199 protein-coding genes, 8 tRNA genes and 1 pseudogene are annotated in these 207,939 nt (G+C 35.5%); 91 read left to right on the top strand and 117 right to left on the bottom strand.

The features are described 5' to 3' along the window. Positions 1–3: 3 nt before the first annotated feature. Together GOQ16_RS03280 and argH are read right to left on the bottom strand one after the other, a co-directional pair. Entirely contained in the window at positions 4–381 is a 378-nt protein-coding gene (locus GOQ16_RS03280) for a reverse transcriptase family protein (protein ID WP_204987411.1), read from the bottom strand. A gap of 636 nt (positions 382–1,017) precedes the next feature. After that, a complete protein-coding gene (gene argH, locus GOQ16_RS03275) occupies positions 1,018–2,349 on the bottom strand; it encodes an argininosuccinate lyase (protein WP_160067859.1) in 1,332 nt (443 codons plus the stop codon). Positions 2,350–2,784: 435 nt separating this feature from the next. Between argH and GOQ16_RS03270 the strand changes: the two genes are divergently transcribed. The 5 genes from GOQ16_RS03270 (at position 2,785) to GOQ16_RS03250 (ending at position 15,050) form a co-directional block, all read left to right on the top strand. Further along, a complete protein-coding gene (locus tag GOQ16_RS03270; protein WP_160067857.1) occupies positions 2,785–5,718 on the top strand; it encodes an alpha/beta hydrolase family protein in 2,934 nt (977 codons plus the stop codon). Positions 5,719–5,899: 181 nt separating this feature from the next. After that, complete coding sequence (locus tag GOQ16_RS03265; protein WP_160067855.1) at positions 5,900–11,185, top strand: translocation/assembly module TamB domain-containing protein; 5,286 nt, start codon at positions 5,900–5,902, stop codon at positions 11,183–11,185. Then, positions 11,175–13,502: a translocation and assembly module lipoprotein TamL gene (gene tamL / locus GOQ16_RS03260; RefSeq protein ID WP_240140951.1), complete on the top strand. Its 2,328-nt coding sequence runs from the start codon at positions 11,175–11,177 to the stop codon at positions 13,500–13,502. The genes GOQ16_RS03265 and tamL overlap by 11 nt, the downstream gene beginning before the upstream one ends. A gap of 88 nt (positions 13,503–13,590) precedes the next feature. Then, on the top strand, positions 13,591–14,529 hold the full coding sequence (locus GOQ16_RS03255; protein ID WP_160067851.1) for a malate dehydrogenase: 939 nt from the start codon (positions 13,591–13,593) through the stop codon (positions 14,527–14,529). A 77-nt stretch (positions 14,530–14,606) separates the two neighbouring features. Further along, a complete protein-coding gene (locus GOQ16_RS03250) occupies positions 14,607–15,050 on the top strand; it encodes a retropepsin-like aspartic protease (protein ID WP_160067849.1) in 444 nt (147 codons plus the stop codon). 73 nt (positions 15,051–15,123) lie between these two features. Here the strand turns inward: GOQ16_RS03250 and GOQ16_RS03245 are convergent, their stop codons facing one another. The 17 genes from GOQ16_RS03245 to thrS form a co-directional block, all read right to left on the bottom strand. Continuing rightward, positions 15,124–16,311, bottom strand: coding sequence for a M20 metallopeptidase family protein (locus GOQ16_RS03245; protein WP_160067847.1), 1,188 nt, complete (start codon positions 16,309–16,311; stop codon positions 15,124–15,126). A gap of 7 nt (positions 16,312–16,318) precedes the next feature. Then, positions 16,319–17,389 carry a dihydrodipicolinate synthase family protein gene (locus GOQ16_RS03240; RefSeq protein WP_160067845.1) on the bottom strand — a complete coding sequence of 357 codons (1,071 nt, stop codon included), beginning with the start codon at positions 17,387–17,389 and terminating at the stop codon, positions 16,319–16,321. Next, entirely contained in the window at positions 17,389–18,411 is a 1,023-nt protein-coding gene (locus tag GOQ16_RS03235) for an NAD-dependent epimerase/dehydratase family protein (RefSeq protein ID WP_160067843.1), read from the bottom strand. The genes GOQ16_RS03240 and GOQ16_RS03235 overlap by 1 nt, the downstream gene beginning before the upstream one ends. 1 nt (position 18,412) lies before the next feature. Continuing rightward, complete coding sequence (locus tag GOQ16_RS03230; protein WP_160067841.1) at positions 18,413–19,615, bottom strand: Nramp family divalent metal transporter; 1,203 nt, start codon at positions 19,613–19,615, stop codon at positions 18,413–18,415. 4 nt (positions 19,616–19,619) lie between these two features. After that, positions 19,620–21,152 (bottom strand): PQQ-dependent sugar dehydrogenase, encoded by a 1,533-nt coding sequence (locus tag GOQ16_RS03225; protein WP_160067839.1) that lies wholly within the window; start codon positions 21,150–21,152, stop codon positions 19,620–19,622. Between the two features lie 21 nt (positions 21,153–21,173). After that, the gene (locus GOQ16_RS03220) at positions 21,174–23,123 is read right to left on the bottom strand and encodes a ligand-binding sensor domain-containing protein (RefSeq protein ID WP_160067837.1); all 1,950 of its coding nucleotides are present in this window, start codon (positions 23,121–23,123) and stop codon (positions 21,174–21,176) included. A gap of 12 nt (positions 23,124–23,135) precedes the next feature. Further along, entirely contained in the window at positions 23,136–24,227 is a 1,092-nt protein-coding gene (locus tag GOQ16_RS03215) for a DUF4855 domain-containing protein (protein ID WP_160067835.1), read from the bottom strand. A 2-nt stretch (positions 24,228–24,229) separates the two neighbouring features. After that, complete coding sequence (locus GOQ16_RS03210; protein WP_160067833.1) at positions 24,230–24,922, bottom strand: DUF4998 domain-containing protein; 693 nt, start codon at positions 24,920–24,922, stop codon at positions 24,230–24,232. A gap of 10 nt (positions 24,923–24,932) precedes the next feature. Next, the gene (locus tag GOQ16_RS03205) at positions 24,933–26,144 is read right to left on the bottom strand and encodes a DUF5126 domain-containing protein (protein ID WP_160067831.1); all 1,212 of its coding nucleotides are present in this window, start codon (positions 26,142–26,144) and stop codon (positions 24,933–24,935) included. Positions 26,145–26,160: 16 nt separating this feature from the next. Next, positions 26,161–28,125: a RagB/SusD family nutrient uptake outer membrane protein gene (locus tag GOQ16_RS03200; RefSeq protein WP_160067829.1), complete on the bottom strand. Its 1,965-nt coding sequence runs from the start codon at positions 28,123–28,125 to the stop codon at positions 26,161–26,163. A 10-nt stretch (positions 28,126–28,135) separates the two neighbouring features. Further along, a complete protein-coding gene (locus GOQ16_RS03195; RefSeq protein ID WP_160067827.1) occupies positions 28,136–31,339 on the bottom strand; it encodes a SusC/RagA family TonB-linked outer membrane protein in 3,204 nt (1,067 codons plus the stop codon). Positions 31,340–31,447: 108 nt separating this feature from the next. After that, a complete protein-coding gene (locus tag GOQ16_RS03190; RefSeq protein ID WP_160067825.1) occupies positions 31,448–32,515 on the bottom strand; it encodes a LacI family DNA-binding transcriptional regulator in 1,068 nt (355 codons plus the stop codon). 160 nt (positions 32,516–32,675) lie between these two features. After that, complete coding sequence (locus tag GOQ16_RS03185; RefSeq protein ID WP_160067823.1) at positions 32,676–33,551, bottom strand: glycerophosphodiester phosphodiesterase family protein; 876 nt, start codon at positions 33,549–33,551, stop codon at positions 32,676–32,678. Positions 33,552–33,697: 146 nt separating this feature from the next. Continuing rightward, the gene (gene rplT, locus GOQ16_RS03180; RefSeq protein ID WP_149915052.1) at positions 33,698–34,042 is read right to left on the bottom strand and encodes a 50S ribosomal protein L20; all 345 of its coding nucleotides are present in this window, start codon (positions 34,040–34,042) and stop codon (positions 33,698–33,700) included. A gap of 98 nt (positions 34,043–34,140) precedes the next feature. Next, positions 34,141–34,341, bottom strand: a complete 201-nt coding sequence (gene rpmI / locus GOQ16_RS03175; protein WP_149915053.1) for a 50S ribosomal protein L35 — start codon at positions 34,339–34,341, stop codon at positions 34,141–34,143. A gap of 39 nt (positions 34,342–34,380) precedes the next feature. Next, the gene (gene infC, locus GOQ16_RS03170; protein ID WP_438865724.1) at positions 34,381–34,905 is read right to left on the bottom strand and encodes a translation initiation factor IF-3; all 525 of its coding nucleotides are present in this window, start codon (positions 34,903–34,905) and stop codon (positions 34,381–34,383) included. A gap of 48 nt (positions 34,906–34,953) precedes the next feature. After that, positions 34,954–36,879: a threonine--tRNA ligase gene (thrS, locus tag GOQ16_RS03165; RefSeq protein WP_160067819.1), complete on the bottom strand. Its 1,926-nt coding sequence runs from the start codon at positions 36,877–36,879 to the stop codon at positions 34,954–34,956. Between the two features lie 202 nt (positions 36,880–37,081). On the opposite strand from thrS, the gene rlmF reads away from it, so the two are divergent. Further along, positions 37,082–37,960 carry a 23S rRNA (adenine(1618)-N(6))-methyltransferase RlmF gene (gene rlmF, locus GOQ16_RS03160; protein WP_160067817.1) on the top strand — a complete coding sequence of 293 codons (879 nt, stop codon included), beginning with the start codon at positions 37,082–37,084 and terminating at the stop codon, positions 37,958–37,960. Positions 37,961–38,261: 301 nt separating this feature from the next. Here the strand turns inward: rlmF and GOQ16_RS03155 are convergent, their stop codons facing one another. Both GOQ16_RS03155 and GOQ16_RS03150 read right to left on the bottom strand, forming a co-directional pair. Beyond that, on the bottom strand, positions 38,262–40,169 hold the full coding sequence (locus GOQ16_RS03155; RefSeq protein WP_160067796.1) for a DUF294 nucleotidyltransferase-like domain-containing protein: 1,908 nt from the start codon (positions 40,167–40,169) through the stop codon (positions 38,262–38,264). A 13-nt stretch (positions 40,170–40,182) separates the two neighbouring features. Beyond that, the gene (locus GOQ16_RS03150) at positions 40,183–40,827 is read right to left on the bottom strand and encodes a 3'-5' exonuclease (protein WP_160067794.1); all 645 of its coding nucleotides are present in this window, start codon (positions 40,825–40,827) and stop codon (positions 40,183–40,185) included. 278 nt (positions 40,828–41,105) lie between these two features. On the opposite strand from GOQ16_RS03150, the gene GOQ16_RS03145 reads away from it, so the two are divergent. Next, positions 41,106–41,447: a hypothetical protein gene (locus GOQ16_RS03145; protein WP_160067792.1), complete on the top strand. Its 342-nt coding sequence runs from the start codon at positions 41,106–41,108 to the stop codon at positions 41,445–41,447. 40 nt (positions 41,448–41,487) lie between these two features. Here GOQ16_RS03145 and GOQ16_RS03140 read toward each other — a convergent pair whose 3' ends face one another. Then, a complete protein-coding gene (locus GOQ16_RS03140; RefSeq protein ID WP_160067790.1) occupies positions 41,488–44,811 on the bottom strand; it encodes a DUF5107 domain-containing protein in 3,324 nt (1,107 codons plus the stop codon). A 16-nt stretch (positions 44,812–44,827) separates the two neighbouring features. Then, entirely contained in the window at positions 44,828–46,165 is a 1,338-nt protein-coding gene (locus GOQ16_RS03135) for a sugar porter family MFS transporter (protein WP_160067788.1), read from the bottom strand. A 130-nt stretch (positions 46,166–46,295) separates the two neighbouring features. Here GOQ16_RS03135 and GOQ16_RS03130 point away from each other — a divergent pair, with 130 nt between their 5' ends. After that, a complete protein-coding gene (locus GOQ16_RS03130; RefSeq protein ID WP_160067786.1) occupies positions 46,296–47,189 on the top strand; it encodes an AraC family transcriptional regulator in 894 nt (297 codons plus the stop codon). Between the two features lie 63 nt (positions 47,190–47,252). Here the strand turns inward: GOQ16_RS03130 and GOQ16_RS03125 are convergent. The 3 genes from GOQ16_RS03125 to mgtE form a co-directional block, all read right to left on the bottom strand. After that, a tRNA-Asn gene (locus tag GOQ16_RS03125) sits at positions 47,253–47,326 on the bottom strand. An 82-nt stretch (positions 47,327–47,408) separates the two neighbouring features. After that, positions 47,409–47,482: transfer RNA gene (locus GOQ16_RS03120), tRNA-Asn, on the bottom strand. A 112-nt stretch (positions 47,483–47,594) separates the two neighbouring features. Continuing rightward, positions 47,595–48,974, bottom strand: coding sequence for a magnesium transporter (gene mgtE / locus GOQ16_RS03115; RefSeq protein WP_160067784.1), 1,380 nt, complete (start codon positions 48,972–48,974; stop codon positions 47,595–47,597). Positions 48,975–49,567: 593 nt separating this feature from the next. Between mgtE and GOQ16_RS03110 the strand changes: the two genes are divergently transcribed. Both GOQ16_RS03110 and GOQ16_RS03105 read left to right on the top strand, forming a co-directional pair. Next, positions 49,568–52,381, top strand: a complete 2,814-nt coding sequence (locus GOQ16_RS03110) for a hypothetical protein (RefSeq protein ID WP_160067782.1) — start codon at positions 49,568–49,570, stop codon at positions 52,379–52,381. An 83-nt stretch (positions 52,382–52,464) separates the two neighbouring features. Further along, entirely contained in the window at positions 52,465–52,872 is a 408-nt protein-coding gene (locus GOQ16_RS03105) for a hypothetical protein (protein WP_160067780.1), read from the top strand. On the opposite strand, the gene pssA is transcribed toward GOQ16_RS03105, so the two are convergent. Further along, positions 52,869–53,549, bottom strand: coding sequence for a CDP-diacylglycerol--serine O-phosphatidyltransferase (gene pssA / locus GOQ16_RS03100; RefSeq protein WP_160067778.1), 681 nt, complete (start codon positions 53,547–53,549; stop codon positions 52,869–52,871). The two genes, GOQ16_RS03105 and pssA, sit on opposite strands and share 4 nt — an antisense overlap. A 61-nt stretch (positions 53,550–53,610) precedes the next feature. After that, complete coding sequence (gene rho / locus GOQ16_RS03095; RefSeq protein ID WP_160067776.1) at positions 53,611–55,101, bottom strand: transcription termination factor Rho; 1,491 nt, start codon at positions 55,099–55,101, stop codon at positions 53,611–53,613. A gap of 325 nt (positions 55,102–55,426) precedes the next feature. Between rho and GOQ16_RS03090 the strand changes: the two genes are divergently transcribed. Further along, the gene (locus GOQ16_RS03090) at positions 55,427–57,154 is read left to right on the top strand and encodes an MFS transporter (RefSeq protein WP_160067774.1); all 1,728 of its coding nucleotides are present in this window, start codon (positions 55,427–55,429) and stop codon (positions 57,152–57,154) included. A gap of 192 nt (positions 57,155–57,346) precedes the next feature. Further along, on the top strand, positions 57,347–58,204 hold the full coding sequence (locus GOQ16_RS03085; RefSeq protein ID WP_160067772.1) for an N-acetylglucosamine kinase: 858 nt from the start codon (positions 57,347–57,349) through the stop codon (positions 58,202–58,204). A 79-nt stretch (positions 58,205–58,283) separates the two neighbouring features. Here the strand turns inward: GOQ16_RS03085 and GOQ16_RS03080 are convergent, their stop codons facing one another. Both GOQ16_RS03080 and GOQ16_RS03075 read right to left on the bottom strand, forming a co-directional pair. Further along, entirely contained in the window at positions 58,284–58,979 is a 696-nt protein-coding gene (locus GOQ16_RS03080; RefSeq protein WP_192922500.1) for a metal-dependent hydrolase, read from the bottom strand. A 10-nt stretch (positions 58,980–58,989) separates the two neighbouring features. After that, positions 58,990–59,304 carry a YbaB/EbfC family nucleoid-associated protein gene (locus GOQ16_RS03075; RefSeq protein WP_149915070.1) on the bottom strand — a complete coding sequence of 105 codons (315 nt, stop codon included), beginning with the start codon at positions 59,302–59,304 and terminating at the stop codon, positions 58,990–58,992. 91 nt (positions 59,305–59,395) lie between these two features. Here GOQ16_RS03075 and GOQ16_RS03070 point away from each other — a divergent pair, with 91 nt between their 5' ends. Next, positions 59,396–59,884, top strand: a complete 489-nt coding sequence (locus GOQ16_RS03070) for an ABC transporter substrate-binding protein (protein WP_160067770.1) — start codon at positions 59,396–59,398, stop codon at positions 59,882–59,884. A 60-nt stretch (positions 59,885–59,944) separates the two neighbouring features. Here GOQ16_RS03070 and GOQ16_RS03065 read toward each other — a convergent pair whose 3' ends face one another. Beyond that, positions 59,945–60,820: a DUF8457 domain-containing protein gene (locus tag GOQ16_RS03065; protein WP_160067768.1), complete on the bottom strand. Its 876-nt coding sequence runs from the start codon at positions 60,818–60,820 to the stop codon at positions 59,945–59,947. A 195-nt stretch (positions 60,821–61,015) separates the two neighbouring features. On the opposite strand from GOQ16_RS03065, the gene GOQ16_RS03060 reads away from it, so the two are divergent. Further along, positions 61,016–61,600, top strand: a complete 585-nt coding sequence (locus tag GOQ16_RS03060) for a thymidine kinase (RefSeq protein ID WP_160067766.1) — start codon at positions 61,016–61,018, stop codon at positions 61,598–61,600. Positions 61,601–61,642: 42 nt separating this feature from the next. On the opposite strand, the gene GOQ16_RS03055 is transcribed toward GOQ16_RS03060, so the two are convergent. Then, a complete protein-coding gene (locus tag GOQ16_RS03055; protein ID WP_160067764.1) occupies positions 61,643–62,149 on the bottom strand; it encodes a glutathione peroxidase in 507 nt (168 codons plus the stop codon). 10 nt (positions 62,150–62,159) lie between these two features. Further along, positions 62,160–63,026: an N-acetylglucosamine kinase gene (locus GOQ16_RS03050; protein ID WP_160067762.1), complete on the bottom strand. Its 867-nt coding sequence runs from the start codon at positions 63,024–63,026 to the stop codon at positions 62,160–62,162. A gap of 144 nt (positions 63,027–63,170) precedes the next feature. Between GOQ16_RS03050 and GOQ16_RS03045 the strand changes: the two genes are divergently transcribed. Then, positions 63,171–64,904 (top strand): M61 family metallopeptidase, encoded by a 1,734-nt coding sequence (locus GOQ16_RS03045; RefSeq protein ID WP_160067760.1) that lies wholly within the window; start codon positions 63,171–63,173, stop codon positions 64,902–64,904. A gap of 54 nt (positions 64,905–64,958) precedes the next feature. Here the strand turns inward: GOQ16_RS03045 and GOQ16_RS03040 are convergent, their stop codons facing one another. Then, positions 64,959–65,465 carry a hypothetical protein gene (locus tag GOQ16_RS03040; protein ID WP_160067758.1) on the bottom strand — a complete coding sequence of 169 codons (507 nt, stop codon included), beginning with the start codon at positions 65,463–65,465 and terminating at the stop codon, positions 64,959–64,961. A gap of 183 nt (positions 65,466–65,648) precedes the next feature. Between GOQ16_RS03040 and GOQ16_RS03035 the strand changes: the two genes are divergently transcribed. The 3 genes from GOQ16_RS03035 to GOQ16_RS03025 are packed head-to-tail and all read left to right on the top strand — an operon-like array spanning position 65,649 to position 69,278. Beyond that, positions 65,649–67,409 carry an AMP-dependent synthetase/ligase gene (locus tag GOQ16_RS03035; RefSeq protein ID WP_160067756.1) on the top strand — a complete coding sequence of 587 codons (1,761 nt, stop codon included), beginning with the start codon at positions 65,649–65,651 and terminating at the stop codon, positions 67,407–67,409. After that, the gene (locus GOQ16_RS03030; RefSeq protein WP_160067754.1) at positions 67,399–68,430 is read left to right on the top strand and encodes a YihY/virulence factor BrkB family protein; all 1,032 of its coding nucleotides are present in this window, start codon (positions 67,399–67,401) and stop codon (positions 68,428–68,430) included. The genes GOQ16_RS03035 and GOQ16_RS03030 overlap by 11 nt, the downstream gene beginning before the upstream one ends. After that, positions 68,430–69,278, top strand: coding sequence for a DMT family transporter (locus GOQ16_RS03025; RefSeq protein ID WP_204987410.1), 849 nt, complete (start codon positions 68,430–68,432; stop codon positions 69,276–69,278). Before GOQ16_RS03030 ends, GOQ16_RS03025 begins: the two co-directional genes overlap by 1 nt. Positions 69,279–69,331: 53 nt before the next feature. On the opposite strand, the gene GOQ16_RS03020 is transcribed toward GOQ16_RS03025, so the two are convergent. The 5 genes from GOQ16_RS03020 to GOQ16_RS03000 all read right to left on the bottom strand — a co-directional run bounded on the left by GOQ16_RS03020 (position 69,332) and on the right by GOQ16_RS03000 (position 79,086). Then, positions 69,332–72,037 (bottom strand): carboxypeptidase-like regulatory domain-containing protein, encoded by a 2,706-nt coding sequence (locus tag GOQ16_RS03020; RefSeq protein ID WP_160067752.1) that lies wholly within the window; start codon positions 72,035–72,037, stop codon positions 69,332–69,334. Positions 72,038–72,121: 84 nt separating this feature from the next. Next, on the bottom strand, positions 72,122–73,606 hold the full coding sequence (cls, locus tag GOQ16_RS03015) for a cardiolipin synthase (RefSeq protein ID WP_160067750.1): 1,485 nt from the start codon (positions 73,604–73,606) through the stop codon (positions 72,122–72,124). Between the two features lie 85 nt (positions 73,607–73,691). Beyond that, a complete protein-coding gene (locus tag GOQ16_RS03010; protein ID WP_160067748.1) occupies positions 73,692–75,059 on the bottom strand; it encodes a dihydrolipoamide acetyltransferase family protein in 1,368 nt (455 codons plus the stop codon). A gap of 101 nt (positions 75,060–75,160) precedes the next feature. After that, on the bottom strand, positions 75,161–76,405 hold the full coding sequence (locus GOQ16_RS03005; protein WP_160067746.1) for a competence/damage-inducible protein A: 1,245 nt from the start codon (positions 76,403–76,405) through the stop codon (positions 75,161–75,163). Between the two features lie 23 nt (positions 76,406–76,428). Further along, on the bottom strand, positions 76,429–79,086 hold the full coding sequence (locus GOQ16_RS03000) for a putative LPS assembly protein LptD (protein WP_240140950.1): 2,658 nt from the start codon (positions 79,084–79,086) through the stop codon (positions 76,429–76,431). 165 nt (positions 79,087–79,251) lie between these two features. On the opposite strand from GOQ16_RS03000, the gene GOQ16_RS02995 reads away from it, so the two are divergent. From GOQ16_RS02995 to GOQ16_RS02985, 3 genes are all read left to right on the top strand, one after another. Continuing rightward, positions 79,252–80,073, top strand: a complete 822-nt coding sequence (locus GOQ16_RS02995; RefSeq protein WP_160067744.1) for an N-acetylmuramoyl-L-alanine amidase family protein — start codon at positions 79,252–79,254, stop codon at positions 80,071–80,073. Positions 80,074–80,110: 37 nt separating this feature from the next. Then, complete coding sequence (locus GOQ16_RS02990) at positions 80,111–80,977, top strand: N-acetylmuramoyl-L-alanine amidase family protein (RefSeq protein WP_160067743.1); 867 nt, start codon at positions 80,111–80,113, stop codon at positions 80,975–80,977. Positions 80,978–81,053: 76 nt separating this feature from the next. After that, positions 81,054–82,001, top strand: coding sequence for an MlaD family protein (locus tag GOQ16_RS02985; RefSeq protein WP_160067741.1), 948 nt, complete (start codon positions 81,054–81,056; stop codon positions 81,999–82,001). A 406-nt stretch (positions 82,002–82,407) separates the two neighbouring features. Here the strand turns inward: GOQ16_RS02985 and GOQ16_RS02980 are convergent, their stop codons facing one another. The 5 genes from GOQ16_RS02980 to GOQ16_RS02960 form a co-directional block, all read right to left on the bottom strand. Continuing rightward, the gene (locus GOQ16_RS02980) at positions 82,408–84,510 is read right to left on the bottom strand and encodes a S9 family peptidase (RefSeq protein WP_240140949.1); all 2,103 of its coding nucleotides are present in this window, start codon (positions 84,508–84,510) and stop codon (positions 82,408–82,410) included. A 273-nt stretch (positions 84,511–84,783) separates the two neighbouring features. After that, on the bottom strand, positions 84,784–86,256 hold the full coding sequence (gene creD / locus GOQ16_RS02975) for a cell envelope integrity protein CreD (protein ID WP_160067739.1): 1,473 nt from the start codon (positions 86,254–86,256) through the stop codon (positions 84,784–84,786). Between the two features lie 2 nt (positions 86,257–86,258). Beyond that, positions 86,259–86,735: a Coq4 family protein gene (locus GOQ16_RS02970; RefSeq protein WP_160067737.1), complete on the bottom strand. Its 477-nt coding sequence runs from the start codon at positions 86,733–86,735 to the stop codon at positions 86,259–86,261. A 51-nt stretch (positions 86,736–86,786) separates the two neighbouring features. Beyond that, positions 86,787–87,089 carry a winged helix-turn-helix domain-containing protein gene (locus tag GOQ16_RS02965; RefSeq protein WP_160067735.1) on the bottom strand — a complete coding sequence of 101 codons (303 nt, stop codon included), beginning with the start codon at positions 87,087–87,089 and terminating at the stop codon, positions 86,787–86,789. Next, complete coding sequence (locus GOQ16_RS02960; protein ID WP_160067733.1) at positions 87,086–87,703, bottom strand: hypothetical protein; 618 nt, start codon at positions 87,701–87,703, stop codon at positions 87,086–87,088. Before GOQ16_RS02960 ends, GOQ16_RS02965 begins: the two co-directional genes overlap by 4 nt. Before the next feature lie 197 nt (positions 87,704–87,900). Between GOQ16_RS02960 and GOQ16_RS02955 the strand changes: the two genes are divergently transcribed. The 3 genes from GOQ16_RS02955 to GOQ16_RS02945 all read left to right on the top strand — a co-directional run bounded on the left by GOQ16_RS02955 (position 87,901) and on the right by GOQ16_RS02945 (position 90,008). Next, positions 87,901–87,982: transfer RNA gene (locus GOQ16_RS02955), tRNA-Leu, on the top strand. 70 nt (positions 87,983–88,052) lie between these two features. Further along, on the top strand, positions 88,053–89,384 hold the full coding sequence (locus GOQ16_RS02950; protein WP_160067731.1) for a trigger factor: 1,332 nt from the start codon (positions 88,053–88,055) through the stop codon (positions 89,382–89,384). 69 nt (positions 89,385–89,453) lie between these two features. Continuing rightward, positions 89,454–90,008 carry a GNAT family N-acetyltransferase gene (locus GOQ16_RS02945; protein ID WP_160067729.1) on the top strand — a complete coding sequence of 185 codons (555 nt, stop codon included), beginning with the start codon at positions 89,454–89,456 and terminating at the stop codon, positions 90,006–90,008. A 14-nt stretch (positions 90,009–90,022) separates the two neighbouring features. On the opposite strand, the gene GOQ16_RS02940 is transcribed toward GOQ16_RS02945, so the two are convergent. The 5 genes from GOQ16_RS02940 to GOQ16_RS02920 all read right to left on the bottom strand — a co-directional run bounded on the left by GOQ16_RS02940 (position 90,023) and on the right by GOQ16_RS02920 (position 95,976). Then, positions 90,023–90,679, bottom strand: coding sequence for a hypothetical protein (locus tag GOQ16_RS02940; RefSeq protein WP_160067727.1), 657 nt, complete (start codon positions 90,677–90,679; stop codon positions 90,023–90,025). 74 nt (positions 90,680–90,753) lie between these two features. Further along, positions 90,754–92,124, bottom strand: a complete 1,371-nt coding sequence (locus GOQ16_RS02935) for a DUF3943 domain-containing protein (protein WP_160067725.1) — start codon at positions 92,122–92,124, stop codon at positions 90,754–90,756. Between the two features lie 233 nt (positions 92,125–92,357). Further along, the gene (locus GOQ16_RS02930; protein WP_160067723.1) at positions 92,358–93,068 is read right to left on the bottom strand and encodes a pirin family protein; all 711 of its coding nucleotides are present in this window, start codon (positions 93,066–93,068) and stop codon (positions 92,358–92,360) included. 78 nt (positions 93,069–93,146) lie between these two features. Next, positions 93,147–93,719 carry a Crp/Fnr family transcriptional regulator gene (locus GOQ16_RS02925; RefSeq protein ID WP_149915094.1) on the bottom strand — a complete coding sequence of 191 codons (573 nt, stop codon included), beginning with the start codon at positions 93,717–93,719 and terminating at the stop codon, positions 93,147–93,149. A gap of 109 nt (positions 93,720–93,828) precedes the next feature. Continuing rightward, complete coding sequence (locus GOQ16_RS02920; RefSeq protein WP_160067721.1) at positions 93,829–95,976, bottom strand: prolyl oligopeptidase family serine peptidase; 2,148 nt, start codon at positions 95,974–95,976, stop codon at positions 93,829–93,831. Between the two features lie 93 nt (positions 95,977–96,069). Between GOQ16_RS02920 and GOQ16_RS02915 the strand changes: the two genes are divergently transcribed. The 8 genes from GOQ16_RS02915 (at position 96,070) to GOQ16_RS02880 (ending at position 99,439) form a co-directional block, all read left to right on the top strand. Beyond that, positions 96,070–96,816: a UDP-2,3-diacylglucosamine diphosphatase gene (locus tag GOQ16_RS02915; protein ID WP_160067867.1), complete on the top strand. Its 747-nt coding sequence runs from the start codon at positions 96,070–96,072 to the stop codon at positions 96,814–96,816. Next, positions 96,807–97,370, top strand: a complete 564-nt coding sequence (locus GOQ16_RS02910; protein ID WP_160067719.1) for a Crp/Fnr family transcriptional regulator — start codon at positions 96,807–96,809, stop codon at positions 97,368–97,370. The genes GOQ16_RS02915 and GOQ16_RS02910 overlap by 10 nt, the downstream gene beginning before the upstream one ends. Before the next feature lie 70 nt (positions 97,371–97,440). After that, positions 97,441–97,770 (top strand): DMT family transporter, encoded by a 330-nt coding sequence (locus GOQ16_RS02905; protein WP_149915097.1) that lies wholly within the window; start codon positions 97,441–97,443, stop codon positions 97,768–97,770. A gap of 78 nt (positions 97,771–97,848) precedes the next feature. Beyond that, positions 97,849–98,922 (top strand): peptide chain release factor 1, encoded by a 1,074-nt coding sequence (gene prfA, locus GOQ16_RS02900; protein ID WP_149915098.1) that lies wholly within the window; start codon positions 97,849–97,851, stop codon positions 98,920–98,922. A gap of 73 nt (positions 98,923–98,995) precedes the next feature. Beyond that, positions 98,996–99,069 (top strand) — tRNA-Asp (locus GOQ16_RS02895). 57 nt (positions 99,070–99,126) lie between these two features. Beyond that, a tRNA-Asp gene (locus tag GOQ16_RS02890) sits at positions 99,127–99,203 on the top strand. Positions 99,204–99,254: 51 nt separating this feature from the next. After that, a tRNA-Asp gene (locus GOQ16_RS02885) sits at positions 99,255–99,328 on the top strand. 37 nt (positions 99,329–99,365) lie between these two features. Beyond that, a tRNA-Asp gene (locus tag GOQ16_RS02880) sits at positions 99,366–99,439 on the top strand. A 199-nt stretch (positions 99,440–99,638) separates the two neighbouring features. On the opposite strand, the gene GOQ16_RS02875 is transcribed toward GOQ16_RS02880, so the two are convergent. The 11 genes from GOQ16_RS02875 to GOQ16_RS02825 all read right to left on the bottom strand — a co-directional run bounded on the left by GOQ16_RS02875 (position 99,639) and on the right by GOQ16_RS02825 (position 118,731). Further along, the gene (locus tag GOQ16_RS02875) at positions 99,639–101,036 is read right to left on the bottom strand and encodes an MFS transporter (protein WP_160067717.1); all 1,398 of its coding nucleotides are present in this window, start codon (positions 101,034–101,036) and stop codon (positions 99,639–99,641) included. Positions 101,037–101,064: 28 nt separating this feature from the next. Continuing rightward, entirely contained in the window at positions 101,065–102,234 is a 1,170-nt protein-coding gene (locus tag GOQ16_RS02870) for a glycoside hydrolase family 130 protein (protein ID WP_160067715.1), read from the bottom strand. Between the two features lie 90 nt (positions 102,235–102,324). After that, the gene (locus GOQ16_RS02865; protein ID WP_204987409.1) at positions 102,325–103,320 is read right to left on the bottom strand and encodes a glycoside hydrolase family 5 protein; all 996 of its coding nucleotides are present in this window, start codon (positions 103,318–103,320) and stop codon (positions 102,325–102,327) included. Positions 103,321–103,339: 19 nt separating this feature from the next. Continuing rightward, positions 103,340–104,698 carry a glycosyl hydrolase gene (locus tag GOQ16_RS02860; RefSeq protein WP_160067713.1) on the bottom strand — a complete coding sequence of 453 codons (1,359 nt, stop codon included), beginning with the start codon at positions 104,696–104,698 and terminating at the stop codon, positions 103,340–103,342. A gap of 76 nt (positions 104,699–104,774) precedes the next feature. Beyond that, entirely contained in the window at positions 104,775–106,874 is a 2,100-nt protein-coding gene (locus GOQ16_RS02855; protein ID WP_160067711.1) for a glycan-binding surface protein, read from the bottom strand. Between the two features lie 24 nt (positions 106,875–106,898). Then, complete coding sequence (locus GOQ16_RS02850) at positions 106,899–108,140, bottom strand: glycan-binding surface protein (protein WP_160067709.1); 1,242 nt, start codon at positions 108,138–108,140, stop codon at positions 106,899–106,901. A 17-nt stretch (positions 108,141–108,157) separates the two neighbouring features. Continuing rightward, positions 108,158–109,843: a RagB/SusD family nutrient uptake outer membrane protein gene (locus GOQ16_RS02845; protein WP_204987408.1), complete on the bottom strand. Its 1,686-nt coding sequence runs from the start codon at positions 109,841–109,843 to the stop codon at positions 108,158–108,160. Between the two features lie 18 nt (positions 109,844–109,861). Next, on the bottom strand, positions 109,862–113,089 hold the full coding sequence (locus GOQ16_RS02840; RefSeq protein ID WP_160067705.1) for a SusC/RagA family TonB-linked outer membrane protein: 3,228 nt from the start codon (positions 113,087–113,089) through the stop codon (positions 109,862–109,864). A gap of 365 nt (positions 113,090–113,454) precedes the next feature. Beyond that, positions 113,455–114,336 carry an AraC family transcriptional regulator gene (locus GOQ16_RS02835; RefSeq protein ID WP_160067703.1) on the bottom strand — a complete coding sequence of 294 codons (882 nt, stop codon included), beginning with the start codon at positions 114,334–114,336 and terminating at the stop codon, positions 113,455–113,457. Positions 114,337–114,375: 39 nt separating this feature from the next. After that, positions 114,376–114,597, bottom strand: a complete 222-nt coding sequence (locus GOQ16_RS02830; protein ID WP_149915108.1) for a (4Fe-4S)-binding protein — start codon at positions 114,595–114,597, stop codon at positions 114,376–114,378. Positions 114,598–114,699: 102 nt separating this feature from the next. Continuing rightward, a complete protein-coding gene (locus GOQ16_RS02825) occupies positions 114,700–118,731 on the bottom strand; it encodes a glycoside hydrolase family 2 TIM barrel-domain containing protein (protein WP_160067701.1) in 4,032 nt (1,343 codons plus the stop codon). Positions 118,732–119,052: 321 nt separating this feature from the next. On the opposite strand from GOQ16_RS02825, the gene GOQ16_RS02820 reads away from it, so the two are divergent. Then, a complete protein-coding gene (locus GOQ16_RS02820; protein WP_262713886.1) occupies positions 119,053–119,643 on the top strand; it encodes an RNA polymerase sigma factor in 591 nt (196 codons plus the stop codon). Position 119,644: 1 nt separating this feature from the next. Further along, positions 119,645–120,745 (top strand): S1C family serine protease, encoded by a 1,101-nt coding sequence (locus tag GOQ16_RS02815; RefSeq protein WP_160067699.1) that lies wholly within the window; start codon positions 119,645–119,647, stop codon positions 120,743–120,745. 358 nt (positions 120,746–121,103) lie between these two features. On the opposite strand, the gene GOQ16_RS02810 is transcribed toward GOQ16_RS02815, so the two are convergent. The 3 genes from GOQ16_RS02810 to GOQ16_RS02800 all read right to left on the bottom strand — a co-directional run bounded on the left by GOQ16_RS02810 (position 121,104) and on the right by GOQ16_RS02800 (position 123,868). After that, on the bottom strand, positions 121,104–121,739 hold the full coding sequence (locus GOQ16_RS02810; RefSeq protein WP_149915110.1) for a peroxiredoxin: 636 nt from the start codon (positions 121,737–121,739) through the stop codon (positions 121,104–121,106). An 88-nt stretch (positions 121,740–121,827) separates the two neighbouring features. Beyond that, positions 121,828–123,342 carry a PH domain-containing protein gene (locus GOQ16_RS02805; RefSeq protein ID WP_160067697.1) on the bottom strand — a complete coding sequence of 505 codons (1,515 nt, stop codon included), beginning with the start codon at positions 123,340–123,342 and terminating at the stop codon, positions 121,828–121,830. Positions 123,343–123,346: 4 nt separating this feature from the next. Then, positions 123,347–123,868 (bottom strand): PH domain-containing protein, encoded by a 522-nt coding sequence (locus GOQ16_RS02800; RefSeq protein ID WP_160067695.1) that lies wholly within the window; start codon positions 123,866–123,868, stop codon positions 123,347–123,349. Between the two features lie 102 nt (positions 123,869–123,970). Here GOQ16_RS02800 and GOQ16_RS02795 point away from each other — a divergent pair, with 102 nt between their 5' ends. Then, a complete protein-coding gene (locus GOQ16_RS02795) occupies positions 123,971–125,107 on the top strand; it encodes an acyl-CoA dehydrogenase (protein WP_160067693.1) in 1,137 nt (378 codons plus the stop codon). A gap of 24 nt (positions 125,108–125,131) precedes the next feature. Here the strand turns inward: GOQ16_RS02795 and GOQ16_RS02790 are convergent, their stop codons facing one another. From GOQ16_RS02790 to proB, 3 genes are read right to left on the bottom strand one after another with little or no spacing between them, the layout of a single operon-like run. Beyond that, positions 125,132–125,518, bottom strand: a complete 387-nt coding sequence (locus GOQ16_RS02790; protein WP_160067691.1) for a hypothetical protein — start codon at positions 125,516–125,518, stop codon at positions 125,132–125,134. Between the two features lie 3 nt (positions 125,519–125,521). Beyond that, positions 125,522–126,769, bottom strand: coding sequence for a glutamate-5-semialdehyde dehydrogenase (locus tag GOQ16_RS02785; protein WP_160067689.1), 1,248 nt, complete (start codon positions 126,767–126,769; stop codon positions 125,522–125,524). A gap of 8 nt (positions 126,770–126,777) precedes the next feature. Next, positions 126,778–127,809: a glutamate 5-kinase gene (gene proB, locus GOQ16_RS02780; protein WP_160067687.1), complete on the bottom strand. Its 1,032-nt coding sequence runs from the start codon at positions 127,807–127,809 to the stop codon at positions 126,778–126,780. A 155-nt stretch (positions 127,810–127,964) separates the two neighbouring features. Here proB and GOQ16_RS02775 point away from each other — a divergent pair, with 155 nt between their 5' ends. Continuing rightward, positions 127,965–128,390, top strand: a complete 426-nt coding sequence (locus GOQ16_RS02775) for a hypothetical protein (RefSeq protein WP_160067685.1) — start codon at positions 127,965–127,967, stop codon at positions 128,388–128,390. A 12-nt stretch (positions 128,391–128,402) separates the two neighbouring features. Here GOQ16_RS02775 and uvrB read toward each other — a convergent pair whose 3' ends face one another. Further along, positions 128,403–130,433, bottom strand: a complete 2,031-nt coding sequence (gene uvrB / locus GOQ16_RS02770; protein WP_160067683.1) for an excinuclease ABC subunit UvrB — start codon at positions 130,431–130,433, stop codon at positions 128,403–128,405. A gap of 122 nt (positions 130,434–130,555) precedes the next feature. Between uvrB and upp the strand changes: the two genes are divergently transcribed. From upp to GOQ16_RS02755, 3 genes are all read left to right on the top strand, one after another. After that, positions 130,556–131,200 (top strand): uracil phosphoribosyltransferase, encoded by a 645-nt coding sequence (gene upp, locus GOQ16_RS02765; protein ID WP_160067681.1) that lies wholly within the window; start codon positions 130,556–130,558, stop codon positions 131,198–131,200. Between the two features lie 76 nt (positions 131,201–131,276). Then, complete coding sequence (locus GOQ16_RS02760; RefSeq protein WP_160067679.1) at positions 131,277–131,750, top strand: ribonuclease H-like YkuK family protein; 474 nt, start codon at positions 131,277–131,279, stop codon at positions 131,748–131,750. 138 nt (positions 131,751–131,888) lie between these two features. After that, positions 131,889–132,440, top strand: a complete 552-nt coding sequence (locus GOQ16_RS02755) for an AAA family ATPase (RefSeq protein WP_160067677.1) — start codon at positions 131,889–131,891, stop codon at positions 132,438–132,440. 139 nt (positions 132,441–132,579) lie between these two features. On the opposite strand, the gene GOQ16_RS02750 is transcribed toward GOQ16_RS02755, so the two are convergent. Then, complete coding sequence (locus GOQ16_RS02750; protein ID WP_160067675.1) at positions 132,580–133,197, bottom strand: S24 family peptidase; 618 nt, start codon at positions 133,195–133,197, stop codon at positions 132,580–132,582. A 205-nt stretch (positions 133,198–133,402) separates the two neighbouring features. On the opposite strand from GOQ16_RS02750, the gene GOQ16_RS02745 reads away from it, so the two are divergent. From GOQ16_RS02745 to GOQ16_RS02735, 3 genes are all read left to right on the top strand, one after another. Continuing rightward, complete coding sequence (locus tag GOQ16_RS02745) at positions 133,403–133,645, top strand: hypothetical protein (RefSeq protein WP_149915123.1); 243 nt, start codon at positions 133,403–133,405, stop codon at positions 133,643–133,645. 117 nt (positions 133,646–133,762) lie between these two features. Next, positions 133,763–136,753: a collagen-like triple helix repeat-containing protein gene (locus GOQ16_RS02740; protein ID WP_160067673.1), complete on the top strand. Its 2,991-nt coding sequence runs from the start codon at positions 133,763–133,765 to the stop codon at positions 136,751–136,753. A gap of 269 nt (positions 136,754–137,022) precedes the next feature. Continuing rightward, complete coding sequence (locus tag GOQ16_RS02735) at positions 137,023–138,030, top strand: clostripain-related cysteine peptidase (protein WP_160067671.1); 1,008 nt, start codon at positions 137,023–137,025, stop codon at positions 138,028–138,030. Between the two features lie 425 nt (positions 138,031–138,455). On the opposite strand, the pseudogene GOQ16_RS02730 reads toward GOQ16_RS02735, so the two are convergent. Further along, positions 138,456–138,605 (bottom strand): annotated as a pseudogene (locus GOQ16_RS02730) (adenosylhomocysteinase); the annotation flags it as partial. Between the two features lie 275 nt (positions 138,606–138,880). Here GOQ16_RS02730 and GOQ16_RS02725 point away from each other — a divergent pair. Continuing rightward, positions 138,881–139,291: a BrxA/BrxB family bacilliredoxin gene (locus GOQ16_RS02725; protein ID WP_160067669.1), complete on the top strand. Its 411-nt coding sequence runs from the start codon at positions 138,881–138,883 to the stop codon at positions 139,289–139,291. Between the two features lie 66 nt (positions 139,292–139,357). Here the strand turns inward: GOQ16_RS02725 and GOQ16_RS02720 are convergent, their stop codons facing one another. The 7 genes from GOQ16_RS02720 to GOQ16_RS02690 form a co-directional block, all read right to left on the bottom strand. Continuing rightward, positions 139,358–139,591, bottom strand: a complete 234-nt coding sequence (locus GOQ16_RS02720; protein ID WP_204987407.1) for a quinol oxidase subunit 4 — start codon at positions 139,589–139,591, stop codon at positions 139,358–139,360. A gap of 98 nt (positions 139,592–139,689) precedes the next feature. Then, positions 139,690–140,520 (bottom strand): glycoside hydrolase family 16 protein, encoded by an 831-nt coding sequence (locus tag GOQ16_RS02715; protein ID WP_160067667.1) that lies wholly within the window; start codon positions 140,518–140,520, stop codon positions 139,690–139,692. Between the two features lie 23 nt (positions 140,521–140,543). Beyond that, positions 140,544–141,740, bottom strand: a complete 1,197-nt coding sequence (locus GOQ16_RS02710) for a hypothetical protein (RefSeq protein WP_160067665.1) — start codon at positions 141,738–141,740, stop codon at positions 140,544–140,546. 64 nt (positions 141,741–141,804) lie between these two features. After that, positions 141,805–142,956, bottom strand: a complete 1,152-nt coding sequence (locus GOQ16_RS02705; RefSeq protein ID WP_160067663.1) for a DUF4998 domain-containing protein — start codon at positions 142,954–142,956, stop codon at positions 141,805–141,807. A gap of 99 nt (positions 142,957–143,055) precedes the next feature. Then, positions 143,056–144,252, bottom strand: coding sequence for a DUF5000 domain-containing lipoprotein (locus tag GOQ16_RS02700; RefSeq protein ID WP_160067661.1), 1,197 nt, complete (start codon positions 144,250–144,252; stop codon positions 143,056–143,058). A gap of 16 nt (positions 144,253–144,268) precedes the next feature. Then, positions 144,269–146,203 carry a RagB/SusD family nutrient uptake outer membrane protein gene (locus GOQ16_RS02695; RefSeq protein WP_160067659.1) on the bottom strand — a complete coding sequence of 645 codons (1,935 nt, stop codon included), beginning with the start codon at positions 146,201–146,203 and terminating at the stop codon, positions 144,269–144,271. Between the two features lie 2 nt (positions 146,204–146,205). Continuing rightward, entirely contained in the window at positions 146,206–149,412 is a 3,207-nt protein-coding gene (locus GOQ16_RS02690) for a SusC/RagA family TonB-linked outer membrane protein (protein WP_160067657.1), read from the bottom strand. 629 nt (positions 149,413–150,041) lie between these two features. Here GOQ16_RS02690 and GOQ16_RS02685 point away from each other — a divergent pair. The 17 genes from GOQ16_RS02685 (at position 150,042) to GOQ16_RS02605 (ending at position 161,239) form a co-directional block, all read left to right on the top strand. Next, complete coding sequence (locus tag GOQ16_RS02685) at positions 150,042–150,395, top strand: ISAon1 family transposase N-terminal region protein (protein ID WP_160067655.1); 354 nt, start codon at positions 150,042–150,044, stop codon at positions 150,393–150,395. Then, positions 150,388–151,371 (top strand): ISAon1 family transposase, encoded by a 984-nt coding sequence (locus GOQ16_RS02680; protein ID WP_240140947.1) that lies wholly within the window; start codon positions 150,388–150,390, stop codon positions 151,369–151,371. The genes GOQ16_RS02685 and GOQ16_RS02680 overlap by 8 nt, the downstream gene beginning before the upstream one ends. Before the next feature lie 255 nt (positions 151,372–151,626). Further along, a complete protein-coding gene (locus tag GOQ16_RS02675) occupies positions 151,627–151,860 on the top strand; it encodes a hypothetical protein (RefSeq protein ID WP_160067653.1) in 234 nt (77 codons plus the stop codon). Between the two features lie 70 nt (positions 151,861–151,930). Then, complete coding sequence (locus tag GOQ16_RS02670; RefSeq protein ID WP_160067651.1) at positions 151,931–153,043, top strand: hypothetical protein; 1,113 nt, start codon at positions 151,931–151,933, stop codon at positions 153,041–153,043. A 95-nt stretch (positions 153,044–153,138) separates the two neighbouring features. Further along, complete coding sequence (locus GOQ16_RS02665) at positions 153,139–153,477, top strand: ASCH domain-containing protein (protein WP_160067649.1); 339 nt, start codon at positions 153,139–153,141, stop codon at positions 153,475–153,477. Between the two features lie 10 nt (positions 153,478–153,487). Then, positions 153,488–153,637 (top strand): hypothetical protein, encoded by a 150-nt coding sequence (locus GOQ16_RS02660; protein ID WP_160067647.1) that lies wholly within the window; start codon positions 153,488–153,490, stop codon positions 153,635–153,637. Then, positions 153,637–154,323 carry a phosphoadenosine phosphosulfate reductase domain-containing protein gene (locus GOQ16_RS02655; protein ID WP_160067645.1) on the top strand — a complete coding sequence of 229 codons (687 nt, stop codon included), beginning with the start codon at positions 153,637–153,639 and terminating at the stop codon, positions 154,321–154,323. The genes GOQ16_RS02660 and GOQ16_RS02655 overlap by 1 nt, the downstream gene beginning before the upstream one ends. After that, positions 154,304–154,987 (top strand): ParB N-terminal domain-containing protein, encoded by a 684-nt coding sequence (locus GOQ16_RS02650; RefSeq protein ID WP_160067643.1) that lies wholly within the window; start codon positions 154,304–154,306, stop codon positions 154,985–154,987. The genes GOQ16_RS02655 and GOQ16_RS02650 overlap by 20 nt, the downstream gene beginning before the upstream one ends. A 436-nt stretch (positions 154,988–155,423) precedes the next feature. Then, positions 155,424–155,696 (top strand): hypothetical protein, encoded by a 273-nt coding sequence (locus GOQ16_RS02645; protein WP_160067641.1) that lies wholly within the window; start codon positions 155,424–155,426, stop codon positions 155,694–155,696. 2 nt (positions 155,697–155,698) lie between these two features. Then, positions 155,699–155,935: a hypothetical protein gene (locus GOQ16_RS02640; protein ID WP_160067639.1), complete on the top strand. Its 237-nt coding sequence runs from the start codon at positions 155,699–155,701 to the stop codon at positions 155,933–155,935. Between the two features lie 12 nt (positions 155,936–155,947). Then, on the top strand, positions 155,948–156,172 hold the full coding sequence (locus tag GOQ16_RS02635) for a hypothetical protein (protein ID WP_160067637.1): 225 nt from the start codon (positions 155,948–155,950) through the stop codon (positions 156,170–156,172). Positions 156,173–156,177: 5 nt separating this feature from the next. Further along, positions 156,178–156,408: a hypothetical protein gene (locus tag GOQ16_RS02630; RefSeq protein ID WP_160067635.1), complete on the top strand. Its 231-nt coding sequence runs from the start codon at positions 156,178–156,180 to the stop codon at positions 156,406–156,408. Positions 156,409–156,412: 4 nt separating this feature from the next. Continuing rightward, positions 156,413–156,967, top strand: coding sequence for a hypothetical protein (locus GOQ16_RS02625; RefSeq protein WP_160067633.1), 555 nt, complete (start codon positions 156,413–156,415; stop codon positions 156,965–156,967). Beyond that, positions 156,906–158,318 carry a PBSX family phage terminase large subunit gene (locus tag GOQ16_RS02620; RefSeq protein ID WP_160067631.1) on the top strand — a complete coding sequence of 471 codons (1,413 nt, stop codon included), beginning with the start codon at positions 156,906–156,908 and terminating at the stop codon, positions 158,316–158,318. The genes GOQ16_RS02625 and GOQ16_RS02620 overlap by 62 nt, the downstream gene beginning before the upstream one ends. Further along, positions 158,315–159,799: a phage portal protein gene (locus GOQ16_RS02615; protein WP_160067629.1), complete on the top strand. Its 1,485-nt coding sequence runs from the start codon at positions 158,315–158,317 to the stop codon at positions 159,797–159,799. The genes GOQ16_RS02620 and GOQ16_RS02615 overlap by 4 nt, the downstream gene beginning before the upstream one ends. A gap of 323 nt (positions 159,800–160,122) precedes the next feature. Further along, positions 160,123–160,256, top strand: a tRNA-OTHER gene (locus GOQ16_RS02610). A 395-nt stretch (positions 160,257–160,651) separates the two neighbouring features. Next, the gene (locus GOQ16_RS02605; protein WP_160067627.1) at positions 160,652–161,239 is read left to right on the top strand and encodes a hypothetical protein; all 588 of its coding nucleotides are present in this window, start codon (positions 160,652–160,654) and stop codon (positions 161,237–161,239) included. A 118-nt stretch (positions 161,240–161,357) separates the two neighbouring features. On the opposite strand, the gene GOQ16_RS02600 is transcribed toward GOQ16_RS02605, so the two are convergent. From GOQ16_RS02600 to GOQ16_RS02585, 4 genes are all read right to left on the bottom strand, one after another. After that, a complete protein-coding gene (locus GOQ16_RS02600) occupies positions 161,358–161,969 on the bottom strand; it encodes a P63C domain-containing protein (protein WP_160067625.1) in 612 nt (203 codons plus the stop codon). 16 nt (positions 161,970–161,985) lie between these two features. Continuing rightward, on the bottom strand, positions 161,986–163,197 hold the full coding sequence (locus GOQ16_RS02595; protein ID WP_160067623.1) for an ImmA/IrrE family metallo-endopeptidase: 1,212 nt from the start codon (positions 163,195–163,197) through the stop codon (positions 161,986–161,988). 205 nt (positions 163,198–163,402) lie between these two features. Continuing rightward, positions 163,403–164,098: a hypothetical protein gene (locus tag GOQ16_RS02590; protein WP_160067621.1), complete on the bottom strand. Its 696-nt coding sequence runs from the start codon at positions 164,096–164,098 to the stop codon at positions 163,403–163,405. A gap of 296 nt (positions 164,099–164,394) precedes the next feature. Continuing rightward, a complete protein-coding gene (locus GOQ16_RS02585) occupies positions 164,395–164,682 on the bottom strand; it encodes a TFIIB-type zinc ribbon-containing protein (protein ID WP_160067619.1) in 288 nt (95 codons plus the stop codon). 167 nt (positions 164,683–164,849) lie between these two features. On the opposite strand from GOQ16_RS02585, the gene GOQ16_RS02580 reads away from it, so the two are divergent. Then, entirely contained in the window at positions 164,850–165,143 is a 294-nt protein-coding gene (locus tag GOQ16_RS02580) for a hypothetical protein (RefSeq protein ID WP_160067617.1), read from the top strand. 71 nt (positions 165,144–165,214) lie between these two features. Here GOQ16_RS02580 and GOQ16_RS02575 read toward each other — a convergent pair whose 3' ends face one another. Further along, the gene (locus GOQ16_RS02575) at positions 165,215–165,433 is read right to left on the bottom strand and encodes a hypothetical protein (RefSeq protein WP_160067615.1); all 219 of its coding nucleotides are present in this window, start codon (positions 165,431–165,433) and stop codon (positions 165,215–165,217) included. A 133-nt stretch (positions 165,434–165,566) separates the two neighbouring features. Here GOQ16_RS02575 and GOQ16_RS02570 point away from each other — a divergent pair, with 133 nt between their 5' ends. From GOQ16_RS02570 to GOQ16_RS02450, 25 genes are all read left to right on the top strand, one after another. Continuing rightward, positions 165,567–166,214 (top strand): hypothetical protein, encoded by a 648-nt coding sequence (locus GOQ16_RS02570; protein WP_160067613.1) that lies wholly within the window; start codon positions 165,567–165,569, stop codon positions 166,212–166,214. A gap of 26 nt (positions 166,215–166,240) precedes the next feature. Next, positions 166,241–166,780 (top strand): hypothetical protein, encoded by a 540-nt coding sequence (locus tag GOQ16_RS02565; RefSeq protein ID WP_160067611.1) that lies wholly within the window; start codon positions 166,241–166,243, stop codon positions 166,778–166,780. Positions 166,781–166,787: 7 nt separating this feature from the next. Next, positions 166,788–167,882: a major capsid protein gene (locus GOQ16_RS02560; RefSeq protein ID WP_160067609.1), complete on the top strand. Its 1,095-nt coding sequence runs from the start codon at positions 166,788–166,790 to the stop codon at positions 167,880–167,882. Positions 167,883–167,919: 37 nt separating this feature from the next. Next, positions 167,920–168,246 carry a DUF6706 family protein gene (locus GOQ16_RS02555; protein ID WP_160067607.1) on the top strand — a complete coding sequence of 109 codons (327 nt, stop codon included), beginning with the start codon at positions 167,920–167,922 and terminating at the stop codon, positions 168,244–168,246. Then, complete coding sequence (locus GOQ16_RS02550; protein ID WP_160067605.1) at positions 168,243–168,581, top strand: hypothetical protein; 339 nt, start codon at positions 168,243–168,245, stop codon at positions 168,579–168,581. Before GOQ16_RS02555 ends, GOQ16_RS02550 begins: the two co-directional genes overlap by 4 nt. Beyond that, the gene (locus tag GOQ16_RS02545) at positions 168,569–168,991 is read left to right on the top strand and encodes a hypothetical protein (protein ID WP_160067603.1); all 423 of its coding nucleotides are present in this window, start codon (positions 168,569–168,571) and stop codon (positions 168,989–168,991) included. Before GOQ16_RS02550 ends, GOQ16_RS02545 begins: the two co-directional genes overlap by 13 nt. After that, the gene (locus GOQ16_RS02540; protein ID WP_160067601.1) at positions 168,988–169,410 is read left to right on the top strand and encodes a hypothetical protein; all 423 of its coding nucleotides are present in this window, start codon (positions 168,988–168,990) and stop codon (positions 169,408–169,410) included. Before GOQ16_RS02545 ends, GOQ16_RS02540 begins: the two co-directional genes overlap by 4 nt. Before the next feature lie 2 nt (positions 169,411–169,412). Continuing rightward, positions 169,413–169,928, top strand: a complete 516-nt coding sequence (locus GOQ16_RS02535) for a phage tail tube protein (RefSeq protein ID WP_160067599.1) — start codon at positions 169,413–169,415, stop codon at positions 169,926–169,928. A gap of 155 nt (positions 169,929–170,083) precedes the next feature. Beyond that, positions 170,084–170,680: a hypothetical protein gene (locus GOQ16_RS02530; RefSeq protein WP_160067597.1), complete on the top strand. Its 597-nt coding sequence runs from the start codon at positions 170,084–170,086 to the stop codon at positions 170,678–170,680. A 165-nt stretch (positions 170,681–170,845) separates the two neighbouring features. After that, positions 170,846–171,346, top strand: a complete 501-nt coding sequence (locus GOQ16_RS02525) for a hypothetical protein (RefSeq protein WP_160067595.1) — start codon at positions 170,846–170,848, stop codon at positions 171,344–171,346. Positions 171,347–171,372: 26 nt separating this feature from the next. Next, complete coding sequence (locus GOQ16_RS02520) at positions 171,373–171,546, top strand: hypothetical protein (RefSeq protein WP_160067593.1); 174 nt, start codon at positions 171,373–171,375, stop codon at positions 171,544–171,546. After that, positions 171,547–176,202, top strand: a complete 4,656-nt coding sequence (locus GOQ16_RS02515; protein ID WP_160067591.1) for a coiled-coil domain-containing protein — start codon at positions 171,547–171,549, stop codon at positions 176,200–176,202. Further along, positions 176,199–176,642, top strand: a complete 444-nt coding sequence (locus tag GOQ16_RS02510; RefSeq protein ID WP_160067589.1) for a hypothetical protein — start codon at positions 176,199–176,201, stop codon at positions 176,640–176,642. Before GOQ16_RS02515 ends, GOQ16_RS02510 begins: the two co-directional genes overlap by 4 nt. After that, positions 176,643–178,661, top strand: a complete 2,019-nt coding sequence (locus GOQ16_RS02505) for a hypothetical protein (protein ID WP_160067587.1) — start codon at positions 176,643–176,645, stop codon at positions 178,659–178,661. A gap of 13 nt (positions 178,662–178,674) precedes the next feature. Then, positions 178,675–179,955, top strand: a complete 1,281-nt coding sequence (locus GOQ16_RS02500) for a hypothetical protein (RefSeq protein ID WP_160067585.1) — start codon at positions 178,675–178,677, stop codon at positions 179,953–179,955. Continuing rightward, positions 179,955–180,266, top strand: a complete 312-nt coding sequence (locus tag GOQ16_RS02495) for a hypothetical protein (RefSeq protein WP_160067583.1) — start codon at positions 179,955–179,957, stop codon at positions 180,264–180,266. Before GOQ16_RS02500 ends, GOQ16_RS02495 begins: the two co-directional genes overlap by 1 nt. Further along, entirely contained in the window at positions 180,266–181,807 is a 1,542-nt protein-coding gene (locus tag GOQ16_RS02490) for a phage head spike fiber domain-containing protein (RefSeq protein ID WP_160067581.1), read from the top strand. The genes GOQ16_RS02495 and GOQ16_RS02490 overlap by 1 nt, the downstream gene beginning before the upstream one ends. Position 181,808: 1 nt before the next feature. Continuing rightward, entirely contained in the window at positions 181,809–183,749 is a 1,941-nt protein-coding gene (locus tag GOQ16_RS02485) for a hypothetical protein (protein ID WP_160067579.1), read from the top strand. A gap of 27 nt (positions 183,750–183,776) precedes the next feature. Further along, positions 183,777–184,250, top strand: a complete 474-nt coding sequence (locus tag GOQ16_RS02480) for an N-acetylmuramoyl-L-alanine amidase (RefSeq protein WP_160067577.1) — start codon at positions 183,777–183,779, stop codon at positions 184,248–184,250. A gap of 5 nt (positions 184,251–184,255) precedes the next feature. Next, positions 184,256–184,687: a hypothetical protein gene (locus GOQ16_RS02475; RefSeq protein ID WP_160067575.1), complete on the top strand. Its 432-nt coding sequence runs from the start codon at positions 184,256–184,258 to the stop codon at positions 184,685–184,687. Beyond that, entirely contained in the window at positions 184,644–185,144 is a 501-nt protein-coding gene (locus tag GOQ16_RS02470; protein ID WP_160067573.1) for a hypothetical protein, read from the top strand. The genes GOQ16_RS02475 and GOQ16_RS02470 overlap by 44 nt, the downstream gene beginning before the upstream one ends. 62 nt (positions 185,145–185,206) lie before the next feature. After that, positions 185,207–185,692 carry a hypothetical protein gene (locus GOQ16_RS02465; RefSeq protein ID WP_160067571.1) on the top strand — a complete coding sequence of 162 codons (486 nt, stop codon included), beginning with the start codon at positions 185,207–185,209 and terminating at the stop codon, positions 185,690–185,692. A gap of 77 nt (positions 185,693–185,769) precedes the next feature. After that, complete coding sequence (locus GOQ16_RS02460) at positions 185,770–186,258, top strand: hypothetical protein (RefSeq protein ID WP_160067569.1); 489 nt, start codon at positions 185,770–185,772, stop codon at positions 186,256–186,258. An 83-nt stretch (positions 186,259–186,341) separates the two neighbouring features. Then, positions 186,342–186,623 (top strand): hypothetical protein, encoded by a 282-nt coding sequence (locus GOQ16_RS02455; protein ID WP_160067567.1) that lies wholly within the window; start codon positions 186,342–186,344, stop codon positions 186,621–186,623. A 627-nt stretch (positions 186,624–187,250) separates the two neighbouring features. After that, a complete protein-coding gene (locus tag GOQ16_RS02450) occupies positions 187,251–187,454 on the top strand; it encodes a hypothetical protein (protein WP_160067565.1) in 204 nt (67 codons plus the stop codon). 478 nt (positions 187,455–187,932) lie between these two features. Here GOQ16_RS02450 and GOQ16_RS02445 read toward each other — a convergent pair whose 3' ends face one another. Beyond that, positions 187,933–188,226, bottom strand: coding sequence for a hypothetical protein (locus tag GOQ16_RS02445; protein ID WP_160067563.1), 294 nt, complete (start codon positions 188,224–188,226; stop codon positions 187,933–187,935). A gap of 133 nt (positions 188,227–188,359) precedes the next feature. Between GOQ16_RS02445 and GOQ16_RS02440 the strand changes: the two genes are divergently transcribed. Beyond that, positions 188,360–188,680, top strand: coding sequence for a hypothetical protein (locus GOQ16_RS02440; RefSeq protein ID WP_160067561.1), 321 nt, complete (start codon positions 188,360–188,362; stop codon positions 188,678–188,680). Positions 188,681–188,940: 260 nt separating this feature from the next. On the opposite strand, the gene GOQ16_RS02435 is transcribed toward GOQ16_RS02440, so the two are convergent. From GOQ16_RS02435 to GOQ16_RS17515, 5 genes are all read right to left on the bottom strand, one after another. Continuing rightward, positions 188,941–189,084: a hypothetical protein gene (locus GOQ16_RS02435; RefSeq protein ID WP_160067559.1), complete on the bottom strand. Its 144-nt coding sequence runs from the start codon at positions 189,082–189,084 to the stop codon at positions 188,941–188,943. A 55-nt stretch (positions 189,085–189,139) separates the two neighbouring features. Beyond that, a complete protein-coding gene (locus GOQ16_RS02430) occupies positions 189,140–189,328 on the bottom strand; it encodes a hypothetical protein (RefSeq protein ID WP_160067557.1) in 189 nt (62 codons plus the stop codon). A gap of 211 nt (positions 189,329–189,539) precedes the next feature. Beyond that, positions 189,540–190,646 (bottom strand): ISAs1 family transposase, encoded by a 1,107-nt coding sequence (locus GOQ16_RS02425; protein ID WP_160067555.1) that lies wholly within the window; start codon positions 190,644–190,646, stop codon positions 189,540–189,542. A gap of 95 nt (positions 190,647–190,741) precedes the next feature. After that, the gene (locus GOQ16_RS02420) at positions 190,742–190,975 is read right to left on the bottom strand and encodes a hypothetical protein (protein ID WP_160067553.1); all 234 of its coding nucleotides are present in this window, start codon (positions 190,973–190,975) and stop codon (positions 190,742–190,744) included. A gap of 6 nt (positions 190,976–190,981) precedes the next feature. Continuing rightward, a complete protein-coding gene (locus GOQ16_RS17515; RefSeq protein WP_192922498.1) occupies positions 190,982–191,143 on the bottom strand; it encodes a hypothetical protein in 162 nt (53 codons plus the stop codon). 21 nt (positions 191,144–191,164) lie between these two features. On the opposite strand from GOQ16_RS17515, the gene GOQ16_RS02415 reads away from it, so the two are divergent. Beyond that, the gene (locus GOQ16_RS02415) at positions 191,165–191,368 is read left to right on the top strand and encodes a hypothetical protein (RefSeq protein WP_160067551.1); all 204 of its coding nucleotides are present in this window, start codon (positions 191,165–191,167) and stop codon (positions 191,366–191,368) included. Positions 191,369–191,430: 62 nt separating this feature from the next. Here GOQ16_RS02415 and GOQ16_RS02410 read toward each other — a convergent pair whose 3' ends face one another. The 29 genes from GOQ16_RS02410 to GOQ16_RS02275 form a co-directional block, all read right to left on the bottom strand. Beyond that, positions 191,431–191,634: a hypothetical protein gene (locus tag GOQ16_RS02410; protein WP_160067549.1), complete on the bottom strand. Its 204-nt coding sequence runs from the start codon at positions 191,632–191,634 to the stop codon at positions 191,431–191,433. After that, positions 191,631–191,813, bottom strand: coding sequence for a hypothetical protein (locus GOQ16_RS02405; RefSeq protein WP_160067547.1), 183 nt, complete (start codon positions 191,811–191,813; stop codon positions 191,631–191,633). Before GOQ16_RS02405 ends, GOQ16_RS02410 begins: the two co-directional genes overlap by 4 nt. A gap of 10 nt (positions 191,814–191,823) precedes the next feature. Then, positions 191,824–192,744: an adenine nucleotide alpha hydrolase family protein gene (locus GOQ16_RS02400; protein WP_160067545.1), complete on the bottom strand. Its 921-nt coding sequence runs from the start codon at positions 192,742–192,744 to the stop codon at positions 191,824–191,826. After that, positions 192,741–192,908 (bottom strand): hypothetical protein, encoded by a 168-nt coding sequence (locus tag GOQ16_RS02395; RefSeq protein ID WP_160067543.1) that lies wholly within the window; start codon positions 192,906–192,908, stop codon positions 192,741–192,743. The genes GOQ16_RS02400 and GOQ16_RS02395 overlap by 4 nt, the downstream gene beginning before the upstream one ends. A gap of 259 nt (positions 192,909–193,167) precedes the next feature. Then, the gene (locus GOQ16_RS02390) at positions 193,168–193,713 is read right to left on the bottom strand and encodes a hypothetical protein (RefSeq protein WP_160067541.1); all 546 of its coding nucleotides are present in this window, start codon (positions 193,711–193,713) and stop codon (positions 193,168–193,170) included. 328 nt (positions 193,714–194,041) lie between these two features. Continuing rightward, complete coding sequence (locus GOQ16_RS02385; RefSeq protein ID WP_160067539.1) at positions 194,042–194,395, bottom strand: hypothetical protein; 354 nt, start codon at positions 194,393–194,395, stop codon at positions 194,042–194,044. A gap of 22 nt (positions 194,396–194,417) precedes the next feature. Beyond that, positions 194,418–194,645, bottom strand: coding sequence for a helix-turn-helix transcriptional regulator (locus tag GOQ16_RS02380; protein WP_160067537.1), 228 nt, complete (start codon positions 194,643–194,645; stop codon positions 194,418–194,420). Between the two features lie 91 nt (positions 194,646–194,736). After that, a complete protein-coding gene (locus GOQ16_RS02375) occupies positions 194,737–195,213 on the bottom strand; it encodes a J domain-containing protein (RefSeq protein ID WP_160067535.1) in 477 nt (158 codons plus the stop codon). 83 nt (positions 195,214–195,296) lie between these two features. Then, positions 195,297–195,728, bottom strand: a complete 432-nt coding sequence (locus tag GOQ16_RS02370) for a hypothetical protein (protein ID WP_160067533.1) — start codon at positions 195,726–195,728, stop codon at positions 195,297–195,299. A gap of 27 nt (positions 195,729–195,755) precedes the next feature. Then, complete coding sequence (locus GOQ16_RS02365; RefSeq protein WP_160067531.1) at positions 195,756–196,097, bottom strand: VRR-NUC domain-containing protein; 342 nt, start codon at positions 196,095–196,097, stop codon at positions 195,756–195,758. Positions 196,098–196,130: 33 nt separating this feature from the next. Beyond that, a complete protein-coding gene (locus GOQ16_RS02360) occupies positions 196,131–196,565 on the bottom strand; it encodes an HNH endonuclease signature motif containing protein (RefSeq protein ID WP_160067529.1) in 435 nt (144 codons plus the stop codon). Between the two features lie 2 nt (positions 196,566–196,567). Next, positions 196,568–196,768: a hypothetical protein gene (locus GOQ16_RS02355; protein WP_160067527.1), complete on the bottom strand. Its 201-nt coding sequence runs from the start codon at positions 196,766–196,768 to the stop codon at positions 196,568–196,570. A gap of 10 nt (positions 196,769–196,778) precedes the next feature. Next, the gene (locus GOQ16_RS02350; RefSeq protein WP_160067525.1) at positions 196,779–197,405 is read right to left on the bottom strand and encodes a DUF6633 family protein; all 627 of its coding nucleotides are present in this window, start codon (positions 197,403–197,405) and stop codon (positions 196,779–196,781) included. Further along, positions 197,392–198,231 (bottom strand): hypothetical protein, encoded by an 840-nt coding sequence (locus tag GOQ16_RS02345; protein ID WP_160067523.1) that lies wholly within the window; start codon positions 198,229–198,231, stop codon positions 197,392–197,394. The genes GOQ16_RS02350 and GOQ16_RS02345 overlap by 14 nt, the downstream gene beginning before the upstream one ends. 177 nt (positions 198,232–198,408) lie before the next feature. Further along, positions 198,409–198,825: a hypothetical protein gene (locus GOQ16_RS02340; protein ID WP_160067521.1), complete on the bottom strand. Its 417-nt coding sequence runs from the start codon at positions 198,823–198,825 to the stop codon at positions 198,409–198,411. Between the two features lie 16 nt (positions 198,826–198,841). Beyond that, entirely contained in the window at positions 198,842–199,873 is a 1,032-nt protein-coding gene (locus tag GOQ16_RS02335) for a hypothetical protein (protein WP_160067519.1), read from the bottom strand. A gap of 6 nt (positions 199,874–199,879) precedes the next feature. Next, positions 199,880–200,077 carry a hypothetical protein gene (locus GOQ16_RS02330; protein ID WP_160067517.1) on the bottom strand — a complete coding sequence of 66 codons (198 nt, stop codon included), beginning with the start codon at positions 200,075–200,077 and terminating at the stop codon, positions 199,880–199,882. 28 nt (positions 200,078–200,105) lie between these two features. Beyond that, complete coding sequence (locus GOQ16_RS02325; RefSeq protein WP_160067515.1) at positions 200,106–200,312, bottom strand: hypothetical protein; 207 nt, start codon at positions 200,310–200,312, stop codon at positions 200,106–200,108. A gap of 214 nt (positions 200,313–200,526) precedes the next feature. Further along, the gene (locus tag GOQ16_RS02320; RefSeq protein WP_160067513.1) at positions 200,527–200,847 is read right to left on the bottom strand and encodes a helix-turn-helix domain-containing protein; all 321 of its coding nucleotides are present in this window, start codon (positions 200,845–200,847) and stop codon (positions 200,527–200,529) included. Position 200,848: 1 nt separating this feature from the next. Further along, positions 200,849–201,358: a MazG-like family protein gene (locus GOQ16_RS02315; protein WP_160067511.1), complete on the bottom strand. Its 510-nt coding sequence runs from the start codon at positions 201,356–201,358 to the stop codon at positions 200,849–200,851. A 37-nt stretch (positions 201,359–201,395) separates the two neighbouring features. Next, positions 201,396–201,767 (bottom strand): DUF3127 domain-containing protein, encoded by a 372-nt coding sequence (locus tag GOQ16_RS02310; protein ID WP_160067509.1) that lies wholly within the window; start codon positions 201,765–201,767, stop codon positions 201,396–201,398. A gap of 5 nt (positions 201,768–201,772) precedes the next feature. Then, the gene (locus GOQ16_RS02305; protein WP_160067507.1) at positions 201,773–202,129 is read right to left on the bottom strand and encodes a hypothetical protein; all 357 of its coding nucleotides are present in this window, start codon (positions 202,127–202,129) and stop codon (positions 201,773–201,775) included. Further along, complete coding sequence (locus GOQ16_RS02300) at positions 202,110–202,352, bottom strand: hypothetical protein (protein ID WP_160067505.1); 243 nt, start codon at positions 202,350–202,352, stop codon at positions 202,110–202,112. Before GOQ16_RS02300 ends, GOQ16_RS02305 begins: the two co-directional genes overlap by 20 nt. Beyond that, complete coding sequence (locus tag GOQ16_RS02295; protein WP_160067503.1) at positions 202,346–202,912, bottom strand: 3'-5' exonuclease; 567 nt, start codon at positions 202,910–202,912, stop codon at positions 202,346–202,348. The genes GOQ16_RS02300 and GOQ16_RS02295 overlap by 7 nt, the downstream gene beginning before the upstream one ends. Before the next feature lie 2 nt (positions 202,913–202,914). Further along, positions 202,915–203,781, bottom strand: a complete 867-nt coding sequence (locus GOQ16_RS02290; RefSeq protein WP_160067501.1) for a PD-(D/E)XK nuclease-like domain-containing protein — start codon at positions 203,779–203,781, stop codon at positions 202,915–202,917. A gap of 2 nt (positions 203,782–203,783) precedes the next feature. Next, on the bottom strand, positions 203,784–204,584 hold the full coding sequence (locus GOQ16_RS02285) for an ERF family protein (RefSeq protein ID WP_160067499.1): 801 nt from the start codon (positions 204,582–204,584) through the stop codon (positions 203,784–203,786). A gap of 208 nt (positions 204,585–204,792) precedes the next feature. Then, positions 204,793–204,924, bottom strand: coding sequence for a hypothetical protein (locus GOQ16_RS17990; RefSeq protein ID WP_262886238.1), 132 nt, complete (start codon positions 204,922–204,924; stop codon positions 204,793–204,795). Then, on the bottom strand, positions 204,921–205,274 hold the full coding sequence (locus tag GOQ16_RS02280) for a hypothetical protein (protein WP_160067497.1): 354 nt from the start codon (positions 205,272–205,274) through the stop codon (positions 204,921–204,923). The genes GOQ16_RS17990 and GOQ16_RS02280 overlap by 4 nt, the downstream gene beginning before the upstream one ends. 147 nt (positions 205,275–205,421) lie before the next feature. Beyond that, a complete protein-coding gene (locus tag GOQ16_RS02275) occupies positions 205,422–205,643 on the bottom strand; it encodes a hypothetical protein (protein ID WP_160067495.1) in 222 nt (73 codons plus the stop codon). Positions 205,644–205,744: 101 nt separating this feature from the next. Here GOQ16_RS02275 and GOQ16_RS02270 point away from each other — a divergent pair, with 101 nt between their 5' ends. From GOQ16_RS02270 to GOQ16_RS02260, 3 genes are read left to right on the top strand one after another with little or no spacing between them, the layout of a single operon-like run. Next, positions 205,745–206,560, top strand: a complete 816-nt coding sequence (locus GOQ16_RS02270) for a S24 family peptidase (protein WP_160067493.1) — start codon at positions 205,745–205,747, stop codon at positions 206,558–206,560. Further along, the gene (locus tag GOQ16_RS02265) at positions 206,561–206,941 is read left to right on the top strand and encodes a hypothetical protein (RefSeq protein ID WP_160067491.1); all 381 of its coding nucleotides are present in this window, start codon (positions 206,561–206,563) and stop codon (positions 206,939–206,941) included. Continuing rightward, the gene (locus GOQ16_RS02260) at positions 206,941–207,309 is read left to right on the top strand and encodes a helix-turn-helix domain-containing protein (protein ID WP_160067489.1); all 369 of its coding nucleotides are present in this window, start codon (positions 206,941–206,943) and stop codon (positions 207,307–207,309) included. The genes GOQ16_RS02265 and GOQ16_RS02260 overlap by 1 nt, the downstream gene beginning before the upstream one ends. Here the strand turns inward: GOQ16_RS02260 and GOQ16_RS02255 are convergent. After that, positions 207,306–207,833 (bottom strand): site-specific integrase, encoded by a 528-nt coding sequence (locus GOQ16_RS02255; RefSeq protein WP_262886245.1) that lies wholly within the window; start codon positions 207,831–207,833, stop codon positions 207,306–207,308. The two genes, GOQ16_RS02260 and GOQ16_RS02255, sit on opposite strands and share 4 nt — an antisense overlap. Positions 207,834–207,939 lie beyond the last annotated feature (106 nt).

The following is a 207,939-nucleotide window of genomic DNA, read 5'->3' as shown; positions in this document are numbered from 1 at the left end:
AGTTCAGATACTCTTGCGCTTTACTGACGGCCTGATGAGCATTACGATTCGGACGGAAGCCGTAGCTGTTATCGTGAGAAAATCACCCTCACACTTTAACCCAAGCCATTGGGAAATGCTTTGCTGAATAACACGGTCGATGACCGTTGGGATACCCAGCGTACGCTTGCCGCCACTGGCTTTGGGAATCTCTACTTTCCGAACAGCTTGTGGGAGGTAAGTGCCAGAGAGAATATCCGACCGAAGGGTTTTCCAATTCGTATTGAGGTAGTCACGAAGGTTATCGATCTGCATAACATCAATTCCGCTGGCACCTCCATTAGAGATGACACGATCAACTGCGTGTTTGACATTTCGGATGTGTAATATATCTTCCAGCATAGTATTACTAAAAAAAAAATCCTCAGGCATTGTGTCCGTTGGTTGCACAACTAGGCTAAGCTCCCCTTACATTCTACTATCGGTTTCCGACCTACCCTCATGTAAGCAGTTCTCTTAAGTGGTTCGGCTTTTAGCGCTTCGTCATAAACTTCTTGGTTCCTTTGCCATTCTAACATTCAGACCTTCCCCTGTAGAAAATAGAGAAACAGGGTACTATGTCCTCTGCTGACTTCTGACTAAAGCATCTAGCATCATTATTCTGCTATATGTTTCTTCGCGGGCATTCGCGTATACCTTTGACAGAGTTTAGTCAGATCTCCCCAGGTAAGAACAATAACTTTCACATCATATATCCGCTACATTTACCATAGTGTTTCCGTACAGTTTAGGGCTTTGGCTTGTGTTGCAGCCTCACCCAACACTTGCGGCCTTGTATGTAGTTTCTGTTCGTCGGACCGAAGTTTTGCCGCAGACTTCCTTCAGATTCCACCTCGCGGTGGACACCCTTGTCATAAGCTAACACTTCCCACTGTAAAGGCGTGTTCGGGACTTACACCCTAGAGTTATTGCCCATGCTGGGCACACAACTAAAAAGGTGTTCCTAATTAGAACACCTTCCGAATATATTCAAAATTTCTACTTTACCAATTCTTCTAACGCTTTTTCCACTTTTTCAAAACCAAAATCCGCTTTTACTTCCGTAAACATGCGTTGGATTTGATCATTGCAAAGATTTCCAATGCTTCCTTCGTGTGTGTGATTCACTTCTTTCGAAGGTTGGAATGTTCCTTCTTCAATAGCCAAACCGATATTTTTATAAGCTTCGCGGAATGGTATACCTTGTAAAACTTCATTGTTTACCACTTCCACAGAAAACAGATAATCGTATTTTGGATCATCCAAAATACTATCCTTTATCTCAATATTCTCCAACATAAATGTAGCAATCTCCAAACATTCATTTAAAGATTGGAATGCAGGAAATAAGTTTTCTTTCAACAATTGTAAATCGCGGTGATAACCAACTGGAAGGTTTGTCGTCATCATGGCAATCTCTGTCGGTAAAGCTTGGATTTTATTACAACGTGAACGAATTAATTCAAAAACGTCAGGATTCTTTTTGTGCGGCATGATACTCGAACCTGTTGTCAAATGCGCTGGAAAAGAAATAAACCCAAAGTTTTGGTTGATAAACAAGGTTACGTCCATTGCGAATTTGGCCAACGTTGCGGCAATAGAACTCATCGCTTGCGCAAGAATTCGCTCCGTCTTACCTCGTCCCATCTGCGCGTACACTACATTGTAATTCAAATCTTCGAAGCCCAATAATTCTGTAGTCATCGTACGGTTCAATGGGAATGAAGATCCATAGCCTGCGGCTGAACCCAACGGATTCTTATTACAAACAGACCAAGCAGCTTTCAACATATGCAAATCATCTACTAAACTCTCAGCATACGCTCCAAACCACAATCCAAAAGATGATGGCATGGCAATCTGCAAATGCGTATAACCTGGCATCAACACATTTTTGTACTGCTCACTGAGCTTAATCAATTGGTTGAAAAGCAATTCTGTAGTATTGAAAACATTGTGAATTTCCGAACGGAAATACAATTTCAAATCCACCAAAACTTGGTCATTGCGCGAACGACCCGAATGGATTTTTTTGCCAGCTTCGCCAATGCGTTGTGTCAACATCATTTCCACTTGGGAATGCACGTCTTCTACACTAGCTTCGATTTGGAATTGACCAGCTAATATTTCTTTGTATATATTTTTTAGTTCTTGCTGAACCGCAGACAAATCTTCGTCCGTCATCAAGCCAATGCTATTCAACATACGCGTATGTGCTAGTGAACCCAACACATCTGCACTCGCCAAATGCATGTCCATCTCACGGTCTTTGCCTACTGTAAACGATTCAACAAAAGAATCTACATCAATGTTTTTTTGCCAAATTTTCATTCAAAAGTCGTTTTGAATCACAAAAATACCATAAATTTAGATATAACATTTATAAACTTAATCTTTTCACAGGATGAGTAAATTACTAAACTTTCGATTTAATCCTGTAAAAGGTATTTTTCTCTCTGTCATATTATTTTTTGGAGTACCAATAATGAGTTTTGTACTTCTTGGACTAGCTACAGACTATTCTTTCGAATTATTGGAAACTTTGATGCAAATTATTATATTCAATCCTTATATATTAGGCACTATATTATTATTCTCCTTTTGCCTATTTATAACTTCCTCCATGATGCTAATCATTAAAACAATTAGGAACAAAGCTTTGGACTGATATTTTATTTTCAACGCTTATAACATATTTAATACAGTATAAAAGATTGAAAGATAATAAATACCTTTATGTCGTATTATTTAACCTATAGAAAATAAATGACAAAAAAATCAATATTGTTTTTTGCGTGTCAACTTGCTTGGTTAACACCATTTGCTCAAGAAAGTTCAAAACCACTCACTTGGCAAGATATCCCGACCTGGGAATACGTACGATTAAATGGTTCTTCTCCTTCACCTGATGGCAAGTGGCTGGCTTATGTTTCAGGACCGACACAAGGGGACCTGACTTTGACATTGAAAAGCACAGCGGATACGACGAAGTATGATTACAAAATTGGCGGTACTACTTCTCCAATATTTTTCAATAATAATGCGCAATATTTCAGCTTTTTTGAGAATCCAAAGTATACAGAGATTAAGGCAAATGAAAAATCGCGTAGACCGTCAAGTAAGAAACTGAAAATTGTGGCATTAAAAGATACCGCATCAGTGACTTTTGATAAGGTACAGAGTCATATCTTTTCGAATGAAGACAGCAAATGGGTAGCCATTCGTTTTGAAGGACAAGGCGGTGCACCAGCTTCACCAATGGCTCCACGTCCTGAAGGTGCAGTAAAAGGTTCGGACTTATTGTTGTACAATTTAGTCAGTAAAAAGAAGTATAATCTAGGTAATGTGAGCGAATACAGTTTCAACAAATCGGGACAGTATTTAGCATATATAATCGATGCCAACGGCAAAAATGGAAATGGTATTTTCCTGATGGATTTGAATACAGGAATAGTCAATGCGCTGCACAATGACGATGCTAACTTTTCAAAATTGGCTTGGAACAAAGAGGGAACAGCTTTTGCATTATTGAAATCCAAATCTGATAAAAAGTACAAGTCTCCCGTTTACACTTTGCTAGGTGTTAAAAACTTAAAAGCACATAATGCAGATGTATTTACTTATAGCGGATTGGATGAAAATCAAATTACAGCGGGGTATGGCATTAGCGAGAACTCTTCGGCATATTGGAGTAAAGATTTAAAAACAATATTCTTTGGCGTAGCCAAATTAGAAAAAGCGGAAGACCCAAAATCTACTGAAAAGAAGATCGACGATATCGCAAAAGCGGATGCTAAAAATGCAGCAGAAAAAGATTCTATAGCTGCCAAAAATGACACAACACAGATTGCTGCAAATACGAAACAAAATCCTGCGCCTAAAAAGCCAGAAGTCAATAAAAAAGACTTAGAAAAACCAGATATGATCATCTGGAACTGGCAAGATGTACGCTTGCAATCTGCACAAAAAATGCGTCTGCAATCGGATAAAAATTATACAACAATGAGCGCTTGGCACGTAGACGATAACAAATTCGTCTCTCTAGCTGATAGCGCGATCAAATCTATCGCACTTTCGCCAAATCAATTGGTAGGCTATGGATTTGATTACAAACCATACGAATTCGAAGCAAATTTGAATGGACAAACTTTTGGTGACTTGTACATTGTAGATATCAAAACAGGGAAAAAACAGTTAGCCTTCAAAAAAATGTATTTGAATGCGATGCGTGCTGTACAATTCTCTCCACTGTCTGATTACTTGTTATTCTATAATGATGGCAATTACCATACATTGAATACGAAAACGTTAGCTGTAACTAACATTACAGAAAATATCAATAGTTCTTTTGTAGATATGTTAGCCGATCACAACGTGGATAAGCGTGGAATTGGTCCATTTGGATTTAGCGCAGACAACAAATTTGTATTGTTGAGAGACAATTTTGATGTTTGGAAAGTGTCGATCGATGGTAAATCTACTATTCAATTAACAGATAATTGGAAGAACCAAAAGCTTTTAACTACAAATCTCAATTATATTTATCCTGACGATGATTTCATTGATCTAAAAAAAGACCAGTATTTCAATTTGTACAATCACGCCACTAAACAAAAAGGTGTGGCTTTATTACCTGCGAATGGTAAGAAATTGGAAATTTTGAAATTGGATGACATCAACTTTGGAGGCATTCGTAAACCTAAAAACAGCTCAAACTTATTCTACACAATCGAAAAATCGAATGTCGCTCCTGATATTTTTGTGTCAACAGATAAAAATTTAGCGCAAGAAAAAGTTTTGACTAATAATACGACAGATAATCAAAAAGATGTACTATCTGCTGGTTCGAAGCTCATTTCCTATGTTTCTGCACATGGTGATACATTGGAGGCAACATTGTATTTACCTGCTAACTATGTAGAAGGTCAATCTTATCCGACAATTACCTATATCTACGAACGTCTGACAGATGAGAAAAACAACTATTCGCAACCAGCTTATCCAGGTGGTGGTTTTAATCGTGCAATGTATACCAATAATGGTTATGCGGTATTGATGCCAGATATTAAATACAAATTGAATGATCCGGGTATGTCTGCAGTAGCATGTGTTGTTCCGGCTGTAAAATCTGCAATTGCATCTGGGGTTGTAGATGAGAAAAATGTAGCAATCCACGGTCACTCTTGGGGTGGTTACCAAACATCATTCCTTATCACACAAACTGATATATTCAAAGCTGCAGTTGCGGGCGCACCATTGACCAATATGATTTCAATGTATTCTTTGATTTATTGGAATACAGGCTCATCAAATCAGAGTATCTTTGAATCTAGCCAAGGTCGTCTGACAACAGGCTATTGGGACAATTGGGATGCTTATGTACGCAATTCGCCGATTTATCACATCAAAAAAGTAAATACGCCATTAATCATCATGCACAATGACAAAGATGGAGCTGTAGATTACACACAAGGCGTGGAATATTACAATAGTTTGCGTCGTCTCAACAAACCAGTGGTTATGCTAACTTACAATGGCGAAAATCATGGTCTAGTGAAAGAGGTTAACCGAAAAGATTATGCAGTACGCATGATGGAATATTTTGATTATTACCTAAAAGGCAAACCAGCACCGGATTGGTGGGCAAAAGGAATTGATTTTATTGATCTACCTAAACACTTAGAAGATCGCGCATTTTAAAATTAAAAGCTAGTCAACTGACTAGCTTTTAATTTTTTAGTATATTAGATATTGAAAAACAAAAAGAACATTTACCATAACATGGATTTATTTTTGGCTTTTCCGCATTAAATAGTAAACATTTCAACTATTTTTATGTTATTATTTCAGTGTTAACATTTTTAAGTAGATAAACTCAGGTTTGAATAGATTTACCCGTGTCGCTGTTCGTATTTTCCTTTGGATAATAGGTTCAATAATAGCCCTATTGCTCTTGGTCGTATTTTTAATACGCCTGCCTGCTGTACAGAATTATATAGCAGGAAAAGTATCAACCTACCTAGAAAACAAAATTGGAACTCCAGTAAATATTGGCTACGTGAATATCACATTTCCGAAAATGTTGGTATTGGAGAATGTGTATTTCGAAGATCAATCGCGCGATACCTTGATCGCTGGCGAAAAGATCAAAGTGGACATCGATATGTTTAAGATTTTTAAAAACACAATCGAAGTTCAAGAAATACAACTAGCAGGTATTACTTCTAAAATAAAGCGTACTGCCCCTGATGGGAATTTTAATTTTGACTATATCGTAAAAGCTTTTGCTTCGGAAGAAGAAAGTACCCCAACAGCTACAGATACGACTTCCGCATTGATCTTTAAACTAGACAAAGTTGGTTTAGAACGCATTCATTTTGTGTACAATGATGATATGATCGGCACTTCAGCCGATATTCGATTGAATAAATTGGACACGCGGGTGAAAACTTTTGATTTGGCAAACAACATGACTTTTGATTTGCCAAATATTAATATTGATGGTTTGTCGGCTATTGTTAAGCAATGGGCGCCAGCAACCGACAGCAAAGAAGTTAAAGCGGAAGATTTTGGTATTACAGATGCGTCTGTAACCGAAACGTCTCTCCTACCAAATCTAGGCACAGAAACCATCACATTGAAAAACATTTTTGTCAAATATGACGATGCATCTTCGGCGATGAAAACTCAATTTGACATTAAAAACCTTTCGGCGAATGTTGACCAAATTGATTTAAACAAGGAAATAATCAATCTCAAAGAAGTTATTTTAGATCAATCTGATTCGTATGTTGTCTTTGATAAATTTACTAAAGTTAAAGAAACAGCAGACACAGCTTCTGCTCCTGTCAATTGGATAGTATCAGTAGATAAAATTGCTGTAGACAAAACGAATTTCTTATTCCGTGACGACAATCAAGCGCGAATGAAGGGCTTTGATTATAGCAATATAGGGATTAAAGATCTCGCAGGAGCAATTAAAAGTATTTACTACTCCAACGATTCCATTTCAGGTTCTGTTCAAAATTTAACAGCAAAAGATCATTCCGGCTTGTATTTAAAACAAATGAAAGGTGATTTTGTGTACGGAAACACCGGCGCAGTTATTGAAAATCTGTTAATTCAAACCCCTAAAACAATCATTCAGGATTATATCAAAGTTTCCTATCCATCCTTAGATGCTGTATCTAACTATCCACAACTTGTCACTATTGACGCGCGCATCAAAAAAACGCAAATCGATATGACGGATATCAAATTCTTTGCGCCAGATTTGGAAAAAATGGATGTGATGAAACCACTGATGACACGTAAATTCTACATAGACGGTCGTGTGGTAGGACGTTTAGATGATTTAACTATCCCAAATTTGGAATTCAAAACGCTGGACAAAACACACATCATTGCTTCTGCTAAGATTAAAGGTTTGCCAAATACAGATAAGCTTAACATCGATTTAAATCTTAAAAAATTAACAACAGGCAAAGCAGATTTGGATCGATTAGTGGCAAAATCCTTGTTGCCAAAAGATATGACGATTGAATATCCAAATTCAATATCATTGGCAGGTACATTTAAAGGTGGAATGAGTGGATTTGACGCCAATATGAAACTTGTCACTGATAAAGGGAATGCCGCTGTGAATGGTTATCTCCATATGGCTGGACGAGACACCACATACGATGCGCAAGTTTCTATTGATAATTTCAATTTAGGTCATCTTTTAAAGCAAGATTCTGTATTGGGTATTATCTCCGCTGATGCACAAGTAAAAGGTAGAGGATTAAATCCCAAAACCATGGCTGCTGACGTCAAAGGTACCATCAATCGTTTTGATGCGATGGGTTATGCTTATCATGACATCAATTTGGACTTGATGGCGCAAAGTGGCGATATTGCTGGCTCTATAAACAGTTCCGATCCGAATATTCGTTTTCAAGCCAATCTTGCAGCCGATATGCGCGATATGTATCCTAAGGTAAAAATGAATATGATGATCGACTCCGTCAATTTGCAAAATCTAAAATTGATGGATCAAAATTTCCGTTATCACGGTAAAATAGACGCCGACTTTGAAACTGCAGATTTAAATTATTTGAATGGAAGACTTCATGTTTCTCAATCGTCTATTGCTTACAATGAAGAACGTTATGCCTTAGATACCATCTCCTTGATTGCACGAGCAGATACCTCGCGCAATATGTTGATGTTGCGCTCAGAATTTTTACGTGCCCATTTAGTCGGAAAATATAAGCTGACTGAACTCGGAGCCTCCATGCAAGACGTTGTAAGAGTTTATTATAACCCGAATAATGAGCCACCAAAAGAATTGAAATATGATGCACAGAATTTTGAGTTTTCTGCGACTTTAAATTATTCTCGATTCTTAAAAGATTTCTTCCCTGACATTCAGAAAATGAGTGATATCACCTTGGATGGTACATTCAATAGTCAGCAAAAAAGCATAATGGCAAAACTCTTGGCGCCTAGTATTATTTACGGCGGTATTGAGGTTGATCGTTTGGGTATGGATTTTATTACTGTCGATAGTACATTGTATTATTCTGCGCTGATTGACAAGATAAAAGTCAATCAAATTGAGCTGAAAAACACAACATTGAGTGGACAAGCCGTAGAAAATAATTTAGATTTTGGGCTTTGGATAAAAGATAAGGAAGATAAAGATCGTTACCATTTGGGTGCACGAATGGCCGTAGATCAAGGAAATTACCTATTGAGTCTGTTGGAAGACGGCTTAATGTTAAATTACGATACATGGCAAACTTCTCCAAGCAATCAGTTGAGCTTTGGAAAAGATGGAATTCGAGCGCATGAATTTGTGTTGAATAATAATGGTCAAGAGCTGCGTATACAATCCCAAGATTCTACATTGAATGCACCAATTGATGTGACTTTTAACAATTTCCGTATTGAGACCTTGACAGAAATTTTAGAGTCGGATACGTGGAATGTTGGTGGTGGAATCAACGGTGCGGCGACAATTTCTCGTCTGGATGCAAAACCTGTTTTCGTGTCGGATTTGGAAATCAACAAATTCTATTTTGGACAAGATACTGTTGGAAATATTTTAGTGAATGTACACAACCAACAAGAAAACACGTTTTCTGCGGATGTACGCATCACAGATAATGGCAATGATGTGCAATTATTGGGTGAATACATTGCTCCTCCTAATGGCACTCCGACATTCAATGCAAAATTGAATTTAGCTCCACTAAAAATGAAAACTATCCAAGCATTTAGCATGGGTTATCTAAAAAATAGTGAAGGGGATTTAACGGGTGTGCTGGACATTTCCGGTAATTTGGATGCACCAAAAATCAATGGTGATCTAACATTTAATAAAGCCAGACTAAATGTTGCGATGCTAAATGCTGACTTTTTGATGGACAATCAAAAGATTAGTTTCACGAATCAAGGTCTTCAATTTAGACAATTCTTGTTGAAAGATGGAAAAGGAAACGAAGCCAAATTGAATGGTACGATACTCACTAAAAACTATACAGACTTTGATTTCAATTTGAATTTAACAACGAATAATTTCGCTGTCGTAAATTCTACGCGCGAAGACAACGATTTGTTTTACGGCAAACTGTATGCGACATCAAACATCCGTATTCGTGGAAATATAGACAAGCCAGTAATCGACGGAAATGTGTCTGCCAACGAAAACACAGATTTTGTTTTCATTGTGCCAAATGAAAACCCTGGTATCGCCGAGCGAGATGGAGTTGTGAAATTCGTAGATAAAAGTGATACAGTGCGCAATAATGTATTCGCGAAATTGGACTCGATGACTACCGCAACGCGTCTTACAGGTATGGATTTATCTTTAAACCTAAGTACAGATCGCGACGCCAAATTTAAAATAATTATCGATGAAGGCTCGCAAGACGCTTTGAATATTCAAGGTGTTGCGGAATTGACTACTACAATTGATGCCAGCGAAAAAATCACCATGTCCGGAACTTTCACTGTTGAAGATGGAAATTATTCATTCAGCTTTGGACCAATCAAAAAAGAGTTTGATTTCCAAAAAGGAAGTACCATTACATGGAACGGAGATCCGCTAGATGCTAGACTAGATATTACAGCCTTGTACAAAGGTCGCTTCCCTACGCTAGATTTGGTAGCCAACCAAATTGGAACAGAAAGTGGTAATTTGTACAAACAACGTATTCCTTTTGATGTAAAATTGATTTTGAATGGCGAATTATTCAAACCACAAATCGCATTTGATATTGATCTTGACGAGAATAACGCGATAGTTTCGCAAGATGTCGTATCAAAAGTTAATAATGCTTTGGTTGCATTGCGTGATGATCCAGCAGAATTGAATAAACAAGTCTTTTCGTTAATCATCATGGGCAGATTTATGTCAGCGAATCCATTCGAAAGTTTGTCTGGTGGTGGCGGTGTAGAAGGCATTGCGCGTAGCTCAGTAAGTTCGTTCTTGACTGGTCAATTGAATAATTTGGCTTCCAACTTGATACAGGGAGTTGAGCTAGATTTCAATTTGCAGTCCGAACAAGATTACCTTTCTGGTTCTGCTCAAAATAGAACGGATTTGAACATCGGTGTTTCCAAAATGCTATTTGATGATCGCTTAAAAATTACGATTGGATCGAACTTCGAAGTCGAAGGAAAAACCCGTCCAGGCGAGAAAACGAATAATATTGCAGGTGATATTTCTTTGGATTATCAATTATCAAAAGATGGTCGATACTTCGCCCGAGTGTACCGCAAAAACCAGTATCAAGCCACTTTGCAAGGACAATTCGTGGAAACAGGTATTGGTTTCATTATCAACATGAGCTACAATCAATTCAAGGAACTATTTATGAATGAGAAAGCTTTGGCAGCCTATGCAGACCCTAATAATAGCAGTTTCCGCAGAAGATTTAATGTAGAACGAATGGAAACCGATTCAGCTTATCGTGATAGTGTACGTTTGGTCATTCGCGATAGTATGATGACACATAATCCAGCATATCGCAAACGTGTAGAAGAACAACAAAAGAAAGAAGAATTAAATAGAATCCAACGTGATTCTACCGAAAATAAGAATGATACGACAGACGTTAAGTCCATCAAAGACACAGCTATTCGCAACGAAGACGAGGAAAGGAGATCGAATGAAAAGTAAAAGAATTGGCATTGCACTATTAAGCACATTGTGCTTGTATATGATTTCTTGTAGAACAACGAAACATCTTCCAGAAGGTGAAAAATTGTATGTAGAAGGTGATGTCAAGCTGCAAATGGATAGCAATGCAAATGCTGAACGTAAGCAACTCTTTGAAGAACATTTGGAGGGACTTCTTATGCCAAAGCCAAATAAAAAAGCTTTTGGTGCAAAATGGAAACTGATGATGTGGAATGCAGGTGGTGGATATGACACGACGAATAACTTCTTTCAGCGTTGGTTGAAAAAACGTGGTGAAGAGCCAGTACTCCTAAGTGACGTTAATCGCGAATACAATGAGAATTTACTCCGAAACCGTATGGAAAATTTAGGTTTCTTCAATGCAACTGTTAGCTCAGATACGAGTATTAATGGAAAGACAGCCAAAGTTATCTACACAGGAATTCCGCGTAAAATCTATCGTATAGACACAGTAGTGTTTGCAATTGATTCTGCAAGTAATATTGGAAAAGATATAGCGTCTACAAAGTCCGAATCCCTTCTTAAAAAGGGTTCCAACTACAACTTGGATGTAATTCTGAATGAGCGCGATCGTATTGACAATGATTTGAAAAATAAAGGTTATTACTATTTTAATCCAGATAATATTTTGGTAGAAGTAGATAGTACCGAAGGCGATCATGAGGTAGATATGTTTTTAACTATTAAACCTGAGACTTCCGCTCAAGCGAAAGAACCACAAAAAATTGGCGATATTTTTATCTACCCCAATTATACATTAACCTCACAAGGCTATAGCAGAAGACCTAATACGGAGTATATGGAGCTATTCAATGATAATTATTATATCATAGATAGACAGAATACATTCAGAAAAAAAGTATTAGCTAATCATATTTTCTTTCAAAAAGGACAAGTTTACAATAGACACGATCACAATCTTACGATTAATCATTTAGTAAATCTTAATGCATTTAAATTCGTCAAGAATAGCTTTGAACCAAATCCTGATTCAGCAAACACATTGGATGTATATTATCATTTGACACCATTACCAAAGAAATCATTACGTTTTGAGTTGTTGGCAAAGACCGCTACGGTCTATAATGGTTCGGAGGCGAATGTAACCTGGACACTGCGTAATGCCTTCAAAGGTGCTGAAACCGTTTCTGTAAATGTATTTGGCGGTTATGAGACACAAACAGGTGGTAATGTAAACTTAAATTCTTCGTATTACCGCTATGGTGCTGAAATGGCTATTACTTGGCCAAGGCTTTTGTCACCTTATAAATGGACGCCTGGAAGACGTTTTATTCCCAAAACCTATTTAAAATTTGGCTATGAGTTTTTGAATCGTCGTACTGCTTATACCTTAAATTCATCGAGTTTGAACTATGGTTATATGTGGAAAGAAAATGAGCAAAAACAACATGACTTAACTTTAGCAGAAATTATCTACGTACAACCTCGCAATATATCCGAAGCCTATCAAGCGCAAATGGATACCGTTCCTACGTTGCGCCGTATTGTAGAACCTCAATTTTCTTTCGGTCCAAATTATACGTACACCTTCACCAATACTATGGAGGAGTCTAGAACAAATACATTTTATTTCAAAGGTGGGATAAATTTGTCTGGAAACGTATTGGGATTGATTCAGGGTGCAAGCTATAAAAACGACAATCAGAAAGAATTATTCGGAACTATTTACAGTCAATTTGTGAAGATTGAAGCCGATGGTCGCCATTATTGGAAATTGGGTCAACATGCTCAATTGGCATCTCGCATAATGTTAGGAATGAGTTATTCCTATGGTAATTCGCGTTCACTGCCCTACTTGAAGCAATTCTATTCGGGTGGACCGAATGGGTTACGAGCATTTCGTGCCAGAGCTGTAGGACCTGGTTCTGCCCCTCCAGAAAATTTGGGTGAAGATAATTTCTTTGCGGATCAAACCGGTGATTACAAATTGGAACTAAATACCGAATACCGCAACCGTATAGTTGACTTCGGTGTTGGAATTCTGAATTGGGCTGCCTTTATTGATGCAGGTAATGTATGGTTGCAAAATAGAGATGACGGCAAGTTGGGTGGAAAATTATCGAAAAAATTTTTGTCTGAATTGGCAGTTGGCGCGGGTGCTGGTTTACGTTTTGATTTTACATTTTTAGTTCTTCGGACAGATTTAGCTATTCCAGTTCGCGTACCTTACTACCCTAAAAATGACCGATGGGTGATAAAAGATATTGACTTCAAAAATTCACAGTGGAGACGTGATAATTTGGTCTTCAACTTAGCAATAGGATATCCTTTCTAGCCAGAAAGGATATTTTATTTTAAGGCTATTCTTCATTAAGTGATTGATATTAACTATATTTAATCAACACAAATAATCCTCTTTAAACATGAAAATAACGGTCATTGGAGCGGGTGCTGTAGGTGCTACCACTGCAGACAACATTGCTAGAAAAAATTTTGCTGAAGAAGTCATTTTATTGGATATCAAAGAAGGTTTTGCGGAAGGTAAAGCACAGGATATGATGCAAACTGCCGCCTTATTAGGCTACGATACCAAAATAAAAGGTGTAACAAATGATTACTTGCAGACAGCGGGTTCGAGTATTGCAGTTATTACATCCGGTATTCCACGAAAACCAGGTATGACTCGTGAAGAATTGATCGGCACCAATGCCAATATCGTAAAGGGTGTAGTGGAAAATCTTGTGAAATATTCTCCAGAGATTATTATAATCGTCGTATCGAATCCTATGGATACGATGACATATTTAGCCTTAAAATCTTCTGGTCTTCCAAAAAATAGAATTATAGGTATGGGCGGAGCATTAGACTCATCACGCTTCAAGTATCAATTGGCAAATAAACTCAATGCTTCTCCAGCGGACTTAAATGCAATTGTAATTGGCGGACATGGCGATACGACAATGATTCCATTGATTAATAAAGCTACTTGGAACAGTATTCCAGTAAAAGAATTTCTTGATGAAGATGAGAAAAATGAAATAGTACAAAAAACAATGGTCGGTGGTGCGACTTTGACCGCGTTGATTGGCACATCAGCTTGGTATGCACCTGGTGCTGCCACAGCAGCTATGGTCGAAAGCATTGCGCTCAATCAAAACAAGCTGTTCACCGCTTCAGTTTATTTGGAAGGTGAATTGGATGAAGACGACATCTGTATCGGTGTACCTGTGATTATAAATAAAAATGGTTGGGATAAAGTTGTTCCTATTCAATTAGATGAGGATGAAAAAGCAAAATTCAAAGCTAGCGCAACCGCTGTTCGTGCAATGAATGCTGTTTTATCAGAAAGCAATATTATCTAAATTGATTAACAAACTTTCTATTATATTTGAGAGGACTTACATCAGTCCTCTTTTTATTTATTTGCAAAAGACATTACATGAAGATTATCCCTTTTGAGATTTTAAACCTACAGCAAGAAGGATTTCACATCATCCTACATATCGAATTATTAGAAAAGAAATTTAAAATGGTATTGGATACAGGAGCATCTAAGACTGTTTTGGACCGAAATACGTTATTAGAAGCAGGTATTGACGAGCAAAAATTGATTGAAACCAGTATACTTTCTTCGGGATTAGGAACGAATGAAATGCAGTCTGCTATGTTTACCCTTCCCTATTTAAAAATTGGCGATTGGGAATGTAAAAAGTTTGAAGTAGCTGTTTTGGATCTTTCTACTATTAATTATGCATATAGCCAAATAAATGCTGATCCCGTAGTAGGTGTACTAGGTGGAGACATTCTGTACAAGTATGGTGCTGTAATCAATTATAAGAAAAATATTCTTCAACTGAATGAGCGGGCAAGTAGGAAGAAATAATTTCATTCTATAATAGAAAATGCTCCAACTTGTAGAAATTGGAGCATTTTTTATTGCAATTATATTTAAAATACTACGTATTTAACAGTTTCAAAGCAGTATAGAGCATACCGCCGATTGATTGATCAAATGCATCTTCATCGATCTGAAAAGTTGACGTATGTAATTCTGAGTTTATTCCTTTTGCATCATTAGAAATACCAACCATATAAAATGTAGCGGGATAAACCTCCGTGTAATAGGCAAAATCTTCTGCTGCCATCCAAATATCAGATTGTAGAACCGCATGTTCACCATGATATTCGGTAAGAGATTCCGTTACAAATTGTGTTAATTTACTGTCATTTATCAAAGCTGGGTAGCCTTTTCTGATTTCAAATTCTGCAGTTGCACCATACAAAGTTGGCAGTTCCTTAATTTGTTTTTCGATCAGCTGTAATGCCCTTTCTCTCCACGCTTCATCCATTGTTCTAAAAGTTCCTTCCAAATACACTTCATTTGGAATAACATTCGTCGCGCCATTCGCAATAAATTTTCCAATAGACAATACAGAAGGAATAGCAGGATTAGCAACACGAGAAACTATTTGTTGCAGTGATATTACCAATTGAGAAGCGATTACTACCGGATCAATATTCAAATGCGGCTGAGCTCCATGTCCACCTCTACCTTTTATAGTTATATATATTTCATCTGCCGAAGCCATAAATTTTCCGGGACGAATTGCTACATGACCAACCCTATGTTTGGGCGAAACATGTAAACCTAATACGGCTTTGACAGCGTACGGCTTTAGTTTTCCCGATTCTAAAACAGTCTTAGCACCACCAGGAATTTTCTCTTCTGCAGGTTGAAAAATTCCCAACACAGTACCTGCAAATTCATGCCGATGCTGATTCAAAATTGTGAGAACGCTCAATAAATTTGCCGTATGAAAGTCATGCCCACAAGCGTGCATAACATTCTCATAAATCGAATCGAAGTCTGTGCCGTTTATTTCTTGAATAGGAAGTGCGTCAATATCTGCACGTAAGACCACACAATCTACATTCTGCGCATTCAAACCTTCTATTTTGACAAGGATGCCTGTATCTGCTACTTCTTCAAAAGTCAGTCCTTCTTGTGTCAAGACTGATTTTATATAAGCTGAAGTTTTGTATTCCTGAAATGATAATTCAGGATGCTGATGCAAATAGCGTCTCTTGTGAATAGCATCTTCTTTTATATTCGCGACAAGATCTTTGATTCGATTAATATCCATTTAATTCTTATACTGTTACCTTAAACTTATTCAAAAAATCCTTTACAAAATCATCATCATGCAAAGTCGGATAATCTTGATAAACGCGTGTCAACTCTTCTGATTGTCCCTTCGAAAGCACTTCATCTGGATTCAGACACCAGATACCTTTCATTAAGCCTTGTCTGTACAACACTTCGTGAATACCAGGTATACAACCGTGAAAATCATTGGCTACATCAAATAAAACGGCATTTACATCAGTCGTTTGATTTGCCAATACTTGAAGCTCTACCCACTTTTCGTGCGTAGGAATTGCTTTAAAAGATTTCACCTTGTCCATTAGTTCTACGGCTTTACTTGTCCATACTGCCCAATGTCCTAACAAACCTCCTCTAAATTGTACTTCCTCTTCTTTGCCATTGACATTGAATTTATAAATGGAAATCAAATCACTAACAATATTGTCATCATTACCCGTATATAATGCAATTTGATCTTTTCTTGGCGAATTTGCAATAGCTCGTACAACATCAAGTGTTTGGTATCTATTGAAAGAGGCACATTTAATTGCTTCCACATTTTCAATGTTTACAAATTCTATCCAAAATTCGTACGTAAAAATTCGTCCTCCAACAGATGGTTGTAAATAAAATCCAAACACAGGAATCACTTTGGCAACAGCTCGCGTACGATCCAATATCTCTGTTTCTGTCAAATCATGCAATCCACCCATCGACAATAACCCCATGTCATAACCATACTCAACAGCTAACTCTGCTTCTTGCAATGCCTGTTCTATAGGCCCGCAAATACCTGCTATTTTAATAAAAGGTCGATCTAAATTAGCCTCAGAAATAACATCTGCTGAAACTTGCAAGACTTTTTCAAAAAGGTTGTGCTCGGGTAATCTGATTTCGAATTGAGTCGAATGCACGCCTACAGCTACACCGCCAGCACCACTTTCGATATAATAATTAGTTAACAAACGTTGATTCTCTTCATCAAATTGTCTATTCTCATCCAAACATAATGGATGTGCTGGCAAAACCGTGCCCTCCATTAATAGCTGTTTCAGCTTATTATCTAATTTCTTCATTAAAATTTACCCTTCCTTTCTTGGAAATGTGTGTCTTTGCCAAATTCGTCTCCGCCATTCAATATCCATTGCGCTGTAATATCAATAATTTCTAAAATGCTAACTTTTGGATAACCAAAAAGACGGAAGCACTCCGATGCATTATTCAATAAAGCAGTAGGTTCTGGATCATTGACAAATTGTGGTTGCTTATTTAACGCGGTTCCCAATTTCTCTGCAATCCATTTAATAGATAGAATCTCTGGTCCCGTTACATTCAACACTTTTGCTGGAGATTCGCAATGCAATAGACTGCGTAAGGCAATTTCATTTGCGTCACTTTGCCAAATCACATTTACATTGTTGCTACTTAAATCAATAGGAGTATCATTATTTACTTGTTTCGCGATCTCACGAACAACACCATATCTAAAATCTACAGCATAATTCAATCTATAGAGCAGTATTGGTGTACTATTCTTTTTGCTGAAATAGCTAAATATACGCTCACGTCCTAAAGTACTTTGTGCATATTCACCAATTGGCTCAGGCACAATCGTTTCATCCACTCCTCCCGAGGTCAGAGGCACAAAAGGCAATACGTTACCGGATGATAAAGCAACTATTCTGGAGTTTTTAAATTTTTCAGCTACACGCCCTGGTAGATACGTATTCATCGCCCAAGTAAAATCCTCTTTCCCTGTGGCTCCAAATTTAAACCCTGCTAGGTAAATTACATTTTTCACCTCGGGAAGCTGTTGCAAGGCTGCGTCATCTAGCAAATCACAAGCTATAGTTTCTACTCCCAAATTTTCTAAATACGCTCTTCCCGCCGCATCCGAAAATCGAGAAACACCATATACCTTGCGCGATAAACCCAGTTCTTGAAGACCATCCAACAATAGTTTGGCCATACTCGGTCCCATTTTACCGCCTATTCCTAAGAAAATAAAATCACCATCAATATTCTTTAAATCCTCTAAAAAAGCACCAGAAGGTCTGGTATACTTTTGCTCTAACACATCTAAATTTTGATTTTCCATATTACTTCAAAAACATATCGTATACATTACTAAACATTAAGACAAAAATGACCGCCAAACCCAATGCTCCTACAACTTTGTAGAAAACATTGTTTGCATGTACACCCATTATCTTTTTACTATTTGCTATCACAAAAATTGAAATCCCTATAAAAGGAACTAAGAAAATAGTTACACTTTGTGCCAAGACTATTAATTCTAATGGCAACCTACCGAATGATATTGCCACGATACAGCCCAATACCATAACAATAGAAATTAGAATTTTCACTTTTTTGGAACTCAGACTGCTCCCAAAGCCTAAGGCATCACCTAACAACGCGCCGCCTACAGTCGCATTACCCACCAATGATGAAAAAGATGCGCCAAATAAACCCACAAAAAACAATGAACTTGCGTAACTGCCAAATAAAGGTTCTAAAGCTTTTCCCATTTCTGCTGCGCTACTTACATGAATTCCTTTGGGATTCAAAACAGCAGCTGCACAGATCAATACCGACGCGCTCATAAATCCCAATATTGCAACGCCTGTAAATGCTCCTCGCTCTGAACTTTTAATATCAACATTCTGCTTACTTATTTTTTTTCTTTCTTGAATCAAATATGTCTGGTAAAACGCCCCTACTAACGAAAAGCATGAAGCTGTAAAAGCTATGATAAGACCTATAGAACCATCGGGAAGGCTAGGCGCAAATCCTTTAAAGAAATGTAAAAAATTAACATCCGTCAAAAATAAAGTAGCTATAAAACAAGCCAACATCACTAAAACCAAGCCTATCATTAATTTTTCCATTACCTTATAAAAAGATGGAAAAAATAACAACACAATACCTAATACGGTAAAGGTGACAATCCAAATAGTCATCGGTGTACCCGTAGCTTCGCCAATAGCGATTCCCACGCCAATACTATTACCAGCTTGAAAAGATGTCGCTACCAAAAAAATCCCTATTCCAATAGCCACACCAATACCTTTATTAAAATGTTCTTTGATAAGGGTCAATAATGTTTTGTCTTGTGTGGCACCAATTCGAGAGCACATCGCCGTATAGGCTCCCATAAAAAATAAGGCAACAATGACAATCCACAGAAGTGAATAAGAGTAATCTGCTCCCATCTTGGAAGTAATTGTCATCTTGCTAGGACCAAATACTAGCGCAGCTGTAATGATGCCTGGTCCCAAAATATTTATAATTTTTTTCATATTGTTAATTCTTGATTGAATCCTGTCTACTTAACATCACTTCTGTCTCACCAATAGCTGACCATAAATTGCCAAAGCCTGTGCGGACGTAACTTGCGATTTTAGCGATTTCTTGATCAGATAGGAATTTAAATGAAGGCATAGCTTGATCATATTTTACACCGTTTACCTTTATTTCTCCATGCAAACCATTTAGTATGATCCGTATCAATTTTTCCTTGTTTTCAATTGTCGGTGTTTTTACTAATGGCGGAAATGTCCCTGTAATACCTTTTCCATCTTCTTTGTGACAAGACATGCAATACATATTATAAAGAGTTTTCCCGTCTTTGATTAATGACTTATCTTCGACATATTCACTCAAATAAGTTTCAGGTTTAGTAGCAATTTTCTCGATTTTTAAAATACGGTCATCCGTTTTCACTGGAAATCCCTTTTGCGGATTCCAATCTCGGTTACTCGTTGCGATATATACATTGCCTTTATTATCTGTAGTGACAGCTCTCATTCTACCATAATGATCTTTCAAATAAGTTTTCTCTTCTACAATTTTAGTTTGGTTTGCATCCAATTTTAATACGCGCAAGCTTTGATTTTTAAGACTTACTAACAATAAACTATTTTCCCATTCGGGAATAAAACTATTCGCATAATATTTCAATCCTGCTGGTGCGATTACTGGTGTCCAAGCTTTTATAGGTTCTGTACGCGGACTTTTAGACGCTATAATTTTTTCTTGTTCAGTATCGTGATAACCTTCAATTTCAATCCAGCCATAATTATGTCTTGGTCTGACCCAATTGATCTCATCTTCAATAGCATCACCATGTTCCGAAGTCATGATATTTCCTTTTGCTGTCAACGTCATGCCCTGAATATTTCGGAATCCCCACGCATAGACATATGAATTTGCGATAGGATTATCTGTCGGGATATGACCATGATCAGTCATGCGCAACACTTTTCCATTTAAAGTTGTTGAATCTTGCGCATGTGTCAATGAATGAGCATCTCCTGTAGCCCAATATAAAAAGCCTTCGTTATCAAATAGCAATCTTGAGCCATTGTGTCCATTTGCACCCTCAATTTTTAAGAGAATCTTGCTGCCTACGACTTTTCTATCCTTGTACTCCAATTTTGCTAACTCAGAAAATATTTCTTCCCCATTTTTTACCGTGTAACACACGTAGATAAATGGCTTTTTAACGAAATCTGGATGAATTGCCATTCCTAATAGTCCTGCAGTCCTTTCATGAAACACATTGGGTACATCGTACAGGTGGTGCATACTATTATCCGATAAATCAATTTCAGATAGTCTACCTTTAATCTCCGTCACAAACAAAGAATTAGTACTTTCATTGAATTGAATATCCCAAGGAACATCCAGATTTTCTTGAATAGTTGAAATACCTACGTAGGAATTCTCACCTATTTTTAAATAGTCAATAAATTCTTTTTGAGAGATGCTATCACAAGCTATGGTACTAATCAGAGAACCAAGCATAGCGATTATGATCAATGTATTTAATTTCACAGGTTATTGTTTAGTGGCAATTTAATATCCTTGTGGAGTATAACTCCATAAGTCCGTCCCAATCCTAAAATAAACCTTATTATTTGTTCCTAAAATCATTAAGCTAGGTTTATCCATTAACATCTTAAGTTCATCATTTTTAATGTCATAACTATAAAATTTATCTGTTAATGTGAAATAAATCAAACCATTGGGATGTGAGATCGCCAAACCATTACGCCAAATATGACTTGGAAATTGGTTATACTTGTAAACTTCTTTCTTAAATACGACTTTACGTTTGTGCACATCATATTTCACTAATGTACCATCTGCGAAAGCCCATAATTCATTGTCAGGACCTTTAAAAAGTCCTGTTATAGACCAATGGTTATCGATGGAATCAGTCCATAGAACTTTCTTATTGATAGGATCCCATTCAAATATTTTACCTCTTTTTTCTGTTGGAATAGCTCCTAATCCACCTGAAATAGACGTTCCTCCGATTATTTTCCCATCAAATGTGATGAACGACATTACGGAATGGTTAGGTATTACATTTTCATAAGTTTCATATTTATCCGTTTTCACATCCAAATGTGTAATTGCTCCTCCCAAACGTCCATAGCCGGGAACTGTACCAAATAAAACCTCTTGGCGACTCGCTATTGGTAACACAGCAAATGGTCTATCCTGATTTTTGATTGCTCCAATAAATTTTGGACTCCCAACGCGAAGATTCCATGGTTTCGTCACATCATATGAAAATAACTCGGCATGGGTATAATTACCAAAATAAATTGTATTACCTAAGCTTCCCATCCCTTCACTTTGGTGCAAGCCCATATAGTTTTCGTGCTTGCCAGTTTCCGGATCGTATGTTCCATGATTACCGGCTAAGTAACCTCCACTCCATACTTTATTGTCTGGTCCCCAAAAAATTGACTGAATACTAATTGGTGCTTTGGGTACATCCAGCGTAATTTCTTTGACAATTTCTCCTGTAGTCACGTTTACTGTATAAACTTTATGCGAAGCAGTAATCACATTGTAATGTCCATTATTATCGAAATAACCTGCTCTTCCTCGTCCATTGATTTTAGCAATTTCTTTTGGTTCTAACTTATTATCTGCAAAATCTAATACAAAAACTTTTCCTGCAGCAGTATAATAAATCAGATTAGACTTATCCTTCTTTGCTATTGATTTTACCTCAATCGTCGAAAATCTCTTTTCGTACCTCTTAGTTTTAAGGTTATAAATAACAGTTTCAAGTTTTTTTGCACTATTGAACCAACCGATAATACGATCACCTCCTTTGACATCAGCAATCAATTCCATGTCGTACATGAATTCGTGATGCTTATCTTCTTCTGCTATTAATTGTGATTTAACACTCGATTTCAAATCGATTTCGACCAATCCTGCATGCGAACCAACACCTGCATACACCTTATTGGTTTTCTGATCAAACACTACGCTACGGACATAATCTTCGCCATGTTGTACAGTGCCCATGCCAACATCTCTGAATCCTGTTTTGGAATCATATTCAAAAACCTGACAGCCGGGATATGTTCCTCCATATATTTTACCGTCTTTACCGGCTACCAAATCCCACACGACTTTCTGATTTGGCAATACAACGCCCAAGTCCTTCGCTTCTTTATCACCTAATGAATAACTATACATTTTTCCGTTTCCAGAAATGTAAATTACATTGTCCGAAGAAACCTCCATATCCCACGCCCCATCGGTACCGTGCAATTCAGAATTGACAATCAACTTTTGTGACGACAACTCATAACCAACTAATCGTGCTGGTACGCCTCTCACTACAGTAAAGACATATTCCTTGTTAGATTTATCTTTGATAAAATGACTGCCCTGAATTGCTGCCGCAAAAACTTGTGGACCGTGATTCACAAATTGTGCTTCAGCGCTATAGCCTAAACAAATAGCGAAAGCTAGTATTAAATGTTTTTTCAGCATGTTATTTTATAGTTAGTATTTTGAATCTTCTCTTAATTGTCTGTTAATTATAATTGTTGCTAAATCATGGTATGCTTTTCGCAATACAGGGTCATTCGATCTAAACATCTTAAGCCAAGTACCTCCACCTTCGTAGTATGCTATAGGTAATTTATCCCATGCTTTAGCATTTTGAAAAGCATCAATATAATCATAGTATCGGGCTCTAAATTGAGGATCTAATATATTATCATCAAATTCCATCTCTAATCCCATCTTGTATTGTTCACTATTAGCTATAGCTCTATCAAACAATGTCTTAGGCCGATCTAGTTGAAAAAAATAATTTGGCTGTTGATAAGCAACATCAAAACCCGCTTCTTTCCATTTTTCAGCTCCTTGTGCATACATATAGGGTATCCAATAAAATTTCAACCCCTTACTACGTATGTAATTTCCAATTTCAACCAATATATTATCTGAATTCTTTTGAGTCTCTGCTACCCAATAAAAACCATCTAATGTTACATTCTCGAAATTTTTCTTTTTCCACTCATCCAAGGCATAATCAATATACCATTTAGATGCAGTTACTCTGTCCGTGTTATTTCTAAAATTTAATTTTTTAGCATCTGCCAAACCCCAATTTTCAAAATCTTTAATTGGTTCTGGTAGCGTAAGAACTACCTTTCTATCTCGCTTTGGTAACTCTTTACGCTTATATAATTTGCCAAGTGCACTATTTAATGCAGAAACTCCTTTACCTTCTTCTAAATTCCTCGATATTAACCACATCCATTCATTTTTACCTGCAGGTTTCCCTCCATAACCTTCTGCATACATAGAACCCTTATTATCTTTAAATTCAATAAAAAGAAATCCATCATACAGCCAACTACGTTTTCCCTCATTCGAAATGGATATATATGGAGCCAATTCTTCTTCCGTATAATCTAATCTATGGGTTCCACCATGATAAAGTAAAACTAAGTCTGAGATATACTTTGTTTTAATCGGCTCAATAACTTCTGTCGTATCTTTAGATACAATATCTGGAGCTGGCAGCTGTTCATTTGGCGAACAGCTAACCAATCCCAAATAGGTAAAAATAATATATTTAATCACAATCAGTATTTTATAGGTATTAATTGTACAGGGGCATAGAATGTGTCAATTGCAGCTGTATCAGGCTTATACATTGTTCTATATTCCATGTTAATATTGTTTTCAACACGAGTATAGGATGAAGATGACACTGTAGGTAGCGCAATCGGGTATCTCGGTAGGTTTCCTGTAGCCGCAGTTGTAATATAGTATAATTGTGTACCAATAGATGTATTGGGCGAAGGTCCCCAAGTAATAGCTACACCTTGATTAGATGGTGTAAATGCTACATTAGTAATGATTCTATTAAACAAAGTTGATTTATAAAAATCACCATAAGATCTACCACTTACATTGCTTGACAATGATTTAACACCATTATCATGAAAATGAACAACATCAAAACTATAAACTCCCTCTGCAAGAGGTATGACTGTCTCTATCGTATCAATGCCAGGTTTTCGAGATATGGATACATCTACAGAATCAGACTTGTTTCGCCAATAAACTCTTGCTTTTACAATATTGGGATCCGAAAGAATATTCCATCTTAACATGATACGATTGTCTCCCGATAAAGCGACCAAATTTTCAGGTTTTGCAGCGTATTGAGTTTCTCCAGCGGCAATGTATTTTGAAATATCTCCATTTTTCGTACAATTGTAAAATGTCGATAAAAACATACAGCCAATAATTGTTACAAATATTTTTTTCATAGAATGTATCTTAAATTTCACTACCCCAGAACATTACCTCAGCAAAACTCATGTTCTTGCTATTTGACCAATTTTTAAGACCTTTTATTCGTATATAACGAACAGTGGGTTCACTGTCTAAGTTAAGATTGTCTCCACCTTCCCAGAATTTCTTATCTGCTTCCGTTACAACACTTGCTGCTGAGCCTGCTGCAGTGATACCTGAAGGTTTAAATTGTTCGTACTCTCCTAATTTAATCCAACCGTCCCAACTACCATCTACAGGCGGTGGACCTGGATGTCCCCAAATTTCAAAGGCTTTTACAGCTCTATTCTCAAATTTGTAGTAATGCATCAACCGCATTCTTGTAACCTTTGCATTTACTCCCAAATCCATAGTAATATGTAAAGGGAAATCACGTGTATCATTAGTCGTCATAGTTTTGTAGGTAAAACCTTCTGCCCAAGTACGCATATAGATATTATCCCACAAAAACTCAAAACGTACAGTAGGCTCTGATAATGGAAATAATATAGCATCTCCTGGAAGCTCTACCTTTTTGAATTTACTGCGATCTAGCAAACTTTCGTATAATGGCGTGAGGTGTTTATACAATGTATCTGAAGTATTGCCCCATCTATCTTTGACAAATAATCCAAAATAATTTTCTTCAGTCTTCATTCCTCTGAATGAATGTGTCAAACTTTTCGCATTAGAATAAATGGAATTATATTGACCAAATTCTCCCAAGCTGTCATTAGCCAATAATATAGCCCCCAAATTAGCTTCACTATCATTATTCCATCTGATTTTTACGCCCCCAAAATCAGGCTCAATTGATAGACTCTCAAATACTTTTAAATAAGGAGGAGTCAATGGAGTTAAATTCATTGTTGTTGGCTCTGACTTAACATTACCTCTGCTTACAGCATATACATTTACTTTGTGAACTTGCTCCTTTGCCAATCCTATAATCTCAATCGTATTGATATATTTGGAAGAAACGAATTCTCGCTTAGAACCATCTGGCATTTCGACTTCAGCCAGCACATAGGATAATGATTGGTCAGAAGGCAAACTGTAAGTTAAGATTCCTCCTCCAGCTGTTGGTTCTATCTGAATATTGGAGACTTTACCTTCTATTGCAAGACCGCCTTCATAGGATATGTGTTTTTCTTCAGTACACGAATTACTAAACGCAATACTTATTGCTAGTATGAATGTGTTAAATATCTTTTTCATAGTGTTACAATTATTATTACCATCCTGGATTTTGAACCAAATTTGGATTGACTAACAAATTATTTTCACGAATTGGCCAGAAGTAATCTCTTGGTGCGACAAATTGTATGTTATATAAATTAATAATGCGCCAGTATTCTGTATCCGTTCTTCCGTCTGTATACCATCCGCGAATTGGCTGGTTTTGAAGTAGCTCGGCTGTTTTCCATCTGCGTAAATCCCATATACGATGTCCTTCAAAAGCCAGTTCAATTCCTCTTTCTTGCATTATAATAGATCTTAAGCCTTCTTTTGTAGTTGGTTTATTTGGATTCTTTGAATAATTTGTCCATGAACTAATTACACCAGATAACCCTGCACGCTCACGAATTTTATCCAAATATTGAATAGCCTCCTGTCTTCTATCTGTTTCATTCGCGGCTTCTGCAAACAACAAATACAAATCAGCCAACCGCATTTCTGGTTTTGGATATTTTTCGGTAGTATACTTAGCTCCAGGATTCGTACCTATCATCACATAATTCCAATTCACGAGTTTTTTTGCCCAATAGCCTGTCACATTATACGAGTCACCATATCCTTTACCTCCTACTTCACCATTTTTACCTTTGACATAGAATGTATTTTGTTCATCGGAATTTCCCGTATTTCGCATAAACCATTTTGCGCCATCGAAAGCAACTGAACCATAAAATCTATTTTCTCTGTTGAAATGTAATTTTGGACCTTTATGTCCTACTACAAGATTAAAACGATCCGCAACAGTAGCTGTCTGCAAATCGTAACGACCTTGGTAATCAAAATTTATATCTTCTTCTAACGGCACGCCATTATCAGAATAGAATAATTCTGCCATCCTCAACGTCACGGATAAATAAGAACTCCAATCTGGAGTGTACGTAGCAGTAGCACTGTGATTGATTTTACCCGCCATATTTGAATTTTGGACGTCATAAATATTCGTTTCTTGATGATTATTTATGCCCCAAATTAATTCCTCATTCCACTTTTCTGTTACTGCACCACGGACATTCATTTGATAAGTAGTCGAATCTGACAAACGAAGCGAGAAGTTATTAAAATAATACAATTTGTGATTGCTGCGTTCAGCTACTTCTATAGCTTCTTTACCAGCCTCGTAAGCACGTTCCCATTTGGATTGATCATAAGAAGGATTAAATAACTGTACACCATCTCTATCTTTAAAACTTGCATAATCAGGATTTCCATTAAACAAAGGACTTGCTACTGTCACCCATAATTTTGTTTTCAGCATCATTGCTGCAGTTTTACTTACTCGTCCTGCTTCAGTTGATAAATTGGTGATGGCATCTGGTAGTCCAACTGCTGCCTCATCCAACAAATTAGAAATAAAGACTGCAACTTCATCAACAGGTTGTCTTTTTACACGTACTTCTTCAGGTGTAGCTGAAATCGGTATAGCCATATCCATAATCGGAATTGGACCATACATACGCATTAGACAGAAATGAAAATATGCTTTAAGAAATTTGATTTCACCAATCCAACGCTCACGTTCAACATCATCTAAATCTGGAACCGCATGCTTTGTTTCAACATAATCAAGAAAAATATTACATTCACGTATAGCTTGCCAAAAATTGACAGCATGATTGCGTCCATCCCAAAAACTAACCAATGGATCAATAATATTTTGCTCTCCTCTAGCTATTTTCCAAGGCGATTCTATTGCATAGTTTTGACCAAAATAAGTCCACATTTCATCCCCACCCAAAAATGAAATATTTGCTTGTGCATTACCTGTTCCAGTCCTAGAAAAAGTATAGGAGTAACATTTATGAATGAATTTTTCTGCCTCCTGTCGACTAGAAAAAGCGTGATCTAAGGTTGGAATATTATCAGGAATTACGTCCAGATAATTCCTGCAGCTACTTAATCCTGTTATTGACAATAAAATAGTTGCAAGTGTTATTTTTATATATTTGTTATTCGCATTCATTTTTCAAAAATTAAAGACCTATACTCATACCAAAATTATATACCCGTTGAATTGGATATCCTAAACCATTTCCTCCCATTTCAACATCCCAAAGTTTAAATTTGCTCCATGAAAGTAAATTTAAACCTGAAGCATATAATCTTATATTGTCCAATTTCATTCTCTTAAGCCAATTCCCCTTGATATTATATCCGACTTCCACACTTTTTAAGCGCATAAATGAGCCATCACGCATCCACCAAGTGGAGGTTTGATTATTGTTTGTGACCTGATAATTCGAGAGTCTTGGAAAAAATGCATAAATATCCCTATTATCCTCAGACCAGTGGCTATTTGCAATCACATCAAGTAAACCATTCTTTGTTTCCAATCCACCTACTGTCGATGTGACAAATGGAGTGATGCTTGATGGTGATATGAAAAGTGATGATCTTGCTGATCCTTGGAAGAAAGCATTAATGTCCAAATTCTTAATCCCGTAAGAGAAGCCAAATCCATAAATAACTTCAGGAACCGTTGGCTGACCAATAGGAACTCTATCTAGAGCAGAAATTATTCCATCACCATTAATGTCTTTGTATTTGATATCTCCTCCTTTATAGTCTTCAAATTGGGTTGGTGAGTTAGCTACCTCATAATCATCTATAAACAATCGTTCTGCTATATATCCATAAGATTGATGGATAGAATTACCCACTCGGGATAGATATTGAGAATTTGCATTGTAGCTTGGCTCTTCATACTTCAAATACTTGCTTAACGCATACGTAAAATTACCTCGTAGGGTCAGCCATGTATTGTTGTAAAAGCTCTTTGTATAATCTACAGACATATCAACACCTTGCTTTTGGCTTTCACCAACATTCGCTTGCACTGCAGCTGTAAGCCCCATTTCGACTGGTATGTATGATCTTGTCATCAATACATTCTTGTAGAGCTCTCTAAATGCGTCAATTTCTATATTCAAACTATTAAAAAGACCTAATTCTAAAGCAACATTTGATTTATAGGAAGTTTCCCATGTTATATCGCGATTTTCATACCTTGTTACGGCTACACCAGGTTTTGTATAATCGTAATTATAACCAAATGTATACCCCCCCGTATTCAGATTAACATTGGCTAAGAAAAAGAAACGATCTAACTCATTCCCAATTTGGTCGTTACCTACTAGACCATATGTTCCTCTAAGCTTAAATTTATTTATAACAGGAGTAACTGGTTTAAAGAAGGATTCATTATGAATATTCCATGCTAAACCCACTGATGGAAAGAATCCGTATTGTTTGTCTCCCCAAAATCTTTCTGAACCATTATAACCAAAATTAACTTCTGCTAAATATTTAGAATCGTATCCGTAGGTTACACGTCCTGAAATTCCTTGGTTTCGTTTCGGTAGAGAAAGTTGGAGCGAAGCTTCATTTGCTGATTGATAATGAGACGCAAGATAAATTAACGTCGCACCAAAATCACTTTTATTAATACTTCCGTTATAATTTAGCGCTGCTTCCACATAATTATATTTGTTAATTAATTTCGATCCAGGGGTATAGCTTAAATAGGGCGTACCTGGTGTACCTTTCAAATATTCCAATCCAACAAAACCTAATTCTTTATCAAAAACAGATGTGTAATAAAATGGATCTTGAGATCTAGAAAGAGAATGCTCCGAATTACGTCTTGTATAACCCATGATGCGAGCATTCAAACCTTTGGTAATGAAATCTAAATTTTGCTTAATTTCACCTTGCACAGTCACATAAGAACGTTCATTCAATTGATAGCCAGATAATGAATTCGCTAATGGATTCACATAGCGCGCTGGGGTAACAGATTCGCCTCCAACCTGAATAGCATTATATGGTGCATTTCCAAACAATATGTGATCAACTCCTGGAAAATACGAACTTGGGAAATACGCAGGGAACGATACAGGATCGCTTTTTAACACTTGATTGAATATTGCTGAACCACCGCCTATAGGTCCATTGTATTCATAGAATTGGCCTTGCATACGTACAATTGCCTCTGTAGTAGGCGCAAGCTTAAAGTTAACATTCGATCGAGCTTCATAATTTGTTGCTTTAACATTGCTATTAAATCCCTGACCTTCAATGTTTTTAAGCACACCATTATCAATATTCGCAGTACCTGCTATATAATATTGCCCCTTAGCACCTCCACCACTGATATTTCCATTCACACGTGTATTGTTAGTGTAATCTTTTATCATCAAAGCCATCCAATCATTATTCGGAAATAAGTAGGGATCTCTATTTAATTCAGTCATATCAATTTTCGTCTGACTATAGGGCTCATCACCCAACGGATCTCTTGTCTTAATAGCTTCATTTGACAATTTCATATAAGCTAGGTTATCTGCTAATTTGAAGTTTTGAGTATTAGATGAGACAGAATTTTCTAATCTCATATTAATCTTAGTAGGCCCTTCTTTACCACTTTTGGTAGTAACTAAGATCACACCATTAGCACCACGTGCACCATAAAGTGCAGCAGCAGATGCATCTTTTAATACAGAAAATCCTTCTATATCATCGGGTTGTATCCGTGCCATCTCGTTAGCAGAGATTTCCATTCCATTCAATAGAATTAAAGGATCTACTTTACCAGTTCCAAATGACCCTACTCCACGAATAAAAAAAGATGCGTTATCTTGTCCTGGTTCACCGCTACGCTGATATCCTATCACACCAGAAACTCGTCCAGCTAGCATTGTTGTTAAATTAGAGGTTGGACCTTTGAGTTCTTTAGGGTTAACATTGGTGATGGAACCAACTAGTGTTTCCTTTTTCTGTTGACCAAAAGCAACGACCACCACTTCCCCGATTTCGTTTGGATCTTCTTTCAACACAACTGTCAACATAGATTGATTATTAATTGGTACATCCTGAGGTAAGTATCCTGTGTACGTTACCGTAAGGATAGCTGTCATCTCGATATTCGGAAAACTAAATTCGCCCTTTGAATTAGTTTGCGTTCCGACAGTTGAGCCCTTAATAGTAACCGTAGCACCCGTAATAGGAGTTCCTAGTGAATCTATCACCACCCCTCGAACCACAGATTGATAGTTTTCAATACCGATTACACTTGCTTCTGTTAACGTTACCGTAAACAAGATTGTAAAAATTGTCAATAATAATTTACACCCCTGTTTTGGTAAATGAATGAGATCTAACAATAGATTTTTTCTCATAATATAGGTTTTTTTTAGGATTAAAAAATTGTTTCGTAATACATTTCATAGGCTTTCTATGTAATACACTGCAAGCTATATAAAAAAAAATACATATTAAAATTTTTTTTAATTTTCATAAAATGCATAATTTTCTTTGGTCAGTATATCTATCGGCATAGACTTGAATTCATTAGTACTCTCTTTCAGTAAAAAATAACGGTACAAGTGATTTAATGCTAGGTATCCTTGCTTATCTGGACGTTGACAGATTAAGAAATCGACATAGCCTTTGGAGAGGTAGTCAACATTCGATTTCAAGAAATCAAATCCTATAATGTGGGGCTTGGAAACTTCTTGATGTTCGTGAAAAAACTTTGCAACGATGGAAACACGTGAATTCGTCACAAAAACTACATCAGGTCTCAGTTCGTAATTCAATCGCAGTAATTCCGGCTCGATTTCATCGTAATTGTTGAATGGAATATCTTTTACTTCAAGTTGATATGCTTTGTTCAGCTCATTTAAATAATCTCTATACCCTTCTATCTTAGTATTTAGGTATTTGTAATTTTCGAGTCCTTTGGCAACATTCAAGATCAAAACTTTAGAGTGTTCTTTAACAAGGTAAGATGTCAAATTACCGGCTAACTTACCTGTACTATACAAATCGGGACCTATATAGCCCATGGACGAATGACCAGGGATATCTGAGTTGATAAAAATCGTATGAATATTCCTTGCCTTACATTCCTTGACAAATTCCTTCGTTTCTTCAATAAAAATTGGAGCGATGATAACTGCATTAAATTTTTTACTTAATAATCTCTCTGTTGCATCATGAAATGTCTGCTCTGCCTCTTGATCAAAAAAGAAGACTTCAATGAAAATCCCAAAAGAACTAAACTCGGAAATTCCTTTATTAATTCCGTCCAAACACAATTGCCAATAACCCGTTTCTAATGAGGTACGTGGAATAACAACAGCAAAGCTTAAATTATTTTTTACAGATAAAGATCTTGCATACAAGTTTGGCTGATAATTATACTCTTTGATAATATCCTTGATTTTTTGTCTTGTGGCCTCCGATACATCCTTTCGATTATTAAGCACGCGATCCACTGTTGCGATGGACACATTAGCGATCCGCGCAATGTCTTTTATACCAAACTTTTTTCTCTCTTCTTTTTCACTCATAATTATTCGTTTACCTAAAAATATATTAATTACTAAAGTATTAATAAATATTCATAGACCTTTAATAGAATTATATGATTTAAGAAAAAATACCAATAAAATCAGCCTCTATTAATCAAATTTTCAATAACAAAGATTACAAAATCGACACTATAGTTAATTATTTAATAGCCTTACTAACCTCAATTGGGAAATCGGACTCAAGGATAGATGCACCATCCGCGAATACAGCTTTGTATTTTTGAGCTCTCTCTTCCAGAGTTTTAAGTTTGTCGTAAGTCGGTGCTGTAGAAATCATACACATCACTCCTTCGTCCAGAAAGTATTTGTACATGTCTTGATTGGCGTCGTTAATCTCTGGGCCAATGTATACAATCATGCGATTGAATGGCAACCCCGAATGAATGAATTTGTCCAATGCCGCTTTATTCTTGATGTGCATAGACAAGTATTGATTGGGATTCTTATCCAAATAAAACTTTGCTTGCTCTATAGTATGCACTGTGACCCATACCCAATTGTATGCATTATGTTTTCGGATGATTTTGGCAGTAGTTTCTAAAGGCAGATCTTTTTTGTCAAGATTCAAAATCGTTTTACCTTTAGCCCATTTTATCATTTCATCCAAGGTGTTGATTTTATACGTAGTGACATTGCCCTTGGCGTCTTTGAGATTTAGCTTCTTTAATTCTTTCCAGGTGTAGTCACTTACCTTTCCTGTACCTGTTGTAGTACGATCCAATGTTGCATCGTGCACCATCACCGCAATGCTATCCTTTGTCAAGCGCGGATCTACCTCAAAAATTGCGTAAGTATGCTTTAGCACTTCTTCCATGGCTACAATTGAATTCTCTGGCATACCATACTCTATCGTTCCACGATGACCGCTAATGATCTTCTTATCCTTTGCATATGTAAAATAAGCCTGCATTTCAGCGATGGTCTTAAAATTTAGTTTATGCAATTTTTGAGCAAACACATTGTTTTGAATACTTAAAAAAGTCAGAAGGACAAGGAGGAATATTGGTTTTTTCATAGTACATCAAATTTAGAATATTGCTGCACTTTCCGAGCATTTTATAGATTATATTTTGGTTAAATCAATTGTATCATAAAACAAAAAAAGGAACTCTTACGAGTTCCTTTTATATCTAACAAATTGATAGCGGTTTAAAAACTAAATTATTTTACTGCGTCAATAACTGCTTTGAAAGCATCTGGGTTATTCATTGCTAAGTCAGCTAATACCTTACGGTTTAAGCCGATGTTTTTAGCATTTAATTTACCAATCAACTGCGAATAAGAAATTCCGTGTTGACGAGCACCAGCGTTAATACGTTGAATCCATAAAGCTCTAAACTCGCGTTTTTTGGTTTTACGGTCGCGGTAAGCGTACTGTAAACCTTTTTCTACTGTATTTTTAGCAATAGTATATACTTTGCTACGTGAACCGAAATAGCCTTTAGCTAATTTCAAAATTCTTTTTCTTCTTCTTCTCGAAGCTACTGCGTTAACCGAACGTGGCATATTTGTAAAAATTAAATTTGGTATGAGGCGCTGTGTTTTTCAACTAGCTTACAACCTAATACCCGGTTATAAAATATTGTGAATTTTGCTGAAAACGATTATTTACCAATCGCTAACATGCGTTTTACGTTACCTGTATCAGCGTCAGAAACTAATGCTGCGTGAGTCAAGTTACGTTTTTGTTTTGTAGTTTTCTTAGTCAAGATGTGGCTTTTGAAAGCACTTTTTCTCTTGATTTTACCTGTTCCAGTCAATTTGAAACGTTTCTTAGCGCTGGAATTGGTTTTTACTTTTGGCATAATACTTATTATTTTATATCAATCTGTTAGAATATCTTTTTATTTTTTAATTCCTTTAGGAGCCAATGTCAAAAACATACGTTTACCTTCCAATTTTGGCAACAATTCTACTTTACCGTACTCTTCTAACGCTTGCGCGAAACGCAACAACAAGATTTCACCTTGCTCTTTGAATACGATAGCACGACCTTTGAAGTGAACGTACGCACGTACTTTTTCACCTGCCTCTAGGAAACGCATAGCATGTTTTAATTTGAATTCAAAGTCATGCTCACTTGTATTAGGTCCAAAACGGATCTCCTTAATAATCGTTTGCTTCGCATTCGCTTTGATTTCCTTTTGTTTTTTCTTTTGTTCGTAAATGAATTTACTATAATCCACGATTTTACAAACAGGCGGCACAGCATTTGGCGAAATCTCTACTAAATCTAACTCCAACTCATCAGCCATTTCCAATGCCTTACGCGTAGGATACACTCCTGGCTCAACATTATCACCCACTAAACGTACTTCAGGCACACGTATAAATTCATTTATGCGATGCTCTGGTTCTTTCTTTCTCATTGGTGGTCTTGGACCACTAGGTCGTTTTAATGCCAAATGTTTAAATTTTTAAACGGTTATTTCTTTTATTAATAAATCTCTAAATTCTTGCGCTGTCATAGAACCCAAATCCACTGACCCGTGTTTACGAACAGAAATTGTGCCACTTTCCATCTCTTTTTCCCCTACAATCAACATATAAGGCAATTTTTTAACTTCGGCGTCACGGATTTTGCGTCCTACCTTCTCGTCTCTAAGATCGATCAGACCGCGAATATCGGAATTATTTAGCGAATCTAAAAGATTTTGAGCATATTCTTCGTATTTTTCTGACACTGGCAAGACGATAAATTGCTCAGGCGCAAGCCATAACGGGAACTGTCCACCACAGTGTTCGATCAATACCGCAACGAATCTTTCTAATGAGCCAAATGGCGCACGGTGAATCATCACTGGACGGTGCTTTTGATTGTCCGAACCCGTATATTCTAATTCAAAACGTTCTGGCAAATTGTAATCTACTTGGATTGTACCCAACTGCCATTTACGTCCCAATGCATCCTTAACCATGAAATCCAATTTTGGACCATAAAATGCGGCTTCACCGTATTCTACAACAGTTTTTAGTTCTTTTTCAGCTGCTGCTTCAATGATTGAATTTTCGGCTAATGCCCAATTTTCATCCGAACCAATATACTTAGAACGGTTTTCAGGATCTCTTAGCGACACCTGTGCCGTGAAATCTTCGAAACCTAACGCGCCAAAAACGTATAATACTAAATCAATTACTTTTTTGAACTCGTCTTTTACTTGATCAGGACGACAGAATAAGTGCGCATCATCTTGCGTAAACCCACGAACGCGTGTCAATCCATGCAACTCGCCCGATTGCTCGTAACGATATACTGTACCGAACTCCGCAAAACGAACGGGCAAATCTTTGTACGAACGAGGTTTTGTTTTGTAAATCTCACAGTGATGAGGACAGTTCATCGGTTTCAAGAAGAATTCTTCCCCTTCCACAGGTGTGTGAATCGGCTGGAACGCATCCGCACCATATTTCTCGTAGTGACCCGATGTGATATACAAATTCTTGTTACCAATATGCGGTGTGATTACAGGCTCGTAACCTGCTTTCAACTGTGCTTTTTGTAAAAAGTCTTGTAATTTCTGACGTAATGCAGCACCTTTTGGCAACCACAATGGCAGACCTGCACCTACTTTCTCCGAGAAAGCAAACAGTTCTAACTCTTTACCCAATTTACGGTGATCACGTTTTTTCGCTTCTTCGATGAATTTCAAGTATTCAGTTAATTCAGAAGCTTTCGGGAAAGTAACACCATAAATACGTGTCAATTGTTTGCGACTTTCGTCACCTCTCCAATACGCACCAGCTACGTTTGTTAATTTGATAGCTTTGATAAATCCCGTATTTGGAATATGTGGACCACGGCACAAATCCGTAAAATTTCCTTGTGTATAGAATGTGATAGAGCCGTCTTCTAGATCTTTAATCAAATCCAGTTTGTACTCATCACCTTTTTCTGTGAAATATGCAATGGCATCAGCTTTGGAAACTGCTTTGCGATCAAAAACTTCTTTTTGTTTCGCCAACTCCAACATCTTGTCTTCAATCTGTTTGAAGTCATCTGATGAGAATTCTCTATCACCAAAATCTACATCATAGTAGAATCCTGTTTCGATATTTGGACCAATACCAAATTTGATACCTGGATAAAGCGCTTCTAGAGCTTCAGCTAATAAGTGCGCTGATGAATGCCAAAAGGTAGATTTACCTTTATCGTCATTCCAAGTCAACAATTTCACCGCTGAATCTTGCTCAATTGCACGAGAAGCATCCCATACTTCACCATTTACTTCGGCAGCTAAGACATTTCTAGCTAATCCTTCAGAAATAGACAATGCCACTTGCATCGCTGTTGTCCCTTTTTCGTACTGACGTACTGAGCCGTCAGGTAGTGTAATGTTAATCATCAACAATTATGATTTAAAATTTTTGAATTTAATAATGCTGTATTTAGTTACAATGCTTACAAACACACTGCATACCTACTAAAATCCGCGAGGTGCAAATTTACTAATTATTTAACCAAATAGAGAAGGATGTGAAAAATGAAAAGGCTTTGACGTTGATTTCTAATAATAAGAGTACCTTTGGAATGAAAATACATAATACATGCATAAAAGAAATAAGCACTTACATGGATATGATTTGAAAAAGCTCAAAGCAGCCTACAAAGGATTGAGCAGTCACATCATCCAATTGAATGAAAAAGATACCATCGACTTTTCGAATCCAAAATCTGTTTTGGAATTAAATAAAGCCCTTTTAATTGCGGATTACAAATTAAAATATTGGAATATAATGCCGAATAGTCTTTGCCCTGCTGTACCAGGAAGAGCGGATTATATACACCATCTTGCGGATCTATTAGCAACAACAAACAACGGCGAAATTCCGACAGGAAAAGATGTCAAAATATTAGACATCGGAACAGGATCTAGTGTCATCTACCCTATTATTGGTGCGCAAGAATACAATTGGGACTTTATCGGAACTGAAATTGATCGCGGATCTATTCAACAAGGTGAGGTAAATGTCAACAAGAACATTTGGCTTAAAAAGAAAATTAAATTGCGTTTTCAAGACGAGCGCGAAAATATCTTGGACGGCATTATGTTTCCAGAAGATAAATTTGATGCTGTAATATCTAATCCACCATTCTTCAAATCAAGAGAAGACAACTGGACGAAGAGTACGAAAAAATTCCAAAACCTTAAAAAAGGTACTGAAGCACCGACAGTTCAAAACTTCGCAGGTCATCCCAATGAATTATGGTGTTCTGGAGGCGAGAAAGCGTTTATCACCAAATTGATTTACGATAGCCAGAAATACAAGAAACAAATCAAATGGACGACATCATTAGTATCAAGTAAAGATCACTTAAAACCATTGATTTCGGTCTTAGAATACCACAAGGCTGCGCAAGTCGAAGTAATCGAAATGACGCAAGGTCAAAAGAAAATGAGAATACTCGCTTGGCGGTGGGAATAAAACTTAGAAAAGCTTTCAGATTGTATTTGAAAGCTTTTTCTTTTATAAATTAGTATTCAAATATCAATTAGAGTTAAAAATATATGTTGAAGCCCTTATGCCGGGCAGGCAGTGACTTTTTTCCGCAAAAAGTCACCAAAAACTCGTCGCTGTACCGAGTTGCAACAATGTCTCGACATTCCTACATTTAGCAACTCACTAAGGCGACTTTATTCGCTAAATAAAAAGTCGTTGCAATAATCTGATTCATATCATATTGTGCTATATAGACATATTAAAGAACATTCATTTCATCCATATATCAAAAAAGCTCCTTTGTAAATTCTACGCGTATACGAGATTGAAAGCCTTCTATAGTTTTGAAGATTTCTTTGAGTGTCACCTGTTCTATTTTTGTTAAACTAGTAGGGTCAATAAAGTTATTAGACTCTGAATTATCCTGAATAATATGATTAGCCTGTTTTTGCAGGCGTAATGCCATTAGGTAATAATAGGAATGAAGCAATTCGTGCGCAGCGGATTCCGAAAAAACTCCAATTTTTTGAAGTGCCTTAATTCTTTCACCAGTATTTACACTGAAAATGCGATGCTTTAGCGCATACACACGGACAAGATCCACGATCGGCGTCATGGCTTTCTTAATATCAAATACCTCCCTATCTCCTACATTTATCGTACGAATATTCTTAAGGAACGATGTCAGCGGTGGTTGGTACTGCAACGCATTTTTCGCCATCTGAAAAAACAGTTTTTCTAAGGGTTGTTTCAACTTTTCATCTAGGAACTCATGAAGTTCATCCATGATAGTCGGATCCCCATAGATATATCGGCAATCAAAAAAAGTCGAAAATTTTATACTCGTTTCAGGAACAGATTCTTGCAGCCAAAGCTCATAATTATTTTTCCAATGCGACAAAGAATGCGTCCATTTGGGATTTTTAGCCATGAAACCACCTGTACAAAAGCTAAACCCAACAAAATCAAGATGCCCGGAAACCATATCAGCAAACTTAAGGAAATAGGCTCTGACTTCTTCCCTATGCTCATTAGCCTTGTCTTCGTAGATAATAGCATTATCTTGATCCGTTTTTAAGGTCTGTTCCTTTCGTCCTTCACTACCTAAAACCATAAAGACAAATTTGGCTGGTGGCTTGCCTATTTCAGCTATAACACTGTCTATTATCTTAATCAAGATTGTATCTGCTATTGACGTAATAATTTGATTTACGATCTCTGCATTGACCCCTCTCCCTATCAGCTGCTTAATCATGTGAGGCACATTCTCCCACTTTCCCTTAAGCTCATCTACAGATAACGCCAGCTTTACCGATTGAATAAAGACTAGAGGCGACTGTGCTTGCTCACTTAGTAGACGGTTTCGGCTAATAATACCATCGAGAAGTCCTTTGTTCTCCACGAGAAGATAACGGGTCTTCGAACGAAACATCATCAGTATCGCTTCGTATACATATGCTTGATTATCGATGGTCACAACAGGTGTGTCCATTATTTCCTTCGCCGCGATGCTGTTATCAAATCCTCGCTGGGCTACTATTTTGTCCCGCAAAGTTATATCGGTAATATATCCTACGGCCTTTCCGACTCCATTACGTACGATGATACAACTTCTTTTGTGATTTGCCATTAGCGTTGCAGCTTCCCAAGCTGGGGTATTTTCTTCACAATACAATATATCTTGAGCATCAACACTTTCTATTCTTCTCGAATATAGTTGTTCGGAAGCGATATAGCTTTGTTCGAAGGAAGGTGGAGCTTTGGTAAAATGTGCGAAATCGTCATTCAACATTAGACGCCCATATTCGGCAGTGAAATACTGAAAAAAAGCATCGTTAGACTGACAAAGTCCAGCAAAATATTTACGTTTTAACGAAAGGACAACAGTACCCTTGATAGCAATGACAGTACGCAACGATTTCTTTCTATTCAACAATATGGAGATGCCGCCATAGCAATATCCTGGCCCGTGTGATTCGGGCAATCTTTTATTCTGCTCCTTATCGTAAAAAAAAGATTCGTAACTTCCCTTTACAATGACATCAACACCTTTCATTTTGGTGATTTCTTGCTGATAAATCAAGGTGTCTTTGCTGTATTTAGTTTCGGTAAAAAGATCCGCAAAGTCATCGAGTACTTCCGGAGACAACAAATTGAACGGGGGATTATTTTTCAGGAATTCAACTCTGTTCATTGTAAAAGGGCTATTATAAAACTACTTTAAGATAATCGTTACTTATTTTTCTTTCGTTGATCTGTTCCAAAATGGATTGCTCGGTAATATAGCCACTTTTTGAAAGTTCAAAAAAACATTCTGCTGTAGCCAAAGTATCGCAAAGGGCATCATGGTAATTTTGGAGCGTTCTATAGAAAAGGATTGCATACAATTGTGACAGATGAAGAGGTCTCTCCTTCGCTGTACCTGCCAGAAATCTTGTCGCCAACATCGTGCAAAAAGCAGGAACTTGATCCAAATCATATTGAATCTTTGCTCGATCCAACTCAACCTTAAGTAAATTGATATCAAATTTTAAAAAATGACAGATTAATACAGGATCATATTTCTGTAAATCCAACAGAAGCCGACTCAATACATCTTTGCGAGAGTTACCATGTTGCTGCCTAAATAGATCCGTTATCTTATGTATTTTTAATGCCGAAGAAGTACTTTTAAAATCTCGCTCATTGATATAAAATTTTTCCCGCTTAATTTCTTTTCCATCAATCGTATAGATTACCCAGGAAATCTGCACCATATACGGCCAGTGACGACAATCCACTGAAGATACATCCCAACTCACTGGTTCTCCAGAAGCCTCCGTATCCAAAAACATATAATACGACTTTCTCATTTATTAAGCCTAGATTAATCTAAAAAGCAATGGTTATCAAAATATAACGCTATTCGTAACAAGCAATCTATATTTCGGAAGAATAAGATTTACCTGATAAAAACAATAATAGCTTCTAAAAAACAAACTTAAATAAAGTTGATGGCATCATCAATATAATTCGCTTACTAATAAGATTTTGGTAAGATTTACAATTTGATTAGCAAAATTTTTAAATTGTAGCATTATTGTTTTTATTTTCGTTTTAGCTCTAAAAGTTAACTAACCAAGACAGCATTATGCGTATTCTATTATTCCTAATTACACTTGTATTGTTTTTAGGTTGCAAAAAGTCCAAAGAAAATACAACAGAAATCCTTTGGCATCAAGAAATGAAAGAGCGCTTAAAAATTGAACTCCGATGTGAGGAGAAAGATAAGCTAGAAGTAAATTTATACTCAGGAAGTTACGAAGGACAAAAAATATTTTTTACAATGACAATGTGTCCAGCGTGCAATACCATCGCCCCACAATTTGGATATACCTGTGATGGTTCTAAAATCACCATTTCGGAATTCAACACCAAAGTTTCTGCTATAAAAGAAATTTACAACAGTTGTACGAATAAATTGACTGATTAAGTTTATAAACATTTGCCCTTTCATCTGGAAGGGCTAATGTTTATGCATATTCGTTCGCCATAGCCAAATGAATCTTTGCTCCAAAATGTTGCTGATCCAACATTAGAACCTCTCCAAACGATGCTTTTGATTTTTGAATCTGGCCTAATCCCAAATGCCCTAATCCAAGAATATACAAACAATGGATTTTGTTTCTTAAATTCAAGTCATCGTCAAAAGTCATCATATTCGGCAACGATACAGCAAAATAATCTATTTCAACCACGTCCTTCATATGTTGCTCTCCATAATTGATTAGATTAGAAAAAACCGCTTGAGCTTCGTTCTTTTCTCCTAAAGCATGTAGCGCAAGTCCTTGATAAAATATTTTGTCCGGTTGCTGATCGTTATAGAAAATAGCTGCCGAAGGCTCACGCAATCCTAAAGTTGCTCTTGTATAATTTTCTTTAGCAAGTGATTCTTCACTCAAGCTTTCATATGCTTTTCCCCTCCAATAAAACACATCATTATCATGCGTACCATACAACTTACCTTCACCAAGATTCTCCGGGAATTTTTGCGTCTTGGCCAAAAGTTCCAAAGCTGATGTGTATTCATTATTTTTAATAGCTGATTTCGCAAGTTCAACCAACGCATTTACATATTCAGCAGTTACTTTTCCTTCTCCACCTTCCCAAGGATGAAATTTTCGAGCCATAATGAGCGAATATGCTTTCTTAGAAGTACCTAGAAAATTATGTAACGTAAGATATTCCAGATACAGATCGTCACGTTGCACTACGACTGTGAACTCTTCTTCCAAAAGTTGTAATCTTTCGCTAGGACTTCTATTCACACGCTTGTATAATTGATGCAATTCCATTAGCACACGCGCATCAGACTTATCTAAAGCAAAAGCTTTCTCATAAAATTCAATCGCCTTCTCTTGATTTCCCTTTTTATTAAAGTAAGCGATACCGAGATTACGATAAGCTGTAGGAAAAGTAGAACAAGTCTTTACAGACTCTTCCCAATTAAAAATTGCATCCTCATATTGCCTTTTATCGTACCAAAGATTACCCAAATAATAAGGTGCTAAATGATCCTGATTATTAAATTGTATAGCACATTCAAGAACAGCAATATCGTTTACATCATTTGGAAAACACAAATAAGAATCTTGTTTAAAAGCATTATTCAAATAAAAATTTCTTAATTCATTATCATCCAATTTATGCGCATAGTATGCTCGATAATAACCGGTCAATGGCGTGCAACATTCCGAATCCAATAATTCAATAAAGCTCGTAGCTTCTGTATATAATCCAGCATCCGCATAATCTCTAGCATAGGCAAGCATATTATTTCCTTTATTGCGTGATAAGGAGATAATTTTGTCTCGATAACATTGTGATTCCTGAGTTTTATTTTGCACAGCAAGTACATTCATTTTTTCGAACAATGCCCCCAAATTGAAACGATCTCTTCGAAGTGCTTCCTCTATAACTAATAAGGCTTCTTGTTGTCTATCTAATTTTCGTAACACAAAGGATTTGAGCACATACGACTTGCCGTTATTAGCATTTCTATCTAGCGATTTGGAAATGTGATCCAATGCTTCTTCATATTTTTCGTTACTAATATCAATCTGTGCTAGAGAGAAGTATCCTACATCTTGCCACTTATTAGTCCAAATCGCTTTATAGAATGAGTCATACGCTTTTTGTAAATTCCCTACAGCTTTATAAGCTAAGCCTAGATTGTAATAAGGTTCACTGTCATACGGATTTGGATTACGAGATGTTAAAGTTTCTATGGCTTTTTCGAAATAAGGAATAGAATTTTCAGATTTCCCTCTTCGCAGATACCACAAACCCAAAGCATTATTACAACGTATATCCTTTGGATCGCGATCCAATGCCTCTTGGTAATAATCTATTGGATTATAAGTCGCATGACGATATTGTTCCAGATGTAATCCTGTAAGATAGAGCTGCTCATTATTTTCAACTTCCGAAGGTTTCAATGCTGCCTTTGCGGGAGAAGGTAATTCGTTAGATAAAGCATGAACATCATATTGATATTCCAACAATACCTTTTGCGGATCGCATATCTTGACAGAATATTTGGATAGGTCTAGATTCTGGGTTAACTCAATTTGAGAAGAAAATACCTGCTCCGGATTGACATTAAAACTTTCTTCATGAAACAACTTCTCATCAATAAAAAACTGAAGAGTCAGATTTTCAAATGCTGAAGTTGCATAAACTTTTATTTCAGCTTGCTGATTGTTTAAATCGACATTCAACAAAAGGTCTTTGGTAGCATTTTTTACTAATCCTAATTCGGCATAAGGCAAAAAATACTGCGTAAAAGTTTTCTCTTCATACGGATTTAGCCAACTAAAATCAGGCTGATTGTCCGTATACATACCTGTCATTAGTTCGATATATGGACCATCTTCGTCGGTCAAATTTCTATCCCACGCAATTCCAAAATCACCATTTCCCCAAGTCCACTGTTTCTTTCCTGGACTAACATGATGATTTGCCACATGCAATACACCGGCTTTAGTATCGTGCTCATAGCCCCCCATAAAATCATATTTCGAATTGATGGCCATATAGGACGTTGGCACTGGAATATTTTTGTAGCGCGAAATATCAGTACCTGGCGAATAATCTACTTTGTAATACACCCCAGTCGCAATTGGAAAATCTGAAACATCACGCTTTCCATGGTCAAATACAGCATTGACATCGGTCGGAAATACGGATTGATAATCTTCATTCACTTTTACTGCTGGATTTGCCCACCACAAAAACGTTTGCGGAAGTGGAGTACGATTGTACAATTGTGCCTTAATCTCTAAATAGGCCTTGTCTGGATAAAGCGTAAAACCAGCCATACCTTTTGTCCCAAACATCTGCTCAATTTCATTAACCCAAACGGTCTTGCTTCCATCCTCATTGATTTCAATATCATAATCGATAGGCTGAAATGTAGAAGGTCTATGGTGTTGTGGCCAATTGAATTCAATACCTCCCGAAATCCATGGACCCGCAAGACCAACCAACGCAGGCTTAATTACTTGATTGTAATAAATGAAATGCCTGTTTCGAATTTTGTCGTACGCCATTTGCACGCGCCCACCCAACTCAGGGAGTACAAGAATTTTGAGATACTTATTTTCTAAAAATAACCCTATATACTCTTTATCTTCTTTTATATCTTCAATTTTTTCAATAACAGGATTAGGATATACGACTCCCGAACTTCCTTGATACACTCTTTTCTCAAAGAACATTGGATTTTTGTCGGGCGCTCCAACCCCATATGTAGGAATTACAATATTTTCTGTCCAAATATTTACAGCATTTTCCATAATAATAGTCTCAAGCTTAATGTCTAAAATTTCCTTCTAATTCCTCTAGTGTCTGTCCTTTGGTCTCTTTGACTTTACGCAATACAAACACAAAACCGAACACACAAATTGCAGCGTACAGATAAAATGGGCCATATGTACCTAATTTTTCGGCTAGTATCGGGAAGGTAAATACCAATATGAAATAGGCTGACCAAAGTGCTACCATAGCTAACGAAGTAGCCATACCTCTTACCCGATTTGGAAATATTTCAGAAATTAATACCCATGTTACAGGCGCAAGAGAGGTGGCGTACACACTTATAGACAAAAGCACAAAAATGGAAACCATAACAGAACTTAATTGATTTTGGAGTAGAAATGCCAACACAACATATGTGATTGCCAATCCTAAAGAACCTATCAGCATCAATGGCCTTCTTCCCAAACGATCTACTTGCCACATAGCCACAAGAGTGAATAACAAATTAACTATCCCAATCGATACAGTTTCGAATAACTGCTGATCCAAGGAAGCTCCTATGCTCTCAAAGATTGTTGAGGTATAATTGAACACAACATTTATTCCGCAGAATTGCTGAAAGATCGCCAAAGTAACTCCAACTACCACTGCAGGTCGAACACTTTTGTACAAAACTTCTTTAAAGGAAATTGGCGAAGCTTCTGTATTTGACTGCACCACTTCAACCATTGTTTTATCAACGACGGTTGAATTTCCAAATCGAAGCAATACAGCTCTAGCTTCTTCTAACCTGCCTTTAGCAATCAACCAACGCGGACTCTCGGGCAACCAAACGATGCCAATCAAAAAAAACAAAGAAGGAACCACACCTAACCCAAACATCCAACGCCATGAATCTTCTCCAAGACTTGAGAGTTTATAATTTACGAGATTCGTGATTAATATACCTATTACGATAGTTAGTTGGTTAATGGCAACATTTCGCCCTCTAACATGCGCTGGTGATATTTCAGCTATATACATTGGACTCAGCATGGAAGCCATCCCTACACCAATTCCAGACAAAAAACGCATTAATACAAAAATCTCCAAATCAGGAGCTATACCCATTCCAAAGGAGGAAATAGCAAATAGCAGAGCAGCAAAGAAAAGTCCAGATTTACGACCATATTGATCTGATAATTTTCCAGCAATAAGACAACCTACAATACATCCTAGCGCAAGAGATCCTGTCAAAAAGCCTTCCCACCAAGCGTCCAACTCAAATACGATTCTCAAAAATGGTAATGCGCCAGATATTACAGCAAAATCAAATCCGAAAAGATATCCCCCAAGAGCGGAAATAAAAGATATAGCTAGGATATAGCTGTTGTTATAATCATCATTTTTCATAGGTCATATAGATTTATGATTGGTAAAGTAAAATTAAGAGGTTATTATCATCAAAAAATAGATAATAAAAAGAAATTAATGTACTATCTTACGATTAAACCTATTAAAAACAACCATTGGTAAACCAAAAATGGACAAAACTAAGAATTCAGAAATTAAAATAGAAGAAGGCTTTATTGGTCAAAAGATGCAAATTTTGAATACTACTGAAATTTCAAAATTAACACATAACATCTTTTCACAAAATCTCTATTTCACAGCCATAGGATTATACCCGAGAGCGCTTTCGCATGAAAGATTTAGACAAAGTGGTTGTGATGAGTACATTTTGCTATACTGTACAGAAGGCGAAGGTTATATTGCGCTAGAAAATGAATTTTTCACCCTAAAAGCAAATACATACATCATATTACCAAAGAATATGAGCCACAAATATGGAAGCTTATTAAACAATCCATGGAGTATATATTGGATTCACTTTAGCGGTCACTACAGTGACAGTTTGTATTCACGCTACAAAGAGGAATATAAGGAAACTGTAGTCGAAACACCTTTTGATCCCACAAGGATTAAACTTTTTGAAGAATTGCTTGCACTAACAGATCATGATTTGACAACGTATAGCATAGAATTCTTACATGTGAAGTTGTTACAACTTATTTCATTATTTATTTATAGAAAAAGAGATGAGCTCGAAAATGAAAAAAATAGAATCTATCTGTCGATAACCTATATGAAGCAAAATGTAGATCAAAAAGTATCAATCAAAGAATTAGCAAATTTGACCAATTATTCTGTTACACATTATTCTCAACTTTTCAGAGAACAAACAGGCTATTCGCCCATACAGTATTTTTTGAGATTGAAAATTCAATTAGCCTGTCAATACCTTTACTTTTCTAAACTTTCTATGAAAGAAATTTGCAAAAACATAGGATTAGAAGATCCCTACTATTTTTCAAGATTATTTAAAAAACAAATGTCATTGTCTCCAAAACAATACCGTACAAAGCACAGAATGTAAAATTTGAATACAAATTGGTATAAAGCAAAAAAAGCCTTCAAAAAATTGAAGGCTTTAATTTTGCTCTCCCTCTTGGGCTCGAACCAAGGACCCTCTGATTAACAGTCAGATGCTCTAACCAGCTGAGCTAAGGAAGAATTTGAAACTTTACAGTTTCTGGTTAAATCACGATGTCAAGTTTTAACACTTGAAAGTCCTAACGACAATGGACTTTTTTTGCTCTCCCTCTTGGGCTCGAACCAAGGACCCTCTGATTAACAGTCAGATGCTCTAACCAGCTGAGCTAAGGAAGAATTCAACCTACTTCGTTTCCGTTTCGGTGATGCAATTATCGGAAGATTTTAAGAGTTCTCCAAACATTTTTTTAAGGTTTTTTACAACTCATTCATTCCCAATAAGAATATTTTACAACAAAACACCTTTTAAAAGCAATGTGGCGAATGTAAAGTATATAATTAAGCCCGTAACATCGACTAATGTGGATACAAATGGAGCCGACGAACTTGCCGGATCGGCACCAAGCTTACGTAACAAGAATGGAAGCATGGAACCTGTCAACGATCCCCATAACACAACACAGACTAAAGAGAAGCTAATTACTAACCCAATTAAAATCCAATATTCGCCGTAAACCTCCGAAAACATTTGCCATGTCGCAATTCGAATAAAACCTAAGATTCCAAGAATAAGTCCAAGAATCAATCCAGTTAATATTTCTCTTCGCATTACTCGCCACCAATCTGTCAGTGTGACCTCTCCCATCGCCATTGCCTGAATAATTAATGTCGACGCTTGTGAACCACTATTACCACCACTGGACATAATTAGTGGCATTAAAGCAAATAACACAATAGCGCTTGCCAATTGCGTCTCAAAATGACTGATAACAGAAGCTGTCAACAATTGTCCCATAAATAAAACAATTAGCCAACCCGCACGCTTTTTGACTAAGTGCATAATTGACACATCCAAGTAAGGCTCATCCAACGCCTCGGTACCCCCGAAGCGTTGCATATCTTCCGTGTACTCTTCATTCGCTACCCAAAGAATATCATCAATCGTCACAATCCCCAACATGATCCCTTGTTCATCGATTACTGGCAAAGCCACACGATTGTTCATACGGAAAATTGTGACCGCTTCTTCTTGTGGATCGTTCGCATTTAAAGAGATCATTCGGTTGTCGATCAAATCACCTACTTGCGCATCAGGTGAAGCCAGCAAAATATCTTTGATTCGAATATCGTCAATCAGCTTTCCATCCGCATCAATCACATACAATACATCAATGGTTTCCGACGCACTTCCGTAGCGACGGATATGATCCAAAATTCGTGTGATTGTCCAATGTTGTTTTACCGTGATATAGTCTGGTGTCATCAACCTTCCCACACTATCTTCTGGGTACCCCAACAAAGACAAAGCTTCCTTCCGCTCATCTGGGGTAAGTAACGTAATTAGACGTTTCACAACATCACCTTTCGACTCACTCAAAAAAGACGTCCGATCATCGGGAGGCATTACGTTTAATATCTCACGGACTTTATTTGCTGGAAGTTTTTTGAAGATACGTTCTTGGGTAGGGAAGTCTAAAATTCGGAAAACATTAACCGCTCGGTTGAGGTCTAAAATTTCAAGGAAGAGAGCACCATGTTCGGGAAGTTCGTCTATCAATTCTTCGACATCAGAAATATTTTGTTCGTTCAGATATTCCGCAAGTTCTAGAAGATTATTATCCTCTATTAACTGCTCCACTTGCGTAACTTTCATTTCCAATTCTTCCATATTGCTCCTCCGAAAATTATATCCCTACATTGGTTGACTGACTTTAGTTCGTTGCAAAAGTCGCTTTTTTCTAGCAGAATATATAATATTTTTTTCGTGAATCGTTAAAACCCAAAAAATAAAATTCAGCCATTATGACAGTGCAAATTTTAAATATACTAGTATCCAAAATCCGTACAGCAGCAATTTAAAGTCAACACTAAAGGACATAATAATACCTTCAAATTTTAAACGCAATTTTCATTAAGTAAAAGGTATTATAAATTAATTCTCAAAAACCTTAGACAGATACAGAACCTACTATTACCACAAACAGCACAACAGCTTCTTCCTTCTTTCTAACCATTTTAAAACCATAATGTATTAAAGGAAATATTTAAAAAAATAATGTACTTTAGTAGAGTGTAATATGAAATATATTGAATGGTTTGGGATTATATGAAAAAGACTTTTTAAACTAAAAAAACAACCATTAATAAAACAATTTAAATATATATAAATTTAATATTATCAACTATTTATATTAAATTAAACAAACTATCAAATTACATAAAAACCTGTTTTAATACTAAAATATTTAGCAAACAATCTGCATGAGCCAATTTAATAGAAATAACCATATAATTATCAATATATTATCAACACTAATATTAAGCTTATATTCACCAATTAGTAAAGCTCAAATATTTGACAATTCACAACCCCATTTTAGAGTCAAATGGAATCAAATTAACACCGAGAATTTTAGATTAATTTTCCCACAAGAATACAATAAATCAGCTCCTACCCTTGCCAATCAAATAGAACAATACTTAAAATTAAGTGCTAATGCACTGGAAGAAAAACCAAAAAAAATAAATATTATTTTACAGCAAAATCATCTACTTCAGAATGGCTTTGTCCAACTCGCACCACGGAAAACAGAATTTTTCTCCACGCCATCTGGCGTTGCAGACAACCAAGAATGGCTACCAAATTTAGCACTCCATGAGTTGCAACACGTAACACAATTTGACAAATTGACAGGAAATATTAGGCGCCCATTCGGTGAACTTTTAGCGATGGCTCTCTTCGGAATTAGCCTTCCATCCTGGTATTATGAAGGAGATGCAACCCTACATGAAACGCTTTTTTCCAATGGCGGAAGAGGGAGATTAAGCTCTTGGAACACGGAATTAAGAACAAATATTTTGTCTGGTAAACAGTATAATTTCAACAAATATATTCACGGATCATTCAAAGATATCGTACCCAGTTACTACACAATTGGTTATTTCATGAACAGTGAAATGCATGAAAAAGACCCGAAAATAAACGCCAAAATTTATGAAGAAATGAACGGAAAATTGCTTCGACCATTCAATTTTCAACGTGCATTGAAGAAGTATTACGGCACAAAAGCAAGTGGAATTTTTGATAAAACGATAGCTAACTTATCACAAAAATGGAGTGATACCAACACTTCTAATCTGCCCAACCCTATAACATTTGATGACAAATATCCAACCGATTACTTGTTACCACAAGTAGAAAATAGTACAATTTTTACCCTTCAGAGAAACAATCAACGCACAACACGAATCGTAAAATTTGACCAAACCTCAGCGCAAGAATACAAGGAAGTCGTGAAACTTGGTGCGCAAATCATGCCCTCTTTTCACTTAAAAAAACACCTTATTACCTGGGATGAATACCGAAAAGATGCTCGTTTTTCTAAACAAACATACAATGTAATTAATGTATTTGACACACATACGAACACCCAAAAAACTATTACCAAGAACTCTAGATACTACACGCCCGTCCTATCAGATGACTTAAAAACCATAGCTTGTATAGAGGTTAATTTGAATAATGAAAGCTCCATTGCACTCCTAGACGTGACATCAGGAGACAAAATTGACAGTATCCCAATGCCTATAGGCATGCATATTCAACAACCTAATTTCAATGATAAATCCACAAAAATTGTTGCCATAGCTGTGAACGCCAAAGGCACTAACCTAATTGAAATTGACTTACAAACCAAAGAAATCACAGAGCTTCTCACCTGGTCAAACTTACAATTAGAACGCCCTATTTATGCTGAAAACAATATTATTTTCAAAGCAAACCAAGACGGCAAAGACAATATTTACATACTCAAATCTGGGGAATTAGCGCAGATTACAGAAAGCAAATTCGGAGCATTTAACCCATATTACAGCAATGGACAGCTGTGGTTTAATGATTTCACGGTAAAAGGTCACAAAGTAAATAATGTAAATGTCGCAGATATTCCATTCAAAGAAACGACTTTCACGCGCGCAGAGACATTATTTGCCACGCAAAACAATGTACAAATCGACACAACGCGTAATAATCGGGATTACGCGACTGAAATTAAACCGTATGGAATACTTAAAAATAGCCTTAACTTTCACAGTTTAACACTTAGTGCAAACGATTTTGAAAGTTTTGACAATTATAAACCTGGAATTTACTGGCTGTCAAACGATCTTCTCAACACTACTAGAGTTAAATTAGGATATGAAAGAGAAGTCGAGTTAAAGCAGAATTCCTATTTAGCTGAATTAACTTATCAGCGATATTATCCAAAATTTAATATCGGATACAAAAACTCTGGTAATTATGGTGTAGCCAAAAGCTCAAGCGGCAAAGATAGTTTGCGGTTTGATTTCAGATACCACCAAATCACAGCAGACATTCAACTCCCATTCAGTATTTACAGAGGCAATGAAGTGTATTCGTATGGCGTCAATTTTGGCACATACTATATTAAACGATATGATTTGAGCTTAAATACGCTTCGTAATTTTCAAGATCAAATTCGATTTCCATTAAATTATCAAGCGTATTTTAATAAAAACACTATGCTTAGTGTGATGGATTTAGCGCCGCGATGGGGGCAAAACTTCAATTTCATTTATCGTCATATGCCATTTGAAAAAGGCAAAAATCAATCGTGGGCGATAAGAACAAACTTCTATTTTCCTGGCCTATTTCTTAATCATAGCTTCCAAGCACGCTTCAGCGTACAAGAATCTTTAGGTGTTTTTAACAGATCATACGACATACCTTTGGTTGACGGATTTAGTTACCTACCGAACTCTCTAGTGAAGAACACACTATTATTCGATTACCGCTTGCCTTTGATGTACCCCGATTTTTCGGTTGGACAATTCGCTTATGTTAAACGTATTCATGGCCAATTTTCAGTTGATTATTTGAATGTACACGCCAGCTCCTTAGCTCCAAAATCACTTAGCGCAGGATTAAATTTTGACTTCAATTTATTCAAATACAACGAGCCATTATTTACGTTTAGTGTCTTAGGAACATACATCAATGACGTACGCGTCAACAATCGCATCAACCCTACATTTAGCTTTAGTTACAGTTATTAATCAATTATTTAAAAATCAAGCTTTTAGAAAACAATTTTAATTGTTATATTGTTTATTGATTTTACACATCAATCTAGTAAAATATGGCAATTATCTCAAAAGCGGCCGAAGTTCAGGAAGAACTTATTACGATTTATGAACATCTAATTGAAAAACGATCAGTAATACTCAATGAATTAAAATCAATACGAAATCGATTTGAGAAACAATGCGACGTATTTATTTTAAATGGATATGAGGAAGAAAAATCGCCAATTATTACCAATAAAATATACCACATCAAATTCATTGAATACGACACACATTGTCACATTATCGACATCGTTAATGACTTTAAAGATGTATATGGCTATTTTCCGGAATACGGAGAAATGTACAATACATTACACGAGACTATGATACAATTTGCAAACGAAGAAAATTATGAATGTGCAGCGTTTGTAAAAATCTGGGTAGACCAAATCAAACATATCATTTTGGAAACCAATTAGACAGTCCTTTCACTTCTAAAATGCAAGACTGAAAATAGGATATACAGTAAAAAAATTATTGGTATAGCCAGAATCTCTAGTGAGATAACCAATATAAGTGACACGATAAGAAATAAATATTTAAACTTATTGAGCGCCCACTTTAATGAATTCAACTTCATGGAGAAAAGTTTGAGCTCAGACACCAATAAAATACTCGTAATTAATGTTATTCCCAATAATAGAAATTGGTTATAAATAATATTTGGTGCAATCTCGCCAATAAAAGGCAATGACACAATTAAAAATGTATTCATAGGTGTATTCACACCGATAAAGTCAGAAGTTTGGCGCTCGTCTATATTGAATTTTGCTAATCGCAATGCCGAAAATATCGTTACCACAAAACCGAGATAAGGCACATATTCTGACGAACTAACTTCTCTCAGCATAGTATACAGAATTGTTCCAGGCAAGAATCCAAAACTAATCACATCCGCCAAAGAATCCAATTCCTTACCTATAAGTGATTTCACCTTTAGTAAACGTGCTACCATTCCGTCAAAGAAATCAAAGATTCCAGATGCTAATACACAATAGAAAGCTGTAAGATAATCCCCCTTCAAAACCATCAATATGCCGATACATCCACTAAACAAATTTAAAGATGTAATCGTATTTGGTATATATTTCTTCATCACTAATAACAAAAAAGCCGTCTATTTATTAGACGGCTTAAAAATATCAATTTAATATGAATTATCCATTCATACTCATCAAAAACTCTTCGTTTGAACGTGTTCCACGCAATTGTTGTAATAAGAATTCCATTGCTTCAGTAGAATTCATGTCTGACAAGTGATTTCTCAACACCCATAAACGTTGCAATGCTTCTCTATCCATCAATAAATCGTCACGACGTGTAGAAGATGCTGTCAAATCGATAGCAGGGAATAAACGTTTGTTCGCCAACTTACGATCCAATTGAAGCTCCATGTTACCCGTACCTTTGAATTCTTCAAAGATAACGTCATCCATTTTAGAGCCTGTATCTGTCAATGCCGTTGCTAAAATCGTCAATGAACCACCGTTCTCAATGTTACGTGCCGCACCAAAGAAACGTTTTGGTTTGTGCAAAGCATTCGCATCCACACCACCTGATAAAATTTTACCCGATGCAGGTGCAACAGTATTATATGCACGAGCCAAACGCGTAATCGAATCCAATAAGATTACCACATCATGACCACATTCTACCATACGTTTTGCTTTTTCCAAGACGATATTTGCAATTTTTACGTGTCTGTCAGCAGGCTCATCAAATGTAGATGAAACTACCTCAGCACGTACTGATCTTGCCATATCTGTAACCTCTTCCGGACGCTCATCGATTAATAAAATAATCAAATAAACCTCTGGATGGTTTTTTGCAATAGCATTTGCTACTTCTTTTAATAGGTTTGTTTTACCTGTTTTTGGCTGCGCAACGATAAGACCACGCTGTCCTTTACCAATCGGTGTAAACAAATCCATTATACGAGTTGAATAATTATTAGAACCTAAATCTAAGTTCAATTTCTCATCCGGGAATAATGGTGTCAAAAAGTCAAAAGGAACGCGATCTCTAATTTCCGCTGGATTTTGACCATTTATTGACTCTATGCGAACCAATGGGAAATATTTTTCTCCTTCTTTTGGAGGACGGATAGACCCTCTTACGTTATCACCAGTCTTCAGACCAAACAATTTAATTTGCGATTGTGAAACGTATATATCATCAGGTGACGTCAAGTAATTATAATCCGATGAACGTAAGAAACCATATCCATCAGGCATAATTTCTAAAACTCCTTCATTGACGATTACATTATCGAAATCCGTATTTGATGATGATTCTGCTTTCTTTTGTTCAGCGGGTTGCTCTGCAGATGTTGGTTGAGAAACTGGAGCTTTAGGAGTACTTTCGGAAATAATAGGAGAAGTTTCTTCTTCTGATCTCACTCTTTTAGTTACCGCAATAGGCTCTGTTTTTAACGTTCTAGTTCTTTTTCTAGGTGAATGTTCAGATTCTATACCTACTGGCTCTTCTATATCCACTTTCTTATCTTCAGTGTTTGATTGTTGAGCAATCTCTGAAATTTTGTCGATGAGTTCTTGTTTACGAAGTTTTTCTACGTCTACAATACCTAACACCTTTCCGATCTCGCGCAATTCGGACACGAGCTTTGAATTCAATTCGTTGATATTCATTAATATTGAATTATGATTATATCTTTTTGGATTTTTAATTTGAAATCTAACCTATTTATTCACAATACCTTTATAAAGGGTTTGAAAATTTGACTTGCTCACAATCTCTAAACTGATTTTCGAAATAGATAAATTATGAACTAGGATAAATTTGAGAATGTACAAAGAAAACCATTACATTTGAATTTTCAAAAAAAAAGTAATAAAATAATAATTAATTTAAAAAAAATATGCATTTTTATACCTACTAAATTGTTTTATCAATTATAATAATATTTTTTTTTCATACGTTTAAATAGAAAATATATTTCATAAAAATAAAATTATGAGCCAAAGTAATAAGCCTACCAATTATCCAGCACTCTACACACTTATAGTAGTGTTCTTCTTTTGGGGATTTATAGCTGCTGGAAACAGTATCTTTATCCCATTTTGTAAAAATTATTTTCATTTGGATCAATTTCAATCGCAATTGATTGACTTTGCGTTTTATAGCGCTTATTATATAGGTGCTTTAGCTTTATTTATTGTCGGAACGATCTCTGGAAGAGATTTAGTAGGTAAATGGGGCTACAAAAAAAGTATAGTATACGGATTATTGTTCAGTGCATTAGGCGCTGCAGCAATGATTATAGCCGTCGAGGTGAATGTGTACTTAGGTATGTTGATAGGCTTATTTATTGTTGCACTAGGATTTTCATTGCAACAAACAGCTGCAAATCCATTTGCCGTATTATTAGGTGATCCCAAAACAGGAGCATCACGTGTGAATCTTGGTGGTGCAGTCAATTCATTTGGTACGACAATTGGCCCATTAGTGATTGGTTACGCATTATTCAGCACATTTGAACCCATTTCAGATTCCGAAATTTCCAACCTACCCTTAAATAAAGTTATCTACTTATATATTGCTGTAGGATTATTGTTCATATTCGCGGCGGGTCTATTTAATTTCTCAAAAAAAGTACCTCCAGGCATCAATAATGAACCTATGGAAGGCGCTTCGAAGGCTAAAAAGACATTGATAGTCATGACTATCCTTCTAGCATTATTTTTTACTCCTGTATTTTTGAGTTACAAAAGTGAAACCGCGCTACAAGTGGAACAACTGAACGCACAAATAAAGGCTGCTACTGATTCTTCTATTATTGAGAATCTTAAAACTCAGGTTAAAGAACTAGCACACCCAATGGAATTACAGCGTATGGCTCTATTATTTGGTGCATTGGTAGCTGTCATTGGATCACTTTTATTCGCTTACGGGAAAGCACAAAAATCGCCTGAAGGCTGGGGTGCAATGAAATACCCACAATTGGTATTGGGTATGCTTGCCTTATTTATCTACGTTGGTATCGAGGTTTCTATTGGAAGTAATTTGGGTGAATTGCTGACTTTAGATGAATTTGGCGGTCTTCAATCTTCTGAAATCACACCTTATATATCTATGTATTGGGGAGGAATGATGATTGGACGATGGGCAGGTGCGGTTACGGCATTCAATTTCGCTAGCTCAACAAAGAAGATATTGACAGCAATTGTGCCCTTTATCGCATTTTGTGTCGTAATTTCCGTAAACACAGTTGCTGGATTCGATATGTCGCATTTATACTTCTTTGTTATTTGTATTGCCATTCAAGTGATAGCCTTTTTTATAAGTAAAGAAAAACCTGTAGCGACTTTGGTGATTTTTGGTTCACTGGGATTACTAGCGATGATTGTAGGATTATTAACTACAGGTACAGTCGCTATCTATTCGTTTTTAACAGGTGGTCTTGCGTGTTCAATCATGTGGGGCTCTATATTCTCTTTATCTATTGTGGGAATTGGCAAATACACCGAGCAAGGTTCTGCATTTTTGGTAATGATGATACTCGGTGGAGGGGTTATTCCACCTATCCAAGGTAAGTTAGCAGACATTATTGGTATTCACAATTCTTATATAGTTGCTGTATTAGGATTCGCCTATATTATTGTTTTCGCTATTTTAGTTAAGGGCTTTTTGAAAAAGCAAAATATAGATATTGAACATATTGAGGGTTCAAGTAGTCATTAAGGAGTAAACTAATTGTACTTTCTACACTAAGTAAGAAAATAAAAAAACCGCTTTTATTGATAAACAAGGCGGTTTTTTAACATTATTTAAAAACTTATTAAAAATAAAATTTATAAACCCTATTGATTATTGGAATAAAAATGTATCTTCGAAAGATATAATTTTGAATAACTATACTAAAATAAACTAATAATGATCATTATTGCAGATGGAGGATCAACCAAAACCAATTGGTGCCTATTAGATGATAATCAAAAGAAAATCTATTTTAACACTGAGGGCTATAACCCTTATTTCGTTGACAGCGACTACATCGTTAGTTCTCTAAAAAAAGGATTGCCCAATGATTTGCCTCTAGAAAATATTAAAGAAGTAAATTATTATGGTGCAGGGGTACATAATGATGAGAAAGCTAAAATTGTATCGGATGCATTTCGTGTATTATTTCCTAATGCAAAGATTGAAATCGGACATGATTTATTAGCTGCCGCTCGTGCTCTTTTGGGGAAAGAAACAGGCTTTGCAGCGATCTTAGGTACAGGTACAAACACATGTATCTATGATGGAGACAAAATTACGCATAACATCAGTTCTGCAGCATACATCTTAGGTGATGAAGGTTCTGGTTCTTACATCGGTAAAAAACTTTTGACTGATTTCGTACGTGATTTAATGCCTACAGATGTTGCAAAAGCATTCTACGATACATACAAATTGTCTAAAGACGAGATCATGGACAGCGTATATACGAAGCCTTTGGCTAACCGCTTTTGTGCTAGTTTCAGTAAGTTCGTTTATGACAACAATGTAAATATTGAATATACACGTAGAATTGTTGATGATGCTTTCGAAGCATTTTTCGCAAACTTAGTGAGTAAATACCCTAATTACCAAGATTATACTTTCAACTGTATCGGATCTGTTGGCTACAACTTCCGTAATGTATTGGAAGAAAAAGCTACACAATACGGTATGAAAACAGGTAAAATCTTACGTTCGCCAATTGACGATTTAGTACAATTCCACATTGATAGATATTCGAATCAATAATAAAAGTACTTGTTTTATAAAGCATAAATGCCCAATCAAATGATTGGGCATTTATGCTTTATAATGAAATTATAACGATTTATAAATCGATAGTTTGCCCCAATTCCAATAAATTCAAATTGATATTGGCATTTGCGAAAACCTGCTTCGCTTCATTTGTATCGATAATAACGGGAGAAAATGTATCGTAATGCATACCAACGACATTTCTACAGTTAATAAAATCAGTAGCTTTGACCGCATCATACATATCCATGGTGTAATGCCCACCAATGGGTAAGAATGCCCAATCCAAGTTTAGATCTTCTAACAATTTCATCTCCAAAGTAAGTGCTGTATCGCCTGCAAAATATATTTTTTTATCACCAATGAAGAACACAAATCCACAAGGAGCACCGCCATATGCGCCGTCAGGAGTAGAATTTGTATGCAAAGCATACACCATTTTTACTTTTCCAAAGGGTAGACTTAAAGTACCTCCAAAATTGAATTCTATAACTTTATCATCTGATATTCCTTGTTTTCTAACCCATCCCGCTGTTTCTACAATAGCTACTACAGTTGCATTAGATTGCGCTTGAATAGAAGCCAAATCCGCGACATGATCTTCATGCGCATGCGACAAGAAAATGTAATCAGGATTTAGTTCGGACACCTTAATGTCTTTCGCCAAGGGATTATATGTTACAAAAGGATCAAGTAATACTTTAGTACCATTAAAATTAAATTCAAAACATGCATGCCCTAAATACCTGACCGAAATTTGATTTGCCATAGTGTCTATTTTATTTTCCGAATAAATTTCCTAAACCACCCAGACTACCCAACATATCTTGAGAAGCAGCAGCCATCTCAGTCTGACTTACATTTTCAGCTTGCGCTAAAGCTTTATTCAAAGCGACCAACAACAAGTCCTCAATTTGCTCCTTATCGCCTTCAGCAAAAAGCTCATCACTGATAGTGACTTCTTTGATTTCCTTATTTGCCGTCGCAATAACACGTACTTTCCCTCCTTCAGCTTCACCTGAAACTGAAATATTATCTAATCTCGCTTTGATTTCTTGCGCTTTTTGCTGCGCTTGGAATAATTTATCAAACATAGTCTCTTGTTTTTTATTAGACCAAAATACGAAATCATGTTTTGCGTTCAAAATAAGTAAGAGAATAAGCTTATTTGCTTAAATTTGTAGCATGACAAAATACCAAGAAATAATCTCTAATCTGAAACAGATTGATACTGCCAAAGCAGAATATCTTGAGGAAGAAATAGACATTATAATACATAAATTAAAATTTCTTACAGCGGATAATTTGCCCAAAACAGTGGTTCTGGATCAAGAAGATAATTTTTCTCCATTATCATCGTCTGTTTTAGCTGAAAAGATTAAAATTGCAGGAGGCAGATACAGTTCAAATTTAGAAGAAGGCGCAGACTGTATTATTATTTTGCAATCCAATGAAAGTCTTTATGGTCAATTGGCTGAAGTTCTAGATTCTGTAGTTATAAAATCTAGTGGAGCTTATCAAAATAATAATATTTACATTATACAAGAAAGTGATTTCAATTCGGGAGATGATACTTTCCTAAAAGACACCGAAATATTAGCTGAGATCTTACAACCCAAATATTTTGTATATGGTCATGACGGTACAGCTTGGGTAAAGTTTGAAGTACAATAATAAAAAAATCCTGTAATTAATGACTTACAGGATTTTCTTGTTTTATAGAATATTAACTTTTTATATATCAAATTTCTTATGTAATAAGGTATAGAATTTATCTACTGTTTGTGATTTCTCCGCCCAGCCATTCTTCACCGCATAATTGGTCTGTAGAAAAGCATCCGCTTCAGCAAATGAATCAAATCTATTCAATAACTCTATAGCTTCACTGTAAGCCAAACTATAACCATTAAACAAATCTTTAATATATAATAATTTATCATTCAAACTTACTGCAGTTTTCAAATCCAACACTTTCTCTTTCGCAGGTGAAGTCTGAAATTGCTGAGTCACATTGACGCCAGCCTGTTTTTGCTGCTTGATCAGTTCATTAATAGATAATGGACGTGAAGGTGTCTCTTCAACAACAGCTGCATTAGCAACAGGAACTACGATTTCTTTTGCTGGAACTGTTACAGGTATAACAACTTCTTCCTCTTCTTCTTCAATTACTGGTGTCGACTCTACAATATTCGCAACTTCATCCGCTGATTCAATTGGATCCTCTTCCTTTGGTACCACTGGTGTAATATCTTTTACATCAAAATCAAAAGTTGATTGTTTTGGTTCCTCCGAAACCACTGGAGTTTTAGGAAGTTCTTCTTCTATTTCTTCAAACACCTCTTGTGTATCATCAACAGGTTTCTTTATTTCCGTAGGTGGAGTAAAAATATTTTTACTCGATTCTACGTTTTGACTTGCTGCGGATGTGTTTGCTTGCGCTTGAATCTTTAAAGCCTCGATATGTTTGGCTAGAGAAGCTAAATTTGCTTCCAAAAGTGTCACTTCTACTGCATCAATTTCACCCGATTTTTTAATTTCACTATATTGAGATTGAATATCTACGAATAGATAATCGATTTTTGAGAATAATTGCCCTTTAGTTTTTGCCATGGATATTTTAATTTGAAAACGTGGTTCCTAAGATACAAAGTGGAAAACAAAACCAATTGATAATGACTTGGTTTTAGGTTCATCCTGCTTTTTATACTTCAAAAATAGGATATTATTTCGATATTCGTATCGTCAAACACAGGTTGATTTGTATTTATTTAGTTATTCAATGAATCTTCCTATACATCAAAAAATATGCTTTTTTCAGAACAATATTTCAGCCAAAGAGATAGACAAGTGGGTAGTATTGAAGTGATTTGCGGGTCTATGTTTTCAGGTAAAACTGAAGAACTGATTCGTCGTATGAAAAGAGCGCAGTTTGCAAAATTGCCAGTGGATATTTTCAAACCAGCGATTGACATTCGCTATTCGGAAAAGGAAGTCGTCTCGCACGATAGCAACAGTATTCCATCTACTCCAGTTGAGCATTCTTCAGCTATTTTATTATTAGGTGGCGATGCCAAAGTAGTAGGTATTGATGAGGCTCAATTTTTTGATGATGAATTACCCAATGTCTGTATCCAACTGGCAAATCGAGGTGTACGTGTCATCGTTGCAGGATTGGATATGGACTATCAAGGAAGACCATTTGGGCCTATGCCAAATATTATGGCTGTCGCTGAAGATGTATATAAAGTACACGCCGTCTGTGTTAAATGTGGAGCTCCAGCTAATTATTCCTACAGATTTACTAAAAACAATGATGTTGTACTATTAGGTGAAAAAGAAAGTTATGAACCGAGATGTAGACATTGTTACTATATATCGGAAGAGAAATAAAACAACAAAGCCTTCGAGAATCTTTTCGAAGGCTTTGTTGTTTTAGAGTTGATTGACAATAACTAGATCCAATGGTTTTATTTTGGAACGGTATCGGTGAATTAATTTCCCTTTCTCATCGATCAAAAATTTCTCAAAGTTCCAGTTTATATCACCTGTGAAATCTGGATTTGGTTGTGCTGTAAGATATTTGAATAATGGATGAATGTTTTCTCCTTTGACATCAACTTTTTCAGCAATCAAAAAGGTAACACCATAATTTTGTTCGCAAAATTCAGCAATATCTACGTTGCTTCCAGGTTCTTGATTGCCAAAATTGTTTGCAGGAAAACCAATAATAACGAGATTTTTGCCGTATTGCTTATGCAATTCTTCTAAATCTTTGTATTGTGTCGTAAAACCGCATTTCGAGGCTGTATTAACCAATAATAATTTCTTGCCTTTAAATTGTGACAGTTTAACTTCTTTTCCATCAATAGAATTGAATGAAAAATCATACACCGAAGATGGTGGAAAAATCATGTTAAATAGCATTAATAATGTAATCATCTGTATGTTGTTAATATGAAAAATTATTTGATGTTTCGCGCTCGATCACATACTCGAACAAATCATAGATTGGGCTTGCAAGAATTTTGCCAACTTTTACGCCATGCATCTGACAGACCTGACGGATTTGAATATCAAATGTATAGGCCACACGTCCTACAAAATTCACTGTATATTCCCAATAATTGGGATATGTCATAATATTCGTACGGACAAACTCGTCAAATCCTTCTGTCAGTAATTTCTCTATATACGGATGTGCACGATGTTCGGACATAAATGGAATAAATGACGCTAAATACGAATTTGGTCTTTCCTTTTGATATACATTTCGGATGACACCGTCTTTAGTCAATCGATATTTCTCACCAAAAGCTTTTGAAATATCTCGAGGCATAGTACCGTACAAAAAGCTGGTAATTAATTTTTTACCGAACCAAGCACCAGAACCTTCATCTCCTAATACATAACCTATACCATGATGACTTTGGAATAAATGCTGACCATCATAAAAACTGATGTCTGATCCTGTTCCCAATGTTGCAATTAGCCCCTTTGAGTTTTTCAAGGTAGCATAAGCTGCACCTAACAAATCAGATTCGACAGAAATAAAAGAGTTTGGAAAAAGCGTAGTGAGAGCATTCGATACAATTTCCCTACGATCCGGGGTAATACTACCTGCGCCAAAAAAGTAGACTTCCTTTATCTCTTGTGAATAAGGAATAATCTCAGGCACATCTTTCATGACCCTTTCAATTTCCTTTTCACTTACAAAAAATGGGTTTAATCCTTTTGTCTTAAAAAATAAAGGCTTGCTGTCAGGAAGATTTAACATCCAATCTGAACTCGAAGACCCACTATCCGCAACTAATATCATTATCCGTGTTTAGTTTAAGTTTGCTCACCCAAATATAATAATTCCTTGTAGAGTTTTAGTGATTCAAAATTGTATTATTATTAATATTTTGAACTCCTTTCCATTAATTCTACCTTTGGTTAAATTTTCTAAAGTTCACTAAGCATGGTAAAATCTATACATTTCGAATTATCTTTTTCCGAACCTCAAGCACATTATGTGGATGTAAAAATGTTGGCAGAAGGATTTCAAAATGAAGAATACATTGACATCAAAATGCCTGTATGGGCTCCTGGATCCTATTTGGTGCGAGAATATTCCAAAAATGTAGAAAGATTTCAAGCCAAAGATAATCTTGGTCAAACATTGCAAGTACAGAAGATTTCTAAAAATACTTGGCGTGTATTTGAACCTAGCGACAAAGTCGCTGTGAACTATTCAGTTTATGGATTTGAAGTTTCAGTTCGCACTTCGTTTATTGATGATTCTCGAGCTTTTCTGAGTCCTGTAGGAACATTTATGTATGTGGATGGGCAATTGGATCTTGAAACTACAGTAAAAATACATTTGCACAAAAATTGGAGTAAAATTTCTACCGGACTACAAAAAGTTGCAGTAGATAATGTTTATTATGCTTCAAATTTTGATATTCTATACGATTCACCTATCGAAATTGGCAATCAAGACACGTGGTCATTTGACGTAGATGGCATTTTGCACGAATGTGCAATGGTCGGGGAAGCGGATTATGACAAAGATCAGTTAGCAGAAGATATCACAAAGATTGTACGCGAAGAAAATAAAATTTGGGGTACCAATCCGAATGATTATTATTTGATCGTCACGCATAATTACCAAAATGGTAGCGGAGGTCTAGAACATCTGAACTCGACTATACTTGCTGCTTCCCGTTTTGGATATTCGCAGCCTACCACATATAAAAATTACTTAAGTTTGGTGGCGCATGAGTATTTTCACTTGTGGCACGTGAAACGTCTTCGCCCGATTGAATTAGGACCTTTTGATTATGAAAAGGAAAATTACACAACTGGTCTTTGGATTATTGAAGGATTTACTTCCTATTATGATAATTTAATTATACGCCGCTGTGGATTTTTCGATGAAAATGAATACTTACAAAAATTAGCTGTAGATTTCAATACCGTATACAATCGCCCTGGATATCTGTTACAAAGTGCTGCCGCATCCAGCTTTGATACATGGATTAAACAATATCGTCCAGACGAAAACTCACAAAATGTAGCTATTTCGTATTATAATAAAGGTGCTATGCATGCTGCAGCACTTGATTTAAAAATTATAACAGCAACTAAAGGTGCTAAGCGTCTTGATGATGTGATGAAAGCTGCTTACGAACATTTTTATTTGATTCAAAATAGAGGTTTTGAAGAAGATGAATTCCGCCTTTTGGCAGAAGAGGTTACTGGAGTAGCATTAGGCGAAATATTCGCAGCTGCGCACAGCGCTGTGGAAGTAGACTACAATCAATATTTCAATACTGTTGGTTATGAATTAATTGATAATGCAGAAGATCAAGATCACCAAAGCTTAGGAATAAAAATTGGAAGTAATGAAGGTCATACGGTAATTAGAAACGTAGATCGTGATTCTGCAGCTTGGATTTCAGGATTAAATGTGGGAGACGAACTGATTGCAATAAATGGTCATCGAATAGAAATAAACGGTAAAGCGCTAGATTATTTTATATCGCGCAGTGAGGAAAATGATGTCGTAAACATACTTATTTCACGAGATGGTTTGATACGTGAAATTCCGGTACAACTGATACCATCCATCAAAAAATCATATAGTATTCGAAGAGTGGCTCATGCGACAGAAGAGCAACGTCGATTAGGAGATATTTGGCTATCCTTATAAATTAATTACAAAACAATTATGGCTTTTCTGATTAGAAAAGCCATAATTGTTTTATTAAAACTTATATCGGATTGAAAATCCTATTGGATCAAACAAACGAATAGTCGATTCTTGTACGAAATCAAAATAAGGCTTTACATCCAAAGACAGCGCAATTGGCGCAGATGGTAAACTATATTCTACACCTACAATACCGTCAATACTTAATGATAATTCAGAATTTTTAGGGATATGCACCCCTTGATTATTAGTATACGATTTATAGGTATAGTTACCAATACTTCCTCCAAAACCATAATACCAGCTGAAATTGTTTAACGGCAATTCTTTGTGATATTGGTACAACCCCACTAATCGAAATGTACTTGAAGAAGAATTACTTCGCACACTCAAAATACCTTCTACAGCTCTATCCTCCGCTAAGGTATGACGATAGTTAATACCTGAGGCAGATCCGAAACGTAAACCTACCGCATGCGGAGTTGTTAATTGAGCAGATGCTTCGTTGCCCATTACAATTGCTGCCGCAATCAAAAAAATATTACGTATTGATTTTTGCATATAAAACTAAAATTGGATTTTACCAAAAATAAGATATTTTAAATGCTATCGCTAATAAAATTCGTTAAGGTGTGTTAATTCATAAATTTTAGCTAAGAATCTTTTATTCTCCACATTTTTTCTTTAAATTTATTATGCCAACATAGTTTTGTGGTAACCACTTATAAATATAAATCGTACACCATGAGTAAACCAACACGATTATTTGACTATTTAAAAAGTAATATTGATACAGCTGGACGTATCCTAAAACTTGCTAAAAGAGAAAAAGGTGGCTGGAAAGCTTACGGTAAGGAAGAAATTATCCAAATCGTGGACAGCATTAGTAAAGGTCTATTGGGGAAAGGGATAAAAAAAGGAGACAAAGTAGCCTTGATGTCTGGCAATAGACCTGAATGGAACTTCATAGACTTTGCATGTAATCAGCTGGGTGTAGCTTTAGTACCACTCTACCCTACGCTTTCTGCGCAAGATTTGTCTTATATTGTTAAAGATGCTGAGGCTAAAATGCTTTTTGTTAGCAATCAAGATCTAGTACTGAAGGTAGAGAAGGCTGTCTCTGACAATAATCTAGAATTGGATATTTATACGTTGGACGAAGTTCCTAATCACCAACATTACAGTGCACTAATCGAAGCGGGTAAACTACAAGATATAGACTTAAAGCCCTACAACGATGCAGTGCAACCGGAAGATTTGTTGACGCTTATTTATACATCCGGTACAACAGGTAAACCGAAAGGTGTCTATCTTACACACCATAATATCATCAGTAATGTGGGGGCTTGCTCGCACTTATTGACAGATGACATCAAAAAATCATTGAGTTTTCTTCCGTTATGCCATATTTTTGAAAGAATGGTCGTCTATATGTATATTTCAAAAGGTGTAAATATATATTATGCGGAGAATCTAGATAATATCGTAGTGGATATCAATGAGGTAAAACCCGAAGTTTTCACCACAGTACCAAGAGTATTGGAAAAAGTCTATGATAAAGTCATCGAAAAAGGCAAAGCCTTAACAGGAATAAAAAAATCTTTATTCTTTTGGGCTGTTGAAATAGGTCATCAATTCCAAGAACCGAAAGTAAATAGTGCCTGGTATAATTTTAAGTTAGGCATAGCACGCAAACTTATTTTCTCAAAATGGCAACAAGCTTTAGGCGGAAATATCAAATTTATTATTTCTGGGGGTGCTGCGTTGCAGCAACGCTTGGCTCGCGTGTTTTGGGCTGCTGACATTAAGGTGTTAGAAGGGTACGGATTGACGGAAACTTCACCTGTGATCGCTGTAAATTCTTGGGATCCAGATGACGTAAAGTTTGGATCTGTAGGTCGAGTTTTGAAAAATTTAGATGTAAAAATAGCTGAAGATGGCGAAATCCTAGTGAAAGGACCATCAATTACTGTTGGATATTACAAAAATGACAATGCAACAAAAGAAACAATAGATAGCGATGGTTATCTACATACTGGAGACATCGGCGAATTGACAGCGGATGGATTCCTAAAAATTACCGATCGCAAAAAAGAAATCTTTAAAACTGCTGGAGGTAAATACATAGCACCGCAGGTGATGGAAAACAAATTGATGGAATCAGTGTTGATAGGACAGGTGATGATTGTCGGAGAAAACAAAAAATTCCCTGCCGCACTTATCGTTCCAGCATTTGAAGAATTGGAAAAATACTGTAAGGTTAAGGGAATTCCATTTGATTCGCGTGAAGCGTTATTAAAAAATCCGCAAATTTTAGAAAAATACCAGCAGGAGATTGATAAAGCGAACGAGAACTTTGGACACTGGGAAATGGTTAAAAAATTTGTATTATTGCCTAAGGAATGGACCATCGATAATGGTGAATTGACACCAAAATTATCGTTGAAAAGAAAGATTATTCTTCAAAAACACGAAGAAGAAATCAATAAAACATATGCTGAATAAGACAGAACAAGCTATAACAAAAGAAAAAGAGCCTTTTATCCAAAAGATAAAAGGCTTTGGCAAATTATTAATAGACAGTGGTAATGGTTTCGCTGAAGACAATTGCATGAAGCTCAGCGCATCACTTGCTTATTACACGGTTTTCTCTATTGGTCCATTGATTATTATTTTGATTTGGGCTTTGGGATTCTTTTATGGCAGCCAATTGGAAGGTCCTGATGGTGCCCAACATAAAGTGATTACAGAGCTAAATGAAATATTTGGAGCTGAAATAACTAAACTCTTGGATAATGCTGTAAAGCAGATTTCTTTAGAGAATAAGTCCAGTATCGGTTTATTCGTGGGTATCATTACGTTGGTGATGACTTCTACGACCATTTTTGTCGATATTCAAAATTCCATCAATTTAATTTGGAAAGTAAAGGCAAAGCCAAAAAAAGGTTGGTTAAAATTAATTATCAATCGATTAATCTCATTCTCCATGATTTTGGGATTAAGTTTTCTGCTAATGGCATCGCTCTTGATAAGTAGTGTAATCGGGATTATCACCAAAAATCTGGAAGTGTTATTGGATAGATTTAATATTGAGCATTTCAATATTGAATTTTGGAATTGGGTAAATAATGGTGTTACTTTCGTTGTCATTGCTGCCCTATTTGGTTTTATTTTTGCCTTTTTGCCGGACGCTAAAGTACGTTTTAGAGATATTCTAGGTGGATCGATATTTACCACAATTCTCTTTATGATTGGTAAATACGGCATTTCATTGTACTTATCTTATAATGCAACCGCTACCGCTTATGGAGCTGCGGGTTCTATCATAATTTTGTTGGGTTTTGTATACTATTCAGCTGCTATATTATATTTTGGCGCAGAATTTACCAAGGAATACGCTGTAAAATATGGGCGCGGCATCATGCCTGCCTCTTATGCTGTTCTAGTCAAACAAACCGAATTGGAAATTGACCCTGAAACTGGAAAACGTGAATTGGTAAAAAAACACAACGAACCAGTTCAGTAGTGAAAGATCAGAGTGTAAAATACATGTTGTTGGCTGGATTTTTCTTTGCCATCATGAATGTATGTGTCAAATTTGTTTCGCATCTTCCAACCTTAGAAGTTGTGCTATTTCGAAGTATATTTAGCTTTGTAATCACATATTATTATTTGCGAAAAAACAATATTCCTCCATTAGGAAATAATATTCCAGTACTAACCATGCGCGGAATAGCTGGATGTTTGGGATTAGTAGGATCATTCTACACCCTGCAACATATACCTTTAGCCTCTGCGGTAACCATAAATTACCTATCGCCATTTTTTACTGCCATTTTGGGAATATTTATAGTCAAACAGAAGGTTCGACCTATTCAGTTCCTATATTTTGCACTTTCAATCGCAGGCGTTTTTATGCTTAAAGGATTTGATTTTCGCATATCTACAGTGGATGTAGCTATCGGTCTAAGCGCTGCTTTATTCGCAGGATTAGCCTACAATATGATAGCGCGAAGCAAAGGGGGCGAACATCCACTAGTTGTCATTTTCTACTTTCCGTTACTGACAATCCCCGTTGTTGGCGTCCTAAGTATTTTTGATTGGAAAACGCCAGTTGGCATGGATTGGTTCTACCTTTTGCTTATAGGTATCTGTACACAAATAGCGCAATACTACATGACACTATCCTACCAAACGGCAAATCTTGCTAGAGTAGCTAGTTTAAATTATTTGGGTGTAGTCTATGCTTTAGGATTTGGGTACATCTTCTTTCAAGAAACTTTCAACACTATGAGTCTACTAGCTATTCTCGTTATTTTATTAGGTGTATTTTTGAATCTTTTTGATCAGAAGTTATTTAAGATTCGGAGATAAATCTAGAAATGCCAACCTTTCGGTTGGCTTTGAATGTTTATTTAAAAATATTTCTAATTTACATCATAATGGTAAACCGTACGTCCAATGCGACCCGTACTATCTAGACCTTCTACTACGACTTTGTATTTACCATTTCCATCCGCGTTGTAAAAATCTAACGTAGCTTTACCACTTTCGTCTAATTCAACTGTAGGATTCCAATAGATGGTTGTTCTATAATCATTCGTAGCCTTTTGTGCATCGGTTTCGTATTTAGGTGCGTAGAATTTACGCTCCTTAACGTATCCTAATGGAAATAAATCAATAACATTTGTTTTAGGCAACATCGCTTCGATTTGTGCTAAAGTCATACGTGGACCTTTAGGTTTTTCCTTTTTCGTAATAATCGACACAACACCGTCATTTTGGTACAAACGGCTTACAGTACCCAAATCATCACGTGTAAAAATCTCAATAGCCTCGATTTCAGTTGGGCTAATAGAATTTAATGTATTTTCATCGATTGGCATACCGTTCAAGAAAAACTGAACTGGAACACGACTACCTTGGTTATAGCTCCTCGTCAAATAATATTTCAATGTATTGGAATCGTATGTTACACCGGTCAACATTGTATTTAAACACATGGTCAACACATTACATCCACTCAAACGATCACCTTCTATGCGATGATCTGCCATAGATAATCCCGTCAAAGCAGAAAACTCCTTACTCGTACGTTGGACTTTACGATCTGCAGTAACTGTTACTTCATCGATCAAAATAGAAGTACGAAATTCATTCTTGCTATTGGCCAAATAACTGGACATTTCCTTATCAATATTTAAGACATCATTTGCCTTATAGGGGTTATTCTCATCAATAGAAGGGAAAAATGATTGATCCATATTAATCACAATATTGCGGTAGTTGTCATTTCCACGCGCATTGATTGTCACTTTAACCGAATCCGGAAAGTTTAGGTTTTCAAAAGCAAAACGACCATTATTGTCTGTATAGGTATCTTTTCTAAAACCACGAGCTGGAATGGAAAGCAATAAACCACCATTCGGATAAGTACGACCAGTATTTAAACGTAAGGTACCTGAAAGAGTTATACCTTGCTCCGGCATAAAGTTAACTTGTGGATATTTTTCAGCGATTAGATCATCATAAGAAAATCTTCGAAAACCTTGAGTCAACAGTAAAGCGTCCAAAGCTTCTTTGCGATTGGTAACTTTCTCATCAAAGTAATAATTTGGTTTTTCGACAAACCCAGCTAAATCCGAAGTCAATAATAAATTACTCAAAATCGTATTTTCTTGATGAACATCGAAAGGTGTTTTTGCCTCGTCAATAACCGCAATTGAAAGATTTGTAGCTGCTTTTTGAGAAGTCATATTTGCCACATCCAACACAACTTTGTCTTTCTTTTTATAAGCTGATTTGTCCGTTTTAACTTGTATTGCTAAATTTTCAGCGTGATCATAAAATACCAAACGTTCACTTACAGCTTTGCCTGATGCTGTCATTAACGTGAATTGCATGACGCCATTTGGCAATTCTTGAACGGGAACACTTATAACAGAACTTGGATTTTTGATCGTTACCTGTGCTCCATAAACCAGATGCCCATTCATTTGACCAAATATATAATACGGTTGATCCTGAATTTTAGTCAGATAAGAGTCGCTTGTAATGATTTCCAGTTGTACAGCTTGCGCAGATACATCTTTCAACGTCACATTTATGCCGTCAGTTTTTACCGCTGGTAAGTCATACGTGCGTTCTTGACCATTAATAGTCACAATAGCTTTATACGAATCTCCGATAGCAGGTGTAAAATTAGTATAGCCCATCCCTAAACCAAGATCTTCGAATTCAGCTATTGCCGCTTTTTTGCTGTTGATAATTTTACCTTTTACACGTTCACTTTTGCCATGTGAATCGATAGCTTTAAATGCTATACGCTTATCAACACCAGCTAATAAATCACCACCTTCTGGAAAAAATTGAACATCGTATTCCATCAAAGCATTCTTTAATGGAAAGTCACCTACCATTGCAGATTCACCATCAATCTTTACAATAAGTCTTCCTTTTTTAAATAACTCTTTTTCCTTCGCAGAAAATGAAATCGTCGCACGACCTAAATCATCAGTTTCTCCTTTACCTTTGTCAAATGGATCCCAACCGTCAATAGTCTCCCATGTAAGTTTTTTACGGACTAGCAATCCGCCATTGCTATCTCTAAATTGTACGGTTGCTTTGGTTTTGTTTCCATCTGTTGCATATGTAATTTCCGAACCCAACTTCTTATTTATGGCATCACCTACGGTGATAATTTTATTGAATAAATAATCCACATTAAAGTTCATCATCCATTTGGTATATCCTCTAAAACGGTAATTATCCTGTTTTATAACTTGTGGATCTAACACAAAATGACCTTCACCTCCATTATTTTTTAACGGAATACGTAATGTTTGTATCAATGAATCTCGTCCATTTACAATATCCACATATACAATTTTACTCGGCTCATATTCCAATTGGTTGGTATGCAAATACGTCTTAAACCATAACGTATCCCCTACAGCATAATAAGGTTTATCAAAATGTACGTGAACCTTCTCAACGGGGTATACACCCAAATATTTTTGCACTCGTTCGACAACAGTATTAATCGGAATACGTGGTACTTCCTGTGCGAAAATTGAATTTATTTGAAATAATAATAGAAAGAATACGGAAAATATTAGGTTTCTCTTTTTCATCAATACAATGTGTTTAGCTAAAAATACAAATTTTAAATTTCTTTGAGACAAAACAGGAGTTAATCCAGGTTATTTTAACATTTTTTACAACAATGGAGCTAACAATCGGCACAAGGAATCAGCCGCTTTTTGCCATCGCGGTCTTGCTTTCCAAGCCCGTATGGTCAACAATTCAGACTGTGCCTTATCTACTTCAAATTGATTAGATAATTGGTCCGAGAATTTAGAATCAGACACCACTGCAGCGATTTCATAATTGATGTAAAAACTGCGAATATCCAAATTAACAGTTCCTACAAAAGCTAATTTGTTATCAAAAACCGCTGTTTTGGCATGTAAAAATCCTTTATTGTATAAATAAACTTTCACTCCTCTTTCCAATAAAGGTTTGAGAAAAGAAAATGAAGCATGCTGTACAAAAAATGAATCGGACTTGCTAGGCACCATCAGTTCCACCTCCACACCTGAAGATGCCGCAATTATCAATGCGCGTTCTAATTCTTCACTTGGAATATAATATGGTGTACAGAGTTGAATTTTTGTATTCGCTTCACCTATTGCAATGAGTAACGCTTCCATATTGTAGGGTCCGATCGAAGCAGGATCACTAGAAACAAAACCTACGCCAGCTCTACCTTTTACCTCACTGTTTTCTTGCAAGGCTTGTAAATATCCATCCTCCAAATAAAATGATTCGCCATCGGTCTGATTCCAAGAACTCCAAAATGACACTTGCAACAAATTAATTGCTAATCCCTTAACACGAAGCGAGGTATCTCGCCAATACATCTTGTTTGGTAATTCAGATGCATTGATGTATTTATCCGAAATATTAATACCTCCGACATACCCCACACGACCGTCTATAACACATATTTTGCGGTGGTTACGGTAATTTGAATTTGCTAGTGATGTAAAAGTGACAGGTAAAAAAGCGTGGAAATCAATTTTCGAATCCTTTCGTTTACGCATATATTTCACCAAATCAGGAGAACCAAAACTATCAGCAATTAATCGAACTTTTACACCTTCGCTAGCCTTTTGTTCTAATTGATTTAAGACTTTCAATCCTATACTATCCAATTCGAAAATATAATATTCCATATGAATAGAATGTTTTGCAAGTGCCAAATCTCGTAATAACCAATCAAGCTTCACTTCTCCATTGATTAAGAGATCGACTTCATTATTTAAGGTCGGGGAAGATAAACGTTCCTTTTTCATAAGTCTGAAAACCTTAGAAAGGTCTCCAATATCCTCTTGAATATCTTGTATAAAAGATTCCATAATCGGATCAAGCTCTTTCCATTTCTTTTCCAAACGAACAGCTTGTTCCATATTTAAACGTTTTATTTTTTTTACTTTGACAAATTTCTGTCCAAAAAAATAATAAAGAATAAGCCCTACAAAGGGTAGAAAAATAATTACTAGAATCCAAGCGACGGTTTTTGTTGGGTTACGATTTTCAATCAGTATCGCACTGATAATTCCTGCATACAACAGCAATAATGGTATCCAATACCAATTGATCACAAAGTCAATAAATGGTTTTAATTGTTCTAGATGCATCAGTAATAGACTCTATTCTGTATGCTAAATATACTATATAAAAAATAAAGCCTACAAAATGTAGGCTCATAATTCTTATTAATATCTATATAACGCGATCTTTATCCCAGTTTTCTAGGTAATCCCCTACCCGTTTTAAGAAAGTTCCACCTAAGGCACCATCAATCACACGATGATCGTAAGACATTGTCAAATACATCATATGACGGATTGCGATGACATCACCGTCTTCTGTTTCTAAGACAGCAGGCTTTTTGGTAATCGATCCCACTGCTAATATTGCCGCTTGCGGTTGATTAATAATTGGCATCCCAAAAATATTACCAAATGCGCCAATATTCGTAAAAGTAAATGTGCCGCCTTGCGTATCATCAGGTTTCAATTGATTGGCACGCGCGCGATTTGCCAAGTCATTGACAGCCTTGCTCAATCCTACCAAACTCAATTGATCTGCATCTTTGATAACCGGCACAATAAGATTACCAGATGGTAAAGCAGCGGCCATACCAATATTGATATGTTTACGCTTAATGATATTATATCCGTCAACGGAAACATTAATCATTGGAAAATCCTTTAAAGCTTTGCTTATCGCTTCAATGATTAACGGAGTGAAAGTAATGTTTTCTCCTTCACGCTTTTTGTATGAATCTTTAACCTTATTTCGCCAATTCACCAAATTCGTTACATCAGCTTCAACAACTGAGAACACATGAGGTGAGGTTTGGATACTTTGTACCATATGATCCGCTATCAAGCGGCGCATACGATCCATTTCTACGATTTCATCGCCATTCATGCTTTTCACCACCTGCGCAGCAGCTGTTTGAACTGGTGCTGATTTTGGAGCAGTAACGGGGATAGATTGTGAAGAAGTATGTAAAGGTGTCGACTGATGAACTGGAGCACCTCCGCGAGAAGCAATATAATCCAATACATCTTGTTTAGTGACGCGTCCATCAGAACCAGAACCGACAATTGCATCTAATTCTGTCTGCGATACGTTTTCTTGCAAAGCGATGTTACGCACCAAAGGCGAGTAAAACCTTCCCTCTGTATTTATAACATTTTGGATTGGCGTGCTATTTTCCTCTTCAACAAAGTGTTCCAATCCTGGAATTTCCAATTCTGGGGTATCAGTATGTTCTACAACTGTTTCTTCTACCACAGCTGCAAGTTCTTGTACAGTACTTAAAGTAGTTTCATCTTCGCCTTCGATTTCAATTAATGCAATTGTATCGCCAACTTGCGCAACGGAACCTTCCTCAAAAACTATTTCCTTTAAAAAACCATTCACTGGGGATGGTACTTCCGAATCCACTTTGTCTGTAGCAATCTCTGCAATAGTATCATCTTCTTTTATCGCATCACCAATGGATTTTACCCATTTTGTAATGGTCGCTTCCGATACACTCTCACCCATTTTTGGAAGAATCAACTTAAATATTGCCATACTGATTTTGTATTTTATGTCACTAAATTAAATAATTAGGAATAGAATCCCTAAAAACAAAATATAATATTTTATATTATTGATTTAACAGTAGAATATTTCTAATTGCTCTTGTCATTTACATACATATTCCAAAGCATCGCAAACGCCTGCGCAACTGTACGCTCAATGTTGATTGCACGATCGTTACGAAAGTGAAAAAGTTTTGTTTTCGTTTCATACTTTCCACTTACCGCAATCCAAACCGTACCAACTGGCTTTTCGGGAGTACCTCCTCCTGGGCCAGCGATACCACTTGTGGCAATGCTATAATTTGCTCCTGCTAATTTTTTCACCCCTTCCGCCATTTCGATTACTGTTTGTTCGCTCACTGCTCCAAATTCTTTCAATGTTTCTTCTTTGACACCTAATAAATTTTGCTTAATGTTATTATGATAAGCCACAATGCCACAATCAAACATAGCACTAGCTCCTGAAATCCCAGTGATACCACTGGCAATACTTCCTCCTGTACAACTTTCAGCGGTAGCTAATTTTAAATCGTCATTCGCAAAAGCTTCCACAATGGCTTGCTCTATTGATATATCCTTTGCGGTAACCACATGATGCCCCAGCCGCTCTACCAACTGCTGATGGTAAAAATCTATAGATACATCACTTTCTCCAATTTGAGACAATCGCAAACGCACCAACCCTACTCTTGGCAAATAAGCTAATTTTATGTTTTCTGGGAGGCTATTTTCGATATCGGCTATTTTTTCTGCTAAGAATGATTCGCCTAGACCAATACTAATAATATGTCGATGCTCCACAAGCTGTGATGAAGCATTTTCTTTCAATTTTGGAAGTATTCGATTAGTAACTAGAAATTTCATTTCGAATGGAACACCAGGCAAAAAAGCAAAATACTTATCCTTGTCGGTAATCCACATGCCCGGCGCAGTACCTACATCATTGAAGAGCACTTCACAATCTTCTACTACATCGGCTTGCGCTTGGTTCACTTCGGGCATTATTTTGTCGGGAGCAATACGTGTAAACAAACCTTGCACATGCGCCAAAACCTTTGCATCACGTACTAATTTTTTACCGAAATATGAAGCTATAGTTTGTTTTGTAACATCGTCCTTAGTCGGCCCTAAACCTCCTGTAACGATTATAAGATCTGCCCGCTTTGACGCCAAGTTAAGCGCATTAGATATTGCTTCGGCTGTATCCGAAATTGAAGTAATTTGCTGTACGCGAATATTAAGTAAATTCAACTGTTGACCAATCCAAGCTGAATTGCTATCAACAATTTGACCCAACAATATTTCATCACCTATGGTTATGATTTCTGCATTCATAACACATAGTTAGCAAAAAAAATCTAATATGAATAATGACTATTGCGTTTTGTTAACTTCAAATCTTGTAGAACAGACGCCTTAGCACGTATAGTAATATTATATGATTGAAAACGACCAAATGGCACCCATCCAACAGACATATCCCAACAGTGTAAATCACGATAAATTGAGAAATTTGTCATCGCAACTTCTTTCTGTTTGATATCATAACCTGAGTTAAATTGAATTTTCCACTTAGGTGTGACATTGATATCACCATGTAAATTGATTGTAGCTGTATAGTCACTACGTACCCTTCGTAGATTATTATCGAAATTTTTAAAGTATTGCAGACTAAATGAACCGGCCAAGTTCCATGGAATATTGAAATCTACAAACGCATTGGGATCACGGCTTATACGTGCCAAAGCTTCAGATTGCTCTTTGGTCATGTTAGGCATTTGGTTACGCATAGAGTCTACGTTATTGTTACGACTCTTATTTGCATCAGGATTGAAACTATAGTCAAATGAAAGTCCAAAGTTGGTCAATCGTGCTAAATTTCCGTCTTGTATGGCATATCTATCTATTCGCTGACCTTGATTATCCAATTGATATGGATCCAATGTACCATTGAAATTTAAATTTATTTTTTCGTTGAATATACTTGTTCGACCCGAAAAAGAAATCGTTGAAAGTTTTAAAGAGTCTGCTGCAAAGTTGTAGTTACCACTAAATGTCAAGCCTTGAAGAATTGGAATTTTTTTGAAAGCATCTTTTCCCGATTCCGTTGAATCCGCTTTATTTCTAACTTTTGCTTCAATATTATTGTCAACAGAAAAACCGATTCCCATAGATCTTCCAGAAGATGGACCACCAAACATAGCTCCATCAAAAATGGAATAATTTGACAGTTTTCCATTTTGGTCAATCCAATCTCTATAGAATCCATATTTTGGATCTCCAAAATCAGGTCTATAGTTAAAATTAACAGAAGGTGTTACAACGTGACGAATAGCCTCGAATTTTCCGATCTTGGGATAAACACCATATACTTTTGTTGACAATCCACTAGACATAGAATAGTCATATGCACGACGAAAACCACCAACAGTATCTCTTACATTAATATAACCATTTATTTCATTCGCTCTATAATTGCGAATAGTTTGCAAATACCAACGCTCGGTATAATTTACAGAAGTATTGAATTGAAAATACTTAAACGCATTTAAACTCAAACTAACAGGAATATTATGTTGGAAACCGTTTGTAAATTGTTGTAGAGTTTGTTTGCTAAAGATTGTAGAATCTCCTGTCGAAAGGGTGTTACGACCTTGTAAACTATAACCAACAGTGATTCGTTGAAACCATTTTTGCTCACCGACGCGCTCTTTTGAATCAAATGGATTAAAAGTAGATACGTTCAATGAGAACTGTGGCAATTCTAAATCAACTTTACCGGTTTGCATATCCTGACGATGGGAAGCACTAGATGTAAAATTAACTTTTCCGTCCGCAAATACTTTTCCATATGAAATGGAAGAAGACATGTTATTTCGTGTCAACTCATTGTAATTGTAAGTACTTCCCGCTCCCGAATTTTGAAAATATGATGAAGTACCGAAATTCACCGATGCTGAAAAGGATGTACCTGGATTAGCCTCTTGTCGTTGTGTATGAGTCCAAGTGACATTAAAATCCTTTGCACGCTTGTAATTATCAGAACCCTCAACTCCTGTTGGGGTTGAAGCAAAACGAATATTAAAACCACCGCTAAATTTATAATTCACCAAATAATTAGTACGAATAGAAGATTCCCATGCTCCTTTCGAATAGAATGAACCTCGAATTTCGGAATCCCAATAATCGTTAAATGTCAAATACCAGCCAAAATCACGTAGACCAAACCCTCGCGTAACATCATCACCAAAAGAAGGAAATAAAAATCCAGCTTGTTTTTTATTAGTTTTTGGAAAAAATCCAAATGGAACTGTTATAAACTTGAAGGGAATCCCTTGAACTACGAGATGCGGCCATTCTGCTATCACTTGTTTTGAGGTAATTAATCCCTTCGGAATTGCTATACCAAAATGCGTATGTGGAAATGGCAAATCACAAGTACTGTACATCGCATGTTGAATTGACATTTCATCGTAAATATTCTTACGTAGCACACGCGCTTGAATATACCCTCCGTCTTCTTCGGTCATTATGCCAAATGTTTTTCCCTCTTGTGATTTATAGTTATACAATAATGAATCGACAGCTTTTGGGGTTTCATTTGGAAAAAGAACAACAGGTCGTCCCACATATTTACCCGTATGATCTGTTACACCACTCGCATACAACATATTTGTGTTACGGTCCAATCGAATATAATCTGCAGACAGCTCAAAGTCTTGATACTTCACTTTTGCTCCACTATATAAGTGAATAATATTTTTACTCACTTCATTCCATGATGAGTCATTTGCAACAATAGTTACAACAGTTTCCAAACCACTTTCATCTTTCATAACCACCGTATCCTTACCGTTGGTAAGTTTCAAATGATTTTTGGATGTATCTGCAGTAGCTTTTATGGTGTCTTGGACAGATATATTTGAATTCTGTGAACGAATCATCTGTGCATACCCAACATTAATTCCTGAAATCAGAAATACTAAACCGCATAAAAAACTCGTTACCGTTTTCAAATTGAAAATCTTATATATTAATTTAGCGCAAAAATAAACTATTAACGACAAAAATAGTCAAAAAACGAATAGATAAACATGTTATTTTTTTGAATAAATTTTATGCTTTATCTTTGCCTTGAAACAGTTTTTGATTAATCACACAAAAATGTTAAAAATATAAAAATGATTCTTTTAAATAGTGTTAAATATATAAGTTCTTTTTTTGTAGCTGCGTTTATTATCGCCATAGCCTCTTCCTTTCATCCTGTCTCAAAAATTAATACTGATCCCCCTAAAAAAACATTCACAGTGGTTTTAGACCCTGGGCATGGTGGAGCAGCATTAGGAGCTGTGGGGCGCCGATCAAAAGAAAAAGATATTGTATTGGATGTATCTATTAAACTAAAAAAAGAGCTTGAAAAAATCGGGATCAATGTATTATTGACACGCAATTCTGACACTGATGTTCCATTTCGTACTCGATCAGAGATAGCAAATAAAAATCACGCAGACTTATTTATTTCCATACATGCAAACTCTGCTAATACTGCACGCAGAAAAAACCCACAAGTTACAGGTACGGAGACACTGGTTTTAGGATTTCATCGTATGAATGAACAGGACGTAGCAATTCGCGAAAATGCCGACATGCTATTAGAAGAGAATTATGAAGAGAATAACGCCGATTTAATTGGTTTTGATCCAAAAGATCCTTCTTCTTATATTGTCTTCAAAGTAATGAAACGTCAATATCGTGACCGCAGCATACGATTAGCTTCCTTAATGCAAAATGAATACATCACCTCGAACAGACCAAATAGAGGAGTCAAAGAGCAAGGTTTGGCCGTATTAGCTCGTGCAAGTATGCCAGCAGTTTTGACAGAAATTGGATTTATATCGAGTCCAAGCGAAGAAGATTATATGTTATCCGAAGAAGGCCAAGCCGAAATAGTAAAAAATCTATTCGATGCTATTAAAAACTACAAAGCCGCAGTAGAAAGATAGTAAACTAAAAACGAATAAAACTGTTTAAATAGCATATATGTTTAATACTAGAAAAGCGAAGAATATATTAGGTTTTGTGACAATACTTATTTTGAGTATAAGTCTTTTTCCATTAATCAGCAGTTTTACAAGTTCCTCAGCAGAAATTGAACATCAACCAGAACCTCCTAAGTCGAAAGGTAAAATAATTGTATTGGATGCAGGGCACGGCGGAAAAGATCCTGGCGCTGTTGGGAAACTTTCACGTGAAAAAGATATTGCGCTAGCAATAACGCTTAAATTGGGAAAAAAATTAGAAGCTGAACTTCCAGGAACAAAAGTCATTTACACACGTAAAACAGATATATATCCTAATCTCTACGAGCGTCCAGCACTAGCGAACAACCATCATGCTGATATTTTTGTTTCCATTCACCTGAATGCCAGTGGCACGACGACAAAACGCGTCAAAAACAAAAAAGGTAAATGGGTAACGCAGCAAGTAGCAAATAATTCAGCAAGAGGTACAGAAACATTTGTTTTGGGTTATAATAATATGCAAAATCAAGATGTCGCAATTCGCGAAAATGCTTCTATTCTTTTAGAAGAAAATCACGAAGAAAATTATGGCGGATTTGACCCTAAAGATCCTTCATCTTATATTGTGTTCAAGGTATTGAAAAGAAAATACCGCGACCAAAGTATTAGATTAGCCAAATTGATGCAAGAAGAATATGTAAAAGCTGGAAGACCTAACCGAGGAATTAAAGAAGGACCATTTGCAGTGTTAAAAACAGCAGGTATGCCCGCAGTTTTGACGGAAGTTGGTTTTATCAGTAATTCGGAAGAAGAAAAATTCTTAATGTCCAGCACAGGTCAAGAGGCAATTGTCAACAGTTTATTTAATGCGATTAAAAAATTCTAATTATTCGGATATCTAAACATTTTCTATCTTTAGGATGTTATTAGTATATTCATGTAGAATCTAAAACGTAGTAACTTTGAAATTATCGAACGAAACTAAAGTTGGCGCACTAACAGCAATCGCCATTGCATTATTATTTATTGGATACAGTTTTTTAAAAGGGAACGATGTTTTCAGTTCCGAAAACACTTTTTATACGGATTACGACAACGTGGATGGCTTAGCCGTATCAAATCCCGTATTGGTAAACGGATTCAAAATTGGTCGAGTTTCCAAGACAACTCTTATGGATAATGGAAAAATTCGTACTGAATTCAAAATCGAAGACGAATACGAAATTCCTTCAAACACCATCGCTCGTATTTCTAATGATGGTTTTTTAGGAGGAAAAGTAATTGTTTTTGACTTAGGAAATAGCAAAACATACGCTCGTGATGGCGATCCATTGCAATCCGACGTACAAGCGAATCTTCTCCAAAAAGTAGAACCACTACAAAAGAAAGTAGAGGATCTTGTCGTGAAATTAGATTCCGTGCTATCTGCTGTCAACACTGCATTGGATGATGAATTCCAACGCGATTTCAAAACAAGTCTGCGTAGTATCTCTATTTCATTGAAAAATGTTGAAAAGATCACGACTGATGTTGAAGGCTTAATGGGATCTGAGCGAGTACGCTTGGCGAAAATTATGCAAAATCTCGAATCTATTACCAATAACTTCAAAAACAACAGTTCGCGCATCAACCAGATAATTGCGAATCTTGACAACCTGTCATCTGATCTGTCAAAAACGGAGATTAAAGCTACCGTAGATAATGCCAATAAGGCAATGCAAGATGTGCAAGCTATTACTGACAAGATAAATAAAGGAGAAGGTTCTATTGGATTACTCGTCAATGATAACAAATTGTACAATAATTTGACCAATGCCTCTGAGAACCTGGATCAATTAGTTTTGGATCTCAAAACAAATCCTGGAAAATATTTAAAGATATCCATTTTCGGAAAGAAAGATACTAAATAAAATATAGCCTTGAGAATTCTCAAGGCTATATTTTTAGCATATTGTCATTTATCTGTCCACATATTGTTAAACAATTGTTAAAACAACTGTTTGATACAACATTGGCATAAAATTGGTCGTTATACTAGTAATTCATAATTTAGGTTAATAATTGGTTAGTTAGAAATGTCTGGAGTTCCCCGCTTCAGACATTTTTTATTTATAGTCTTTGGCAAACTCTAATATTTAATTTATAATAATTAATAGCTAAACCTTAATAACTACCTATAAATGTTAAACAATTGTTAAATCAACAATCACATACAACATTGGCATAAAATTGGTCGTTATAGTAGTAATTCATAATTTAGGTTAATAATTGGTTAGTTAAAAAGTCTGAAGTTCCCCGCTTCAGACTTTTTTTATGTTATAATGTTTCATTCAACCAGCCAAAGAACTCACGTTGCCATACTTGCGCATTGTGACCGGATAGCACCCAATGATTTTCATCTGGCATAAAAACATACCTACTTTTGATTCCTTTCAATTGCGCAGCTTGAAAAGCTTCTTGTCCTTGTCCAATAGGCACGCGATAATCTTTTCCACCTTGTAAAATAAGGATAGGCGTATTCCATTTGTCGACATGACGAATCGGGTTGAAGTCTTGATATGTTTTAGCATTTGCTTTATCCCAATATGGACCACCTAAATCATAATTAGCAAAGAACAACTCTTCTGTCGTACCATACCACGATTCCATATTAAATAATCCACAGTGTGAAATAAAAGTTTTGAATCGGCCTTCGTGCACACCAGCTAACATAAAGACAGAATATCCACCATAGCTCGCACCTATAGCACCAATACGATCGTTATCTACATAGGGTTCTTTTTTGAAATCATCTATTGCCGAGATGTAATCTCTAATTGCTTGTCCACCCCAATCTTTTGAAATATCTTTATTCCATTTTGTACCCCATCCTGGCATACCACGACGATTCGGAAGAATAACGATATAGCCTTGCGAAGCCATCAATTGAAAATTCCAACGGAATGAATAACCTTGCGTGGTAGCCGATTGTGGCCCACCTTGGCAAAATAATAAAGTTGGATATTTTTTAGTAGGATCAAAATCTGGTGGATAGATCACCCAAGAAAATAAATCTTCACCATCCGATGCTTTGGTAACACGACTTTCTACTTTTGTATCTTGAAATTGTGCGTATTTCGCATCATTCACGGTAGTTATTGGCGTTAGGTTTTTTGTTTTAAAACTATACAAATATACTTCCGTTGCGCGAGTCATTTTGGTAGAAGTAACCACTAGCCCATCTTTTGTTTCGCCGACTATTCCCGAAACATCGAATTGCCCTTCACTAATTTGTTGGATTTTCGGTAAAGAACGTACATTCAGATTTGTAGGAATGTCTACGGCAAATAATTGCACTGTTCCGCCTTTTGGCGCTAAAAAATAAATCTTCTTACCATCTTTACTCCATTTGTACGAGTTGACTGTTTCATCCCAATGCGCTGTAAGATTTAGTTTTACACCTGAATTAACATCCATGATAATAATATCATTTTTGTCCGCTTCATACCCATCGGTCTTCATGCTCGTCCAAGCTAGACGTTTGCCATCTGTACTAAACTCTGGATGATTATCATAGCCTTGCATGCCTTCTGTGAGATTTTTCGTTTCTTTCGTAGCCAAGACATATTGGTAAATATCCGTATTCGTGCTTGTCACATACTCTTTCCCAAATTTCTTTTTACACACGTACAAAACTGATTTTCCGTCAGGTGCCCAGACATAATCTTCAGCTCCGCCAAAAGGTACAGTAGGCGTATAAAAAGGCTGGCCTTCTAAAAGATCAATTGCTTCTCCGATTTTACCATTTTCATATGTCGCAACGAATGGATGATTGAAACGCCCATCGTTATCTTTGTCCCAATGACGATAATCTAAATTATCATAGATATAAATATTTGATTTGGGTAAATCAGCATATTTATCCACGCTGTGGTTTTTGTTAATAAGTACTTGCTTACTGTAGATAATATGTTTTTTGTCGGGAGAAATTTTTACATCCGACAATCCACCTTCTACATCTGTCAATTGAACTGCATTCGCACCGTTGATATTTTTCTTCCACAATTGACCTTTGAAAAGATAAATGACATCATTTTCAGCAGTAATTTCAATCACGGATTCACCACCCGGCTCTGTAGGGAAAGCTTGTGCTGTACCACCTTTTACAGGAATAGTAAATAAGTTTTTTTCTGATTTATTTTCTTCGAAAGAATAATTCGAAACACCATACACCAAGGTTGTTCCGTCCACAGTCAAACCTTCTGCTGATACACGTCCCAATTTCCACAAATCCTCCGCATTCATAGGTCGTTTGGTCAAATAATCGTTTATTTTACTCGTCAAAACTGATTTCTCAATTCTTTTCTCTGGTGCACGTTGCCCCATTGCTGATGCACTCATAAGTAATAAAGCAGTTAAAATAGAAACTCTATTCATCATCAAATATTTTTTTAAAGCAAGATAATAAAAAAGCCAAAGGGAATAAAACAGAAAAGGCTCAAGTAAAACTCAAGCCTCACACGGACTTTTTAAATTATTAGGTATTTTTGATGAAAATCCGCGACGAATAGGGAAATTTAACAAAACATAGAATAATGATATACTCCAAAAGACGATTCAAAATTCTCCCAAACAAACTTCATATTTTTCTCTTCAGAATAAGCATCAAGATGCATGTAACATACATCTTGATGCCTTCAAATCCTAGCTTTATCATTTGCGATCAAATTGATACCAGTTTACTTTTGTGGATACACGCATAAGTACAGCTAGAATTATAAATATTCCCACAGTTCCAACTATTAGCGAATAATCTCTCAATTGCATTAAGACGTATATAAACGTATAGAACAAACCCAAAATTCCAGCAAAAAGCAATGCTGTATTACGATTTTTGGTAATCATATAAATAAACGAAGCAATGAGCAGAATTGTCGCTAGTGCAGAAATTAAGTATGCTGGATTGAAACCAATATGTTCTGAAAAAGCTAATAGTAAAGAATAGAATAACACCATAGCAGCACCAATCAAAATATATTGGATGAGGTGAATACGTTGTTTCTTAATAATCTCTGTAAAGAATAAGGAAGCAAACGTCAATATGATTACCAGAACACCATATTTTGCTACGCGTGTTGTTTTTTGATAATTGTTCACTTCTGGTAAGAAATTAACCTGTATCATGTCCATATCCGTAGATACTAAATTGGAGTTGGCTACAGCAGTAAGATTCAATTCAGGCAAATAATCTATAGTTTCTTCGGATAAAGCTAAATCTAGAAAACTATAAATCTGGGACTGCCCAATCCATTGTTGCGGCAACTTACGTGCAAAGCTCGGAATATTCCATTCTGCCGTAAAGCTTGAATCTTGCACATCGCGATCGTCAGGTAGAAAACCTCCATTGAAACTTGGATTGCCACATTTTCCTGTGACATTAAGTTTCGTTTGATTTGCCAAAGGCAAATAATTAAAAGATTTCGAACCTTTTAATTCGTACGCGATATGAAATGATGATATAGAATTTTCGTCAGTCAATTTTAAATCCGCAACCAAATTATTTGGAAAAAGTGTAAACAACTTTCCATTCATTTTAAGTGGAATTGATACACCCGCAAAACTCAATTTTGGTGCTATCGAAACACCTTTAACATCTTCGATACCCAAAACGATTTTGGCTTGTGACCAATTCACAGCATCATTCGCAATATTTAAACTTTCAAAATCAATTTTTGGAAAGCCACCTCGCATATCCAATTTTGAGGTATAAACTACAGACTGAAAAATTCCTCTTTTGAGGTATTCTGGATTAACATCTACTTTTACTTGAGTCTGTTCTGGTAATAGGAAAATCCAATCTTCTACAATGGTGTGGGTTGTTATTTCCTTTCCTAACGCATTTTTCTCTATAGATTCTTCACTGTATTTATAAGGAACGGCCAAAATAGGTGTAGCCACGACTTGAGATTTCCCCCACTTCGCAGATATATCTGTTGAAACTTGTGACTCCCTTATTTTTCGTTCGCGAATTAAGTCATTGACTAAGTTCAGCGGAATTAACATAAGTAGTGTAAGAAAGAATATTACACCCAATTTCAGGACAATTGAATTCACAATACGGTCATATAATGTTGGAAGATTTTGACTATGTTCTTCCAGTTTGGGGTTTTGATTATTAGTTTCCATAATTATATAGTTTGAATTTTTGACTTTAAGTAAAGTGAATGCTGAAGTTCGACTAATGGTTTGGCTAAATAGTCTTTGAATTCTATATGATGAAATTTACTTAGTGATTTCCCTTTTTGATAACTGAACATGTAATACCGAATAAATTCGGGATAAATAACTGTACCAATGCCAATCATCGCATACATATAGAGACTTCGTTTTCCGTTTCCCATAAGTAAATATTGCATAGCTATTTCGCCCTGAATGTCCGTATTCGTTTCAGTAATCACGTGAAAGACATCGTGATTTTCCAGCTTTGGCATGACATCAAACCCGTTTGATAAATAGAAATTTCCCAGTGCGTAGCCTAAAGTATTAGTAGAATATGCCAGGAAATCCGATACACTTAGTCCCCAAGCTTTTTTATTACGTTTGAATAGCTTAGTATATAGAACGGAAGAACCATTATAAAGAAATAACATAAATCGTAATCTCATAATTTATAACTTAAAAGTACTTTGTATTTCAAAGTTTATGGGTAAAAAAATTTATTTGTACTGTTGTTTTATTAAATTTTCTAACGCTGCGAGATGATTCTCAAAAGCTTTCTGACCTTTATCTGTCTTACGGTATTTTGTATTGGGTTTTCGATCTACAAATGATTTTTCTACCGTAATATATCCCTCCTTCTCCAAACTTTTGAGGTTTGAAGCCAAGTTTCCATCCGTCACTTCCAAAAGTTCTTTCAACGAATTGAAATCATAATGTTCGTTTGCGACCAAGATACTCATGATCTGCAAACGCACACGATTTTCTAATACTTTGTCATATAGAGATAAATCTAAATTCACTTCTCGTAGCGTTGATGAACGATTAAACCGTAAATAATGTGTAAAATACCGAAGCCGACAGCCCATAAGTAAATGCCGTACCCGGGAAGGCACAAAGCTAACAATCCTAAAATAATATCCAAAATACCCAACCAACGCAATTCTTTGAATGTAAAACTTGAAGCTGCACTCAACGCCAATCCATAAAAAATCAACATCGTAGAAGCAATCATACCATAGTCCTTTTTATAAATAAAAATCAGCGAAAGTAAACCACCAGTTAGTAATGGTACTGCCATAGCCTTGAATAAGGCTTTGCTTGTTGGATTCCAAACAGATTGGCCGGATTTCTTCGCTTTTTGTCTAGCCATATAATAGCCTGTTCCTATGGATACAACCAATACAGATAAGGCTATAACTATTAACGTTGGAATGTTTCCATTATTGACATAATGGTCTCGGTAACCAAATTCACTATTAAATCCATACACCAATACATAAGCTACAAAAGCTCCTACTAAAGCGTAACTTCCGATTAAAACACCCGAAAGCCCACTTATTGACATGAACTTTGATGATTTCTCCATCAAGGAGCGTATCTGTCCGATTTGATTTATTAAATCTTTTTGATTCATAAAAGTACTTTGATATACAAAGTTACATATATTATCCAGACCTGCAAAATATTTTTACATTAATGGACAAAAATTAATAGTCTTGCTTTTAGTCATTTAGAATATTCAGCCGAAAATAAATGCATTTTTTTCCTAACAACACTTGACAAGTATGCAAAATGATTCTATCTTTGTGACACAATAAAAAAATCCTAACTGCGGAAGTGGCGTAATTGGTAGCCGCACCAGACTTAGGATCTGGCGCCGCGAGGCGTGGGGGTTCGAGTCCCTTCTTCCGCACTTGATATCCTCCCGAACAAAATGCATCGGGAGGATTTTTTTTATAATGCGAAAATAACGCTTAACAAGTATGAATATTTCACATCAGAAAATCGACGACATCAACGCTAAAATTACCGTTGATTTAGCACCAGAAGATTATAATCCGGCAGTTGACAAAGCGATTAAAGATCAAGCTAAAAAAGCAAAATTACCAGGATTCCGTCCAGGGTTGGTACCTGTAGGTCACATCAGACGTACTTATGGTAAATCAATTCTACTTGACGAGATCAATCGCGTAGTAAACGACAAAATTTCAGCATATATCACAGAACAAAAATTGGAAGTATTGGGTCAACCCCTTCCAGTAGAAGGTGATGATGCCAATTACAACTGGGATTTCAAAGATACATTCAGTTTCAATTATGAAATTGGTTTGGCTCCAGAATTCGAAGTTCCTTTCACAGCAGAAACTGAATTTACAGAGTACGACATCAAAGCTGATGAAGCGACTTTAGCAGAGCGTATTAAAAACTTACGTCGTAGCTATGGCAAAATGACGAACCCAGAAGTATCTGAAGCAGGTGACGTATTATACGCTACATTGAAACAAGATAAAGAAGAAGGTATCGAGCAAACTACTTCAGTTCGTACAGATATTATCGAAGATGAAGCTATTAAAGCATCATTAGTAGGTCTTAAAAAAGACGACGTTGTAAAAATTGATGTTAAAAAAGCATTTAACTCTGCTGATTTAGCACGTATCTTGGCTATCACTGAAGAAGAAGTTGCTGAATTGGACGTAACTGATTTCGAATTGACAGTTAAAAATATCAACCGTCTTGAAGAGTCTGATTTGAACCAAGAGTTTTTCGATAAATTATTCGCTGCGGATGAAGTAACGACTGAAGAGCAATTCAACGCGAAAGTAAAAGAAGAAGTTGAAAACTTATTCAAACAAAACTCAGCTCAAAAATTACGTAACGATATGTATACTTTCGGTATGGATAAAGTTGACGTAAAATTCCCAGAAGAGTTTTTGAAAAGATGGTTAAAAGCTACAAATCCTAACTTGTCTGGAGAAGAAATCGAAGAAGGTTTTGCTGACTTCGTAAGCAACTTGAAATGGACGATCATCGAAAACCGTATCGTTACAGCTAACAATTTAGAAGTTAAATACGATGAGGTAGTTGATTTAGCGAAAGAGCGTATCTACGGTCAAATCAAAATGTACAACATCAACGAAGAGCCTACTGATGAGCAATTAGGTCAATTTGCACTTCAATTGTTGTCAGACAGAGAGCAAGCTAATCGTTTATTCGAAGAAGTAAAAGCTTTGAAAGTATTCGATCACTTGAAATCAACTGTGAAAATCAACACAGAAGCTATCGATTACGATAAATTCCAAGAATTAGAAAAATAATATTTATATTGATTTTTTGAATGTAAAAGGTTAGCAAATTATTTTGCTAACCTTTTTTATTAATAAGCCATGATCATACGTCCAGCACTTAAATTTGAAGCAGATAAAATCGCAAAATTAATGAATCTTGCTATGCTTGAGATTACCTATCAATTTATAGGTGAAGAAAATATAGAGAAGGCAAATGCTTTCTTAGCGCATTTTGTAGCACAAGAGAATAACCAATATTCGTATCAAAATATTTATGTAGCAGAAGAAAATAATGAAATTCTAGGACAAATTTCCATATATGATGGAGCTAAATTACAAGAATTGCGTCAACCTATTTGGGATAAAATTAAAGCCGATCGAGATGTAGATTACTGGGCAGAGAATGAAACCGAAGCAGGAGAAATATATATCGACACTCTTGCAGTAAGCCCCAACACGCAAGGAAAAGGAATTGGTAAACAATTAATACAATATGCAATTGACGAGGTTGTCGTCAAACAGAAGAAAGTTTTGGGACTTTTGGTGGATAAAGATAATCCAGCTGCCAAACGCTTATACGAAAGAATTGGCTTTAAAGTAGTTAAGGATATTCGCATTTTTGGTAAAGTGATGGAGCACATGCAATATGCATAATGCTCCATAGTATATTAAAGTTTTAAATAAATTCCCAATTGTACGAATAAATCGAAACGAACATCCCTATACTCGCTATTCAAGATATACAGCTGAGGACCGATTTCGAAATTAAAACCCATTTTATTACTCCAATTTCTGTTTAATCCATATTTTGGTACAATAGATAAGACATAACTCCAATCTGTATAATTTTTCTTAAAATTTTCTTCTATCACATTCATACCCAACACAGCATTCTGTGTATATTTTTTTTCTTCAAATATTAACCCATTAAGGGAATTCACTAACGATACACCAAAATAGTCTCCTGCATTAGAAGATATATCTTTCCCTTTTTCCTTACGACTTGACAATGTATAATAATATTTATATCCTAATGAAACAGTTGGAGATATATAATATCTTTTGAATTCTATTAAGTCCATATTTTCGAATTCTCCATTCTCCTTATATCCAGAAATCCCTCCGATACTAAATTCAAAAGTAGACTTCGAATGTAAGCGGCTTTCGTAATTATATTCCAATCCAGGATAAAATGCAGATAATCGAATAGAAGAGAATGATTTTTCAAGTAAACTTTCTTCTTCAGAAGCCCCCACTTCTTGTGCATGCAGAGAATTTGAAATAAGTAAGAAAATTAATAGAATGAAATAATTTGATTTAGTCATAATAATTTAGATAGTTCGAGATAATAATTAATCTCATTAAATTAAGTGAAAATCATTAATTCACGAAATATAATCTAAAATTGAATATTATAACCTACAGATATTCTTCCAAATGGAAACTCCCGCTGAAAATCTGGGTATTTATCTTCTTTAAAATGTCCTTCTAAAGCAAAATAACCAGAAGCGACATTTAAGGAAAACCGACTAAACAATCTTAAACTTGCTTCTAGTGTAGTGGTATGCAATATATAATATGATTCATTGCCACTTATGGTATGAAAATAACCACCGTTATAATCACCTGTTACCATCAAACGATTCAACAAACTCAATTCCCCACGAAAACGATAAGATGCTCCTGAACCGTAGTTGTAATTTCGACTGTCGCCATACAGTAAATAAGGGTCAGGCACCGCAGCAAGTACGACTGCTCCTGCCCCCACACTTAAGTTCAACCGATTATTTTTCTTATATCTAAATTGTGAGTTCCAGTTATACACTAAACTTTGCGCACCGTAGAAAAATGCATCATTATTGTAGAAGTCATAATGTGCATTCAATGTACCAAAATGTTCCCCTCGCCTCGACTTGAAAAACTGTGCTCCACTTAACAAGGCATGTACATTGACAGCATTAATAAACGTACTATCCCCATTCCCTACTTCCAAATTCACATGAAACTCATCAAAGGGCCCTTTGTAATTGTGGTCACCATTGCTGTAATGAAACCTTAATCTACTATATATTGAATTCTTGCCCTTTTCTAAAAAATCACCTTCCCTAGCATCAAAATGACGAAATCCCATATCAAATTCAGCACTGATATGTGAAGAATCTACAGCATAATAATCATCAATCTTCTTACCCCATTTCCCATCCAATAGTCTATTCAAACTATTCACAGGATTAACCAGCAATGCAACAATCTCGTTCCCTATCATATTATGCCCATGTTTGCTGCGGGACAATATATTACGCGAGACGCGATGTGTCATTTCTCCCAAAATCACACCGCCAAAAGTCGTGTTTACCAAATCATTTATCGAAGGATGCTGTGTTTCCCCTGCTGTCTCCCAGATGTAACTACCTACAACAGTAGCGATACTGGATTGGTAAAAATTATACCCATTGCTTCGGAAAGCATTAAAATATAATTGACCGTGCCAAGGGTGATCAATTTGGTTTGTGGTGAATTGATTATCGTCCCAATCCCAAGCACTAATACGCTGATGATTTAAAAAATTTTGGAAAGAAATATACGAATACGGATCACGTGTGATAAAACGATTAAATGTCGCTGGAAATGCCTGTGCTAAAAACCATTCTGTACTTGCACGCCAAAAATGCTTTTTGCGTGTTGGAATCAATTCTTGCAATGTCGTATCAGACTTTGAAAGATTAATCGGCTTCCAAAAATTACGTGGATAATTTTCAGCTGAATCCAAAGTTATAATTAAGGAATCATTCTTCGAGAAAGAAATATCCTCAGCCTTTGAATAAGAGCAGCATAAAAGAACTAAAAATAAAACTTGAAAACATTTTATCATTCAACAAAAATATGAAATTTAAAAAGAGAATAAATTTCAGTTAGTATAATTGGACAGTTTTATTACAAACAGTGCTATAAACAAATAGCCTAGTCAAAAGCTAGGCTATTACTTCTATCTTTAATAAATAATTACACCATCGGTACTTCCATGATCAATACGGAAGCATTTTCTTTCGCTGTAAATGTTATAGAAGAAACATCTGTAATTCCAATAGCATCTCTTCTCTCCAAAGTTTCGTTAGCTATTTCCAATTGTCCTTCCAATAAGAAAATATACACCCCTGTTCCTTCTCCTTTTAATACATATTCAACAGTGTTTCCAGCATCCAAATCTGCTAGATGAAACCACGCATCTTGGTGAATCCAAGTACCTTCGTCATCGGGATTTGGTGAGATAACTTGTTGCAATTTATTTTTACGATCAGCCGGATCAATTTTGATTTGATCGTATCGTGGCGTTACGTTTTCTTTATTTGGGAATAACCAAATTTGTAAAAATTTAACAGGATCAACTTCACTTCCATTGAATTCACTATGTGCTACACCAGTTCCTGCGCTCATCACCTGAATTTCGTTGGGCTGAATTGTTCCTTCATTACCCATGCTATCGCTATGTGCCAACGTACCTTCTAATGGAATAGATATAATTTCCATATTGCTGTGCGGATGACGGCCAAAACCATTTCCTCCTGCAACAAAATCATCGTTCAATACGCGCAATGCCCCAAAATGCATACGCTGCGGATTATTGTATCCTGCAAAACTAAATGTGTGGTAGCTTTTCAACCAACCGTGATCTGCATATCCTCTACTATCTGCTTTATGAATTATCGTTCTCATTTTATTTCCCTTTCTTATTTGATATTACAAAGTTATCTTCTAATCGCGGTAGAATTCTTAACCTAGATTAAGAAAATATTAATTACGCTCTGCACGAAGCTTACTCAAAAATTCCGGAGTAATACCAATATAAGAAGCAATGGATTTCTGTGGTATAGTATGAATCAAAGTAGGATATAAATCACAGAATTTTTCATAGCGTAATTTGGCTGTAAGACTAAGGTAATTTATTGTGCGTTGATTACTCGCTGCCAACGCATTTTCACTCAAAATACGAAAATAACGTTCGAGCTTTGGAATCCTATCAAAAATAGAAACTTGACAAGTACGACTAAGCAATAAAACTTTACTCTCTAATAAAGCGTCAATATTCAATTCACTTGGTTTATTTTTCACCAAAGAATACATATCCGAAATCCACCAATTCTCAGGCGCAAATTGCACAATATGTTCAAAACCGTCACGATCTACAGTGTACGAACGTAAACATCCTTCCACTACAAAAGCAGAATACGACGCTACTTCACCAGCTTGATGCAGAAATTTTTTACGTGGAACATCCTTTTCTTTAACAAGCTCGCGAACGATTTCTACCTCTTCTTCTGTAAGGGGAACAATACTTTGGATATGCTGTATTAATTTTTCAACCATAAAAAAGGACGACTAATTGTCGTCCTTACTAAAATACTATTTAATTTCGGTATAGCCAATCTACATTGCATATAGCCCCTTTATTATGCATGCCCTGTATAAGTTAACACTATTTAATTTCAGAATATCCTACTCCCATATTTTGAAACATAAACGCCCAACGGTCTGCATTTTCTTCAATTTGCATGGCTGTTGATTTACCTGCGCCATGTCCTGCTTTGGTATCAATACGAATTAATACTGGATTACTTCCTTTGTGGTACTCTTGAAGACGAGCTGCAAATTTAAACGAATGTGCTGGAACCACACGGTCGTCGTGATCCGCGGTCATGACCATCGTCGCAGGATACGAAGTATTTCGTTTTAATGCATGATAAGGTGAATACTTGTACAAATAGTCAAACATCTCTTTGCTATCATCTGCTGTGCCATAATCAAAAGCCCAACCCGCGCCAGCTGTAAACTTATGGTAACGCAACATATCCAATACTCCCACGGCAGGAAACGCAACTTTAAACAACTCTGGTCGCTGTGTCATGCAAGCACCAACTAAAAGTCCACCATTCGAACCCCCAGCGATTGCTAATTTTTCGGAATAAGTATATTTTTCATTGATTAAATATTCTGCTGCCGCAATGAAGTCGTCAAAGACATTTTGCTTTTTCAATTTTGTACCTGCTAAATGCCAGTTTTCGCCGTACTCACCACCTCCGCGAAGATTCGCCACGGCATATACACCACCTTGCTCTAGCAAAATTGTATGTGCTAAACTGAAAGAAGGTGTGAGACTGATATTAAATCCGCCATAAGCATATAATAAAGTTGGATTTGTTCCATCTAATTTTACACCCTTTTTGTGTGTAATAATCATCGGAACTTTTGTACCATCTTTTGACGTATAAAATATTTGTTTGGACTCATATTGCGAAGGATCAAATTTCGCACCCGATTCTTTGTAGATTTCTGATTTTCCCGAAGCAATATCATACTTGTAAATTGTGCTTGGATGAATGTACGAAGTAAACGAATAATACAAATCTTTATCTTCTTTCTTTGCACCAAAACCTGAAGCAGTTCCTACACCTGGTAATTCAATTTCACGCTCTAGTTTACCATTACGATCAAATTGTTTCACCAATGAAGTCGCATCTTTCAAGTAAGAAGCGAATATTTTACCGCCACCTATCGATGGGCTCAATACATTATCTGTTTCAGGAATTAAATCTGTCCAATTTTCAGGTGTTGGATTCGCAAAATCAACAGTAACAATACGACCATTCGATGCGTTTAATTCGGTGTAAATAAACAATTTGCTACCGTCATTGTCCATGACATAATGATTCTTATCCATATTATTCACAACAGTGACAAATTTTGAATCTGGGATACTTAAATCTTTCACCCATAATTCATTTCCTGAAGTCGTATTCGCTGCACTTACTATTAAGAATCGCTCATCCTCAGTCAATCCTGCACCAATATAACGACGTTTCATACTTTCGCCACCAAAGACCAATTCGTCCTCTTTTTGTGGTGTATTTAATTTATGGAAATACAATTTGTGCACATCCGTCATCGCGGACAAAGCAGAACCAGCCTTCGGCTTTTCGTATGAGCTGTAATAAAATCCTTCGTTGCCTCGCCAAGCCAAACCAGAAAATTTGACATCAATTAATGTATCACCCACTACAGACTTATCATCTGCTTTCAACACCACAACCTTACGCCAGTCCGAACCACCCTCTGAAAGTTGATACGCCACTAATGAACCATCCTTACTAAAAGAAATACCAGCTAAAGAGGTCGTTCCATCTGTCGAAAATTTATTTGGGTCTAAGAATACCTCTTCCTTGTCATTATTGCCTTTTTTACGGTATAATACCGATTGATTTTGAAGTCCATCATTTTTGTACCAATAAATATACTCTCCCTCTTGATAAGGAGCAGAGAATTTCTCGTAATTCCACAAGGTTTCTAAACGAGATTTGATGGCATCACGAAAAGGAATTTGAGATAAATAATCTTGTGTTACTTCATTTTGAGCTGTAACCCAAGCTTTTGTTTTATCGGACAAATCATCTTCCAACCAACGATAAGGGTCTTCCACTTCTACACCAAAATAAGTGTCCTTTTGATCAACTTTCTCTGTCTGTGGATACGGTTTTAGCGTAATTTCTTTCACTGCTTCGATTTTATTTTGTGATTGACAGCCGACTATAGCTGTCGCCAACAACATTAAACTTAAATTTCTTACCATAATTTATCATCTATATAAACAAAACTACTAAATATTATGAGTTTGCGCCAAGGGGGTTGTAATCAACGTGCTATTTCGGTATTTTTACCGCTTATGCAAACAAGAAACAAGATATATTTTGCTTCCGATTTTCACTTAGGTGCTTTTCCTTTAGAAAAATCCGCTGAACGCGAAAAAGTTATTGTGCAATGGCTAGATGCTATTAAGCATGATGCGATCGAACTATATTTAGTTGGTGATATTTTTGATTTCTGGTTTGAATATGCAACTGTAATTCCCAAAGGTTATATTCGCTTTTTGGGAAAGCTTGCTGAACTGGCAGATTTAGGCATTAAACTTACTTTTTTCAAAGGCAATCACGACATGTGGATGTTTGGGTATTTGAAAAAAGAGCTGAATGCACGGATTATTGATAATGAATTAGTATTGAATCTTGATGGCAAGTCTTTTTATATCCATCACGGGGACGGATTAGGTCCTGGTGATGCGAAATATAAGTTTTTGAAGAAGATTTTTAGAAGTTCTCTTTGTCAATGGTTATTTGCAAGGATACATCCTAATCTAGGAATTGGTATTGCGACCCGTTGGTCAAAACATAGCCGTGTTTCTAGCAATGCGCCTGAAACTTTTTTGGGAGAAGATAAAGAATGGCTAATTCAGTACAGCAAAGAATTATTGAATTCGCAACATTATGATTTTATGATTTATGGCCATCGCCATGTTCCATATGATATTATCGTAAATGACAATACTCAAATCGTGAATTTGGGAGAATGGATAAATCATCGCACGTACGCTGTATGGGATGGAGAAAAATTAACTTTGCAGCAATGGAACTAAGCAAAGGTTTTGCGTCTATTTATCCCTTGGCTGATGTGGAGATGGATAAAATCATTGCAATAGCAGAGAAAGTCTCCCTCGCAAAGAATGATATACTTATTCAGCAACAACAAATTAACAAATACATTTATTTCCTTGAAGAAGGAATCTGTCGAATCTTTTACCCGAAAGAAGAAAAAGAAGTTGTATTAGACTTTTGCTTTCCAGGTGATATCATATTACCACTGAACAGTTATATACATTCCTTACCCACTTATGAAATTGTAGATACCTTATCGGATTGTTCTATTTACCGCATTTCTATATCAAAGCTCCAAGAATTGTATACTACTTCGCTACCTATTGCAAATTGGGGTAGAAAATTAGCGGAATTAGAAACACTAAAAATCGAAGAAAGACTCATGCAAAGTCTTTTCAAATCAGCAGCCGAGCGCTATGCTGATTTACTACGTAAAGCTCCCAAACTTTTGCATCACATCAAACTGGGCTATATCGCCTCTTACCTTGGCGTTACGCAAGTTACGTTGTCCCGAATTCGAGCAGATATCAAATAGTTTTTTATCATTTGTAAAAAGTTATTCCTCCTAAAATCCTGACCTTTGTGTTACAACAAAAGGAAAAAACATGAATTGGATATTTTTAATTTTAGGTGGTTTATTTGAAATAGGTTTTACCACATGTCTAGGAAAAGCTAAAGACGCGACAGGCAACGAAAGTTTAGCTTGGTATGGTGGATTTGTGGTCTGTCTATTCGCATCAATGGGTTTATTGATTAAAGCAACTCAAACTCTGCCACTCGGAACAGCTTATGCTGTTTGGACAGGTATTGGTGCTGTAGGTACGGTGTTGATGGGAATATTTTTTTTCAAAGAACCCGCTGACTTTTGGCGTATATTCTTCATTTTTACTTTAATCGCATCTATTGTAGGGCTTAAAGCAGTTTCAAGTCATTAAGAAATCCTGCTCAATTAATATAAATTTTCAGTAATTTTGCCTTTCCAAAAGGCAAATAGGCCTGTGGAATTTAGAATTATGTTAGAAAAATTACAAGCTATTAAGGAAAGATGGGAAGAAGTGGAAGCTGAATTAAGCAATCCAGAAACCATCTCGGATATGAAACGTTTTGCAAAATTGAACAAGGAATACAAAGACTTGGGCAAAATTGTAGATCAATATCATATTTATAGAAATATTGTTAGCAATATGGAAGCTAACAAAGAGATTCTTTTGAATGAGAAGGATCAAGAGTTGCGTGAAATGGCAAAAGAAGAGCAGGATATGCTGTATGCGCAAAAAGAGGAAAAAGAGGAAGAAATTCGTCTAATGTTGATCCCTAAAGATCCTGAAGACGCTAAAAACGCTATTATTGAAATTCGTGGTGGTACTGGAGGTGATGAAGCAGCTATTTTTGCTGGAGATTTATACCGTATGTACACACGTTATTTTGAGAAAAAAGGATGGCGTAATGAAGTAATGGATGTGACGGAAGGTACTTCTGGTGGTTATAAAGAAGTAATCTTGAAAGTCATTGGTGAAGATGTTTATGGACAATTGAAATATGAATCGGGTGTACACCGTGTGCAACGTGTCCCAGACACCGAGACACAGGGTCGTGTACACACATCTGCTGCATCTGTAGCGGTATTACCTGAAGCAGAAGAAGTCGATGTAGAGTTGAATCCTGGAGATATCGAATTACAAACGTCACGTTCTGGTGGTGCTGGTGGTCAAAACGTAAATAAAGTAGAAACAAAAGTACAATTGACGCATAAACCAACTGGTATTGTTGTCGTTTGTCAAGTAGAACGTTCGCAATTGGCGAACCGCGAATTAGCGATGGAGATGCTTCGTAACAAACTTTACGAGATCGAATTGAATAAAAAGAATGGTGATATCGCTGCTAAACGTAAGACTTTGGTATCTTCTGGAGACCGTTCAGCGAAAGTTCGTACATATAATTACCCACAAGGTCGTGTAACTGAACATAGAATTGGTTTGACGATGTATAATCTTACGGCTATTATGGACGGTGATATTCAGGACATTATCGATGCATTGCAGTTTGCAGAGAATGCAGAGAAGATGAAAGATGGTGCTGTAGACTAATTTTTTTGCAAAAAAAGTTTGTTTTTACGCAAAACAGCCCTATATTTGCACACCTTCTCAGATGAAGGGTTTAGGTCTGGTAGTTCAGCTGGTTAGAATACATGCCTGTCACGCATGGGGTCGCGGGTTCGAGTCCCGTCCAGACCGCAACAAGAAGAAAGAAAAAGTTCTTTCAACGTTCTGAAAAATATTGAAAATAATTTTGGTCTGGTAGTTCAGCTGGTTAGAATACATGCCTGTCACGCATGGGGTCGCGGGTTCGAGTCCCGTCCAGACCGCCAAATTATTTCGAAGATTTCAATCGTTCTTTAAAAGCATTAAAAAAGATTTTAGGTCTGGTAGTTCAGCTGGTTAGAATACATGCCTGTCACGCATGGGGTCGCGGGTTCGAGTCCCGTCCAGACCGCTAAAATTCTTTTTAAATACAACAACTAAAAATCTTAGGTCTGGTAGTTCAGCTGGTTAGAATACATGCCTGTCACGCATGGGGTCGCGGGTTCGAGTCCCGTCCAGACCGCTTAAGATATTTCAAAAAGGTTATTCATTTATTTGAATAACCTTTTTTTGTTTATGATAAAATACATACCATTTAAGTATTCTTTATCTTTTAATTTGAATTTTGCTATAAAGCTGACGCTATTATTGTTGAACCTATTTTTTAACAATAGTTTCTAAACTAAATTTGATAATTAATCATTCACTAAATAATTATTAAACTATGTCTGATTTCTTTTGAGACTAAGGTTTTCTGAAATAACAATTACACGAGCTTCATCTAATGGATAAAAAAACACAAAAATTGCAGATAATAATGCCCCAATGGCTGGAAAAAAACTCAAAAACATACGTATGCCGTTTAACGTATCATCTGACTGTATAGTGTTGGCTTGAAATCCAAAATAGCCCAATAGCCATCCTGTCAAAGCCGATCCGAATGCCCAGCCTAATTTTTGACTCATAGAAGAAGAGCTAAATATCAAACCTGTTGCACGTCGTCCCGTTTTATATTCCGAATAATCTACACAATCTGCATACATAGACCATAATAATGGAAATACAATACCAGCACAACAACTAATTAGAATCTGTAGTGTGAATATTTCAAAAACACCGTCTCTTGGTATCCAGTAGAAAAATATACTTCCCATGAATGCGATAAGCATACTTCCAATAAAAGTATTTTTCTTTCCTATACGATTACTTAATGGCGCTGCTATAATGACACCTACTAAATTGGCTAACTGTCCGATCGAGAAGTACAAACCACTTAATACAAATGGAATTTGAAAAATCTTAATATGATCAAACAGATCTTCTTCTACGTAATATTTGAAATAATATAGCGCTGCTCCATCCCGAACAGAATTAAAAACTAAAGTAAAAACACCAGCTCCCAGTAAAATCCACCATGGCATGTTTCGAAGCAAGTTTTTAACATCTTCCTTTAATGAGCTGTGGTCATCTGAAAAAGCAACAACGCGTTCTTTTGTCCACAAAAAACAGAGAAAAAACAAAATTACAGCACTCACAGCTACAACACTTGCGGCCATTACCCAGCCGTATTGCTGATTGGATGACTCAATATCATTATCGCTAAAATAGCTCACTAGCGGATTGAAAAATAGTAAAGTCACAAAACTCCCGAGATAAGCAAATGTCATTCGATAGGTCGCCAGAACACTTCTAGTTTTCGGTGATGAGCTCATGACCCCTAACAAAGATGCATAAGGCACATTGATTACCGAATACACCATCATCATCAAAGAATAAGTAGCATAGGCATAAATAATTTTCCCTGAATCATTAAATGAAGGTGTATAAAACGTGAAAACACCAATGACTCCAAATGGCACTGCGACATACAATAAATAAGGTCGAAACTTACCCCATTTGGACTTCGTTCTATCTGCTATCACACCTATAATAGGGTCAAAGAGAGAATCCCAGACTCTGGTAATTAAAAACATGGTACCCACTACTTGCGCCTCTAAACCAAATACGTCAGTATAGAAAAACATGAGGTACATGCCGAACAGCTTCCAAAACATAGAAGATGCGGCATCACCAAAACCATAACCTATCTTCTCTTTTAGGGTTACCTTTTCAGAAATCATTTAATAACAGTTTTTGTTGGTCAGAAAGCTATTGCTCCAGATTATTGGATATCAATTGGCTTAATTGCTGTATAGATGTAGCTGATCTGTAACCATCGGGCGGAGTATTTAGACAGTAATCTAATAGGCGATCGACAGAAGATACGGCTACATGCATACGTGTATCACTAGATGCATAGTAAATATAAACTTTACCATCGTCATCTGCAATCCATCCGTTAGAAAAAAGCACATTTGACACATCTCCTATTCGTTCATCGTCTTGTGGAGCCATAAAATATCCTCCTGGTTCGGCTCTCATTACCGTTGGGTTTGTTAAATCTGTTAAATAAAGATATAAAACATAGCGTAAGCCTGCTGCACAAGCACGCACCCCATGCGCTAAGTGCAACCAACCTCTTTCAGTTTTCAAGGGAGCTGGGCCTTCCCCATTCTTTAATTCTTTGATAGTATGGTAGAAGCGGTGATTTATAATAATTTCATGTTCTATAGAGACATCGTACAAAGAATCTACCAAAGTCCATCCAATCCCACCACCACTACCTGCATCTATAAAACTATCTTGTGGTCTTGTGTAGAGTGCATATTTACCTTCGACAAATTCTGGGTGCAACACTACATTTCGTTGTTGACTTCTAGATTTAATATCAGGTAGCCTTTCCCAGTTTATTAAATCCTTTGTTCGAACAATTCCCGCAGACGCCACTGCAGAGGAAAAATCTTCAGGTGATGCTGTTGTATCTTTTCTTTCTGCACAAAATATGCCATATACCCAACCGTCATCATGTGCAGTTATTCGCATATCGTATATATTGGTCTCCGGATTATCCGCCTCAGGGAATGTAATAGGATAATTCCAAAACTTAAAACTATCTACTCCATTATCACTTTCGGCAATTGCAAAAAACGATTTCCGATCATTCCCTTCTACGCGTACGACAACTAGATATTTGTTATTCCACTTTATTGCCCCAGCATTGAATGTTCCATTTATACCGAATCTTTCCATTAAATAAGGGTTTTGATTTTCATCTAAATCATATCTCCAAAATAACGGTGTGTGTTCTGCTGTAAGAATGGGATATTTGTACCGTTCAAAAACCCCGTTCCCTGGAAAAACTGGTTCATTTTTCCTATTTAATAGAAGTTCATGATTTCTGGTTAAAACCTCAAATCTTTTCTGAAATAACTCCTTCATGTTAATTTTCTAAAGTTTATCCGTGTTCAAGGACATACCAAAGCTTGATCGTATGTAAATACAATTACCTAATTTTTGAAATAAAAACAATTATTTGATACTTCTTAAGGTTTCTCTAATAAGTTTACCCCACGGTTTTAAATCGCTTTCAATCCATTTACTCGTTGGAGAGCTTGTATTAGTAATCATAGAGCAGGTTTCATTTTTATCGGCCAATGACCATCCAACCCAGCTTATACTATTTTTATTCATCCATGATTGCCATACATTCCATTCCTCCATATCTAACGGACCATCACCAGTAGCTTCCATTCCGGCGCATTCAGAAACGAAAATTGGGATTTGCTTATTTAGCGCATAATCTGCTCTATCGCGTAAAAACTGTTTATGTGTAGCCGCATAAAAATGCACCGTATACATGATGTTTGTGTGTCCCATAATAGGATTATCGGCTACAATATGAATATCTTGGCACCAGTGTGGGCTTCCAACCAATATAATTGCTGACCGATCAATACCTCGAATAGCATTGATTACTTTTTCTGAGTAAGCTTTGACATCTTCCCAACTGTCCTTCTCGGGCTCATTGTATATTTCATAGAGCAGATTTGGTATTCCTTTATATTTTGTAGCTACTATTTTAAAAAAATCAATAGCTTCATCCGTATAAATATGATGACTATGCCAATCCACAATTACATACATACCATTTTGTATCGCGGCATCAATAACCGTATACAATTTCTCATATGCAAATGCTGGATTTTTTAAAAATGCCCCATCAGGTTCTACACCGATTGCTGCGCGAACCAAGTTGCAATTCCAATCTTTACTAAGCCAAGAAATAGTTTCTGAATTATAAAATCTAGGCCACCAGTTGTGCCAACCCAAGCTCACTCCGCGCAACATGATTGGATCTCCTTGTTGGTTTACGAGTTGAATTCCTTTAACTGATAAATGTCCATTTTTATCTACGAAGTTTTTAGCAAGTGCAACTGCCTGGTCATCATCCAAATCTTTAGCACAAGATATCTGTGCAAATAATATAATGGACAACATTAAGGTAATAAATCGAATAATTTTCATAATTAGGATGGGTATTATATTATTTTAAATTTGGCATTTGGTCTCGTGTCAATACATATTCATTACTCCATAGTCTGTTCCAATAATCAATGTTTGCATGCATATGTGATTTTTCGTTAAAACTATTGGATAGAGCATCCGCAGTTCGATCATAATCATACCAAGGCATTATCCATGACCATGTAGATCCACTCTCCCATTGTGGTGTGAAATCTGAGAGCGTACCAAACTCACTTAATGCTATAATTTTATTCGGATATTTTGCGTTGATATAATTATAAATTGTTGACACTGAAGAAGACGTTGGTTTATTGTATAAATCACATCCAATAATATCTACATAAGCATTACCAGGATACCAATCCTCGTCATTTGTCTCTGATGTCCAAACCCAAATAAGATTATTTAATTCTCTAGATTTAAAATAATTAAACATCATTATCCATAATTTCTTATAAGAACTTGCATCTTTTGCTCCCCACCAAAACCATTTACCTGCCGCTTCGTGTAAAGGTCTCCAGAGCACTGGGATATTTTTATCTTTTAACAATAGCAATACATTTGCTGCCTTTTCTAAATCTGCCGTAACTATTTTGTGCTCATATGTACCTACAATCACTGCTTTGGAAATATCGAATTGTGTATCCTTTGTATAAAAATGATGATTTGAACTACCTTCATTTGCAGGCACATTCCAATGCCACATCAAAGTCACTAAGCCATTGGCATTCCACCAGTCTTCGATTACTTTGGTATCATTGTAATTTATCCATGAAGCTGGAGAAGCGTACAAATGAATAAGGTCAAAACCATTCAACGCTGGATATTTACCTGTATGTTTATATACCCATTCTGCTTCATTCGTATTCCAACTAACATTTGCCATAGTGCCAGAGATAGATTTTTTACCGAAATTTTCTCTTAGAAAACCATATACATTCTTTGCTTGCGCAGATGCATTGGTTGTAACTAAATCGGTTTGAATATATTGTTGTGGTTCGGAAATCGTATTAAAAGTAATAGTCATAGCCTCTGCAAATATTCCTGTTGGCCCCTTGATAGCAGAACTCAAAATTTGCAATACATATGTGGTAGAATGCATCAATTGCACATTTATTTTTAGTTCTTTGAATGCAGCATCTACATCAGTTAACTTCATTCCATTTAATAAAACCGCATCTTTATCAGCTAGGATAATATTCTGATCGAAGTTCAATTTTATAGTCTGTAATCCATACGTAACATCTTGCGCACCATTAACAATGGAAGAAGAGACCAATAATGGAATAATGCCATTTTCTCTGACTGGCTCGGAATTGGCACATCCAGATAATGAAAACTGACTTAAATAAATTAAAAGAATGAGAATAAATCGCATACGCTAAAATTATTACCCTATTGTGCTATTCTAAAAATGTGGAGTGAATCAGATCTTCATCACTCCACAAAAAATATTATTTTATCTTCTCAAAACGAATATTATCAATACACATGTTTACAAAACCTGCATCTCCAGCTGTAGCTAATCCAAAGTCATTCGTAATGTTTTGTACATTCGGTAACCGATTCGTACCGGTACCCTCACCATCTCTGAATTCTGTCAAAGGAATCGTAACGGTATACCAACCTCCTTTGTTTTCAAACCCAGGAATTATAGCCCAAAAATCACCATCTGATCCATTTAATCTAAATTTGAATCGTTGGGTAGTATTACCTAATACATTTACATCCATTTTGATTGCCCATTCTGAAACTGTAACACCTGCTACTTTCATATCATTTTGACTATTTCGCCAAAAGAAATCCGCCCAGCCACTTGGTAAATTCTGGTTGATTCGGAAATAGCTTCCACTCATAGAAAGGCTCGATTGGTTTTCTATACTACCATAACTTCCCCACCACGAGTTTTTACCATCAAAATCAAAAAATACATAGGAAGGATCTACTACTGGATCAGTACCTGATATTACAAATGAAGGTGATGTTACTTCTGTACCATCAAAAGTCACCAATTTCAATGTTACATTTCCTTTAGCAGCATTGGCTGGTACATATACGTGTATTAAAGTTTCGCTTCGTGAACCATATTGAGTAGCTTTTACATTATTTTGAAAGTAAACGCTTTCTACTAAATGTAACTTCGTTCCTTCAATTCGGAGCATTTCACCCGGCTTCACAGGACTTGTTATTCTTGTAATCACTGGAATATTAGGCGAAGTAACGATCAAACTCGAAGCCGATGTTACCTCTGCACCATTCGAAGTAATTAATTTTATAACTCCAGATTCTGCAGCAACAGGTACATTTATGCGAATAGTAGTTGGTGAGTTTGCGACAATATTTGCCACAGTTTGATTTCCTCCAAATATTACACTACGAACTAGATCCAGATTCGTTCCTGTAATGGTAATAGTCGCACCTGCCATTAACGTGGTAGGGCTAAAAGAACTTAAAGTAGGCAATACCATATTCACAATAGTAGTTGCCGTCTTACCCGAATTCGTATTCAGTACTACAGCTCCCGATTTCGCATCCATCGGTACAGTAACAGTAATAGATGTAGCAGACTGTAAAGTAATCATACCTTCTTTATCCCCTTCAAAAATAATAGTAGTAACTAAATCTAAGTTTGAACCGTCAATTTTCAAGCTCGATCCGTTTTTAACTGGATTAGATGAAATTTGTGAAATAGTTGGTCCTATTAATTTCAATTCAGCGGATTCCACTTCGATGCCAGAAAAAGTAACTAACTTGACTAAACCCTCTTTCACCATTTCGGGAACTTTCACCTTTATCTCAGTATTTGCTGGATTTACGGTAAATGCACTAACCTTCAAGTCTTCATGAAAAATAATACTTTCGACCAATTGAAAGTTCGTGCCTTTAATAGTTAATTCTTGCTCAGGTTTTATTGGGTTTGGAGCTATTGAAATTAAAGTAGGAAGTGTTACATTCAATTCTGCTTCCGAAAAAACTACAATTGGAATTTCCATTCCATTAGAAACACTTATTTTACCACTTTTAGCTTCCTTAGGTACGACAACTTCGATTTTGGCACGTGTACGACTCTTGAAATCCGCTGCACTTACAACCGCATCTTGTGTGAAAATCACTTCATTTATAAGATTCAAATAATCTCCTTCAATGACCAAAACATCTCCTGCTTTTACGGTAGTCGGGCTAATTTTACTAATACTGATGGGTTCTGAAAAGGTCAAAGGTGTCTTCGTACTTATTTCGCCATCAGCATGTTTTAAAGATATAAGACCTGGCTGAGCATTTTGAGGTATTTGAATACGTATTTCTTCTTTACCTAAGCGCTGAATTTCTGTAATTTCTAAACCTCCTGTAAGCACTACAGCAGTAACTTTATCTAAATTATTTCCAATAAATCGTATTTCTCCTCCTCTAAGTACTGGCGATGGTCCAAAAACCTCCAATTGGACGGTATCAACATTTACTTCATCCTTTTCGCAGGCAATAAACAGTAGCGTAAATAGTGTAAGCAAAGCTAAAATGCTGTTTGAAAGACCGTATTTTATAGTATGTAACATAATCTTATTTATTTAATAAAATCCCTATTGTGGAACTACACGGACATTGTCTATTAATATTACTGGGTCACAGGCTGTACCAACATACGGTAAACCTCTATTACCTAAGTATATATTGAGATTATTGTATGCTTCTGGTAGATCACTCAATGCTGTGGCAGCACCATTATATTTAAATTCTGAAATGGGTATTGACACAGTTACCCATCCACTCGTCTGATACTCGCCTGTATTTCTCCAAGGCATCCAAATACCTCTTGGCTTTGCGTCTTCATAAAGAGGACCATTTGTCGTGCCTGCTCCCGCAAATATCAGAGATAGTCCGACAGCACTCCATTTGACTGGAACATTTGCCTCAAACTTCAATACTGATGCAGCAGGATCTGAAGTGAATAAATTATCAGTATGTCCATTTTCATTGCCCCAATAATGACTTAATGCTTCAGCTTCACTACCCACCGTCCATTCACCTGGATCACTAAATGAGCCTGAAAGTTTTAAATATTTCCCAGACAAAGAATAAGTCGGATCTTCCTCCAATCTTCCTGCCCTCCCCCAACTATTAACTATAGGAAAATCTGCATCATAATTTGTAATCATGCCCCGCGTATCTCTGAAATGAAATGTTGATCGTGTTGATCCATACCTTGATTCTACAGCTACTGAACCTTCAGTAGCCCCAGCAGGAACTACAACTTTTATTTCATTTGGCGTATGCGATACAATTTGTGTTGCTTTAATATTCGGTGTAAAGATGACCGTAGGATTATCTGATCCAGCCACTGGTAGAAAATAATTTCCACGTATTGTCGCCACATCTCCAGCTTTGACATATTCGCATTCCATTTCTACTACAGCGGGAGCTGGTACCAAAATATTAAATCCAAAGCCGATTGTATCTGTTTTCGACTTATTGATGAAATATATTTTATCTGTGACCGCTTCGGGAATCTGTTGGGGCACAGAAACTATAATTACATTATCTGTAACGAAACTGGTGTTCAGAATGCCTTTTTGATCATTAAACCATATTTCGGACACGGATGTAAGGTTCTCCCCAACGATAGCAATACTATTACCTAAAAAGGCACTCGTCAATAATGAATCACTAACGTTTACATCGGGCAATCGAACATAACGAATTGTTGGGCTCCCATCTGTTAGTTGGAATTTCTGATCTTCCTTTTTACAGGATTCAATTGTGATCAAACTAAATAGACCTAGTATACAAATCAGCCCATTTAATATGTTATATTTTGTTCTCATTTATTCTAAGTTTTAGATTAATACTTGATTGAACTAAAATCAAATTTTACAGGCTCTTTCAATAAATTTGGATTCATCGCTAAATCTGTATCAGGAAATGGTAATGTAAAGTGCGCATCCGTGATATTGGGAATAGGAGCACTATTATCATACATTGTAGTCGAAGGATTTAACACTCCAGTTTTATAAAAATCGTCTAAGCCCATGTAAGAACCTCTCTTTTGAGCTTTTAATTCGGTGATAGCGGCTTGCGGTGCGTAATAATGCCAACGCACATAATCGTACCAACGATCACCCTCACAGGCTAACTCTAATCTTCTTTCGATCCATATATCTCTCCACGTATAACTCGTGCGTGCTGCAGAAAAACCAGCTCTAGCTCTCACTTGATTATAACATTGCAAACCTTTGGCATTTGTCGTGGAACTTGAATTTCCCAATACCGCTTCTGCATATATCAAATAGACATCAGCAAGACGCAATAAATGCGTACTCAAACTTGTTGCCATATTTGCCATACCAGTTCCTATACCAACGATATGGTCATTATTATTACCAACAAGATGTTTTACACTATTGGCTCCCACCGGTGATCTAAACTCACCTGTTGTATTAATAGCAAAATCCGAATAATCAAATCCGCCCTTATCAGACCAGAAATACTCGTACTTATCCGAAAACATCATCATGGATGCCTTTCGACGGCGATCCGTATTGGTTCGTGTCAGTGAAAGTGCGTTCTCACCAAATGCCTCTTGCAAGTCAACTGATGGACCACCCCAGTCTCCCCAAGTATCTCCAAATTCAGAAAAACCTGTCAATGCTAAATCCGATTGTAAAGTATTCTGCGAAGTCCAATTATTTGAAACTGTCCAATGCCACGCCAACAAACTTTCTGAGGAAAAATTCCCCTTTAATCTGAAAATATCCGAATACACAGGAACTAAAGTGCGACCACTCTCTTCTATTACTTTCAAAGCATATTCTGCTGCCCTATCCAAATCCTCTTGATTACGTGTGCCACTTTGGCCATATCCTGCTTTCGTTAAATACACTTTCGATAGTAAGCCATACGCTGAATATCTGTCAATTCGACCTTCACGATTTTTTGTAGGCAACCATTCGATGGCCTGTTCCAAAGTCATAATGATATAATGGTATAAATCATCTACAGGAGCTTTATAAAAATTATTATAATTACCAGAAGAAATCTCTTCTGAATTTTTGTGAATAATCGGTACTGCACCAAATGTGCGAACTAAATAAAAGTATGTCATCGCTTTCCAAACCAAAGCTTCTCCTTTTACTGTTTTCTTTGCAAAATCTGTAACATTAGGACCAGATTTCATGTCAATATTTTCTATAATACCATTACAATAGGCATTAACAGACCATAAGGAAGCGGACATATTTACCAAATCCTGATCGGTGGAATTAATAGTAAAAGTCATATATGGAGAATTTCCCCAATAGTAATTACCCGAAAGCACTTCACCGACTTTGAAAAATCCACGCTGAAAGTCATACCACGGTGAACTATATATAGGATTCACGGATTGATAACATTGCTCATCCGTTTGATAGAAAATATCGATTGTATAGCTATCAATAGTTGGTCGTTCCAAGAAATCGCCACATGACGTTACTACCATAGAAAACCAGGTGATGAATAAAATTTTCGAAGTGTATATTAATTTTTTCATGAGTTTCATAACTGGTTTTTAAAATGACAAATTAATACCTGCTGAATAAACACGTGGCGAAGGATAGCGTCCATTATCCAATCCATACACATTGGCACTTGCTGTACTAACGCCGATTTCTGGATCGTATCCTGTATAGTTTGTGAAGGTGTGCAAATTTTGAATATTCACATACAGACGTACTTGATCAAAGCGCCATCTTTGACTTATTTCATTAGGAAGTGTACAGCCCAAAGCTATATTCTTAATACGCAGATAAGATCCATCTTCTATGTATCGATCGCTGATACGATCATTATCATTAGGATCATTAAATATAGCTCTTGGAATATCTGTGTCAGGATTCTTAACGCGAACATTGGTGATGTCTTCAAACCAATTGTTCACCACAACACCATTCACAGATGCAGGATAAGTTTTAGTTGGATTCACAGGCTCTAGTAGTGCTCGATCATTCACAACACTCATTTGATTATTCCATGCTGTCAACATATTTGAGAAGTTTATCGAAGCATAATTCATAACTTTATTGCCATACGAACCATTCAAAAATATATTCAAATCAAAATTTTTATAGTTGAATGTATTATTGAAACCAAAAGTAAATGTTGGCATTGGCGAACCGATATTTGTTCGGTCATAGGTATTTATAATTCCATCAGGAACACCATCTGGACCGCTCAAATCGGCATATTTTAAATCTCCCACCCAAGTGGTATTAGATCTATTGAAGACTCCATTTGTAGGATATTTTTCTGCTTTTGGAGAATTTTGAAGATCTTCCAAATCCTTATATACACCAATTACTTTATAACCATAAAAATTATATAGCGGCTCACCAACTTTTGTTACTGTGACTACATCACTCCATTGGCCATAGCCTTCAATATGTGCCGATGCTGTTCCATCAAGGGCGGTTAACTTATTTTTGTTGAAACTAATTTGAAAATCAGAGCTCCAAGAGAATTCTCCTTTTAGATTTTTAGTATTCAATGAAATTTCTAATCCTCTGTTATTTATGGAGCCGTAATTTCCCATCGGAGATGCCAATGCAGAAGAAGCATTACCACGCGTTCCCATATATGAAGGCAACTGAAGTGACATCAACATATCATTTGAAGTCTTATCGTAAGCATCGGCAACTAGATTAACTCTTCCATTCCAAAATGAAAGATCTAAACCGAAGTTCCACTGTTCCTGAGTTTCCCATTGAATAAACGGATTCGCAATATTTGACTGGCGATATCCAGGACCTAAGCCAGTCGGCATAGTGGAAATACTTGATCCCCACAGATAGGATCCAATATTCGAATTACCAGTTTGCCCCCAACCAAATCTAAACTTACCATCACTTAGTATAGAAGTGTCCGATTTAAAAATCTCTTCATTAGTAAATCGCCACGATGCCGCAAAAGAATGAAAATCTGCCCATCTATTCTTCGGTCCAAAATTAGAAGAACCGTCACGTCTATACGTGTACGTCGCCATATACCGGTCATCATAGTTGTACATAAAGCGTCCAAAGAATGAGGACATTGCAGCGCTACCAAATCCAGAATTAATCTGCGGGTCAATACCAAGTCGCGGATTCTTAATATCGTTAGACGGTAGATTCGTTGCACTTATACGCATGTGTTCATAGGTCGATTCCCAGGCTTCTTGTCCAATCATAGCATTCAAATTATGTGCTTTACCAAAAGATTTGGTGTAAGTCAAATAATTTTTTAATTGCCAAAATTTGTTATTGTTACGTTGCCAAGCACTCGAATTAATGGTTCTTTTCCAATTACCCAATTGTAAGGTTGGCTCAAATAATTCAGCTCTAGAACCTCCAATATCAAACCCCAATTCTGTATGAAGAACCAAATCTTTAAGAATATTCAAATCAGCGAAAATACTACCATTAAGCTTTGTTCGTGCTAATAAAATATCATCACTCAATGCCTTGGCAATGGGATTTAGTGTAGTATAACCCTCACGAACTACACTCGCGTAATTGCCATCAATATCATAAATTGGAATATCTGGAGGAGTCAGCAATGAAAATTTCACGATACCCTCATCACTATCTACAAGATTCAATCGTTCATCCGTAGAAGAATACATCACATTTGTTCCTAATTTGAACCATGACTTCAATTGTGCATCCAGATTTGAACGAAAAGCGTATCTATTGAATTTAGTACCAATTACAGTTCCTTCTTGATCCATAAACGATCCTGAAACATAATATTTAACAGATTCAGTACCTCCTTGCCCAGAAAGTTGGTGCTGTTGCATCAATCCCTTTTGGAATATCGCCTCTTGCCAATTGGTACCTTCACCCAAAAGTGATGGATCCAAAAATTCTGGTCTATTATCTCTAGAATTTACCTCTCCTGCGATATCATTACTGAATTGCGCGAATTCACGAAGATTCATCATATTAAGACGGCCAATTTGATTTTGTAAAGCTGACATGCCTTCATAACTAAATTTAGCTTGTCCAGCACGACCTCTTTTGGTTGTAATCAAAACCACACCATTCGCTCCCTGAGCTCCATAAATTGCCGTTGCGGATGCATCCTTCAGGATTTCCATCGACAAAATATCCGATGGGTTGATCGTCGATAATGGTGACACTGTCGAAACATTTCCATTTCCTAATGCATCCCCCAAACCAAAATCATGACCACTACTGCCACCTCCTTGGATAATTACACCATCAATTACATACAATGGTTCGGCCTTTGAATTAATAGTTGCTTGCCCACGAACACGAACCGAGACAGATGCACCAGGTGCACCAGAAGTGGATACTGTAGCGACTCCAGCCGCGCGACCTTGCAATGCTTGATCCAAATTTGTGATGACAGATCCTTTTAGCTTCTCTTCATTGAGTGTAACAGATGATCCAGATACATCACTTTTTTTCATTGTACCGTATCCGATAGCAACCACCTCTTCTAGGGTATTTTCAGATGAAACTAATTCTACATTTAGGACCGTGTTTGTTACTAATATTTCTTTTGAAAGCATGCCTACATATGAAAACACGAGTGTGCTTCCACGGGTTGTGCTTAAGGAATATTGCCCATTTTGATTGGTAAAGACACTGACATCAGTACCTTTTACTTTTATGGAAACCCCAGCTAATTGCTCGCCACTATCCATTTGGGTAACTTTTCCTGTTACCTGCAAAGTTTGTGCATGCGAAATAATTGGGACAACCAAAAAAATCAGTAATAAATAATAAAATTTATTCATAGATAAATGTTTAAATTGGCTGTAAACGACTTTGGAGAGTCGTCCACTATTTTATAATTTAGTTATAGATGTTTTTCTATATTCGGTAGAATATCACTTCATACATTTCTCCATAGCAACAGATTAGCAAAAAAATATTTTACTCATACTGATGTAAATTGGATTATATGTTTTAAGCGATAGACTTTGTTTATATTTGGTTATAGCTGCATCAATAGCTTAATTCAAATTTACAAGTTATGTAAGGTTAACCTATAATACTTTTTTATCTATTAATCACACATTTCCAACTAAAATATTGGATTAAGCATACAAATGACACGCTTAATAAAATATTTTTTTATCACCACATCTTAATTAAATTCCTATAAATAGATTTTAGAATCTCTGAATTTATTTCTGAAAACAGTTGGAGTAATTCCCTTTTTCTTCAGGAAAATACGGTTGAAATTAGATAAATTATTGAACCCGTTATCCAATGCTATTTCAGAAATACTATGCGTAGTATCGACTAACATCCGACTGGCATGCCCCAACCGAATATCATTTAATGTATCAATAAAAGTGCGACCTGAGCGCTGCTTGAGAAACCTGCTTACTGACACTTCGGTCATCCCCACCAAATTAGCTACCTTCTTTAATGAAATATCTTTATTATAATTATTTCGCAAGTATTGGATTATTTTATTAATTCTACGACTATCATAATCCTGCATTTTATCATGGAAAGAACGGCTCGAAAGACTTCTGTAATCGGCAGAATTAGATAACTTATATAATATTTCGAAAAGCTTCATTACTGCATAAAATCCTTCCCTTTCCTTTGTCAAATCATATAAAAGTGATTTTAATCCAATAACAGTTTCTTTAGCAAAAGTGACCCCATTATTTGCTTTCTCAAATAATCTTTTTATGGATACGAATTGATTTTTGGAAAGAATTTGATTATTCAAAAGATCAGGATGAAATTGAATAGTGATTTCCCTTATGAGGTCGGATTGACAATGATGCATAAACCAACCGTGCTCCAGGTCCTCGTTAGCAATAAAAGAAAGCTCTATGTCATCAATTTCTTCTATGCTGTCACCAACAATACGCTGAGCGCCTTTCGCATTTTCAATAAAATTAAGTTCATACTCAGCGTGAACATGTAAAGGAAAATCAAAGGAAGATTTCTCTCGAAAAAAGACCATAAAACAATCTTTCTCCGACAGAGGAGTTGTTTCTCTTAAGATAGATACAGACATAAATTCATAGATTGGTTAGTTAAATCTGTGAATAAATTATCATTTATTCAGCTCGTAACTCAAAGCACCTGATGGACATTTAATTATTTGCTCAATTAAAGGCTTTGTATCCGTATTCTCAGGACTACACCATGGTCTTTCTTTAGGTTTATATACTTGAGGAAGCATTCGTACGCATACTCCCGCATGAATGCATAATTCTGGCTTCCACAATACTGTGATTTCACCATTTGGATGTGGGTATTTAATAATCTTTTCCATGATATTTCGATAGCATGTTTAAGTTAATAAATTTTAAGCATAAACAAAAAAGAGCAAAAACATTGCTGTCTCTGCTCTATATTTAAAAAGTGAAAATTGTTACTAATCTGCTATAATTCCGAATTCTGCGCCTGATGCAAAGTCAGCACCATTTTGCGAACTCAATGCTGTGAATCTTAAATAGCGACCTTTTACAGCCTCCTTAAGTCTTATTGTTTTCACACTTGAATCACGCGTAAAACTTCCTTCTGTAATAGTTTCTGACCAAGTCTTACCGTTCAAACTAATTTGGATTTTATAATCCTTAATGCGTCCATTCGGGCCATCTTGACGTGGCAAATACGTAAATCCTTTGATTTGCTTTACTTCACTCATATCAAAATCCACCCAATGCGGATATTGTGCCACGGTAACCGAGTACATCGTATGCCAAATGCTATTTGGATTACCATCTACTAAGAATTTTGCACCTTCGCCAGTTTCTTCACTCGAAGCAAATACGACACTCAAAGGCACAGTCTCAATTTTTGGAAATACTACCGAAGTTTTGATTTTTGAGTTTGCTTCATACCAAGCTGATACCTCTCCACCTTCTCTCAATCGGAATGAAGAACTATACAATTGTGGTTTTGATTTACCTACTTGATATAAAATTTTAGCGTCTTTATTATCGCTTGCAATGGTCACCTCACCTACTTTATTACGTGTAACAGTCAACGGCATTTCACCTGCTACAGCGACATTAGCTTGCGCTGTGAAATTTGCATTGCGAACTGGACGAATAATAAAACCAATCGATGTAGTAGTCGCTTTGACACGATCTTGCTCCAAAGGAGGACCTTGACCACAGCTATTTCCACCCAACCCTGTCACCGCAGCGTCTAAGTGCAAATGAGTACCCGAACTTTTAGGCAATTCGTGTGGATGTGGTGCTAATGTAACTTCCAATTCAGACCAAGGCAATGCTGAAGTAGCTAACTGATCTTTCGCTACGAAAATAACGCCATTACCACTCGCATTTGTTAATGAAGCCCATCGCACTTCTTCGTTATTGCTCATGTTCTGTGGATTAGCCCAATTCACAAACTGACCATTAACTGTGCTTTTGTGCAATTCTATATTTTGTGCTGTTTTGCGGTCGGCATAATTGTTAATTGGTCCTCGACCATAATAATTGTAATTGCTTAGATTCTCGGGCAATTGCAAGCCATAGCCCAATCGCGCTAATATAAAACTTTCATCATTAGATGAAACAATTGATTCTAATTCTATAGAACCATCTGCATAAATCGTCCAAATCTGATTGGTTGTGAATTTAAAATCAGAATCACCAAAAGGTCTATCTGTGTGCTCAATAATTTTGTAGGTACCAGATGTACCACCTTGAATAGTTGCAGCATTAGGCGCTTGCGATTCCACTACGAATGATAATACCAATGCACCATCTGCTCTTTGGAAAACAGAATTGGAAAGTGCTTTGTGCTTTAAATTATGTAAACCTTTTGCGACCCATTGTTGGTAAGCCCAATTGTCATTGTCCACTGGTGCACGATAAGCGTCCAATTTTGGACCTTCATCTGCGCGGATAATCGTATTCTCATTGTACGACAAACTGTGTATAGTTCCTTTTTGAAGATCAAAAACAGCTTTGAATCCCTCTCCTTCTACGACTTTTAAATTCGCGTTATCCGAAATGTTAAAAGCACTTCCTTTTGCTACAGCAGAAATTAAAGGTTTGTTAGTTGCATTTTTTACTAACAATTGTTCTTCCATTTGAACATATCCTTTGGTTGCCCAAAATTTATCTTCTTTATGTACAAATTGAATTTTAACAAAATATTCAGATTGCTCTTTCAATTTATCAAAAGACAAAGGAATACGGACAATTTGCTTTTGACGAGCTCCAATTACATTTTTCGGTCCTATAAAAGCAGAACTTCTTTCGATTTCTACACCATCTTCGAATAATGCCCATTGGATATCAAAATCTTCCAACGAGACAAAATAGTTTTTATTAAAAATCTCAATTTCGCCCTTTGTAATGTCTAAAGCTTTTACGCCGACATTTTGGTATACCTTTCTAACTTCCCAATATTGTGGCTTTTCGGTACGATCCGCGAAGATTAATCCATTGTTCACAAAAGTGCCATCATTTGGTTTGTCACCAAAATCACCACCATACGCAAAGAATTTCTCACCAGTTTTCTTATCGTAATAATACATCGATTGATCCATCCAATCCCACAATGCACCGCCCATAAAAAAGTTTGTGGATTCGATAGCTTCCCAATAATCAATTAAATTACCAGCAGCATTACCCATCGAGTGTGCATATTCAGAAATATGGAATGGATATTTGAGATTAAATTTTCCCGTTACTGCGCCACGCACCCAGTTAATAGAAGGATATTGATTTGAACCCATATCTACAATCGCATTATTGCGCTCGTATTGTACAGGACGTGAAATGTCTATTTTTTTAATCGCATTGTATGCTTCCACGAAATTTTGACCTGGTCCAGCTTCATTTCCTAATGACCAAATAACCACAGAAGGGCGATTAATGGTAGCATGTACCATTTCCACGTTACGTGCGACATGTGCATTTTTCCACTCTGGTGGATGCGACAATGAAGCTTCACCATAATAATATTCGTGACTCTCAATATTCGCTTCATCCTCTAAATAAATTCCATATTTATCACACAAGTAATACCAATACGGATCGTCTGGGTAGTGCGCATTTCTGACGTGATTTATGTTCGCACGTTTCATCAATTTGATCTCATCTTCCATCTGGGCACGAGAAATCACTTTCCCTGTTTCTGGATTTGTCTCATGACGATTCACTCCTTTCAACTTCACCGTTTTGCCGTTGATGTAATAATAACGCCCCGCTAATCCAAATTCATCGTCTTCCGCTTTGGTATCTTTTATTTCTACTTTACGGAATCCCACATGTGTGGACACCGTTTCAATAACTTTTCCTTTTCTGTCTTTTAGTTCTGCAACTAGAGTATAACGGTAGGGTTTCTCGGCTGACCACAAACGTACATTAGAAACTTTCAGATGTTTGGTCGTGAAAGCAATAGTTTGTGGACCCATTTTAGCTGATTCTCCTGCCTCATCAACGACAGTGGCTATCAAATTTTCAACCTGATCAGAGTATAACGTATTTTCATACAACTTGTATGTCAGCGTGAAGCCTTTATGAAGCTTTTTATTTGCATTTTTTACATCAGCTGAAATCTCCAATACGCCATCTTTATAGTCATTCACAACATCCGGAATAGCTATTAAATCACGTACATGAACTTTCGGCTTCGAAGTCAATGAAACCGTACGGAATATACCTGGAAGTCTAAACATATCTTGAGCTTCGATAAACGAAGCATCAGAATTACGATAAACTTCAACAGATACCATGTTATAACCTGTTTCATTCAAATAAGGAGTGACATTAAAAGAAGCTAAGTTTCTGGAGTTTTTAGAAAAACCAACGTATTTACCATTTATCCACAAATAGAAAAACGAATCTACCCCATCAAAATTAATGTACACTTCTCTGCCTTTCCATTCCTTAGGCACATCAAACGATCTTTTGTACGACCCTACTTCATTACGATAGGTATATGTTGTCCAATCTTGACGTGGTTCGCGCATTACACCACCTTTCCAATCACCAACTTTGACACTGTGTTGAAAAATTACCTGTTGATTGACATAAATAGGAACACCATATTTTAAGGAACCATCTTTCTGAACACCTAGAATATTCCAACTCATAGGCACAGGAACATCATCCCATTGCGCTACATCAAATGAATTTTCATAGAAATTTTTAGGTCGTTCATCTGGATGTTTTACCCAATTGAATTTCCAAGTGCCATTTAAACTTTGGTAATAAGGACTATTTTCTGGTAATACCTTTAACGCTTGCTCCGTATTCCCAAAGGAAAAGAAATACGATTTAGGCAATTCCTTGTTCAACGACAATTGTTGAGGTGACTGCCATTCATTGCCAGAGGGTGCATCTTTCACACCAAAAGCGAAACCATTTAGATTTCGTGTAACCGGCATGATTGTTCCAACTCGATCCTGTGCATGCGAATGCGACAAGATAAAAGTTAGCATTAGATAAAGAGAAATAATTGATTTGCAATTCATTGTTTAAGAAGTATAAAACAAAAATATCATATCCTAGAGCAAATACAACAGGCAAAGTAAACACACACGTTTGCGGAATTTTCAATTCTAATGAATATTTGTTGCACACTTATCAAATTTCACTCAAATAAAAGATATTGTATAACAATTGTTTAAAACAATATCCTAGTAATTTCATTAAGTTTATTGGGTTTTCATTAAAAATTCCACTACGTTTGGGTGAGATTTTTTTCATATCTTAAATTTAATTTTCAAAGGGTTACTATTTGGATTTTAGGGTATTAATAAGTGAGTAAGATTAAGAACATATTACCAGCAGACGTTTCAGACGCTGATATCATCAACGGCATCGCTCAGGGAGATAATAGGTCTATCCACAAGATATACAAATCATTCTACCCGTCGATTGCACACATGATTATCAATAATAATGGAAGCGATGAAGAAGCGAAAGACATCTTTCAAGAGGCGGTGATGGTATTGTACGATAAGATTACTCAACAAAAATTTGAGTTGAGTAGTAAGCTCAGTACTTTTTTGTATGCTGTTTCGCGCAGATTGTGGTTAAAGCAGTTGTCGCGAAAAGGACACAGCACTAATACGGCTGATATATCGGATTTTGAAGATATATTACATGTCGAAGAAGATTTGCAACAACATCAAGAGATTGAAAACAAATTTGATCAAATGAACGAAGCAATGACTCAATTAGGCGAACCGTGTCAGACGCTGTTGAAAGATTTTTATATCAAAAACTTATCCATGCAGGATATAACTGAAAAGTTTGGATATACCAATAGCGACAACGCAAAGACACAAAAGTATAAATGCTTACAACGTCTCAAAAAGATATTTTTTACGATCAAAATCAAAGAGTAATATGCAAATGCAGCGGCATAATTTCATAGAATGGGCAGACCAATATTTGAGAGGTGAACTTGAACCAATAGATGTTCAGGCTTTCGAAAATTTTTGCCAGTCTAACCCTGAATATGCGCAAATTTTCGAAGAACACAAGAATTTCTTAGCTACTTTCCAAGAAAACGAACACAGAAATCTTTTTAAAGCTGCGCTCCTAGAAGAGTCCGTACAAGTTTTGTCTTTTGAGAAAGAGAAAGACTTCGGCACAAAAGTTATTTCATTCTGGAGTAAATTACAGATTAATACCGGTGTCGCGGCGGCTGTAGCATTTATTTCTGTATTTAGTACATTATGGTTGACAGGCTATTTCACGGATGTGAAAAAAGCAACTTCGGACTATAGTGCTTTGCGTCGAGAAATGAATTCTGTAAAACGTAATGTGACTGCACAAAACAAAGTCATTCAAAACATAAACAAAAACGACAATACACAAAAAGAAACTCCTACGCATTTCGGTGCCACAGGATTCTTATTGACTAAAGATGGTTATGTGGTAACAAATTATCACGTCGTTAATGGTGCGGATTCTATTCAGTTGCAAAATCAAAAAGGTAAAGCTTTCCGTGCTGAAATCATCCATACGGATGCAGAAAAAGATCTTGCGATATTACGTATTGTAGATTCTACGTTCAAAAATGTTAAAACTGTGCCTTACACATTCAAAAGACAATTGGCTGATGTCGGCGAGGATATTTATACAATAGGTTTCCCACGTGATGAGGCGGTTTATGGTCAAGGTTATTTAAGTTCAAATACGGGGTATTCGGGTGATACGATTGCTTATCAAATATCAATTCCTGTAAACCCAGGTAATAGTGGTGGCCCTGTTTTGGATGCACAAGGTAATATCGTAGGTATTATTTCGGGTAAACAAAAAGGTATTGACGGTGCTGCTTTCGCTATTAAATCAAAAGAATTGATTGAAACGCTTAACAAAATCCCAAGCGATTCTTTGAAAGGTAATATCGTGCTGAACAACAAAAATTCACTAAATAAATTAAGCCGTACCGAACAGATTAAAAAGTTACAAGACTTTATTTATATTGTAAAAGTTTATTAAAAATTAGTCTAAAATCATCATATAGTTTAAGGACACAGCAATGTGTCCTTTTTTGTTACAAAATTTATTTGTTTGGATATTAGATATTTAATATCTTAGAATTAACATGAAAACTTTTTGGATATATTTATTCATATTCTTATCTCTACTAATAGCAACGCAATCTTTCCTGTATTTCTCAAGTAATGAGCACTACACATTGGATTATAAACAGCTGGCAGTACATCTGTTGATTATCATCATCTCTGCGATACTGGTGTCCTTTATATTGAGAAAACGAAGAAATTCATACAATGAAAAAGCCAACTAAAGATAGTTGGCTTTCTAGTTATACATGTTGTTTGTGCTAGTCGTGAGATTAGAGGTTTGGTTGTGGTGTCACACGTAGATAAGGCTTAATTTCCTTAAAACCTTTCGGAAACTTAGCTGGGATATCTTCCGTTTTAATCGCAGGAACTACAATTACGTCTTCACCGTGGGACCAATCTGCTGGTGTAGCTACCGAATATTCTGCTGTCAATTGCAAAGAATCAATTACTCGTAGAATTTCATTGAAATTACGTCCTGTGGATGCTGGATAAGTTAATGTCAATTTCACTTTACGATCTGGACCAATCACAAATACAGAACGAACAGTCGCTGTAGCGGACGCATTGGGATGAATCATATCATACAATTCTGCAACTTTACGATCTTTATCAGCAATAATTGGGAAATCTACTGTAGTATTTTGTGTTTCATTAATGTCTTTCACCCACTCCAAATGTTCTTCTACTGGATCGACACTCAACGCTAAGACCTTAACATTGCGTTTTTCAAACTCTGATTTCAACTGTGCAGTACGACCCAATTCTGTTGTACAAACGGGAGTGAAATCCGAAGGATGTGAATATAATACTACCCAACTTCCTGCTGTATAATCGTAAAAATCTATATCTCCAATAGTCGTTTGCGCTGTAAAATTTGGCGCGTCATCTCCTAATCTTAAACTCATATTTTTGTTGTTTTAAATTAAAATAATCTATTAACCCTACAAATATAGTAGACTTTATTATCTATTCCAATTTTTATCTGCTATAAATTTATTTTTCTATTTTATATAACACATAATTGGCGATTTGGTTTACTTCTTCATCAGGAAAAAATCGAAAATTCACTCCCTTAGCTGCGGTAGAAATATTCAAATTCGCTGTAGAGGATTGTTGTTGAAAAATTGTCTGTGATACACCTACCCCCTGCACGCGCGCCATCGGAATAATTATTTCCTTTTCATTCCAAACTCCATAACGTTTTACTATAAAATTATCATTATAAATCAGTCTATAATTTTTATAAAAAAGATAATTATAAATTGTAGTTGCTAACAGAAGAATTAAAAAGGCAGGATAAATTAACATCGTATCAAATTCTATATAGTAAAGAGCAATACCTAACAGCCCGAAAAACAACAAGATTTTGATAAATAAATTAATCAACAATCCTATTCGTGGTTTTAATTCTGTTGTGTTTTCAAATATCGGATCTGGAAACGCAAGTTCATAAACCTTATCACGATCAGCTAAAATAATTCCAGGCATAACAATGCTACTTTTGTCTTCCTTAGCAGCATTCGTAACCAATTGCTTTAAGGACAAAATTCCTATTCCAAAATACTTTAAGATATGGTTCTGTTTAAACGTAAGAAATTGAATTTTCTCACGGTTAAAAATGGTATTTACTTTATTAAACAAACCGTATTGCATACTGAAATTTCCAGTAATATTTTTTACAATACTAAAGTTGTAATATTTGATATAATAACGAACTAAATTGATAATGAATGGAATAGTCATTAGTCCAATCAATACAATAATCACGAGCGTGAATATTGAAGCTAAAGCCAGTTCTTTTACAGCGGCGGTGTCAATATCTTCATCCGAAAGTTCAAATGTTTCAATTGCATCTTTAAAGTTTTGGAACATGGTCACCAAGAATGCGAAAAAAAGTGCTAATCCCTGACGATAATTACTAAACAAGCTAACTAGCAATATATTTTTCGCTGGCAGCGATAAGACTGTTTTATCAGAACTGATTGTAGGCGCTAAAATATCTGTTTCTTTTGTGGATACTTTTTGCTGCTCTCCATGAATTTTCGACAGTAAAAGTTTTTTTAATTCTGTTGCATGAAAACCATCCAAAGCATATAAGTCAACTTCTACTTTATCACTTCCCGCAGTATCCAGTGTGAGTCCGTATAATGATAAAGCCTTTTGGACTATATTTTGGGTAATATTAACTTGTAGAATATTGGCAAACTTGATGACAACTTTGGATTTATTAAATAAACCTTTTTGAACCACAAATTCTTCCGCTTCCTCATCCACATAATATTTAAAGGTTCTGAAATTGATCAATGCGATTATAGCTACCAACAGCAATAATCCCAAAATTATGATCCATACATATTTAGAGAATATGATATCACGATGCTTATAAACCATATAAGCAATAAAAAAGAATAATTGCTTAATGATTTTTACAAAAGTCTTTAGGATATTGATTAGATAACCTAAAGAATTAAGCCACTGTGGCAATCCAAATAAATGCGCTTCTTGCATACAGTTAATGAATAGGCTTTTGGCTGATTTTTTGAGAAATGAACTCTTGCATAATCGCGACTTGCGTTGACTCAATCCCTGGGACTTTGAGCCCTTCACCCGCCCCAGCAGTATGTAGCTCTATGCTGGAAAGATTAAACAACCGTGAGACAGCTCCTTCTTTTATATCTACGTGTTGAATCTGTTTAAAAGGAATAATCTTAATAGATTTTGTAAAAATTCCCGATCTATACAATATATCTTGTTCCCGCAATGCATACCCCCAATAACGTAAAGACCATACACTCAAAATGAGCAATAGTAGTATAAAACTCAATCCGCCAAACAGAATATACAGATAAGTCCTATTCCAAGGATCATCATTTAACCAGAAAACACCAAAAAGTATTACAAGAAATACTGTGATAAGGATTACATATTGAATCAAAACGACTGTTTTGTATTTTGGCGATATATGTTCAAATTGTACATCTCGCCAATCTGGCAAGTCTGTTACAAGAACTTGATTGTTTGAAAATTCTGTCATAATAATATTTCCTAATATAATAAATATTTGCAACAAAAATTTATTATGCTCGCATAACATAATTTATTATATTTGATTTACAACCTTATAAACTTTGATAAAATGAATTTTGAACTATCTGAAGAACATAAGATGATTCGTAACGCAGCTCGTGAATTTGCGCAAGAATTAAAAACTGGTGTAATAGAGCGTGATGAATTAGCTAAATTCCCTTTTGAATTCGTCAAACAAATGGGAGAATTGGGTTTTATGGGAATTATGACGCCTGAACAATATGGAGGTGCAGGTTTGGATACATTAGCATATGTTTTAGTCTTAGAAGAGATTGCCAAAATAGATGCTTCAGCGGCTGTCATCGTTTCTGCGCACAATTCATTAGTGCTTTGGGGATTGAATGAATACGGTTCAGAAAAACAAAAACAGAAATATTTAGTACCACTTGCAAAAGGCGAAAAACTGGGCGCTTTTGCACTTTCCGAACCAGAGGCTGGTTCGGACGCATCTTCACAGCATACAACTGCCGAAGACAAAGGGGATCATTATCTACTTAATGGCACAAAAAACTGGATTACCAATGGCGGTAACGCAGATATATATTTGGTTATTGCACAAACAAATCCCGAATTAGGTCACAAAGGCATTAATGTACTTATTGTCGAAAAAGGTCTCCCAGGATTCACTATTGGACCCAAAGAAAACAAATTGGGGATTCGCAGTTCGGACACGCATTCATTGATGTTTTCGGACGTGAAAGTTCCCAAAGAAAACCGCATAGGCGAAGATGGATTTGGTTTTAAATTCGCGATGAAAACCTTAGATGGTGGACGTATTGGTATTGCAGCACAGGCTTTAGGCATCGCTGCTGGAGCGTATGATTTGGCTTTAGCTTATTCAAAAGAAAGAAAAACATTTGGTAAACCAATTTCGAATCACCAAGCTATACAATTCAAACTAGCCGATATGGAAGTAGAAATTGAAGCAGCACGCCTATTAACCTACAAAGCCGCTTGGACTAAAGATCAAGGTTTACCATATGGAAAAGAAGCGGCAATGGCGAAATTGCACGCATCGGAAGTAGCCATGAAACATACCGTAGAAGCGGTACAAATTCATGGTGGATATGGCTATGTGAAGGAATATCACGTCGAACGCCTTATGCGCGATGCCAAAATTACCCAGATATACGAGGGAACTTCCGAGATTCAAAGGTTAGTCATCGCTCGAGAGGTGTTGAAATAGAGAAAGTCGGAATGCCGACTTTCTCTATTTAAAAGCTTTATCAATCTGACCTAGCAAATCATAATCTTCAAAAGAAAAGCTTCCAGAAGATTTCATATGATATTCGAAAACCACCTTTGCTTTCGCCAAAATTGCCTTATCCGAATTAAGCAGACCATCATACATGAACAATTGTGCTAATGGTCGGATTTGTTCGGGCTCTAAAGTAGAAGCAAAAATGATTAATTCATTATCTGATAGTATTATTAACTCTTCTCTTTCTTTATTAAAAAACTCTTTATAACCTTTAGGAATAACTTCGGATGCTAGATCTTCCAATTGTCCCTCCCATTTATTTACCAACAATCTTAGGAACTTACCCATTTCATTTATCCAATTAAGGATAGTATCTTTCTCGAATCGAATACCCATCTGCTATCGTATTTGTCCGTCACCACGAATATACCATTTTTCGGTGACTAACTTCTCCAAAGCAAATGGTCCACGCGCATGCAATTTCTGCGTAGAAATACCGATCTCAGCACCCAGACCAAATTCTCCACCATCTGTGAAACGTGTAGAAGCATTCGCATACACCGCAGCTGCATCAACTGCTTGCAAGAAAGTATTGATACTTTGTTCATCCGTAGACACAATACATTCTGAGTGTTTGGAAGAATATTTTTCGATATGTTCTAACGCTTCTGCAAGCCCAACAACAGTCTTAATAGAACATTTAAAGTCCAAAAATTCCCGTCCAAAATCCTCTTCCTGCGCTTTTACTAAATAGGGATAGCGCAATTGTTCGAAGCTACCGTATAATTCTTCTGAAGCGAAGACTTCCACCTGAAAAGGAATTAATGGCGAAGCCAATTTCTTTACAAAAGCGTCAGCGATTTCTCTATCCACTAACACAGTATCTAGCGCATTACATACCGAAGGTCGTGACGTTTTTGCATTCACAACAATTGCTACAGCTTTATCAAGATCCGCAGTTTTATCCACATATGTATGGCATACTCCAGCCCCAGTTTCAATTACAGGAACTTTAGCATTTTCACGAACAAAATCAATCAAAGATTGAGATCCACGTGGAATGATGATATCCACATACTGTGTGGCCGTCAGTAAATCGTAAACCAAATCACGGTCTGTTGGAAGTAATTGCACCAAATGCACATCAATTCCTTGTCCAGCCAACACTGCCTGAATCAAATCAACCAAACAAGTATTTGTATAAATCGCATCCGATCCACCACGCAATAGACACACGTTACCAGATTGGATACACAAAGCTGCTACATCAATAGTTACATTGGGACGCGCTTCGTATATCACCCCAACAACACCTAATGCTACGGATTTTTTCTCAATTTGCAGACCATTAGCCAGTACTTTTGAAGTCAGAATTACCCCCGTTGGATCGGGCAAATTTGCAACATCCAACACACTATTAGAAAGACCTATAATACGTTCTTTTGTCAACAAAAGTCTGTCGTATTTGGAATCCGCAGGATCCATGCGATACAAGTCCTTTTTATTCTCCGTGATAATGTTATCAATATTTTCTAACAAAGATTCCGAAATCCCTATCAATATAGCTTGTCTTTCATTCAACGCTAAAGCATTGATAGATTTTTTAACTCGCTGTGCAGCTTGTAATTGTACTTTAATACTTCCCATTACCTCTATTATATGAGCACAATATCGTCAGCATGTGCTATTTCCAAATTCTTAGTTTTACTATTCGTCTTCATCGCTAAAGAATCAATTTTAGACTTTGCCACAGCCTGAATCGTTCCCTCTTCGTCTGCGATATGAAAGACTTCACCAATTTCAAAATGTTCAATGAAGTCAATCACCCCAACAGCCAACAAACTTTTGCGGTTACGCAAAGCGCTTAAAGCTCCTTTATCAATCGTCACTAAGCCCTTTATCAGACTGCCACTTGCCATCCATTTTTGCTTAGATGAGACTTTTTTTCCTTGTGCCCTGCACAAAGTTCCTACTTCACCTTTTACCGCCTTAATTATATTATCAACTCCTTGCATACTGAAAATAACAACTTCAATGCCCATTTGTGTAGCCAATCGTGCAAAATTCAGCTTAGAAGTCATCCCACCCAAGCCTACAGAAGACTTATCTTTTCTAGCTAATGAAAGAACACTTTTATCAATATTATCAATTTCCGAAATAACTTTTCCGTCCGCATCCAACACACCCGGCACTGATGTACACAGCAATAATTTGTCTGCTCCAAAACCTGCAGCGATAAGCGTTGCTAATTCGTCATTATCCGAAAATTTAAGTTCTTTGTTGCTGACAACATCATTCTCATTCGCAATCGGGATTACATTATTTTTCCATAAAGTCTCATAGGTACTTTTTAATTGCAAAAATTGTTCTCTATTCGAAAAGTGATGACGCTCACAAAGACTTTGTGCCAATGCAATTTTAAATGGTTTGAAATAGGTCGAATATTTACGCACCAATAAGGGATTACCAATTGCCGCAGCAGCTTTACGTTGCTCCAGAGTCCCTTTGTATTTGGGTATAAATTTCTTGCCCGCAGCAACCGCACCAGACGAAACAATTACAATATTGTACTGTGTTTGTAATACAGAAACTTGACGAGCAATTTCTAATATAATGCGTTCATCGATTTCACCATCTGAAGTTACAGATGCAGAACCGAATTTTATAACTAAAACCCCCTTCTTCATTAACACTTTTTCAATTAGACTATACTTAAGTTAACAATTGCGTAAACTTAACAATTGTTATTTACAAAATAAACAAAAGTAACCAAAGAAAAGATGTAAAACGTATTTCGGAATATTTTTTGCTAAATCCTATAACACACTAAGTTAACAAAATTATGAAAATAAGCCTTTTATTATCAATTGTATTACTCCTGATAGGTTGTCAATCCAATAGAACAAATAATGCAATGGAAAGCACGGATACGCTCCAAAATATAGGGGGAACGAAAGATAAAAATGGATGCCTTACAGCTGCAGGATATACGTGGTCACAATTGAAGAATGATTGTATTCAACCTTTCACAGATGGCATTTCATTGGATATTTTAAATACCGCTAATTCGTATCAAACTGCTGCCTTTATTTTACTAGATTCTGTTCAAAAGAAAGCCGAAGTTTTTGTAGCTGAAGAAGATGAAAGTATTATTTTGGATCAAAGTAACGATACACTTTATTCGAACGGCAAATTTCATTTAACAAAAGAAAACTTTTGTTGGACATTAAGTCTCAATAAAATAAAATTATACCAGGAAAGAAAATAAGAGAGGTTTGGGTTAACCAAATCTCTCTTTGTATTGTGATTCCATCGCAAACATTTCATCACGCAATTTAGCTGCTTCTAAGAAATCCATGTCTTTAGCGGCTTTTTCCATGCGTTTGCGAACCGTTTCAATAGCTTTCTTGAAATCTTTTTCGCCCATATATTCCATCAATGGATCTGCCGCCACAATCGACGATGCATCTGGCTCCACATAAGCTTTCACTTCTCCTGGCTTATAATCCGCTACCGATGTTTGTTCTATAATTTCTTCGCGCGATTTACCAACCGTACGTGGTGTTATTCCGTGTTTTAAATTATAAGCGATTTGCTTATCTCGACGACGATCAGTCTCCTCTATCGTAATACGCATACTGTCGGTTACTTTATCCGCATACATGATCACTCGACCTTTGTCATTACGTGCTGCACGACCAATTGTTTGTATCAATGAACGCTCCGAACGTAAGAAACCTTCTTTGTCCGCATCCAAAATTGCTACTAATGTAACTTCGGGTAAATCCAAGCCTTCACGTAATAAATTGACACCCACTAACACATCAAATTCCCCCAAACGAAGACCACGCAAAATTTCAACACGCTCCAAAGTCTTCACTTCCGAGTGAATATAACGCACCTTAACATTTAGTCGAGACATGTATTTTGTCAACTCTTCCGCCATTCGTTTAGTCAACGTAGTCGCCAATACACGTCCGCCATCCTTTATAGCTTTATCCACCTCTTCGAGGAAATCATCCACCTGATTGATTGCTGGACGAACCTCTATAATTGGATCTAACAAGCCCGTAGGACGAATAACTTGTTCTACAAAAACACCTTCAGTCTTTTGTAATTCATAATCTCCAGGTGTCGCCGAAACGTAAATTGTTTGATTTGTCAAGGACTCAAATTCCGGGAAATTTAACGGTCGGTTATCCAATGCCGCGGGAAGTCTAAAACCGTGTTCAACCAACGAAATTTTGCGTGAACGGTCACCACCATACATTGCGCGCAACTGCGGTAATGTCACGTGACTCTCGTCAATGACTAACAAATAATCTTCTGGAAAATAATCCAACAAACAGAAAGGACGCATTCCAGGTTGACGACCATCAAAAAATCTTGAATAATTTTCAATACCAGAACAATACCCCAACTCACGCATCATTTCCAAATCGTAATTTACACGCTCTTCCAAACGTTTCGCTTCCAACATCCGGCCTTCTTCTTCTAATTGTGCCTTACGAGCAACTAGTTCCTCTTGAATAGACCAAATAGAAGATGTAAACTTATCTTTTGGCGTAACGAATAAATTCGCTGGAAACAGCGATAAACTTTCATGTTTAATGATTGTTTTGCCAGATACAGGATCAATTTCGGATAATTCATCGATATCATCACCAAAAAATGAAACCCGATAGGCATTATCCAAATAAGCTGGATAAATATCGACGGTATCTCCTTTCACACGAAAAGTTCCTCTCTTGAAATCTGAAGTCGTTCGAGAATATAGAATTTCGACCAATCGATGTAAAAAAGCATTACGAGAAATCGTAGTTCCTACCCCAAATCGAAAAATCGAACGCGAAAAGTCTTCAGGATTTCCCATACCGTAAATACACGAAACCGAAGAAACGACAATCACATCTCTCCGACCCGACATCAAAGCCGAAGTCGTAGCCAAACGTAACTTTTCAATTTCTTCGTTGATCGCTAAATCTTTCTCGATATATGTATTTGTTGTCGCAATAAAAGCTTCTGGTTGGTAATAATCGTAATAAGACACAAAATAATTCACCGAATTATTAGGGAAGAATTGCTTGAATTCTCCATATAATTGCGCTGCTAATGTTTTGTTATGACTAAGAATTAAGGTAGGTTTTTGCGTCTGCTGTATCACATTAGCCACAGTAAAAGTTTTACCGGAACCTGTTACACCCAGCAAAGTTTGGTAAATTTCTCCCTCCTTGACGCCTGCAACTAGCTCTTTAATTGCGCCCGGTTGATCTCCCGTTGGTTGGTATTCTGATGTAAGTTCGAATCTCATATAATGCCTCTACTGTAAAAATACCAATTCTTTAGACCATCTCCTAACAATACAGATATATTGTGACGCGACATAAACATATGTCAATATTATTTGTTAAATTGGTTCTAAACTAGACTGCTATGGTTACGATTCTTACAAAAAAAAATAGTATAGCCAATCAATATATAAGCGAACTTCGTCATATTTCTATTCAGCAAGACCGACTGCGTTTTCGTAAAAATCTCGAACGATTAGGTGAAATCATGGCGTACGAAATCAGCAAGAACCTCACCTATTCAAAAGAAGAAATCGAAACACCATTAGGAATTTCGGAAATGCTTACACTAGATGAGCAACCCGTTCTTATTACAATTATTCGTGCAGGATTACCTTTTCATCAAGGTTTTTTAAATGTATTTGATCATGCAGATTCGGGATTTATCGCAGCATTTCGTCACACAAAAAAAAGCGGCGAATTTGAGATTCATAAGAAATACGAGAACACACCAGATTTGGATGATAAAGTAGTAATCATCGCAGATCCTATGTTGGCTACAGGGAAAAGTTTAGTTTTATGTTGCAAAGAATTATTAAGCCAATACAACATTAAAGAATTACATATTGCAGCTGTGATAGCCTCCGAAGAAGGAGTACAACACGTTCGTGCATTTATCCCTGAAGCTCATTTGTGGATTGGGGATGTCGACAATGAACTTACCAGTAAATCTTACATTGTCCCTGGATTAGGTGATGCAGGAGATTTGGCGTACGGCAACAAAGCTTAATTTAGTATAATTATCATATTACATTCATATAAAATGAACATTCGAATCTTAACTTCAATAAAAAACAAAATTAGCTATGGAATGGCAAAAATTCAATGGCGAATACCTTCGCTCATCTATCAACGAAGCTGTTGAAACAGCAATAATTCGAGAGAAACAATTAGGCAACAAGCTAAAAGTATACATCGGAACGGATTCCCAAGTCAAACGTAACACTGTTGAAATAGCCACTGTCATTGTTTTTCTTCGTGAACATAAAGGAGGATTTATGTTTACACAAAAAGAACGCATTACCTACCACATGAGCATCAAAGAAAGGATGCTTCTCGAAGTCCAAAAATCTATTGAAGCCGCTTATCTTTTGTGCCCTCTCCTTGACAAATACGAGGTCGACCTAGAGGTACATGCCGACATTAATACCAATCCTAATTTCGAATCAAATGTAGCTCTAAAAGAAGCTATGGGTTATATCTTAGGAATGGGCTTTGTATTTAAAGCAAAACCTGAATCGTTTGCTAGTACAAACTGTGCGAATAGAATAGTACAATAACTATTTAGCATTTTCTTTTTTAACCTGTTTTCAATTAAGAAATTTAATTGAAGAATAGAACTTTTCTCTCCATTTTAGACCAACCATTTTCACACAAAAGCATTTTGCAACCCTAATATTTTGTGTAATATTGCAAGAATGGCGCACTCAAAAAATACTCTTCTGAAAATCGCGGTGGTAGGACCTGAATCTACTGGAAAATCGACCATGGCAAATTACCTTGCAAAAGAATTAAACACACTTTGCGTCCCGGAATATGCACGATTTTATTGCGAAGATTTGAATCGCCAATATACGTTAGAAGATGAAGTGAATATGTTTCACGGTCAACGTGCGCTAGAAGAAGCAGTTGCTAGTAAAGCAACAAACAATATCTTAATATGTGACACCACAATTCTGACGGTGAAAATATGGTGTGATCATTTATTCAAACACACACCTGAAAATATCATAGCAGAAATACAAAATAGAAAATACGATCTGTATTTGTTAATGGATATTGATTTACCATGGCAAGATGATCCTTTACGTGACTTCCCAACGGAAAGAGAGCACTTTATGAACATATGGAAAGATGAATTAAATGCGCTAAATGCAAATTACCACATTATATCTGGCACGGATCAAGATAGATTGCAGAAAGGTTTGATGGTATCGAGTCAATTTATCGATCAGAATACACAGAAATAAATATTAATAAAGACAACCAATATTTCACTAACTCAATCTAACAATAAAAATAAAAACAATATTTTCAATGTAAAATCAGGGATATAAAAAAAAGCTCATCAACTGCGATGAACTTTTTAAAAATATTTTTTTTACATTATTACATTGTAACCATAGAAAGCACACCTTTCACTTTATATACAGCTTTTATAAGTTCATGATCAATTACAATTTCATCGTAATCAGCTGAATTCTTCGCTACAAGCTTCCATCTTTTCTCATCTAACCCACGCACAAAACGAATTAAATTTATGTGTTCAGATATTATTAAATATATATCCCCGTAAATTACTGCAGACTTATCAACCTCTTTGACGAACACAACACTTGCATGCTCGATTTCTGGAGACATAGCTTCCCCTTCATTCACTATAGCAAAATCACTACCGGACAATATTGGAATTTCCAATTCATGGGCTGGAGTCATTTTGGTTAAATCGATATTGAATTCATCTAAACTTACATTAAATAAAGGTATTTTATAATATGAATCCGAACTATCTTTTAACATACTACCTTCACCTGTAATCAACCACGCATCATTAATATTTGGGAAGTGTTCAGAAATTGTGCTAGCAAGGTTTTTACTTATAGCATAGTTCCCTCTTTTTATTTGATATAATCTTTCAGCCCTGTTCAAACCTATTTCCTTGGCAAAAGAATTAACGTTGAAGTTTAAATATTTTATTACTTTTTCTAAACGATCCCAGTTTGTCATTTTTTATTGTAATTATAGAGAATTGCTTTTCTAGACAGTTGATTCTAGTTCCAATGTTGCTACAGGAAGAACAAAAATAAGACCAAAAGTCGGAAAATTAAAATAATATACAAAAAACATCAAACATATTGCAAAAAACAATTTTGTATTGTACTTTTACAAAATAACTGACAAGGGCAACAACAGCCAACTATTAACAAATGGTATGAAAAGCCAACATGAACAGAAAACAGATTCCGTCAATCTAAAATTGGAAGACGAAATTACAAACCAAGACATAATAACGCTAGCCACGTTAAAATGTATTAAATTAAAAGACAAAGATTTTGCAAAAGAGCACATTAAGATAAATAAAAAAAATATCAAAACCACTTATGAAGTTGAAATAAATGACATTGACGGACACATTCACCACCTTATTTTCGAAATAAAAACGTATAATAAATAAAATTTAAAAAAAAATTTGTTGATACAATATTATGTTGTACTTTTACACAGTTTATTAATATTAACTAGATATAAAAATAAAATAACAAATAATTCGAACTAATCTCAAAAAGCGAATATGAAAATTAGAAATCTATCCAAACTAGCCTTAGCCGTAGCTATTAGTAGCTCGGTGGTATTAGAGGGCTGTAAGAAGTATGATGACGACATCACACGACTTGAACAAGGCATTGAGCAGAATGCATCTGACATTGCAACTTTAAAAACACAATTACAATCTTTAGCAGCAAACATGGTAGTTCAATCTGTTACTTCTGTAACAGGTGGATTTGATATTGTGTTTAAAAAACCTGATGGGTCAACTGTAAACTATTCTATTAGAAACGGTGCTCAAGGACCTGCTGGTGCTCAAGGACCTGCTGGTGCTCAAGGACCTGCTGGCGCTCAGGGCCCCGCTGGTACACCAGGTACACAATGGAGAATCAATGCCACAACAAATTTCTGGGAAAGTTCTACAAACGGATCTACTTGGACTCCATCAACTGTAAAAGCAACAGGTGCTAACGGTACTAATGGAGCTAACGGTGCAACTCCTGAAATTAGAACTGTTGGTGGTAAAAAATACTGGTTTATTAATGATCTAAATACTAATGTATTAGCATACTCCGGAGAAGTAACAGTTGTAGAAGTTGACGGAGGATATAATGTTGTATTCACTAGTTCTAACGGAACTGCATCTGAAAGTATATTCATAGGTAAAGAGAAAAACGCAATTACAAGTATAGCGTTATTGCCTAACTTTATTGAAAGCAACTCTCCTGTTTTAACTTTCCCTAAAATCGTTCGTAGCAACGCAACTCACGGAACTACATTAATGCAAGGTGCTGGTTTAATCACATACAAATTAAACCCATTTGGTGTTAACCCTAACTTCTATGATGTTGAAGGCTTAGTGTCTCAAACTGCTACAGCTGCACCTGTATTTAGAAGCAGCGGAGATAATTTAGCGCAATTCTCAATTAATACTATTAGTAAGACTTTCAGTGAAGTTACTATTGCAGCAACTCCTCAAGGAATCACATTCCCAGCAAATTCTGATGCGAACAAATTACATTTAGCTTTAAGAGTTTTAAATAAAAAAGCAAATCAAGCTGACGGTAGCACAGGAGATAAACAAAGTAGAGTTGTATCTGAATACAATTTAGCAAAAGAGGAAATCGTTTATATCAACGAAGTAACTATTGAGCGTCATGAAAAAGTTAATGGTAAAATAGTAACTCCTCAAACAGATTTCCAAGCTATTGGTGCATCTCCAAATTATTTTGTAAACGCAAATTCTAGAATTAATACTATTATCGGAGATCAAAATGCTTCGAATGGTATTTTTACTGGTGTCTCGACAGGTATTCTTGATGCTAAAACAAAAGCAAACTTTACATTAAACATTTATGAAAACGCTGAGCGCGAGTTAGCTGCTTCTCAACGACCAAATTTGAGTTCTTACACATATAAAGGTGCTATTGACTTAAATCAAGAATTAAAAGGATTCTTTGTAAGAAACTTTACAACTCCACAACTTATCTCTATGGATGATAATGGGCTTAGTGGTTATGTATTAAAATTCTCAAAAGTTTCGCCATATGGTACTGGAGGTAATGATTACGCTGACGATATCAAATTGGATAATGGAAAAATTTCTGTAGCAGAGAGAACAGCAGGTTTCTACAACACAGCAGCGGCTGTAGGTAATAGAACACCGGTTGTAAAAGTTGATATGTATGCTCCAAATGGAACTACATTATTAGCAACTCGTTTTGTTAAAATCGCACTTGTAAATACTCCAGTAACTCCAGTATCTATCAACGGTACAGCATCATTCAATATGACTGCTGTCGGTACAACAACTCCATTAAACGTAGCGTTCCAAGAGCCAAGTACATTTGATGCTGCATACAATAGATTAGGAATGAACCAAACTACGTTCAACACTAACTATCCTGTTGTAAATTACAGCACTTCATCTATTACGAAAGATGGTAGTACTTATTCTGGCGTAGGAGCTGCAGCTATAACTGTAACACCAATCGCAGCAGCAATTCCTAACTCAAACAACTTCGAGATTACATTAGGTAATCAAGTGTTACCAGGTACTTATGTTATCACAGGTAAATACACTTCTTCTAACTTAGCTAATCCAGAAGTAAATGTTAAAATTACATTAACTGTAACAGCAAATAATATCCAATCATTAACTAAACAAGTTACATTCTGGGATAATACACAATCATTCGGTGTTATCAATGGTATTAACATTGGTGGTAACAACTGGCAATTAGACGCTGACTTGTGGAATTACTGGACTAAAACACCTGCAACTCCAGTCGCTGGTTCTGCTAATACTACTTTTGAATTTAGCTTAGCAGGTATCTCAGGTATCACAGTTGTAAACGGTAATTTAGGCACTGCACAAATCCAATTGGATGAAACAATTCAAGCTGCTAGAAACAGAATCAATGGTGACGAAGTTAATGTTACTATTACTACTAAATTGAATGGTGCTACGTACAAAACAGAATCATTCCCAGTTAAATTTAAAAACCCTGTTCAACCATTGGTTGTTAAAGCAAGAACTACTGCAAACTGGGGTAATAAACTTGAATTAATCGATAAAGAAGTAACTGCTGATAATACATCTAAATTAGATCTACGTAGAGCAGTACAAGTCCTTGATTTCAACGGAGGTAAAATCTTTGATTTTGTTAGTCCTAATTTCGTAACAACAAGCTCATTATTGAATCAATATGCTGTAGGTTATGTAGGAGGTACTGAAACAGCTGCGACATTAACTAACGTAGCAGTAGTAGGTGTGTACCCTGGATTAATTTCTAGTCACAACGGTTTAACTCCATTGACATTAGTTAACGCTTCTGCTTCATACTCTAACAACCAAGCTGTATGGACAAATAATGGTGCTAATATTCAACAAACTATCACAATTGTTTATAAAGTGACTGTCACTAATAAATTTAATGATGGACTTACTGATGCAAAAGCATCTGAAAGTACTGGATATATCTATGTACCAGTTGTTAAAAACAGCGGTATCTAATACTTAATTAGTATAAAACTTAAAGGGTGGCAATTATGCCACCCTTTTTGTGTTTTTATATTTCTGCAAATAAAAACAAATTCATAAATTGTCTTAAAGTAATATTTTACAACAATTGATTACATACAAACCTCTTTTACTACCCATTCATGAAACTCAAAAATCCAATTATTTTATTATATTTTTTCACATTTTTAGTGTTGTGCGCCTGTGGGGAAAACAATCCAACTCCAAATAAAAAACAACCATTTAGAACAATTTTAATCTATATGGCAGCTAATAATAATCTCTCACCAGAGGCATACGATAATATCGAGCAACTGGAAGATAACATTGATGATGTGGACGGTAATTTGCTTGTTTACGCTAAACTACCTGGAGCGAACCCTGCACTTTATCATATTTCTAAAAAAGAAGGAAAAAAGAAAATAAAAGAATACACGAGTCACAATTCTTCTGATCCTACCGTACTAAGACAAATCATAACTGAAGTACAACAATCTTACGAAGCTAAAAGTTATGGGCTAATACTTTGGTCACATGCTACAGGATGGGTACCAGCCAATGTAGGTCCAATTAAATTAAAATCCTTTGGAAATGACGGTGGCGATGAAATGGACATCAAGGAGTTGAACAGTGCTATTCCAAGTAATGTCTTTGATTTCATCATGTTTGATGCGTGCTCTATGGCAAGTGTTGAAGTATTGTACGAGATTAAAGATAAATCTAAATATTTTATTGCTTCTCCAGGAGAAGTGGTAGCTAATGGTATGCCCTACAGTAAAATTGTTAATAATTTATTTCAAGAAGGCACAAACGCGTATATATCAATTTCTCAAAAGTATTTTAATCATTACAATCAAATGAGTGGAAATTTTCAATCTGCGACCGTATCTGTAGTAGATGCTAGTAAGCTTCAAGCTTTAGCTGATGCCACGAAACTAACTCTCAATTCGCAGGCTCCTTTATATAACGATTTTAATAGAGATCAGATTCAACGAATGGATTTTGATCGATTTAGTAATCCATTAATTGCATTTGATTTCTTAGATTTTATAGAAACAAATTATAACAATCTAAATGTTGCCTCATTAAAGACTGCTGTCAATACTGCCTTATTATTCAAGGCGAATACTCCAAAATTTAACGGTTTTATTATAAATAAAAACAGTGGACTTACTTGTTATATCCCAAATGCTGAAAATGAAAACATGGTACACGATTATTATAGGTCACTAAAATGGTACACAGCAAGCGGGTTCAACGAGCTGTTTTAGAGTAAAATACACATAATTAGGTATTAGATTAAATATTTCGCTATAGTATATTTGTAATACAACATAGAAAACAAAACTACCAACATTTTTATCTGTGAAAAAAGTTAATTCAACTGATTATATACAAGATTTATTGTGTAAAATAAATCTTGCAAAGGATTGTATAAAAGAAAATACAAATATACAACCTATGTCATCTGAAATTAATCAAACATTGAAATTCCAAACTAAAGAGAATATTCAAATTGAAATTAGACTATATCCTTAATGTTATATAGATTTACCTAAAAAAGAAAGGGCCTTGCTAGCAAGGCCCTTTCTTTTTTAGGTAAAATTAATTTTAACACCTTTTAAGCTTCTGGTTGGAATGTACCGTAAACAGCTATTCCAATATAGGATGATTGTTCAGTAGTCAGTTCATAAAATTACACGCCATTACACTCTAAACTAAGGCATACCATTTTCTCGTCCAGATTTTTTGGCAAGGTACAGACTTCTTCCTCATATTGACCATACGTCCAAAGCTCTAATTGCGCTAAGGTTTGATTCGTAAAAGAATTTGACATTACAAATGAAAATGCATCAAATCACCAAATGAAACTTTGTAGGATACATACGTAGTTTCTAATGAAGACATAGATTTTCTTTTAAAATTTAGATGCACTTAATTAATTCGAACTCCTATGAAATCAAAACTTTACCCTGTCAAACTATTAATTCTGACATTCGGTTGAGGAATGCATCTTGCATAAACTTTTAAATCGAAGTATATTTGTACGTATCAAAGATTGAATTAAGGATTTGATATTTTTTAATTTAACTTTTTAATTTAACTTTTTAATTTAAAACAATGTATCCAGAATATTTAGTAGCACCAATGCGTCAAGAATTAGTAGACGCAGGTTTTCAAGAGTTAAAAACTGAAGAGGAAGTTGATTCAGCGATTCCTTCAGAAGGCACTGTATTTGTTGTTGTAAACTCAGTATGTGGTTGTGCAGCAGCAAACGCTCGTCCAGCAGCACGTTTTGCTGTTGAGAACGGTAAAAAACCTAGTAAATTAGTTACTGTATTTGCTGGCATGGAAAAAGAAGCTGTTGATAAAGCACGTCAATACATGTTGCCTTACCCTCCATCTTCTCCAGCAATGGCATTATTCAAAGATGGTAAATTAGTCCACATCATCGAAAGACACAATATCGAAGGACGTCCTGCACAGATGATTGCAGACAACCTAATAGCTGCTTTCGAAGAATACTGCTAGTCGGTAATTTTATTTTGATTTTTGTATAAACAAGAAATCCTTTCTCAAAAGAAAGGATTTCTTGTTTTAGTACCTATAAGTTGGGCTGTAATAAACATCATGTTTGTGATGTTTTGATTTCTTATTTTTTTTGTGCTTCTTCTTCTGTCCAGGAGCATGTCTCTTTGCGGATTTTTCACCATAAACTTTTTTCGCTTTTCCTGGCGGCAAATGACCATGTGGATAACGACCACTCGTATAACATGATGTCACAGTTAATGTAAAGGCCGCAACTAAAATTAATGTAATATATCTTTTCATAAAATCCCTTTCTTTAGCGAATCATACAATAAGTAGACCAAAACTAAGTGCAGGGGTTTAATAAAAAGATCACATTTAAATTTTGAACGACTGTGTTATTACTTTTGATATACTCTTAAATAATCAATTTCGTACTTAGCAGGGATTAATGTATCGTCGATCTTTCCTCCATTATCTCCACCCAAAGCTAAATTCACAAGTATATAATGAGGTTGTTTGAATGGATTGAATCCACTACCATCTTTATTCACAAGCTTACTGAGTGAAACTTTATTTAGTAAAACATCATCTAGGTAAAGAGCAATTTCATTATCATCCCAATCCATTCGCCACACGTGAAACTCATTAGCCCATTTGGCTCCGCCCAAAGACTCTACAGATTTGACGCCGTTATGCCATTCTGCTTTCCATCTTTGATTAGTTCCATTAGCAATATTAGCGAGTATATTTCCTCTATAATATTCCATGATGTCAATTTCACCATTCGATGGCCATTCTTTAGCAACACCTAAAGTCCAGAAAGCTGGCCATAGCCCCGATCCCACTGGAATTTTGGCTCTCATCTCAAATCTCCCATACAACCACTCTTTGTTACCAGAGGTGTTCAACGAAGATGAAGTATACTTTATATCTTTACGTGACTTTCTCCAGTCAGAGCTCCCTGCATCATAATTAGGATTTGGTTTATTTTCCTTACGCAATTCAATTATTAAGAATCCATCCTTACAATAAGCATTATCCTTCTGATAACACTGATCTTCATTGTTTCGGACAAAACCATTTTCATAATTCCATATACTTTCATCAGGCTTTCCATCCTTCTCAAATTCTTGAGACCAAACAAGTTTAAAGTCACTTTTATTCGTTTGTTGAGCAAATCCTGTAGCACATAGAAAGATGCCTATGGCACATAATGTAAGTTTAAGCATAAATTAGTAGTTTAAGTGAATAATTAGTTAATAGGGACGCCATCGCGCTTGAATCCTTCAATAATTAAGCTGGTAATGATATAATCGGATTCTCGCCCAGTATCCTCATGCGCACCGTTAATACCGTAAGGCCAAAAATGTTGAGCATCGCCTTTCAGCTGTGCATTCGGATCATTTGTAGCCTTGCGTAAAGCTAAATTAGCATTTTCACCTGTATATATCCCATTTTTAATAAGAGTTTCCCTCCAATAATTGGAGGTACCGGCTCCTATGGTATGCGCAAATTCATGTAAAAAAGTTCCCGTTTTTTGATAGGAAGCATTACTTCCCCAACGCATCCATCCCGAAAGACTTGCATCTGCAGTCTGCACGCCAGTATTATATTCTATTGTTACAGTTTTCACAATACTGGTATGTTCTTCTAATAGCTTTACACCATGGTCAGCCATCGCTTTTAATCTTGCAAATACATCAGCAGGAATGTTGGATTGATTATGATAGTTAACAGTAATTTTCCCTTTGTTGTAAGTTTGAAAGCTACCTTGGCTGCCATAATATGTTCCTTTTACAGTGGTAACATAAGATCGTATAAAAAAGCTTTTTCCTAATTCAAGATTTTCAACATCTACTTTAAAACTGTTATTTTCTACTTTAGAAGCTATTATTTTAGTATCTGATACAGTTGGATTGGGATTATTAGATATACTGACTCCAGCTTCTAAGACATTAGCTCCGCCCGTAGACTCAATCTTTGAGGAAGCCTCCATGCTATTCAGTTTATAAAACAATACCTTGGTATTTCCAATTTTTGCATCCTCATAACTTTCTGTCGTAAATTCAAAAACTTGTCCATACGATCTACCTTTAGAATTTGAAGCGTATGATTTAGCATAATACTTTTTACCTCCCTCTAAATTCGTGAGCTCAACTTCGAAATCACCAGATCCAGATACAGCATTTGGACTGGCTTTAGCATCTGAAATAGTTGGATTGTTGTGCGTTGCCCAGCATATCCCTCTTTCGGTGATAGAAGCTCCGCCCGTATTTTCAACTTTCGATTTAAGCGTCGCCTTTGTTGTAGAATTTTGAACAATAGACAAATTACCCAACTTAGGTAAAACAATGACATTCTCATTAATATCAACTTTCTCTGGTGGAACAGAAGATGACTTACCGCATCCAAACAAGGAGATTACTATTAATAGTAGACCTTTTATCATAACTAATATTAAATTATTTAATACAAAGCAGGCAATTCACCATTGAATTGCCTGCTTTGTCATTTTACTCAACAATGGAAACGGTGATTCCTTTTACATTAAAATACTGATTACTTGAACTCATTAAATTTGCAACTACTCCAATAGTAACATTTTGAGTCGATGGGTTATCAAATTCGAAAGATACAATCCTATAATCATCGTGTATCCACTTCAAATCGTAGTAACCCAATTTTTCCGCATTAGGCACATCAACTGCATTTGGAATAGTTCCATTACTAGTTACAATGAAATAAATAAGATTATTAGTAGCATCAACGTTGTTGGTTACATTATTTCTTCGGAATTCAATTTGAACCTTATATCTTCCTTGAGGCAAGGTTGATGTTTGATATGTCTTTCCATTATTAATATTTGGCGTTCCCCATCCAGCTTCAGAAGCCATCACTCCTATTCCACTGTTTTGATCATAACTTCCTCTACCACTTATAGCATTTGCTGCTGCATTTGATTCCCAATTTTCTAGCACCCCCCATCTTCCAGAAAGATTTGTTGGCGTAAACGGATATCCCATATTTCTATAGTAAGTCAATGCAGGTTTAAACTCAGTAAAATCCGTATAAAATGTATCCAAACACAGAGTATCTGGTAAATACAAGCTGCGGTATGACATTTTTTCACCAATTTTTACATTAGTTAACGAAAGCGCATTCTCATCTATGCCTAGTCGCTTAATTTTTTCTGTTCCATTCTGATCAGTATATTTTACCTCCGTTGCAAAAATACCTAGTGTCCTGTCAACATTACTGAACGTTGCAGAAAAAGTATTGTCATAAGTTTTTAGGCTATTAACAGCTATAGGTCTATTAATTAGAGAGAGCAAATAATTCTGTCCATATGATCGACCAAAAGCGTATACCTTCACTGACTTATTTCCTTGATCATCAAAGGTTACTATTTCAAAATTGTAAACGCGGTCTTCTAAATTGTTTATAGCCGCTTTTAGTGTATCCACCCCAAAAGTTCTATTGATAGGAACCACAATTGAATCCCTTCTACCATCCCAATAAATACGTGCCTCCTTTATTTTGGGATCCGAAACCAATAGTCCTTGAATTAAAACTCTATTCTGACCAGAGAATACTTTGACTGAATCTACCTTACCTGTATAATTTAGGACTGGCTGATCTTCAATATATTTCTTGTAGTCATCCATTTTCTTACACGATGCAAACGCTATTACACAAAAAATAATAGTAATGCATTTAAATATTTTATGGTTCATAATCTTTATCTTCTTCATAAAATGTAATTATTATCTTGGGTCTCCATACGCTTGAATTTCTCCAATAGCCATATATGACGATCCGTCCCAGTTTTTAGTACTCTTGATACGGATATAACGTGCTTTTGGTGCGTCTATATCAAACTCCCAATTAAAACCATTTACCGCTGTCTGGTAATCTTCGTCCGATTGTTGACCAAAAGGTAATCCCGAAGGTTTAGTAGCATTGTACGCTCCTAATAAATGCCAATTATTCCACGATCCATCCGCAGGAGGATTATCAGAACCCCAGATTTCAAACTCTTTAAGGTTTCCTTTGTAATAATAGGTACGACCATTATAGTATTCTGGATAATCCCATATAACAATACGGCTAAGTTTGGCTAGTACTCCTAAATCAACTGTAGTATAATGATGTCCTGAGATAGCAGCTTGGGTCATATAAATACGCGGCCAATTCATAATATCACCATCCCACATGCCTGCATGTGATGTAGAAGTATGGTTTGGCGCGTCCCCTGGTAATCTAAAACCACGATATCCAGATTTAGCAATTGCCGTTTCGTATAATGGTTTGATTTGTGTATACAAAGTATCTGTATAATTCAACCAACGATCACGCACCACAAAAGCAAAGTCACGAGCAATCGTATCCATACCACGCATGGTTGCCAAAATTTTATCTGTAGAAGTATAAACACTGTTTGGATCAGCAACCCATTCACCGTATTCATTTTTTTCCATGATTAATATAGAGATTTTGGCTCGGTCAGGATTTTCAGCTCTTAATTGTAAGCCACCAAATGAAGGTTGTACAGCCAATGAACGATAAATATCCCAAATTGGAGATTCTTCAGGAGTTACTGTGACTTCAGTAGGCTCAGACATAACCTCTGATCGATTTACAGCGTATAATTTTATATTATATGTTCCTGGCTCCGAAAACCCATCGACAATTAGCTGATTAGTATAATAAGAAGCAATAACTGATCGCGTTGAACCATTTGGAAGCACATATTCAGCTTTTACATACGACAAATCTCTATCGTTAGGTAAGCTATAAGTCAAAACTGATAATCCCTTTTTATTCAACACCTGCACATTCGTTACTTTGCCCGGAGGAGTAGAATTTGACTCCAATGGGTTTAGCATATTCTCTTCTTCGCAGGAAGTTGTCAACAATGCTATATTACACAGCATCATTATTCCTAAAATTAATTTCTTCATGATATATAAATTATTATTACCAACCATAGTTTTGAACAAGATTCAAGTTCTGAATTACCGTATTTTCACTAATAGGCCAGAAATAATCTCTTGGCGCGATGAATCGCTGATTATACACTGTTCTGATCACATAATACGAGGCAGTATTTTCTCCCTGCATATTCCAGCCTGTAATAGGTTCATTTAAAGATATTGCCGCTGTTTTCCATCTTCTCAAATCCCAAAAACGTTGACCTTCAAATGCTAACTCAATCAGGCGCTCACGACGTATAATCTCTCTTAGACCTTCTTTTGTCGTAAATTTATTTGGATTGCTCGAGAAATTTGTCCATGATTCTTTGACACCTTTTAAGCCTGCGCGCTCTCTTATTTTATCCAAATACACAAATACATCTTCATTAGAAGGACCTTCGGCTTCATTTAGAGCTTCAGCATACATCAGGTATAAATCCGCCAAACGAATTTTTGGCCAAGGATATTCTTTATACGTTACACCAGAAGCTGTAGTTACTTGATTCCAATCAATTAGTTTTTTAATGAAATAACCTGTTTCATTAAAATGAAATGCATGAGTACTACCCGCATAGTCAGGTCTTTTACTACGAACGACTTTTGAATTTTCGTCAGAGTATCCTGGAGTATCGTATTTAAACCAACGCGCCCCATCAAATGCTAATGATGAATAAAATCTAGGCTCACGATCAAAATGTAATCTTGCTGTGGTGAAATTTGGTTCGATATAATATTTATCATCTTGTGTAGCTGTACGCAACTCCGTATCGTCACTAAAATTTAATGTTTTATCTTCATTGATAGGCACACCATTTTTTGTGTAAAACATTTTTGCAATTTTCAATGGTGGAGAGAAAATTTTACGGTTATCATTGTGGTTTTCTTCTGCACTCAATGGAGGCATTGCATCACGTTGTAAATCCCAAGTACGGCTATTAGGATCTGCCCAAATATGTTCTTCATTGAATTTTTCAGATATAGCCTGTCTCAATGTTAATTCTAGCTTCGTAGCATCAGAAATCGACAAGTTCCCACCTTGTGTAAAGGTAAATAAAGAATGTAAATTCGCTTCCGCAGTTTCAATAGCGTCTTTAGCAGCTTCTGCCGCTCTAGCCCATTTTGTATTATCAAACTCTTGTGGGAATAAAGATTTACCGTCTTTATTTTTCATACTTGAATAATCTGAATTGCCATTGAATAATGGACTTGCTGCTAATAATAATGTTTGTGCTTTTAATGCCTTTGCGATGGGCAATGTAATACGTCCCAATTCATTATTTCTATCCACGACTTGATCAGGCAAGTCTGAATAAGACTCTTCCAACAGATTAACGATATAATCTACGCATTCGTCGATTGAATTACGCGGAACATCCATCGCTTCTTTAGGCGCACTAACTGGAATATCGTCATCCATTATAGGAATTGGACCGTACATACGCATCAAATAGAAATGAAAATAAGCTTTCAAAAATTTAGCTTCAGATATCCAACGAGCACGTTCAGAAGAACCAATATCTGGAACTAAAGCAGGGTCAGACATATTATCAATAAAAATATTACAATGTCTTATCCCTTGATACAAACCTCTATTAGCATCATAATTCCCATACCAAAAGTTTACATAAGGGTCGGTTACGCGCTGATTTCCTCTTGCAATCTCGAAGGACCAAGGAGAAATACTGGTCTGATATGGAATCCATATTTCATCTCCTGCAAGAAATGCTGGATTATTCCATACATTTCCTTCTTTAGGAATATAGTTATATAGCGTAAATAAGTACTTTTCAGCCTCTACACGTAATCTAAATGCATATTCTATGGTCGCAACGTTGTCGGGTACGATATCCAGAAAATTCTTACAAGAATTCGTTGTACTCAACAATACAGCTGATACAGAAGCTAACGTGATATATTTCTTTATTTTTTTCGCTTTCATAATTAAAAATTTGCTTGAATACCAAAATTGTATGTACGTTGAATTGGATAACCTAAACCGTTACCTCCCATCTCAACATCCCACAATTTAAAATTGCTAATGGTAAATACGTTCATCATATTGGCGTAGAAACGAACTGAACCTAACTTATAGCGATTCAATAGAGATGAAGGCGCATTAAACCCTAATTCAATGTTTTTAAGACGTAAAAACTCGCCATTCCGCATCCACCATGTAGATTGTTGGTTATTATTACCTACAAAATAATCACTCAATCTTGGGAATAAAGCATACATATTTCTATTTTCTTCAGACCAATGACTTTCAGCAATCGCAGTTAATAGGCCATTTTGTGCACCACCATTACGAACAAATGGTGTTATGTTTTCTGGATTGATGAAGAATGAAGATTTACCTGAACCTTGGAAGAAAAATGAGAAATCAAAACCTTTATAACCTGTAGTACCACCAAATCCATATATCAACTCAGGAGAAGTAGGATATCCAATCGGAACAGCATCATTCCAAGTTATCATTTCATCCCCATTCATATCACGATATTTGATATCACCGGCCATATAATCACCAAATTGTTGGATTGGAGAGTTAGCAACATCATACTCATCAATAAATAAGCGCTCAGCGATTAACCCAAAAGCTTGTGCTGCGGAATGCCCTACTTGATATCTATAAGACATATGTTCTGGATACAACAACTCATCACGTTTTGTAATCTTTGATTGCGCGAATGTTAAATTACCCCTGTATTGGAAAAACCATCCTGTAGATAAGCTTTTGCTGTAATCAACGGAAATATCAAAGCCTTGTTTCTCAACTTTACCCGTATTTGCCATAGGGGTTGCCTGAAGACCAATGGTAGTACCGATGTATGATCTTGATTCTAGAATATTGGATTTATAATCTTTGTACGCGTCAGCTACGATATTGATACTTCCATTCAAAAATGACATATCAAAACCTAAGTTAATTTGTCTAGATTGTTCCCAAGCGATGTCATGGTTTGCATAACGGCTCACACTTACACCCGGTCTTGAATATTGATAATCATAACCAAATGTAGAACCATAACCTCCATTACCAATATTAACTTCTGACAAGTAAAAGAATCGATCTGTATCAGAACCTATCGCATCATTACCAATTATACCATATGTCGCTCTAAATTTCATATCGGAGATCACTGGTTTCAGCGTTTCAAAGAAGTTTTCATTCGAAATTCTATATGCTAGACCAAATGATGGAAAAAAACCAAAACGTTTTGATTCATGGAAACGTTCCGAACCATTATATCCGAAATTAAATTCAGCCAAATAACGATTATCGTATCCGTACGTAAAACGACCCGAAAGACCATTGTTACGACGAGGAAGACCAAGCTGTAATGAAGTAATATTATCTCTTGCAATTTTATAATCTTGGAATAAAGTAATTAACATACCGGACACATCATGTTTACCAAAATTACGCGCATAGTTTGCTGCAGCTTCTAAGTATAAAGTAGCGTTTATGTCTGAACCCGATGATCCATAACCCAAGAATTCTTGTCCTACTTGCCCAACAGATCCAGTTGTTCCATCATTGATTACACTTAAATCTATAGTATAATCTGCTGGGTCTAATCTTGCCGAATAATAAAATGGATTATAAGAGCGAGAAGTCTGACCATACGAATAGCGCTTAGCATAAGCCATCGTTCGGAAATTCAAACCTTTTGTGATAAAATCTAAATTCTGTTTGATTTCCAATTGCGGCATTAATGTAGAACGATTATACTGTCTATAGCCTCGCACCAATTCAGCATACGGATTTGACAATAACACACCATTTGTAGAATTACCGTCCATTACAACATGCCCACCAAATAATGGATGTTGAATATAAGGTAGATATTCTGCAGGGTATACTGCAGGGAATTGAACAGGATTAGACCATAATGCCATTCTAAAATATTCTGCACCATCGCGAGTAGGTCCATTATAATCATCAAATTGACCATACAGATTTACACGAGCTTCCGTAGTCTTAGTTAAGTCAATATTGATATTCGAACGCAATGAGTAGTTAATCAATTTAATATTGTTATTGAAATTGCTTGTACCATGCTTTTTCAATATACCATTATCAGCATTATAAGTCCCTGACACATAAAAACGTGCTCTATTACCGCCACCACTTGCACTTAAATTGTAACCTTGATTAAATGTATAATCCTTGATTAACATATCTACCCAATCATTATTTGGGTACAGATAAGGATCTGTTCCTCGAATAGTGTGCTCAATTTTAGCCTGTGAATAGGGCAAAGGTTTTGGAGTTGGTCTTGTCAAAACTGCTTCATTAGCCAAGTTCATGTATGTAATATTATCGGTCAACTGAATATTCTGCGTATTAGTAGAAAGCTTACCTTCAGTTCTTACCATAAATTTTGTCTTACCTTGAGCACCGGTCTTAGTGGTAATTAAAACAACACCATTTGCACCACGAGCACCGTATACAGCTGCAGCTGTTGCGTCTTTCAACACAGAAAAAGCCGAAATATCATCAGGTTGTAAACGAGCCATATCTGTTGATGTAGACTCAATACCATCAATTAATATTAAAGGATCTGTTTTTCCTGACCCAAAAGATCCCAAACCACGAATAAAGAATTGTGCATTATCTGCACCAGGCTCTCCCGAGCGCTGATAAGCAATCATGCCTGAAACACGTCCAGCAAGCATAGTAGTCAAATTAGAACTTGGTCCTTTAAGTTCCTTCGGATTCACCACCGTAATTGAGCTGACTAATGATGCTTTTTTCTGTGTACCAAAACCAACTACTACAGCTTCATCGATTTCATTACCTATCTTTTCGTTTAAAACAAGGTCAATAACATAAACACCAGTGGAGTTTGGTTTATAATCCGTGATCTTAATCTCTGTTTTTTCATAAGCAAGGTGATTGAAAATCACTATGGAATTTCTAGGAATTTCAAATTCGTAATAGCCTTTTACATCAGTAGATCCCAGTGCCCTTCCCGATTGCAAGGATATGGTAACTCCTGAGAGTGGTCCTTCTGTCCCTGTGACCACACCAGCGACGCGTATCACATCTTCTTGTGCATATGATGAAAGAATCATCAAGGAACACATCAAGGATAACAACAATCGCTTAAACAGGCTTGTTTTTAAGTAAATTTTGTCTCTCATAATTGGTAACTATAGGTTTCATTGTTAAATTTAAAAAGCTATTAATAAATGTTAATTGCACACTTATTAAAATACTATCATAGATTTCTTAGGTCATTATTTTTAATTAATACTGATTAATGGTTTTCATTGGTTAATAACAGAAGATAAATTTATATAAATATTGAACACTATTGTCGAACACTAGCGAACTTGTTAAATCCCGGTAACGATAGGTTAAAATTTGGTTGACTTAAGGAATGTTGAATGGGCAAAAGCAGATACAAACGTCAGTTTATAATCCACAAACCTGGCGACATCACTATTCCTAGCGAATACTTAGGCTATTTTGATGATTGTGAATAAGTACATTGAATCAAATCTTGTTTCATCTATTATTAGAGATGCGAATGCAGTAAATAAAAAATATGTACAGGATTTACGTATAGAATAAATCTATAATTTGAAATATATGTCAGCCAATTTATTTATCTTGTTTTCAGTATATAATTTCTGTCACGCACGCGTATCGCTTTGAATTCCGTACAGTAATTAATTGTTTTTTAAAACTTTACATATTACAGATCAAGCAGAATCCTTTGGGGGATACTAAAAAAATTCTTATTTTAGCATTTTAAATTAGATATCCGTTGCAAGAAGCCGAGCGTAAATTACTATCGCTTTTGATGCCCAAAGGGCTTTTAGAATACTTTCAAATTTTAGAAGTCAATCAGATTGAGAATCAACTCCATATTTATTTAGTTGAACTTAATATAGCTCCAGTTAGCTATGAGGCTAGCAAGCTGGAATCAAAAGGATTTATGCCATCCACTGAGATTTCAGACTTTCCTATCCGAGGTCAGAAAGTTACGCTAAATATTCGTTGTCGTCGCTGGACGGTTCTAGATACGGGACAGATCATCACAAGAGATTGGAATCTAGTTCGTGAGGGTACTCGAATGACTACGGAATTCGGGCTTTTTTTAAAGAAGATATTTGGATAACCATCCCGTAAGCACTCATTTGGTAGGATTATTCTTTCAAATGGATGGCAAGCAACTACAGGCTCAGTACAAAAACCACTTGAGTGATTTCCATGATTGGGACCAAAAGCCACATGCAGAGAGTTGGACATTGTTTGCTGAAAACATCTCTGAACGTCTGAGCATCGATGAGACTAGTTTTAGCAACGGTGAACTTTATACGATCGTAAGTTGTAAATCAGCAAAGGGGAAGAAAGGAACCATATTAGCGACTATAAGGGGAACAAAAGCAGATGATATCATAGCTGTTCTTGAAAAAATACCCTTACGCGCAAGAAATAAAGTAAAAGAGGTAACCATGGATATAGCACTAAACATGGCTAAGGCTATCTGTAGATGTTTCAGGAATGCTAGGCGCGTAATTGATAGATTCCATGTCCAAAAGCTAGCTTATGATGCAGTCCAAGAACTACGCATCAAGTATCGTTGGGAGGTATTGGATACAGAAAGTAAGAAGATAATAGAATCTCGAAAGCGAGGAATTGAATATGAGCCTGAGTTACTTCCTAATGGAGATACGCTCAAGCAACTATTGGCTCGATCTAGACACCTCTTGTTCAAGCACCCAAGCAAATGGTCCGAAAACCAAAAACAACGAGCTGAGTTGTTGTTCATGCGCTTTTCCAAGTTAAAACAAGCTTATGATCTTGGTGTTGCCTTAGGTGACGTCTTCAATAAATGCAAGGATAAAAAAGTCGCTTTTACAAAGTTAGGACTGTGGCACAATCAGGTAGAAAATGCGGGAATTGCTTCATTTGAAAGTGTCGCAAAATCAGTTGCTGCCCACCATCCTCAAATTCTACATTACTTCGACAATAGAAGTACAAACGCGTCCGCAGAATCCTTCAATGCAAAACTTAAGACATTCAGGAGTATATTTCGAGGTGCAAGAGATACTACCTTTTTCCTATACCGTGTGATGAAATTGTATGCTTAAAAGTGATTATCCCCCCAAACTTTCAGAATGATCCCTCCGAACATCCAAAAACAGGCTCAAAAGCCTATAAACGCAAAAAAGCTTCAAGTTGCCTTGAAGCTTTTTATAGTAGCGGGGAGCAGGCTACAATATTTTGAAATTTACACTTGAATATCAGGCATATACATTTGATTGTTTTCAAGTGCACACAGAATTGCACACACTTTTAATGATTTACTTCTCCATATAATTTAATATGTTTATATTTGTAATACTATGGAGCTAAAAGAATTTTTAAGTCAAAATCCTATCATCAACAAGAAGAAACTTTCGGAAGCAATGTATCCAGAAAACAAATCTCCTTCATCAAAGTTATTAAATAAACTTGAAGAAAGAGAAGTTGGAAGTGGAAAGCAAAGAATACTACCTGTTGATGTAGAAGCGTCAGTAAAGGCTCTTACGAAATTAAGAGATTCTATTAATCAATATATCGATTCAAACATTAAATAATATTTGAATATTCCTTTTCGATATATAAATACAATTGTTTATATTTGTGTTATTAAAAGTAACACACATTATGAACACACAAAACACTTTCGAAAATTGCGATCAGTTTGCTGACTACATCATTGATTCCATATTGGATTTTGGTGATATCGTTACCCTAGAATTTAATAGAATCACAAACTTAGATATACCTACTGGTAGATCATTAGAACAGTGGTTAATCGTCAATCCTCAAAGAGGTGAAAACTTTAAAAAATTTGGTACTGTAAAATCATTCCTTTATGATATTTACGAATTAACAAAATCACCTCTTTTTCAACATTACGAAAAAGCACGTCAAGCGTATTATTGGTGCTCAATGAACCCCGATAAGGCTGCAAGAATAAATCTTAATGAACATATTGCTGAATTAAATCAGGATCTTTTAGAAATCCCTTTAGAAGATCATACCTGGTATACTGAAAAATATGTGAAATTGTTTTTGGACTGGCTTTCGTCTAAAAGTCGTACAGCTTCGTCAATGGTTACTGGACCTGCAAATTTCAACACTCGAAGAAATGAGAAAGCGTTAAATGCAGAACGCAATAAATACCAGACTTTCTCTGAATGGCGCGAAAAAGCAAAAGAAGGAATTAGAAAGCGAGTTGAAAGAAATAAACCAGCCGAGCAAAAGAATGAAGAAAGCTGGAATATCCTTAAAGATCATATTATTAAACAGTCTGCAGTAATTCAGGGTATCGATAATGGTACCGAACCATATAGCCGCGCACTGTTTGTTTCCTCATTAGTCAACCCGATCGAAACAGCAGCTAAAAACGGTAAAACCGAATTAGTAGAAAAAGCTCTTAGTTTGATTGAAGAAATCAACAAACCTCTTAAGAAGCCTATCATAACACCTCGTCATAAGGTTTGGAATTTACGCGAACTTGCTTTCGATAAAAATAAGGCAAAAGAATCCCCACATAAAAGCGAAACTTATTCTATTCCTAACGGGCAAATAATCGTAAACTTTGAAGCTGATCGTATTCAAATCAAACATGATGAAAAGCCCAGCAAAGAAATAATTGAACTTCTCAAAAAGAATTCTTTCAACTGGTCACGCTTTCATGGATGCTGGCAAAGAAAAATTACCCTAAATACAAAATATGCAGTTAAAAAAATGTTCGACATTGCTATAAAATAAGGTCTTAAAATTTTATAGAACCTTATTATATTAGTGTATCCAATAATTAAACAGGCTTTAAGATTAATTTTGAATTTTAAAGCCTTCTCTAGCTTATGTCAAAAAAAATCATCAAAACACCAATCCTCATCATTAAAGATGAGTATTTCAAAGAAATCCTAGAAGGGAAAAAAGTTGAAGAATACAGAAGCTTAAGCGAGCATTATTTCAAAATGTTTTGCGAAAAAGGTAAGGATGGCTATTACGACAAAATGAAGCCTGTTAATGAAATCATTTTAGCAGTAGGTTACAACAAGAATCGCAAAACGGCCCTTGTTGAAGTAAAAGACATTTATATCTGTGAATTTCAAAACGAAATCCCAGAAGGATTTGAAAAAGGTGACGAATGCTTTGTCATTGAACTAGGAAAGGTCAAAAAGACTGATAACGTTTAATTATTGAACTATGGCAGAAACAGCTGAACAAAGACGAAGAACTGAACGACCAAGATATCGTATCGGTACTTCAAACAGTGGTGTTAGAACTATCACACCATCAAATGCGGCCGCGCGTCGTGACATGCGTCAACCTGGTATTACTCGTAGAACTAGATAATGACGCCTTTAGACATATTGAGAAATGTTAGATCACAGACTAACGAGATTATTCTATTCAGTTCTTTGAATGGCAAGGACTCAATATTGTTGACAGACATGTGTTGTAAGGTCTTTGATCGAGTTGTAAGTGTTTACTTATATACGGTTAAAGACCTTTCGCATATAGAAGCTTTTAAAAATACATTTTCAGCTAAATACAAGAACATCACCTTTATTGAGCGTCCACACTTTGCATTGTATGGATATCAAAAAAACGAATGGTTAGGCTATAAAGGACATGAAAAGTTAAAACGCAGGACATTAGCCCAAATTGCTCAAGATGTAAAGTCCGAAACTGGCATCGAATGGGCTTGTTTTGGATTTAAACGTACTGACGGCCTACAGCGTCGTCTAATGATGATGGCATTAGAAAAAGAAGGCACTAAAGGCTATAATCCGAAAACGAAAAACGTATACCCTATTGAAAGTTGGAAAAACGGACATGTGTTAGCTTATATCGACAAGATGCGATTACCACGGCCAACGGTATACGATCCAAAACATCAATCACAAGGCGTTACTCCTGGTGATTTAAATTTCCTTCTTTGGTGTAAACGATATTGCCCTGAAGATTATCAAAAAGTAATTAATGAATATCCGGAAGCTGCAACAATAATATTTGAACATGAGTACCAACAAGCATAAATCATCAGAACCAGTAACCCTAAAACGGTCACAAATTACGCTGGCACATTATAATCCACGCAAGATATCTCCCGAAGCTAAAAAACAGCTTAAGGCAAATATTAAGCGCCTTGGAATCATGGGTGGCATCATCTGGAATGAAGCAACAGGTAATTTAGTAGGTGGTCATCAAAAAATAGCTATCCTTGATGAGATCAATAAATACCCTACCAACGATTACGATGTAACAGTCGAAAAGGTTAATTTATCAGAAAAAGAGGAAATGGAGCAAAACATTTTCCTTAATTCGAAATCCGTTCAAGGTGAATTTGATAGCGATCTAATGGCTAATATCATCACCGATATTGACCCGTTATTAGCTGGACTTGACGAATACGATTTAACAATGCTTTCGCTTGATGCACCAGCAATAGACTTCACCGATATAATGGAAAAAGCATCAAAGCTCAACCCTCCTACTGCACCACAGACTAAAGAGGAAATCAGAGCGAAAAAAGAAAAATACAGTCAAGAGGTTGACGAAAAATGGGAAGGAGAACCGACGGTAACACTCTCTTTTGATTCCTTCGAAAATAAAGCAGAATTTATGGAAGCAATGGGTAAAGATCTATACGACAAAATTGTGAAAGGTGAAGAAGTGGCGGAAAGGGTGTTCAATGCCTAAACAACAAATGTTCATCGACTCCATTCACGGAATAACTGCAGTAGCAAATAGTAAAACAGGCGCATGGCAACTGATTAGGAATAAATGCCATGAAATGAATTTAGAAGTACCTACGTTCGAACAAATAAAAAAATTTGAAAATAGATATATCAAAAAATAATATTCGATATGCATCAACATTTTACAGAATACACCTTTGGGGATATTGTTTATTTGAAAACAGACGTTAATCAGGAGCAATGGATAATAACTGACATATTCCTTCATCCAAATAATGTTTGTGTATATACGATTGCTTGCGGAAACTCGAAACATGATGCCTATGATTTCGAATTATCCAGAGAGCAGAACAGCAACAAAAAGTTAGGGATTTAGCGTCTCCACCGTGTGGCAAAGTTACATTATGATACTAATTGATACACTTATTAAACTATAAATGGAAATATTAATCATTATCGGAATCATAGCTTTAATATTTTACGGCTATTTCCAAGCGAAAAAACAGGATACAATTTTAATTGATGACGCATTTCTTTCTCAACCAAATAAAAACGTCATTGCAGGGATGGATTTCGGTCAAGGAAAAGACAAAACAGCCACCGCCTATTATTTAAACGGTCTCATCATGACACCAAAACAATACGGTGAACTCCATGGAAATGGGAAAAGCAGAGTTAAGAAATCGAATCGTTTAAAACTTAGAAAATAGTTATGAAAGCAAGTGAAGCAAGGTTATTGAGTTCAAAGGAGCGTAGTAATAAATCAGGTAAAGACCTAGAGACAGTTTACAAACGAATTAACGCAGCAGTCTTAAAAGGTGAGTTCGATATTTTCTATTATGGAAGACTATCGTCAGAGACAAAAGAGCAATTAAAAGAAGACGGCTACACTGTTGAAGATATTAGCGATCCGAGAGATAATCTACCTACTTATAAAATTCAGTGGTAAAAAATTAATAAAATGAATTGGACATACATATTAATCGGAGCACTCATCGTAATTTATATTATTCAAGTGCTAATAGTTTTCAAAGAATTAGGTGAAGGCGAATACACTCGCAAATATCGTGTATTACTAGATCTGATACCGTTCTACTTTCTTGTACTGGCAATTATCGAATTTGGACATTTCCTCTTTGAGGTTTGCCTTGAGAACGCTATTGACGAATTTAAAAAGTTAAAGTAGGAATTATGACAAGAGAAGAAATAGTAAAAAGGTCCTTCAAACCTTATATGATTTTGATCTTTCATGATAGAGATAAGGATGTTGAGATGATGTTATTAGCAGCACATTTCGATAATGAGGTTTTTACCTTAGCTCCAGTTGATACAGATTTTTATGAAGATGAATCAATTACTGTTAGTATTTCCAAAGTATCATTTCCTAAGAAAGTAACAAAAATGAAGGTTTTGAAAACGTAATAAAATGGCCAACAAAGATAGATGGGATTACGAAAGCGAAGAGTTTTCAAATGCAATGGAGAACTACGCCATGAAAGGATTGACCGATAAAGAAATCGCTATTGAGGTTAGTTTAAACCCAACCTACTTTCTAGAATTAAAGTCAAAGTATGATTCAATATCTGATGCCTTAGCGCGTGGGCGTGCGAAGATCAATTCAGCAGTTAGGCAAAAATACCTTGCTGTTGCTTTGGGAGGTCTTAAACGCAAGTCTACCACACGCAAATTACCGTCAATGATGGAATCAGGAAGATATATTCAAGAAGACGGTATGGTTGTAATGGAAACCACGGAAGAGCTTCCACCAAATCCTCAAGCATTAGCTACTTGGTTATTCAATCACGATGAAGAATGGCGTAAAAAAGTTATTGACGGCAAGAAATTAGATGTTACAACAAACGGCAAGGAGCTAAACGGCAGTGTTAGCATTACTTCTTGGTTAGCAGCAAACAATGTAGATGACGATAACGAAGCAGGGGAAGATTCCGAAGAAGACGACAACGAGGAAGAAGATAACTAGGGAACGACCTAAGATTAAAATTGCTCCTCCTTACGTTCCATTATACGAAAATACTGATAAGTTCATCATCTTAATTACTGGTGGACGTGGTTCGGGAAAATCGTTTAATGGTTCATTGTTCCTTGAAAGGCTTAGTTTTGAGAAAGGTCATAGTGTCCTTTTCTCCCGTTATACGATGTCAAGTGCTGCAGACTCTGTAATCCCAGAGTTTCAAGAGAAAATCGATCTTGAAGGCACACAGCAGTTTTTTGAAGTCAAGAAAAACAACATCATCAATAAGTTTTCCAAAGTGCCTATTATGTTCCGTGGTATCAAAACCGGATCAGGTAATCAAACGGCAAAACTTAAATCAATACAGGGCTTAACAACCTTTGTTGGTGATGAGATGGAGGAATGGACCGACTTTGACAGCTATGAAAAGCTAATGTTATCCATTCGTCAAAAGGGTATTCAAAACAGAATCATTCTGATAATGAACCCTACTGATGACTCCCATTTCGTTTATGAGCAGTACATCAAAGACACTCATAAAATCGTTACTATCGATGGCGTAGACGTTCAGATATCGACGCATCCGAATGTATTACACATTCATACCAGCTATTTAGATAACATTGAGAATCTTGCTAGCAACTTCTTAGAGCGTATAGAGCAAATAAAGCAGGAATCTATTGCTCAAGCTACTGATGCACAAGGAAACTTTGATCGTGCAAAATTCCAAATGACCAAATACGCCAACGTTGTTATTGGTCGTTGGGCTGATATCAAAGAAGGTGTTATCCTCCCTAATACGAGAGAAGGTGAATTTGATGAATACCTCCCCTATTGTTATGGCCAAGATTATGGTTTTTCTGTCGATCCTGATACGCTTATACGCGTGGCTGTTGATCGTAAAAAAATGCTTATTTATGTTGATGAGGAATATTGCGACAAAAAAGACCTCGGTACCAACGATATCATTGCACTTAATAAATCACGCATTCTCAAGCCTAATGATTTAATTGTCGGAGATAGTGCAGAAGATCGATTGATTGCTGATATCAAGAAACAAGGCAAACTAAATATAATCGAATGTTGGAAAGCTCCTGGCTCTGTTGCTGCTTCTCTTCTGAAGATGAAAGATTACACAATTGTTTATACTCAACGAAGTAGAAACATCAAAACGGAGCTTAAAAACTACATCTGGAACGATAAAAAAGCTGGAATCCCCATAGACAAATGGAATCACACTATTGACGCAATTAGGTATGCATTCGACTTCTTGACTAAGAATGATCCAAACGCTAAGCAAAAAACAAAACAAGCATTAGAAAAAATTAAAGCTACCTCAAAAAGAAGAATAAGACGATGAAAAAAGAACAATTAGAGACGCTTATAAGCGGTGATTTTGGCAAGCTTGTCGATGTCATAAAAAAAACTGAAAAGGTAATCAAGCTGGGTAAAAACACTTTGTCAGTGGCTGATTGCATGAAGCAATACGATCCTTTTCTGCATGATGTAAACGATACAAATATAAGGGCAAACCGGATGTTAGATCATGAAGGTGAAAAATACGATGATGCCATCAGCGGAGACACCAAAACGTCAACGGAACAATCAGAAGTAGAAGTTAACCGCCTTCAATTGGCGCGTCAAATGCAAATTGTTGAAGCAGCAGTATTTTTTGAGTGTGGTGCCGAAATATCCCTTGAATACAACCAAGACAATGAAGCTAAGAAAGGATTATTCGAACTCATTCAAAAGGTTTGGAAAGATAATAAGCTCTATTTCGAAACTGAAGCTATTGTAGAGCGTCGAATGATTGAAACACATTGCGCTGAGCTTTGGTATGACTATGAAGATGAAAATTACTGGAAAGGAACTACATTAGAAGGTAGTATACGTAGACCAGGTTACTTACTTCTCTGTAAAGAAAATGGAGACGATATCTATCCAGTTTGGGATGAACACGGTGACCTTATAGGACTTGGTAGACGTTATGAAACTACTGATCCAGTAACCGATATCAAGACTATACACTTTGATTTTTATCATGCTGATCACATTATTTTAGGAAGTCAAGACGATGGTGGTCCGTGGGTAACAGAAACAAAAGAAGGTTACGGATTTCTCCCTATTGTTTACCATGAGCAAAAACGTCCTGAGTGGGCAAACATTCAACCACTAGCTAATAGAGAAGAAACCAACTTATCAAACCTTGCTGATACAAATGATTATTACGGTGACCCTACAATGGTGGTTGAAGGTGAGGCGGAATCCCTCCCTTCTCAAGGTGAAGTTGCGAAAGTTATTCAAGTAAAAGGAGGTGATCAAGGTCAAAGAGGTAGTGTATCATTCGCGCAGCCTGATGCAATGGTAGAATCTAAAAAGCTTGAATTTGATCGTCTGAAACAAGAGCAGTTCGATATCACCAACACTCCCGACATTAGCTTCAATACCATGTCTCAATTAATGAGCAATGGTACATCTGGAATCGCTTTGCGTTTGCTATTTATGGGGCCACAAATGAAAGGCAATAAAGCTCAGAAACGTTTAAAGGAAATGCTAACCAGGAGAAACAATGTTATCCGAAAAATGCTTATTTCTTTCAGCCCTGAGGATTTTAAAGATATGGATGATGTTATACCAGCAATCAAAGTTAAAGATGCATTACCAGTCAACAAAGAAGAATTAATCTCGCATGTAACTAGTATGGTAAATGCTAAATTGCTTTCACGTAAAACAGCTATGCAAATGTTAGGTGAAGTAACCGATATTGAAGCGGAACAAAGACAAATACTGGAAGAGGCTAGACAGGATCAAGAGTTTCAAAGCAAAACTTTTGAAAAATAATATATCAAAAAAGAATAAATAATATATAATTGTATTTGTTTATATAAAAAGTGTTTTATATCTTTGTTTAACACAAGTAAGGAAATAAATAGATAGAAAATAAAATGTAGTCCGTATGGTGAGCAAAGAGATTTTGCTACAGCTTTGGAATTGGGCGGCATGAAACAAAGGTCTACATTTATGACATAAACCCAATTTTCGAGAAGATTAACGACACGTAGTCGGTTGGGGAAAGAAAATAACCTAGCGAATAATAACGCTTAGCTAGGGATAACCAAAGTTAATTGAGTATACGTTCTTTATACTTTGGTTTGTTGAAACATTGAGGTGTGGCGGAATTGGTAGACGCACCGTCGTGTGGTGTCTTGTAGTATGGAAATCTACAAAACGAATTATAGAGTAAGTAAGGAAGAGGCACACACGGTTACTCATACAGGTTCGGATCCTGTCGCCTTGACAACCCGATCCTAAGGGTAAAAATAAAAGGAGAGTTAGCAATTCGCTCATAAGGTAAAAGTGTTTAGTATGACAAATAATACTTGACTAATAGAATAGTAATTGACAGCTGGAAAGACAGAATACCATATCTACAAGTTAACTCTTTATCATTGATACTTGTTAGAAAGTCGGTAGTGAATGATATGACAGTCGGAATGATAGCGACACCACCCCGTTAGTTTACTATGTTGGGTGGTTTAAAATCGTCTTTTCATAATTTAGGTTTATAATTGGTTAGTTAGACCGTGTAGTTGTTCCCAGCTTCTGCACGGTTTTTTGTTATATAAAAATAAATGTCATTGAAAGTGATTAAAATATTACTTTTGGCCACAAACTTTTAAATTATTCACCAAAATGAAATTTTTAATATTATCCATTACTTTACTTACTTGTATCAATTTTTGTTTTGCACAATTTACTCCTCCGACGCGTATAAACACACCATATGGAGCAGTAACGGTTAAAGGAAATTACAACCCCCAATTCTTTAATCATCAATATTATCAAAGAATTCCATCTTCAAAACATGATTATTCCGTAGAATTAAAAAATGGTGAAGTAATAGAAGTTCGTTCTAAGATTCATTTTCAAGACTCTATTTCTTATTTAAAATGGAAAGTTGACGGAAAAACCAAAACATTATACCCTCAAGAAACAAACAAAATATATTTTACTAATAAGAAGTATCAAGCATTTAAAGGACTTGCTGTAAAAGATAGGTGGGTGTTTTTATTAAAATATTCCAACATAAACACTTATACCATTACACCAGATCACGAAGTCGTTAAAGTCATAACACACATTCAAAAAGGGGATCTAGCAGAAATAGTAGAATTTACTGTTGACAATTTAAAAAAGATGATCTCTGATAATCCAGCTGCAGTAAAATTATTAGAAAAAAATAAGCTCGAAAAAGCACTAAATGAATATAATAAGAGATGATGATGGTTCAAAAAATGAGCCGTAAACGTTTAGTTAGACCGCTCTGCATCGCCAGGTGATTTGAGCGGTTTTTTTTATAAATAACACATAATAATTATAAATCTTTCAATATCCGCCTCTAGTTAAATTCAATTTGCGACTGAACAGGTATATTATATTTTGCTCCATATTTTTGTACAAATGCATTCCACTCTGTGCACTCTTTCATCATATCAATTGATTGTTGGATATAAACAAGAAGCTGTTGTCTTCCATCTTCATTAAGCCATTGAAAATGTTTAAATTGTCTAATTCCAAATTCGATATAAGGATTTATAGATTGAAGTTGGGGAAGAATTGATTTGTCAAATCTTGCATATATGCAAAAATTAGTATATTTCCCAACTACACTTGGTCTTAAAGTTTTATTTTTATTCTGTTGCCAGTGATTTAATCTAAAAATATTATCATAAAATTCCTGAGGGAACATTTTTTCGTATGTTGCAACGTTTTTTAAGAGATATACTCTTCTATTCAAAATCTCTTCTTCTGAGATTATTTTGCCACTAAATAACTGGATTTTTTGACTTTCGAAATCTAAAGACTTGTCAGAAAACTTACTTTCTATTTTATGATTTAAATTGTCAAAAATAAATTGTAATTCACTTTGTTTTTCATCCTTTAGGATGTCTTGACTTGTTTTTTTAGACATGGGCAATTGTTTAGAGCCCTTAATATTTCTATTTCTCATGTTTATGTTTATATGGTTAATTATATAATTCTTTATTTCGGTTGTAATAATTACTAATTGAAGCAAGATCTTTCCAATCTGAATCAAGATTACTTAGCCAGATAGATTTATCAGGGTTGAAATCATTTGCTCTTACCCAAGCATATCTATTTTTCTTTCCTGAATCAAATGCATCAAATGTATATATCATACTTTCATGAATATCATTAATTTTAGCAATTCTTGCTATCTCATATTTATTATTAATAAATTCCTTAACCCTTCTTGTTTTTTCTTCAGAAAAGAAATATTTACGAGCAAAAGAATCAGCTTCCAATTCTTTTTCTTTTAGGGCTAAATCTTCATCATCATTATCAGATATGTGATATTTACTTTCTTTTATTTCATCCCAATCAAAAAGTACATGAAATAGCTCATGCAGTAAAGCGAACCAAATTGTAGCATAAAACCCTTTATAATTTGTTAAAACAATACATGGTTTATCGTTAAATGAAATAGTTGCTCCTCTTAAATGTAGTCCGGAAGTTGGTGGAAAATATATTACTGTAACACCAAGTCTGTAAAGTTTTTTTATTACACTTTTTAATCCTTCCTCTGGCTTTGTAGAGTGCCATCTTATTTCAGGAATATATTCGATAAGCTCTTTACGATTATATTCGTAAGGATTGGAGATGTCTTCAAAAATTTTTTCAGCAGCTAATATCCATTGGTCTCGTTCCGCTACATTTTTTGGGGGAATTTTTCCTGCACTAAAAGCGGGCTTAATGACACCTAACTTTAAAAACTGTATATTTTCAACTCCATAAAGCGCACATAATTTATTATTTATATCGGTGTAATCTGTTAAATTGTTAATGAAGCCACACTTTTTAAATGCCAATAAATCGAAGTTATTTTGTATAAATTCAATTGTTGTAACATCTATACCAATATTATCCACATTATTTCTTTCAATACTTTCAAGATAGAGTAATACTAGTTCATCTTTACTAAGTTGCAAGAAAGTACCGAGTTTTAATAATACAGAATAATCTACGCGTTTTTGCTCTCCATCCAGTATTCCCACAAGTGTTCGATGTTGGATATCTAAAAGATCACAAACACCTCTAAAAGAAATATTTAAATCCTTCATCCTTTTCTCAAAATATTCCTTCAAAGAAAGCTTATTCGAAACTCTTCCTTTTCCTAAAGCTTTATTTAGGATCTCATCAACATTAAAATCAGACATATCAAACTTTTGCTGTAAAATTACAACACAAATATACTATTTTAAATGAACTTATATACACAATAATGAAATTTGCTGTAATTATGCAGCATTTTTATTCGGCTAAACAGCAGAATTAAGTGATATAAATTAGATTTTAAAAATACTTATAGACACCAATGAAAATTCTGTTAGTTTAAATGAGCTACAAACTCTATTGAATACATTAATTTGATAACCTAGCAATAAGTCTAATATGTTCTTTTGAAACGTTATTAATTAATGGTTTATAATTAAATGATGTTTCAATCCCCCCCAACTGAAGATCATTTGACTTATCAATAGAATCAAGTAATTCATCAATATAATCCTCATTTAGAACATCCTGTGGATTACTCTCTAAAAAATTCCCATAATTATTAATATCATGTAAAAAATCTGAATCTGCTAATCCCCATATTGTGTTTTCTTTACACTTATTTGCTTTCCTTGTGTGTCTCTTTTTAGAGTTAAGGTTAATTCGTAAGACTTGAAATTTATTTTTTCGAATTAAGGATTGCCAAAATTCTTTTGATCCAGGACAAGTATGATATTTATCAGATAAAATTTCATATCCAAAATCTTTAATTAATAATTCAAATAAATATGTTAAAAACCCTCTTTGCCTAATTTTTGAATATGTCCATATAATTTCAAAATATTGTTTATTAAAATACTCCCTTATTTCTCCATGAACAAGGGACATAGTGTCACGTTGATTTTTATCGATTAATTTGAAAGTTAATTGATCCTTAGATACTTTTATCGCTTCAAACATTCGTGAGGGTATATTTTCTGGTTTATAATCATCAAATATCTTTTCTGAATATAAATTGTTTCCGAAATCATAATTTAACTCATCTTTCTTCTTTACAACAGGCATTCTTAATAATTGGTTAAGAGTAATATTTAGGTTATCTTAAAGTTTTAAAACATTCCCTTCTCAATATAAGGATATAAAATTAGCAAAAACAAGATATAAAAGTTATCTTTTGTGGGCAAGATATAAATCCCTTCTTTGAACCTATTTTTCAACCACTTTGCATATTACTACCTTTACTCAATCCCCAACATCATGGAAATAACAATTTTTCCATCAACCCACCAGTAAATAAAAAAGCCCACATCCTAATCGATATGGGCTCAATACTATTAACACAATTGTAGAATATTTAAATCTTAATCAAAGTCAAATAAGTCGGATAAGAAAGATTTCTTTTTCTTTCTATGCTGTGGGTGGGAGTATCTATCGTCTCTATCGTACTCTTGTGGATGTGTCCTTCGATCGTACTCTTGTTGTTGAGGTCTATTATAGTTTACATCTGTACTTTGTGTAGCAGAATATTCTAACAGTTTATCCAGCTCACCTTTATCTAACCAAATGCCTCTGCATTTAGGACAATAATCAATTTCAACATTTTGACGCATCGTCATTAATAGCGTTTCGTTACAGTTAGGACATTTCATAGTTCTTCAATTTATTTATTTCTCAATTTACCCATAAATTGCCAGAAGTGGTTTTACATTAGCATTTTTTAACATTATGGGAATATGTATTCTTACAGTCTCGTCCTTATATCTTCTCTTAAAATATTAAATTGCAATTAATATATAACCAAAAAAAAATGAACACCATGGAACTAGCAATGCAATTAAATTTACTGGAGAAAATAATTATTGACTGTATCCAAATTGGGTATGATAAAGCAATGGAGGATCACAATGAAGACACCAAAGTTGAAGTCTCTAAAAACTGGGCCTACAAAAAGTATGGTCGTAAAACAGTGGATTCATGGATTAAATATAAATTAATAAAAGTTTTATTGCGTGAAGGGCATGATAGATTGAACAGGCACGAATTATATAAGACCCATAAAGTATACAACTGGCATATACATATGATTCAAATGAAGGGTAAGCGGACCTGAAATTAAACAATTCAGATTACCAGATATATTCATTATAATCTATCTTGAAAAAATAAAGTGGAGAATAATATCTATATCTCCACTTCATAAGTAATTGTATAACCAATCTCCCCAGACCCAATTTCATCGCTGTTTATCTCATGATCGACATATTCAATCGATTTATAATCATACTGCTCTTGTAGGTCCTCTGCTATCACTTGGATTTGACTCTGCAAAAACTTATCACCTTTATCTCCATCGATCATGTTTATTGAGAGGGTAAGGGTTGCTGTAATTAGTTCTTTCATGGTTAAATATAAGATTTATAATAAATAAGGCTCTATAATATTTTAAGCCCTTATTACTCCTTTGGTTTTTCCTTTATTCTTTGAATATAAATGATTTTTGTGAAAACAGAACTTCATAAAATAGTTAACAAATATGAACATCCAAGAAAGAGTATTATCTACTTTGAAACCCTTAGTTGCAAGTAAGGGGTTCGGAGCTACTACAGTGGAAGGGCTGGCATCAGACCTGAGCGCTAATCTAACAGATGAAAGTACGGACGAGGAAATTACAAACGCAATTAATGGGGCTATGCCTTTTTTTAATCGTATGCAAGCGGAAAACACCCGTTATGCTAACGAAATCAAAAAGAAGACCCAACAACCTGCGAATCCTGCTCCTACAGAACCTAACAACCCAAATCCAGCAAATCCTGAACCTACCGGTGCAGATAAAGTTATTGCGGAGTTGGCAAAAAAAGTTGATTTGTTATTACAGCAAAACAACGACATGACCATTAAGCAAAAATGGGCAAAATTAGCAGAAGCTAATGGTATCACTAACGAAACACTTATTAACAAGTGGCAACCATCCCAAGAAGAAGATTTTGACAGCGCAATGGAAGAGTTGAAAGCATTTAGCAAAGAATTTGTTAAAAAAGCTGCAAACGAACGTTCGCCTGGCAAACCTAATTCAGGAGAACCTGGTGATCCAAATTCAAATAAACCAAAAGACCTTACAGCAAATGGTAAAGCTGCTTTAGAAGGTTTGAAAAAAGCGAATGATCGTCACGCTAAAAAATAGACGATCTTATTTAAATTCAAATTGAAATGAATATTCGTAGAGAATCATACAGCCCAGAACCACCTGTATTTCAACACGACAAAACCTTACAATTATTAACTGGAGGTTTTGTTTTGAATGTAACAGGTTTTCCTAATGGCCATATTATCCGCATGGGTACAGCTATTATGGTTGACGAATTAGCACGAACAGCGATTCCTGTTAAATCAGCTACAGTAACAAAAGCAATTGTTACTGCTGACACGGAAATTGAGGTTGCAAAAGGTCACGTCCTAGTAGTTGGTGATAAGTTGAATGGTAAAACTATTTCCGCTATTGACACATCAGAATCAACTCATGATAAAATTACTTTAGCTGCAGCCTATGGAAAAGCGGAGGCAAATGGTAATACAATTGGTTCAGGAGACGGTAATGCTTTATTGTACAATTCAATCAAAGTTATTACTGGTAACACACATCCAGTTGATGCAGTGGTAGGTGGTTTGGTTTATGCTCGTCGTATCGGTTTTATTTCCGCTACTACTAAGGCAAATTTACCAAACGTTATTTTTTCACAAACAAAATAATTGAGGGATGGATTTACAAAGATCAGCTCTATTACAATTTTTGGCGAATGAGGGTATCACGCCAGAAATCATGCTTGAAACGGCAGAAGCACGTTTCGCTCCTTTATGGTTCCCTCAATATTTTAGAACTGCAGATCCGACTGTTTCATTAGAGTTTCAAACGATTCTTTCTGCTGAGACTTTAGAAGCTATGGCAACCGTTGGCTCTCGTGAATCAGAAGTTCCATTACACGGCCGTCAAGGTTTAGAAAAATTAAAAGGTGAAGTGCCTCCTATTTTTGTGGGGCGTAAATTCAATGCTCAAGAGTTGAGAAACCTTGAAATCCTTTTAGGTTCTAATGCATTAGGTCTTCCAGAAAGATTACGTCAAGTAATGGCACGTGAGATTGAAGACTACGCATACTGTCGTAACTCTGTTTTACGTCGTTTGGACTTTATGTGTAAGCAAGCTGTTTCATACGGTTCTGTCACAATTAACTTAGACAACAACCCTAAAGGTATTTTCTTTGATGTACCATTAGTTGGAGCAGACAATAAGGTTAATTCAGTTGGTGATTGGTCCAATGTAGATACGGATATCATTCAAGACTTCGAAAAAATGCGTTTAAAAGCTCTTAAATTAGGAGTATCTTTTGAGCGTGTAATGATCTCAGAAGCTCTTTGGTTCAAAATCATCAAGAATAAATCTTTACGCGACTTCTTGAAAGGTTATTTCAATCCAGGGTCGAATGCACGCTTTGCTACAAACTTGGAGAATGTGAACGCTGCATTTACCGCTGAACGTTTCCCTATTTTCGAAATAGTTTCGGATTTAGCTTACATCGATTCAGATGGCAAAAAACAAGCTGTTCCTCAAAATGGTTGGAGTCAAACAAATGCTATTTTTGTTCCTGCAGGTGATTTAGGTGTTATCCATAATGCACTAGCTGATGAGCAAATCACACCAGTTGACAATGTTGATTACTTAGTTGCCGATAACGTTCTTTTATCAAGATGGAGAACTCGTAAACCAAGTGCAGAAATAACAGAGGCAGTATATAATGCTTTCCCAGGATTTGAGCAAGCTAAAAAAGTAGTTATTCTTAATACATTAGGAGCTTAAATTTTGCAACTAATTATATCAAATAATAATACTTGATATGAATATTAAAGAAGCCTTTCACAGTATAATTAAGCCTTTTGAAGTAGATGAAGAGGATGTAGAATTAGCGTTATTAAATGCTGGCCTTGACGGATCAGGTGAATATAACGCTAGTTTGCAATCTGCAGTTGAAAAAAGCACAATTGATTTAATGTTTCAAGTTATTTCGGTAACATCTGAATCAGAAAGTCAATACAGCACTTCGAGAGATGCAAAATTACTCCGTGAAAGGCTTCTTTTTTTTGCTCGTAAACACGGAAGAAAGGATATCACTAATGCGTTGAATCCTTCTGTTAAAGTGAAAAATATAAGCCGTATGCGATGATTAAAAGAAGAATCCATACGTTAAAGGCTACAATTAGCAGTTCTCAGGAGCCATACGAAGATGCCAACGGCAATATTATCTTTCCTGATGGAAGTAGTGAAGTTGTAGAAAGATCATGCAGAGCTGAAAGCAACACTCTTGATGGCCGTACGAAAGGTACTGACGTTTTCAATTTTGAATACAACTATTTAGTGTTTACGGACACAAAAATTAAAGAACTACCCTACTCTACTCCTGTTGAAATCACCATTGACAAAACTGGTGAAATATTTGGCAAAGGTGAGGTGGTGAAGTTTGAAAGAGGTCAAAGAGTAACACGTATATGGCTGAAATAAGGATTAAAGCATCTTTCAAAATGGCTGATGTAAAAAAGCATTTCAGTGACTACAAAAATCATATTAATGATCATGTGGTTGAAGTGTTGAAATCATTAGCAGACAACTCCGCTGAGAGTTTACGTAAGAACGCAGACTTCTTAAATCACACATTCAATCTTAGAAGCTCATTAGGCACTGTTGTTTTCCGTGATGGAAATATAGTCTACGAGAATTTTAAAGACGTTGGAGGTGATGATGGATACAAAAAAGGCAAAGCAGTTGCAGAGGCTAATATCCCCAAATCAGGCATAGGAATGATGTTAGTAGCCGGTGAAGATTACGCATTGTACGTCGAGGCTAAAAATAATAAATGGGTTATTTCTGGTAGCTCAATGGAGTTATCTAAAACATTACAAAAATTAATATGACAGCAGCGGAGGGATTAGATCATGTCTTTTTTATAATTTGGAATAGCACTCTTAAAACCAATATATCAGGAGCTGTAAGACGATACCTTAGGCCAACAAATAGCAATAACGAAGATGTAACTATCAATGTTCTAAATCCAATTGATTTTGAGCAGTTACAGGAAGGAATTTTCAACGTTAATGTTTTTGTGCCTAATCCTGAGTATTCAGCTACTGTAGATGGTAAAGCTGTAAGGTTGCGAGATCTTCCAAATCAACAAAGAATATCCGTTTTATCTGCCTTTTGTAATGTGGTCTTAAAATTCAATTACGACAAAACTAAGCATGTTTTATTGGAGCTTCAAACTCAAAACATACTACCTGAAAACGAGCAAACAATAATTAATAACAGAGTAAAATTAACTATCAAAAATCTATAAAGATGGCAGTAGAAAATTCAAGCTTAGGCTTACAATACATTGGTGTAGCAGATGTTACAGCCAATGCTGTTCCAACTGTTTATACAGAATTGGAAGACGCTGTAATTGATTCCGCAAGCGTTACAGAAAATGAACCAACTACGGAGGATATTAGAATTGAACAGAGACGCGGTATTTATCGGACTATCACTACAGAAGAAGGATCGACTGTTTTTGCTGTTCAATTATATGATGTATCAGTAGACAATTTAGAATTGCTTAAAGGCGGTACCGTTACAGCTCCTGCAGCAGGTAAAGGTAAGACTTGGTCTAATAAAGATTCTTCATTTGAAGTTAATAAAGCGGTTAAACTGGTTACTCTAGATGGATATAAGCTTTATATTCCAAATGGAAAAGTTGTAGCGTTAGTAACTTTCGCCTTAGCTAAATCAGGATTAGCAACAGTTTCATTAACTATTACAGCTCAAGACCACACAGAAGGATCTGTTTTATGGGAAGAGCCTGTATCTGGAGAATAAAATTTCTAATGATATTTGCTTAAAAAAAGTCTTTACATTAATTTGTAAAGGCTTTTTTGGTATCAATAAGTATCATAATATAACTTTCACACACGGTTGAGACAACATAATTTTACTTTTCATATATTTGATTAAAATTAATCTCAAATTAAATTATGAAAAAATATATCTTGATATTATTAGTAACCATAGTATCTTTTAAATCATACTCTCAGCAGGTTGTTATTAATCCTGAAGGTATTAACTTTACTAATGGAAAAAATGATATTATTATCGAAAATAATAAATTAGCAAAGGAGTCTATTAGTCAAATTGTTAAAAATGTAAAATCAAAGCATCAATCTCAATATATAAAAATTGATACTGAAGATGATGTTATAATCATAAATGATTTTATTCCAGGATATACAAAAACTGATAAAGCTGCAGGTAGTGCATATCTCTTAGATCTTTCGTATAAAATAACAGTAGATATTAAGGATAATAAATATCGTGTAAATGCACCAATAGTTAATATCTCAGCAAACCAAAAATATGATGGACACGCCGTTAGTGTTAACCAAGGTGTGCAATTTACAATAGAAATGGGTATAAAAGGCAAGAGGGATATGTGGAGTAATAGCGCAAAGAAACTATATATTTACGATGAAAAAGATAAACTTATTGAAAAAACAACAAAGGAAAAGCTTGAAAAGGACTTATCAAAAATATTAAACATCATTATTGATCAAAGCGACAAATCTGATTGGTAAATGGCTAAAAATTCAAATGTTTTAAAATATAAGCCTCTCATCGAGGCTTTTTCTTTTTTAAGCAACTAAAAAGGGTTAAAAAAACTTTAGCACCTTATTTTATTTGAAACTATTCCTTATTTCATTTTGAAGTTTCAATATTTGTGATTATATCATAAAATAATAATGGATATATCTCAAAAAGTAATATTCGGAGCATTTGCTGAAAAAAGTAAGGCGTTTGTTTTTAAGATCAGACCTAAAGATTGGAAAGATAAATTTCTTCAATTAGTTGGGTTGCAGCCTAAAGAACGAACTTTGTATGTTTCTCCTATTTGTTTAGGTGCAAGATCATTGTGTTCCACCTACATTAATAAATTATCTTTTGATAAATATTTAAATAATACTGTTTTCAGAGCTGGAACAGAACTAGCGGAACATGAGTCTAAAAACTTAATAATGTTTCTTGCTACTGTTTTATGGAATAAAAAAAGTACTCCTCCATCGTGGTTGATTGATTGTATTGAGCAAATGAATCAGGACGATTTAGATCAAGTAATTGAATTTGCATTTGAATCGTTAAACACACAGGCTTTTTTAAATTCTATCATCTCAATGACGGGGGTGAGCCTTCAAACGGACGAGATAATAGCGCCCGAAAAAGAAAGCCAGGAAAGTACAAAATAAACCATTGGGAGATAATAGGCAATGCTATGAAGTATTGGCGATTAACATACGATCAATGCCTCTGGAATATCTCATACCAAAATTTGATCATGCTAAATGCTAGCATTCCAGAATATGACGAAAAAGGCAATAAAGTAGAGGCTCCTAAAGAGGTATCAGGTAAAGATTTAGCATCGAGATTTAAGAAGAAAGTGAATTAAATGGCAACGGAACTAGAAGGAAAACCTTTAAAATTTACAGCAGTTTTTGAAAGTAAGGACGCTGAAATGAAGATGGATGAATTTTTGAAAAAAGTTCAGAACATCAATACTAAAGGTGTGAGTAATAATGCCGCCAAAGCTGTTAATCAATCTTCTGGTCAATACAAATCTATTCTAACTGATGTAACACAGTCATTCAATGATTTTGTCACCTCCAATGATCGTTTCTATTCAGCCATAGCTAAATCAGAATTAGCATTACGTAAAGTTAATGTTGAGCAAAATTATCTTAATGCTGAAATGCGTCGTGGACTAATTACCGACGAAGAATATATTCAAAAAAGTGCACAATTAGCTCAAGTTAGGGAGCGTTTAAGTGCTCAATTGAAAGATAATAAAGCTCAACTTCAACAATATAATTCAGTGGCCAGCACAAAGCCTAAATTCACACGTCAAGACACGTTAAACGAATTAGGATCTGCTCATGGAAATTTATCAGCATCCCCTAACCTATCGGCCACTGAAGCATTTGCTCGAGCGACTCAACAGAGTATTGATAAATTAAACGCTGAACTTCTTGAGTTAGATGCAAATTTGAAATCAGGAGCTATTACTAATGATCAATACGCTAAGAGTACTGCTGATATAAATAATAAGCTAAAGGAAGCACAATTAAATCAAGAGCATTTTAATCAAAATATTGGTAAAGGCTTCGCTCCTACCGAGGAAATATCAAAACAAAAAACTGTTTTAGATGCTGTATCATCTGAATATAAAGAGCTTATTAGCGAAGCTTCCAGTGCATTTCAATCGATCAGTCCAGAAGCACAGAAATTAACAAATAACCTTGTTGGCCTCCGGGAAGAAAACAGAAAACTTGTTTCTGCTCAAAAAGAACTAGATGAAGCATACAAACGAGGTGATATAACACTAAACCAATATCTTCAAGCTAGTCGTGATTTAGGGGTTCAACAAGGAGCGATTAAAACTCGTATTGCTGAAACTCGTAAAGAGATTTCTCAAATAGACGCTGCAGAGCGTAAAGCTATCGGTTCTATTGCTGAGAAAACAGCAAAACTAACTCAATTAAAACAGCGTTACGATCAACTTTCAGAAGCTCAAAGGAATAATATCAATGTTGGTGGAAAAATCCGTAAGGAGTATCAAGATTTAACCAAAGAGGTAAACAAACTTAATACGTCCTTATCTGGTACTAAAAGTGACGGTGTAGGCGCTCTTTTCTCATCTATACAAGGAATAGCCGGAGTAATGGGAATCGCCTTTGGTACTCAGCAATTAGTTTCTTTCGGTAAAGAGTTATTTAGCATTGCTCAGCGTGCTGAGGGTGTGGAATTAGCATTTGCTAGAATTGGTGATCCAACTGCTTTAGATAGACTCCGTGTCGCAACAAAAGGCACTGTATCCGATCTTGATTTAATGACTCAAGCGGTTCGTGCTGATAAGTTCCGTATACCAATGGATGTTTTAGCTAAAGGATTAGAGTTTGCACGTCGTAGAGCAAATGAAACTGGTCAAAGCATTGATTACCTTACAGAATCATTTGTTAACGGCTTAGGGCGTCAATCAAAGCTTATTTTAGATAATCTTGGTATCTCTACTATAGAGCTTTCAGAAGAAATTGAAAAAACTGGCAATTTTATGAAAGCAGTATCCAATATTATGGATAAAGATCTTTCTAGAGGAGGTCAGGTTATTGATATGCTTTCTGACAAGACAGACAGGTTAGCTGCAAGATGGGAAAATGTTAAAAAGAAGATATCAGACGCTATGCGTGCCTGGTTTTACACAGGTGCTGGCGGAGCTTCTCCCGAAGGTATAGAGAAACATGTTATTGCCTTAAACAAAGCATATGAAGGTTTTGATAACAGAAACTCAGAACAGCAAAAAAAGGTAATTAATCAAATTCAATCCGAATTAGATTTTGAAAAAAAACGTTCTCAATCCATTGCAAAAAGCATTGAACAGGAGTCAATTAAAAGATATGGAAAAGTAGATGCTGCTTTTGTTTCTACCTTATCTCAGCAAAAAGGCCTTGATAAAAGCTTAGAGAAACTTAATGCTTTAGAGGCTACTTTACTGAAATTTAAAGGTGCTAACGCGGAATTAGATAAACAGAATAGACAAAAACAAGGGATTTTCAATTTAGAAGAATTAGAGGAAAAACTATCAGGTGCGCAAACAGCTCTTAAAACAAGTGTTGACAAAAACGAACAGGCTAAACTTCGAAAAGAAATTGCTGGTTATCAAAAACAAATAGAAGCAATCAATGGTAAGTCGAGCAAAAAAGCAGATGCAGCTCAAAGAGAACAAGAACGCAAATTAGAACAAGCCAGACAAGCCTTAGAACGTGAACGTAAACTTCAGGGTGATATTGATACATTAGCAAATCAGTCTACACGTAATCAACTTAGTCGTAATGAGGAAGAAATAGCTTCAATTAAGGACAAATACGCTAAAATGAGTGAGGAGATACGCAAATTTTATGCTGATCCCAAGAATAAAGGCTTGAAAGTCGATGAAGGAAAGTTAAAGCAAGCGCAAGATTTTGAAATTAGCGAGGCCAAAACACGTCAGGAGGGCAATGATCTTCTTAAACAATTAAATGAACAACGTAAAATTTACGATGAGTATTACAGTTATTTAGAATCCACCTCAAAAGAAGAAGCTGATAAAAGATTTAAAGATGATTTACCATTAATTAATGGATTTATAGATAGGTTAAGAGCTGCAAAAATTCAATTTGCTTCTTTAGGAGATTTAGCATCCAACTCTTTTGATGGAGTCAGCGGAGCTTTAACACAAGCTCAAAAAGAAGTTAGTGACGGTATTGATGCTTTAGAAAAGGATGTTAATGATAAAAGAGTAGCTAACGAAAGAAATAGAATAGCTGAAGCTTTGCAGTTAGCTCAAGATTTCAATGCTGAAAGATTAAAAATCGAAAAAAAATATCAAGATGCTCGTGTTTCACTTGGTAAAGCCATAACTCCTGAAGAAGATAAGGAATTAACTCGTAAAGAAAATAAAGAGAAATCACAATTAGCAGTTACACAGCTACAAGAATCTGATGCATGGGCATCTTTGTTTTCAGATTTAGATAACAAAACGGTTAAGCAAATTGAAACGCTTATTGCAGAAATCGAAAAGCAATTCGATGATCTGTCAGTAAATTTTGACCCTATTGATCTTGCGGCCACTCGCAAAAAGCTTCAAGAAGCGAAAGATATTATCATTGACACTAATCCTTTCAAAGCTGTAGGTGTAGCTCTAAAGGGAATTTTCAAAGGAGCATCTGATGATAGTACAGAAAGTGCTGAAGAGATACGTCAACATTGGACCAATCTTTCTAAAGCAACAAATAAAAGTTTTGCATTCATCGAAAACGCTATTAACTCCGCTGAGTTTTTAGGTGACGCATTAGGGGAAACAGGAAAAAAAGCTATGTCGGTATTGTCGGGAGTTGCCATGACAGCCACAGCTGTTGCAACAGCTATTAAAAGCGCAGAGAAGGCAAGTGTAGTATTAGCCATTATTCAGGCTGCATTAGTTGCTATGCAAGCTGTATTCAGCTTTATTGATGGTGCAGCAAAACGACGTAATGAAGAACTTAAAAAAGAACAGGAATACTACAATGTTCTTTCCGATACATTCGATGTTCTGATTGAAAAGCAAAAGCAACTATTCGAGGAAAAGAATGGTAAAGGAGCATTAAAAGCTTATAGAGATGCATTAGACTTAATCGGTTCAAAGCAAGTTGCAAACCGTAAAAGTTTAGAGGCTTGGTTCGCGCAAGGTGCTAGTTGGAAAAGTCATTCCAATTGGTATAACTATGATAAGGAATTAGGTAATGTCTTAAGTAGACAAAAGTTACTCAATATGAGTGGTTCTGAATGGGAAAACCTACTTAGAAAACAACCAGAACTATGGGCGAAATTACCTGAGGAAGTACGAACATATGCTCAAAGTGTTATTGACGCTAAAGGAGAAACTGAAGATCTTAAAAAAGCAATTCAAGAAGCATTAACAGGAGTTTCATTAGATGATTTACGAGGTGAATTTGAAAATCTTGCTTCAATGGCTGATTTGACTTTCGAAGATATTTCAAAATCATTTTATAAGCATATGCAAAAAGCGGTTTTGCGTATGATTCAGGATGAGAAATTCTCAGCTGATATGCAGAGATGGTATGACAATTTACTTGCAGCTACAGAAGATGAAAACCTCACTCAGGATGAAGCGGATCTCTTAAAACAACAGTATCAATCAATTGCTGAGGCTCAAAATGCCAGATACAAAGCTATTATGGATGTTATAGGGTCACCAGCTGACTCTTCATCTGACACTACCATAGGAGGCAAGTTTAAAAGAGAAATCACCGAAAAAACAGGTGGTGAAATTGTAGGAATATTCAGAGCAGGGTATGATATCTGGAAACAACAATTAGTTGCAATACAAGCTCAGTCTGCAACAAATGTAAATATTCTTGCAATTGCCAACGAAAAGCTTATCGCATTGAACGCTATTCAGGTGAATACAGCCAATACAGTTCAAAGATTAGATGTTGCAGTAAAGCACTTAGATACTATTGTTAAAAACACTTCAAAAACAGGCAGATCAGCAGAAGGGATGGGATTATGATAGGATTCGCAAAGATTAATGGCCAAGATGCTTACACTACTTACGGTATCAGTTTTAGACCAGGAACATATGCTGAACTTTTAAAAGCCCCAAAACGTAAAGCTGGTTATGAATACAACTGGGGTGATGAAGATGGTATTGAAACAGATCCAGACGAAGAGCCAGTATTCGAAAGACAGACTTATAATCTTCCAATTTATTTGGAGGCAGATAACGAGGTCCAATTTTACAGCAGATATAACGCACTTAGAAATTTTCTTCTAAACGCTAAAGAATTCAATCTTGATTTCTTGAAAATGGCGAGAAGATTTAAGGTCCGATATGCTGATATGAGCTCTTTTCAAAACCTTACACGAATTAACGGAAATAATAAAGTTGGATGCTACATCACCATTCAATTAACAGACGATTACCCTACAGATACATTCGCAATAGTATAAATGGCAAAACTTAAAATATATAGAGATAATACAGAAATGGTGGAGGTTAACATCGGTGATGATACTATCCGTGAATCATATTTCATGGGTGACGATCGCATTCGCGTTAGCTTTTCCAATCCTGAGATAATCGATTTTTTGCCATATGACTACATTATCCATAACGGCAAAAAATACAGCATCAAAGGAAATGAAATGCCGTCGCGTAAAGAGTATGGTAAAAGAAGCTTTGATTATGATATCGTTTTCAAATCTCCTGAATACCGTATGCATGATATGCCATTGTCTCATTTGGGAGAATCCAAATTTGATTATTTCGGTACACCTAGTGAAATTCTTGCATTAGTTATTGATTGCATGTCGGTTATTGATGATGGCTTTGTACTGGAAATCGACGAGCCTGTAGATATCGAACCTCTTCATATTTACTTCGATAATGTGACGTGCAGACAAGCGGTTACTCAAGTATGTGAGTTATTTGGATTAGAATACAACTTCGATGGCCATGTACTATACGTAGGTAAATCCGTTGGTAATAGATTAGAAGGTATTACTTTTTCTCAAGGTAAAGGTAATGGACTTTATACACTAACTGAGGTTTCGGTACCAGACAGTCCGTTTGCAACTCGCTTCTATGGATTTGGAGGATCAGAGAATCTTCCTTTAGATTATAAAGAAGGAAGAAAAAACCTTGTGATGACAGGAAATTATGTGGAGCGTAATGTTAATCTATACGGTCTTATTGTTCAGAATATCTATTTCGAGGACGTGGTACCTACAAGAATAGGAACATTGACATCTGTATCCGCTGATTTCCTTACACTAACTGATTCAAGCTTAGATTTCGATTTAAACGATCAGCAGATTGAAGGCGCAAAGATTGTATTTATGTCGGGTGAACTTGGTGGTCAAGAGTTTGAAATAGCTTCTTATGATCATGCTACCAAAGCCATGCGAATCAATCGACTTGAGGAGACAGAGGGATACTTTTTACCGAATGAAACATTCTCTCCTAAGGCTGGCGATAAATATAAGCTTGTTGGCATTATTATGCCTGAATCGTATGTCACAGCAGCTGAAAATAAAGTTGCTGAAAAGACGATAGAATATGCTGAAAAGCATTCCCATCCTTCTGTTGGATTTGAACTTGAATTAGATGAATTGGAGCTACGAAGACGTGGTTTAGTTGGCGCGCTTAATGTTGGTACCTGGATTCATGTTGTATCGACTAAACTTAATGTTAATCGCTTCTTAAGAATTACGGAACTAAGCTATCCTATTGCGAATCCAAGTAAAGTCACAGCAAAGATTGCTGATGTTGTAAGCTACACTTTAGCTGAAAAGATCATTCGTGATGTAGCGGTCAATAAAATCACTTTGGGCAACGTTGAGCGCACTCAAAATGAGCAAAACAAGCTAATTGCAAAACGGACGAATGCACAGTTTATCACCTTAACAGGCGATCAGGTATTTACGTACTCCGACGATATCACCAAAGTAGTAGATAAAGAATCCATTACTCTTACAGCAGCTGAGTACAATTTCGTTGGTAAGCCTGAAGAGCGTAAATGGCAATATTTCTATAACAATGCTTGGGTTGATATTCCAGGAACATTTAATACGCTAACATTCACTCTTCATCATCAATCAGCTATTTGGCACGGTCTGGATTCTGTCCTAATTCGTTACAGCGTTGGAGACAAATATGATCAGATGACGATCATTAAAGTTTACAGTGGTGTGGGAGAATTGAAAGTGGTTGTGATCTCGGACTATGGCGACATTTTCATGAATGGGAATATCGATACCACGCTCAGAGCCTATGCTTATTGGGGCGGTGAAATGATCAACGATCAATTACCTGAAAATGCTTTCCAGTGGTATAGAATCTCAAACGATCGTAATGCTGATGAGCTTTGGAATTTCCATGAAGGTAAGGATAAAAAGGAAGTACACATTGACGAAACTGATGTGTATAAAAAAGCAGTTTTCGAATGTGAAGTAACAATTAATCTTTAAAAACAATTATACAATGGCAGTAATTAAAGCAAAAGGTCAGATCACCATTATCGACCAAAACGATGCAGTATCGTTTCAAGCATTCATCGGCTCAAATCAGCCGTTGACACAAATTTATTCACAGGATAACAACAGTTATTTACCAAGCTGGGCAGCATCCCCATTTTTGGTGTTGACACCTCAATTATTTATCTCAGGTATTCCAGGAGATAGTGCATCGGTAGCAGGAAGAATTAAACCAGGCTCAGCGCAATGGCGTAGAGATAATGTTCTTCTTACCAATACAGCTGATTATGTAATAAGCGCGGCAGCTCCTTACACGCTGACAGTAAAGAAAAATGATGTTACAGGTTCAGGTAACGTAAAATATACTTTTTCAGCAATCTTTGTTGATCCGAATAACGGAATGGAAACGCCATTTTCTGCAGTTATTTCTTTCAATACGGTACAGAATGCTGGATCGGGATTGCTTGCTGTAATCACAGCTGATCAAGGTACAATCTTTCAAAACGATCAAATAGCTTCATTAACCCTTACATGTGATTTATATAGAGCATCTGAGGTATTAGTGAACAATGTGCAATACAATTGGGGTAAACGCGACATGAAAGTATTTGCTCCAACAACTGCTACAGCAGCTGCAAATATTGGACAAAATACGATTACCCTTGCCAATGTCGCTAATGTTCAAGCAGGCTCGCAAATTAGAGCAGCTGGAGTAACTTACACAGCATTGAGCGTAAACTCTACTTCTAAAGTAGTTACACTTACAAGCAATCTAACTGCTGCAGTAGCTTCGGGAGCTGCTGTGACTTCACCTCACTATGATACAACATTTGGAGCAGGTTGGGCAAAGATTTCATCTGATCCCTATTTCAATGGTATTACAGGATTCAATGCCAAGACTCTTGTTATTCCAAATGCTGCAGTATTAAATCTTGAAGTATTTAAATGTCTTGCGAAGGATAATTCTACTGGGGCGTCTACTTCTGGGCAAACGGCTCAGGCAGTTGAGACATTGAATGATATGTCTGATCCTATTGACCTTAAAATATGGTCACCCGATGGTGATATAATTAAAAATGGATCAGGGACAATTCAATTAACTGTAGATGTTCGACGTGGTGGAGAATTAATTGATGTTGCGGGTACTGAATATACCTACACATGGGCTAAATATGATCAGAACGGTGATGCAGATGTTGCTTTTAGCAGAACTGGAAAATCAATCACAATATTACCAGCTGATGTGACCAACAAAGCAACTTTTGTGTGTACCCTAATGTCAGTATAATGGATCAATTATATTTCAAAACAACAAATAAGGAAGCCTTACTCAATGAGTTGGGGCTTCCATTAGATACACCAACATTCTACGATAGTGGAAATGGTTGGATTCTTCACTGGATTGGTAAAATTCCTCAATCAACAAAGGTAATAAACGAAGGCACGGAGGAAGAAGAAGAACTTGTCGAATGGCAAGAAGGTGAGTTCTTCAATGTGTATCTAAAAGGGCAAAACAACATGGATTTTTTCACAAAGTCGGTAAAGTCAGCAGTTCAGATTCTACCTGAACCGAACACACCGAATTATACATTACTATAATGGCTGGAATCGTAACATCAAATAAAACCAGAAAGTTAGTTGGTAATCGTCTCAAGGAGATTGATGTGCCAACAACAACATTAAATACAGCTTTATATTATGCTGATTTGACAGCTCAAGGAGCCTCTTATACTGATTCTCATGTGAATGCTGAATTAAATGCTTATCCGACAGTTGTTAAGAACAATGCTTCACTAGCTCTTACACCAAGTGCAAATAAAGCTGGTGTCGTATATGCTATGAATGGTGATAGTAAAACTTTAGAAGAGTTTGAATTTCAGCGCGGATCATCAGGAACATATTTCGATGCGAGTGGTGTTATGCAATTGGCTGCTGCTAATGTACCGCGAATCAATTTTGATGCTGGTATTTCTAAGGGGTTATTGATTGAGCCAGCTTCATCTAATTTGGTGTTATGGAGTGGTATGGGGAATTATGGGACATTCGGAGCATTTCTATTTGAGGACAGAGTAAGATGCAGTAATGTAACAGAGTCTGGATTATCTTGTGTTAAAATTAATGGGACTAGTCCCTCTTTACGTTTGGCTTCTATAGTTCTTAGTCCTAATAAAATGTATACATACTCTTTTTGGATTAAAGCAGCTACGGCTTTTACATTACAACTTAGGAACTTCGCTAGTGCTAGTAGTTATAATAACACGACTCATCCTATAACAACTAACTGGCAAAGAATAACTAAATCTTTTACTGTTCCAGCAGGTTCAAATAATGATATTCTTCATTTTTACAAAACAATTGTTTCTGAAAATCTTCCAGATTTATTTATCGCTGACATTCAACTCGAAGAAGGTCCAGTTGCTACTTCATATATTCCTACAACCACCGCTATTGCAACACGTTTAGCTGATAAAGTACTAAGTAAACGTCCAACTGCTGTTTTTAATAAAAACTCTATTAATGTTAAAACGGCAGAATGGCCAGCTACATGGATGGGTAATGGAATGGATAAGCTATCTATTTCAGGGAAAAATTTGTTAAAAAACAGTAATTCATCTACTCTTTTTACTGGCTTTGCGGGCTCAAGTGTTACAAGATATTCTAATATTGAAGTGCCTGAATGGGGGGCAAAAGATGCAAGCAGAATAGTAACTAGTGGAGGTACAGATGTTATACGTCTCGTTCAAAGTTTAACTATACCAGCATTAAATACTAAATCCAGCTTAAGCGGATGGTTCCGTAATAACGGCGCGTCAAACATAGCTATCCATAGTAACTTAGGTGCGTCATCAACTACATTAGCTCCTGGTGAAGCTAAAAAAATAGAATTTTTAGATATTTCAGGAAATGGATCAACATCTTTACAATTTCAAGCAAGAGTAACTAATGTTGCTGATGTATTAGACCTTATTTGGTGGAGACTTAAATTTGAAAATAAAAGTACTATAACAGCATGGCAACCAGCACCAGAAGATTACGTAAAAGTCGACGTAAATGGTAATATCGAGATCAGTTATACTGAACCTATCCACCTTCAGCAATTCTCTTTAATCAGTCGTGAATTAAAGCAAGAGGAGGTTTAAGATGTCAATTATTTGGAAGGTGTCCGCTAATCCTATTTACATTCTAACTAACAATGATGTGCCTGATTTGTCAAATGCGAAAGTCTCTGTTCAGTGCTATGAAGTTGATGATGATTCAGGAGTTGAAACGCCACTAGCGACTGGTTTTACAAATGCAATTGGTACGAATTGTACAGTTACTAGATCAGCAAATGTCGCTACGATTACAGGAGTATCAGCCAATAATGGATCAGTTGATTTATATGCGCAATCTGGAGTAAACTTTAGATTGTTTACTATACCATTTTTCTTGGTTAAGTTCATTGGAAAAGCTCAAATCACAATTTCTATTGTAGATGATGGATATACGATTAACTGTACACCTTCTAATATTGTTATACCTGCTAATGCGGATGGTTCTAATCCAATTCTAACTGGAGCAAAAACTCGCGTTTTATTGAGTAAAGCTGGAGTAAATATTCCTGTTACCATCACATCAATTGTGGCTACAGGGTGTACTGCAAGTCATGCTACCAATGAGGCTACGATAACAACTGTAAGTGCATTGACTGGCAATCTACAAATTCATTTCAAAGCAACGGGTGATCCGTATGAGTCTTATGTCAATGTTCCTTTTTCAGTTACTAAAAATGGGAATGATGGTTTACCTGGTAAAGATGGTTTATCAATAACTTTATCTAATGAAGCGCATACGCTTCCTGCAAATCATGATGGTTCGGTTAGCCAGGCTTCAATTGACACAGCGGTATGTTCTATAACGGTTCGTAGAGGGTCAATAGTACTTACTCCAGTTGCTGCAAATGCTACACCCGGAATAGGTCAGTTTAGATATAATGTTGATTTAGTGACGGGAGGAACTGCCTTACGTGTTAATAATAATTCATTTAAGCTTGCTACAATTTCTGCTAGTACTTGTGTTATCAAAGTATTGATTTATGCTGAATCACTAAATAACCCTATACAAAAGGAAATGGTGATCACTAAAGTAATTGGTTCTGATCCAACGGAGTTTGAAGAAGTAAGGGATATCTTTTACGGTTGGAAAGTGCCAGGCAAAGTAACAATCAACGGAGCAATGCTAGAAGCAGAATCTGTAAGGGCTGCAGCCATTATAGTTGAAAATTTATTCGCTAAACATTTTCAAACGAATAACATTGGTGCACGAACTACAATTAATGTTTTACCTATCGACGCAACCAATCCTACATCTAATGAGAATTATTATAAAGCAGATGCTATACGCCAATATCATCAAAGTGGAAGAATTTCTATGTATGAAGGTATAGTAACTGGTGTAGTCATAAAAGTTAATGGTATAAATAGAACTGTAGACGGGCATGCTAAAGTTGTTTTCAAGGATGAAGTAGGTTCTCCAATATTATACGTTGTTGACTCCTATACTCAGAATGGTGGTTTACAATATAACTCTGGAGCAGATACTGTTCAATATTTTCAGATTTCTGGACATAGGCTGATATCATCATCTTTAGGTGCTTCTGCATCAAATGCCGATTTAATTAATGTACTGTTTGCCCTAAACCCATCATCAAGTATATATACTCCAAGGTCCATGTGGTGTGGGTATTACGAATATACACAGTTTTACCTATACCTAGGTTTAAGTGCTGATTCAGGATCAGTGTGGAAGCGAGTAAGTACACATGAAGATACTATGTATGTTACAGCAAATAATGGTCTTACTCCAATTGCATCTGGGTGGTATTATAGATTGGGTGACGTAATGAGCGGTAGGAGCACCTATGAAGACGACAGAAAAATTGTTTTTAATCTTAATATTCAACTCTACTATATCAATTCGGGAGGTGAAGTTGGAGTAATTAAAAACCTAACAATAAATAATATTCAGTGGGATACAATTGAATCTGGCGGTAACACATGCGGAAGTGGGACTCCACAAATTCAAATTGATTCAATGCCATAAATAAGTTGGTCATAAAGAATAATCATCATGAAAGTAATTAAAAACAGATTAGAAGGTGTTGCTTTTAAGCCTACACCAAACAAAGGGGGAATAATTAAGCCAATATTCATTGTGATGCATTACGATGCAGCATCCAATTCAACTAGTGCCATTAATTGGATGACCAATCCAACAAGCCAAGTATCAGCACATATTCATATTTCGCGTGAAGGAGTGGTTACTCAGCTTGTTGAATTCAATGTGAAAGCGTGGCATGCAGGTAAATCGGAATGGAAAGGTTACAAAAACCTAAATGATCATTCTATTGGTATTGAGCTTCAAAACACAGGAAGTCAAGAATACACGGATATCCAAATTGTGAAAGCAATGGAAGTGTGTTTGTCAATTTGCGGAGCTTATCCAATTCAGGAAATTGTTGGTCACAGTGATATCGCACCAGGGAGAAAAGGAGATCCAGGAAAGCAATTTCCATGGGCAAAATTTAAATGCTTAGTAAAGTAAAATTGATGGAAAACTTTATACAAGAACATGTATTACCGAACCTGTGGGGGGCGGGGATCGGTTTAATCACTGCTATTTGGGTTTGGATTCGTTCACGGCCAAAAGAGAAAATTGAGAATGATGGCGGAATCGTTGAAAATGCCAAAAAGGTTCTTGAAATGTCGGAAGGTATAACCGAACGTTTAGAAAAGCAGCTTGAAGCATCAGACGGTATTATCGAGCAACTAAAGGAAAAACTTCGTATTGCTCTGGAAGAAGAGAACGCCTGTAAAAAAGCACTTAAAGCCATACGTGAAGAATTGGAACAATTTAGAAATCTATTCGAAGCCCAAAAGATCGAACTCGAAGGATTGAAAGAAGAATGTAAGCTACTCAGACTAACAATTGAAGCAAATGAAAAAACTGATACTATTAACGATAATCTGCACCTTAATTAGTGGGTGCGGATTATTCCGTAAAAAGACTAAGCAGGTTGATATTTCGAAATCGGAGCAAACTTCTGATGTACAATCAAAATTGGAGCTAGATTATTCAGATAAGAGTAAAACAGCTGAAGTAAATACAAGTCTTACAAGTGAGTTTGTAGTTAATGGCTATAAAGTTAAAGCTAAGGGCGTAAAGTTTAATGCTGATGGATCATTTACAGCTGATGAAGCAGAAATTGACGGACTTGCTCTGGCTGAGAAATCAAGGAAAGATAGTATTGCTCGATTTGTTGATTCAAATATTAAGTATGGTGAAATTGCGGAGGAGAGGGTTAAAACTAAAGATAAGCAATATGATAAGGATGTTGCTACACAATCTGAGCCAAGTGGAAAAGCTTTTGTTTGGGGAGCTGTAGGAGTATTGATAGTAGTTTTGGGGATAGGTTTATATTTTGGATTTAAGTATTAAAAAAGAATTTGGAAATTTATATGAAAATACGTAGACTTACTACAATTAATAACCTAAACGATATGTTTTCAAGTCTTCCTACTGATAATTTATACAAGTTTGGATTCGTAGGGAGTCTAGTTTTGTTGGTTTTTTTCATTAATATACTTAATAATAAAATTGAGAAACAGAAGGATTATAGCTTTCAAATTGATTTAAAAACTGTAGAGTTAGATGTAAAATATGAGTCTATAACAACAAAGGCAAATCTAATCGCAGAAATATCCAATTCAAATATCGATAGTTTAACTACAATCAGATTAACAACTCAGCTAGAAAACCTTGAAAACGAAAAATCAAAATTAGATGTTGAAAAAAACATCAATAAAAAGCACGTTGAAGAATATAATGGAAAACTAGAAAGCCTTTCAATATCCAAAATAATATATGGAATTCTAATATTAATTTCCTCTATTTCGCTAGTTGTTTTTGGAAGGTTGTGGTATAAAAAGGTGCAATTTTTTGAGGATCAGATTTTAAAGGATAAATTAAATAAAAAAGAATTATAATGTTGATGATGTGCTCCAATCCGCGATGTAGATTTGTCTTTAATTCAGGCATTTCGGCTCAAAATATGATCGTAAAAATGTCAGGTAACATAATTTCTTGTCCACGATGCAGGACAAAAAATGATTTATCAGGTGAATTCCAATTTGATAATAAAGGTAATGCGACATTAATTAATGGATTAAAAAGCTTATCTAAAGAACAGTTATTATCACTATTAAATATTGCAAGTATAACTAAAGATCATGATCATTCGAAAAAAGAATTTATAGAGAATTTAAGTGCTTTAGGAGCGCCTGTAATAAATGTTATAACTGAAGAGCTTGAAAAGAATAATAATTTTAAGTTATTTATCCTGGCATTGATATTTTATATTTCAATAGCGTTAAATTTTAAAAATAATATTGCTCAAACTCTTACATTAAATACGAAGCCAAAAATTGAAAATCCAATTAAAAAATCATTAGATAAAAAATCTTCGAAAAATTATTCTGAAGCTGATTCAGCTATGAATAAAGCTAGAAGAGCACTTAGAAATCATCAAAGGAGTAATAAAAGCCTAGACTAATCATCTAGGCTTTCTGTTATAAAATATCTTTTTTTGTTGTTGACTGTCAAATTAATACCTTTGATTATAACCTACCATGAATTATGGAAGCCAAAACATCAAAATATACAAAATCAGAATTAGTACAGATAAAAGAAAGGTTAACTATTCTGTATAATGATATTTTAAATATGGATAATGATCTTGATTATAAAATGATTTTTCCAAGGATTTTAAATGAGAGTGACGCCATTTGTGAATTTACATATTTTCATTATCCTGATGTTCATTGGAATATGGATATAGAAGCTTGTAATGATTTTGGCTTAGGTGAATTGTTTATAGCGTTAAATAATATAGAAGAAGCAATATTAAATGTGGATTAAACCTATTCATTCTGTTTTAGTCTTTCTATTACTCTTTTTCGAACATCTATTAAATCCTGATTTAATTTGTCTCTCTCCAATCTTTTACGCCAAATATAAAGTATAATAACTATTGCTACCATTAAACAGTAAGTTGCTAAGCGAAATTGATCCTCTGGGTTGTTTAGGTCAAAAAGATTATTAATGTCCATCATTATTAATATTGGTTAATCAAATATAACGAACTGAATTCACATAATTCTAGTGAATTATTATTTCATAAAACAATATTAAATCACAAGTGTTATAGATTAGGTTTTAGTACAGCAAAATAAAGTTAAATGTTTAGCCTGCCTATCCCTAAGGGCAGGCTTTACTCAAATTAAACTAAGTCATAAGATTACACTCATATTTTAATCGAATAAGTTTTAGCATACCCTTTTTTAAAATAAATAAGCCCACTTATTACAAGCGGGCTCGTTGGAGATCGTATTATATTTTGATATATACGTACTATGAGAACCAATAGTTTATTATTTAGTTCATTTTATTTTAATATAAATGTTTTAATTTCAGGTCGTTGCAATAAACTCGTGAATTCAACGTATTTATTATAGATTCAGTTACATCATATAATTAAACTTAGTTATGGAAATAAATAATAATAAAGACTATGATGGTAAAGGGATATCATCCCAAAAGTATTTGCTCCAAGATAAAAGTGTAATAAAATCTGTCGTGTATATTAATGCCGCAAAAAACAACTTAAATTATTTTTTAAAATATTTTCTGAACGAAAAAGAAATATCAAGAGAAATATTTGATCAGTATAAAATGTCTTTAAATAATTAATATCTCTCATCAACCAAATTAAATTTTTCTGGTTATTATTTTGGTTTGTAATTCATCAATACATAATTGATCGAAGATTGAGCCTGCCAACTGGGACGTGGAAGGCTTTATTTCGTACTTTGAGCTATAAACTTTCCAATATTATAACCAAAGAAATAACATGCAGCAATAAAGATTATAACCGCGCCAATTATTATATATTTCTCTTTAATTTTCATGTATCTAAAATATAAAAACCTACCCAAATAAATGAGTAGGTTATCCTTTATTAATTTATGAAAAATCACCTATGTGATATATAAACGTTAAATAGATTATTTTATTACAGAGTGTTGTTAAAAACCTTTTCTTTAATTTTTTGTTTCAATTATAGGATAAATCGAATAAAGTAATTGGAAGAGTCTATCTGTAATGGGTAGACTTTTCCTTATTGAAGTCTTAAAATCACACCCCTATTTTTAATCGAATAAACTTTAGCCTACTCATTATCGGGTAGGCTTCTTCCAGATCCAGATGTCAAATATTTATTATGGACAAATCTAGTATAAAACCAAGATAGATCGTGAAGCTCTTTATCATTAGCAGCGTAGGATTCGAATTCTTTGCGTGAAAGATGTTTTACTTCAAGGCTAAGAGCATCCAAAGCATCATCACGCAGATGACGAGCTTGTAAGTTTTTGATTGGATCTTTACACTCGTTGAGCACTACTAGTATTTTATCTATCCATTCTTTCATATAGACAAAACTAAACAACTTGAATATTGTTTTCAAGTAAGGATGCTGAATACAGGAGTATCAGATTTAGAGCATTTACTTAAAGGAAGTGATGACGAATTGCTGCAGTTCAACTAATCTTCCCAGTTTATTCAGTACTTAAAAATCACATTATTTTAATCTTTATGCTATGGAAACTAAAAATGATATAATTGCAAAACTTGACGAATTAACCACTAATGTTAAGAAAGCAATAACAGGGGGAGACCTGTATATTAGCTTTAAAAACTACCGAGATACGATATTAGAATACTGGCCTGAAGGTTTGGAAGATCTACAAGGATGGAAAGGAGAAATGGATTTAACCTTAGAAAAGCTTGAAAATATGAGGGACGAAAAAATCAATTCATCAAGCAATGATCTATCTAGTTTAAAAAAAGACGCCGAAGAGGTAATGAAAAATTGTAATATCAAATTCGAAATCTTTTTCAAAAAGACCGATGTAAGTTAGATAGACTGCTCATTTTTCAAGACAAAAGCCTAACGGTTAGGTTAGGCTTGAAATGTCTAAATATCATCTATTTTTTATTCTTCTCTCAATTATATTTAATATAATTATGCAAATTAAAACTAATAATGTAACAATAAATCCATATATACCCTTTGATTCTTTACCAACAAAAAGCAAATTGTAAAAACCTATCAGTATACAAATTATTGCTATTGCTATAATTATTTTGCGGACAATTTTTAGATTCATATCCAAATATACTAAACAGTTTCAAACCAAAACCTAACTTCAATCTCTTTTTCTTCTAGTAATCCGTAACGCTTTGCAAATTTGTATTGGGTGCTATCTCTATTCAATGAGGTAATGAATCCTCCTATGATTTTGCGGAAAGATTCTAAAAACATAGAGCTCTTTAAGATATTGCAACTGGGGCATGAGGGATAGTAGTTTTATTTAAATTTAGGTTTTTAGTATAATTCGAATTTTTTCACCAAGTGGAGTAATATAAATATTTAAATATGAATTAGATTTACCATTATGGTAAATATCCTCATTTACCAATTCCATACCAACAAATCCTACCGCTAGTAATGGCCCGCCATCAAATAACTCGAAAGATGGTGATCCTAGAAAGTAATCTATATCCATTTTAGGAATTTGATTTATACCTTTTGTAGCACTATTGAAGTCAAATTCATCAATTTCTCCTAATATGAATGATATAAATAACTTGCCTATTAATTTAGATTTATACTCATCATCTGCTTTATCTAAGATAAAAACAAGTTGTTTAGAGACTCTGTAATTAAATTTTTTATCATTTTGTGTTTTTGTTACAAATTCTGCAGGGTCAACGCATTTAAATTAGGTTTACCAGAGTTAGGAGGAATTTATTATCCCATCCTGCCTTTAGCCTTTTTGTTACCAGTGACCCCTTAGATCTATCCTTTTTTAGGGTATTAAGGGCTATTTTTCGGATATAGGAGAAGTTATTGGCAGCATTCTTACTTCTTTTTCGTTGCCTATCCTCGTCAAATACCATGTCCAGGCTCCAATGTAGTTTATTTTCTATGCCCCAATGTTGTCGTATAAATTTATTGAACTCCGTTGAACTGGCGTCCAAGCTGCTAATATAATAACGAACTTCCTTCGTTATCTTTTGATTAATCTGGCGACTTGAAGTTATTTTGACTATCGACTTTAGTCCTTTCCAGAAAATACGGTCATCTACGAAGTCCAATTTGGTAATTACCTCGCACGTTCTGGTTTCGATCCGACCATGTCCTTTCTCCATAATCGTATCACTACAGCAAGGCGACTGCTGGGAAAATCGTCCTTGGATCTGATCCAATAAATCATGTTGGTTACCTTTTACCGCAAGAATATAATCAGCTTTGTCTTCTATAATCTTTTCTGCAATATCAGTCTGTGTGCCGATTGCATCGATGGTGATTATACTGCCTTCAATATCCAGCAACCTCAAAAGCTGTGGAATTGCGGTAATCTCATTACTTTTCTCATCGACCTTGATTTGACCCAGAACCAGTTCATTATCAGCAGCCCAGGCGCTTACCATGTGAATAGGGCTTTGGCCACGAAAGCTGTCTTTGGAGCCTCTGATACACTTCCCGTCAATACTAATCACCTCCTTTTTTATTCTGTCATCCTTTATTTCTTCGACCCATTTCACAAAGAGTTCCTCAAAAATTTTGGGACGGAGATTGGAAAAGACTCGATTAATCGTATCGTGAGAGGGTATCCCGTTTGGCAATTTCAAGAATGTGCGAAGAAAGCCTATCTTCGTTTTACCAAACTCTTCGATCGAATTCCATGATTCCGCACCGCAAATCACAGCAAGGATGGAAAGGATAATCACGTCACTCAAACCGTGTTTTTTATTGCGAGCCATACGATAATCGGGAATATTCTCAAAATAACGATGAAGGGAAGTTTTTTCGGTTTTCATGCCAGAAAGATACTCCTTCAATAGAGGCTATCGAACCATTTCTTTTCAACAAGAAGCCAACAAAATGTGAATACAGCTACGAATTTTTATCGCTATTATGCGTTAACCCTGACAAATTCTGAGATTTTACTTTTATCAATATTATTTAATTCTGATAAGAATGCTCTAATTTTTAATGAGAGCATTTTATCTGAAATACTATTGATTATATTAGATATGGAAAATAATGTTGATACAATAGGAATATCCCTAACTATACTTTGTTCAATGAGCTGGTCAATTCCAACCTCTCCTAATTCTTTTATAATTGATAAAATATCTTTTTCCATTAATTGTTATATAAGAAAATCCTTTTTTGAATTTAGTAAATTAAATTTACTTAAAAAACCCTCAATACGATCAGCGTGCCAACGATCTCCAAGAAGGTCGCCACAATAAGCGCAACGACCTTGATATTTTTCTTTTAGGATATTACGCTGATTTTTATTAAGTTTCATAAAATAACTCTATATTTAATTATGAGTAATATATTGTATAATGGTGCTGAATATGATGTTGTTAAGACATCAGATAATCCTTTGCAGTTTGAGGTAGCCTTTGACTCGCATGGTAAGACAAAATTCCAAAGATTAGGAGGAGATTGGTCTATAGTTAATGGAGCAGATTATCTACCTAATCAATCTTCAATTGATGAAATTGGAAAAATTTTGGAAGAAATATGATTGTTTTATTTAATGAGCCAATTAACTAACCTAATCGGCTCATATCATTAAATACTGTGATATTATCGATTATCACTCATTTCATTATTAATTGAAGGCAATACCACCAGCTCATTATTTATCCTATCATACACATTGAGAAACGTAGTAATAGAGCTGTATATCCTTTCTACTTCTATTGCATCCATTCTTTTAGCAAAGGCTACTTCTTCAATGATGAAGCCGTAGCCGTCTATTAGTTCTACTATGTGGATTGAGTCGGTCATTTTCTTGCTTCTTTTAATACCTTATCTATTCTTAAATAAACTCTTGCAATAGTATCGTGCATTTCATAATTACTTGTAGTCAGCGTGCCCTCCTCTGTTCTTAAAAGTGGTTTTATTTCCTCTTGGATGTGCATCAAATGCTCTACCAGTTCTATTATTATTTCATCTGCATGTTTCATGTTCTATTGTTTAAGCAGACCAGCATTCGCAAGGGAATAGGTCTTGATTCATTTGTTTTGTGTATTTTTTCGCTGACTTCCAGAATTTACCAAAAGGTATATTCTCATTAGCTGGAACGCCTGCTTTATACATTAACTCGAAATCTTTTTCTAAATCCTTTAACCATACACCTTTGGCAATAATTGCGTGACCAATAATTGCTTCTGTTTCTTTAGCTTCTTCGAAAATATGTCCAGCATGAACGTAAACACAATACCAATGTTGTTTTCCAGCTTTTAGGCATCCTAAGCAATTCGCGTGCTTCCAAATACTATAAGTGTTTGGTGGTAGTATTCCAATTTCCAGAGTGCTTTCAATAGTCCTTATATCGTTAGATGTATCTCTGTATTTTTCTACCATTGCAATTGTAGAAAATTGTTTTCCTTGACTTGTAAAGTATTCAACCAGCAATGAGTATAGATAGCTTCCCCATACAGCTAGAGGATAATCAGACATAATTTCAATGTCATTAAGTATTGATTTTCTCCGCTCTACTCGGTGAAGCTCGTTATCATCAAATCCATAGTAAACAATGCAATCTTTATTAGGGAAATTCTTAGCTAAGTAATCGTAGAATGGCTTTGTTTTAAGCTCATATGTGCAAAATTCTGGACTATTAGTACCTTTAAAGCCTTTTTTACGGATAGCAATTTCAAACTGACTGGGTATTTCTTTTTCATCATCAATGCCTTCATAGTTTGCGTAAGTAATTGGTAATCCTAAATAATCAGCGACCTCGCGTTTAAATCTCTTAATATCTTCAACCTCATATCTTGGATTGATATTATGGTTCAATAGAATGACGTTTTCTTTGCCATATTTTCTAACAACTTCAATCGCTACTAGTGCGGAGCTATGACCTCCAGAATAACATATTATGTGCTTCATCATTCAAACATTTTTATCTGTTTACAAGGTTTGTTTAATTCTTCTTCTTGCTTCATCGCTTCTAATTTCCTTTTTGCAAGAGCGATTACTTCTAGCTTTTCCTCAGTTGTTAAATCAAACTCACTGAGGAATGCTATTATTTGGTTTGCCTGCTCGGTTGGTGTCATAATTCGAAAATGGTTGAGTAAATTTTTAACTACAGAAACTTTTTAATTTATTGTTTGTTAATCTCTAACTAACAGCGAAAATCTATTTTTGCACCAATTAAAACTTCAACTTATGAGAGCAAATATTACTATCACTAATGTTTTGGCAATTATTGTTTTTATACTAGGATTGTCAGCTATTTACTTAATACTCCTTAATGTTTTGGTAGAATATCCGTGGTTAGTCTGGTGGTAGGGATTCATTAGTTAGTTTCTCCTTTCAGTTTGTTAATCTTTTACCAACAACCGTAGTTGTATAACTAGGCGACAAATGTATTTCTACTTCAAAAGAACCTTCACACACATCGCAATCATTTATTGAATTATCACTAACAAAGTCTGAGTCGTATTCAGTACCGCAATGAGGACAAGTCGGATTGTCTGTGTAAAATGTGTCATGGTCTTTTCCATTGAGCTTTTTGAACGCACTTTGTCTAGCTTCAAGCTTTTTAAAATCATGGCAAGAAGGGCAAGTCCATCCATGGCCACCGCCCCAAACTGAACCTTCAATTTCCTTTCGTGAAATTCCACAACAAGAACATACATTATGCTTATCACATTCAATGTAGCTATAGCCCCTAGGCTTACCTATACATTCGTTACAACCACTTACCCAATACCATTCACCGTCGATAAGCTCTGCATACATAGCTTGATCTGTATCGTGAGTAAGTACAACATCAGCATTGTCATTAGAGATAAAAGACCTATCATTCGGTTTTTGCTCTCTGAATAATTGAGTAGGTCCTGATCTGACTCTTTGCATTGTAGGGGTTAATCTTTTGTCGTTTATTAAAGTCTTATACATTACTTAGTTTCTCCTTTCAGTTTTATATTTTTTATTTAATTTAGATTGATGGACGAAAATCAACTTGTCGGACTATTATTAGGTTGCTCCTGTATTCTTGTAGCTTTTCTAGTTCGTATTCTAGTAAAAAGAGACACGTATCGTGTAAAGAGATTTTTTTATAAACTATTAATACTAGGTTTATCCATTATCATCCTTGCTCTTTACGATAGGTTTATTAAATAGATTTTAAGTACTGGCAATTCTCCCTTACTTGGGTATCTTTTTATAAATACTGTTTGCTCTTTCATTCCGTAATATTTGAATTGATTAATAATTCGATTTCGTCCTCCAAGTTTTGAGCATCGGTTGTGTAGTCGTCAAATTCACTACCTATAGTGCAGTCAGGATGTACAGACATTGAACGCCTCAGTTTACCTATCATTGACTTAGCTTCTTTCAAAGCATCCACCAGCTCTGCATTCTTCTCTCTCAATACCATTATCTCGGTTGATAAAACATCCTGAATTGCATCAGCTTCAATACTGTTATAGTCTTCTACAGCCTGATTGTATCCTGCTAAATAGTGGATTTTTGGACTAAGCTCTTTTGTTAAATGTTTGCCGTATTCAATTGCGCGAGCGATTCCGTTCTTTTTCATAATGTGAGATTTTGGGGTTTTATTAGTTCCAAACAACATTCTTTTCTATAATGTCATTAATTGACACTTGAAGAAGATGACTTATTTTTATCAGTGTTTCAACTTTAGGAAATGATCGTCTTTCTTCCCACGATCCAATGACACATCTATTTACATCTAGGCTATTAGACAATTGTTCCTGTGTCAAAGATTTTGTCTTTCTATAGGAAATAATGTTTTTTGCGAATGTATTTCTTATATCGATTTCCATAATAAATTTGAATTAAATCCACTAGCAACAAAATAGCTTTGTTGCTGAATGGATGATTTAATATGTCAAGTATTATATGCTTTTTTGATGTTTAAGCGCTTAAAGCAGCTCTGTTTGAAGTAGTGATAACACGACTTCCGTATTTTGATTTTATAGTGTCTAAATCGTGTCTACTACGACCAGATGACTTCTTTTCTTCTGGTCTGAAATACCAGGCACATTTTTTTGAAGCAAACATAAAACCAGCCTCTTTTAATTGCGTCTTATTTTTAAATGTATCACCGGTTACCCAAATCCATGCCCCAACCAGTTCTATTATTAAACCATCTAAGCCAGCAATGCCATTAATAGCGTTTTGATACTTTTCAGACATTTCAAATATATCCTCAGTTTCTTGACTTGTGAAGCCCTTATTGCTTGCTAACTTTGCTATTGCTAGCTTATATTCAGCATTAATCATTTGCATGATTTCAGTAGATCCACCTTTGTCAGGATGGTTTTCAAATGCTAATTTTTTGAATAGACTCTTTACCTCGTCTAGGGTTTTACAGTTGTTGAAAAATTTCATTAATGTTGTGTTTTTGTGTGTTACTTTCAATACAACAAATATAAACAACTTTATTTATATAAACAAATAGTTTTATATATTTTTTATTCTTTTTTGATATACTTTAAAACAAAAGAATTTATCATATCTCTATAATCCGAATAAATGCGGTAATAATGCTTTGCACTGGTAATGTATTTTTTTGGATGTATTTTTAAAGCATTCAAAAGAATTTTAGTTTGTTCTTTAGTTAATCGTTGATCAACGCCTAATGAGTAATAGAAAGGACAACATAAACAATAATAGATAAATGCTATATCTCTTTTGATTTCAACAATTCCAGGTATTTTAACATTAGATTCTAGCAAATCGATTGGTTTATCTCTTTCTTTCAAATAGTCCTCAATGATGTCATTAATTGAAAAATCTGTATTACCGTCCTTTTGAAGAAGATCGTTGAAAACGGTATCAACATGTTTTGCTAAATCCCATGATATAGCCTCCAGGATTTTAAGTTTCATTTTTTCAGCCACCATATAAGAAAATTTTAAGAGTTATAGATTTTATTTCATAAACTTATCAACCACTGCAATGAATTCCTCTATGCTTCTGCAGATTACGATCTTATGTTTTAATTGACGCAAAACAACATGGACAGCATCTTGTTTGTCGCTTGTTTGGCTATTCCGATGGAGTGTTTTCATTTCCACAAACAGTATATCCTTCTCTTTGATGATTTGTAGATCAGGAAATCCAGCTTTCAGTCCCATTTTTTTTAACCTCCCCCCTGTTCTTGCATTCCTGCGTCCTTCATTTGGAATTGACACTATCAGCCCTAATCCCCTATTTTGATATTTTAACGTGAACCAGTCAACACAAGATTTTTGAATATCACTTTCAGCCATTATATCAAATATTATTTTTAGATATATTTAAGTTCAAAAAAATTCTAGTCTACTTAAAGAAAAACCTTTCTCCTTTGCAAATTCTGGGTGTGTCTCAATATAATTATGACACGGCCTGCATAATGCTAAAAAGTTAGTTTCATCAGTTAAATTTTTACCCAAACGGCCCCGAGGATGATGTAAATCAGTAGCTAAATGAGTACAACCAGATAATTGAGCTTGACATGTTTTGTTATGCTCCATAAAGATACGTCTTTTTTTAACATACAAAGCATTTTCAATCTTTCTTTTTTTGCTAAATTTTGGGATATTATAAATTTTATTTGTAGGGGTTATAATACCTCTTTTTTCCTTTTCTAACTTTTTCAGTTTACTCCGGTGTTTCCAATAGCAATAACCACATTTTCCAGCAGTAATGTAAGATTCTTTGGAGCACTCAGAGCAACTGCCCTTTTTTGCTTTAATCATACCTAATTCAATGATATGGTTGGCAATTGCTTACGCTCATTTATTTTACCCTCTTCATGAGCTGAAGCTAATTCAATTTGGAAAAACATTTCTAAACGACGTGCTAATGCTTCCTTTTGCTCCTCGTTTAATTTTAAAAACCCGGTTTCAGTAGCAATGATACTTGGTAATCTTCTAACAATTTTATCTTTTAAGTTTGTCATGGTGTGTGTATTATTTCGAATTAATGATATTGTTTACTTTTCTCTCAATGAAGGTGTCAATGGTAAATACCGTTTGGCCAATTTTTAAAGCCCTCAGACCAATTTGTATTCCGTATTTGGAAAAGAGATTATCGAATTGCTTTAATGCTCTCTTATGAAATAATTCTGCTTCTGTAGGAGTAGCTGGTTTCCGAATGTTTACTTTTTCAGCATGCATCTTATCGGAAATTTCTTTATGAGCTTTACTAATTACAGCAAGCATATCAGGATGATAAGTTTGAAAATCATTTTTCTTCTGCTCTCCGTCTTTCATTCTCACATATTCAGCTCTTTCGATATCATATTCGGTCAATGCTGTTAAAATAACACTCTCATCCATCCTATCGTAAAATTTGCCGTAAGCACCTAATTTCATTTTTTGAAAGAAGAGTTTTAGATCAGCAAAATTCAAATAGTAAAATGTTTGTTGAATTTGCTGAATAAGAGATGCTATTTGTGGTACCGACATGTTTTTTCCTAAATTCAAACTTTCCGTAAAATCAGCAATAAGGTCCACTAAAACCGCCTTAACAGGTGTGTCTCCATAATGCTTTTTCATTCTTACTAATGATGGGATATCAGCTCTAAGAACATCCATTTGATTGTTCAGAACTAGAGAGGATAATTTGTTTTGCCAGATCTCTAACTTTGGCAACGTCATCAGCTCTCTGTTGTCTGCTTTGACTAGTTGTAATTGTTGTTTTTCCATTGAAATTTTGTTTAGTATTTTTTGACCATGTGGCTAACCTGCGTCCGATATCAAAAACCTTTTGCATTTCGAACCTCATTTTTTTGCTGTTATCATTTTTTTCAGTCCAGTATGAATAAAATTCATTAAGCATTTCTTTTTCGTATTTACCGACGTATGGAGTAATTTTTTCAATAAACTCAACTTTTCTGCTTTCAATATCTTTTTTATCATTTTGAGGTGTGGACGAAAATTCATTTTCGGCACTATTTAACTTTATAGATTCTTTATTTCTTTCATTCTTTATATTCTTATTATTCTTTATATTCTTGTTTGTAGTTGCTCGTTTGTTATTCGTTTGTTGCTCGCTTGTTGATTGATTGTTATTCGTTTGTTGCTCTGCTAGTTGATCGTCATCTACTGTTTGATAAAAATCATAGTTTACAATAGTAATAACACTGTTTTTGGTGCTACTTTCGATTGTTATTTCGTTTGTTGATTTTAGTTTTTTCAACGAAGTTCTTAGCTGTTGAACTGACAAAGAAGTTTCAACCGATAATGCGTTAATTCCTGTTAATAATTGTCCTCTTTTTATAACATTTCCTTGGAATTTATTGTCTTTATGATTAGCCCTAATAAGCAAATGCAGGAAAAGCGATCTGGTGTTTAAGTCTTTGTACCATTCCCAATCTAAAAGACTTCTATGCAACTTTATCCACCCTAATGTATTGGACATTACTCCCCCCTTCCTTCAATTAAAAAGTACGACATCATAGCAGTAAATAATCCCAGAAAAAATATAGCTAAACTAAAAGCATAATATCCATCTTGGAATATTTTAAAACTATTAGAAGAAAAGAAAACAAGTATTCCACCGCTGACAATAAATTTTAATATGATCTTTGATAATGTTTTACGCACTTTTTGCCCCCTTTCCTTCAACAAGTTCTAAGAATTGCTCTCTTACATATAAGTAAGGTTGACCAGTCATTTCCTCAATAGCTTTGAAAATTTTCTTTTTCTTGGTATTGCTTAATTTTACTTGATTCGCTTGGATTAGCATATTTTCGAGATGATCAATGTAACGATGCGAATTGCCTAAAGATGTATTAAGCCGTTCAACTTCCTTTTTAAGCTCTCTATTCTCATGGATTTTATTGCTTTCTATTTGTACGTACTTACCAAATTCGTTAAATACAGCTATTCCAAAGAGTTTTACAGCGTGTTCAAAGCCTTTGACATATTCTGAATTGAATTGTCCTTTAATTTCTTTAGAAAGGACGTATGAAATCCTATTGAGGATTTGATTAATTTTAAATTTAATATGCATGGATTATAAATTATGGTTACTTCACTTTTTCCGCTTCCACTCTTTCTAAGATCAGATCAAAATCAATCCTAGCTTCATGTGAATGAATATGCTTTTCTCTGAATTCAATAAGCATATCGTAAAGGCCTAATTGCTTAGCAACAAAAAGCTTTAATTTTTTAATTGCTGCTTGAAAGAAATTGTCCTTTTTTAAGACTTCCTTTATATTGGAATTTGTGATAATAACATCTTCACCTTTTTCGTCTTTACGGACAAACTCAACTGAGCTACCAACTATAATTGGTTTAACCTCAGTTTTGATATAATCTGGAACTTTAGAAATAAACTGTGTATCGTCATAAGTTTCATCAACAAAATTCCATTTTTCAAAACTGTCAAGTATTCTTGATGCAGACCAGTTTACATCAAACGATCTTGGCACTGATCTATCCCGATCAAGTTGTAAGTGTTCAGGACGAATATTATACGCTCTGCTTAAATTGTTTAATTGAGCCACAAACAAACCGCCTGAATAGACATTCCCTTTAGGTTTATCAACAATATCACCGTAATAAGGATCTGTGTAAATTATATCCTTTTTAGTAATAATATTGGACCGAAAAGATTTGAATATTTTTGCCTCTACTTCAAATTGGATAGTGAATTTACCTACATTGCCCTTTATGGGAAAATAATTAAAGCAGAAACATTCACCAATTTCAGCGTCTGAATAAGTACCAGGAATAACAACGCTTTTATTAGTGACAATCCTGCTAACAAATCCGTTTCTTAACAAGATCATAAATGCCATTTTAACACCTTCACCATGTTTACCAATTGAACCTTCTTTTTTACGAGAATTACCTATTCTTAGAAAGTCTAAATTTTCAGGTTGCCAATCATTCGACAAAGTGACCGTTAAAAGGTTATGGTGTTTTTTATGAGGCTTTACCGTTTCTTTAAATTTGCCATAATCAAAAAAGTTTTGATAAATTTCACGTAATGCGTGCTCAACACCCCAATCTTTTAAATAATCGGTGCCAAATCCGTAATAGATTTTATTTTGCATATCTAACTAATTTAAAGTTACCGTCATACCAGCCATTACTGTCACTATCTCATCAAAATTTCGGTCTATTTCTTGATGAATTAGAATTGAGCAAACGCAATTCATAGTTTTTTTGACAGCCTTTTCTTTGGTTACTACCTCAGATGTTAAACCTTCTACAACTAGCTTACCGGCTATTTGTACAATTAATTTCGAATTTTTCATGTGTGTTACTTTTAATTTGTGTTAATAATTAAGCTTCGACGCTGGAAATGTAGTCTTCAATATGTTCTTGAATAAGATCCATTGAGATATGAGATAATAATTCTTTCTTTTCATCATCTGTCATACCTTTTACTAGTTCTTCTATTGAAATCCCTTTAAGCTCTAAATTACAAGCATAATTGCCATACTGTGGCGCAATTTTTACATCGTCGAATGTTTTAAGTGAAATATCCATTGCGTTAAATTTTAATTAAAAACCCTTTAATCCTCTCGATGGTAGCATCATCTTAAGGACCAAGGGCTTCAAAATTTGAAAATTAGAATAAGTATCTGTAAGCAATGCTACTGCTTCACCAGGCTAAATTAAAAACGATTAACACCACAAATATAAACCTATTTATTTATATATCAAATATATTTTTTAGATATATTTTAAAATAAAGAAAACACTAAAAACGACGTAAGCCTTTTGGCTTTTTAATTTCGATCTTGTTGTATTCTTCAAGATCAGACTTTTTAAAGTAATTCTTTGTACCTATTTTACGATACGGAATTATCCCGTCACGCTTCCATCTGTGTAATGTGTTTTTTTTGATTTTTAGCACAACTAATGCTTCATCAAAGGTTAAAAGCTCATCATGATCATTTGGAAGAGTTGGAGCAGATTCATACTTTTCCTTTAAGCCTTTGATTTCCTCTTCAAGACCCTCCATTTTTTTTAAGATCAATCCTAATACATGCGGAACTTGTTCAAAGGTTATTTCGCTCATATTATTTCACCTCCTTGTCTTTTGAAGTATTGCGTCTTGATTTACCTGATGTTACGTTCTTTTCATCTTTCACAAAAACACCATCAACTATTTTTCCTGTACGCTTTGAAATAACTTCATAAGCTGACTGAGTACACACCTCTAATGTTAGTCCGTTCTCTTTTGCTAATCGATTTAATGCCTCTTGAGCTCGAATTACATCAATGGAAATATCTTTATTTCTAGCTATCTTTTGGAAAATTTCGACGATCCAGTTAGCTGTTATAAAAACATTTGATTTACCTAGTTCCTCAAAAGATGGTTTAAGTTCTGCAAGCTTACTAACTATAATTAATGTTACGTTAACATCTCCTATTGCATCTTTTACCTCTTCTGGATTTTTATCAATCAAAGCTGTAATCAACTCTGTAAGTTCCTCAAATGTCTTTTTGATTTGAGTTAATGGTGTAGCATTAGATAATATACCTTTATCGTCTGCCCATTGGATAATATTGTTATTTAAATCTTTCATGATATATTTTTAAAATGAATTTATATTTTGTTTGAAACTAGAATGGTAAATCATCATCGTCCGCTCCGCCAGAAATATCAACTGGTGCAGGGATGTTAGAATAATCAGTATTAGTAGCTGGTTGTTGATTGCTTAATGGTGAAACTCTCCAGGCAACCAAAGAATTAAAATAAGTAGTTGCACCATCCTTATTTGTCCAAGGACGTCCTTTAATATTGAAATCTATAGAAACATCTTGTCCAACTTTTAAATTATCAAAAATTGAGACTCTATCTTGCATTGCCTGAAATGTAATATACTCCACAAATTGTGGGTTTTCCCAATATGCTAAAACTAGTTCTCTCTTTTTGAAACTGTCAGTTACTTGTTGAACTGGTCCTATTTCGTGGACTCTACCTTTTATATCCATATTTTTTATGTTGTTTGATAACGACTTTGATCTAACTCATGCTTTTTAAATGAAAGAATGCTCCTAAGACTTTCAATCGAGTGACTAATATTTGCTACGAACCTATCTATAAGGTTTAATAAGAATAGTTCTTCTTTTGCAAGCTCAAGGAAGATTGTTTTTCTATCCGTTGCCGTATACCCCTTGTAAAAATCACTTATTAATAATGTTGCAATTTTAGTGTTGTACAATTGTTTTGCAGTAGCAAGACAATAAGACGCTGTGCTTTGAAGAGACGCTAATTCTTGAAGTTTTCCAAGCACTTCGTCTGGATTGTCTCTATCTATTTGCTGCTCGATAGCTTCACCAATCTGGGTAATCATTATCGACAACTTTTGCAGACTCTTGGTGTGCTCCTGTTCCTTCATTGTATTGTTTTTTTATACTGTTAATAACTGATGATAATTGACGAACTGAAACTAAAAGCATTACTTTATCTACGTCTTCATGAATTAAATTTTGAACTGCAGATTGCTCTACTTTATCCGATAATTTGCAAGCATTGGTAATTAATTTATCAATGCTTATTTCGATAGCCTCTAGCATACTTTATAATAGATTAATCGTGTTAATTCTACGTCGTATAACGCATCGTGTAGACGCGAATCATCCACTTCTATACCTACTATTTTAGCTACTGTAGAAAGCTTAAAATCCTTTAGTGTGGATCGTACATCTTTGAATTTTTGAGTAGCCAAAACATTAACATCTAAACTATTGCCCCAAAACCATGAAAAGAAATAATCATCACCGTTCTGTTTGAAAAAAGCATTTAGAAAAGGATCATCAAAGCCGGTATTTCGGAATCCACATAAGAATATTTTATCCTTTTTATCGAATTTATCCACGTACTTAGAAAGCATTTGAATAAACTTTTGATATCCTGTAATCATTGTTAATTCGTAACCGTTTAAATCCTCACGTGTAACGTTAGCTACTTTTAATGCATTATCATCTATTACTGCATTTGGATTGGGTTGCATCTTAAAATTAAATGATTCTTTCACCTCACCATCAATTTCAAGAATTCCAGATAATTGATGAATACCATTTTTCCAAAACATGGTACCAGTTGTTTCCAGGTCGTTAAAAAGAATTTTAGCCATTTCTATATTAAATAAGGTGGAAGATCCATTTTATAAATACCTTCATCAGTTGAAGCCCTGTATTCGAACGATTCATTAAAATAACCTGTTTCAAGGCATGATTTGAACTCTTTAATTAGTCCTTCAAAAATTGATACACCTTTTAAGACAAGGTCTTCCATCAAATGATGCACAGACACTTCACATTCTCTATCAACAGCTATGATATAATATGGTAAAACTTCACCTACTGCAGTTGTATATACGCCTGCTTGTAAATGGTAATTTTGATAAATAATATCACGTTGGAATTTTCGAGGCTCTGCATCAGCACATATTTTTAAGTCAATTATAACTTCACCTATTCCATCTAAAAAAGAGATAAACTTAAGACCTTCAAAATCCCATTCTATTTTGTGCTCAGTTTGCTGAATCAAACTCAAGACTTGTTTAGCAGCCCTATTATTTATTACTGCATTCGCCATTCGTTCAGCTAACTTTAAAGTATCAGCAGAAACAAGCTCTTTATTTGGATATAAGCTTATTTGTTCAGCTTTCCATTCTTTATAAGCCTTTGTTGATCTAGGACTTGCACCGCCAATTTCAACAACCATTTCAGAATCTGTGAAAAACTGATCTTCTACAGTATGTGGCTCTAAAACCATTGCGTGTACAAGTTTTCCCAATAACATTGAATCAGTAGTTTCAAAAGCTTTCATTTTATAATTAATAAAAGCGTTTGGACTTCTTTTGAATTTTGATAAGGCAGAATAACTCAACTTTGAGGTACCTGATTTTATATCCTTAATCAAATTTTTTATGAAATTAGCTCTTTTTTCAGCCTCAGAGAGTTTACTTTCTAAGGCTGGATTTTCATTTAAAAGTATCATAACTATGCAGTTTGTTTTTTGGTATTAGCGTTTAAAAACTCTTTCTTTTTAACGCCTAATTGAGACACAAAATCAGTATCAGTGTGTAATAATTGAGCGTCATCAAAGATTTTACTTAAATCCTCTGTACTTGTTGCAAAATCAATTCTACGCATGCAGATAAGTTTTAAAAATTCAGCATTTTCGTGTAACTGTTTATTGTTGTTCCAAATAGTATTGAGAGCCACTAAATCAGTTGTTTTACCGACAACCTTCACTAATGTAGGTGCAAGAGTTGTTGCAGTAACTGGTTTTGCATTTTCGGATTGATTTTCAGAACCTTTTTGACCTGGTACTGGCATATCATCAGAATGTTTGTTATCTGTATCGTCAACCGTTCCAGTAGGCACAAGAAATAAATTGAGTAATACATTTTTCAAAGCGTATGTAGTTGCTTTACCTGCGCTTTTATCTTGAGAATCCACACCATGGCCATATCCTGAAATAATTTGACTTTCACCACTTGTGTGCATTACTAAGTATTTCGGTTCAACCTCTGTAAATACTGATTGCTTAACCTTTACACCGCTTTTTTGGCCATTATAATACGTGTCTTCTTCCCAACGTTCAACTTTTACAGTTGGATTAACTTCTAAAGGAAAAATAACTAATCCATGTTTACGCATAGCTTTACCAATAGCTAACTTTACATCTTTATCAGATACACCTTTATAAGAGCTTGCACCGCTTCCAACGGTCATATTTTTTTCGATGTTTTCTACCTCACCCATAACGGCAAGAATAGCACTCACTAAATTTGTCATAATGTCAGATATTAAAGGTTTATAATGATAATAAAACAGAAAGACCCAAAAATTAGAGCTATAACAGCTAATTGAAAAAAGAAATGTAAAGCTTCTTTAGCTGGGCTAAATTCACTAGATACTACATTGTATTCAAGCGAACGGAAAAATTTAAGAATTGATTTCATGTGTGTTACTTTTATGTGTTAAAAAAAAATATCTAATATTCCTATTTGATATACTCAGTTTGAATTTTTTTTATGTCGTGGTGCGAAAACCAATCTTCATAAATGATCTCTTTACCATCTTCTACTTTAATAAAGATCACCTCAGTACCGTGAGGCAATTTATTATAGATCATTGCGTCATACATACTTTCTCATTTATATCAAATAATTGTAATACTTGCTCATTAGCTACTTCTAAGGCTGTTTGTATCGCCAAAGTATAATCGTAGGAATCATCACCAGGATACGCATTTATATCTTCAAAATTAGGTGCGTCATAATCATTGTTAAACCAACCCCTAATAGATGAACTTCTTTGAGCAGAAAATTCTACTTCTACCTCTTTAAGGTCTTCATCATTAAAAAACCCTTCATTGTAATTTGACAAATTGACATAATATGCTTTTAAGCTGTAATTGTCATTTTCTTGATCTACGAGAACAAACTTTTCTGATTGACCTTCGATAATTGTTAAATCTTTCATAACTTTGATTTGTGTTAAAATGCATCCCTTGCGGGTGTGTTACTTTTAATAAGCCCTATTACCGTAGGGCTTTATTTGTTTTGATACTCAAAGATACATATAGATACATATAGATACAAATTTATTTTAATATTTATTTTTGTATTTTTATTTACTCTTTGTGTTAGGATCTTTCCGCCATACATAAAAACTGTCTTTTTTTGTTTTTGTTTTGTAATTATATGTAGAATTTTCTTTTTTTATTCTAGCAATTACAAGCCTTATATAATGCCTTTTTTCAGCTGGAAATTGCAAACATTGACAATTTACCTTTAAAGAAAGCAATGCCTCTTTGACAGTTGGTTCTATAGATTTGTTTAAAAGTTTCATTTATTATATATTGGTATAATATTTGACTAATGAAGATACAATATAAATTGTATCAATACATATCAAAGATACAAATTTATACAAATTAAACAATTGAAAAAATGTTAAAAAATTTGGAGATTGCCATCAAAGAAAAGTTTATAAAAAAAGGATTAGCAGCCCAAGCATTAAACATGAATCAAGGCAATTTATCCAAGCTTATTGCCACTCCAGAAGAAGCTGTGGATAATCTTTGGAACACTACAATTGTTAAATTAGAAAAAACATTTCCTGAATATAATATTGAGTGGCTTCTTGGAAAATCAGAAATAAAATACAGTAGTGAGAAGCATAATAATTTCCAAATAAATAATCTTAAATCTCAATTAAATTCTAATGGAAACATTTTAGGAGACATTCCATACAATGAAATAGCCATGTTTGACGAGGATGGCAATACAAAGTTTTATGAAATATCTCCAGGAGTATATAGAATGAAAGTTCCATTGATTAGCGAGACTGCTAAAGCTGGTGTTCTTTCAGGTTTTGCAGACGCTGAATATATTGAAGATCAAGAATACATAGTAACTACTGTTTATAGGTATCATAAAGGAAGATACAAAGCTTTCCGAGTAATGGGAGACAGCATGGATGTTGACAAAAGAACGACCTTTATTCATGGTGATGTTGTAATTGGAAGAGAAATAGCTCCTGAGTTATGGAAATCTCGTTTCCACACCCACAAATATCCATTTTATATTTTTGTAACTAAAAATGATGGAATTATTTTTAAAGAGTTAGTCGATCACAATGTAAATGAAGGCATAGTAACACTCCACTCTTTAAATGAAGACAAGGAAACCTACCCTGACTTTACAGTTGATTTAAAAGAGGTCGCATTTATTTATAATGTAGTAAAAAGAGAAGTAGAAATATAGATGAGCATAAACAACGTGAAAAATGAAATAAATATATCCGATACGGTTATAGATTTCCTAAAATCAAAAGATATATTTAAAAACGATGAAATACATTTTGTAACAGGAAAACAGCAAAGACCATCCAGGACCAAATTAATTTTGGTTAACACCTTGTTTGCAATGCAGGATGAAGACGATAATGAAATAATCGGGAGTCTTAATGTAAATATACAAGATGAAGATACCATTTGGATTGAGTATATCGGAGAGATTCTAAATTTATTTCTTGACGAAAGCATTATAGGTAACTATAGATTAGAATTCACTAACGAACATTTATTCAAAGTTTCAAAAGATCTATATTTCAAAAATCTAAAATTTAAATTTACATCAATATAATGGCACTAAAAGAAATTGAATACAACGCCGAAGCTGCACGCTTTGTCAAATTTAGAGAAAAGATGGAGCTTTCACAGGTGGAAATAGCAAAAATCCTAGAAACCAAGCAACCTAATATTAGTAAAATTGAAAAAGGTGAAAGACCATTAACATTTTCTATGCTAAGAATTCTTCGTAAAAAATATAAACTCAATATAAATTGGTATATCACTGGCCAGGGTACGATGCTAAATGAAGAGGAAGACAAATCTACTATTCTTGCAGATTTAGCAACGATAAAAAAAGATTATGAAGATCTCTCCAAGTTATATGACAATTTAAGAAGCACTGTTAACAAGCTTGTGCGCGACGTATACTCCAAGGATTAGATATCTAGCTTCTTCATCCAATCTGATAACATATGTGATTTTTCTTCGTTCGTCGCTTTGATATAACGTAGAAACATTTCCTCCTTTTTATGTCCAGTTGCTGACATAATCAATAACGTAGGTACACCAAGTTTAAACATATTGGTTGCATACGATCTCCTTCCTGTATGACTTGTAACCATTGAGCTGAGCATAATTTTCTGACCATCCTTATCGCGCCCGATCATTCTATCAATGCCAATTTCTTTGAGTGCACAAATTTCTTTAATAGTTCTATTAAAGTGCTGATTGCTACACACAGGAGGGAGCTTTCCATCATAACGAGATAAAACATCCCTCATCCCTTTCATAATCGGGATTGTTACACGGTTTTCAGTTTTATCTTGCTTGATACGAATGTAGTCGTTATCAATATCAATTACCTCCAATTTAGAAAAATCACTAAATCGTAATGCAGAATAGCATGCTATTAGAAAAAGATCACGTACATGATGATAACATTCATCAATTTCTGCATCCTTAATTTTATTTATTTCCTCTAATGATTATTCCGAACAAAGTACACCAGCTGTTCCGCTGTAAAGTACACCAGTTTTAACCAATAATTTGGACTTATTGCCACTGGATTTA

The organism is Sphingobacterium bovisgrunnientis (assembly GCF_009829085.1).
GTDB classification, from domain to species: domain Bacteria; phylum Bacteroidota; class Bacteroidia; order Sphingobacteriales; family Sphingobacteriaceae; genus Sphingobacterium; species Sphingobacterium bovisgrunnientis.
This window is presented reverse-complemented; position numbering and strand designations above follow the sequence as displayed.

Excerpts from the sequence above, each read along its gene's own strand:
- GOQ16_RS03280 (WP_204987411.1), bottom strand. The coding sequence starts at position 381 with ATGCTGGAAGATATATTACACATCCGAAATGTCAAACACGCAGTTGAT.
- argH (WP_160067859.1), bottom strand. The coding sequence starts at position 2,349 with ATGAAAATTTGGCAAAAAAACATTGATGTAGATTCTTTTGTTGAATCG.
- GOQ16_RS03270 (WP_160067857.1), top strand. The coding sequence starts at position 2,785 with ATGACAAAAAAATCAATATTGTTTTTTGCGTGTCAACTTGCTTGGTTA.
- tamL (WP_240140951.1), top strand. The coding sequence starts at position 11,175 with ATGAAAAGTAAAAGAATTGGCATTGCACTATTAAGCACATTGTGCTTG.
- GOQ16_RS03255 (WP_160067851.1), top strand. The coding sequence starts at position 13,591 with ATGAAAATAACGGTCATTGGAGCGGGTGCTGTAGGTGCTACCACTGCA.
- GOQ16_RS03250 (WP_160067849.1), top strand. The coding sequence starts at position 14,607 with ATGAAGATTATCCCTTTTGAGATTTTAAACCTACAGCAAGAAGGATTT.
- GOQ16_RS03245 (WP_160067847.1), bottom strand. The coding sequence starts at position 16,311 with ATGGATATTAATCGAATCAAAGATCTTGTCGCGAATATAAAAGAAGAT.
- GOQ16_RS03240 (WP_160067845.1), bottom strand. The coding sequence starts at position 17,389 with ATGAAGAAATTAGATAATAAGCTGAAACAGCTATTAATGGAGGGCACG.
- GOQ16_RS03235 (WP_160067843.1), bottom strand. The coding sequence starts at position 18,411 with ATGGAAAATCAAAATTTAGATGTGTTAGAGCAAAAGTATACCAGACCT.
- GOQ16_RS03230 (WP_160067841.1), bottom strand. The coding sequence starts at position 19,615 with ATGAAAAAAATTATAAATATTTTGGGACCAGGCATCATTACAGCTGCG.
- GOQ16_RS03220 (WP_160067837.1), bottom strand. The coding sequence starts at position 23,123 with ATGCTGAAAAAACATTTAATACTAGCTTTCGCTATTTGTTTAGGCTAT.
- GOQ16_RS03210 (WP_160067833.1), bottom strand. The coding sequence starts at position 24,922 with ATGAAAAAAATATTTGTAACAATTATTGGCTGTATGTTTTTATCGACA.
- GOQ16_RS03205 (WP_160067831.1), bottom strand. The coding sequence starts at position 26,144 with ATGAAAAAGATATTTAACACATTCATACTAGCAATAAGTATTGCGTTT.
- GOQ16_RS03200 (WP_160067829.1), bottom strand. The coding sequence starts at position 28,125 with ATGAATGCGAATAACAAATATATAAAAATAACACTTGCAACTATTTTA.
- GOQ16_RS03195 (WP_160067827.1), bottom strand. The coding sequence starts at position 31,339 with ATGAGAAAAAATCTATTGTTAGATCTCATTCATTTACCAAAACAGGGG.
- GOQ16_RS03190 (WP_160067825.1), bottom strand. The coding sequence starts at position 32,515 with ATGAGTGAAAAAGAAGAGAGAAAAAAGTTTGGTATAAAAGACATTGCG.
- GOQ16_RS03185 (WP_160067823.1), bottom strand. The coding sequence starts at position 33,551 with ATGAAAAAACCAATATTCCTCCTTGTCCTTCTGACTTTTTTAAGTATT.
- rplT (WP_149915052.1), bottom strand. The coding sequence starts at position 34,042 with ATGCCACGTTCGGTTAACGCAGTAGCTTCGAGAAGAAGAAGAAAAAGA.
- rpmI (WP_149915053.1), bottom strand. The coding sequence starts at position 34,341 with ATGCCAAAAGTAAAAACCAATTCCAGCGCTAAGAAACGTTTCAAATTG.
- infC (WP_438865724.1), bottom strand. The coding sequence starts at position 34,905 with ATGAGAAAGAAAGAACCAGAGCATCGCATAAATGAATTTATACGTGTG.
- thrS (WP_160067819.1), bottom strand. The coding sequence starts at position 36,879 with ATGATTAACATTACACTACCTGACGGCTCAGTACGTCAGTACGAAAAA.
- rlmF (WP_160067817.1), top strand. The coding sequence starts at position 37,082 with ATGCATAAAAGAAATAAGCACTTACATGGATATGATTTGAAAAAGCTC.
- GOQ16_RS03155 (WP_160067796.1), bottom strand. The coding sequence starts at position 40,169 with ATGAACAGAGTTGAATTCCTGAAAAATAATCCCCCGTTCAATTTGTTG.
- GOQ16_RS03150 (WP_160067794.1), bottom strand. The coding sequence starts at position 40,827 with ATGAGAAAGTCGTATTATATGTTTTTGGATACGGAGGCTTCTGGAGAA.
- GOQ16_RS03145 (WP_160067792.1), top strand. The coding sequence starts at position 41,106 with ATGCGTATTCTATTATTCCTAATTACACTTGTATTGTTTTTAGGTTGC.
- GOQ16_RS03140 (WP_160067790.1), bottom strand. The coding sequence starts at position 44,811 with ATGGAAAATGCTGTAAATATTTGGACAGAAAATATTGTAATTCCTACA.
- GOQ16_RS03135 (WP_160067788.1), bottom strand. The coding sequence starts at position 46,165 with ATGAAAAATGATGATTATAACAACAGCTATATCCTAGCTATATCTTTT.
- GOQ16_RS03130 (WP_160067786.1), top strand. The coding sequence starts at position 46,296 with ATGGACAAAACTAAGAATTCAGAAATTAAAATAGAAGAAGGCTTTATT.
- mgtE (WP_160067784.1), bottom strand. The coding sequence starts at position 48,974 with ATGGAAGAATTGGAAATGAAAGTTACGCAAGTGGAGCAGTTAATAGAG.
- GOQ16_RS03110 (WP_160067782.1), top strand. The coding sequence starts at position 49,568 with ATGAGCCAATTTAATAGAAATAACCATATAATTATCAATATATTATCA.
- GOQ16_RS03105 (WP_160067780.1), top strand. The coding sequence starts at position 52,465 with ATGGCAATTATCTCAAAAGCGGCCGAAGTTCAGGAAGAACTTATTACG.
- pssA (WP_160067778.1), bottom strand. The coding sequence starts at position 53,549 with ATGAAGAAATATATACCAAATACGATTACATCTTTAAATTTGTTTAGT.
- rho (WP_160067776.1), bottom strand. The coding sequence starts at position 55,101 with ATGAATATCAACGAATTGAATTCAAAGCTCGTGTCCGAATTGCGCGAG.
- GOQ16_RS03090 (WP_160067774.1), top strand. The coding sequence starts at position 55,427 with ATGAGCCAAAGTAATAAGCCTACCAATTATCCAGCACTCTACACACTT.
- GOQ16_RS03085 (WP_160067772.1), top strand. The coding sequence starts at position 57,347 with ATGATCATTATTGCAGATGGAGGATCAACCAAAACCAATTGGTGCCTA.
- GOQ16_RS03080 (WP_192922500.1), bottom strand. The coding sequence starts at position 58,979 with ATGGCAAATCAAATTTCGGTCAGGTATTTAGGGCATGCATGTTTTGAA.
- GOQ16_RS03075 (WP_149915070.1), bottom strand. The coding sequence starts at position 59,304 with ATGTTTGATAAATTATTCCAAGCGCAGCAAAAAGCGCAAGAAATCAAA.
- GOQ16_RS03070 (WP_160067770.1), top strand. The coding sequence starts at position 59,396 with ATGACAAAATACCAAGAAATAATCTCTAATCTGAAACAGATTGATACT.
- GOQ16_RS03065 (WP_160067768.1), bottom strand. The coding sequence starts at position 60,820 with ATGGCAAAAACTAAAGGGCAATTATTCTCAAAAATCGATTATCTATTC.
- GOQ16_RS03060 (WP_160067766.1), top strand. The coding sequence starts at position 61,016 with ATGCTTTTTTCAGAACAATATTTCAGCCAAAGAGATAGACAAGTGGGT.
- GOQ16_RS03055 (WP_160067764.1), bottom strand. The coding sequence starts at position 62,149 with ATGATTACATTATTAATGCTATTTAACATGATTTTTCCACCATCTTCG.
- GOQ16_RS03050 (WP_160067762.1), bottom strand. The coding sequence starts at position 63,026 with ATGATATTAGTTGCGGATAGTGGGTCTTCGAGTTCAGATTGGATGTTA.
- GOQ16_RS03045 (WP_160067760.1), top strand. The coding sequence starts at position 63,171 with ATGGTAAAATCTATACATTTCGAATTATCTTTTTCCGAACCTCAAGCA.
- GOQ16_RS03040 (WP_160067758.1), bottom strand. The coding sequence starts at position 65,465 with ATGCAAAAATCAATACGTAATATTTTTTTGATTGCGGCAGCAATTGTA.
- GOQ16_RS03035 (WP_160067756.1), top strand. The coding sequence starts at position 65,649 with ATGAGTAAACCAACACGATTATTTGACTATTTAAAAAGTAATATTGAT.
- GOQ16_RS03030 (WP_160067754.1), top strand. The coding sequence starts at position 67,399 with ATGCTGAATAAGACAGAACAAGCTATAACAAAAGAAAAAGAGCCTTTT.
- GOQ16_RS03020 (WP_160067752.1), bottom strand. The coding sequence starts at position 72,037 with ATGAAAAAGAGAAACCTAATATTTTCCGTATTCTTTCTATTATTATTT.
- cls (WP_160067750.1), bottom strand. The coding sequence starts at position 73,606 with ATGCATCTAGAACAATTAAAACCATTTATTGACTTTGTGATCAATTGG.
- GOQ16_RS03010 (WP_160067748.1), bottom strand. The coding sequence starts at position 75,059 with ATGGCAATATTTAAGTTGATTCTTCCAAAAATGGGTGAGAGTGTATCG.
- GOQ16_RS03005 (WP_160067746.1), bottom strand. The coding sequence starts at position 76,405 with ATGAATGCAGAAATCATAACCATAGGTGATGAAATATTGTTGGGTCAA.
- GOQ16_RS02995 (WP_160067744.1), top strand. The coding sequence starts at position 79,252 with ATGATTCTTTTAAATAGTGTTAAATATATAAGTTCTTTTTTTGTAGCT.
- GOQ16_RS02990 (WP_160067743.1), top strand. The coding sequence starts at position 80,111 with ATGTTTAATACTAGAAAAGCGAAGAATATATTAGGTTTTGTGACAATA.
- GOQ16_RS02980 (WP_240140949.1), bottom strand. The coding sequence starts at position 84,510 with ATGATGAATAGAGTTTCTATTTTAACTGCTTTATTACTTATGAGTGCA.
- creD (WP_160067739.1), bottom strand. The coding sequence starts at position 86,256 with ATGGAAACTAATAATCAAAACCCCAAACTGGAAGAACATAGTCAAAAT.
- GOQ16_RS02970 (WP_160067737.1), bottom strand. The coding sequence starts at position 86,735 with ATGAGATTACGATTTATGTTATTTCTTTATAATGGTTCTTCCGTTCTA.
- GOQ16_RS02960 (WP_160067733.1), bottom strand. The coding sequence starts at position 87,703 with ATGAATCAAAAAGATTTAATAAATCAAATCGGACAGATACGCTCCTTG.
- GOQ16_RS02950 (WP_160067731.1), top strand. The coding sequence starts at position 88,053 with ATGAATATTTCACATCAGAAAATCGACGACATCAACGCTAAAATTACC.
- GOQ16_RS02945 (WP_160067729.1), top strand. The coding sequence starts at position 89,454 with ATGATCATACGTCCAGCACTTAAATTTGAAGCAGATAAAATCGCAAAA.
- GOQ16_RS02940 (WP_160067727.1), bottom strand. The coding sequence starts at position 90,679 with ATGACTAAATCAAATTATTTCATTCTATTAATTTTCTTACTTATTTCA.
- GOQ16_RS02930 (WP_160067723.1), bottom strand. The coding sequence starts at position 93,068 with ATGAGAACGATAATTCATAAAGCAGATAGTAGAGGATATGCAGATCAC.
- GOQ16_RS02925 (WP_149915094.1), bottom strand. The coding sequence starts at position 93,719 with ATGGTTGAAAAATTAATACAGCATATCCAAAGTATTGTTCCCCTTACA.
- GOQ16_RS02920 (WP_160067721.1), bottom strand. The coding sequence starts at position 95,976 with ATGGTAAGAAATTTAAGTTTAATGTTGTTGGCGACAGCTATAGTCGGC.
- GOQ16_RS02915 (WP_160067867.1), top strand. The coding sequence starts at position 96,070 with ATGCAAACAAGAAACAAGATATATTTTGCTTCCGATTTTCACTTAGGT.
- GOQ16_RS02910 (WP_160067719.1), top strand. The coding sequence starts at position 96,807 with ATGGAACTAAGCAAAGGTTTTGCGTCTATTTATCCCTTGGCTGATGTG.
- GOQ16_RS02905 (WP_149915097.1), top strand. The coding sequence starts at position 97,441 with ATGAATTGGATATTTTTAATTTTAGGTGGTTTATTTGAAATAGGTTTT.
- prfA (WP_149915098.1), top strand. The coding sequence starts at position 97,849 with ATGTTAGAAAAATTACAAGCTATTAAGGAAAGATGGGAAGAAGTGGAA.
- GOQ16_RS02875 (WP_160067717.1), bottom strand. The coding sequence starts at position 101,036 with ATGATTTCTGAAAAGGTAACCCTAAAAGAGAAGATAGGTTATGGTTTT.
- GOQ16_RS02870 (WP_160067715.1), bottom strand. The coding sequence starts at position 102,234 with ATGAAGGAGTTATTTCAGAAAAGATTTGAGGTTTTAACCAGAAATCAT.
- GOQ16_RS02865 (WP_204987409.1), bottom strand. The coding sequence starts at position 103,320 with ATGAAAATTATTCGATTTATTACCTTAATGTTGTCCATTATATTATTT.
- GOQ16_RS02860 (WP_160067713.1), bottom strand. The coding sequence starts at position 104,698 with ATGCGATTTATTCTCATTCTTTTAATTTATTTAAGTCAGTTTTCATTA.
- GOQ16_RS02855 (WP_160067711.1), bottom strand. The coding sequence starts at position 106,874 with ATGTTACATACTATAAAATACGGTCTTTCAAACAGCATTTTAGCTTTG.
- GOQ16_RS02850 (WP_160067709.1), bottom strand. The coding sequence starts at position 108,140 with ATGAGAACAAAATATAACATATTAAATGGGCTGATTTGTATACTAGGT.
- GOQ16_RS02845 (WP_204987408.1), bottom strand. The coding sequence starts at position 109,843 with ATGAAAAAATTAATATACACTTCGAAAATTTTATTCATCACCTGGTTT.
- GOQ16_RS02840 (WP_160067705.1), bottom strand. The coding sequence starts at position 113,089 with ATGAATAAATTTTATTATTTATTACTGATTTTTTTGGTTGTCCCAATT.
- GOQ16_RS02835 (WP_160067703.1), bottom strand. The coding sequence starts at position 114,336 with ATGTCTGTATCTATCTTAAGAGAAACAACTCCTCTGTCGGAGAAAGAT.
- GOQ16_RS02830 (WP_149915108.1), bottom strand. The coding sequence starts at position 114,597 with ATGGAAAAGATTATTAAATACCCACATCCAAATGGTGAAATCACAGTA.
- GOQ16_RS02825 (WP_160067701.1), bottom strand. The coding sequence starts at position 118,731 with ATGCTAACTTTTATCTTGTCGCATTCGCATGCACAGGATCGAGTTGGA.
- GOQ16_RS02815 (WP_160067699.1), top strand. The coding sequence starts at position 119,645 with ATGCAAATGCAGCGGCATAATTTCATAGAATGGGCAGACCAATATTTG.
- GOQ16_RS02810 (WP_149915110.1), bottom strand. The coding sequence starts at position 121,739 with ATGAGTTTAAGATTAGGAGATGACGCGCCAAATTTTACAGCGCAAACG.
- GOQ16_RS02805 (WP_160067697.1), bottom strand. The coding sequence starts at position 123,342 with ATGCAAGAAGCGCATTTATTTGGATTGCCACAGTGGCTTAATTCTTTA.
- GOQ16_RS02800 (WP_160067695.1), bottom strand. The coding sequence starts at position 123,868 with ATGACAGAATTTTCAAACAATCAAGTTCTTGTAACAGACTTGCCAGAT.
- GOQ16_RS02795 (WP_160067693.1), top strand. The coding sequence starts at position 123,971 with ATGAATTTTGAACTATCTGAAGAACATAAGATGATTCGTAACGCAGCT.
- GOQ16_RS02790 (WP_160067691.1), bottom strand. The coding sequence starts at position 125,518 with ATGGGTATTCGATTCGAGAAAGATACTATCCTTAATTGGATAAATGAA.
- GOQ16_RS02785 (WP_160067689.1), bottom strand. The coding sequence starts at position 126,769 with ATGGGAAGTATTAAAGTACAATTACAAGCTGCACAGCGAGTTAAAAAA.
- proB (WP_160067687.1), bottom strand. The coding sequence starts at position 127,809 with ATGAAGAAGGGGGTTTTAGTTATAAAATTCGGTTCTGCATCTGTAACT.
- GOQ16_RS02775 (WP_160067685.1), top strand. The coding sequence starts at position 127,965 with ATGAAAATAAGCCTTTTATTATCAATTGTATTACTCCTGATAGGTTGT.
- uvrB (WP_160067683.1), bottom strand. The coding sequence starts at position 130,433 with ATGAGATTCGAACTTACATCAGAATACCAACCAACGGGAGATCAACCG.
- upp (WP_160067681.1), top strand. The coding sequence starts at position 130,556 with ATGGTTACGATTCTTACAAAAAAAAATAGTATAGCCAATCAATATATA.
- GOQ16_RS02760 (WP_160067679.1), top strand. The coding sequence starts at position 131,277 with ATGGAATGGCAAAAATTCAATGGCGAATACCTTCGCTCATCTATCAAC.
- GOQ16_RS02755 (WP_160067677.1), top strand. The coding sequence starts at position 131,889 with ATGGCGCACTCAAAAAATACTCTTCTGAAAATCGCGGTGGTAGGACCT.
- GOQ16_RS02750 (WP_160067675.1), bottom strand. The coding sequence starts at position 133,197 with ATGACAAACTGGGATCGTTTAGAAAAAGTAATAAAATATTTAAACTTC.
- GOQ16_RS02745 (WP_149915123.1), top strand. The coding sequence starts at position 133,403 with ATGAAAAGCCAACATGAACAGAAAACAGATTCCGTCAATCTAAAATTG.
- GOQ16_RS02740 (WP_160067673.1), top strand. The coding sequence starts at position 133,763 with ATGAAAATTAGAAATCTATCCAAACTAGCCTTAGCCGTAGCTATTAGT.
- GOQ16_RS02735 (WP_160067671.1), top strand. The coding sequence starts at position 137,023 with ATGGCAGCTAATAATAATCTCTCACCAGAGGCATACGATAATATCGAG.
- GOQ16_RS02725 (WP_160067669.1), top strand. The coding sequence starts at position 138,881 with ATGTATCCAGAATATTTAGTAGCACCAATGCGTCAAGAATTAGTAGAC.
- GOQ16_RS02720 (WP_204987407.1), bottom strand. The coding sequence starts at position 139,591 with ATGAAAAGATATATTACATTAATTTTAGTTGCGGCCTTTACATTAACT.
- GOQ16_RS02715 (WP_160067667.1), bottom strand. The coding sequence starts at position 140,520 with ATGCTTAAACTTACATTATGTGCCATAGGCATCTTTCTATGTGCTACA.
- GOQ16_RS02710 (WP_160067665.1), bottom strand. The coding sequence starts at position 141,740 with ATGATAAAAGGTCTACTATTAATAGTAATCTCCTTGTTTGGATGCGGT.
- GOQ16_RS02705 (WP_160067663.1), bottom strand. The coding sequence starts at position 142,956 with ATGGATGACTACAAGAAATATATTGAAGATCAGCCAGTCCTAAATTAT.
- GOQ16_RS02700 (WP_160067661.1), bottom strand. The coding sequence starts at position 144,252 with ATGAAGAAATTAATTTTAGGAATAATGATGCTGTGTAATATAGCATTG.
- GOQ16_RS02695 (WP_160067659.1), bottom strand. The coding sequence starts at position 146,203 with ATGAAAGCGAAAAAAATAAAGAAATATATCACGTTAGCTTCTGTATCA.
- GOQ16_RS02690 (WP_160067657.1), bottom strand. The coding sequence starts at position 149,412 with ATGAGAGACAAAATTTACTTAAAAACAAGCCTGTTTAAGCGATTGTTG.
- GOQ16_RS02675 (WP_160067653.1), top strand. The coding sequence starts at position 151,627 with ATGGAGCTAAAAGAATTTTTAAGTCAAAATCCTATCATCAACAAGAAG.
- GOQ16_RS02670 (WP_160067651.1), top strand. The coding sequence starts at position 151,931 with ATGAACACACAAAACACTTTCGAAAATTGCGATCAGTTTGCTGACTAC.
- GOQ16_RS02665 (WP_160067649.1), top strand. The coding sequence starts at position 153,139 with ATGTCAAAAAAAATCATCAAAACACCAATCCTCATCATTAAAGATGAG.
- GOQ16_RS02660 (WP_160067647.1), top strand. The coding sequence starts at position 153,488 with ATGGCAGAAACAGCTGAACAAAGACGAAGAACTGAACGACCAAGATAT.
- GOQ16_RS02655 (WP_160067645.1), top strand. The coding sequence starts at position 153,637 with ATGACGCCTTTAGACATATTGAGAAATGTTAGATCACAGACTAACGAG.
- GOQ16_RS02650 (WP_160067643.1), top strand. The coding sequence starts at position 154,304 with ATGAGTACCAACAAGCATAAATCATCAGAACCAGTAACCCTAAAACGG.
- GOQ16_RS02645 (WP_160067641.1), top strand. The coding sequence starts at position 155,424 with ATGGAAATATTAATCATTATCGGAATCATAGCTTTAATATTTTACGGC.
- GOQ16_RS02640 (WP_160067639.1), top strand. The coding sequence starts at position 155,699 with ATGAAAGCAAGTGAAGCAAGGTTATTGAGTTCAAAGGAGCGTAGTAAT.
- GOQ16_RS02635 (WP_160067637.1), top strand. The coding sequence starts at position 155,948 with ATGAATTGGACATACATATTAATCGGAGCACTCATCGTAATTTATATT.
- GOQ16_RS02630 (WP_160067635.1), top strand. The coding sequence starts at position 156,178 with ATGACAAGAGAAGAAATAGTAAAAAGGTCCTTCAAACCTTATATGATT.
- GOQ16_RS02625 (WP_160067633.1), top strand. The coding sequence starts at position 156,413 with ATGGCCAACAAAGATAGATGGGATTACGAAAGCGAAGAGTTTTCAAAT.
- GOQ16_RS02620 (WP_160067631.1), top strand. The coding sequence starts at position 156,906 with ATGACGATAACGAAGCAGGGGAAGATTCCGAAGAAGACGACAACGAGG.
- GOQ16_RS02615 (WP_160067629.1), top strand. The coding sequence starts at position 158,315 with ATGAAAAAAGAACAATTAGAGACGCTTATAAGCGGTGATTTTGGCAAG.
- GOQ16_RS02605 (WP_160067627.1), top strand. The coding sequence starts at position 160,652 with ATGAAATTTTTAATATTATCCATTACTTTACTTACTTGTATCAATTTT.
- GOQ16_RS02600 (WP_160067625.1), bottom strand. The coding sequence starts at position 161,969 with ATGAGAAATAGAAATATTAAGGGCTCTAAACAATTGCCCATGTCTAAA.
- GOQ16_RS02595 (WP_160067623.1), bottom strand. The coding sequence starts at position 163,197 with ATGTCTGATTTTAATGTTGATGAGATCCTAAATAAAGCTTTAGGAAAA.
- GOQ16_RS02590 (WP_160067621.1), bottom strand. The coding sequence starts at position 164,098 with ATGCCTGTTGTAAAGAAGAAAGATGAGTTAAATTATGATTTCGGAAAC.
- GOQ16_RS02585 (WP_160067619.1), bottom strand. The coding sequence starts at position 164,682 with ATGAAATGTCCTAACTGTAACGAAACGCTATTAATGACGATGCGTCAA.
- GOQ16_RS02580 (WP_160067617.1), top strand. The coding sequence starts at position 164,850 with ATGGAACTAGCAATGCAATTAAATTTACTGGAGAAAATAATTATTGAC.
- GOQ16_RS02575 (WP_160067615.1), bottom strand. The coding sequence starts at position 165,433 with ATGAAAGAACTAATTACAGCAACCCTTACCCTCTCAATAAACATGATC.
- GOQ16_RS02570 (WP_160067613.1), top strand. The coding sequence starts at position 165,567 with ATGAACATCCAAGAAAGAGTATTATCTACTTTGAAACCCTTAGTTGCA.
- GOQ16_RS02565 (WP_160067611.1), top strand. The coding sequence starts at position 166,241 with ATGAATATTCGTAGAGAATCATACAGCCCAGAACCACCTGTATTTCAA.
- GOQ16_RS02560 (WP_160067609.1), top strand. The coding sequence starts at position 166,788 with ATGGATTTACAAAGATCAGCTCTATTACAATTTTTGGCGAATGAGGGT.
- GOQ16_RS02555 (WP_160067607.1), top strand. The coding sequence starts at position 167,920 with ATGAATATTAAAGAAGCCTTTCACAGTATAATTAAGCCTTTTGAAGTA.
- GOQ16_RS02550 (WP_160067605.1), top strand. The coding sequence starts at position 168,243 with ATGATTAAAAGAAGAATCCATACGTTAAAGGCTACAATTAGCAGTTCT.
- GOQ16_RS02545 (WP_160067603.1), top strand. The coding sequence starts at position 168,569 with ATGGCTGAAATAAGGATTAAAGCATCTTTCAAAATGGCTGATGTAAAA.
- GOQ16_RS02540 (WP_160067601.1), top strand. The coding sequence starts at position 168,988 with ATGACAGCAGCGGAGGGATTAGATCATGTCTTTTTTATAATTTGGAAT.
- GOQ16_RS02535 (WP_160067599.1), top strand. The coding sequence starts at position 169,413 with ATGGCAGTAGAAAATTCAAGCTTAGGCTTACAATACATTGGTGTAGCA.
- GOQ16_RS02530 (WP_160067597.1), top strand. The coding sequence starts at position 170,084 with ATGAAAAAATATATCTTGATATTATTAGTAACCATAGTATCTTTTAAA.
- GOQ16_RS02525 (WP_160067595.1), top strand. The coding sequence starts at position 170,846 with ATGGATATATCTCAAAAAGTAATATTCGGAGCATTTGCTGAAAAAAGT.
- GOQ16_RS02520 (WP_160067593.1), top strand. The coding sequence starts at position 171,373 with ATGAAGTATTGGCGATTAACATACGATCAATGCCTCTGGAATATCTCA.
- GOQ16_RS02515 (WP_160067591.1), top strand. The coding sequence starts at position 171,547 with ATGGCAACGGAACTAGAAGGAAAACCTTTAAAATTTACAGCAGTTTTT.
- GOQ16_RS02510 (WP_160067589.1), top strand. The coding sequence starts at position 176,199 with ATGATAGGATTCGCAAAGATTAATGGCCAAGATGCTTACACTACTTAC.
- GOQ16_RS02505 (WP_160067587.1), top strand. The coding sequence starts at position 176,643 with ATGGCAAAACTTAAAATATATAGAGATAATACAGAAATGGTGGAGGTT.
- GOQ16_RS02500 (WP_160067585.1), top strand. The coding sequence starts at position 178,675 with ATGGCAGTAATTAAAGCAAAAGGTCAGATCACCATTATCGACCAAAAC.
- GOQ16_RS02495 (WP_160067583.1), top strand. The coding sequence starts at position 179,955 with ATGGATCAATTATATTTCAAAACAACAAATAAGGAAGCCTTACTCAAT.
- GOQ16_RS02490 (WP_160067581.1), top strand. The coding sequence starts at position 180,266 with ATGGCTGGAATCGTAACATCAAATAAAACCAGAAAGTTAGTTGGTAAT.
- GOQ16_RS02485 (WP_160067579.1), top strand. The coding sequence starts at position 181,809 with ATGTCAATTATTTGGAAGGTGTCCGCTAATCCTATTTACATTCTAACT.
- GOQ16_RS02480 (WP_160067577.1), top strand. The coding sequence starts at position 183,777 with ATGAAAGTAATTAAAAACAGATTAGAAGGTGTTGCTTTTAAGCCTACA.
- GOQ16_RS02475 (WP_160067575.1), top strand. The coding sequence starts at position 184,256 with ATGGAAAACTTTATACAAGAACATGTATTACCGAACCTGTGGGGGGCG.
- GOQ16_RS02470 (WP_160067573.1), top strand. The coding sequence starts at position 184,644 with ATGAAAAAACTGATACTATTAACGATAATCTGCACCTTAATTAGTGGG.
- GOQ16_RS02465 (WP_160067571.1), top strand. The coding sequence starts at position 185,207 with ATGTTTTCAAGTCTTCCTACTGATAATTTATACAAGTTTGGATTCGTA.
- GOQ16_RS02460 (WP_160067569.1), top strand. The coding sequence starts at position 185,770 with ATGTCAGGTAACATAATTTCTTGTCCACGATGCAGGACAAAAAATGAT.
- GOQ16_RS02455 (WP_160067567.1), top strand. The coding sequence starts at position 186,342 with ATGGAAGCCAAAACATCAAAATATACAAAATCAGAATTAGTACAGATA.
- GOQ16_RS02450 (WP_160067565.1), top strand. The coding sequence starts at position 187,251 with ATGGAAATAAATAATAATAAAGACTATGATGGTAAAGGGATATCATCC.
- GOQ16_RS02440 (WP_160067561.1), top strand. The coding sequence starts at position 188,360 with ATGGAAACTAAAAATGATATAATTGCAAAACTTGACGAATTAACCACT.
- GOQ16_RS02435 (WP_160067559.1), bottom strand. The coding sequence starts at position 189,084 with ATGTTTTTAGAATCTTTCCGCAAAATCATAGGAGGATTCATTACCTCA.
- GOQ16_RS02430 (WP_160067557.1), bottom strand. The coding sequence starts at position 189,328 with ATGGATATAGATTACTTTCTAGGATCACCATCTTTCGAGTTATTTGAT.
- GOQ16_RS02425 (WP_160067555.1), bottom strand. The coding sequence starts at position 190,646 with ATGAAAACCGAAAAAACTTCCCTTCATCGTTATTTTGAGAATATTCCC.
- GOQ16_RS02420 (WP_160067553.1), bottom strand. The coding sequence starts at position 190,975 with ATGGAAAAAGATATTTTATCAATTATAAAAGAATTAGGAGAGGTTGGA.
- GOQ16_RS17515 (WP_192922498.1), bottom strand. The coding sequence starts at position 191,143 with ATGAAACTTAATAAAAATCAGCGTAATATCCTAAAAGAAAAATATCAA.
- GOQ16_RS02415 (WP_160067551.1), top strand. The coding sequence starts at position 191,165 with ATGAGTAATATATTGTATAATGGTGCTGAATATGATGTTGTTAAGACA.
- GOQ16_RS02410 (WP_160067549.1), bottom strand. The coding sequence starts at position 191,634 with ATGACCGACTCAATCCACATAGTAGAACTAATAGACGGCTACGGCTTC.
- GOQ16_RS02405 (WP_160067547.1), bottom strand. The coding sequence starts at position 191,813 with ATGAAACATGCAGATGAAATAATAATAGAACTGGTAGAGCATTTGATG.
- GOQ16_RS02400 (WP_160067545.1), bottom strand. The coding sequence starts at position 192,744 with ATGATGAAGCACATAATATGTTATTCTGGAGGTCATAGCTCCGCACTA.
- GOQ16_RS02395 (WP_160067543.1), bottom strand. The coding sequence starts at position 192,908 with ATGACACCAACCGAGCAGGCAAACCAAATAATAGCATTCCTCAGTGAG.
- GOQ16_RS02390 (WP_160067541.1), bottom strand. The coding sequence starts at position 193,713 with ATGCAAAGAGTCAGATCAGGACCTACTCAATTATTCAGAGAGCAAAAA.
- GOQ16_RS02385 (WP_160067539.1), bottom strand. The coding sequence starts at position 194,395 with ATGAAAAAGAACGGAATCGCTCGCGCAATTGAATACGGCAAACATTTA.
- GOQ16_RS02380 (WP_160067537.1), bottom strand. The coding sequence starts at position 194,645 with ATGGAAATCGATATAAGAAATACATTCGCAAAAAACATTATTTCCTAT.
- GOQ16_RS02375 (WP_160067535.1), bottom strand. The coding sequence starts at position 195,213 with ATGAAATTTTTCAACAACTGTAAAACCCTAGACGAGGTAAAGAGTCTA.
- GOQ16_RS02370 (WP_160067533.1), bottom strand. The coding sequence starts at position 195,728 with ATGGTGGCTGAAAAAATGAAACTTAAAATCCTGGAGGCTATATCATGG.
- GOQ16_RS02365 (WP_160067531.1), bottom strand. The coding sequence starts at position 196,097 with ATGGCTGAAAGTGATATTCAAAAATCTTGTGTTGACTGGTTCACGTTA.
- GOQ16_RS02360 (WP_160067529.1), bottom strand. The coding sequence starts at position 196,565 with ATGATTAAAGCAAAAAAGGGCAGTTGCTCTGAGTGCTCCAAAGAATCT.
- GOQ16_RS02355 (WP_160067527.1), bottom strand. The coding sequence starts at position 196,768 with ATGACAAACTTAAAAGATAAAATTGTTAGAAGATTACCAAGTATCATT.
- GOQ16_RS02350 (WP_160067525.1), bottom strand. The coding sequence starts at position 197,405 with ATGGATGTTCTTAGAGCTGATATCCCATCATTAGTAAGAATGAAAAAG.
- GOQ16_RS02345 (WP_160067523.1), bottom strand. The coding sequence starts at position 198,231 with ATGTCCAATACATTAGGGTGGATAAAGTTGCATAGAAGTCTTTTAGAT.
- GOQ16_RS02340 (WP_160067521.1), bottom strand. The coding sequence starts at position 198,825 with ATGCATATTAAATTTAAAATTAATCAAATCCTCAATAGGATTTCATAC.
- GOQ16_RS02335 (WP_160067519.1), bottom strand. The coding sequence starts at position 199,873 with ATGCAAAATAAAATCTATTACGGATTTGGCACCGATTATTTAAAAGAT.
- GOQ16_RS02330 (WP_160067517.1), bottom strand. The coding sequence starts at position 200,077 with ATGAAAAATTCGAAATTAATTGTACAAATAGCCGGTAAGCTAGTTGTA.
- GOQ16_RS02325 (WP_160067515.1), bottom strand. The coding sequence starts at position 200,312 with ATGGATATTTCACTTAAAACATTCGACGATGTAAAAATTGCGCCACAG.
- GOQ16_RS02320 (WP_160067513.1), bottom strand. The coding sequence starts at position 200,847 with ATGAGCGAAATAACCTTTGAACAAGTTCCGCATGTATTAGGATTGATC.
- GOQ16_RS02315 (WP_160067511.1), bottom strand. The coding sequence starts at position 201,358 with ATGAAAGATTTAAATAACAATATTATCCAATGGGCAGACGATAAAGGT.
- GOQ16_RS02310 (WP_160067509.1), bottom strand. The coding sequence starts at position 201,767 with ATGGATATAAAAGGTAGAGTCCACGAAATAGGACCAGTTCAACAAGTA.
- GOQ16_RS02305 (WP_160067507.1), bottom strand. The coding sequence starts at position 202,129 with ATGATTACCCAGATTGGTGAAGCTATCGAGCAGCAAATAGATAGAGAC.
- GOQ16_RS02300 (WP_160067505.1), bottom strand. The coding sequence starts at position 202,352 with ATGCTAGAGGCTATCGAAATAAGCATTGATAAATTAATTACCAATGCT.
- GOQ16_RS02295 (WP_160067503.1), bottom strand. The coding sequence starts at position 202,912 with ATGGCTAAAATTCTTTTTAACGACCTGGAAACAACTGGTACCATGTTT.
- GOQ16_RS02290 (WP_160067501.1), bottom strand. The coding sequence starts at position 203,781 with ATGATACTTTTAAATGAAAATCCAGCCTTAGAAAGTAAACTCTCTGAG.
- GOQ16_RS02285 (WP_160067499.1), bottom strand. The coding sequence starts at position 204,584 with ATGACAAATTTAGTGAGTGCTATTCTTGCCGTTATGGGTGAGGTAGAA.
- GOQ16_RS17990 (WP_262886238.1), bottom strand. The coding sequence starts at position 204,924 with ATGATCTATAATAAATTGCCTCACGGTACTGAGGTGATCTTTATTAAA.
- GOQ16_RS02280 (WP_160067497.1), bottom strand. The coding sequence starts at position 205,274 with ATGAAAGATTTAACAATTATCGAAGGTCAATCAGAAAAGTTTGTTCTC.
- GOQ16_RS02275 (WP_160067495.1), bottom strand. The coding sequence starts at position 205,643 with ATGAAACTTTTAAACAAATCTATAGAACCAACTGTCAAAGAGGCATTG.
- GOQ16_RS02270 (WP_160067493.1), top strand. The coding sequence starts at position 205,745 with ATGTTAAAAAATTTGGAGATTGCCATCAAAGAAAAGTTTATAAAAAAA.
- GOQ16_RS02265 (WP_160067491.1), top strand. The coding sequence starts at position 206,561 with ATGAGCATAAACAACGTGAAAAATGAAATAAATATATCCGATACGGTT.
- GOQ16_RS02260 (WP_160067489.1), top strand. The coding sequence starts at position 206,941 with ATGGCACTAAAAGAAATTGAATACAACGCCGAAGCTGCACGCTTTGTC.